This window comes from Echinicola arenosa, assembly GCF_014841125.1.
Lineage (GTDB): Bacteria > Bacteroidota > Bacteroidia > Cytophagales > Cyclobacteriaceae > Echinicola > Echinicola arenosa.
This window is the reverse complement of record NZ_JACYTQ010000001.1, coordinates 57,672-288,357: the sequence shown is the minus strand read 5'-3', so window position 1 is coordinate 288,357 and position 230,686 is coordinate 57,672. Positions and strand designations below refer to the sequence as shown.

Annotated in this window: 163 protein-coding genes (2 of these 163 only partly in view); 106 read left to right on the top strand and 57 right to left on the bottom strand. The window is 39.9% G+C overall.

Annotated elements, in window-relative coordinates; translation table 11 throughout:
* On the top strand, nt 1-207 hold the 3' portion of the coding sequence (locus IFO69_RS01080; RefSeq protein WP_192007106.1) for a DUF2490 domain-containing protein. 564 nt of this gene lie to the left of the window's left edge; the window shows 207 of its 771 coding nt (coding positions 565-771); its start codon lies off the left edge, out of view; its stop codon occupies nt 205-207.
* A gap of 371 nt (nt 208-578) precedes the next feature.
* Here the strand turns inward: IFO69_RS01080 and IFO69_RS01075 are convergent, their stop codons facing one another.
* Nucleotides 579-3,815 (bottom strand): S41 family peptidase, encoded by a 3,237-nt coding sequence (locus IFO69_RS01075; protein WP_192007105.1) that lies wholly within the window; start codon nt 3,813-3,815, stop codon nt 579-581.
* Nucleotides 3,816-4,232: 417 nt separating this feature from the next.
* Here IFO69_RS01075 and IFO69_RS01070 point away from each other — a divergent pair, with 417 nt between their 5' ends.
* Nucleotides 4,233-6,062, top strand: a complete 1,830-nt coding sequence (locus IFO69_RS01070; RefSeq protein ID WP_192007104.1) for an alkaline phosphatase — start codon at nt 4,233-4,235, stop codon at nt 6,060-6,062.
* On the opposite strand, the gene IFO69_RS01065 is transcribed toward IFO69_RS01070, so the two are convergent.
* Both IFO69_RS01065 and IFO69_RS01060 read right to left on the bottom strand, forming a co-directional pair.
* Complete coding sequence (locus IFO69_RS01065) at nt 6,059-6,277, bottom strand: hypothetical protein (protein ID WP_192007103.1); 219 nt, start codon at nt 6,275-6,277, stop codon at nt 6,059-6,061. The two genes, IFO69_RS01070 and IFO69_RS01065, sit on opposite strands and share 4 nt — an antisense overlap.
* Before the next feature lie 116 nt (nt 6,278-6,393).
* Nucleotides 6,394-6,837, bottom strand: coding sequence for a hypothetical protein (locus tag IFO69_RS01060; RefSeq protein WP_192007102.1), 444 nt, complete (start codon nt 6,835-6,837; stop codon nt 6,394-6,396).
* 275 nt (nt 6,838-7,112) lie between these two features.
* Between IFO69_RS01060 and IFO69_RS01055 the strand changes: the two genes are divergently transcribed.
* The 10 genes from IFO69_RS01055 to IFO69_RS01010 all read left to right on the top strand — a co-directional run bounded on the left by IFO69_RS01055 (nt 7,113) and on the right by IFO69_RS01010 (nt 19,054).
* Nucleotides 7,113-8,681 (top strand): arylsulfatase, encoded by a 1,569-nt coding sequence (locus IFO69_RS01055; protein ID WP_192007101.1) that lies wholly within the window; start codon nt 7,113-7,115, stop codon nt 8,679-8,681.
* Between the two features lie 80 nt (nt 8,682-8,761).
* Nucleotides 8,762-10,267 (top strand): arylsulfatase, encoded by a 1,506-nt coding sequence (locus IFO69_RS01050; protein WP_192007100.1) that lies wholly within the window; start codon nt 8,762-8,764, stop codon nt 10,265-10,267.
* Between the two features lie 78 nt (nt 10,268-10,345).
* Entirely contained in the window at nt 10,346-11,386 is a 1,041-nt protein-coding gene (locus tag IFO69_RS01045) for an HAD family hydrolase (protein WP_192007099.1), read from the top strand.
* A gap of 45 nt (nt 11,387-11,431) precedes the next feature.
* Nucleotides 11,432-12,397 (top strand): AAA family ATPase, encoded by a 966-nt coding sequence (locus IFO69_RS01040; RefSeq protein ID WP_192007098.1) that lies wholly within the window; start codon nt 11,432-11,434, stop codon nt 12,395-12,397.
* A 12-nt stretch (nt 12,398-12,409) separates the two neighbouring features.
* Complete coding sequence (locus tag IFO69_RS01035) at nt 12,410-13,348, top strand: DUF58 domain-containing protein (RefSeq protein ID WP_192007097.1); 939 nt, start codon at nt 12,410-12,412, stop codon at nt 13,346-13,348.
* Nucleotides 13,345-13,851, top strand: a complete 507-nt coding sequence (locus tag IFO69_RS01030) for a DUF4381 domain-containing protein (protein WP_192007096.1) — start codon at nt 13,345-13,347, stop codon at nt 13,849-13,851. The genes IFO69_RS01035 and IFO69_RS01030 overlap by 4 nt, the downstream gene beginning before the upstream one ends.
* Complete coding sequence (locus IFO69_RS01025) at nt 13,835-14,839, top strand: VWA domain-containing protein (RefSeq protein ID WP_192007095.1); 1,005 nt, start codon at nt 13,835-13,837, stop codon at nt 14,837-14,839. Before IFO69_RS01030 ends, IFO69_RS01025 begins: the two co-directional genes overlap by 17 nt.
* Nucleotides 14,832-16,550: a vWA domain-containing protein gene (locus IFO69_RS01020; protein ID WP_192007094.1), complete on the top strand. Its 1,719-nt coding sequence runs from the start codon at nt 14,832-14,834 to the stop codon at nt 16,548-16,550. Before IFO69_RS01025 ends, IFO69_RS01020 begins: the two co-directional genes overlap by 8 nt.
* On the top strand, nt 16,534-17,874 hold the full coding sequence (locus tag IFO69_RS01015) for a BatD family protein (protein WP_192007093.1): 1,341 nt from the start codon (nt 16,534-16,536) through the stop codon (nt 17,872-17,874). Before IFO69_RS01020 ends, IFO69_RS01015 begins: the two co-directional genes overlap by 17 nt.
* 103 nt (nt 17,875-17,977) lie before the next feature.
* The gene (locus IFO69_RS01010; RefSeq protein ID WP_192007092.1) at nt 17,978-19,054 is read left to right on the top strand and encodes a BamA/TamA family outer membrane protein; all 1,077 of its coding nucleotides are present in this window, start codon (nt 17,978-17,980) and stop codon (nt 19,052-19,054) included.
* Between the two features lie 70 nt (nt 19,055-19,124).
* On the opposite strand, the gene IFO69_RS01005 is transcribed toward IFO69_RS01010, so the two are convergent.
* Both IFO69_RS01005 and IFO69_RS01000 read right to left on the bottom strand, forming a co-directional pair.
* Entirely contained in the window at nt 19,125-21,905 is a 2,781-nt protein-coding gene (locus IFO69_RS01005) for an alpha-L-rhamnosidase (protein ID WP_192007091.1), read from the bottom strand.
* A 132-nt stretch (nt 21,906-22,037) separates the two neighbouring features.
* On the bottom strand, nt 22,038-24,380 hold the full coding sequence (locus IFO69_RS01000) for a patatin-like phospholipase family protein (RefSeq protein ID WP_225443946.1): 2,343 nt from the start codon (nt 24,378-24,380) through the stop codon (nt 22,038-22,040).
* A 556-nt stretch (nt 24,381-24,936) separates the two neighbouring features.
* Here IFO69_RS01000 and proC point away from each other — a divergent pair.
* From proC to IFO69_RS00920, 16 genes are all read left to right on the top strand, one after another.
* Nucleotides 24,937-25,752: a pyrroline-5-carboxylate reductase gene (gene proC, locus IFO69_RS00995; protein WP_192007090.1), complete on the top strand. Its 816-nt coding sequence runs from the start codon at nt 24,937-24,939 to the stop codon at nt 25,750-25,752.
* A gap of 1 nt (nt 25,753) precedes the next feature.
* A complete protein-coding gene (proB, locus tag IFO69_RS00990) occupies nt 25,754-26,533 on the top strand; it encodes a glutamate 5-kinase (protein ID WP_192007089.1) in 780 nt (259 codons plus the stop codon).
* A gap of 88 nt (nt 26,534-26,621) precedes the next feature.
* On the top strand, nt 26,622-27,821 hold the full coding sequence (locus IFO69_RS00985; RefSeq protein ID WP_192007088.1) for a glutamate-5-semialdehyde dehydrogenase: 1,200 nt from the start codon (nt 26,622-26,624) through the stop codon (nt 27,819-27,821).
* Between the two features lie 161 nt (nt 27,822-27,982).
* Nucleotides 27,983-28,777: a subclass B1 metallo-beta-lactamase gene (gene bla / locus IFO69_RS00980; protein WP_192007087.1), complete on the top strand. Its 795-nt coding sequence runs from the start codon at nt 27,983-27,985 to the stop codon at nt 28,775-28,777.
* Between the two features lie 51 nt (nt 28,778-28,828).
* Nucleotides 28,829-29,263 carry a hypothetical protein gene (locus IFO69_RS00975; RefSeq protein ID WP_192007086.1) on the top strand — a complete coding sequence of 145 codons (435 nt, stop codon included), beginning with the start codon at nt 28,829-28,831 and terminating at the stop codon, nt 29,261-29,263.
* A gap of 113 nt (nt 29,264-29,376) precedes the next feature.
* Complete coding sequence (locus tag IFO69_RS00970) at nt 29,377-30,402, top strand: FecR family protein (protein WP_192007085.1); 1,026 nt, start codon at nt 29,377-29,379, stop codon at nt 30,400-30,402.
* Nucleotides 30,403-30,556: 154 nt separating this feature from the next.
* The gene (locus IFO69_RS00965) at nt 30,557-33,985 is read left to right on the top strand and encodes a SusC/RagA family TonB-linked outer membrane protein (RefSeq protein WP_225443944.1); all 3,429 of its coding nucleotides are present in this window, start codon (nt 30,557-30,559) and stop codon (nt 33,983-33,985) included.
* Nucleotides 33,986-33,996: 11 nt separating this feature from the next.
* On the top strand, nt 33,997-36,054 hold the full coding sequence (locus IFO69_RS00960) for a RagB/SusD family nutrient uptake outer membrane protein (protein ID WP_192007084.1): 2,058 nt from the start codon (nt 33,997-33,999) through the stop codon (nt 36,052-36,054).
* 16 nt (nt 36,055-36,070) lie between these two features.
* The gene (locus tag IFO69_RS00955) at nt 36,071-37,054 is read left to right on the top strand and encodes a DUF4973 domain-containing protein (protein ID WP_192007083.1); all 984 of its coding nucleotides are present in this window, start codon (nt 36,071-36,073) and stop codon (nt 37,052-37,054) included.
* 74 nt (nt 37,055-37,128) lie between these two features.
* Nucleotides 37,129-38,601, top strand: a complete 1,473-nt coding sequence (locus IFO69_RS00950; protein WP_192007082.1) for an IPT/TIG domain-containing protein — start codon at nt 37,129-37,131, stop codon at nt 38,599-38,601.
* Nucleotides 38,602-38,808: 207 nt separating this feature from the next.
* On the top strand, nt 38,809-41,274 hold the full coding sequence (locus IFO69_RS00945) for a glutaminase family protein (protein ID WP_192007081.1): 2,466 nt from the start codon (nt 38,809-38,811) through the stop codon (nt 41,272-41,274).
* A 209-nt stretch (nt 41,275-41,483) separates the two neighbouring features.
* Nucleotides 41,484-42,176, top strand: a complete 693-nt coding sequence (locus IFO69_RS00940) for a basic secretory protein-like protein (RefSeq protein WP_192007080.1) — start codon at nt 41,484-41,486, stop codon at nt 42,174-42,176.
* A 327-nt stretch (nt 42,177-42,503) separates the two neighbouring features.
* A complete protein-coding gene (locus tag IFO69_RS00935) occupies nt 42,504-43,667 on the top strand; it encodes a glycosyltransferase family 4 protein (protein WP_192007079.1) in 1,164 nt (387 codons plus the stop codon).
* Between the two features lie 21 nt (nt 43,668-43,688).
* Nucleotides 43,689-43,994, top strand: coding sequence for a hypothetical protein (locus IFO69_RS00930; RefSeq protein WP_192007078.1), 306 nt, complete (start codon nt 43,689-43,691; stop codon nt 43,992-43,994).
* Nucleotides 43,995-44,166: 172 nt separating this feature from the next.
* Entirely contained in the window at nt 44,167-44,502 is a 336-nt protein-coding gene (locus IFO69_RS00925; protein WP_192007077.1) for a LytTR family DNA-binding domain-containing protein, read from the top strand.
* A gap of 321 nt (nt 44,503-44,823) precedes the next feature.
* Nucleotides 44,824-46,332, top strand: a complete 1,509-nt coding sequence (locus IFO69_RS00920; protein ID WP_192007076.1) for a thiol-activated cytolysin family protein — start codon at nt 44,824-44,826, stop codon at nt 46,330-46,332.
* A 264-nt stretch (nt 46,333-46,596) separates the two neighbouring features.
* Here IFO69_RS00920 and IFO69_RS00915 read toward each other — a convergent pair whose 3' ends face one another.
* The 8 genes from IFO69_RS00915 to IFO69_RS00880 form a co-directional block, all read right to left on the bottom strand.
* Nucleotides 46,597-47,367, bottom strand: coding sequence for a glycosyltransferase domain-containing protein (locus IFO69_RS00915; RefSeq protein WP_192007075.1), 771 nt, complete (start codon nt 47,365-47,367; stop codon nt 46,597-46,599).
* A 2-nt stretch (nt 47,368-47,369) separates the two neighbouring features.
* Nucleotides 47,370-49,640, bottom strand: a complete 2,271-nt coding sequence (locus tag IFO69_RS00910; protein WP_192007074.1) for a glycosyltransferase — start codon at nt 49,638-49,640, stop codon at nt 47,370-47,372.
* 78 nt (nt 49,641-49,718) lie between these two features.
* Nucleotides 49,719-50,453: a glycosyltransferase family 2 protein gene (locus IFO69_RS00905; RefSeq protein ID WP_192007073.1), complete on the bottom strand. Its 735-nt coding sequence runs from the start codon at nt 50,451-50,453 to the stop codon at nt 49,719-49,721.
* On the bottom strand, nt 50,446-51,396 hold the full coding sequence (locus IFO69_RS00900; RefSeq protein ID WP_192007072.1) for a glycosyltransferase family 2 protein: 951 nt from the start codon (nt 51,394-51,396) through the stop codon (nt 50,446-50,448). Before IFO69_RS00900 ends, IFO69_RS00905 begins: the two co-directional genes overlap by 8 nt.
* Nucleotides 51,397-51,404: 8 nt before the next feature.
* On the bottom strand, nt 51,405-52,226 hold the full coding sequence (locus IFO69_RS00895; RefSeq protein ID WP_192007071.1) for a hypothetical protein: 822 nt from the start codon (nt 52,224-52,226) through the stop codon (nt 51,405-51,407).
* A 2-nt stretch (nt 52,227-52,228) separates the two neighbouring features.
* Complete coding sequence (locus IFO69_RS00890; RefSeq protein ID WP_192007070.1) at nt 52,229-54,061, bottom strand: ABC transporter ATP-binding protein; 1,833 nt, start codon at nt 54,059-54,061, stop codon at nt 52,229-52,231.
* A gap of 172 nt (nt 54,062-54,233) precedes the next feature.
* Nucleotides 54,234-55,217 (bottom strand): glycosyltransferase family 2 protein, encoded by a 984-nt coding sequence (locus IFO69_RS00885; protein WP_192007069.1) that lies wholly within the window; start codon nt 55,215-55,217, stop codon nt 54,234-54,236.
* Nucleotides 55,218-55,481: 264 nt separating this feature from the next.
* A complete protein-coding gene (locus IFO69_RS00880) occupies nt 55,482-56,573 on the bottom strand; it encodes an acyltransferase family protein (protein ID WP_192007068.1) in 1,092 nt (363 codons plus the stop codon).
* A gap of 345 nt (nt 56,574-56,918) precedes the next feature.
* Here IFO69_RS00880 and IFO69_RS00875 point away from each other — a divergent pair, with 345 nt between their 5' ends.
* From IFO69_RS00875 to IFO69_RS00805, 15 genes are all read left to right on the top strand, one after another.
* Nucleotides 56,919-58,007: a family 43 glycosylhydrolase gene (locus tag IFO69_RS00875; RefSeq protein ID WP_225443943.1), complete on the top strand. Its 1,089-nt coding sequence runs from the start codon at nt 56,919-56,921 to the stop codon at nt 58,005-58,007.
* 117 nt (nt 58,008-58,124) lie between these two features.
* On the top strand, nt 58,125-59,108 hold the full coding sequence (locus tag IFO69_RS00870) for a family 43 glycosylhydrolase (RefSeq protein WP_192007067.1): 984 nt from the start codon (nt 58,125-58,127) through the stop codon (nt 59,106-59,108).
* A gap of 19 nt (nt 59,109-59,127) precedes the next feature.
* Nucleotides 59,128-60,708 carry a family 43 glycosylhydrolase gene (locus IFO69_RS00865; RefSeq protein WP_192007066.1) on the top strand — a complete coding sequence of 527 codons (1,581 nt, stop codon included), beginning with the start codon at nt 59,128-59,130 and terminating at the stop codon, nt 60,706-60,708.
* Nucleotides 60,709-60,750: 42 nt separating this feature from the next.
* On the top strand, nt 60,751-61,764 hold the full coding sequence (locus IFO69_RS00860) for a glycoside hydrolase family 43 protein (protein WP_192007065.1): 1,014 nt from the start codon (nt 60,751-60,753) through the stop codon (nt 61,762-61,764).
* Between the two features lie 117 nt (nt 61,765-61,881).
* The gene (locus IFO69_RS00855) at nt 61,882-63,051 is read left to right on the top strand and encodes an endo-1,4-beta-xylanase (protein WP_192007064.1); all 1,170 of its coding nucleotides are present in this window, start codon (nt 61,882-61,884) and stop codon (nt 63,049-63,051) included.
* Nucleotides 63,048-64,187, top strand: a complete 1,140-nt coding sequence (locus IFO69_RS00850) for a sialidase family protein (RefSeq protein ID WP_192007063.1) — start codon at nt 63,048-63,050, stop codon at nt 64,185-64,187. The genes IFO69_RS00855 and IFO69_RS00850 overlap by 4 nt, the downstream gene beginning before the upstream one ends.
* 112 nt (nt 64,188-64,299) lie before the next feature.
* Nucleotides 64,300-65,433, top strand: coding sequence for an acyltransferase family protein (locus IFO69_RS00845; RefSeq protein ID WP_225443942.1), 1,134 nt, complete (start codon nt 64,300-64,302; stop codon nt 65,431-65,433).
* Between the two features lie 853 nt (nt 65,434-66,286).
* Nucleotides 66,287-66,886, top strand: a complete 600-nt coding sequence (locus tag IFO69_RS00840) for an RNA polymerase sigma factor (protein ID WP_192007062.1) — start codon at nt 66,287-66,289, stop codon at nt 66,884-66,886.
* 93 nt (nt 66,887-66,979) lie between these two features.
* On the top strand, nt 66,980-67,969 hold the full coding sequence (locus IFO69_RS00835) for a FecR family protein (RefSeq protein ID WP_192007061.1): 990 nt from the start codon (nt 66,980-66,982) through the stop codon (nt 67,967-67,969).
* A 22-nt stretch (nt 67,970-67,991) separates the two neighbouring features.
* Nucleotides 67,992-71,336: a SusC/RagA family TonB-linked outer membrane protein gene (locus IFO69_RS00830; protein WP_192007060.1), complete on the top strand. Its 3,345-nt coding sequence runs from the start codon at nt 67,992-67,994 to the stop codon at nt 71,334-71,336.
* Nucleotides 71,337-71,345: 9 nt separating this feature from the next.
* Nucleotides 71,346-72,761, top strand: a complete 1,416-nt coding sequence (locus IFO69_RS00825) for a RagB/SusD family nutrient uptake outer membrane protein (protein WP_225443941.1) — start codon at nt 71,346-71,348, stop codon at nt 72,759-72,761.
* A 78-nt stretch (nt 72,762-72,839) separates the two neighbouring features.
* Nucleotides 72,840-74,135, top strand: a complete 1,296-nt coding sequence (locus tag IFO69_RS00820) for a serine hydrolase domain-containing protein (RefSeq protein WP_192007059.1) — start codon at nt 72,840-72,842, stop codon at nt 74,133-74,135.
* 12 nt (nt 74,136-74,147) lie between these two features.
* Nucleotides 74,148-75,677, top strand: a complete 1,530-nt coding sequence (locus IFO69_RS00815; RefSeq protein WP_192007058.1) for a glutamate racemase — start codon at nt 74,148-74,150, stop codon at nt 75,675-75,677.
* Nucleotides 75,664-77,250: an N-acyl-D-amino-acid deacylase family protein gene (locus tag IFO69_RS00810; RefSeq protein ID WP_192007057.1), complete on the top strand. Its 1,587-nt coding sequence runs from the start codon at nt 75,664-75,666 to the stop codon at nt 77,248-77,250. The genes IFO69_RS00815 and IFO69_RS00810 overlap by 14 nt, the downstream gene beginning before the upstream one ends.
* 506 nt (nt 77,251-77,756) lie before the next feature.
* Nucleotides 77,757-78,929, top strand: a complete 1,173-nt coding sequence (locus IFO69_RS00805; protein WP_192007056.1) for a glycoside hydrolase family 43 protein — start codon at nt 77,757-77,759, stop codon at nt 78,927-78,929.
* 287 nt (nt 78,930-79,216) lie between these two features.
* Here IFO69_RS00805 and IFO69_RS00800 read toward each other — a convergent pair whose 3' ends face one another.
* A complete protein-coding gene (locus tag IFO69_RS00800) occupies nt 79,217-83,266 on the bottom strand; it encodes a hybrid sensor histidine kinase/response regulator transcription factor (protein WP_192007055.1) in 4,050 nt (1,349 codons plus the stop codon).
* Nucleotides 83,267-84,166: 900 nt separating this feature from the next.
* Here IFO69_RS00800 and IFO69_RS00795 point away from each other — a divergent pair.
* The 8 genes from IFO69_RS00795 (at nt 84,167) to IFO69_RS00760 (ending at nt 99,833) form a co-directional block, all read left to right on the top strand.
* Nucleotides 84,167-87,292 carry a SusC/RagA family TonB-linked outer membrane protein gene (locus IFO69_RS00795; protein WP_192007054.1) on the top strand — a complete coding sequence of 1,042 codons (3,126 nt, stop codon included), beginning with the start codon at nt 84,167-84,169 and terminating at the stop codon, nt 87,290-87,292.
* A 13-nt stretch (nt 87,293-87,305) separates the two neighbouring features.
* Complete coding sequence (locus IFO69_RS00790) at nt 87,306-89,171, top strand: RagB/SusD family nutrient uptake outer membrane protein (RefSeq protein WP_192007053.1); 1,866 nt, start codon at nt 87,306-87,308, stop codon at nt 89,169-89,171.
* Between the two features lie 24 nt (nt 89,172-89,195).
* Complete coding sequence (locus IFO69_RS00785; RefSeq protein WP_192007052.1) at nt 89,196-89,900, top strand: DUF3823 domain-containing protein; 705 nt, start codon at nt 89,196-89,198, stop codon at nt 89,898-89,900.
* Between the two features lie 136 nt (nt 89,901-90,036).
* On the top strand, nt 90,037-91,080 hold the full coding sequence (locus tag IFO69_RS00780; protein ID WP_225443940.1) for a family 43 glycosylhydrolase: 1,044 nt from the start codon (nt 90,037-90,039) through the stop codon (nt 91,078-91,080).
* Nucleotides 91,081-91,098: 18 nt separating this feature from the next.
* The gene (locus tag IFO69_RS00775) at nt 91,099-93,192 is read left to right on the top strand and encodes a CehA/McbA family metallohydrolase domain-containing protein (RefSeq protein WP_192007050.1); all 2,094 of its coding nucleotides are present in this window, start codon (nt 91,099-91,101) and stop codon (nt 93,190-93,192) included.
* Nucleotides 93,193-93,214: 22 nt separating this feature from the next.
* A complete protein-coding gene (locus IFO69_RS00770) occupies nt 93,215-95,749 on the top strand; it encodes a glutaminase family protein (RefSeq protein WP_192007049.1) in 2,535 nt (844 codons plus the stop codon).
* An 83-nt stretch (nt 95,750-95,832) separates the two neighbouring features.
* Nucleotides 95,833-97,965 (top strand): beta-L-arabinofuranosidase domain-containing protein, encoded by a 2,133-nt coding sequence (locus IFO69_RS00765; RefSeq protein WP_192007048.1) that lies wholly within the window; start codon nt 95,833-95,835, stop codon nt 97,963-97,965.
* Nucleotides 97,966-98,000: 35 nt separating this feature from the next.
* The gene (locus tag IFO69_RS00760; RefSeq protein ID WP_192007047.1) at nt 98,001-99,833 is read left to right on the top strand and encodes a glycoside hydrolase family 2 protein; all 1,833 of its coding nucleotides are present in this window, start codon (nt 98,001-98,003) and stop codon (nt 99,831-99,833) included.
* Nucleotides 99,834-99,895: 62 nt separating this feature from the next.
* Here IFO69_RS00760 and IFO69_RS00755 read toward each other — a convergent pair whose 3' ends face one another.
* The 4 genes from IFO69_RS00755 to IFO69_RS00740 all read right to left on the bottom strand — a co-directional run bounded on the left by IFO69_RS00755 (nt 99,896) and on the right by IFO69_RS00740 (nt 104,046).
* Entirely contained in the window at nt 99,896-102,397 is a 2,502-nt protein-coding gene (locus IFO69_RS00755; RefSeq protein WP_192007046.1) for a zinc-dependent metalloprotease, read from the bottom strand.
* A 214-nt stretch (nt 102,398-102,611) separates the two neighbouring features.
* Entirely contained in the window at nt 102,612-103,073 is a 462-nt protein-coding gene (locus IFO69_RS00750; RefSeq protein ID WP_192007045.1) for a Spy/CpxP family protein refolding chaperone, read from the bottom strand.
* Nucleotides 103,074-103,083: 10 nt separating this feature from the next.
* Nucleotides 103,084-103,461, bottom strand: coding sequence for a hypothetical protein (locus IFO69_RS00745; RefSeq protein WP_192007044.1), 378 nt, complete (start codon nt 103,459-103,461; stop codon nt 103,084-103,086).
* A gap of 36 nt (nt 103,462-103,497) precedes the next feature.
* The gene (locus IFO69_RS00740; protein ID WP_192007043.1) at nt 103,498-104,046 is read right to left on the bottom strand and encodes an RNA polymerase sigma factor; all 549 of its coding nucleotides are present in this window, start codon (nt 104,044-104,046) and stop codon (nt 103,498-103,500) included.
* A gap of 268 nt (nt 104,047-104,314) precedes the next feature.
* Between IFO69_RS00740 and IFO69_RS00735 the strand changes: the two genes are divergently transcribed.
* Both IFO69_RS00735 and IFO69_RS00730 read left to right on the top strand, forming a co-directional pair.
* Nucleotides 104,315-105,472, top strand: coding sequence for a TIGR03364 family FAD-dependent oxidoreductase (locus IFO69_RS00735; protein ID WP_192007042.1), 1,158 nt, complete (start codon nt 104,315-104,317; stop codon nt 105,470-105,472).
* A 6-nt stretch (nt 105,473-105,478) separates the two neighbouring features.
* Nucleotides 105,479-106,159, top strand: coding sequence for a phosphonatase-like hydrolase (locus IFO69_RS00730; protein WP_192007041.1), 681 nt, complete (start codon nt 105,479-105,481; stop codon nt 106,157-106,159).
* A gap of 48 nt (nt 106,160-106,207) precedes the next feature.
* Here IFO69_RS00730 and IFO69_RS00725 read toward each other — a convergent pair whose 3' ends face one another.
* From IFO69_RS00725 to serA, 3 genes are all read right to left on the bottom strand, one after another.
* Entirely contained in the window at nt 106,208-106,786 is a 579-nt protein-coding gene (locus IFO69_RS00725; protein ID WP_192007040.1) for a helix-turn-helix domain-containing protein, read from the bottom strand.
* Nucleotides 106,787-106,827: 41 nt separating this feature from the next.
* On the bottom strand, nt 106,828-107,754 hold the full coding sequence (locus IFO69_RS00720; RefSeq protein ID WP_192007039.1) for a universal stress protein: 927 nt from the start codon (nt 107,752-107,754) through the stop codon (nt 106,828-106,830).
* Between the two features lie 758 nt (nt 107,755-108,512).
* On the bottom strand, nt 108,513-110,405 hold the full coding sequence (gene serA, locus IFO69_RS00715; RefSeq protein WP_192007038.1) for a phosphoglycerate dehydrogenase: 1,893 nt from the start codon (nt 110,403-110,405) through the stop codon (nt 108,513-108,515).
* 153 nt (nt 110,406-110,558) lie between these two features.
* On the opposite strand from serA, the gene IFO69_RS00710 reads away from it, so the two are divergent.
* The 5 genes from IFO69_RS00710 (at nt 110,559) to IFO69_RS00690 (ending at nt 117,788) form a co-directional block, all read left to right on the top strand.
* Nucleotides 110,559-111,083 carry a DUF4920 domain-containing protein gene (locus IFO69_RS00710; RefSeq protein ID WP_192007037.1) on the top strand — a complete coding sequence of 175 codons (525 nt, stop codon included), beginning with the start codon at nt 110,559-110,561 and terminating at the stop codon, nt 111,081-111,083.
* An 8-nt stretch (nt 111,084-111,091) separates the two neighbouring features.
* On the top strand, nt 111,092-111,295 hold the full coding sequence (locus tag IFO69_RS00705) for a hypothetical protein (RefSeq protein ID WP_192007036.1): 204 nt from the start codon (nt 111,092-111,094) through the stop codon (nt 111,293-111,295).
* Between the two features lie 741 nt (nt 111,296-112,036).
* The gene (locus IFO69_RS00700) at nt 112,037-113,152 is read left to right on the top strand and encodes an efflux RND transporter periplasmic adaptor subunit (RefSeq protein WP_192008918.1); all 1,116 of its coding nucleotides are present in this window, start codon (nt 112,037-112,039) and stop codon (nt 113,150-113,152) included.
* 32 nt (nt 113,153-113,184) lie between these two features.
* Nucleotides 113,185-116,325 carry an efflux RND transporter permease subunit gene (locus IFO69_RS00695; protein WP_192007035.1) on the top strand — a complete coding sequence of 1,047 codons (3,141 nt, stop codon included), beginning with the start codon at nt 113,185-113,187 and terminating at the stop codon, nt 116,323-116,325.
* Nucleotides 116,322-117,788 carry a TolC family protein gene (locus tag IFO69_RS00690; protein ID WP_225443939.1) on the top strand — a complete coding sequence of 489 codons (1,467 nt, stop codon included), beginning with the start codon at nt 116,322-116,324 and terminating at the stop codon, nt 117,786-117,788. The genes IFO69_RS00695 and IFO69_RS00690 overlap by 4 nt, the downstream gene beginning before the upstream one ends.
* Before the next feature lie 199 nt (nt 117,789-117,987).
* On the opposite strand, the gene sppA is transcribed toward IFO69_RS00690, so the two are convergent.
* Nucleotides 117,988-119,745, bottom strand: coding sequence for a signal peptide peptidase SppA (gene sppA, locus IFO69_RS00685; protein ID WP_192007034.1), 1,758 nt, complete (start codon nt 119,743-119,745; stop codon nt 117,988-117,990).
* Nucleotides 119,746-119,830: 85 nt separating this feature from the next.
* Here sppA and folK point away from each other — a divergent pair, with 85 nt between their 5' ends.
* The 3 genes from folK (at nt 119,831) to IFO69_RS00670 (ending at nt 122,504) form a co-directional block, all read left to right on the top strand.
* Nucleotides 119,831-120,313 (top strand): 2-amino-4-hydroxy-6-hydroxymethyldihydropteridine diphosphokinase, encoded by a 483-nt coding sequence (gene folK / locus IFO69_RS00680; RefSeq protein ID WP_192007033.1) that lies wholly within the window; start codon nt 119,831-119,833, stop codon nt 120,311-120,313.
* A 140-nt stretch (nt 120,314-120,453) separates the two neighbouring features.
* Nucleotides 120,454-120,927 (top strand): hypothetical protein, encoded by a 474-nt coding sequence (locus IFO69_RS00675; RefSeq protein ID WP_192007032.1) that lies wholly within the window; start codon nt 120,454-120,456, stop codon nt 120,925-120,927.
* A 185-nt stretch (nt 120,928-121,112) separates the two neighbouring features.
* Nucleotides 121,113-122,504, top strand: coding sequence for an MATE family efflux transporter (locus IFO69_RS00670; RefSeq protein ID WP_192007031.1), 1,392 nt, complete (start codon nt 121,113-121,115; stop codon nt 122,502-122,504).
* Nucleotides 122,505-122,686: 182 nt separating this feature from the next.
* Here IFO69_RS00670 and IFO69_RS00665 read toward each other — a convergent pair whose 3' ends face one another.
* From IFO69_RS00665 to IFO69_RS00625, 9 genes are all read right to left on the bottom strand, one after another.
* A complete protein-coding gene (locus IFO69_RS00665) occupies nt 122,687-123,403 on the bottom strand; it encodes a carboxypeptidase-like regulatory domain-containing protein (RefSeq protein ID WP_192007030.1) in 717 nt (238 codons plus the stop codon).
* A 124-nt stretch (nt 123,404-123,527) separates the two neighbouring features.
* A complete protein-coding gene (locus tag IFO69_RS00660) occupies nt 123,528-124,763 on the bottom strand; it encodes a DcaP family trimeric outer membrane transporter (protein WP_192007029.1) in 1,236 nt (411 codons plus the stop codon).
* Nucleotides 124,764-125,085: 322 nt separating this feature from the next.
* On the bottom strand, nt 125,086-125,421 hold the full coding sequence (locus tag IFO69_RS00655; RefSeq protein ID WP_192007028.1) for a HopJ type III effector protein: 336 nt from the start codon (nt 125,419-125,421) through the stop codon (nt 125,086-125,088).
* A gap of 153 nt (nt 125,422-125,574) precedes the next feature.
* On the bottom strand, nt 125,575-126,405 hold the full coding sequence (locus IFO69_RS00650) for an alpha/beta fold hydrolase (protein ID WP_192007027.1): 831 nt from the start codon (nt 126,403-126,405) through the stop codon (nt 125,575-125,577).
* 153 nt (nt 126,406-126,558) lie between these two features.
* A complete protein-coding gene (locus IFO69_RS00645; protein WP_192007026.1) occupies nt 126,559-127,227 on the bottom strand; it encodes a GIN domain-containing protein in 669 nt (222 codons plus the stop codon).
* Nucleotides 127,228-127,363: 136 nt separating this feature from the next.
* Nucleotides 127,364-128,653 (bottom strand): adenosylmethionine--8-amino-7-oxononanoate transaminase, encoded by a 1,290-nt coding sequence (gene bioA / locus IFO69_RS00640; protein WP_192007025.1) that lies wholly within the window; start codon nt 128,651-128,653, stop codon nt 127,364-127,366.
* A 330-nt stretch (nt 128,654-128,983) separates the two neighbouring features.
* Nucleotides 128,984-129,859: an ACP S-malonyltransferase gene (gene fabD, locus IFO69_RS00635; protein ID WP_192007024.1), complete on the bottom strand. Its 876-nt coding sequence runs from the start codon at nt 129,857-129,859 to the stop codon at nt 128,984-128,986.
* Nucleotides 129,860-130,107: 248 nt separating this feature from the next.
* Nucleotides 130,108-130,536 carry a thiol-disulfide oxidoreductase DCC family protein gene (locus IFO69_RS00630; RefSeq protein WP_192007023.1) on the bottom strand — a complete coding sequence of 143 codons (429 nt, stop codon included), beginning with the start codon at nt 130,534-130,536 and terminating at the stop codon, nt 130,108-130,110.
* On the bottom strand, nt 130,533-133,319 hold the full coding sequence (locus tag IFO69_RS00625) for a gliding motility-associated C-terminal domain-containing protein (RefSeq protein WP_192007022.1): 2,787 nt from the start codon (nt 133,317-133,319) through the stop codon (nt 130,533-130,535). Before IFO69_RS00625 ends, IFO69_RS00630 begins: the two co-directional genes overlap by 4 nt.
* Nucleotides 133,320-133,690: 371 nt before the next feature.
* Here IFO69_RS00625 and IFO69_RS00620 point away from each other — a divergent pair, with 371 nt between their 5' ends.
* The 9 genes from IFO69_RS00620 to IFO69_RS00580 all read left to right on the top strand — a co-directional run bounded on the left by IFO69_RS00620 (nt 133,691) and on the right by IFO69_RS00580 (nt 142,919).
* The gene (locus tag IFO69_RS00620) at nt 133,691-134,377 is read left to right on the top strand and encodes a succinate dehydrogenase cytochrome b subunit (RefSeq protein ID WP_192007021.1); all 687 of its coding nucleotides are present in this window, start codon (nt 133,691-133,693) and stop codon (nt 134,375-134,377) included.
* 12 nt (nt 134,378-134,389) lie between these two features.
* The gene (locus IFO69_RS00615) at nt 134,390-136,324 is read left to right on the top strand and encodes a fumarate reductase/succinate dehydrogenase flavoprotein subunit (protein ID WP_192007020.1); all 1,935 of its coding nucleotides are present in this window, start codon (nt 134,390-134,392) and stop codon (nt 136,322-136,324) included.
* A gap of 30 nt (nt 136,325-136,354) precedes the next feature.
* On the top strand, nt 136,355-137,104 hold the full coding sequence (locus IFO69_RS00610) for a succinate dehydrogenase/fumarate reductase iron-sulfur subunit (RefSeq protein WP_192007019.1): 750 nt from the start codon (nt 136,355-136,357) through the stop codon (nt 137,102-137,104).
* A 203-nt stretch (nt 137,105-137,307) separates the two neighbouring features.
* Nucleotides 137,308-138,717 (top strand): sodium:solute symporter family protein, encoded by a 1,410-nt coding sequence (locus IFO69_RS00605; protein WP_192007018.1) that lies wholly within the window; start codon nt 137,308-137,310, stop codon nt 138,715-138,717.
* A gap of 27 nt (nt 138,718-138,744) precedes the next feature.
* A complete protein-coding gene (locus IFO69_RS00600) occupies nt 138,745-139,185 on the top strand; it encodes a GNAT family N-acetyltransferase (protein WP_192007017.1) in 441 nt (146 codons plus the stop codon).
* Between the two features lies 1 nt (nt 139,186).
* Nucleotides 139,187-140,257: an alanine racemase gene (locus tag IFO69_RS00595; protein WP_192007016.1), complete on the top strand. Its 1,071-nt coding sequence runs from the start codon at nt 139,187-139,189 to the stop codon at nt 140,255-140,257.
* 116 nt (nt 140,258-140,373) lie between these two features.
* On the top strand, nt 140,374-140,979 hold the full coding sequence (locus IFO69_RS00590; RefSeq protein WP_192007015.1) for a porin family protein: 606 nt from the start codon (nt 140,374-140,376) through the stop codon (nt 140,977-140,979).
* A gap of 219 nt (nt 140,980-141,198) precedes the next feature.
* Nucleotides 141,199-141,750 carry a porin family protein gene (locus tag IFO69_RS00585; protein ID WP_192007014.1) on the top strand — a complete coding sequence of 184 codons (552 nt, stop codon included), beginning with the start codon at nt 141,199-141,201 and terminating at the stop codon, nt 141,748-141,750.
* A gap of 95 nt (nt 141,751-141,845) precedes the next feature.
* Nucleotides 141,846-142,919 (top strand): Gfo/Idh/MocA family protein, encoded by a 1,074-nt coding sequence (locus tag IFO69_RS00580; protein ID WP_192007013.1) that lies wholly within the window; start codon nt 141,846-141,848, stop codon nt 142,917-142,919.
* A 20-nt stretch (nt 142,920-142,939) separates the two neighbouring features.
* Here IFO69_RS00580 and IFO69_RS00575 read toward each other — a convergent pair whose 3' ends face one another.
* The 10 genes from IFO69_RS00575 to IFO69_RS00530 form a co-directional block, all read right to left on the bottom strand.
* Nucleotides 142,940-143,830 carry a carbohydrate kinase family protein gene (locus IFO69_RS00575; RefSeq protein WP_192007012.1) on the bottom strand — a complete coding sequence of 297 codons (891 nt, stop codon included), beginning with the start codon at nt 143,828-143,830 and terminating at the stop codon, nt 142,940-142,942.
* Complete coding sequence (locus tag IFO69_RS00570; protein WP_192007011.1) at nt 143,823-145,166, bottom strand: sugar porter family MFS transporter; 1,344 nt, start codon at nt 145,164-145,166, stop codon at nt 143,823-143,825. The genes IFO69_RS00575 and IFO69_RS00570 overlap by 8 nt, the downstream gene beginning before the upstream one ends.
* Nucleotides 145,167-145,241: 75 nt before the next feature.
* Nucleotides 145,242-146,741: a glycoside hydrolase family 32 protein gene (locus IFO69_RS00565; RefSeq protein WP_225443938.1), complete on the bottom strand. Its 1,500-nt coding sequence runs from the start codon at nt 146,739-146,741 to the stop codon at nt 145,242-145,244.
* A gap of 57 nt (nt 146,742-146,798) precedes the next feature.
* A complete protein-coding gene (locus IFO69_RS00560; RefSeq protein WP_192007010.1) occupies nt 146,799-148,445 on the bottom strand; it encodes a glycoside hydrolase family 32 protein in 1,647 nt (548 codons plus the stop codon).
* 34 nt (nt 148,446-148,479) lie between these two features.
* Nucleotides 148,480-150,162, bottom strand: coding sequence for a hypothetical protein (locus IFO69_RS00555; RefSeq protein WP_192007009.1), 1,683 nt, complete (start codon nt 150,160-150,162; stop codon nt 148,480-148,482).
* 152 nt (nt 150,163-150,314) lie between these two features.
* Nucleotides 150,315-152,057, bottom strand: a complete 1,743-nt coding sequence (locus IFO69_RS00550; protein ID WP_192007008.1) for a RagB/SusD family nutrient uptake outer membrane protein — start codon at nt 152,055-152,057, stop codon at nt 150,315-150,317.
* Nucleotides 152,058-152,069: 12 nt separating this feature from the next.
* Nucleotides 152,070-155,219 (bottom strand): SusC/RagA family TonB-linked outer membrane protein, encoded by a 3,150-nt coding sequence (locus tag IFO69_RS00545; protein WP_192007007.1) that lies wholly within the window; start codon nt 155,217-155,219, stop codon nt 152,070-152,072.
* Nucleotides 155,220-155,278: 59 nt separating this feature from the next.
* Nucleotides 155,279-156,619, bottom strand: coding sequence for a sugar porter family MFS transporter (locus tag IFO69_RS00540; RefSeq protein WP_192007006.1), 1,341 nt, complete (start codon nt 156,617-156,619; stop codon nt 155,279-155,281).
* A gap of 203 nt (nt 156,620-156,822) precedes the next feature.
* A complete protein-coding gene (locus IFO69_RS00535) occupies nt 156,823-159,564 on the bottom strand; it encodes a hybrid sensor histidine kinase/response regulator transcription factor (RefSeq protein ID WP_192007005.1) in 2,742 nt (913 codons plus the stop codon).
* Between the two features lie 186 nt (nt 159,565-159,750).
* Nucleotides 159,751-160,425: a DUF4494 domain-containing protein gene (locus tag IFO69_RS00530; RefSeq protein ID WP_192007004.1), complete on the bottom strand. Its 675-nt coding sequence runs from the start codon at nt 160,423-160,425 to the stop codon at nt 159,751-159,753.
* Nucleotides 160,426-160,606: 181 nt separating this feature from the next.
* Between IFO69_RS00530 and IFO69_RS00525 the strand changes: the two genes are divergently transcribed.
* On the top strand, nt 160,607-162,889 hold the full coding sequence (locus IFO69_RS00525) for a patatin-like phospholipase family protein (protein ID WP_192007003.1): 2,283 nt from the start codon (nt 160,607-160,609) through the stop codon (nt 162,887-162,889).
* 21 nt (nt 162,890-162,910) lie between these two features.
* On the opposite strand, the gene IFO69_RS00520 is transcribed toward IFO69_RS00525, so the two are convergent.
* A complete protein-coding gene (locus IFO69_RS00520; RefSeq protein ID WP_192007002.1) occupies nt 162,911-164,932 on the bottom strand; it encodes a cation:proton antiporter in 2,022 nt (673 codons plus the stop codon).
* An 89-nt stretch (nt 164,933-165,021) separates the two neighbouring features.
* Nucleotides 165,022-165,501 (bottom strand): Mpo1 family 2-hydroxy fatty acid dioxygenase, encoded by a 480-nt coding sequence (locus IFO69_RS00515; RefSeq protein WP_192008913.1) that lies wholly within the window; start codon nt 165,499-165,501, stop codon nt 165,022-165,024.
* A 96-nt stretch (nt 165,502-165,597) separates the two neighbouring features.
* Here IFO69_RS00515 and IFO69_RS00510 point away from each other — a divergent pair, with 96 nt between their 5' ends.
* Genes IFO69_RS00510 through IFO69_RS00500 form a run of 3 tightly spaced genes read left to right on the top strand, consistent with a single transcriptional unit; the run spans nt 165,598 to nt 168,861 of the window.
* Nucleotides 165,598-166,716: an NAD(P)/FAD-dependent oxidoreductase gene (locus IFO69_RS00510; RefSeq protein WP_192007001.1), complete on the top strand. Its 1,119-nt coding sequence runs from the start codon at nt 165,598-165,600 to the stop codon at nt 166,714-166,716.
* A gap of 58 nt (nt 166,717-166,774) precedes the next feature.
* Nucleotides 166,775-168,253, top strand: coding sequence for a Na+/H+ antiporter NhaC (gene nhaC, locus IFO69_RS00505; RefSeq protein ID WP_192007000.1), 1,479 nt, complete (start codon nt 166,775-166,777; stop codon nt 168,251-168,253).
* A complete protein-coding gene (locus tag IFO69_RS00500; protein ID WP_192006999.1) occupies nt 168,250-168,861 on the top strand; it encodes a 3'-5' exonuclease in 612 nt (203 codons plus the stop codon). The genes nhaC and IFO69_RS00500 overlap by 4 nt, the downstream gene beginning before the upstream one ends.
* Here IFO69_RS00500 and IFO69_RS00495 read toward each other — a convergent pair.
* Nucleotides 168,845-169,441 carry an IMPACT family protein gene (locus IFO69_RS00495; protein ID WP_192006998.1) on the bottom strand — a complete coding sequence of 199 codons (597 nt, stop codon included), beginning with the start codon at nt 169,439-169,441 and terminating at the stop codon, nt 168,845-168,847. The two genes, IFO69_RS00500 and IFO69_RS00495, sit on opposite strands and share 17 nt — an antisense overlap.
* A gap of 206 nt (nt 169,442-169,647) precedes the next feature.
* On the opposite strand from IFO69_RS00495, the gene IFO69_RS00490 reads away from it, so the two are divergent.
* Genes IFO69_RS00490 through IFO69_RS00480 form a run of 3 tightly spaced genes read left to right on the top strand, consistent with a single transcriptional unit; the run spans nt 169,648 to nt 171,934 of the window.
* The gene (locus tag IFO69_RS00490; protein ID WP_225443936.1) at nt 169,648-170,076 is read left to right on the top strand and encodes a sugar 3,4-ketoisomerase; all 429 of its coding nucleotides are present in this window, start codon (nt 169,648-169,650) and stop codon (nt 170,074-170,076) included.
* Entirely contained in the window at nt 170,054-170,968 is a 915-nt protein-coding gene (locus IFO69_RS00485) for a GNAT family N-acetyltransferase (RefSeq protein WP_192006997.1), read from the top strand. The genes IFO69_RS00490 and IFO69_RS00485 overlap by 23 nt, the downstream gene beginning before the upstream one ends.
* A 9-nt stretch (nt 170,969-170,977) precedes the next feature.
* Nucleotides 170,978-171,934 carry a glycosyltransferase gene (locus tag IFO69_RS00480; protein ID WP_192006996.1) on the top strand — a complete coding sequence of 319 codons (957 nt, stop codon included), beginning with the start codon at nt 170,978-170,980 and terminating at the stop codon, nt 171,932-171,934.
* Here IFO69_RS00480 and IFO69_RS00475 read toward each other — a convergent pair.
* The 5 genes from IFO69_RS00475 to IFO69_RS00455 are packed head-to-tail and all read right to left on the bottom strand — an operon-like array spanning nt 171,931 to nt 179,023.
* Entirely contained in the window at nt 171,931-173,205 is a 1,275-nt protein-coding gene (locus IFO69_RS00475) for a M16 family metallopeptidase (protein WP_192006995.1), read from the bottom strand. The genes IFO69_RS00480 and IFO69_RS00475 overlap by 4 nt on opposite strands.
* Nucleotides 173,205-174,416, bottom strand: a complete 1,212-nt coding sequence (porV, locus tag IFO69_RS00470; protein WP_192006994.1) for a type IX secretion system outer membrane channel protein PorV — start codon at nt 174,414-174,416, stop codon at nt 173,205-173,207. Before porV ends, IFO69_RS00475 begins: the two co-directional genes overlap by 1 nt.
* On the bottom strand, nt 174,413-177,685 hold the full coding sequence (gene porU / locus IFO69_RS00465) for a type IX secretion system sortase PorU (RefSeq protein ID WP_192006993.1): 3,273 nt from the start codon (nt 177,683-177,685) through the stop codon (nt 174,413-174,415). The genes porV and porU overlap by 4 nt, the downstream gene beginning before the upstream one ends.
* Nucleotides 177,675-178,373 (bottom strand): CDP-diacylglycerol--serine O-phosphatidyltransferase, encoded by a 699-nt coding sequence (gene pssA, locus IFO69_RS00460; protein WP_192006992.1) that lies wholly within the window; start codon nt 178,371-178,373, stop codon nt 177,675-177,677. The genes porU and pssA overlap by 11 nt, the downstream gene beginning before the upstream one ends.
* On the bottom strand, nt 178,370-179,023 hold the full coding sequence (locus tag IFO69_RS00455; RefSeq protein ID WP_192006991.1) for an MBL fold metallo-hydrolase: 654 nt from the start codon (nt 179,021-179,023) through the stop codon (nt 178,370-178,372). Before IFO69_RS00455 ends, pssA begins: the two co-directional genes overlap by 4 nt.
* A gap of 57 nt (nt 179,024-179,080) precedes the next feature.
* On the opposite strand from IFO69_RS00455, the gene IFO69_RS00450 reads away from it, so the two are divergent.
* Genes IFO69_RS00450 through IFO69_RS00435 form a run of 4 tightly spaced genes read left to right on the top strand, consistent with a single transcriptional unit; the run spans nt 179,081 to nt 185,199 of the window.
* A complete protein-coding gene (locus tag IFO69_RS00450; protein ID WP_192006990.1) occupies nt 179,081-180,133 on the top strand; it encodes an NAD(P)/FAD-dependent oxidoreductase in 1,053 nt (350 codons plus the stop codon).
* Between the two features lie 23 nt (nt 180,134-180,156).
* Nucleotides 180,157-183,450, top strand: a complete 3,294-nt coding sequence (locus IFO69_RS00445) for a biopolymer transporter Tol (RefSeq protein ID WP_192006989.1) — start codon at nt 180,157-180,159, stop codon at nt 183,448-183,450.
* 29 nt (nt 183,451-183,479) lie between these two features.
* Nucleotides 183,480-184,361 carry a YicC/YloC family endoribonuclease gene (locus tag IFO69_RS00440; RefSeq protein WP_192006988.1) on the top strand — a complete coding sequence of 294 codons (882 nt, stop codon included), beginning with the start codon at nt 183,480-183,482 and terminating at the stop codon, nt 184,359-184,361.
* Nucleotides 184,362-184,404: 43 nt separating this feature from the next.
* Entirely contained in the window at nt 184,405-185,199 is a 795-nt protein-coding gene (locus IFO69_RS00435) for a thymidylate synthase (protein ID WP_192006987.1), read from the top strand.
* 3 nt (nt 185,200-185,202) lie between these two features.
* Here IFO69_RS00435 and IFO69_RS00430 read toward each other — a convergent pair whose 3' ends face one another.
* On the bottom strand, nt 185,203-186,018 hold the full coding sequence (locus IFO69_RS00430; RefSeq protein WP_192006986.1) for an aminotransferase class IV: 816 nt from the start codon (nt 186,016-186,018) through the stop codon (nt 185,203-185,205).
* A gap of 169 nt (nt 186,019-186,187) precedes the next feature.
* Here IFO69_RS00430 and sdaAB point away from each other — a divergent pair, with 169 nt between their 5' ends.
* From sdaAB to IFO69_RS00415, 3 genes are read left to right on the top strand one after another with little or no spacing between them, the layout of a single operon-like run.
* The gene (sdaAB, locus tag IFO69_RS00425) at nt 186,188-186,865 is read left to right on the top strand and encodes an L-serine ammonia-lyase, iron-sulfur-dependent subunit beta (RefSeq protein ID WP_192006985.1); all 678 of its coding nucleotides are present in this window, start codon (nt 186,188-186,190) and stop codon (nt 186,863-186,865) included.
* A 6-nt stretch (nt 186,866-186,871) separates the two neighbouring features.
* Nucleotides 186,872-188,221: a TolC family protein gene (locus IFO69_RS00420; RefSeq protein ID WP_192006984.1), complete on the top strand. Its 1,350-nt coding sequence runs from the start codon at nt 186,872-186,874 to the stop codon at nt 188,219-188,221.
* A 2-nt stretch (nt 188,222-188,223) separates the two neighbouring features.
* Nucleotides 188,224-189,525 (top strand): efflux RND transporter periplasmic adaptor subunit, encoded by a 1,302-nt coding sequence (locus tag IFO69_RS00415; RefSeq protein ID WP_192006983.1) that lies wholly within the window; start codon nt 188,224-188,226, stop codon nt 189,523-189,525.
* A gap of 52 nt (nt 189,526-189,577) precedes the next feature.
* Here IFO69_RS00415 and IFO69_RS00410 read toward each other — a convergent pair whose 3' ends face one another.
* Nucleotides 189,578-190,447, bottom strand: a complete 870-nt coding sequence (locus IFO69_RS00410) for a type 2 periplasmic-binding domain-containing protein (RefSeq protein WP_192006982.1) — start codon at nt 190,445-190,447, stop codon at nt 189,578-189,580.
* Between the two features lie 138 nt (nt 190,448-190,585).
* Between IFO69_RS00410 and IFO69_RS00405 the strand changes: the two genes are divergently transcribed.
* Nucleotides 190,586-192,595, top strand: coding sequence for a polysaccharide lyase family 8 super-sandwich domain-containing protein (locus IFO69_RS00405; protein WP_192006981.1), 2,010 nt, complete (start codon nt 190,586-190,588; stop codon nt 192,593-192,595).
* Nucleotides 192,596-192,600: 5 nt separating this feature from the next.
* Here IFO69_RS00405 and IFO69_RS00400 read toward each other — a convergent pair whose 3' ends face one another.
* A complete protein-coding gene (locus tag IFO69_RS00400) occupies nt 192,601-193,497 on the bottom strand; it encodes a hypothetical protein (RefSeq protein WP_225443935.1) in 897 nt (298 codons plus the stop codon).
* A gap of 35 nt (nt 193,498-193,532) precedes the next feature.
* Nucleotides 193,533-193,970: a nucleoside deaminase gene (locus IFO69_RS00395; RefSeq protein WP_192006980.1), complete on the bottom strand. Its 438-nt coding sequence runs from the start codon at nt 193,968-193,970 to the stop codon at nt 193,533-193,535.
* A gap of 364 nt (nt 193,971-194,334) precedes the next feature.
* On the opposite strand from IFO69_RS00395, the gene IFO69_RS00390 reads away from it, so the two are divergent.
* Nucleotides 194,335-196,098, top strand: coding sequence for a sensor histidine kinase (locus tag IFO69_RS00390; RefSeq protein ID WP_192006979.1), 1,764 nt, complete (start codon nt 194,335-194,337; stop codon nt 196,096-196,098).
* Nucleotides 196,099-196,117: 19 nt separating this feature from the next.
* Here the strand turns inward: IFO69_RS00390 and IFO69_RS00385 are convergent, their stop codons facing one another.
* The 3 genes from IFO69_RS00385 to IFO69_RS00375 form a co-directional block, all read right to left on the bottom strand.
* Nucleotides 196,118-197,461: an MFS transporter gene (locus tag IFO69_RS00385; RefSeq protein WP_192006978.1), complete on the bottom strand. Its 1,344-nt coding sequence runs from the start codon at nt 197,459-197,461 to the stop codon at nt 196,118-196,120.
* 77 nt (nt 197,462-197,538) lie between these two features.
* Nucleotides 197,539-199,968 carry a glycoside hydrolase family 31 protein gene (locus IFO69_RS00380; protein ID WP_192006977.1) on the bottom strand — a complete coding sequence of 810 codons (2,430 nt, stop codon included), beginning with the start codon at nt 199,966-199,968 and terminating at the stop codon, nt 197,539-197,541.
* Nucleotides 199,969-200,325: 357 nt separating this feature from the next.
* Nucleotides 200,326-201,357, bottom strand: coding sequence for a LacI family DNA-binding transcriptional regulator (locus IFO69_RS00375; RefSeq protein ID WP_192006976.1), 1,032 nt, complete (start codon nt 201,355-201,357; stop codon nt 200,326-200,328).
* A 366-nt stretch (nt 201,358-201,723) separates the two neighbouring features.
* Between IFO69_RS00375 and IFO69_RS00370 the strand changes: the two genes are divergently transcribed.
* The 14 genes from IFO69_RS00370 to IFO69_RS00305 all read left to right on the top strand — a co-directional run bounded on the left by IFO69_RS00370 (nt 201,724) and on the right by IFO69_RS00305 (nt 224,090).
* On the top strand, nt 201,724-204,690 hold the full coding sequence (locus tag IFO69_RS00370; RefSeq protein WP_192006975.1) for a SusC/RagA family TonB-linked outer membrane protein: 2,967 nt from the start codon (nt 201,724-201,726) through the stop codon (nt 204,688-204,690).
* An 18-nt stretch (nt 204,691-204,708) separates the two neighbouring features.
* Complete coding sequence (locus tag IFO69_RS00365) at nt 204,709-206,295, top strand: RagB/SusD family nutrient uptake outer membrane protein (protein WP_192006974.1); 1,587 nt, start codon at nt 204,709-204,711, stop codon at nt 206,293-206,295.
* An 18-nt stretch (nt 206,296-206,313) separates the two neighbouring features.
* On the top strand, nt 206,314-207,354 hold the full coding sequence (locus IFO69_RS00360; RefSeq protein ID WP_192006973.1) for a SusE domain-containing protein: 1,041 nt from the start codon (nt 206,314-206,316) through the stop codon (nt 207,352-207,354).
* A gap of 60 nt (nt 207,355-207,414) precedes the next feature.
* Nucleotides 207,415-210,213 (top strand): alpha-amylase family glycosyl hydrolase, encoded by a 2,799-nt coding sequence (locus IFO69_RS00355; protein ID WP_394354457.1) that lies wholly within the window; start codon nt 207,415-207,417, stop codon nt 210,211-210,213.
* 23 nt (nt 210,214-210,236) lie between these two features.
* The gene (gene fbaA / locus IFO69_RS00350; protein ID WP_192006971.1) at nt 210,237-211,298 is read left to right on the top strand and encodes a class II fructose-bisphosphate aldolase; all 1,062 of its coding nucleotides are present in this window, start codon (nt 210,237-210,239) and stop codon (nt 211,296-211,298) included.
* 165 nt (nt 211,299-211,463) lie between these two features.
* Nucleotides 211,464-213,023, top strand: a complete 1,560-nt coding sequence (locus tag IFO69_RS00345; protein WP_192006970.1) for an alpha-amylase family glycosyl hydrolase — start codon at nt 211,464-211,466, stop codon at nt 213,021-213,023.
* A 174-nt stretch (nt 213,024-213,197) separates the two neighbouring features.
* A complete protein-coding gene (locus IFO69_RS00340) occupies nt 213,198-213,707 on the top strand; it encodes a winged helix-turn-helix domain-containing protein (protein ID WP_192006969.1) in 510 nt (169 codons plus the stop codon).
* A 309-nt stretch (nt 213,708-214,016) separates the two neighbouring features.
* A complete protein-coding gene (locus tag IFO69_RS00335; protein ID WP_192006968.1) occupies nt 214,017-214,601 on the top strand; it encodes an RNA polymerase sigma-70 factor in 585 nt (194 codons plus the stop codon).
* Nucleotides 214,602-214,683: 82 nt separating this feature from the next.
* The gene (locus IFO69_RS00330; RefSeq protein ID WP_192006967.1) at nt 214,684-215,703 is read left to right on the top strand and encodes a FecR family protein; all 1,020 of its coding nucleotides are present in this window, start codon (nt 214,684-214,686) and stop codon (nt 215,701-215,703) included.
* A 264-nt stretch (nt 215,704-215,967) separates the two neighbouring features.
* The gene (locus tag IFO69_RS00325) at nt 215,968-219,426 is read left to right on the top strand and encodes a SusC/RagA family TonB-linked outer membrane protein (RefSeq protein WP_192006966.1); all 3,459 of its coding nucleotides are present in this window, start codon (nt 215,968-215,970) and stop codon (nt 219,424-219,426) included.
* A 30-nt stretch (nt 219,427-219,456) separates the two neighbouring features.
* Nucleotides 219,457-220,923 carry a SusD/RagB family nutrient-binding outer membrane lipoprotein gene (locus IFO69_RS00320; RefSeq protein WP_192006965.1) on the top strand — a complete coding sequence of 489 codons (1,467 nt, stop codon included), beginning with the start codon at nt 219,457-219,459 and terminating at the stop codon, nt 220,921-220,923.
* Nucleotides 220,924-220,964: 41 nt separating this feature from the next.
* Complete coding sequence (locus tag IFO69_RS00315) at nt 220,965-221,408, top strand: hypothetical protein (RefSeq protein WP_225443934.1); 444 nt, start codon at nt 220,965-220,967, stop codon at nt 221,406-221,408.
* Nucleotides 221,409-221,773: 365 nt separating this feature from the next.
* Nucleotides 221,774-222,955: a pyridoxal phosphate-dependent aminotransferase gene (locus IFO69_RS00310; RefSeq protein ID WP_192006964.1), complete on the top strand. Its 1,182-nt coding sequence runs from the start codon at nt 221,774-221,776 to the stop codon at nt 222,953-222,955.
* 16 nt (nt 222,956-222,971) lie between these two features.
* Nucleotides 222,972-224,090, top strand: coding sequence for an AEC family transporter (locus IFO69_RS00305; RefSeq protein WP_192006963.1), 1,119 nt, complete (start codon nt 222,972-222,974; stop codon nt 224,088-224,090).
* Nucleotides 224,091-224,183: 93 nt separating this feature from the next.
* Here the strand turns inward: IFO69_RS00305 and IFO69_RS00300 are convergent, their stop codons facing one another.
* Nucleotides 224,184-224,846, bottom strand: coding sequence for a hypothetical protein (locus IFO69_RS00300; RefSeq protein WP_192006962.1), 663 nt, complete (start codon nt 224,844-224,846; stop codon nt 224,184-224,186).
* A 326-nt stretch (nt 224,847-225,172) separates the two neighbouring features.
* On the opposite strand from IFO69_RS00300, the gene IFO69_RS00295 reads away from it, so the two are divergent.
* The 6 genes from IFO69_RS00295 to IFO69_RS00270 form a co-directional block, all read left to right on the top strand.
* Nucleotides 225,173-225,628, top strand: coding sequence for an RpiB/LacA/LacB family sugar-phosphate isomerase (locus tag IFO69_RS00295; RefSeq protein ID WP_192006961.1), 456 nt, complete (start codon nt 225,173-225,175; stop codon nt 225,626-225,628).
* 21 nt (nt 225,629-225,649) lie between these two features.
* The gene (gene gndA, locus IFO69_RS00290; RefSeq protein ID WP_317173390.1) at nt 225,650-227,065 is read left to right on the top strand and encodes an NADP-dependent phosphogluconate dehydrogenase; all 1,416 of its coding nucleotides are present in this window, start codon (nt 225,650-225,652) and stop codon (nt 227,063-227,065) included.
* Between the two features lie 30 nt (nt 227,066-227,095).
* The gene (gene zwf, locus IFO69_RS00285; RefSeq protein WP_192006960.1) at nt 227,096-228,601 is read left to right on the top strand and encodes a glucose-6-phosphate dehydrogenase; all 1,506 of its coding nucleotides are present in this window, start codon (nt 227,096-227,098) and stop codon (nt 228,599-228,601) included.
* Between the two features lie 7 nt (nt 228,602-228,608).
* Entirely contained in the window at nt 228,609-229,334 is a 726-nt protein-coding gene (gene pgl, locus IFO69_RS00280) for a 6-phosphogluconolactonase (RefSeq protein WP_192006959.1), read from the top strand.
* Between the two features lie 137 nt (nt 229,335-229,471).
* Complete coding sequence (locus IFO69_RS00275; RefSeq protein ID WP_192006958.1) at nt 229,472-229,756, top strand: GNAT family N-acetyltransferase; 285 nt, start codon at nt 229,472-229,474, stop codon at nt 229,754-229,756.
* A gap of 188 nt (nt 229,757-229,944) precedes the next feature.
* Nucleotides 229,945-230,686 carry the 5' end (the start) of a Gfo/Idh/MocA family oxidoreductase gene (locus IFO69_RS00270; RefSeq protein ID WP_192006957.1) on the top strand. Its footprint extends 743 nt past the window's final position, so only the first 742 of its 1,485 coding nucleotides appear in the window; it begins with the start codon at nt 229,945-229,947; its stop codon lies beyond the right edge, outside the window.

Sequence of the window (230,686 nt, the reverse complement as noted above, 5' to 3'; positions counted from 1 at the left end):
GTATTGTTCTCCACTACCAAGCAAGAGAGTTGGGACAACATTAGGTATAAGGAAAGCCGTTTCTGCTTTTTTTATTCAGTGACCGTGCCAGAAAGAAAGATCACTTTTGACATTGGTTATATGAATAATCTATTGGGAAAACCAATTTATAAGTACAGTCATTACCTGGCTTTTGACGTGGTGTTTAACGATCCATTTGGAAGGTAGTGATATGGTTCTTAAACCCGCTTTATGCATTAGGAATCGTTATGGCCTGTCCCGTTCACTATCGGGAAGAGCTGAAACTACAAGAAAATCAGGCTGTTTGGAGATTGAATCATCCGCCGCGGCGGATGATGATCCTGTCTACCATCAGGTAGAATTGAAAATAGTAGCGAATCGACTGATTTTGAAGTAATTACAGGTTGCAATACTTGTAGGCCGCGGCGTAGATTGGCTAATTCAAAAAGCGGGTTAAAAGGTGGGGTGGAAAGCAGGCGAATAAAAGTAAAAGGCGGAAAGTCCTTAATTGGATTTCCGCCTTTTCGATTCAATGGGCTTGAAGCCCTGCATGTATGTAGCGATAATGCTTATTTTGCTTAATTAGTTTCCTTCAGCAATTCATTTACAGCTGTTTCCAACTGTGGATCAATCCCTTGAAGGAAATCATTATAAGGTAAAGGGACCAAGATGTCTGGCTCCAACTCCTTATTTTCAGTTACTTCACCATCAGTGCCAATAGTGCCGATCATAGGAATCCCAAAAATGATACTTGGATCAATTTGGCGCTCCCACCAAACAGCAGTACCCGTACCCGCGACAGGCATTCCCACCAGTTTACCTATTCCATTTTGCTTGTAAATATAAGGGAAGATAAAGGCATCGCTATAGTTTCCTTCACTCATCAGCACAATGCTTGGCTTGGTCCATCTGGCCATAGGTTCTCCACCTTTTACTTTTTCACCTTGAGGAGAGAATTCCAAATAAGTCTTGCCACTCAAAAAGGTGTTCAAGTCATCATGCAACCAACCACCGCCATTGAATCGAGTGTCGACTACCAAGGCTTTTTTGTCCATATGCCTGCCCAAAACAGTCTCATAAACCTCTCTAAAACTACCATCATTCATTCCCCTCACGTGAACACAACCCAATTGGCCATTACTCAGGGAGTCCACCATTTCTTCCATGGTTATGGTCCAGCGTTTGTACATCAACTGACTTTCTTCGCCCATGGACGTAGGCTGTACAGTTTGCTCATAACTTTCCTTTCCTGATTTGATGTTCAAGACAATTTTCTTTCCGCTGATATTGGTCAGGTACTTGTTCCAGTTTTCATCCTTACCAATTTCCTCTCCATTGATGGCTGTAATGATATCACCTGCTTTGACTTTGCTTTGTGCCACATCCAATGGGCCAGCAGCAATCACTTCACTGATTTTTATTCCAGCTTCAGTGAAGGTTTCGTCATAAAGCAATCCCAGCGAAGCAGTCACATCTCCATCAGACTGACTTGCATAGTAGCGGCCTCCAGTGTGTGAAGCATTGAGCTCACCCAAAAATTCACTCAATAGCTCTTGGAAGTCATAATTGTTGTTGATATGCGGAAGAAATTTACCGTACTCCTCATGATACATATCCCAGTCAATTCCATGAAGTGTTGGGTCATAAAACTTCTTCTTTACCTGTCTCCAAGCATGATCAAAAATATATTCCCTCTCTCCAGCTTTGTCCAACTTCATGTCACCATCGATAGAGATGTTGGTGACTTTACCACTTTTGGCATCCACCTTTACAGGTCTTCCTCTGTTGCTCATATACAGGGTTCCGCCATCTTCACTGATTTCTATCCCACTCGGAGAACCACCCATTTTCGCAAGTATTTTTGTGCTGTGCGTACGTGGCTCAGTAACCCAAAGGTCATACCCTTTTTCAAAGGAGGACAGGTAATAAACCTTGCTGCCATCTTTATTGAGGACATAGTCACTGATGCTAGAACTGTTGATGGTCAGTTTTACCTTTCTATTCTCCAGGTTTTTAAGGTCAAGTTTTAATGTTTCTCTTTCTTCCTTGGCATCCTCTTTTTTCTTGTCCTTACTGTCATTCTCCTTTTTATCTTCTTCTTTCTTCTCTTCTTTTTCAAGGTCTTCCAATAACTTGAAATCTTCCTCGCTCATGGCATAGCGATCATAAGCTTCTTGGTCAAAGAAAACAGCGTAAATGTCATATTCTCTGCTGCCTTGGTTGGCCAATGACTTTCGACCTTCCTTACTGCTCAGATAAGTCATCATCTTGCCCTCCATGGCCCACTTGGCACGGTTTTCACCAAACCCACTGTTGATAGGATATTGTATCTCTCCTGAACCATCAGCTTTGATCAATGCGGTGTTTTGGCTGAACATGTATCCTTTTTCATCATCCACCAATAACCACTTGCTGTCAGGACTCCACCTGTATCCCCAGTCACCATCGCTGTAAGAGTGATTATGGCCTTCAGGTAAGACTGTAATGGTTTTTTTACTGTCTATATCATAAATTTTCAAGACGTTTCTTTCTTCCACAAAGGCGATTTTTTTACCGTCAGGGGAATAGGTAGCTTGGAATTCTTCCGAAGCTGTCGCAATCAAAGGTTCGGTGGTCAGGATGGTGGAGGCAAAGAAGTACTTCTCTTCAGGCCTCTTTAGCGTGGTTCTGTAAACATTCCAGCTGCCATCTTTTTCTCCGGAATAGATCAGGGATTTTCCATCAGGTGACCATTCTACCATTCGCTCTTGCTCAGGAGAGTTGGTGATGTTTTTGGTTCTTGCATCTTCAATTCCGGTTACGAAAACCTCTCCACGGTTGACGAAAGCAATCTCTTTTCCGTTGGGGCTAACGGCAAACTCAGAAACATTGTTGATATCCACTTGTTTGATGGCTTCAAAAGCAGCATCATCCATTACTTGAACGGCTAACTTTTGAGGCTTATTGCCATCAGTAAAGGTGTAGATTTCACCTTTCCAGGTAAATGCAATTTTATTATCCTTGGAAATACTTAAATGTCTAACTGGGAAATCTTTGAAAGTAGTTAATTGAATATCTGCATTGCCTGCTAAAGAGCCCTTGTAAAGATTTTGGGTGCCATCTTTTTCGTTTAGATAATAGTAACTGTCACCATTAGCTGCAAAGACGGGTTCTCTATTTTCTCCTTGGAAGCTGGAAAGCTGTTGGTAATTTTCCTCTTTTACGTCGTACAACCAAATGTCACGGCTAACAGCAGAAGTGTGGTGCTTTCTCCATGGATCTTCATAGCCTTTTCTGTCCTGAAAGACCAATTGGCTTCCATCAGCGTTAAAGTGAGCCTCTTCTGCACCGGCTGCAGTTAGCAAAATAGCTCTTCCACCTTGGGTAGGGATGGTGTAAAGGTTTTGCCAATAGCCCGTTCCAGGAAACCGGACACTTTCTGCTGGAGCGGCTCTGCCACTTCCAAACAGCACCCTTTTATTGTCTGAGGTGAAATCATAAGGGTAATCATTGGCGCTATTGAAGGTCAGACGGGTGGGGGTGCCACCCATAGAGGGCATGGTAAAGACGTCAAAATTCCCGAACCGGTTGCTGGCAAAGGCAATGGTCTTACCATCGTGGCTCCATACCGGACGCATATCATGGTAGTCGCTTGTGGTAATGGGAACAGCGGCCCCACCTTCAGCGTCAACTCTGTAAAGATTGCCCATATAACCGAAAATGATGGTTTTTCCATCGGGGGATATGGATGGATATCTCATCCATTTGGCATTTTCCTGGGCGAATAGCACTGCAGATATAAAAAGAAGTGCTATTACCGAAAAGGTTTTTTTCATTTGATCCAAAGTTTTTAATCTGGGTTGATTTAATTAAACAGATACTAATGTACAAAATAGAAGAATGTGCCAAGAAGGGTATTCCTTGAACGGTCGATACCTGAAACATCAAGCCATGAATAAAAACCTGTCTTTCTATTTTGTGCAATATTGTTGCGAATATAGACTTGCTTTTATTTAAAAACAAACCAACTCTTAACCTAGTGAGAAAGGATTTTGGAATTAGTTTAGTTCGTTCCTTATTTTAAAGCTTAAAAACTTAACCTAAGCATAAACATTTATATAATTGCTAAAGGCCTCGGTCACCTAATTTTGCTCTTTCAAAAACGAATCCCTTTAGAGGGAGACATAAAAGAAGCCTCCTTAGTTCTTCTTATTGAACAATGGTGTAAATTAAACGCAATAAATAAAGTATTTATGAAAATAAACCCCGTTATAGGATTGTTCATTTTGCTCTGGCCTTTAGTTGGCTTTGGGCAGGAGGAAACGCTTTTTAAACTTCATTCCCACAATGATTACTTGCAAGAAGTCCCTTTTTGGACAGCCTACGCTAACAATTGTGCTTCCATTGAAGTGGATGTCATATTAAAAAATGGGAGATTGATGGTAGCTCATGAAGAGGAATCTATTGAAGACGGTAAAACCCTAGAGAGTCTTTATCTTGAACCTATCAGGCAAGCCAAAAAGTTGAAGATAGGGCCCGGTTTGGACTTTCAGTTATTGGTGGACCTCAAGACGGACGCTTCGTCCACCATGCCTGTTCTAATGGATATATTGGGAAAATATGAAGATGTATTGGCCAATGGCGACCTAGGAGTACAAGTGGTTGTATCTGGGAATAGACCTCAAATAGAAGATTATAAGAATTATACTGATTTGGTGTTTTTTGACTATCAAAGTACGGATTTGTCTACTGATTTACCTTGGGAGAAGATCGCTTTAGTTAGTTTACCTTATAGGAGTTTGTCTGTTTGGAATGGGAAGGGAAGGATAGTTGAAGAAGAGCTTCAAAAGCTAAAATCGGTAATTACGAAAGTTCATGAAGCGGGAAGGCCTATTCGATTTTGGGGTGCACCTGATAGCAAATCTGCTTGGAAGGCTTTTTATGACCTGGGCATTGACTACATCAACACGGATATGCCCTTTGAGGCAAACCAATACTTAAACTCACTCAAGGGTAACGTAGTAACCAGTACATTTAAGCCCGAAATATATTATCCTGAATTTAAATCTGACGGTGTGGATATGCCTATCAGGAATATTGTTTTGATGATTGGTGACGGTAACGGCTTGGCACACATTTCCGCAGGGATGTACACAAATGGTAATAATCTTAACTTGACCCAGCTTAGGCATATTGGCTTGGTGAAAACGCAGTCTGCCGATGATTTCACTACAGATTCAGCAGCAGGGGCAACAGCATTGGCAACAGGTCAAAAGGCCAATAACCGAGCCATTGGTTTTTCCACAGATGGAAAAGCCTTACAAAATATTCCTGAAATATTAAGTGCGTATAATTTTAGCGCTGGAATTGTGACGACGGATAATGTGACAGGCGCCTCTCCTGCTGCGTTTTATGCTCATCAGAAAGACCGAAGTATGATAGAGGGTATTGCATCCGATTTGAGCAAAAGTCAATTGGACTTGTTTATAGGTGGAGGAAAAAATGACTTTCTTACTCAAGGTAGAGATTTAATATCACCGTTGGAAGAAGCAGGGTTCCATTTAGCTGGTTCATTGGAAGAATTTTCCACTATTGATAAAGGGAGAATAGGTTATTTTGGGAGTAATCAAGAATTACCAACAGTAGAAAAAGGAAGGGTTGGTTTTTTATTGAAAGCTACAGATCAGGCGCTAAGCTTTCTTACTAAGAAAGAACGTCCTTTCTTTTTAATGATTGAAGGAGCCAAGATTGACACAGGGGGACATTTTAATGATGCAAAAACGGTAGTTGAGGAAGAATTGGATTTCGATGATGCGATAGGAAAGGTATTACAGTTTGCCGATGAAAATCCTGGAACTTTGGTCCTGATTACGGCTGACCATGAAACAGGAGGTGTAACTCTACCCCAGGGTAATTTGGAAAGAAGGGAAGTGGAATTAAATTTTGATACCCATGACCATACTGGGATTTTGGTACCGTTGTTTGCCTATGGCCCCCATGCCAATGAATTCACTGGGGTATATGAAAATACGGTTGTTTTTAAAAAACTGATGAAGTTGATCAAGCAATATTATAAGCATTAAACCAATTGTTGGTGTCGCTCACACCAGGCAGTGATCAGCTCTTCTTTTTTATTGGTGTATTTGTGGAAATCAATAAAAATGGGATTCTTTTTTATGGTTCTGAGTATGATCCAGTCTTGGCCCTCTGCTTCTATGGTACTTCCTGATAAATTTTCAACAGTATTTCCCAGTCCATTGCAATAATGATCGAAGATGGTTCTTCCAATGTTTGACATAGTTAGTTGGTGTTAATGGTCAAGAAAAAAGTGGTATTCGATAAACGTAAAATCAAACAATTTGGTTACTGACTATTTGGCGTAATCCCCAAGAATTAAATTCACCAAATTATAATTTAAAGCCATAAGCCCTCCTCAAAAAGCAGTTCAAAAGTTGTCCAGAAAAGATCTTTTGGCCTTGAATTAATTAATAAAGGTATGGCTCCCATACCGTCACCTAATTTGATGATTTCTACTTTTTGAATGTTCTCGTTAAAAGCCAAATAAACAAATAGCATACTTTCTTTAAATTGAAAAATCCCGGCCCAGTATTCTTTGCCTGAAAAGAGAAAGGTCATGCCCAGTTCAACTTTTGGAGTTCCCAAAGCCTCTCTAATAATGTAATAGTTGACCAATTCATGCGTAATGATTGCTTGTTCTTCATGATTAATTATTCGTGCCAAATCTAGCAGTTGTAATTTTTCAATGGAGTGAATAGGTCTTTTCTGCTTGTTTTTAAGGTTGCGAGAGAGTAAAACATAAGTTTCGTTCTCAAGCTTAGAAAGAGTTTTCTTTGTCATGTCATGGTGATTAACTCTTATTAAACAAAGTGTAGAATAAATATGTTTAAATGTTTTTGGTTGGTTGAGCGTACAGTGCTTTAAGTGGTTGGAATTCAGGGGTGTATTTCTTTTTGAACAATTGTTTTAGGGTTAAGCTGTCTAGTCCACGAACCTGTATGGTAGTCTTTCTTTGCCAATATTTAATGAATATTGGCATTGATTCAAGTCTTGTTGGTTCCTCTTGCTGGGATGTATAGTAAATTCAATTCGGAAGTAGAAAAATTAAAAAGACTATGAAATCAAAACTTTTAATTAGAACAGGTCTTTGTCTTGTTATCAATTGTTTTTGTTTTGGATCTTATGCACAAGAAAAGCCTAACATACTTGTGATTATGGGAGATGATATCGGTTATTGGAACCTGAGTTACAATAACCGTGGAATGATGGGGTACACCACGCCTAATATCGATAAACTGGCTGCTGAAGGCACTACTTTTACTGATTATTATGCTGAACAATCCTGTACAGCTGGTAGGGCGGCATTTATAACGGGACAGATGCCGGTGAGAACCGGAATGACCAAGGTTGGTATACCGGGCTCTACATTGGGGATTCAGCCAGAAGATCCCACATTGGCAGAGCTGCTTAAGCCATTGGGCTATGCGACAGGTCAATTTGGTAAAAACCATTTGGGTGATTTGGATGAATTTTTACCCACCAATCATGGCTTTGATGAGTTCTTTGGTAACCTCTATCACTTGAACGCAGAGGAAACCCCTGAAAACCCTTACTACCCTAAGAATCCAGAGTTCAGGAAAAAATTTGGCCCTAGAGGTGTTATTAAGAGTTCCGTAGATGGAAGTGTGGAGGATACTGGTCCTTTGACCAAAAAGAGAATGGAGACCATTGATCAAGAAGTATTGGATGCTACAACCGATTTTATGGATCGCCAAGTGGAAGCGGATAAACCTTTTTTTGTCTGGTTCAATACTACCCGAATGCACTATGTAACCCATGTGCCAGAAGAGTATGAAGGCAAAACCGGACTTGGTGAATATGCTGATGGAATGGTTCAACACGATGATCAAATTGGGAAATTATTAAACAAACTGGAAGAACTTGGCGTGGACGATAATACCATTATCATTTACACTACCGATAACGGCCCACATTTCAATATGTGGCCTGATGGAGGAATTACACCATTTAGAGGAGAAAAAAACACCAACTGGGATGGAGGTTACAGGGTTCCATGTATCATCAAGTGGCCAGGTAAAATACCAGCAGGAAAAGTTGTGAATGAAATTGTTTCTGGTAACGACTGGTTGCCCACAATTATGGCGGCAGTAGGAGAGGATGATATTAAAGAAAAGCTACTTTCAGGATACCAAGTTGGAGGTATGAATTATAAAGTTCATTTAGATGGCTACAACCTGTTACCATTTTTAACAGGGGAAAAAGAAGTGAGTAAAGACCAATATGGTGCTACCAACTGGCCAAGAAGAGAATTTTTTTACTGGAATGATGACGGACAATTGGTGGCTATGCGCTATGACCGTTGGAAATTGGTGTTTATGGAGCAACAATCCTCCAAGTTTGGAGTCTGGATGTATCCATTTGTTCAACTAAGAATTCCTCTAATATTTGATTTGAGAATGGATCCTTTTGAAAGGGCTCAGCATAATTCCAACAGTTATTATGAATGGATGGAAGGAATTATTCAGTTTGCTGGTGGAGCTTCTCAAGTTATCGCTGGTCAAATGATTTCATCATTTAAGGATTATCCACCTAGGCAAAGGCCTGCTTCATTTAATTTGGATGAAGTAATGGAATCATTAACTGCTGGACAACAAGGAAATTGATTTCCTCTCAATATTTATTAGAAAGAACTGAAGACAGTAACAAATAAGACTAACCTAGAACAATGAAAATCTAAAACTCTATGAAAAAAACAACATTTTTACTTTTGTTTGCACTTGTCTTTGGGGCTGTTCAGGCCCAAGACAAACCCAATATCCTGGTGATATGGGGTGATGATATTGGGTGGTCCAATGTCGGCTTTAATAACAATGGTATGATGGGTTATCAAACGCCCAACATCGATCGGATTGCCAAGGAAGGAGCTCTTTTTACAGACTGGTATGGTCAGCAGTCATGTACCGCTGGTCGTGCTGCCTTTATCCTTGGTCAGCACCCTTTTAGAAGTGGTTTGTTGACTATTGGTATGCCAGGTGATTCGCATGGAATTCAAGCTACTCAACCTACCATTGCAGATTTATTGAAACCACAAGGATATGCGACTGGGCAATTTGGCAAGAATCACTTGGGAGACCAGGATGAGCATTTGCCTACTCAACATGGGTTTGATGAGTTCTTTGGCAACCTGTATCACTTAAATGCAGAGGAAGAGCCTGAGGGGTATTATTATCCTAAGGATGAAGAATTCCGCAAAAAATTCGGTCCAAGAGGGGTGATACACAGTACTGCAGATGGTAGCATCGAGGATACAGGCCCATTGACCAAAGATAGAATGGAAACCGTAGATCAGGAGTTTGAAGATGCGGCGATTGCTTTTATCGAAAAAGCGCATGCTGATGGCAAGCCTTTCTTTGTATGGTTAAGTGCGACTAGGATGCACATTTGGACACACCTAAAAGATGAGAGTGATGGCGTAACCGGAATCGGTCTATATCCTGATGGAATGGTGGAGCATGACAAGGCCGTTGGACGAATCCTCGATAAACTGGATGAATTAGGTATCACCGATAATACCATTGTCATGTATTCGACGGATAATGGAGCAGAAAAGGTGACTTGGCCTGATGGAGGTAGTACTCCTTTCAGAGGAGAAAAAGGTACAACTTGGGAAGGTGGTTTCCGCGTTCCATGTGCCATCAGATGGCCGGGCGTCATTGAGCCAGGAACCGTTTATAATGACATCTTCTCCCATGAAGACATGTTGCCTACATTAGTGGCTGCAGCGGGTGAACCTAATATCAAGCAAAAGGTTTTGAATGGTTACCAAGCCAATGGAAAGACCTTCAAGCAACATCTAGATGGCTATAATATGCTACCTTACTTTAAAGGAGAAGTAGAAGAATCTCCTAGAAAGGAAATTTTCTATTTTGATGCGGGTGCTAACCTAAATGCCATTCGCTATGGCATGTGGAAGATTCATTTTACCATTATGGAAGGAGATATATCCCAAGCTTATAGAAAATCCCCGAGTTGGCCGTTAGTCGTGAACCTACGGGCAGACCCTTATGAGGTATCACCGGATTCTAGAATGTATGTTCGTTGGTATGCGGAAAATATGTGGTTATTCGTGCCAGCTCAGCGGTATGCATCGGAGTTTTTGGCGACCTTTAAGGATTTTCCTCCCCAGACAGGATCTTCTTTATCCATTGATAAAGTGGTTCAGCAAATGGCAAGTCCTCCAAGGAATTGATTTAGATATTTGTTAATTAAGATGAGTGAATGCCCAGTTTTCTGGGTATTCACTTTTTAACGCTAATCTTTGATTTTTATGAAAAGGATATTCATACTTTATATTTCTTTGTTTTTTTTGACAGTGGCTTGTTCAGCTCCTCAACAAGAAGAAGGGGCTACTGGTGTTGAAAAGAAAGAGGAAAACATTAGTGGGGCGACCATGCAATTGGCCTCTTGGGAACAGGAGCCACGAAAGAGAATTTTGGAATGGGTGGAACAGGTGACAGACTCAGCATCATCCAGCTATATCCCAGCATCAGACCGGATAGCTGTTTTTGATAATGATGGTACTTTATGGACCGAACAGCCCATTTATTTTCAGGTAGCTTTTGCCATAGATGAAATCAAAAGAATGGCCCCTGATCATCCGGAATGGTCTAGCCAAGGACCTTTTAAGCCCCTTCTGGAAGGTGATCTAAAGGGATTTATGGCAGGAGGAGAAAAGTCCTTGGGAGCATTATTGGCTACCACACATACAGGGATGAACACGGAAGAATTCAACCAAAGGGTCAAAACTTGGATGCAAACGGCTACTCATCCTGTTACAGGAAAACACTATAATGAAATGATTTTTCAGCCCATGTTGGAATTGTTGGATTTCTTGAGATCCAATGGCTTTAAGACTTTTATTGTTTCCGGTGGAGGGATTGATTTTATGCGAGTTTGGGCAGAAGAAGCCTATGGAATTCCTCCTTATCAAATAGTAGGCTCGATGAGCGGCTTGTCCTATGAAATGGACGGGGACCAACCTATATTGAACAAACTTCCAGAATTATTTTTTAATGATGATAAAGCAGGTAAGCCTGTTGGGATAGCCAGAAACATTGGAAAGCGCCCCGTGTTTGCTGCAGGAAATAGTGATGGCGATTATGAAATGCTCCAGTATACTTCTACGGGTTCTGGAGAAAGGTTTGGCATGTATATCCACCATACCGACTCTGTGAGGGAGTCTGCCTATGATAGGGAATCACACATTGGCCAGCTGAACAGAGGTTTGGATGATGCTGATAAATACAATTGGATGGTAGTGGATATGGCCAAGGACTGGAAAGTTATTTATCCATATGAGTTAAAATAGCAATAAAAAGTTGATTTATTAATATTTTTAAAAGGAACAGTTTGCATGAGTACTTTGGAAAGTATCAAGACGCTGCAGCAACGGATGTCGGCATCGATTATTGGGCAAGACGAATTGGTAAACCGACTGATCTTGGTTTTGTTGGCCGATGGAAACATGCTGTTGGAGGGATTGCCCGGGCTGGCAAAGACCCGCGCCATTAAATCTTTGGCCAAATCCCTTGAATGTGGCCTAAGCAGGATTCAGTTTACCCCTGATTTATTGCCATCAGATGTTACTGGGACGGAAATCTATCAACCAGAAGCAGAAGAAAAGTTTATTTTCCAGCAGGGGCCTATTTTCAGTAACCTGATATTGGCAGATGAAATCAATAGGGCACCGGCCAAGGTACAGTCGGCTTTGCTGGAAGCCATGGAAGAGCGTCAAGTTTCTGTGGCGGGTAAGACCTATCCTATGGAACCCTTGTTTATGGTCATGGCCACTCAAAACCCCGTGGAACAGGAAGGCACCTATCCTCTTCCGGAGGCTCAAATGGACCGTTTTTTAATGCATGTCATCATCAGTTATCCTGATGACGCCTCTGAATTGGCGATTTTAAGATTGAACCGATCAGAGCAGAAGAAGCAAAAGAAAGAAGATGAAGCACGTTTGTCGCCGGAAATCATTTTTGAAGCCCGAAAGGAAATAGCAGCCATTACCATTTCTGAAAATATGGAGAAGTACATTGTGGATATTATTTCCGCCACCAGATATCCAGAGAAGTACAGTGAAGAGTTGGCTATATGGATTGATTATGGGGCAAGCCCTAGGGGAAGTATAGCTATTGATCGGGCATGCAGAACACATGCTTGGATGGAAGGCAGGGATTTTGTTTCTCCAGAAGATATTAGGGCTGTAGTTCATGATTGTCTTCGACATCGACTGATCCTAAGTTATGAAGCGAATGCAGATGGAATCACTGCCGATAAGGTGTTGGAGACCGTTTTGAAGGAGGTAGCGGTAGTAGCATAAACAGCCTGAGTTATGGGAAACGGTAAAGAAATTTTTCCGAAGGATATTTTCATTTCCCTAAAGGAATTGCTAGGGATGGAGCACCTTGCGCTGCACTTTAGCCTATTGGCCAGAAAGCAAAAAGTCAACAGTATCTTGGGAGGTAAACATGCTTCCAAATTGAGAGGTAGAGGCTTGGATTTTGAAGAAGTACGGAATTATGTAAACGGAGATGATATCAGGAACATTGATTGGAAAGTAACAGCCAGAACTCACCAAACCCATACCCGGGTATTCACTGAGGAAAAGGAAAAACCTGCCTTAATAGTAGTGGATCAGTCCAAGTCCATGTTTTTTGGATCGCAGAAATACACCAAATCGGTGGTGGCAGCAAGGCTAGCAGCCATGGTGGCCTTTATGGTTTTAAAGGAGGGCGATAGAGTAGGAGGAGTGGTTTTTGCCGATCAAGGCATCGATATCGTTTTTCCCAAGCGGGATAGAAAAAATATCCTCCGATTTTTTGAAAAGATTGTCAATAGAAATCATGAATTGGCTGATTCCTCACCTGTCCAATTCGAAGAGGCTTTAAAGGAAACTTTCAAAAAGACAAGAAACATAGTCACTCATGATTTTATGGTGGTAGTGATCAGTGATTTTTTGAGGTATTCTCCACAACTGACCAAATTTATCGCCCAAATTGCACAGCACAACGATGTATTGCTCGCTAAAGTTACAGACCCTATGGAATGGGAAATTCCCGATATCAAGTTTGTAGCTGGCGATAGGGAAAGTCAGGCGGCTATTGATGGAGAGAAGAAAAACATAAGAGATAGTCTGCAAAATAGGTTCAAGTCGGACTTTGAAAAATTTAAGTCCGAGATGAAAAAGCATCGGGTGCCCCTGTTTAGCATCAATACGATAGAACCTGTGGATATTCAGTTGAAAGAAATTTTCAAAGAAGGGAGAAGATGAAATACTTTTTTCAATCAGATAGCTTAGTCGCAAAAGACTCAACAGCAGTTGCTCAATTATTACAAGGAGCGAAGCTTTACGAACCGGAAGCGGTGAAGTTCAGTTTTGAAACAATTGGTTGGACAGTTGTTGGAGTGGTATTGTTGTTGGGTATTTTGGTATTGATTTTTTTTGGAGTTAGGAGCCATATCAAAAATAAATATAGAAGAGAAGCCCTAGAATATATCAAAATGTTATCTGGAGAGGATCAGCGTTTGATGGAGGTTTTTGTGGTGCTGAAAAATACCGCTATGAAAGCATTTGGTCGTAATAAAGTCGGAGGACTGTATGGACATGATTGGTTGGCTTTTTTGGAAAAAACAGGAAAGCAAGTGGAATTTTTAGACAGGGAAAACGAGTTTATGGCAGCTTTATACAAGAATGATATGTTGTCCAACGAGGGGAAAAATAGGTTATTGGTCAATGCTGAAAAATGGATAAGAACACATGCCAGAGAACTTTGAAATCGGGAATATATGGGCCTTGTTCTTACTGCCTCTACCTATTTTGGTTTATTGGCTACTTCCTCCCGTTCGGATGAAAAGCGCCTCGATCAATTTGCCTACTTATTCCACGGTGTTGGATCAGACAGGTCAAAAGCCTCGAAAGGCAGCCATGGTTAAGCGCAAAGGTTTTTTTTCTTGGATTTTGCTGATTTTGATTTGGTTTTTATTGATTGGGGCCCTTGCATCGCCACAGCTGGTAGGTGAACCTGAGATGAAAGTAAAGACATCCCGTAATTTTTTGATCGCAGCAGATATCTCATTTAGTATGGCCACAAATGACTGGATGATTGACGGAAAAAAGGTTAGGCGTTGGGATGCTGTAAAAGAAGTAATGCATGACTTTATTAAAGAGAGAAAAGGTGATAGGATGGGCTTGGTGTTTTTTGGCTCCAGCGCTTATATCCAAGCACCCTTTACCCCTGATCTTGAGACGGTGGACCAAATGCTGGAAGAGGCAGATGTGGGGATGGCCGGGCAGATGACCAACATTGGTAAAGCCATCGCCAAGGGGACAGCACTCTTTGAAAAAGATACGATTGAAACCAAAGTAATGCTCTTGCTGACAGATGGGGTGGATGCAGGTATCGATGTGTTGCCACTAGATGCTGCTGATATGGCTAGAAGGGATTCAGTGATTATTTACACCATTGGTATTGGTGACCCCTTTGGGAACCAAAGTGATTTGGATGAAGAAACTTTAGAACAGATTGCGGAAATGACAGGAGGGCAATATTTCAGAGCTATAGACACTGATCGTTTGAACGAGATCTATGATGAATTGAACAAGCTGGAACCCATAGAGTATGAAGAAGAGGAAAACAAGCCTGTTACTTTACTTTATACCTATCCTCTTGGTGCAGCTATGGGACTGATGCTTTTGGGAATGCTGATCGGAAATATTGGAAGTAGTGTAAAAAAGGTTAAGAGAAAGGAGGCTTATGTTTAAGGAAATATTTCCGATAGACTGGGAGCCCTTTCATTTCTTGAGGCCCCAGTGGTTATGGTTAGTAGCTCCTGCTACCCTATTTCTATTATGGGGGATTATCAGCATCCGAGGAGAAGTAAAGTGGAAAAAAGTTGTTGCACCACATTTAAGGAATTATGTCATCCAAAAGGGCAGTGAAAAGGTGAAGATTTTGATGCATTGCTTACTTTTTATAGGTTTTTGCATGGGAACCTTGGCGCTGGCTGGCCCTACTTGGAAGAGAGTGGAAGTTCCAGGGCAGCAATTAGAGACTCCAATGGTGATATGTTTGGACCTTTCACAGAGCATGATGGCTGAGGATATGCAACCGAACCGGTTAGAAAGGGCCAAATTCAAAATCAATGATTTATTGGACCAAAATCCACAAGCAAGGGTAGCTTTGGTGGCCTTTGCGGGTACTGCCCATACAGTTGTTCCGTTGACAAAGGATTATGATATCATCAGGAGCCATGTTGAAGGTTTGTCTCCTTCCGTGATGCCCGTCCCAGGATCTGATTTAGGGGCAGCATTGGCGGTGGCTGACACGATCATGAGTGTAACGACAGCTCCAGGCACGGTAATGATCATGTCTGATGATTTTGAAGATAAGGAGTTTAAAGAGATCCAAGATTTTGTCATTGGATTAGACCATCGAATAGAAATACTTCCATTTAATACTCCCATTGGAGCAGCTGTTCCTAATCCTTCCGGACGAGGTAATATCAAAGAGAAAGGGGTGGATGTGGTTTCTGTATTGGATAATCAGCTCATTCAAAAGCTCAATGCATTGGAAAATGTAGAAGTGACTCCCCTGACTTTGGATGACAGTGATGTAGAGAAAATCAGTAAAAAGATAAAGTCAGGCTTGATTTTTACTGAAAAGCCAGAAGAAAAAGATAACCAATGGCAGGATGAAGGCTTGTTGTTAGTTATTCCAGTGATTGTGCTGTTTCTAATGTGGTTTAGAAAAGGTTGGGTGCTTTATGGTTTAATACTTTTGATATTTAGTTCCTGTGGGAAAGTGCATAGCTTTAATGATTTATGGTTTACAGATGATTATCAAGGTCAAATGCTGAGTGATAAAGGTGATTTTGAGCAGGCTGCTGAAAAATACAAAGACCCTATGAGACAAGGAGTGGCTTTCTTTAAATCAGGGAAATACACAGAAGCTATCCAAGCATTTTCAAAAGATACCACGGCGCAAGGAGCGTATAACTTAGGGTTGGCCTATTATAAAAATGGGGATATGACGGCTGCCAGTGCTGCTTTTGGTTTGGCCAGTGAGATGGATCCGAGCATGGAACAAGCAGCTGCCAATAAGGAAGCTATGAGTAAAATGATGGGTGGTACCAATGAAGTAGACCCTGAAGAGGCGCAAGAGGCAGAAAGTGGAGGAGCGGATAATACCAAAGAAAATGATAGTATGGAGGATTTGAGTGGAGGCGGACAAGAGGCCACCAAAGAGGATATGGAAAAGGAAAGGTTGTCAGAAACTGTGAATACAGATGTAAGAAAAGCTAAGGAACTGGATGAAGTTCCGGATGATATTGGAGCTTCCAAACAAGAATCGAGTGATCAAAAAGTACTCATGCAAAAGGTAGATGATGATCCAGCGTTGTTCATAAAGAGAAAATTTGAATACCAACTTAAAAAAGGCAAAGTGAAGCCTCGATCAAATGAAAAGGCTTATTAAACACATATGGATAATTTTTATCTCAAGCCTCGGCCTTGTGATTGCTAACCCTTCTAAGGCTCAACAGGTCTGGGCAGAAGTGAATTTAAGCCGTTCTAGTGTTTATGTTGGACAGCCGGTAAGTGTCAGTATTAAAGTATATACCTCTACTTGGTTTACGAGTGGGATTGACCTGGGGAATATTCAAGTCAACAAGGCATTTACCACCTATTTTCGGTCAGTCAATGGATCCTTTTCCAGAAATGGTAAAACCTATTCCAATGTGGAATTGATTTATCAGGTATTTCCCTACAAGGAGGAGGATGTGATGTTTCCTGCTTTGGATATAACCATTGAAACCCCTCCAGAGGGTGGTTACAAAGGGGTTAAAATGAAGGTAGGGACAGATGAAAAACTGATCAAAGTCAAACCTGTTCCTCCTGGTTTTGAAACGAATGATTGGTTGGTGGCTACAGGCTTATCCGTTAATGACAGATGGTTGGGAAGTCTTGGTGATGTAAAAGTAGGGGATGTGCTTGAGCGAAGGATTGTAAGGTCAGCCTCGGGAACCATGGCCAAGTTGATTCCTCCAGTTCAATGGGATTCTATTCCTGGATTAGGACTCTATCCTTCCAGAACTGAGGTGATTGATAATAAGGGAAAGACAGCAATTAGTTCGTCTAGAACTGAGTCCATGCGGTATCTTTTTGAAAAGGAAGGGGAGGTCACCATTCCGGAAATTGTTTTTCACTGGTACAATCCTTATCAAGATAAGCTTTACAAAAGGACTCTCAAGGAAGTCAAAATTGAGGTTAAACCCAATCCTAATATGGGCATGCTGGCATCCATCAGGGATTCTTTGGCATCACAACAAGCACAAATGGTTTTGGAAGCTGAAGAAGATAAACCATTTGAGTGGTTGGGTCTGTCATGGAAACAACTGGTGATTATAGGCTTGGTCATTGCGGTGTTTATCTATTTTTTGATCAAAATCGTACTGCGTTTGATTTCTTGGAGGAGGGCAAAAAGACAGGCTTACCTTCATTCGGAAAGATATTATTGGGATTTGTTCAGGAAGTCTGTTCGAAAAGGTCATCACAAGGAAGCCGTCAAGGCAATTTACCGATGGATTGATGAACTAGAGTTGAAGGAGCCAAGCCTGAATTATTTTGTTCAAGTTTATGGCACCACCTCTCTAAAGGATAGGCTTCAAAAAGAGCCGACAATTTCAGGAAATCTATTGTTTGAGAAAGAAAACCAAGACTGGAAGAAATCTAGGAATCGGTATTTAAAACAAAAAGGGAAAGCGGTAGTAAAAACAAAACAACTTTGGGTGAACCCATGAGTTATCTTTTTAGTGTAAATAGAAATTCTAATTGAAATCTACCATAATAATACTGCTTCTGATGATGTTATCATCACCTGCTTTCTCTCAAGATAGCGGTATTATGAAATGGATTGAAAAGCGAAAAGAGATTAAAAGTGAGCGCATTGCAGCGGGGAAATCCTATCTAACGCCATTAGTGGGGCCAGGTTACACGCCTGAGACAGGCTTATTGATAGCAGGAGGGTTCTTGTTTACCTTTAAAACCGATCCGAAAGATAGCCTTATCCAAAGGTCATCCATGCCCCTAACGGCTTTCATTAGTTCAAGGGGAAATATTGGGCTGAATGGGAGACTGTCCTCTTTTTGGAATGAGGACCGGTTTCGCTTCAATTTAGTGGCCAAGTATTCAGATGCAGATGATGATTATTTTGGGGTAGGTTCTGATGCGGCAGAATCAGTCTCTAAGGGCGAAGAGACGACGCTATATCACAGAAATACATTTGTTTTTTCTCCTCATTTTCTGGTACGCGTGTTTTCAAATATGTACATGGGGATGTTATGGAATGTTAATAAAAGCAAGGTGACCGAGACCAATCCTTTGATGGCTGAGGATGAATATTACCAAAAGTTTGGTTCGGATAATTTCAATAGTGGCCTTGGATTTTCTTTGGGCTATGATAGTAGGGATATTACGGTGAATGCTTATAAGGGATTTTATGGGAATATAACTGGGACTTTTTTTGGAGGATACTTAGGGAGCGACAACGACTATAATGTCTACGAGGCTGACCTGAGATCTTATCATCAAGTGGAAAGGCCGGGGAATATCATCGCCTTAAAACTGTACGGGAGATTTGCGAATGGGGATGTGCCTTATGATGAATTGACCAGATTGGGAGGAGGAGATGCTTTGAGGGGCTATGTTAAAGGACAGTATAGGGATAAAGCAGGTATTTATTTTATCAGTGAGTGGAGGCATATGTTTTTGAACCGAGAGCAGGAAGTGGGCAAACATGGAATAGCGGTTTGGTTGGGATCGGGAAGTATGGCATCTTCAATAGATCAAATCGAAGATTGGATCCCTAACCTTGGCATGGGCTATAGATTGGAGATACAGCCACGAATGAACCTTAGGGTAGACTTTGGCCTGGGCAAAGATTCATCGGGGCTGTATTTTAATTTTAGTGAGGCATTTTAGCTTAAGTCAATTTTCTTAACCAATCAGTCTTAAATTTCTATAAGTTATTTGTATATAGCGTGAATGTATTTTACCGAGCTATAGAAAACACATAAAAGCCAGAGCCTATTTCCAATGCTATAAATTCCTCTTCTTGATGAATGGCATGAAGAAAATCCATCTCTTCAACACCTTTTCCGTTTTCAGTGATTTGATTCATTGAGGTAAGAGGAAGGATCACTTTTGCAGTAGTATTTGCCGGGATGTTCAGCTCAAGAGATATATTGTCAGCCTCTTTCTTCCAATGGCTTTGGATAGTACCATAGTAAGTTTCAAGTGACGCATTAACATCCTCTAGGGCTTGATTTACAGATGAAGCTACTTTTTCGGATAAGATTTTGTTATTCCAGTGGGGTTTGATAAGAATGGCTTTGTAGCCGGTTTCTTCAGGTATTTCACTGCTTTTGATTCCTGCCAATGTTCTGTACATCCAGTCGCCAATGGCTCCATAAGCATAGTGGTTGAAAGAGTTCATGCCTGGGTTTTGGAATGACCCATCCGGTTTTTGACCATCCCAGCGTTCCCAGATGGTGGTGGCGCCTTGAGAAATTGGGTACAACCAGGAAGGATAGGAGGGCTGCATCAAAAGGGTGTATGCCAGGTCATGGTATCCAAATCTGCTTAGAACATGGCACAGGTAGGGAGTGCCCAAAAAGCCAGTAGTGAGATGATAATCGTATTGTTGAATATTTTCTGCTAGTCTTTGGGCAGCTTGTCCGCGAAGTTCTTTGGGAAGCATATCAAATTGAAGCGTCAAAACATAAGCAGTTTGCGAGCTGGAAACCAAACGGCCATTGGGGGTGACATACTCTTTTTGGAACGCAGCTTTGATATTTTTGAGCAGTTCGGAATAGTGCTGCACATCTTCCTCAATTTCCAAAACTTTTGCTGCATTGACCAAAAGTTGGGTGGAATAGGCGTAGAAACATTGGGCAATAAGGTATTTGTCTGTGAGGGCAGACCTGCCATCTGTGTCATCATCCGGTCTATAGAAAAGCCAGTCTCCAAAGTGGGAGCCAGTGTTCCAAAGTGAATTTTGACTTTTTGTACTTATGTAGTTTACCCAAGCTTTCATGCTTGGATATTGGGTTTGAAGTACTTCTTTGTTTCCATAAAGAAGGTACATTTCCCATGGAATGATTGTGGAGACATCTGCCCAACCAGCTGACCCAGCCGCTCCTTCACCTAAAACATTTGGAATGACATGGGGCACAGCGCCATTGGGGAGCTGATCAGCGGTTAAGTCTTTCATCCATTTGGTAAAGAAATTATCCACATGCATGTTATAAGCGGCAGTTCTAAAGAAGACTTGTGCATCCCCAGTCCAGCCAAGTCTTTCATCCCGTTGGGGGCAATCTGTGGGCACGTCGAGGAAATTCCCTTTTTGTCCCCATTGGATATTGTGCTGTAGTTGGTTGATTCGCTCATTGTTGGAGATAAAAGTGCCTGTCTTCGACATGTCGGAATACAGGGCGACCGCCGTAAAATCATCCAAATCAATATCCTCCTGAAGGCCTTTGATTTTTACATATCGGAATCCCTGCCAAGTAAAATGAGGTTCAAAGTGTTCTTCTCCATCACCATTGAGAATATAAGTGTTCTCTTGTTTGGCAGCCCTCAAATTGGTAGTGTAGAAATTTCCTGCTTTATCCAAGACTTCAGCATGTTCAAGAGTGACCTTGAGTCCTTTTTTGCCTTTGATATTTACCTCTACAAAACCTACCAAGTTTTGACCAAAATCTAGCACTTTTTCCCCTTTGGGTGTGGTAATCAACTGGACAGGTTTTAAATATTCCTGTTTCCTAATGGGCTCGTTGTACGTTGCAATTAAATTTTTGTAGCCAAAATCAACTGTCTTGACAGGCATCCACTTGGCGTCATCAAATTGGGGCTCAGTCCAGCCGGGGAAAGATTTTCGCGCATCTACTTTCTCACCATCATAAATACTGCTGCTAAGGATAGCTCCTTTGTTGGACTTCCAGCTATTATCTGTTCCTATGGTTTCATAACTTCCGTCTTCATATTCAACTTCAATTTGAAGCAGTAATGCAATATCGCTTCCATAAATATTATTGTTGTCATTCCATGCTAAATGGCCCCTGTACCACCCACTTCCTAATACGGCTCCAATGGCATTTTCTCCTTTTTTAAGCAAAGAGGTAATATCATAGGTCTGGTATTGGAGCCGCTTATTGTAGCTGGTCCAGCCAGGGGTGAAATAAGCATCACCGACTCTTTCTCCATTGATTTTTGCCTCGTAGAGCCCATGGGAAGTAATAAAAGCAGTGGCGGATTTAATTTTTTTTGGGAGGTTGAACTCTTTTCTAAAATAGGGGCTGGGCCTTTTGTTTCCTAATTCCTCATATCCGGGAGTAATCCACTGGGCTTTCCAGTCTGATTCATTAAGCAAACCCATTTGCCAGAATGAAATGGCTGACCAATTGGAACTGCCTTGATTGGTCCAGACTTTCACCCTGAAATAGTATTTTGATATTGAACTAAGTTCGGGCCCATCATACTTGACTTTAACAGATCTATCACTTTCTACTTTGCCACTTTCCCAGATAATATTGTTGTTAAACTGCCTATCTGATTCGCTGACCTGGATTTCGTAATGGGTTTGCAGGACATTTCTTTTTGTAGATGAAATGAGCCAAGTAAAAGTAGGGTTAGAGTTATCTATGCCTATGGGATTAAGCCTATTTTCTACCAAGGTTTTTTCGATTTTTATTCCTTGGGGAAAAGCCAAGGTGAAGAAGGATATGCTGAAGATAAATATTAGAATGCAGTAATTAATAAAAGTGGGTTTCATTATGAAGTGGTTATTAGGATTAATGTAACAGGATGGTGTTATCTGTAAATACTAAAATACAAAATCGATTTAGGATATTGACGAATAATCTCAGAAGCTTTGGTTCAGTCTTTTAAATATAGAAAAAGGAGGTTACCTATCTGAATAGTTGAAAGAAAACCCAATAGATAAGTAATACCTTAAAGTGCCATCTTTTGCATTGGAGCCAATACCTCCTGTAATTGGTCCGAGAAATGAATCATAGGAAACGTCCATGCCATAACCAAATATGAATCTTTCTTCAGTAATATTTGAAAAATCAAGTTTGTTAATCTGGTTAATTGGTACATGTGGATTGTGTGCTACTATGTTTCCACCAAATCGCATGTAGATGTTGTTGGTGGGAACAAATTGCCCCAGAATGCCGAGTTTAGCGAAGTTTGGCGTGCTTAATTCCCTGTAATTGAGCCCCCAACTAGGTGTGTCATTGAACTGAACCCTTTGGTAGCCACCAATGCTGAATTCATTAAAAATAAACCCTTCTTCTTGCTCGGATAAGGTAATTCCGGCAGCGAAGGTAGGGGCTACTTGAAACTTATGACTTATTGGAAAATATTTGACATAATTAAGATACACAGAGACATATCCATTTGGGGTAAAGAGGTCCACTGTTTGGTCCAATAGGTTGCTCGGGATTTTGATTGGTTCTTCATCTCCATTAAATACCAAAGTGTCCACTCCATTTTTTAGCTTAATTTTATATTTGTTGAAAGAATAGAAAATACTTTCTACGATAGTTTCAGCTCCTCTAGTGGGATAATTTCTATCATTTAGGGAGTTTCTGTTATGAATAAATCTAAAACTGAGAAAGTTGAAATATCCCCCTCTTACATCTTCTGGGAATTCAACGTTGAACCTGGATTTTGTTCTAGTGCTTTCATAAAAAGCCCCAACAGAAAAACTTTGTTTCAAGGAATGTGTTGAAATGACATTGAAACCCACTTGGTTTTCCCTGTTACTGGTGATATCAGTTTTTTCCCCATTTTCATACTCAGGGATTTGTTGGAAAAGAAAGTTGTAGCGAAAGTTAAAGGCGTATTTTTTGTCTTTACCTATATATTTGTAATGATCCAGTCTGAACTTGGGGTTTTCGGAGATGTCCGCTATGGCTACTGTTCTTGAAGGTTTGCCCAATAAGTCTCTTACAGTCAGGTTGAGCAAAATCCCTGCAGAAAAGGTGTCATCATAATGGAAGGCCGAAGAGAGGGTGGCATCTTGCTTTTCTGCTGTCTTGATAAAAAGTTTATAATCGCCACTTGGGTTTTGAAGCAAATTGTAATCTACTTTCCTGAAGCCGTTTACTCCAAAAATGCGATCTATGCCTGATTGAATGTCCGAACGGGATACAGTGTCCTGAGGGGCTATTCCCAATTTGGAGAGAATCAGGTCGTCAGAAAATAGCCGATTCCCGCTAATGGCTATTTCACTAATAATGACAGGTGCTACTTCCAGTCCGATACCAGGACTTTCACGATGGATGTTTAAACTATCAGCCAGAAAGAGAAAGTTAGCTAAATTTTCTTCTCCCGCCTTGTCTCCAAGTTCTAGGATTTCATTAAAACTACTAAAACTAGCTGTACTGTAATTTTTTAAGTCAGGCTTGATATATATATCACAGTTAGCAATGTTATCTTGGAGTTTGCTTGTGGAAGTACTCATGGCAATCTGCATAAGTATGCCTGAAAATGAACTCAACTCTTTGGGATCAATAAAGTCCTCGTCGCTGACATTTACCCCGATTACAATATCGGCTCCCATATCTTTGACCACATCCACAGGGAAATTGTTTACCACTCCTCCGTCCACGACCAAGGTGCTGTCAAGGTCAAAAGGAGTAAAGGCCGTGGGAATGGCAATACTTGACCTTAAAGCATCTGGAAGATAGCCAGACTTGAGGACCAGGCCTTGCCCACTCCTTAGGTCAGTGGCGATGCACCTAAAAGGAATGGGGAATTCATCGAAATTCTTGTATTGGATAGCAGGCCACGTGTAATAATGTAATGTTTCTGAAAGTTTTTGGCCCTCAATAAGCCCAGTAGGTACAGAAATTTTCCGGTCAATAACTGGTAATTCCAGCATGTACCGATTGTAATACTCTTTTTCTTCAAAAGAAATGTTGTTGAAATTCACTCGATTGGATACAATAAGGCTCCAGTCTGCTTGTTTGATGATGGATTCAAGCTCATCTGCATTATATCCAATAGCATAAAGTCCACCAATGACTGCTCCCATACTTGTTCCTGCGATATAGTCTGGCCTAATGCCAGCTTTCTCCATTGCCTTTATAACACCGACGTGAGCCATTCCTTTGGCTCCGCCACCACTAAGCACTAATCCGATTTTAGGATTTGCATGAGAAGTACTGTTTTGGGAAAATGCAGTTAAAGCACAAAAAAGATACAGTGGAAAGAAAAAAAAAGTAAGTTTTTTCATCATGGTGTTGGCTGAATAACTGATATTCTAATCTAACAAAACTATTTGATTTCAAGATGCTTGATAAGCAGGTAATCTTCATGAGTGAGCATATAATTTGATCAGGTCTGGTTATTGAATTGGCTTTGATGAAAGTATTGTAATAAGCAGTGTTTGTCTTTTGGTGTTTTGGTTTTGACTTTTTCAAAAGATAATTTCATAAAAACTCTATTGAGGTGAAGTTTGGCAAATAATAAAGCGTTAAACAAATGCTGACAAAATGTCCTGTTTTAAAAATGCCTTTTTTTCATAATGAATTAATTAACTGACTTATTTTCAGTATATTTTTTTGGGGTTAAATATTTATAATTGAAATTAAAATATTACCAAAATGTAGCGTTTTTTATCAATTAATCAGAAAATAACTGTGCCAAACATGCTGTCTTAACAATAAAATATCCATTGGGTAATACTTTTTTTTGAAAAAGGCATCCCTGCACGATGATTGTGGCATAGGGTGTATTGAAGATTGATGGGGATAGTCCCTGTACAAAATTTAAATAACCTTTCTAACAAAACTATGAAAGTTCTTGTAATCGGTGGTGGCAATATGGGATTGACATACGCCGAGGCAATCGCCAAATCAAAATTTTTAAAAGATAAGGATCTAATGATCCTTGACAATGCCAAAGACAAAACAGAAGAATTGAGAAAACGTAGTCACTTTGCTGTGTTTGAAAAACTCGATGATTGTGTTCCTAAGGCAGATGTGATTTTTATTGCTGTAAAACCGTACCATGCCAATGCGCTGATGGCAGATATGAAAGAGTTGACCAGCGAAGGTCAGATCTTCATTTCTTTGATGGCAGGAGTGACCATTGAAGCGATTCAAGAGGGATTGGGACGCCGCAAAGTGGTCAGGGCCATGCCTAACCTTCCCGCACAAGTAGGAAAAGGTTTGACCTCCTTTACTGCTTCAGATGAAGTCTCCCGCTTGGAGTTGTCAACTATTGAAAATTTATTGGATACCACAGGAAGATCCGTTCGTTTGGATACAGAAGCAGACATTGATGCTTCGACAGGTATTTCTGGCAGTGGGCCTGCTTATATCTTTTACTTTATGCAATCCATGTTGGAAGCGGCTTTGAAGATGGGCTTCTCCAGGCATGATTCAAGAGTATTGGTAGAGCAAACATTTGCAGGTGCTGTAGAGTTATTCTCTTCAGCAGACCTAGATCCTGAAACATGGATGGATAGGGTAGCCTCTAAAGGTGGCACTACACGTGCAGCATTGGATTCTATGGAAGACAATAATGTTAAAGAATTGATTAAAGAAGCGGCTTATGCAGCATTTAATAGGGCCGTAGAGTTAGGGAAAGAATTTAGAAATGCCTAAGATGGAAGAACCAAAAAGAATAGTAATTAAAGTAGGAACCAATGTGATGACCAATAAAGATAACCGTATTGTCAATACGGTTTTACGTAAACTGGTTGATCAAATTGCTACTTTGTATGAGAGAGGAATTATGTCCGTACTCGTTTCTTCAGGTTCTGTGATCGCAGGAAAGGAAGTCTTGGGAAACAAGGTGGACATCACCGATAAAATTATCCGGAGACAGGTGTTTTCAGCTGTGGGCCAACCACGGATGATGCGCCATTATTATAACATTTTCCAAGATTATGGTATGCGTTGTGCGCAAGTCTTGGCAACAAAAAGGGACTTTGATCCTGGCAAGCACCGTGAAAATATGATCAACTGCTATGAAGGGTTGCTTTCGGAAGGTATTATTCCTATTGCCAATGAAGATGATGCAGTTTCCCTTTCTATGTCCACCTTTACGGACAATGATGAACTGGCCAGCTTGGTAGCAGAATTGATTGAAGCAGATATGCTAATCTTGCTTACCGATACTGACGGCCTTTACAATGGCCATCCTGATGATGATAATACCCATAGAATTGCCCATGTGGGCACAGATGAGAAGGTGGAACACTATATTCAGGAATCTACCAAGGGTGAAGCAGAAGGACGCGGAGGCATGAGATCAAAACTGAATGTGGCTAAAGAAGCAGCCAGAAAAAATATACCTACTTACATTGCCAATGGTAATACGGAAAATATGATTGTTGATATTGTAGATGGTAAAGAAGTGGGTACGAAGGTTTCTGATGATTGACCTGATTTTCAGCCGACTGAATGTGGAGTGGTCGGCTGAAAATTCTTAATTAAATCGTCTTTAGAGAAATCAAAAAGGAAGATTCAACATGAAAATATTAAGCACAGAAAAGAAAAATAACGTTTTGGCATCCATGATCAAGATTATAGATGCCAAGCGTGACAAAATAATAGCAGCCAATAAGGCTGATTTGGAGGCTTTCCAAAGAGATGACCAAGCCTTGTTTGATAGGTTAGTGGTCAACGATGCCAAAGTAGATGGCATGATCCAAGCTGTCAGAGAGGTGATGGAACAAGAAGATCCTGTCGGCAAAGTTATTTCCAAAAGAAATCTAAATAATGGATTGGAAATCATTAATCAAACGGCACCTTTTGGTACCATCATGATTATTTATGAATCCCGTCCTGATGTGACTATTGAGGCAGCGGTATTGGCTTTTAAAGCTAATAGCAAGATTCTACTTAAAGGTGGGAAAGAAGCTGTCAATTCGAACAAAGCTTTGGTAGAATGTTGGCATGAGGCTCTTGAAGAAAATGGACTGACCAAAGATTGGATTGAACTGTTTACTTTGAACAGAGAAGAAACGCAAGAGTTTTTAAGAAACCCAACAGAAAAGCTGGATTTGATAGTGCCCAGAGGTGGAGAAAGATTGATAGCTTTCGTAAAAGAGCATGCCCAGTGTGCTGTTTTGGTTAGTGGAAGAGGGAATAACTTTGCTTATGTAGCGGAAGACGCAGATTGGGAGCAGGCTAAGAAGGTGATCATCAATGCCAAAACCAATAAGATTTCTGGTTGTAATGCTTTGGATAAAATCTTGGTTGATGAGAAATTACCTGACTTTGAGTCTAAATTGAAGGATTTGGGCAAGTCTTTAGCTGACTATAAAGTAGAGCTTTTGGCAGAGCAGGAGTTGCTTTCCAATATTGATGGAGCAAAAGAAATTCCATCCGAGGATAGTTGGTATGAGGAGTTTTTGGCATTAAAAGCGTTGGTGGGTAAAGCTAAAGGGTTGGATGAAGTTATCGAAAAAATCAATAAATACAGCGGCGGACACTCTGCCACTATTTTGACCACTGATAAGTCCAAAGCGGCCAAATTTATGGAGCAAGTGGATAGTGCGGCGGTTTATCATAATGCTTCCACCAGGTTTACTGATGGAGGCCAAATGGGTGTGGGGGCTGAGCTAGCTATTAGCACAGACAAACTACATCACAGAGGGCCGTTGGGACTGGAACAGCTGGTAACCAACAAATACTATGTGTTTGGTGACGGTCAGATAAGAGATTAGCACTAGCTTATAATGTATGAAGCATAGGCTCTCTGGTTTTCCAGAGAGCCTGTTTTATTTTTTGAAGTAGATCATAAGAAATGCGAAAGTCTCGTACTATTTTTGATCGGTTTCTTAAATTCATTAACTATTTGGCTTCTCACACACTTTTATCAAAGTCTATGAACAAGAACATATTATTGCCCTTACTGATTTTGACCCAAATTTGGTATGCTTGCAACCATAAGACTGAAGAGAAAACGGTTGATGAAAACAAACCAATTGCTACTTCATTTGATCAACCTGTAGTTTTATATACCTCAAACAACTTGATTATTAAAAAAGTCAGTCCGGCTGTTTATGAGCATATTACATATCTTCAGTCGGAAACTTTTGGAAAGGTTGAATGCAATGGGATCATAGTTGTCGATGAAAAAGAGGCGGTGGTTTTTGATACCCCCGCCAATGATAATGATTCCTATGAGTTGATCAAGTTTATCCAATCGGAAATGAACTTAGAGATCAAAGCGGTTGTACCAACCCATTTTCATATCGACTGTCTAGGAGGGCTTGACGCTTTTCATGAATTGGGAATTCCATCCTATGCAAATAATAAGACTATTCATTTGGCTGATAAGAATCAGTTTAAAGTACCTCAAAATGGTTTTGATAGTGAACTCAATTTAAAAGTGGGAGACTTGGAAGTTTTGGTCAAGTATTTCGGGCCTGGTCATACTCAAGACAATGTAGTGGTCTATATTCCAGAGGACCAAGTCGTTTTTGGTGGATGTTTAATCAAATCCATGGGGGCAGGAAAAGGAAACCTAGCAGATGCTGACACCATGGCCTGGTCATACACGGTGACTTCAATTCAAAGACAATTTCCCCAATCCAAAGTAATCATACCCGGTCATGGCTCAATTGGTAATACGGGGTTATTGGATTATACCATAAAGCTATTTGAAGAGGTTAAATAAGATTCGGTTGAGGTTTTTATTTAAAATTCCATTAAATTATTCATCGAACTTATGAAAAGGACTTTTAGAAATATTGTGGCGGTTCTAGCAGGAATTCTAATTGGAAGTTTTGTGAACATGGGGATTGTTTTGATTAGTGGATCCATTATTCCTCCTCCTGAAGGAGCTGATGTGACCACCATGGAAGGTCTTAGGGAATCAATGCATTTGTTTCTCCCCAAACACTTCATGATGCCATTTTTGGCACATGCATTGGGGACCTTTGTGGGGGCATTTATAACTGGGATTATAGCAGCTACTTTCAAATTGAAATGGGCTGTCTTAGTTGGTATTTTGTTTTTAGCTGGAGGAGTTACCAATGTGTTTATGCTGCCATCTCCTGCTTGGTTTGCGTTAATCGATATTGCTTTGGCTTATATTCCTATGGGTTATTTGGGAGGTAAGACAGCGTTGATTGCAAAAAAAACAGTTTTGATTTTTATGTAACTAATTGTTTGTCAGTGTTTATTTTTCTCCTGCTCAAAAAAGATTTATTTTTTTTCACTCGCAATGAGTAGTTAGGTAGACTTGAGGATATATCCTTTTGTAATACAATACAAATGGATAGAGAAAAGCAAATTCGAGATTTTCATAATGGTACCTTGTCCAAGGAAGAAGCCGAGGAATTTTTGGAGTGGTACACTTCAGATGAAGGAGAAGCCTACATGTCCCATAAGCTTGAGCAAAACTGGAAAATTAAAGCTGACATTAAAAGAGAGGATCCTTGGGATCAGGATACCCTATTTAAAAGAATATTCAAGGATCCAAAAATATTAACTCAGGAAAAGAGAGGAAGTCAGAGACCATTAATATTATATTGGAATAATAGCTCCGCTTTTAGAGTTGCGGCAAGCTTGCTGTTTCTTTTTGCGATTAGCTTTTTGTTTTATCAGTATTTCAATCAACAGGAGTTAGGGAATGATCTTGGAAGCTCAACAGATTGGATAGTAAAATGTAACCCAGCGGGTCAGAAGTCAAGATTTATTTTGCCTGATGGTAGTAAGATTTTTTTAAATGCACAGAGTACGCTGAAATACTCCAAAGACTTCAAAACCAATAGGAACATAGTGCTTGAAGGAGAAGCATATTTTGAGGTATTTCCTGATAAGGAGCACCCTTTTAGGGTTAGTAGCAAAGAACTGACCACAACTGCTTTGGGCACAGCATTTAATATCAAAGCTTTTAAAAATTCTCCAGAGATAGAAGTAGTACTTACGCATGGTAAAATAAAAGTGGAAGCGGGGAAAAGTGATTTTGAAGAAGTGCTTTTTCCTGGTCAGGGGGTGATCAGTGAAAGTGGTGATGGAAACTTCCGAAAGGAGCAAATGGATGTGGAGAAAGTGATTTACTGGAAGGATGGAATTCTATATTTCAGTGATACCCACTTTGAGGAAGTGCTTAAAACTTTGGAACGCTGGTATGATGTGAAAATCAGTGTAACAGGTAATTATGACAAAGACTTTCTGTGTTCAGGAACATTTGATAAAAATGAGTACCTGAATAATGTGCTGGATATTCTGGGGCATTCCATTGGGTTCGAGTACAAGATAGATAAGAAAAAAGTAGACTTAAAATTCCACCCTTAATTAATCATTGCCTATGAGAGAAAGAGACTAAGAAAAGAGTCCGGGAAAGTGCTGGAACACTCCCCCGGACAAAAAATCAATCAAACTAAAGGCAGTATATGGACTGGAACTCCCACTGCCCTTATCATCTATGTTCAATTGATATACCCAAAATATGAAACAAAATTTAACCCGAAAAATTATTATGGTCTCAAAATATGCAGGCTACTGCTTTATTTTCCTGACCCTGACCATGAGCTCGGTACTGGCGGGTAGCTCATCTGCCCAAGTAAAGAGTGTCGAGGACGTATTTATACAGCTGCCCAGTGGCCAAAAGACTTTAGGAGAAGCCTTACATCAGATAGAGGAAAATACGGCTTTCCATTTCTTTTACACTGACAGAAATATAGACAAAACACAGTTAGTAACTATTTCAAATCAAAAGTTAACAGTGGCCCAACATTTAAAAGAGATGGCTCTGAGTCTTGGTTTGGAATTTAGGCAAGTTAATAACAGCATAAGCGTCAAGAAAATCAAGGATAAGGGCTCGGTTGTACCTGAGTTGTCAACAGTAATATTCAAGGAAGTTACCGGAGTGGTCACCGATGAAGAAGGAGTGCCTCTTCCTGGAGCCTCGGTTTTAGTAGAAGGTGAACCTAATAGAGGAACAGTGACGGATATTGACGGAACGTATTCTATTGATGTGGTGGAGGGCAATGTGTTGATTTTTAGTTATATCGGTTTTAATTCCAAAAAGATTGTAATCGGTAATCAAAGCCAAATCAATGTAGTGTTAGAGGTCAATGCAGAATCATTGGAAGAAGTGGTTGTGGTTGGTTTTGGTGAGCAGAAAAAGATATCGCTGACAGGAGCGGTTTCCACGGTGGATACGGAGGACCTGAAATCAAACCCAACATCAAGCTTGTCCAATGCACTGGCGGGAAATGTGCCCGGTGTTTTAGGAATGATGCAGTCAGGGCAACCTGGCAAGAATATCTCTGAATTCTGGATTCGGGGTATTTCTACTTTTGGAGGTGGCACAAACCCTCTTGTATTGGTTGATAATATTGAGCGGAATCTTAACGAGCTCAACATTGAGGATATCAAATCCATCACCGTTTTGAAAGATGCTGCTGAAACCGCAATGTACGGTTCAAGAGGAGCAAATGGAGTGATATTGATCACCACCAAACGCGGTAGTGCCGGAAAGATTGATATAAACTTCAAGGATGAATTTATTTACAATACCAGAACCATTACGCCTGAATTTGAGGATGGAGTAACTTACGCGAACCTGTTAAATGAGTCGCGAATTACCCGAAATCACGCACCGATTTATCAGCCAGAAGAGTTGGAAATTTTGCGTTTAGGTTTGGATCCCGATTTATACCCTAATGTAGACTGGCAAGACCTGTTACTAAGGGAAGGGGCTATGACCTACCGTGCCAACCTGAATATGAGTGGTGGTGGGCCAACCTCTCGGTATTATGCATCGGCCAGTTATATAGATGAAGGCGGCATGTACGAGATTGATGAATCATTGAAGAATGACTATAATACCAACGCTAATTATAAACGTTGGAATTATCGGCTTAATGCAGATTTTAATATCACCGAAACTACAGAAGTGAAAGTGGGGGTGGCAGGTTCACTCAGTAAGCGAAACAGCCCTGGATTGGGAGATGTTGATTTTTGGGGTTCACTTTTTGGTTATTCTCCCATACGCACACCGATAACTTATTCTAACGGATATGTGCCGGCAATAGGCACTGGGAATCAGACAAACCCTTGGGTAATGGCTACCCAAACTGGGTTTAATGAAAACTGGGTGAATAATGTTCAAACTAACGTTACTGTTGAACAAGATTTTGGATTCATTACAGAAGGCCTCCGTTTTAGAGGAATTATTGGTTATGATACACAAAACAGTAATAACATCCAGCGACGTAAATGGCCTGAGCAATGGCAGGCTGCCCGAGCACGCGATGTAAATGGGGATTTGGTTTTTACCCACATTTCTGATCCTAGTGAAATGCAACAGTCAAGTACTTCTTCTGGAAATAGGCTGGAGTTTTATGATTTGATGTTCAATTACGACATAAGTGTTGGAGATCATAATCTTGGTGCAGCAGCTCGCTTAACCCGCGATTCATTCGTACAAACGGTTAATCTAGGTGGGGATATTAAAAATGGTATAGCCAGAAGGAACCAAGCCCTTGCTGGACGCTTACTTTATAACTGGAAATATCGCTATTTTGTGAATTTTAATTTTGGGTACACTGGCTCTGAGAACTTTGCTCCAGGGGAGCAGTATGGCTTTTTTCCTGCTATCTCATTTGCTTGGAACTTGGCAGATGAGGACTTTATCAGAAACAATGTGGCCTGGCTGGATTTGTTGAAAATTCGGTACTCTTATGGAAAAGCAGGTAATGATCAGCTGATGGGAGGGGAGCGTTTTCCTTATTTGTACACCATTTCAGAGATTTTTGATGATAATGGCGACCCTGCTGGTGGTTATCAATGGGCTGATTATGGCTTTGACAGGTATTATGGTGGAATGATGTATTCGCAAGTGGCTTCACCTTATGTGACTTGGGAGGTGGCCACAAAGCAAAATCTTGGTTTCGATTTAGAAACTAGCCACATCACTGCCAACTTGGATTTCTTTGATGAAAAGCGTACGGGGATTTATATGGAAAGGCAGTTTTTGCCAGCTATGGTGGGACTGGAAAGCACACCGCGAGCTAATGTAGGAGTTGTGAAGTCCCGTGGTTTTGATGGCCGCTTAAAGTATATCCAGCAAGTAGGTGCGGTCACCCTGACAGCCAGAAGTAATATCACCTACAGCAAGAATGAAATCATAGAAAAAGATGAGGAGAACAACGTGTATGCCTATCAAAATGAGGAAGGTTTTCGTGTTGGACAGTCTAAGGGCTTGGTAGCCTTAGGCCTGTTTGAAGATTATGATGACATCAGGAACAGCCCTACCCAAACTTTTGGAACTTACCAACCTGGAGATATAAAATACAAAGATGTCAACGGTGATGGTGTCATAGATGATGGAGACCGCGTTGCGATTGGTGCGACTAGAAGGCCCAACTTGATTTATGGAATAGGAGCTTCTGCTAACTGGAGAGGATTTAGCCTGGGGGTACATTTTCAAGGAGCGGGTAAGTCCACTTTTTCTACCTTTGGAAAAACAGTGTTTGCTTTTAGCGAAGGAGAATGGGGGCAGGTCATGAAAGGAGTGATGGGAGATAATCGATGGATATCTGCTGATATATCTGAGGATCCTTCCACAGAAAATCCCAATGCTTCTTATCCTCGATTAAGCTTTGGGGATAATCCAAATAATTTTAGAGAATCCACTTTTTGGTTACGAGATGGTCGGTATCTCCGCCTCAAAACTGTAGATATTGGATATAGCCTTCCCCAGTCATTGACCAGGAAAATTAAGGCCGATAATATCCGCGTATTTTTGGTGGGTACGAACCTATTTACTTGGTCAAAATTCAAACTATGGGATCCTGAGTTAGCAACTCCTCGAGGAGAGGATTACCCTCCTGCTAAATCAATCACATTGGGAATTAGTGTTAATCTGTAATCTAAAAAGTGATGAATAACAAAACATTATATACAGTTCTATTTCTTGTATTCGGATCAGTGTTGGCTTTTTCATGTAACAATGATTACCTCGATTCTAGCCAATATTTTAAGGACCGTCTTACGGAGGAAAAGGTATTTCAAAGTAAAGTATATTCGGAAGAGTGGTTAGCCAATGTGTTTGAAGAATTAAGAGGCATCAATGCTGATGTAGCCAGTAAAGGTATCACACCTCATAATTTTGCTGATGGAATGTACTATGGTGACCGGGATAAAGATTTCGATCCATCCAAAAACGAGTTATCATATAATATGTTTAAAATGGGCCAATATACCGAAGGTGACAAGCAAGGCTCATGGACTCAGTGTTATCGGGGTATTCGGAACGCATCGACCTTCATACATAACATCTATATGAATACGGAAATGTCTGCAGATGAAATAGAAGACTATAAAGGTCAGGCCCGTTTTGCAAGAGCGTATTTGTATTGGCTGTTACTTCGTAAATATGGGCCCATTCCCTTGTTGCCTGATGAAGGACTTGATTACACTCAAAGCTATGACGAGTTGGCAGTTCCAAGGAGTACTTACGAAGATTGTGCGGAGTTTATTAGCAGTGAAATGTTGCTTGCTGCCCAAGAAATGGAAGTTCGTGGAATGACCCGGGGACAGGAAAGTTCCGCTCGACCTACTGTAGGGGCAGCATTGGCCACAAGAGCCAAAGTATTGCTTTATGCAGCCAGTCCACTAGCAAACGGTAATGCATCCAGTTTTGCCACTAGGTTGGTAGATGACGAAGGTAGACAGCTGCTGTCTTCTGACTATCAAGAGGAGAAATGGGCAAAAGCTGCTGCTGCAGCTAGAGATGTAATGGAACTTGGCGTTTATGAACTTTATGCAGTACCTCTTCAGGAGACAGGGGAGGATGCTACAGTAGTTCCGCCTGATGATCATAATTTTTCGGAAAAAACATGGCCAGCAGGCTGGGCCGATATTGACCCTGCCAAGTCATATGCCCAAGTGTTCGACGGGACCTTGCCTGCGTCAGGAAATCCCGAATTGATTTTTACTCGAGGTAATAACCAAGACGGAGAAAGCATTAGGGCGATGGTTGCTCACCAGTTGCCTAGATCATCAACAGGCTGGAATACCCATGGATTGACACAAAAGCTGGTTGATGCCTATTATATGAACGATGGTTCTGATGTACCCGGAAGAGATAAGGAAATAGGTCGAGGGGATGGCTCGGAACGTGTAAGTGGCTATGTAAGTCAAGAGGACTATGATAATGGCAAATACCGACCTTTGAGACCAGGGGTTTCTTTGCAGTATGCCCATCGTGAACCTCGGTTTTATGCTTCTGTGGCTTTTAATGGTAGTTTTTGGTCATTACTTAATGAGTCACAGGAAAGAAACCGGAATCAACAGGTGTTTTACTATCGTGATAATCCCAAAGGTAATGGATTCAATTCATCCAATGCCTACTGGTTGCGGACGGGCTTTGGTGTAAAGAAATTTGTCCATCCCAATGATACCTATGAGGGCGGAAACATAGATAACATTGTGTTTAAAGCAGAGCCTGCCATCCGATATGCAGATGTTTTATTGATGTACGCAGAAGCCTTGAATGAGCTGGATGGATCATATACGGTCCCGTCTTGGAATGGAGGAAATTACACCATTTCTCGCAACATCTCGGAAATGCAAAGAGGAATTCACCCTGTTCGAATACGGGCTGGTGTCCCGGATTATCCATCAGGTGTCTATAGTGATAAAGAAGCGCTAAGAAGAAGGTTGAAGCGTGAGCGCTTTATAGAGCTTTTGGGAGAAGGCCAGCGATATTATGACTTGCGTCGTTGGATGGATGCTCCAATAGAGGAGTCATTGCCCATCTACGGCTGCAATGTACTGATGAATGAGGATGAGAGGGATCTTTTCCATCAACCAGTAGCCATTTGGGCATTGGAAACCACCTTTGCGGATAAGATGTGGTTTTGGCCGATTAGCCATACTGAGCTAAAAAGAAACAACCGGCTTACACAGAATCCAGGATGGACTTATAATGATTAACCCAAAACAAACTATCATGAATAAATCATATATGTCGTTTCTTCTACTTTCATTGCTGATCATTTGTGGTGCATGCAATGATGAATGGACTGAAGAACAATTCGAAAATTATATATCATTTAAAGCACCGCTGAATAGCGAAGGAGTGTGTGATATCTATGTCCGCTACAAAGGCGAAGAGAAAACTACTTTCCAGCAACCTTTAATTGTAAGCGGATCGACTACAAATGGTCTGGACAGAACCGTTCATGTCGCAGTAGATTCGGATACCTTGGAGGTACTGAATTATGAACACTTTCAAAATCGGGAGGATTTTTATTACAGGGAATTAAGCAGCGAATATTTTTCCATTCCTTCCACGGTGGATATCAAAGCAGGAGAGAACACTTCTTTGATGGCCATTGATTTTACCCTAAAAGATATCGATATGGTAGATAAGTGGGTGCTTCCGCTGACCATTCAGGATGATCCATCTTACAATTACATCGCTAACCCAAGGAAATACTACCGCAAAGCCATCCTGCGAATTCACCCGTTTAATGATTATTCAGGTAGCTATAGTGGGACAGCTCTTAAAACAACCATGGAGGGCTATGAGGATGAAACACCTATTGTAAAAGAAGAAATCCGCTCTTATGTGGTGGATGAAAATACGGTTTTCTTTTACGCAGGAAATATCGATGAAGACAGGCAAGACCGAAGAAACTATAAAATTTACGCGACCTTTCACAGTACGGGTGCAGTTACTTTCTATACTGATAATCCAGAAATGAAGCTACAGGTGAATAAGGATGCAAGCTTTACCATCATGGAACAGATGGACGATGTTAGGCCATACCTATTACACCGGTACATCACCATTAATAATATAGATTATCAGTTTTCAGACTATACCATGGTGCCCAATGTTGATATCAATTATAAGGTTTCAGGTTCTTTGATTTTGGAGCGTCAATTGAATACCCAGATTCCTGATGAAGACCAAGCAATAGAATGGTAGAAGCAAAACGTAGAGATACACTTGAAAGTGGGAAATACACCTGATAAGTATTGTGAATTTTAAAACTAAAAATTATGCGTTTAAATATAATATATATAAAAAGAGGCTTGTGCAATCTCTATTTGATGATGGCTTTGACAATGGGCTTTATATCTAGTTGCCAGATTGACAACCAGGACATGGTGGAACAGCCACCTTATGATTCTTCCAAACCTGTGGTGGTGTCAGATTTTACCCCTAAATCTGGCGGAGCTGGACAGCGGCTTGTAATTTATGGACAGAATTTCGGGACTGATCCTGATATCGTATCTGTATTTATCGGGGGAAAAGAAGCAAAAGTAATCAATGTAAATGGGGAGGCCCTTTATTGTCTGGTTCCTAGGCAAGCCTTTAAGGGAAATATAGAGGTCCGTGTGGGAAGAGGTGACAGTCAAGGAATTTCCAGTTCAGATAAGTTTTTTGATTATGAGCGTAAAATGGTGGTGTCGACCTTGGTGGGATACAAAAATGATAGAGGAGATGAACCTTGGAAGGATGGGAAATTCAAGTCGGAAGATGAGAGTGAGATGGCGAGTGGATTTTGGGAACCTTCATTTATGAAATTTGACCCACTTAATCCCAAGCATTTATGGGTAACCTTTGACTTTAATAACGGCCTTTACCTGATTGACCTGGAGGACAGTACTGTAACCAAAAAACGCTCGGATTTTGATAGGCCCCGCAGTATAGATTTCACGCTTGATGGACAACATATGATCATTGCAGAAGATCGTGGAGGTGAAAATGACCGCGCAACCTACCGTTTGTCCCGAGACAAAGATTGGCAGGACAGGGAAATTCTAACAAGGTACAGGCAATGTAATGGAGCATCAATTCACCCCATAAATGGAGAACTGTATTTCAACAGTTATGAGAAGGGGCAGTTTTTCCGTTTTGACCTGAACAAATATTTTGAAGAGGGCTTAGGGGACAAAGATTATGAAGCCTTGTTTGTGGTTCATGATCCAGGATGGGAGTATAAGATATTTATGCATCCTACAGGTAACTACGCCTATATTATGGTTATCAACCAACACTACATCCTCCGTGTGGACTATAACTGGGAAAAGGAGCAGTTCAACCAGCCTTATTTGGTTTGCGGACAACTTAGGGGAGCTGGCTATCAGGATGGAGTCGGATCTGATGTACGTTTGAGAAACCCTTATCAGGGCGTATTTGTAAAGAATGAAACCTATATGGATGAGGATAAGCCAGATCAATATGATTTTTATTTTACGGATCAGCAAAATCACGCTATCCGTAAATTAACGCCTGAGGGAAGTGTGACCACTTTTGCAGGAAGAGGCAGTTCTAGTATCAACCCTGATCCATGGGGCTATGTAGATGGAGACTTGAGGGAAGAAGCACGTTTTGACAGACCATCCGGGATCGCCTATAGTGAGGAAGATAAGGCATTTTACATTGGAGACCAGATGAATCATCGTATTCGAAAAATAGCCTTAGAAGAACTGGATGAGAATGAGCCAGATGCTGAAAATGAAGATTAAAATCAATATATAGTCTAAAAGGAATAGTAACTACAACTAAACCAACGGTTGATGCTGTTTAGCCAACAAGAATTCTGAGATGTCAAACCGGGCGGAGTTGAGGGAGAGTATTGATTCTTCAAATCCGCTCCTAGTGACAATTTTGTTTCTCTCATTCTGCGAAACGGTGGGGAAACCAGAGTGAAATAAACCTATTAAAACTAAAGTATGAAAAGAGTAAAAAATGTAATGGCAATGATTACCCTGGGTTTGGGTTTAGGAATAGGGCTGGAGGCAGCAGCGCAGGAAGCGCTAAGGGCTCCGGCCTATCCTTTAATTACCCATAATCCTAATTTTAGTATTTGGTCGATGAATGACCAACTCAATCAAGAATCACCAAAACATTGGACCACTGCTCATCATGGCCTTTTAGGCTTGATAAAAGTAGATGGAAAGCCCTATCGTTTTTTAGGTAAAGAAACTAAGGTGTTCAATTCAGTTCTTCCTACTAACGATCAGCGTGACTACAGTATGAGCTATACTGAAAGTGCTCCGAAATCTGGTTGGGAACAAGTAGGTTTTGATGACAGTGGCTGGGAAAAGGGGCAGGCTCCTTTTACTGATCGCCGTGATGTGGATGGCACTTTCTGGAATTCGGACGACCTTTGGTTGAGAAGAAGTTTTGACCTGAAGGACCGTGAAAACTTAGAAAAACTTTTCCTAAAAATCAGGCATGATGACAATATCAAGGTTTATCTCAATGGAGAACCAATCTATCAATTGATGGGGTTTATTCATCGCTATGATTATATAGAGATTCCTCAAAACATAAAGGAAAACCTTAAGGAAAAAGATAATGTGCTGGCAGTGCATATTAGAAATACAGGGGGTGGTAGATGGTTGGATTTAGGTCTAGCTGAAGGGGTTGTCCAGCCTGAAATGAAGCAACTTACTGCAGCTGTGCAGACAGGAGTTCATCTTTCAGCTACCCAGACTAACTATGAATTTGATTGTGGAGGTGTAGCATTGACCGTAAATTTCACTTCGCCTCTGCTATTGGATGACCTAGATCTTCTGGCAAGACCCATTTCTTATATTACCACGGAAGTCAAAAGCAAAGATGGCGAAGACCATGATGTCCAAATCGCCCTTGGTGTATCTTCGGATTTGGCTGTTCACCAGCCTAGCCAAGAAGTAGCTGCCTCTAGGTATCAGGAAGGGAAATTGGATATTATGAAAGCCGGAACTGTTGAACAAGATGTTTTAGGCAGGAAGGGTGATGATGTCCGCATTGACTGGGGGCATCTGTACGTGGCCACAGTGAAAAGCGAAAATACCCAGCATTGGTTAAATAGCGAAGGAAATATATTAAGTACTTGGGATCAAGACCATACTTCCAAAGAGGACCTGCAGTCTAGAGGAATTATGCTGAATACATCTGTGTATATGGGAAGCGTGGGATCTAAAGCGAAGGAGCAATTGTTTTTACTTGGTTATGACGAAGAGTTAGCCATCCAATACTTTGGGAAAAACCTGGCGCCATGGTGGAAAACCTCAGAAGGAGGAAGTTTTGAGGCGCTATTAGAAAAAGCAGCAGATGAATATAAAAGCATCGCTAAGCGTTGTGACGCTTTTAATAAAAAGATGTACAGGGAAACACTTAAAGCCGGCGGAGAAAAATATGCAGATATGTGCGTATTGGCTTATCGTCAGGCTATTGCTGCCCATACTTTAGTAGAAAGCCCAGGAGGAGAGTTGCTTTTTATGTCCAAAGAAAATAACAGTAATGGTTCCATCAATACGGTGGATGTCACCTATCCTTCAGCGCCTCTTTTCTTACATTATAATCCTGATTTGATGAAAGGCATGCTAAATGGAATCTTTCATTATTCCGAAAGTGGCAGATGGAAGAAACCTTTTCCTGCACATGATCTGGGAACCTACCCTATTGCCAATGGACAAACTTATGGGGAAGATATGCCTGTGGAAGAAGCTGGAAATATGTTGTTATTGACCGCTGCCATTGTGGATCAGGAACAGGATCCCGCTTATGCTAAGCAGCATTGGAAGGTTTTGACCATTTGGGCGGAGTACCTGAGGAAAAGTGGTTTTGATCCAGCCAATCAGCTGTCTACAGATGATTTTGCAGGACACCTTGCCAGAAATGCTAACCTTTCTGTTAAGGCCATTTTAGCCTTGGCTGCTTATGGAAAGATGGCTGGGATGATGGGACAAAAGGATGTAGAAGCTGATTACATCAATGAGTCCAGGGAGATGGCCCAAAAGTGGATGAAACTGGCGGATGATGGTGACCATTATTCCTTGGCTTTTGAAACACCAGGTACTTGGAGTGAAAAGTACAATTTGGTATGGGATGAAATTCTGGAGTTAAATGTATTCCCAGAGGAAGTAGCTGATAAGGAGATAGCCTATTATTTGACCAAACAGGAAAAATATGGTTTGCCACTGGACAGTAGGAAAACCTATTCCAAATCAGATTGGGTTTTTTGGACGGCTTCTTTGTCAGATAGTCAAGAGGATTTCAATGCCTTGATTGCACCGATGTGGAAATATGCCAATGAAACTCCAAATAGGGTACCGATCAGCGATTGGCATGAAACCAAAGATGCTCATGTGATGAACTTTAGGGCGAGATCTGTAGTGGGGGGGTACTTTATCAAATTGCTTTATTAGGAATTGTTCCTGATATGAAAGCATGAACTTTGAAGAAAGCGGATAAGATTAATTTAATTACTGAGTTGTTTATATATTGATTATTTTTGACTTTCAGGCTGCTCAGATTATGGGTAGCCTGCTTGCTTTTTTCTTCAATCAAACCTAAAATATAAGGGATGATAAGCTCCAAATAATTGGCTGTTTAATAATGTAACTTAAAATAAACTATGAAACTTAATCGATTCATTTTAGCAATTTGCTTTAGCAGCTTGACTTTTATAGGCCTTTATGCAAAGGGGGAAATAAAGGACAAAGAAGTGGTGAAAAAAGGCAAGTATACACTTAATTTTGTCAATCAAGATCCCAACTTGGATAAAGAGGTGAAGGAGGGATTGATCAAGACCTTTTTCAAAGTCTATCCAAAAATGGTCAAGGACTTCAATAAACTAGCAATAAAAGAGGTCACGGTAACGATCGATACAGCCTATAATGGAGTTGCTTATGCTCATGATGGAAAGATTACCATTGCCTCACAGTGGCTGGACAAAAAGCCAGGTGATTTGGATGTAATCACCCATGAAGGAATGCACTTGGTACAAGCTTATCCCGGTGGTGCTGGTCCTGGTTGGCTGACAGAAGGGATCGCAGATTATGTGCGTTATGCCTATGGTGTTGACAATGCAAGTGCAGGGTGGGCATTGCCTGACTTTGACCCTAAGCACCGTTATGACAATAGCTATAGAATTACTGCCCGCTTTCTTCTATGGATCAATCAGCACTATGATAAGAAGTTTGTACATAAGATGGACAGTCATATGAGGGAAAAAACTTACAACAAAGAACTTTGGAAGACCTATACCGGAAAAACTTTGGAGGATTTATGGAAGGAATATTCCCTAAATCCGTTGGTTGAGGTTTAGAGGTCCTTAATCGGTGACTTTAAAATTGTTTTAGGACTTGTCCAAATATGGTAAAATAAAGCTGAGTGAAATTTTAAACTAGTTATTTTACCAAGCTATTTTTTCGATATAAGTAGTGGAATAATAATGATTTTTGACATTTATTGTTGAACAAATAGCAAAACCATAGTTTTGCTGAGGATTGTATAAAGAGTTGGTATAGCGAGAAATATGGGGTTAAAATATTTTTTTATAAATATTTTAATAACTTTTGTAGCATAATCATTTTTTGGATCGTCTTGTCGTTATAAAGACAAGAAGACCTCTGAACCAACAAACTACCGCTGTATGAGAATAGGATTTGACGCCAAACGTGCTTTTAAGAATTTTACTGGACTTGGAAACTACAGTCGCTTTATTCTTAAGTCATTAAGTGATAATTTTCCTACCAACAATTATTTTTTGTTTACTCCAGCCAATGGCCGTAAGAGTGACGAGATATCGATCGCATGCAAAAATCCCAATCAGAAAATTGTTCTACCCACTGATTTCTGGAAATTACCAGTGCTTTCTGGTGCATGGAGAAGTGTCTTCCAAGGGGTCAAGCATTTGGACAATCAGCTGGAGATTTTTCATGGATTAAGTAATGAAATTCCCTTTATCAAGAACAAATCCACCAAATACGTGGTGACAGTACATGATTTATTGTTTTGCCGCTATCCTGAAATGTTTAACCCTATTGATGTGCAGATTTATAAATTGAAAATGGAGCGATCATGTAAGGAAGCAGACCAGGTCATTGCCATCAGCCAACAGACAAAGGAAGATCTGGTGAATTTTTTGGGAATAGATAGGGGTAAGATTCGAGTGGTTTATCAAGGGTATCATGAAAACTATAACAAAGAAGTTGGCCCTGAGCAATTGACCAAAATAAAGGCAAAATATAACCTTCCTGAAAAGTACCTATTGTTTGTCAGTACCATTGAAAAGCGAAAAAATGTACAGTTGATCTTAAAAGCTTTAAAAGCAAGATCTGATTGGGATTTGCCGCTGGTAGTGGTGGGCAGGGCGACCTCTTATATCCATACTCTTAGAAGCATGGTTCAAGAATATGGACTACAGAGAAAGGTAATCTTTTTACATAATGTGGCCTTCGATGATTTGCCAGCCATGTATAAGATGGCCCATGTGTTTATTTATCCTTCCTATTTTGAGGGTTTTGGAATCCCGATCATTGAAGCTCAGCGCATGGGAACTCCTGTGATTACTTCTACCGGATCTTGTTTTCATGAAGCAGGTGGTGACGCGGCACTCTATGGAGATCCTGACGATCCTGATACCTTGATTGAGCATATTGAAGCGTTGTCCCGAGAGGAAACAAGGTCCAATTTTATTGATAGGGGTTATAAAAACATTGCCAGATTTGATGAAAGCATCATTTCCAGGGACATCATGAAGGTTTACCAAGAAGTTTTGGAGACATGTCCTGCCAAGGCCGTTTTGGCCACATAAAGAAGAGAAAATAATTTTTTGATGATGAAAACAACGATAATGATGTTGGGTGTTTTGGCATGCTGCGGAGCCTGTACCCAAGAAGAAAAACCATATATAGAAGCAGAGGCCACGGTTATGTACACCGGTGATATGGCATTGGATGGCTGTGGTTGGCTGATAGCCATCAATGATGAATTCTTCAGGCCTGAAAACCTCAAGGAAGATTTTAAAGTGGACGATCTTGAAGTCTATGTACACTATACCCTTTCCGGTGGAGTTTACTCATGTGGAATGGGCAATGCCGGGATCAGCAGGGTTTCAATTGAGCAGATTATAATGAGATAGAATTGGTATGAACAGTGAAGGAATAACAAGTTTCGAATAAAATGATAAAAAAATCTTATTGAACCTGTCAAGCTTAACCAATTTTTGGTCATAAAAATCAGCTTTCTACGCTGTAGCAGTGTTTTAAAAATTTCAATAAGTATTTAACTTTTTAGACTATCACAAACTAATAATGAAAAATAGATCAATGGTTAATGAAGAATGTATTTACTTCAAAAGAGGGACAGAGATAATCCGTACGGAATATAGCAAAATATGCTATGTTCAGGTAAAAGAATATATGGTGCAAATAGTGATGGATGAAGGAGAAATTATCAGCCAATGGCAATCATTAAAAGAGTTTCAGTTAAAATTACCTGATTATTTTGTAAAAATAAGTAGGTCTAAGGTGGTAAACTGGGATAAGGTAGTTTCAATCGATAAAAAATCCAGGAATGTCAAACTGATAGATGGAAGTGAGCATCAAATTAGTTTTAGAAAGTTACAAGAAATAGGAAGGTTGATATGAATTGAAGAGGCAGAATTGAGTTGCTTTTTTAAACTAGCATAGTTATTGGGTGCTTTGCAGATCCGAATACACTAATGGGGTTTGAAAATTTTAAAGACGGCTAAGTATAAAGAATGTTTTACTTTTTATAAAATTTACTTTTTCGTGTTTTAACAGATGATTTAAACGAAAACAGGATGATTTGACACGATATCGGAATGAATTACTACTTTTTTGGGAAGATTAAAGTGGTTAGGTTTTTGTTTTATGAAATCCTTTTGAATAGCATTTCCCTAAATATACTTTCGCAGCCGAAATATTTTTAAATTAAATTTTTACAAAATGTTAAAAAGAACACTACTATTTGCTTTGATTCTTGTGGGCCTTTATTCCTGTCAACAAGAAGAAGAGGTTAATCCAAAAACCAATTCAACGGATTCATTTGATAATTCAAAGAATCCTTTTAGATCGATGCCTACCATTTTGCAAGCAAAAGAGGGGATAGCTGTTAAGAAAAAGAAAGGATTGGATGGTGAAAATGCCAATTTAAATTGTTTAACCGAAATGGTTATTAAAACTGTAAGCCCTGAAAAACTAACTATGGTAGATGAACCCTATACAAAGATATATCCAGGGTCTATTTTTACCGCTGAAAGTGTTTTGAACGGAGATTACACACCAATAATTAATGTGAACAAACTACCCCAATCAATAATATTTAACGTTAATGGGCTTCAAAATGATCCTACCAGAACAATAATACCAACAAAGTCTAATTATGCGGATATTTTTTTAGAAATAGAGAACTCAGGAGTAATAGGTGGGCAACCGGCAATATTAGATCATTCTGTTGAGCAAGTGTATTCAGAAGAACATATGAACATAGCTATTGGGGCAAATATGAATGTCTGGAAATTACAAGATTTGCAATCAGATTTTGATTTTAGTTCTAGTAATAAAAACAATATTTTTGTAGCAAAATTTTTACAAGAATTTTTTACTGTAGAAATGGACTATCCAGAAGATGGGGTGTATGTAGAAGAGTATCCAGATAGTGAAATTTTTGGAGAATACTCACCAATGTATATTTCTGGTCTCTCTTATGGAAGGTTGGCTATTTTTTGCTTAGAATCAAGCCATTCGGTAGATTCAATAAACTATGCTTTAAATACTACTATGAGTTTTATTGCTGGTGAAGTGGGAGTTGAGGTTTCTTCAGAATTTCAGAGAATTATCAATACTTCAAAAATGAAAGTAGTAATAAGGGGTGGTTCAGGTAATGGAGCAGTGCAATCTGTCAATGGATATGAAGAATTTAAGAGTTTTCTTAGAGATGGTGGGGAGTATAATGAAAATAATAGGGGAGCGGTGATTGGGTATGGGCTCCGTCAACTTAGTGATCATGATGATGTATCAGTTAGTTTAAATGCTGAATATGAGGTGCAAGAATGTAAAGTAGAAATTTTTAGCTACTGGAGTGACAATGCAAAGGATCATTTTTATAGCACTAGTTATTCTCCAACGGCAGGAGGAGGGAATTGGACAGTTGAGGGAAGGGTATTTTATGGTGTCCCTGCAGAAACCGAAGGAGCTAGGCCAGTTTATCAGTATTGGAATAGTTCGGGAAAAGATCATCTTTATACGTTTGATAATCAAGCTTCAATAGGTGCTTGGCAAAGAGAATACATAGCTTTTTATGCTTTTGATCACCAAGTTGAAGGTACTCAACCAGTTTATTCATATTATAATAGTGACGCAGCAGATCACTATTATAACTTTGATGTTGGAGTTACTGCAGGCGGGGGAGGTAAGTGGAAAAGAGAGTATGTAGCATTTTATGCATATCCATAAATAATTTACAGCTTTTTTAAACAATCCTTTATCCAATCCCAGAAGAGATTGTTTAAAAAAGCTGTTTTCTTTTATAATTTAGGCTTTAAGGAAGTATTTGGAAAAGGTAATAGGATACCTATTATTTAATAATAATTTAAGGTCTGTGGTTTGGAGAAGGAGCTAGAAGGTATAGATTTTATGCTTATCCAGATGATGTTGAATAAAATAAATCTATTTAAGAGTGATAAGCTTTCTCTTAAAAAAATAAAAGGAAGCTTTGTTTTATTTATGTCTTTTGGAATACCCGAATATCTTTCTTCGGATTTTGTGAAAATTCCTTTTGAATGGCCCATATTGTTTGATAAAAGGCTCGTGTTTTTGTAATTGGCCAAATGGATTGTTCTCTGGAATCCAATCCAATGTTTTGAAATGCTGGAAGTTTAGCTTCCAAATGGAATAATTGAAGGACAATTGATCCCTTCTACTTCGGGTAATGACCTCATTCCACCAAAAATCCAGTAGCGCCTCCAACCTATTGTCAAATTTTCTAAACTGAAGTCCCCCTAGATTAAGACCATATTTTTCAGGAAAGCCTTCTTCACGATAAAATTTTTCTTGGGCAATAAATTTTTCAGGCTTGTCCATATTATAGAATTGGCAAGCTTTAAACTCATCATAGATACAGTTTCTCTCAGGATGCTTTAATAAGGCTAACAGCGTATTGTCTGATAGGTATTTTGATATTAGTTCTTGGACACTTTTGGTGGTGATCAGATAATGGGCGTCCACATAGATATTATAATCATAGTCATCTTTTAAGACTTTATGTGGCTGTAATTTATAAAAGCGGTTTTCTAAAGTGGGATCCTCAAACTGCCTTTTAACCCTTATGATTTTAAAGTTTTTCGACTTCAATAGTTTATTGTCCGTAAAACAGATCAAATCTACCTCGGCAAGTAATTCCTCTGGGAAAAGAGGTTCTCTGATGATATCGTATTTACCGAAGATGGCGGTATAGAGGACGATTTTTTTCTTTTTTTGAAACGAACTCATGTTTATACAATCGTTTTTAGGATGTCTTTTACAGATGCTACCGAGTACGGCTTTAAGGCTTTGTGGCAGTTTTTAGATATTTTTGACCAAGTTTCTTGGTCTTGATATAAGTGAAAGATTTGTTTGATAAATTCTTCTTTAGAATTAGCAATTATAATATTTTTGCCATTTTCTAATCCCATTCCTTCAGCACCTATATCAGTGGTGATCACAGGAAGTTTAAAGGCCAAGCTTTGTCCTATTTTACCTTTCATTCCAGCTCCAAACCTTAAGGGAGCAACAAATACCCTTTGATTTTCAAAATATTCAGAAACATCTCGAACGAAACCAGGGACTTTTACAAGATCACTTCTCAGTTGTAGTACTTCTTTGGTGGGCTTACTTCCCAGTAATGTCAGTTGTAAGTTGGGTAGTTTTTTCCATATTTCAGGCATAATTTCATTTACCAACCAGACGGCCGCATCAATATTAGGAGGGTGGTCATAAGCACCAATAAAGAGCAAGCCTTCTCTTTCATCAAAATCCAGTTCGTTTTTAATGATTTCTGGTTCATGTATATTGGGGATAACAGTAACATTTTTAATTCCTTCATTTTCCAACATCACTTTTTCACTTTCGGTTACAGTAAATGTATGCGTTGCAGCTTTTGCGATGTCCAATTCTTGAAGTTTTACTTTGGCTGCATTTAATTCTAAGGTTTTGTCATTGTTTTGTTCAGCCTGTCTTTGTAATCTGATATGGTGGAGATCCACCGTATCGTATATCCATTTGGCCTTTGGGAATTTTTCAATAAGCCATTGATAACTTTCATTTAATTCAGGACGACTGATCCAAATAACATCGCATGAATCGATCGTTTCATTGATTTCTTTTATCATTCCGGCCCTGTTGGGATACCTGAACAGCACTTCAATCCCTATTTCAACCATTTGGTTGTAATAGGGCTGTGTTTTTCTGGTGTCTGCAGGGATAAACGTAATGTGATACCCCAGATTATTGAGGATTTTCAATATTTGATAGGCTCTAAATGATCCTGAATTTTTATCATATTCTGGAATAATGGTATCGATATAGATCAATCTTTTCTTAGCTAATAACCTACGATTTGCAGGTTCTTGGCGATGGTCAGCATAGTGAAGGGGAAGTTCTGAGGCCCATTTTTCTTCAAATTTAATTTTGTTGATGTCTTGAAAGCGTTTTACGGAACCTTTTTTAGCCAGTTTCCCTGATGTAATGCCCTCAAAATGGATAACCTCCGAAAGCGGATGGAATACAACCTTTTTGCCCAATTGATTTCTTACCGCAAAACAAAGATCTGTATCCTCGTAATAAGCAGGGGCATATTGTTGATCAAATTGTCCTAATTGGTCAAAATCCGCCTTGCGGATCATCAAACTAGCGCCAGAACAATAATCGACTTCCCTGATGTAATTGTATCTTGGCCTGTCCCGTAAATCATTTCTGCCATAATTAGCTCCTAATGCATCACTAAAGATTATGCCACCGGCTTCTTGTAAGAGTCCATGAGCATAAATGAGCTTACTACCTACACAGCCAATTCTTTCATCTTTAAATTGTTCAATGAGTGGGTTAAGCCATCCTGGTCTTACTTGGGTGTCATTGTTTAAAAAGTAAAATAGATTTCCTTTGGCTATTTCACTAGCCGAATTGCAGTTTTTTAGAAACCCTTGATTTGTCTTATTTCTAATGTACCTGATGCCTTCTACATTGTGATTAAAAAATTCTTCAGTATCATCTTGGGAACAGTCATCAATTACGATGATCTCAATGGGGATACCTGCTGGAAGATTGTTTTTTAAGGAGAGTAAACAGTTGTAGGTGTAGGCCAGTTGGTTATAAACAGGAATAATTATCGAAATATTGGGTTGACCTTCCTCTGTAAAGGTGAGCTTTTTCTTTAAAATATCTTTCGATTTCAGCAGTGGAAGAATATCATTAGGAACGAAATGTCGATAGCCCAATATAGTCAGGAACATTTCCTTAACGAATATTGATAGTTTTGAATGCTGATCTGGGTTGAAAAAGGCTGAATTTTTTATGGTAAAGGCCAAACCTACTTCTTGTAGAATGTTTCGCTTAAGCAAAAACGTACCAAAAAACAATGTGGCTAATCTGACAATGTAATAGGTAATGAATTTCGAATGAAATCTATAAAGGTTGTTTTTGCCACTGTCTTTTCCTTGATAAAATTTGCGATTTATCTTATAGCAATAACGTTCATTGTATTTGTCAATCCATCTGTAAATCTTCATGATAATTTACACTGTTAGTAGTCAGATTATGTGTTATGTTTAAATAGTCACTTTTAAGTCCAGAGGCTAAAACTCGTTTTATTTTAGCCGTTTGGTTTTCCACAGATAAGACCAATAACTTCTTTCTTCCCATTTATATTCATAATAGAATCGCTCTCTAGCGGTCAACCTTCTTCTCTCTCTGGTTCTTTTAGTGTTTAATGTTTGGCTTTCTAAATGGTCGACAATTGAAGAGGTTACTAATGCATGTTTCAATCTATGTTTTTGAAGTGTCATGCTATAATCGTTGTCCGCAAACCAAAATTTAAATTTGGGGTCTAGTTTGCCTGTGATATTGAGAATTTCTCTTTTAAAGAACAAACACCAACCTATAAGCTCGTTACGTACTTCATATCCGTAATGAACTCCACTGTGAAGCTTCACACCATGTTCTGGGTGATGAATAGAGCATGCAGGAGAGACACTGCTTAGGTGAGGATCTTCTTCAAAAGCTTTTAAAATTTCAGAAGCCCAGCCTTTATGGAATTCGAGGTCGTTATTGCAAATGCAAACGTAAGGGGATTGTGTCATTTCAATCCCAATATTCATATATCTATGATAGCCAAATTTCTCTTTTGGATAGATCGTTTTTGTATTGGGGAAATCATACTTTTCAGCTTTTTTATAGGACTCAATTACCACTACATTGAACCGGATTTTCTCAGGAGATTCTGAGTCAAAAAGGGTCTTTAGAGCCGTTTCTGTCAAATCCCTTAATTTTGGCCCTTTGGCGTAACTCAAAATAATGATATCTATATCGACAGGATTATTCATTGTAGGATGGTGATTTTATTTGCTGATAAATGGCTTTTATATAATACTTGGCAAAATCAACTGTGTTGACATATTTATTTATTCGCTTTAATTCTGAAAAATCCCAAGGGCCAACCTGATAGAGTAGCTTTTTAAAATTCCACTTATAATACTTTTTGTTCAAGGAGTAAAGCAACTGTTTTTCCTGTTGATCAAATCCGGACTTTTCAATCATCATATTGAATTGGCTCCTGATAAGAATATCCCTTTCTTTCATCTTTACCAAGTTTTTTTGGCTGACGCTGGTGCGATGAAGACGGTTGCTTGTATATGCCTTTGGATGGTGGAGATAATGGAATGAACAATTGGCGAAGCCAAGCTTCAACCAGAATATCCAATCTTCTAGCAAAGTCACACCGATAGGGAACCGAATGTCTTTTTTGAGAATAGACGCTTTTAACAATGGGCTGCTGATCACAGCAATATTATGATGGAGCATTGCCTTTACCGTTTCAATTCCCCTGTCATGGAGTTTGTACATCCACTCTTTATTATTCATTTCAGAATCATAACTTAGAATTTCCGGTTTATCATTTCTGAAATAAAAATTGTTTGTATAGCTAATGTCAATATCAGGATTGTCTTCAAAGTGTTTAATTTGAAGGGAGAGTTTTTCCGGGCTTAATAAATCATCACCATCCAAAAACTGAACAAATTCCCCATTGGCTATTTCAATTCCCGTATTTCTGGCTACTGAAACACCTTGGTTTTCTTGCTTGATATATTGGAATCTTTTGTCTCTTTCAACATATATATGAACAACTTCCGACGTATTATCAGTAGAACCATCATCCACAATAATACACTCCCAGTTTTGGTGGGTTTGCTCCAGGACTGAATTTAGTGTCTCACTAATTGAAAAACCATAGTTAAAAGTGGGGATTATAATAGATACTTTATCCATGAATCAACTTAGTTAAGACGGCTTCTCTTTCCTCTGAAAAATTTATCATATTGTCTTATAAAAAACAGTATTAAACCTGTATTGAATAGGAGTCTCTTCCATTTACTTGCCCCTATATAAAAACGTGCTGCCGTTGAAGCCATAAATCTCGGACGAAGTGCCTTGCTGTATTTTCTAACAAAATCGGTTTTAGCTGTTTCAAATACTTTATCCAGCTTTCCTTCACTTTTATGTATGAGATTAAAGTTGATTACATAAGAACGATAGCCAAGAATATCTGCAAGTAGACAAAGGTCTGCCCCATACATATGGAAGCCTTTCAGGTCAGAAGATAAAGCCAAGTTTGCACTGTTTTTCACAACCATAAAGTTTTCATCAACCGCCATTACGCGTATTGGAGTATCCTTTTCTCTGAAAGTTTCTCCTGACTTTCCATTGGTCATATTTATAGCCAGATATTTTAAATTGACTCTTCCTGCATTTCCTGCTATAGCCCATTTAGGTGCTTTTAAATATAGTTCTTTGATGCAGGATTCTAAGTTTTCTCTTTTGTCATCATGGAAAATAACGTCTTGGTGACAGATGAGAATATGTTCTCCTCTCGCTTGCTGAAGGAATAGGTTAAGCCCCTTATAGGCATCAATAGAATTTCCTGTAGAATTATCAATGATCAAGTATTCGCAATCATCTTCTCCAAAACCGGCTTTCAGACAAGAAGCTTTCATCTCCTTATACTCTGTATGGTCGGTGACCAGTGTGCAAATGGAAAACTGAAAAGGGTATTCCTTTACTTCTGTAATCACTTTGGATGGCTTGACTTGATGTTTCATTTTTATCCTGCTACTTCAGTAAATTGCTGCATATTGACGAGCTTATTGTACAAGCCATCTTTGGCTACTAGTTCCTGGTGGTTGCCTTGTTCAATGATTTGACCATTTTCTAACACCACAATGATATCGGCATTCTGAATGGTGCTGAGTCGGTGTGCAATGACCAATGAAGTACGGTTTTTCATCAGCTTGTTCAGGGCGTCCTGCACCAGTTTTTCAGATTCTGTATCCAAAGCAGATGTTGCCTCGTCCAATAGCATGATAGGAGGATTCTTAAGCACTGCACGGGCAATACAGATTCTTTGTTTCTGACCACCGGAAAGCTTTAATCCCCGGTCACCCATATTGGATTGATAGCCATTTTCGGTTTGCATGATAAATTCATGGGCATTGGCGATTCGGGCTGCTGCCTCTACCTCTTCAGCTGTGGCATGCGGTGTACCAAAGGCGATATTATTGAAGATAGAATCATTGAAGAGGATGGACTCTTGGTTCACCATACCCATCAGGTTCCTCAGGGAGTCCATGGTGAGGTGAGATATGTCATTTCCATCTATAAGCACAGCTCCTTTGTCGGGTTCAATAAAGCGGGGCAATAAGTCCATCATGGTGGATTTTCCGCCACCAGAAGGTCCGACCAAAGCCACCATTCTTCCTTTGGGGATGGTCAGGTTGATGTCTTTAAGCACTGGTCGGCCTGGATAGCTAAATGACAAATCCTTGATTTCTATTTTATCCTGAAAGTCATTAATCGGTGTAGCATCTTTTTTATCAGAGATGGCTGGTTTTTCGTCAATGAGATCCAATACCCTTTCACCAGCTGCCAATCCTGAATGGATAGAGCTAAAGGAGTTGGTCAGTGCTTTTGCAGGCCGCATGACTTGACTGAATAATGCGATATATGCAATAAAATCAGATGCGCTCAGTTCGGATTGGTTGTTGATGATCAGTGAGCCCCCGTAGAGAACAATTCCTGATACCATGGTCACTCCTAGAAATTCCGAAACCGGAGAACTTAGCTGCTGGCGTTTGGCCATTTTTTTGCCCAAGGAAGAAAAACGGACATTTTCACCGTGGAACTTGTCCTTGATCATTTCGGTGGCATTGAAAGCCTTGATGATCTTGATTCCGGACAATGCCTCGTCCAAATAACTGATCATGACACCATATAGGTGTTGTGCTTGGGAAGCTTGGGATTTTAACCGTTTTACTATCTGGGCAATGAAAAAAGCAGAAACAGGGATGATCAAAAGTGAGAATATGGTCAATTTATAAGAGATGGCAAAGAGCATAAAAACATATGCGATCAGTTGCAAGGGTTCTTTGAAAATGACTTGCAAGGTGCCGGTCACGGAAAACTGAACTACCTGTACATCTGAGGAAATTTTGGAGATGATATCACCTTTGCGTTGGTTGCTAAAATAGCCCACATGCAGGTTCATGACATTATCAAACACCCTCCTTCTTAGGTTCAATAAGGTGTGGATCCTTAGGTTTTCCATCACCAATTGGGACAGGTAGCGGAAAAGGTTTCCCAGTAGTACCGAAATTATGATGACGCCACAAACAGCCTGCAGGGCTCCCAAAGGACCATATTCCTCTTTGGCCATTTGGGCATAGTAGTTCAAGTAGCCGAAGACATCCGTCCAGCTATCTGGCTTTACCATCACCTCTGCAGCGGCATCCTGGGAATTGAACAAGGTGCTCAGTAAGGGGGCAAGCATGGCCAGGTTGAGGGTGTTGAAGACCACTCCTAATAAGGTAAATATCAGGTAAGGTATGGCAAACTTCTCAATGGGCTTGGCAAAAGATAATAATCTAAAATAGGTTTTCAATTGTCTTTATTATTTCTAGGTCTCAAAGGCCTCGTACAGCTTAATTTTACCGCAAAGGTACTAATTTTATCACCACCGTCATTGGAAGGAAGAACGATGAAGCAATCTCGTTTTATAACAAGAGATTGCTTCACTCTAATGCGGCCTTGATCGTGATGAGGGTTATATTCAGTCACTTTAATTTATTTTCTTTCTTAAAAGGGATAAATATGTTTTTCCTGACATCAAACAGACTTTTATATCCCTCATGTTTTTGCATTAAACCCTTTAATTTTTTTCTGGAATTGCGAATTTCAGCTTCCTTTTTCAAATAGTCCATATAGGCTTTGGTTACCCACCATTTTCCAATCAATAACCGGGGTATAATTTCCAATATCATCAATTGAACCTTCCAAATCATGAGCTTTAATCCATCTAAATGAATGGCCTGTAGGATAAACTTATTCCTGTACAGAACGGGATAAAGGGCCTTTTTGGTATGCTCTTTTTTGGTGGTGGAGCTTACTTCGTGATGGCAGATTGCCTTATGTTCATAATAACACTTCCATCCCAATCGCCAAGCCCTAAAGCTTAGGTCGACATCTTCTACATAAAAGGGAGTGTAGATCTCATCAAAACCTCCTAATGCTAATAGCTTTTTCCTCTCCACCAAAGCGTTGGCACCGGATAAATATGCGGTAGGGCTAAGTTTGGTTTCATCGGTGCAATCATAGAAAGAAGTACCTTTGAACTTGAGCCCTTGAAAAGCCATCATCCTTGCCGAATCTTCTGTTTCTCCCCGACTGTTTAGAATCCTTCCCATAACACCAAAAGTGTCATGATGATCGAAATATTTCCAGAGCGCTTCGAAATAATTTTCTTCCAATGCCACATCAGAATTGAGCAACATCACCAAGTCCATCTGAGCGGCCCTGATTCCCTGGTTACAGGTATAGGAAAACCCCCGATTGTCGGAATTGACCAAAAGCCTGATGTTGGGATAATGCTTTTTTACCCAAGGAACAGAATTGTCAATAGAGGCATCATCGACTATAATCAATTCAAATGGAGCCTCCGAAATATGGGCCGCTTTGAATACAGTAGGCAGGTACTTCTCTAATAGGTGCCTTCCGTTGTAGTTGGGAATGATAATGGATATACTTCTTTTTTGTGGCATTAATTTAAGCTTCTCTGATGCGCCAGTGGTACCTGTACGGATAAACTCGGCGGAATGTGACAGTAACTTGTTGATATTTTAAACCTAAATATGCAATAGAAAAGCTGTTCCAGATTGAAAGTACTATAAAATCAGTCTGATTTTCTTGTATTTTCAGCCCTTCTCGACAGGTCGTAATGAATTCAATTGCCTAATGAGGGGTCAAAGAAATATCAGGTACGGTTTCAGTATAAAATTAGTAGTGCAAAAAACCATGCTTCAAACTTAATGGATTTTTCTTAGAAAGATTTTGATTGGAGTTTCTATGTAAAGAAATAGTAGGATAGCGATCACTTGTAAAACGATGAGTAGGAGCCAAAAATTGGAGATATAAATCGCAATATAATCTTTGAAAAGCCCTATATGGATCAAGTAAAAAGCATAGCTGGCATTTCCCAATAATTGCATAAAAGGAGTGGCAAGAAAAGTCTTCAAATAGGTTTTTTCATGTAAGAGCCCCCAAATCAAAGGGCCAATACCTATAATGGGCAGTAAGAAGTTGTTGATAACAATACCGGTCCATTGGCTGTCTCCTGCGGCACCATCTTCCGACAGCAAGGCGAGAAACAGCAAAGTGAGTAAAACACCAGCAGTGCCCACTAGGGTAAAATACCGTCTTTTGATGGCTTTTGATTTTACAAACAACTGGGCGATGAACATTCCCATTAGGAATTCGAAGCTCCGTCCAAAGAAAGTAAAATGAAACAGGAATTTAAAGTCTGGCATAAAGCCATCAATGGGTAGAAGTTGGCTGAGAACCATCAAAGCAATTCCTGTTAATAAAATCAAAAAGGTAAGTAGTAAAAGATGGAATGTGGAGTTTTTAAAAAGGAAGGCAGCAAGAACAGGGGCCGTTAAATAGAAGCATTCTTCTACCGTTAAGGTCCATGCCTGCGCAATGCCCGTGAAGATATAGTTACCAAAGAAACCTTTTAAAAGTGTCATGTTGAAAAACAACTCCCATAACTGATCAACAGAAATCTCATTGAAATACCAAAAACTAACACCATAAGTCAATAATGTCAAAATGCCGAATAACGGAAAAATCCTGGTAAAACGTTTCCATAGGTAGGATCCATAGCTGACTTGTCGCGTCAGTAAGTATTGATAGGAAATGATGAATCCACTTAATACAAAGAATAAGCTGACACCGATATGCATTTCATCAATCATCTTAACAAGTAGAGAAGGAGCCTTTGTGTCTTTCAGCGGATTAATATGATGAAAAAATACCATGAAGGCAGCTAAAGCCCTGAACCCCGTCAGGGAGGGAAGATATTTAGGGGATAGCGCTTTCAATGGAATAGTTCTTACCATAAAGTAAAGAATAATATAACTGGAATGGAAAAAAATAAATGGTTTGACTTAAACGGTTTCGTGAGAATTTTAAGTTTGATGCTTACATTTTTTTGTGAATTCATCAAAAAGTTTTCGTCAGTATACCCTAGAAATCCATCACTGTAGATGAGAAAATGTGATTTATCCTTTTTTGGTCAAGGGGAGTTAGGCCTGATCAAAGCAGCCAACCGAACTAGAGAGAAGGATATTTACAATTAACTGACGGTTTTATGCTAGCTGAATTTGAGCTTGTTCAACTACTTTTGAATGATGGCTGCTTCCTTTAGGAATCTTTAGCCATTAAAAAGTACCCGGAATAATCAAATGAATATACTCAGCGTTTCTATAGCAAAGAATGATTTTATGAGTTCTCGCATGAGGCAACTTGTATGGAGCCAATTATTTTTAGGCACCGCTTTGCTATGGCTTCTTTTTACTTTAAATAACCAAGCTTGGGCTCAGGATAAAATCCGTGAGGCACCAGCACCCATGTACAGAGATCCCATTTATGATGGTGCAGCCGATCCGGTCATGGTTTGGAATCAAGAAGAAAATTCATGGTGGATGCTTTACACTACCAGAAGAGCCAACCTTCCCACCCAAGATGTTTCCGCTTATTATGGTAACCGCATTGGAATTGCAGCAACCAAGGACCATGGACAGACCTGGGTTTTCAGAGGTTATCTTGACTTGGAGTTTGAGCGAGGTTGGAATACTTTCTGGGCACCTGAGGTAATTTACCATAATGGCAAATACCATATGTTCGTCTCTTACATTCAAGGGGTGAGAAACCATTGGGGTGGTGCCAGTCACATTCATTATTTTACCAGCGAGAACCTCTGGGATTGGGAACATCAAGGTCCATTGACTCTTTCTTCTGATAAAATTATAGATGCGACCATTTTCAAAACAACAGAAGAGAAATTCCTGATTTGGTATAAAGATGATAGTCGAGGAGGAATTACCATGGTATCAACTTCTGATGATTTGATCAATTGGGAAACCAAGGATGTACCAGCCATTGGCGGAGGAGCTCATGAAGGCCCAAAAGTATTCGAGTTTAGAAATTATTACTGGATGTTGACAGATGAGTGGAAAGGATTACGCGTTTACCGCTCTGAGGATCTTCAGAATTGGGAAAAACAGGGGATGATTTTGGACAAGCCTTCTTCCAGAGAGGATGATACTCCGAGTGGTGCGCATGGTGATGTGCTAGTATTTGGAGATAAAGCCTATGTGTTTTATTTCACCCATCCGGGGAGAGACAGCCATGCTGTTACCAAGCCAGAACAGTCATTTCACCAGAACCATAGAACGACCATTCAAGTGGCGTCTTTAATTTTTGATGGAGAGACCTTAAAAGATAATCGCAGTGAACCTTTTGATTTTTACATGCCCGATTTAAATGAATAGAAGAACATAAACAAAATATACCTATTGCCTATTGTTGAACCTGTTTTGGGTCTACCCAGTGAACTTCCTTTTGGTAGTTTATTGGGTAATGACCCAGACTGGAAAAAGACTCCCAAAATGACAAAAAAACTAAGAATAATTGGTCTTGCCTGTCTGCTCTACTGTTCATCTATAGGGTTATTGTGGGCGCAGCAAATGATGTTTGCCGATTCGAGCAGGCTAGGCAGGCCTTTTTCCAAAGACCCTCATGTAGTGAAATTTGAGGGAAGATTTTTGATGTACTTTTCCATTCCGCCAGTACCAGATCAACCGGGTGGCTGGGGAATCGGCATCGCCGAAAGCAGTGATTTGATCCATTGGGAGAAAATAGGTACTGTGGCAGCAGCGGAGGAGTATGAGAAAAATGGCTTTTGCGCGCCAGGTGCATTGGTGAAAGATGGGAAGGTACACCTCTTTTATCAAACTTATGGCAATGGGTCTAAGGACGCCATTTGTCATGCGTATTCTACTGATGGAATCCACTTTACCAGAAATGCCACTAACCCGATATTTGCACCTAAAGCGAGCAATTGGAGTAATGGGAGGGCCATAGATGCGGAAGTTTACGCTTTTAAAGATCATTATTTTCTCTATTTTGCAACAAGAGACCCTCAAGGCGAAATACAGATGCAAGGTGTGGCAGAAGCTCCCCTCAATACCGACTTTAGTCGGGATGATTGGACCTTGGCCAAAAATGAATCCATCTTAAAACCTGAACTGGGCTGGGAAGGGAAGTGTGTGGAAGGGGCTTCCATTATTGAGCGTAAAGGAAAACTTTATATGTTCTATGCAGGGAGTTATAATAATGCCCCACAGCAAATTGGAGTGGCGGTCAGTGAAGACGGCATAAATTGGAGGCGTGTGTTTGACCAACCATTTTTGCCCAATGGAAAAGAAGGAGAGTGGAATAGCAGTGAGTCCGGTCATCCGCACATTTTTGAAGATAAAGAGACAGGCAAAACCTATCTTTTTTATCAGGGCAATAATGATCACGGACACACTTGGTGGCTGTCTAATGTAGAAGTGAAATGGAAAAAGGGTAAACCCCGCTTAAAGAATTAAATAATTGATGATCAAATACATGTTTAAATTAAAGTATGCACATTTCCTGATCATTCTCTGTGTGTTGGCCGCAAGTGCTTGTCAAGCACCCAAGAAGCAGGAAGAAAAAGTTGAGGATAAAGAATCATTTCGGGTTGTCAACCCGGTTTTACCAGGGGATCATCCTGATCCCACCGTGATTAAGATTGGGGATTTCTATTATGCCTCAGCTACTTCTAATGAATGGGCGCCACTGTTTCCGATATTTAGATCCGCAGATTTGCTCAACTGGGAGGTGGTGAATTATGTCTTTCCAGATGGTGCTCCGGGCTGGGCTAAAAATAACTTTTGGGCACCAGAGCTTGCTTATGATGAAGCCCAAGAGAAAATCTATGCTTACTATACCGCTAGGGACAAAGAAAGCAATCGGCTTAGTGTGGCAGTGGCCAGTGCGGATACGCCTGAGGGGAGTTTTAGAGATCATGGTCCTTTAGTTGCTCAGGAGGCTGGTTCCATAGATGCATTTGAAGTGAGGGATGAAAATGGAAAGCTCTATTTGACCTGGAAAGAAGACGGTAATAGTAGGGGACTTCCCACACCCATTTGGGCCCAAGAAATCAACGAGGAGAGGACCCTCCTGATGGGGGAGCCTCATGAATTGTTCAGGAATGATGTAGATTGGGAATTAAACTTGGTCGAAGGGGTATGTATTTTCCGTGAAAACGATTATTTCTATGCTACTTATTCGGCGGGTTCCTGTTGTGAAAAAACCTGTAATTACAAGGCTGGCGTAGCACGGGCAAAGCGCTTGCTCGGTCCTTGGGAAAAGTATGAGCAGAACCCCATTCTTAAAGACAATGATAACTGGAAATGTGCCGGCCATGGCACGATAGTCCAAAAAGATGGAGAGCATTATTTACTGTACCATGCTTATAGCACCGATGGAAGTGTTTATGTTGGAAGGGAAGGGGTGTTAGAGCAGCTATATTGGACGGAAGATGACTGGCCTTATTTTAAAAACCATGCTAAATATGACCGAGAAAAAGCATCATTGACATTTACAGATGACTTTGACCCTTCAATAGATAAAGTCTGGCAATGGAGAGTGACACAGGATATTCAATATTCCACCGGTGAGCATGGGTTGATGCTGCAAGCTTCAGGAGTAAATGAAGGACTTGGCTCTTTACTGGTACAGACTTCCACTTCTCCCGATTATGAAATAGAAGTGGCCATTGATCCAGTTCATACAAACGCAATGGGTGGTGTGCTGTTGGTCGGTGGAGCGCACAATGGTTTTGGGGCACCTGTGGCAGGCATGGGGATAGCCCTTAGCGACGATGGAATCCAAGTAATAGAAAACCGGGATAAACAAATGGAAATCAAAGCCCAAGCAAGCTTGGAAAAGACTGATCAGGTCAAACTGAAAATGGCAGTGACCGAAGGGCATCTTCTCCATTTCTATTTTACTAATAGTGATGGTAACTGGGAAGCATTGGGGGATACTTTCGATGCGGCCCATTTGGTACCTTGGGGCATGGGCTTTCGTTTGGGACTTTTTGCCAAAGGAGCCAATGGAACCGTGGTTAACTTTAAGGGTGTGACTATCAATCATCAATAAATGAATTAATCCTATACTACTATCAAAACCCAACAAACGAATATGAAAAAATTAAATGGACTTTTGTTTTTGGCCTTGGCAGGAGCTTTTGCCTGTAACTCCAAAACCACAGAAGAAAAGATCACCTTAGCAGGGGAGCAAGAGACAGTGAAAATGTCTGGAAACCCCATTTTTGAAGGCTGGTACGCCGATCCGGAAGCCATAATTTATGGTGATACCTACTGGGTGTATCCGACCTATTCGGATGCCTATGAAAAGCAAGTATTTATGGATGCTTTTTCCTCCAAGGATCTGGTGAACTGGACCAAGCATGAACGTATCATTGATACTACGGAAGTAAAATGGGCTGAAAAGGCCATGTGGGCTCCCGGTGTTATCAGCAAGGATGATAAATACTATTTGTTTTTTGCTGCCAATGATGTTCATGAAGGAGAAGTGGGAGGTATTGGTGTGGCCATTGCTGATCAGCCACAAGGACCATTCAAAGACCTTTTAGGTAAGCCATTGATCAATGAAATTGTCAACGGAGCGCAACCTATTGACCAATATATTTTCAAGGACAAGGACGGTACTTACTACATGTATTATGGTGGCTGGGGCCATTGTAATGTCGTTAAACTAAATGATGACTTTACAGGAATTGTTCCTTTTGAAGATGGTGAACGCTACAAAGAAGTAACTCCGGAAAGCTATGTGGAAGGGCCTTTTATGTTTATCAGGGATGGTAAATATTATTTCATGTGGTCAGAAGGTGGTTGGGGAGGTCCTGATTATTCGGTGGCTTATGCTATCGCTGACAGTCCGTTTGGGCCTTTTGAAAGGGAAGGGAAGATCCTTCAGCAAGATCCAGAGGTAGCCACTGGAGCCGGACACCATTCTGTCATTCAGATACCTGGAGAAGATGAGTATTACATCGTGTATCATAGAAGACCCTTGACAGAAACCCATCATAACCATCGAGCGACCAGTATCGATAAGATGGAGTTTGATGAAAATGGTAAAATCAAACCTGTAAAAATCACCTTTGAAGGGGTGGAAGAAAGAGAAATAAAGTAGTTGTTGATGAGTTGAATAATAATAAATGTTCCACAGGTGGATACTGATTTGCAAAGTTATTTACATTGATTTTTGCATCTGTGGCATCCTTTATATCTGTGGATCTAAGAATAATTTATGGGAAAGAAGTATTTGAAAATATTGAATTGTTTGGGGCTAGTTGCAATTGCGATAAGCTGCGGACCAAAAGGAGGAGCTGAAGAAAAGCAATCAGTACCAGATGTAAATGAGACAGCGGAGACATCAGAAAGGTGGTCCAAAGAGCAAGCCAAAGCCTGGTATGCAGAGCAGGATTGGTTGGTGGGAGCAAATTTCAACCCCAGCAATTCGATCAATCAGTTGGAGATGTGGCAGAAAGAAACCTTTTCGCCAGAGCTGATCGATACGGAACTGGGTTGGGCAGAAGACATAGGGATGAACACCATGCGGGTCTATCTCCACGATTTAGCTTATCAGCAAGACCCGGATGGTTTTTTGGAGAGGATGGACAGCATGTTGGGGCTTATGGATAAGCACGGGATGAAACCGTTGTTTGTGTTTTTCGATTCCTGCTGGGATCCATTTGTGGAAGCAGGAAAACAACGTGCTCCTAAACCTCATGTGCATAATTCAGGCTGGGTGCAAAGCCCGGGTTATCATGCTTTGGCTGACAGTACCCAATACCCAAGGCTAGAAAATTACGTCAAAGCAGTAGTAGGTAGATTTGCCAATGATCCTCGTGTCTTGGGCTGGGATATTTGGAATGAGCCAGATAACGATACAGGTGTCTCCTATCGTGACAAGGAGCATCCCAATAAAGTGGATTATGTGCTTCCATTGATGGAAGAGGCTTTTGATTGGGCAAGATCTCAGCACCCAATTCAGCCTTTGACTTCGGGTGTCTGGTTGGGAGATTGGGCTTCCGAAGATGTGATGAGCCCTATTCAATTGGCACAAATCAACAATTCGGATATTATTTCATTTCATAATTATGACAGTCCCGAAGAATTCCAAAAGCGTATTGATTGGCTAAAGCGATATGATCGTCCCATGATCTGTACGGAATATATGGCCCGTCCAAACGGTAGCACTTTTGAAGGTTTTTTACCGATCGCTAAAGCAGAAAATATAGGTATGTTCAACTGGGGATTGGTTGATGGAAAGACCCAAACCAAATATCCATGGGACAGTTGGGAGAAAGAATATACCGCCGAACCTGAATTATGGTTCCACGAGGTATTTCACAAAGATGGAACACCGTACAAAAAATCAGAAACAAACCTGATCAAGAGCTTGACAGGAAGATGAAAAAAGGGGAGCTGAACTTGTGGGTTTTTGTTATTTTATTGTTCATGACTTCCTGCTCAGGATTAGGAGCAGGAAGTCCCCCTGACCCACAGGATTATACCATTGTCTGGGATCAGTCTACCCTTGAAAGAATATCTCCGGATATATTCAGGTATGCGGGGTATGCCAGGGTAAGGGAACTGGCAAATGAACATTTGGGCGTCGCTTATGAAGCAGATGGGAATATTTTTTTTAGGATTAAAGAAAATGGAGTTTGGAAGGAACCTGTCTTGGTGGCGCCCAGAAAAGAAGGGGAAGCCATGGCTGTTCCGGATTTTACGGTACTTGACAATGGCGAAATCTTATTGGCTTATAACCCAAGGCCAAGAAGAAATCAACAGGATAAGCATTTTGCCATCAGAATCGTAAGAAGTTCTGATCACGGCCAAACCTGGCAGGAAGACCAATTGGTTTATGAAGCTGGGACAACTTTTGAAAATGGCTGTTGGGAGCCTGTATTTCTCACCCTGCCAGATGGAACCATTCAGCTTTATTTTGCAGATGAAGGCATTTTCACAGAAACCAATGAGCAGCGGATCGCTATGCTAGCGTCTACTGACGGAGGATATAGTTGGAGTGAATCTCCTCAAACCATCAGTTATCGCAAAGGAAGTCGTGATGGCATGCCAGTGCCTGTGTTATTGGAAGATCAAACTATCGCAATGGCCATTGAAGATAATGGGTTTGGTCCATTTAAACCATACATTATCAAGGCCGATGGGTTGTCTTGGAAAGAGACAGTAAATGCAGACCATCCTCACAGAAAATATGCTATGGCTGAGCAAATCCCTCCAAATGATTATGCAGGAGCCCCATACCTTGCTCAGGGCGTGAATGGGTTGACTTTATTGTCATTTCAGTGGGGAAGCAAACTGGAAGATGCCCAAATGGCGGTAGCTATTGGCAATGAACAAGCCCTACATTTTACCAATACTACTTGGCCGTTTCAATTGCCGCAAGAGAGCATTGGACATTGGAATAGCATTACCGTATTGCAAGATGGGAAAATCCTTGCCCTTACCAGTACCAATGGCTTTTCCGATAAAGGACAAACTGAGGTATGGATGATTCAGGGAGAATTAGTCGGCAAGGAGTAAGTGGGTAGTAAGTTTTTGTAAGATTTTTAAGAAATAATTGCTTCAATTTTATAAGTGGTTGTTATGAATCCTTTCAAAATTGCTTTCTTGCCATGCGATTTAAATAAGTAGTATGACAAATCATAAATCCATGCATTCAGAAGCGGTCAATTCCAATCTCCTAAAAACCAAGCAGCACTTTGAAATATTAGACGGATTGCGCGGTTTAGCGGCAGTGGTTGTGGTCATTTTTCACTTTATGGAAATCATTCAGCCTGACTTCAACAACAACTTTATTGCACATGGGTATTTAGCGGTAGACTTTTTCTTTTGTTTATCAGGTTTTGTGATTGCGTATGCTTATGACAACAGAATCAAGGAAATGGGGATAATTCCTTTTTTTAAGTTGAGGTTAATTCGTCTTCAGCCTTTGGTCATCATAGGGACTTTAATCGGAATACTCTCTTTTTGTTTAAATCCATTCAGCGATGTTTCAAATCATTATAGCTTTGGGGAGAGCCTACTGTTTTTTATTACTTCTGTTTTAATGATTCCTTATCCAGTGGTGCCGGAATTGTTTTTTAATAACTTTCCGTTGAACCCGCCTTCATGGTCTTTGTTTTGGGAGTATGTGGCCAATATTTTATATGTATTGATTCTCTTTAAGTTGCGTCATAGAATACTGATTTTTTTAACTGTTTTGGCAGCCATTATCTTATGTTACTGTGCGTATTTTGATACCAACCTTTTAGGAGGTTGGGGAGGAGAAACCTTTTGGACTGGTGGTGCCAGAATTTTCTTTTCATTTTTGGCGGGAATGCTTGTGTTCCGTTCAAAATGGATCATTCGAAACAATTTGGGTTTAGCTCCAATGGCAGGGCTGTTGATGATTGGTTTTTTGGTTCCTTTCGTGGATGGTTTCAATCATGTTATAGACCCAATTATTGTAATCCTCTATTTCCCATTTCTAGTTGCGCTGGGAGCAGGAGCTAAACCTGCGAAAAAATCGCTTAAGTTGTGTACTTTCTCAGGAGAAATTTCTTATCCACTCTATATGGTCCATTATCCGTTTATATGGCTGTTTTATAGTTATTGGGAAGCTTACAGTCCAGATATGAATGAACTGATCCTGATCACCTGTTTTGGGACGATGCTTTTGATAGGCTTTGCCTATGTTGTTATGGAGTATATGGATAAGCCCATTCGGAGATATTTGAAAGATAGACTGAAAAAGAAAGCTCAGGTAAAGAAAAGTCTGGTTGTTTAAAAATTTCAGACCTCAATGTTTTTTAAATTTTTAAGGGTTCTATCTGATTTACTAGGGATAACTAGATTTGGGAAGGCATGACAAATCCAGTTTAGATTACAAATCACGACCTTTATGCCTTTTTCTGCCCAGACTAAAAAGTGTAAAAAAATTCTACTGCTGCATGCACTTCATGCAGCAACTAATTTCATCCCGTAAAACCTCATTTAAGTACCTGTAAATTTTCAGGTTTGATAGTGGTACTCCTTTGGTGGAGTTCAGGTGTTATTGCCTATTTCGGTCTATGAAGTCCTTACCCTGACTTCACCTTGTTTTGGGGTAAAACAGAATAATCTTCGGATCACTCAGGGATCTCCTTCGGATCACCTTCGGATCAAGCTCGGATATTACCGAGTGAAATCCGAAGATAATTTGGGTGCTTAACCTGTTTGATCCAAAGAAAAGTAAACGGAGTAACCGATCTATCCTAAGGGAATGGTTAGGACATTGGAGGGAAGTGGTAGGTTGACCAAGCCTCTTCCCGTGCTTCAGAAAGCCCAAAAAAGATTCCAAATGGAGTGTGGATGGTGATCATAAGTATTGGTCTTGAAAAGAGGGGCTTTTAATCAAGATCAATAGCTGCAGGACAGATCAGTTTATATTTTTCCCAAAAATCAGCATGATTTCATTACTTCGTATTTCGTTGTATGGATTAGCCATACTATTTCATATGGTATTGTTTTAATTTACCGTTAAAATGAAAAAATTGATGTCTGCTACTGGTTTTTAGCTTGTTAAAGAAAGCTTGTTTGTGAATATTAAATATTTTTTTTCACCTTTAGGCTTCTATTTAATCGAGGAGTAAGGTCTGTTTATGCTTAATACCAATTATCAGGAAAATGAAAATGCGATCATTGATCAATTGGCTCATGGCAATGAGCAAGCATTTTCCAAGGTGTTCAAGGAATATTCTCCTCAAGTGTATTACATCGCTTTAAAGTATTTAAAATCGGAGGATTTGGCCAATGATGTGGTACAAGATACTTTTTTGAAGCTCTGGAATTATCGGGCTCATATTGATTCAAAACAGCCCATTAAGCCTTTGATCGTTACTTTTGCAAAGCGAATCATTCTAAACATGATTCGGGATGAAAAGCGAAAAATCATTAAGCATGTGGAGTTATTGGCAACGAGCTCACCGGCTACCAACAAGACGGAAGAACAAGTGATTTTTAATGAAACCAATAAGGTTTATCAAGAAGCGATTAAGTCTTTGCCTGAAAAGAGAAAAGAGATTTTTTTGTTAAAAACTGTTCACGGGCTCAGTAATGAAGAGGTGGCTGAAAAGCTGGAAATTTCTATCAATACAGTTAAGTCTCAGTATACAAAGGGATTGAAGTCTGTACAAGATTTTGTGAGTAAGTACTATTCAGTGATCGCACTTTCAGTTTATGCTATAGATAAACTTTCTTGATCCTTCATAAATAAGAAAAATAAACTTTTTTTCATCCTAGCGTAATACTTCGGTAACCTTCGGGTGTATTCCTTACAAAACACCCGAAAGTCAATGAACCGACCTAGTGAGGAACAGTTAGCCAGTTATTTCAACAATCAATTGAAAACCAGTGAAGCCAAGAAAGTTTTGGACTGGTTGTCCACGCCCGAAGGTCAACAATACCTGAGCCTGCGCTTGGATGAAGACTTTGCTACCATGGATCAAGGTCAGAAAACCATCCTGAGACCTAAAATTACCGCGGAGGATATTCTCAAGACATCCCATTCCCTGGAGCAAAAACCTACAATGACCAAAGGGAAGTCGCAAACTGGTCAGTGGCGTGTAGCGGCTGCAGCAGGTACTTTGGCGTTGTTCATGGCCGTTCTGGTGTATTTCCTTATGGACTGGAACAATTATGAGACCTACCAAACGGCTTTTGCTGAGTCAGCTGATGTTATCCTTCCAGATGGTTCTCAAGTGCATATGAGTGGTAACAGCGAGCTCAAATTCAAGAAAGATTGGGCGTCTAATGAGATCCGAGAAATTTGGTTTGAAGGGGAAGGTTACTTCGATATTGTCAAGATGAAGGCAGAGAACAGATTTACAGTGCATACCGCGAGGCAGTTTAATGTGCAAGTATTGGGTACCACTTTTACGGTGACCGCGAGACCTTCCACTTCAAGGGTGGTGCTTGAGTCAGGTGCAGTGGCCTTAAAAATGGAGGATACTGCCGGTCAGAATGAGATCAAGATGGTGCCAGGAGAGTTGGTGGAAATTGACCATCAGCAGGATTTGCTGATCAAAAAAGAAGTAGAAACAGCCATTTATACCAGTAGGAAGGATGACAAGCTGGTGTTCGATAAGACCCCTTTGAAAGAGATCGTGAGGATCCTCAAAGACGACTATGGTTTTACGGTTATCGTCAACGACGCGGAGATTTTGAAAGAAAAACTAACCGGTGTAGTCCCTTCCAAAGATGTTGAGGCCCTTTTGGAGGGGCTTCGCTCCCTATTGGATGTTAAGATCATCAGGGACGAAAATGTAATCAAATTAATTCACTAACCATATCTAACCCATAAACATTATGAAAGTAAAGATTTTACCGATTATGGGGTGCGTTTTAGCTTGGAATTTGGGGATGGCAAGGCCTGCGCAAGAGACCTTGTCTTACAACTACCAAGTAGAGAATACACGCTCAAACAAAGCAAAGACGGTGAGTCTGACTGATCTCCTCAAAACGGTTGAGGGTAAGTACGGCGTATCGTTTTTGTACAAAGATGAAATCAGCCAAGCCTCGGTAAAAGGGGATTTACAACTTTTGGAAAGTCGTTCCCTTGGTGAGGCCTTAAAACAGATAAAACTACAGAATCCAGAATTGGAGTTTGATAGAATCAAAGCTAATTTTTATACCGTCAAAAAGACCGATATAGATCAGGATGGAGTATCAAAAGTTTCCAAAAGAAGACTCGATCAATTGGCGGTTAAATCTTCGAAAAGAATAGAGCGTTCGATTGCAGGTACGGTCACCGCCGGAGATGGCGAAACACTTCCTGGTGTCAGTATCATGATCAAAGGAACCACCAAAGGAACAATCACCGATTTGGATGGCTCTTTCGAACTGAATGTACCTGATGGTCAAGTCACCTTGGTCGTATCTTTTGTTGGATACAAGAAAAAGGAAGTGACTGTGGGGCCAGGCCAAAGTCAGATTGATGTGGTGATGGACAATGATGTGCAGACATTGCAAGAAGTGATTGTGGTGGCTTATGATGAACAGTCCCGTGCTTCATTTACCGGTTCTGCTGTGGATGTCAAACTGGAAAAAGTACAAGGAGCACCAAGGGCTTCTTTTCAAGAGAGTTTACAAGGGAATATTGCGGGTGTCCAGTCCGCCTCTCCGAGTGGTCAACCCGGTTATTCCCCTAATATTCGAATTAGAGGTGTAGGCTCTATCAATGCCAGTTCGGATCCACTTTATGTAATTGATGGAATTCCTGTGGTGGCAGGAAATATTTCCCAAATCGCGACGAGTTCCAATACCATTGCAGGTTTAAATCCCAATGATATTGCATCCATGACCGTTTTGAAGGATGCATCTGCCACTTCGATCTATGGGTCTAGAGGTGCCAATGGGGTGATTTTGATCACTACTAAACAAGGGAAATCAGGAAAGACAAAATTCGATGTAAGTGTACAAAGAGGCACTAGCCAAGTACTATTGGATGATAGGAATAAGCCATTGACCACTCCTGAATTAGCAGAGTTACTGGTGGAGTCCAGGGTGAATTATGGAGATAACCAGCAAGCAGCCGAGGATTATATTTACAGTAGGATAGATCAAAATATCAATACCAATTGGTTTGATGTGATCACCAGAGATGGATCGTATCAACAATATTTTATCAGTGCTTCGGGAGGAAATGAGAAAACTAATTTTTATTCTTCCATAGGCTATTATGATCAGGAAGCGCCGATCATCGGTATAGATTACGAAAAACTCAATGCTAAGGTGAATGTAAGGCATGCTGCTACCAAGAAGTTGACATTGGATTTGGGCTTGGCCGCCAATACCCAAATCATGCATACCAATAGTGAGGCGGGGAGTGCCAATAATCCGATCAGAAGTATGTTTAGGGAAGTACCTTGGGAGCCCGTTTATAATGAAGATGGCAGTTATAATACCGATATTCTTTTGACTTACAATCCCGTGGGATTGGTCAATGAGAATATCCGCGAAACCAAGCTTTATAATGCTTTGGGTAATGTAGGGCTGAAGTATGACATTATGGACAATTTTTCCTTTGAGACCCGTGCCAATCTGGATTTTAACTTGGCCGATGAGTTCCAATATGATAACCCTTATTTTGGAGAGGGAAGAAATGATGGTGGTCGTGGCAGGGCTTATACCAACATACTGGTCAATTGGAATGTGACCAACTTATTGAAGTACCGCTGGGTGATGGATGATGAGAATAGTGTCAGTTTTACCTTGGGACAGGAAGCTCAGCAAATATCTGCTAATTCCGTATATGCCTATGCCAGCAATTACGGAGCTCCAGGATTGACTACCTTGGCCAATGCATCTGTTTACAGGGATGCTTCCACCGAGAAAACAGCCTCTTCTATTTCATCTTTTTTCCTCAGCGCTAATTATGCTTTTGGAGAGCGGTATTATATGAATGTCACAGGCAGGAGAGATGGTTCCTCCCGCTTTGGTTCTTCAGTTCGCTATGCCAATTTTGGTTCTGTTGGCTTGGGCTGGAATATCCATAGGGAAGCGTTCTTTGGGGAGAACTTTGTGGATGAACTTAAGCTAAGGGGTAGTTATGGTATTAATGGAAACCAAGGTATTGGAGATTTTGAATCCAGGGGGCTTTACCAAACTGGCAATGATTATAATGGCATGCCAGGCTATGCTTATTCCCAGCAGTCCAATCCTTATCTGACTTGGGAAAAGAACAAACCATTGAACATAGGTGTGGACTTTAGGGTGTTCAAGCGGCTGACAGGAACCATCGAATATTATAATCGTGTGACTTCAGATTTGTTGCTCAATGTACCCATTTCAGGGACCAACGGTATTACCAGTTATTTGGCCAATATTGGCGAAATGAAAAATAGCGGTTGGGAATTTAGTCTGAGCGCTGTTAATATCGATAAGGGCGATGGATTCTTCTGGAGTACAGATTTTAACCTCACCACTAACCAGAATGAGGTACTCAAACTGAATGAGGATGAGGCCATCGTCGATGGGCAATATATTCGCAGGGAAGGAGCAGACTTTTATACCTTCTATATGCCAGGATACGCTGGTGTAGACCCTGCTAACGGTGATGCATTGTGGTTTACGGATGCCTCTGAAACTGAAACTACCAATGATTATGGGAATGCTGATCCTTACGAGCAAGGAAGTGCCTCTCCAAAGTTCTTTGCAGGTTTGACCAATAATTTAAGCTACAAAGGGTTCAGTTTATCCTTTCTTTTTTATCTCAATTATGGCAATAAGGTATATGATTACTGGGGACGCTATGTGGCCAGTGATGGAAGTGCCCAGTTGAATGATCGTGGTAACATGAGCCGCAAGATTTATGATAGAAGATGGCAGGAGCCCGGTGATATCACCGATGTGCCGAAAATGGTATGGGGCAATACACAATCAGGAAGTTCCAGTCAACATTCCACCCGTTTCTTGTATGATGGCACCTATTTGAGGTTAAGGGATATTACCCTTTCCTATAACTTACCTAATGCGCTTTTGAGTAGGTTGAAAATCAGTAATGCCAAAGTTTACCTGAGGGGCAATAACCTTTGGACATGGGTGAAAGATAAAAACTTGGAGTCTGATCCAGAAGTGGGTATTGCAGGAATGACAGATTTGCGTGTTCCGACATCCAGGCAATATTTGATAGGCATAGACTTTTCATTTTAAAACGGCACAATGATGAAGAAAACAATAATATACCTTCTTGCAGGAGCTTTGACAATGGGAAGTATATCTTCCTGTAGTGAGAAGTTCCTAGAAATCGATCCAGAACAAAGTGTATCTACCAACAATGCCATAACGGATGTCAATACCTTGCAGACCGCTTTAAATGGTACCTATAGCAAACTTCAAGGCAGTGGCTACTATGGAAGATCTGTCTATGTGATCCCAGAATTGATGGCAGATAATCTGTATTTGAGTCTTCGTAATACGGGACGCTATTTGGATTATCATAATTTCATTGTCCGTGAGCAGGATAGTTTTGCGGAAGACCTTTGGAATACCAGTTATGAGGTGGTGATTAACGCTACAAGAGCCCTTCAAGGTGGTGAGGCCTTGACGCTTAATGGGACCCAACAAGAGGAAGCCAATCAAATGATCGGTGAAGCGTACACTTTAAGGGCATTGGCTCATTTTGATTTGACCCGTTTTTTTGCCCAACCTTATAATTTTTCTGCAGATGCAGCCCATGAAGGGGTACCTATCATTGCTACTATTGGTGAGGATCCAATTGCCCCAGCCAGAAATACGGTGAAGGAAGATTATGATTTGATCATTGCAGACTTGAACAAAGCCATTGGCTTGATGAGCGATGAAACAGCGAATGGGACCCTTTCCCTCAACGCTGCAAAAGCGCTATTAGCAAGGGTCTATCTTTATACGGAACAGTATGAATTGGCTGCAGAAACAGCAAATGAAGTGATCCAAAGCGGTAATTATTCATTGTTAAGCTCTGAGAATTACAGTGACATTTGGTCGGAAGATTATAATTCTGAAGTGATCTTCGAAATTGTAAATACTATAGCGGACAATGCGGGTACCAATGGCTTGGGGCATTTCTTTGATGAAGCAGGCTATGCCGATGCTTTGGCAACAGAAGACCTTTACGCTACTTATGCTGACTCGGATGTAAGGAAATCTGCGATCGAAAGAAAACCAAAAAACGGTGCGGAAGACAATGCTTTGTTTGTGATGAAATTTCCCCAAGGAGCCTTGCAGGATGATGATGTGAAGATTTTACGTATTGCGGAGGTTTACCTGATCCGAGCGGAGGCCTATGCAAAGACCGGTCAAGAAACGTTGGCTCTGGAAGACCTGAATACATTGGCCCAATCCCGTGATCCTGAAGCTGAACCTATCGTTGCAACTGGGGAGGCGCTATTGGATAGAATTTTGGAAGAAAGAAGGAAGGAGTTGGCGTTTGAAGGACATCGCTTATTCGATTTGAATAGAAATAAAATGAATGTGAATATTGATCAGGGTATTAATGTTATCGAAGAAAGCTACCCGAACAATCGATTTATTTTACCCATTCCTTTATCGGAACTAAATGCGAATCCAAACATTTTACCACAGAACCCTGATTATTAACCTTTATTAGTAAGTTGTGGATTTGGGGGAGTAGAAATATTCCCCCAATTTATTTTATAAGCTACTAAATTGATGTTTATGAAAAACAATCGACAAAATCTTGTAGGGCCTCTTTTATGGGTGTTGCTTCTATTGATGACTAATTGCGCTACTAAAGGAGGTGTCAGTAAGGAGACTAAGAATCCTAAGACGATGAAATTGGATAGCCTTTTCAGCTACTTGTATGAGCATCAATTGTTCAATGGAGCTGTGGCCGTGGTAGACCAAGGTGATTTGATTTTCAAGAAAGGTTATGGTATGGCCAATTTGGAGGATAGTACTGGATTTTCGACTGAAACTTCCATGGAAGTAGCTTCTGTATCAAAGCAGTTTACGGCAGCGGCTATCATGCACTTAGAACAAGGAGGTAAATTGTCTTTGCAGGATGACATCCGTAAATATTTACCGAAGGATTTCCCCTATGAAGGAGTGAAAATAAAGCATTTGCTGAGCCATACCGGAGGTTTACCAGATTATACAGATTACTTTTTAGATAATTGGCCCTCCGGTCAATTGGCGAATAATAAAAATATCATGGCTTTTTTTATGGAGTACAAACCTAAAATGATGTTTGCCCCAGGTACTGATTATTCCTATAGCAATACAGGATATGTAGTGCTGGCCGAAATAGTTGAAAGTGCTTCAGGACAACCTTTGAACCAATATTTGGAAGAAAACCTATTCCGGCCATTCGGGTTCAATCATGCCGGTTTTTATCATCGATCTGAAATATATGGTTTAGAGAATTATGCTCCGTCATTTATGTGGTCCACAGATTCCTGTGCCTATGTACGGCCTGAGAATTTGCCTGGTAAATCTTATTATTATTTTCTAAGCGATCGATTGGGGCCAGGTAGGCTTTCCTTAAGTGTGGAAGACTTGCTGAACTGGGATAAGTTGTTATACACCGATGATTTTATTGGAACCGGTAAAGAGGAGATGTTTACTCCTGTGGAATTTGAAGGGGTGGAAACTGATTATGGCTATGGATTCCATAACTATTTGGATGAAAAAGTAGGAGCTGTCAGCTATCACACGGGAAGTTGGGCTGGAAATTTGAGCTATATCAAGCGATTTAGAGATATCAAAAGTACTGTTGTCCTACTCAATAATACCCACCATAGTGCCTATATGAAACAAATCAGGGAAGCAGTGGATGCCATCATTACGAATCGAAAACCAAAACCCATTTTACCGGATTTAGCGGAACATTATCAGAAACTATCCTGTGAACCGGGCTTTGACCTTAGTGCTTGGCTAAGTAAAGTGAGCGATGTTAATTATTCTTATACAGAAGAGGACTTACAAGAAATCAGACAAAATCTTCATCAATAACAGATTTGTGAAATGGAAAAGAGCAATCAATATATTTTTTTGGCAGTTATCGCGGGTTTGCTGTGTTCTTGCAGTAGGCCAGTAGAAGAACAAAAAGAGGTGAAACAATCAGTCCCTATGGCTATTGAAAGTGCCATTTTGCAGGAAACTGACAACTTCTATTATATAAATTTCAAAGACTATCCTGAAATGGACAAAACATTGCCCATTGGGGTCTTTGATTCGGGAACAGGAGGCTTGACTGTATTGGATGCGCTAGTTCAGTTTGATGAATACCAAAATTCAGGGCATCAGAAAGGTAGCGATGGGAAGCCCGATTTCTTAGGGGAGAAATTTATTTACTTGGCTGATCAGGCCAATATGCCTTATGGTAATTACTCGAGTGAGGATAAAACAGCACTTTTGGTGGAGCATATCATTAAGGATACCCAGTTTATGCTTTCCAATAAATTTTATAAAGACAAAAGTGCCCGTCAATTTAGCACTGAAAAATCACCCATCAAAACCTTAGTAATTGCCTGTAACACGGCAACAGCCTATGGGAAGGAACTAATTGATGAATTTATTGAAAAGGCAGGAATTGAACTGCATGTTATCGGAGTGATTGACGCTGGTGCCAGAGGAGCCTTACAGGAGTTTGAAATTGATGAAAGCGGCGCGGTAGGCGTTATGGCAACTGTGGGGACGGTAGCTTCTAAGGGCTATGAAAAGACTATTCTGAGAATTAAAGAAGATCTAGATTACACGGGAGAGATACAAGTTTATAATCAAGGCGGTCATGGAATTGCTGAAGTGGTGGATGGAGAACCGGATTTTATCGATCGAGAAGCAGCTTCTCCTCGTGAGGGTTACAGGGGACCATCATTAGAAAGTACGGAGTTTCCTATTGATAAGACCTTGATGGATATCTATAATTTTGATTTCGATCACGACAAGATGCTTTGTGATTCCAAGAACACGGATGATTGTCAAGTACTTCAAATCAATGATGCTGAAAATTACGTGCGTTATCACTTGGTATCCTTAATGGAGAAGATCAGAACCTCTCCCAATGCCCTTCCCCTGAAAGCGATCGTACTAGGATGTACCCATTATCCTTATCTCACTTCTGATATTAAAAAGGTGTTAGATGAACTGTATAATTATCGAAATAAGGGTGTGTATATCTATAGAGATTTCATGAAAGAGGAAATAGCAATTATAGATCCTTCGGTGAATGTGGCCAAAGAGCTTTATGCATACCTTTCAGAAAAGCAACTCTTTAATCCAAATGGAAACATGAAAGATAGCGAGTTTTATATCAGTGTTCCGAATAAGGACAATAAAGATGTTAAAATGGATGAAAGCGGCCGTTTTCCTTATGCGTATAAATATGGAAGAAAAGCAGGTGAAATCCAGGAGTATGTTAAGGTTGTCCCTTTTTCAAAGGACAATATACCATCGGAGACGGTAGAGAGGCTTTCTGCTACAATTCCGTTGACTTTTTCTTTGATTCCAGCTTTTTCGAAATCATCAAAACTAATAGGACATGAAGCTCAATGAAGCATGTGGGATAGCCAAGCTGCTTCGCACTATATTAATAATGATTTTCATTGTATTGATCTCTTCCTGTAAGAAGGAAGTGAAAGTGGATGTGCTGATCTCAGGAGCGAAGGTATTTGATGGAACCAATACACCATCCAAGGCTATGGAGGTAGGTATCACAGGGGATCGAATCAGTTATATAGGAGAAAAGGGCATTGATGAAATTACTGCCAAAACCACCATTGAAGCGGAGGGGTTATACTTGGCTCCTGGATTTATTGATCCGCATACGCATGTAGATAGGGAGTTGTCAGATCCCCAGCAAAAAGGAAATGTACGTTATCTCAAGCAAGGTGTGACGACTGTTTTTGCGGGCAATGATGGCAGTAGTCCTATGCCCATAAAAAGAAAATTGGATGAATGGGAGCGAAATGGTATTGGAACAAATGCAGCACTTTTGGTTGGCCATGGTTCTGTAAGACGCGTGGTCATGGGGATGAAGGCAGAAGAGGCCAGTCCTGAAAAATTGGAAGAGATGAAAAGTGTGGTTGAAAAGTCGATGGAAGAGGGAGCATTTGGGATATCTACGGGGCTTTTCTATGCACCTGGAAGTTTTGCCAATATGAAAGAGGTAATTGAACTTTCAAAGGTAGTGGCTGCTCATAAAGGGATATATGATACCCACATGCGAGATGAAGGTTCATATAATATTGGCTTAATGAATGCCGTCAAAGAAACCATTGAAATTGGTAAAATTTCAGGTGTGGATTTACATATTTCTCATATTAAATGCCTGGGAACTGATGTATGGGATCATAGTCCAGAGGTCGTTCAGCTTGTTGAAGAGGCCAGAAGGTCAGGGCTTCAAGTTACCGCCAATCAATATCCTTATTTAGCCTCCAGAACTACGTTGAAGGCAGCTTTGGTACCTAGATGGGCAGAAGATGGTGGTTATGAAGATATGGTCTCAAGATTTGACCAGACCGATTTAAGAGATTCCATTATTGTGGGTATCAAGGAGAATATTCGAAAAAGAGGAGGACCCGAGTCATTGATTTTTTCTGATGCCAAAGAGGAAGAAATGAATGGTCTAAGCTTAGGTGATATGGCCAAGCAACTTGGATTGAGTTTACCGGAAACTACCATGGAAGTGCTGAAAAAAGATGGGAGTATTCAGGTCATTTCCTTTAATATGAAAGAGAGTGACCTTAATCTTTTTATGCAGCAGCCTTGGGTCATGACAGGTTCTGATGGAGGAGCTGGTCATCCCCGACAGTTCGGTACTTTTTCACGAAAGATGCGTAAATATGTAATAGAAGAAAAGGTAATTTCCTTGCCTTTTATGGTCCATAGTTCTTCTGGCCTCACAGCAGAAACCTTTAAAATCAAAGACAGAGGCTTTGTTAGAACGGGCTACTATGCAGATTTGATTCTCTTCGATCCTTCAAAAGTCCATGATAGGGCTACTTTTGAAAATCCTTATGAGGAGGCTGTTGGAATGGAGTATGTATGGGTAAATGGCCAAATGGCTATTGAAAAAGGTGAGTATACGGGTCAATTGGCGGGGAAAGCATTGAGACACGAACCCTAAACTCTTAAAAACGCAAAAAGCTATGAAACAATATCTCATAGCTTTAGTCAATTAACAATAAACCCAAAATAACCTGCTGTAGGAGAAGGACTCGAACCTCCACGGAGTAGTTAGGCAAAACACGAGCTCGATATTTGCTTTATCCCAGCATCTCCACCCCCGAGACAGGAGGGCTTGTCTGCCAATTTCAACATCCTACAGTATAAAAGACCATTTATCTTTGTTTGATATTTCAAAGGTAGGTAAATCTAGTTTTTGGTGCAAATATTTTAATATAATAATTTAATAATTATTGAATAGTTACTAATTGATTGTTTGTGTTGTTGATTTGGTAATTTTGTTTGTTAGATAAACTTGATGATTGCCAAAAAATAAATGGAGGTTTTTAGGCTGAAATAGTTTTCCTGATCGATTTATTGAAATTTGTTAATAGATGAAGGATTTTTAGGATTTAGTTATAATGATTGCATTTAATTTTAAATTGGAAACTCATTGAATATTACAAAATGAAAAAACAGCTTATTAATTCGTTAGGCAGCTTCGTTTTATTTTTCTTGGCAATAATTTGTCTTGCTGCATGTGGTTCGAAAACCAATAGAGATAAGGAAAACGCGAGTAAAGATAATGGTGAAGGTACAGCGGCTAAGGCCAGCTACAGCAATCCATTAGATGTGGAATTTGGAGATCCCTATATCCTCAATGACGGAGATGGGAAGTATTATATGTATGGAACAGGTGGAGGTGCCAAAGATGGTTTTGCGACTTATTCTTCTGATAACCTCGTTGATTGGAAGTTTGAAAGGCAGGTTTACACAGGAAATACGGAAGATTCCTGGGCTTCAAAGTTCTTTTGGGCCCCAGAAGTCTATAAAATCGGAGGGAAATATTATATGTTTTTCAGTGCCCAGTGGAAGGTCAACCCTACGAATGAAGAGGAAAATTTTATGATTGGCGTGGCAGTTTCTGATAGTCCAACAGGTCCTTTCAAAGAAATGTATGATCGCCCGATCTTTGATCCTGGCTATCCTATTATTGACGCCAATGTCTATCAAGAAGATGGAAAGTACTATCTCTATTATTCCAGGGCTTGTTATCAGCATCCAGTTGAAAGTGAAGTGGCTGATTGGGCAAAAGAAAAGGGCTGGTATGATGAAATTGAAGAAAGTTGGGTGTACGGAGTAGAGCTTAAATCAGACTTTTCGGGAGTGATTGGAGAGCCTGTGCTGTGCCTGAGACCACCTTTGAAGATGGATGATGAGCAAGCGGAATGGGAAAGTAGATCAGTTACCAAGCAGGAGGTGAATAGAAGATGGACAGAAGGTTCTGTTATCTTTAAACACGAGGATACTTATTATATCATGTATTCCAGTAACTATTATGCAGGGGAGAACTATGCTGTGGGGTATGCTACCGGGAAAAGTCCATTAGGTCCATTTACTAAAGCAAGTAATAATCCAGTGTTAGAATTGAATATCCATAAAGGCGGAGAGGTGACTGGAACTGGGCATAATAATATCGTCTTTCTGGACAATGGCGAGATGTACTGCGTCTATCACGGTAGAACCAAAGCTTCAGGACAGGATCGCGTCGTTTTTTTGGATAAGATGGAAATCAAAGAAGACGGTACTTTGGTGGTTAATGGCCCAACGACTACCGCTCAGCCAATGCCTTTGAAGTAAAAAGCAGCGGAATTTTAGTAAAAAAACTGAAGGAGAGCAAAGAAGGAAGAGCATTTTATCTTTGCTCTTTTTTCTATCTATGGGCAGTATTTCAATAATTTAAATATCTGATTATCCGCAATGATGCCAGTAACCTTAAATCCTTTGCTTAAAGTGGTCAGAAGTTTGAAGCCTGAAGACCGAAGCAGTTGATATTTTAATCAAAACGAACATTTCGACTCGTTTTTAACCTTTACTGGTGCAATTGCGGATATACATTTTAAAATATATAAATTAAACGTTTGCTTTTACATAGTTTCGGATTTTTTATTGAAATCTTTAGGTAGTTCTCCAAATTGTTTTTGGAAGCATTTGGAGAAATAGGATGGAGAGTTAAAGCCTACTTTTTCACTGATTTCGGTGACTGTGAATTGCCCCTCTTGGAGCATTTCAGCAGCTTTTTTGAGCCTTACCAAGCGGATGTAGCCATTTGGAGTCATCTGGGAAACCCCTTTTATCTTGCGTAACAAACTCGACTGGCTCATACATAGGATATCGGCCAATTCATTCACTCCAAAACTTTCATTGCTGAGGTTCTCTAAAATAGCCTCGTTTGCTTGGGTAAGAAACTCTTCGTCAGCACGGGTATGAGCTATTGTGTCGACATTGACCATAGGCTGATTGGCAAAGGCTTGTCTCACCTGATCCCGGTAGTGCAAAAGGTTTTTGACTTGAAGGTTAAGGTGATCTATAGAGAATGGCTTTTCAATATAAACGTCAGCTCCTAACTCCATCCCTTCGATCTTTGATTGAAGCGTGTTTTTGGCCGTAAGCATGATCAATGGAATATGACTGTAGTTGACATCTGATTTGATCTTTTCACATAAGGTAAACCCATCCATTATAGGCATCATCACATCACTGATCACCAGATCAATGGGCTTTTCTTTTAATACTTTTAACCCTTCCATGCCATTGTCAGCCCTGTATACATGATAGTCTTGTTTTAGCTGATCATGAATAAACTTTTGAAGTTCTTTATTGTCTTCCACAACTAACAGGGATGGTTTATGAGAATTTGACTTTTCTTTTGGAGAAGTTTTTACGGGCTCACTAACTTTTTGTTTTTCATTGATGGTTTCACTGATATGAATGACGTTCTTTTGTTTGACAGGCAATTCTAGAACAAAAGTATTCCTATTGCTTGGGCCGTTTGGATCTACATAAAGTTTTCCGCTATGCATTTCGGCCAATGACCTGGCCAAAGGCAATCCAAGTCCAGTTCCGGTAGATGTGCGGTTGTTTTGATCCCCGTTGATCTGGAAGAAGGGTTCAAAGATTTTCTCTCTGTTTTCTGTACCGATTAGTCTACCATCATTACTGACATGGACTTTGAATAGGGAATCTTCAGGGGAGATGACCAAGTTTACTTGGACTGTACTGTCCGCATGTTTTATTGCATTATATATCAGATTGCTCATGATTTTTGTAAAAGCTTCTTTGTCAATGTCCGCAAAAAATGGCTTATCCTTCTCGATGAGATGGAAATTGATGAACTGCTGTTCTGCACTGGTTTTAAACCTGACAGAAATATCCTTCAGTACTTTTCCGATTTCTGTTCTTGTGAAATTGAGAGAGAAGCCCTTTTTTTCGGTTTTACGGAAATCAAGTAGCTCATTACTCAATTCTATAAGTCGATTGGTGTTTTTATTCATGATCCAAAGGTTCTCTTTAACCTCCGGGGTATAGTCGTTTTGCTTTTTCAGTATACTTTCCAATGGACCTTTGATCAGGGTAAGTGGCGTACGGATTTCGTGAGTGATGTTAGTGAAAAACTCAATTTTTGATTGATAGACTTCCTTTTGTTTTTCATCTTCCAAGCGCTTGAATGCAGCCTCCTGCCGGGCGTGAATTCTCTTTGTGTAAAACTTGAAAATTAGATAAATAACCGCAACACTCAAGACGAAATAGACCAAATAGGCCCAGTTTGTTTTCCAAAAAGGCGGTAGAATGGTCACATGCAGTTCTCCCTCACGTTCACTCCATTCTCCAAAAATGTTGGCTGTTTTTAGCTTGAGCACATAATCTCCTGGAGGTAAATAAGAATAGTTGATTCTTTGATTTTTGCTCAGGTAAGTCCAGTTCTGATCATAACCTTCCATTTTGTAAGCATAGGGTCTTGCATTGGAGGCCGTGTAACTCAAAGCAGCAAAATCAAAACTCAGGGAAGACTGGTTATGTGGAAGCGTAATCGAAGAGGTTTTGGTGATCGATTCTTGGAGTATGGCATCTTCGCCCCCTATCTCAACAGGGTTGTTAAAGATCTGAATATCTGTAAATACGATTGGTGGATCATATTCGTAGGGTTTAAAAGTGCGGGGATCAAAAGATATAAAACCATTCAAACAGCCAAAGTATAAAGTCCCATCTTTGGCTCTGAAGCCACTTTTATAATTAAAAGGAGAGGGCATAAGTCCATTATCCTTGGTGAAAAGTCTGTGTTTGTTGGTCTGAGGATTGTATTCTATCAGTCCCTTATTACAAGTGATCCAGAGGTGCCCTGAGATATCCTCTAGGATTTTGTAAATGTTATTACAAGGAAAACCGTTTTGGGTATTGAATACCGTGAAGTCTTCGCTTTTCTCGTTATACTTACAAAAGCCACCTCCTTCAGTAGCAATCCAAATCCTGTCCTGACTGTCTTGATAAATATTGATGATAGAGGGATGTGGTAAGCTGTTGGGGTTTTTGGGATCAGGAAGGAATCTTTTTGTTTCTCTGGTCTTGGGATTGAATCTGATCAGTCCGTTACTATAGGTTCCTAACCAAAAATTGCCATTTTTATCTTCTATTTGGTCGTAAATGAAACGGTGACCTATTTCATTGACAAAATTAACTTCATTGTTTTTTTCGTTTAGTTGGTAAAGACCAGTGACTGTCCCTAACCAAACTTGTTGTTTGTGGTCCACCAAGATGCTATGGACTTCATTGTCATCTGGTGTGTTTTGGTCACTATGGTATTGGATTGTGTGGATTTTATTGGTTTTTAAATCCATGCGATTAAGTCCTACAGCGAAAGTTACCGTTCCGACCCATAATTCATCTCCTTTTCTAGCCAGGCCATGCACATTGTGATAGGAAAGTGAAGAGTTATTGGGGAGGTAATGCGTGAATTTCTCTTCTTTTGGGTCGTAATGATTTAAACCGGCATCTTCTGTGCCTATCCAGATGGTGCTGTCATTTCCTTCGACAAACTGCCTCACCCTTTGACCACTGATGGTATTGGAATTGGGTATTGGATAATGTTTGATGAATTTAGTGGGGTGATTGGGAAGAAAATTGATGCCTCCGAAATAAGTGCCTAACCACATTCCTCCCTCATTGTCCCTATTGATGCAATATATGGCGTTATCGGAAAGGGAATAGGGGTCATTTAGGTTTTCCTTAAAATTTTTGTATTTATTGGTCTCCAGGTTATAAATGAAAAGACCGGATTCCGTGGCAATCCATAATTCATTATTGGATACTTTGTAAAGGTCTCTGATAAAGAGATTTTTGCCCTTTGGTGTTTTGGTGAGAAGGGGTTCGGCTTTTCCACTAGTTTTGTCCATCACCCAAACTCCCTGATTTTTGGTTCCAACTAGGATGCTGTTCCCATTGTCTTCCAATTGTAATACAGCTGCTGATATAACTTCTTGATTATCGAGGTATTTTTTAAATTTATTGGTTGAAGGCAGGTACTTAAATATTCCAAGCCTAGAGGTGGCTACCCAAATTTCTCCTCTTTCATCTACTAAAATATCGGTACTGTAGTCGTCAGGTGGGACGCTGTTGGAGTTGCTGATGTTTCGATATTGTTGGAGGAAATCCTCTTTTACATTATATTTAAAGAATCCCTTTGAATTTACCGAAACAAAAATATTGCCTTCTAGGTCTTCTCTTATTTCGCCGACGTTTCCTGTGATTCCTTCTCCAAGATTAGAGATTTTGTCAAAGTGGGTAAAAGTCTCTGTTGATGAGTCATAAGTATAAATGCCCTTATTGGTACCCAACCAAATGATGCCACGAGAGTCTTCAAAAAGCCCAAAGATGAAATTGTCTTCGAGTCCATTTTTTTGATCCGAATCAGCATTAAAAATTTTGAAATTATGGCCGTCATATCGGTTTAGTCCATTTTTAGTACCAAACCACATAAACCCTTGTCGATCTTGCAGGATACTGAATACGGTACTTCCTGAAAGCCCGTCCTCCATACTAATGTGCTCAAAATAACGATCTTGCTTTTGCCCAAAACCAGTAAAAGCGCTTAAAAGCAAAATTAGCGTCATCAAAAACGGATGGAGGAGTTGTTTGATCATTAGGTTAATATTCTGGGTTGTATTACGTATTTAAAGGTAATAAAAAGCAAAAAATGCGGAATTAATTAAGTTGTTTATTATGGTTTTTAGCAAGCGATTGACGGTTTTTTTTGATTTCATGACGGATTTTTACGATGCGGTTAAAATCGCTTCACTTCTTGGGATATTCCAGTATATAGATTTTACCCGGGATAGCATTCACTTTTATTTGAATTCTTTCATCAACAGGTTGGTGTCTACTGTAGTTTTTTGACTGCATCAGGCAGATGGAGAGGGCAGCGATTATTGAAAACACGTGGTGAGGGAAGTATTAATAGGTATAGAATTCTTAACTGATCAGTTTGCAGGAATTATGAGGTCTGTAAGTAACTTTTTTAAGCATTTACTGAGTATTATATTTCTTTTATGCTTCCTGTTTGTTGGGTATGTAGCTCTTATGTAATGTCAGCAAGAAGCTGTTTAGGGCTCTTGAAGCCTTGATAGCAGGAATTTTTTCATTAAATGAAGGATTTGTAATAATAGCTTGGAAATAGCTTGGTTAGATTTGATAATAGATTATCGGCTAAATCAATTGAGCAACCGATTTTTGTAAGAATAAGTTAGTTGACAAACATAAGGATCATTGGAAGGTGAACCTTAAAAACCCAAAAAAATGATACACAAAAACTCTCAGCTAGGGCAGGCTCGATTTCCCTGAGCCAAATTTTATGATCACTCTCTAAGCCCTAAATCAATTAATCAGTTATTAGACTTCTATTCTAGGCTTTAAGTGTCTAAGGACTGAAAGTAGGCTATGCATAAATGGTAACCTGATGTTGCCTCTAATTGCATCGGTAACAGGTGCTTTTGTACACTGTTTTTATTTGGAGTATTAACCTTAACCCAAAATCTATTATTTACATGAAAGAAAAATTACTAAAAAGTAGCAGTTTGATTTTTGTACTGCTATGTGGTTTGGTATTTTCTACTTGGGCCCAGACAGGGAAAACAGTAGAAGGTACCATCAAAGAAAAAGAGACAGGGGAGCCTATCCCCGGCGTTAGTATCCTTGAGAAAGGAACGACAAATGGAACCGTATCTGGTGTGGACGGTGAATTTAAACTGGAATTGAGAGGCGATAATCCAGTCATTAGGGTTTCATTTATTGGTTACAAGACCATTGAGATGGAAGTCGGAAACCAAAGTACTTTTGACTTGGAGATGGAAAGTGACTTGGGCGACCTGGAAGAAGTGGTGGTGGTAGGTTATGGAGAGCAGAAAAAAGAGTCCATTACCGGAGCCGTTTCCAATATCACCAGTAGGGATATCGAACAAGTACCGACCGCCACTGTATCGGGAGCATTGGCGGGTAAGCTGCCAGGCTTAAGCTTTAGAATGCCTGATGGCCGTCCTGGAGCGGGGGCCAATATCCAAATAAGAAACTTAGGCAATCCGCTTTTTGTGATCGATGGTATCCAAAAGGACCAGGGGCAGTTCAATAACTTGGCACCAGGTGATATAGAAAGTATTACCATCTTGAAAGATGCTTCTGCAGCAGTTTATGGTTCAAGAGCGGCAAACGGCGTAGTGGTAGTTACTACAAAAAGAGGATCAAGAGGAGAAAAACCGCAGATTAATATCAATGGTTATTATGGCATTCAGAACTGGTCAAGGTTCCCTGAAGGAGTAGATGCCTATGAGTGGATGCTAGGGAGAACCTACGCTGACATGAACCAGTTTGGTAGCACGAATATCACACAAGATGAATTGGATAAATGGAATCAAGGAACAGAATATGGATATAGGTCATTTGATTGGAGAGATTTTATCATCAAAGGTAATGCGCCTCAAAGTAACTTTAATGTAAGCGCTTCCGGTGGATCTGAAAAGACCAACTATTATATTTCATTGACAAGGTTTGATCAGAAGTCTGTCTTCAGTGATGAATTTGAGTTTAACCGCACCAATATCCAGTCCAACATCAATACAGATGTAACGGATCGTTTGACAGTGGGAATCCAGATCAATGGTCGTTTGGAAAACAGAGAAAACCCTGGCGTTCCAGGTGGTGATGATTATTGGCAGCCTCGATTTGCCCTGTTTAGGAATAGGCCGACAGAGCGTCCTTACGCCAATGACAATCCTGAGTATCCCGCTAATATCAACAACATTGAAACCAACTGGGCACTGTTAAACTATGACCGTACAGGTTTCTTTACCAACTATTGGAAAAATATCCAAACTAACTTCTCAGCAGAATATGATATTCCTGTAGAGGGATTGAAGGCCAAAGGCTTGTATTCATACTACTTTGCAGATAATTATATCAATACCTTTGAGTACACTTATGATGTATTTGATTATATCCCTGAGACTGATGAATACATCAGAACAGGAGGTAATGACAACCCGTACAGAGATAGAATCCAAAGGAAAATTGAAGAAACTGTTTCACAACTTCAGTTGAATTATGACAGGGTCTTTGCTGATGATCACAAATTGTCTGTTTTGGCCTTGTATGAAAGGATTCAAAGAAAGGACTATAGCAACTCTCTCCACTCTGTTCCGACCAACAATTATTTACCATTGGTACAATTTGCGGATATGGACCGGTATGACGATAATGATTACGAAGAAGCTAGAATTGGTTACGTGGGTCGTGTCAATTATGAATATAAAGGCAAGTACCTTTTTGAAGTAGCCGCAAGGTATGATGCTTCTTGGAAATTCTCACCAGAAAACCGTTGGGGTTTCTTCCCTTCTGTATCAGGTGGATGGAGAATCAGCCAAGAGCCTTTTATGGATAATTTTGCTTTAAGCACCAACTTGGATGAGTTGAAGTTACGAGTGTCTTATGGTGAGTTGGGAGATGATGATATCGGTATTGGACCATTTGATTATATATCTGGGTATAACTATGGTGTTTCTACGGTCATTATGGATGGTGAGAATATTCAAGGATCGGCTAACAGAGGTCAGCCAATCGATAACTTATCTTGGTACACCAGTAAGATGTTTGATGCGGGCGTAGATTTCTCTTTTGCAGCAGGAAAAATAACTGGTTCAGCGGATTATTTCCGCAGAAAGAGAGACGGACTTAGGGATATCAGGGATGATGTATTCTTGCCTCTTGAATTGGGATACGGTTTGACGGATGAGAATTTAAGTAGTGATGCCAATGTCGCATTTGATATGGGCTTGAACTATAATGGTAAATCTGGGGAATTGACCTATCGAATTGGCGGTACCTTCGGGTATGCAAGAAGTAAATTTCTTTCTTCTTACAATCCTGTGTTTAGCAGCTCATGGGACCAATACAGATGGTCTGGTGAAGACCGCTGGAATGGGATCTTTTGGGGTTATGAAATCATAGGACAGTTCCAGTCTCAGGAAGATATTAACAATTATCCTGTGAACATTGATGGACAAGGGAATGGTACTTTGTTGCCAGGTGACTTGATCTATAAGGATGTAAATGGTGATGGTAAAATTGATGGATTCGATGAAAGACCCATAGGTTATAGCTTGAACGGTCCTCCAAGTATCAATTATGGCCTGAACATGTATTTTAATTACAAGAATTTTGATTTGACACTTGACTTCTCAGGTGGCTCTATGGCTTCTTATAACCAAAACTGGGAAATGAGATGGCCTTACCAAAACGGTGGTAATCTCTTGGCTTACATGTATGATGACAGGTGGCACAGGGAAGATCCATACGATTTGAACAGTCCATGGATTGCTGGAGAAAACCCTCCCCTTAGGTTTAACGCGGGTGGACACAGTAATTATAATAGAAACTCTACCTGGTGGTTAACCAATATCAAATACATTAGAATGAGGACCATGTCATTGGGTTATACATTACCTCCTAAAGTCTTGAGCAAACTTAAAATTGAAAGAGCAAGGGTTTATTTCCAAACCTACAACTTGTTCTCGATTGATAATGTGCATCAGTTTGGTATCGATCCAGAAGTAAGAGATGAAAATGGCTTGCAATATCCGCAAAACGTGAACATGAACTTAGGGTTTAACTTGACCTTCTAAAATGAAACTGGACATGAAAAAATACATATATAGCATTTTCACATGTGTGATTTTATTCACAGCATGTAATGATGAAGATTTCTTGAACCGTGATCCCCAAAACATACTTTTGGAAGATCAGGTTTGGGAAAATGAAGACTTGGTACTGTCCGTGTTGGCAGACCTTTATAATAGACTTCCTGACTACCAAACCATCGAGAGATGGTGGGAGTTTGCCAATTTTGATGAGACTTTCGCCTCTAATGCCGGAGATTACTGGAGACACCAAAATGTTGACTATGGCTATGGTGATTGGGGAATGTGGGATTATGGTTATATCCGTGATATTAATCTATTCATTGAAAAAGCTGAAGTAGCTGATCAGTTAGACCCTGAAGTTAGATCGCAATTTATTGCTGAGGCGAAGTTTATCCGTGCTATGGTTTACTTCGAACATGTTAAGAGAATGGGTGGTGTGCCTTTGATCTTGGAATCTTTGGAATATGATTACAGTGGTGATCCTACTTATTTACAATATCCTAGAGCTCAGGAGCATGAGGTTTACGATTATATCATCCAGGAAATGGAAGATATTAAAGGAGATCTTCCAAATGGAGGAACAAGGTCAAGAGCTACTATTGGAGCAGCTTTGGCACTGGAGTCAAGAGCAGCCCTCTATGCAGGATCTATTGCCAATTATGGTCAGCTGACACCGAATGTTTCTTTGCCGGGAGGTGAAGTAGGTATTCCAGCGGATATGGCTGATCAATATTACACGACTTCTTTAAGAGCATCTGAAGAGCTTATGGGATTAGGTACCTATGGGTTGTACCAAAATGATCCCGATCCATCGGAAAATTATACCAATATCTTCTTGAACAAATCGGCCAACAATGAGGTGATTTTAGCAAAGGATTTTCTGGTGCAGGGTAGAACACATGGTTTTACCATTGAAAATATCCCGAGGTCTTTGAGAGAAGAAAACACAGTGGGTGGGAAAATGAATCCTTCTCTGAACTTGGTTCAATCTTTTGAATTGTTGGACAATACTTTCGCCCCACTTCCTACCGAAGATGCTGATGGCAACCCCATATACTATGATGATCAACTGGACATTTTTGCAGGTAGAGACCCTAGGTTAGCCGGAACAGTGATTTTGCCAGGTTCTACATTCCGGGGCAGTGAAGTAGATATCTGGGCAGGCTGGAAAACGCCAGAAGGTAATGTCATCACTTCCGATCAGTTGGGAGGAAGGGCTGAGCTGCCAAATGGTTCCACCGATCAGGTGGTTGGATATGATGGTCCTATCGATAACCTGGAATGGTCGGCTCAAGGAGGTTTCTATCTTAGAAAGTACGTGGATACATCTGTGGGATCTGGTCAGCGTGGTACAGGCAGTGCCGTATGGTGGATCAGATTCAGGTATGCTGAGATCTTATTGAATGCGTCCGAGGCAGCTTTTGAATTGGGAGATAATACCAAGGCTGCTGAGTATATGAACCAAGTAAGAAGGAGAGCTGGATTCCCTACTGACTTAGCACCATCAGAAATTGACTTCGATAGGATTGTACATGAAAGAAAAGTAGAGTTGTCCTTCGAAAACCACATTCTCTGGGATTATAAGCGATGGAGATTGGCTCACAGGGTTTGGAATGGTGAATCTGTTGACTTGACCAATGAGCCTGGTGATGCTTTGGCTGTCAGTACTCGAGTATTTGGATTGAAGCCATTTAAAGTGTATGATCCAGGAAGTCCTAACCATGAGAAATGGATATTTGAGGAGTTTAAGCCTACGCCGGTATTCAATCCGCATAGGTTCCGTCTAGGAAATTACTATTCATTCATTGGGGATAATGTGCGAAATGCCAACCCTTTGATTGTTAGAAACCCTAACCAATAATAGGACCATTAAATTATGAAATTCATGAAAAATAGTATCAAATATATAGCAGGGCTATTTTGTCTGACCATGGGTCTGACATCATGCGAATATGATAACTATGATGAGCCTAAGTTACTTTTTGAAGGTAACCTGGTTTATCAAGGCGAGCCCATTGGCGTAAGTTACAATGACGTTTATTTTGAATTGTGGGAAGAAGGATGGCAGACCTTTGGCAACATAGGTGTAGCGGTGGATCAGGATGGTTCATTTTCGTCTCTATTGTTTGCTGGGGATTACAAATTGATTATTCCAGCCAACCAAGGGCCTTTTATGAACATCCCCAATGCTGAAACCAGTTCTGATACCATTCCTCTGGACTTAAGAGGAAGTTTGAATATGGACATTGAAGTGTTGCCGTATTACATGCTGAGGAATGTAGATATTTCAGGAAGCGGCAGTTCAGTAAGTGCCAGTTTTGCCCTGGAACAGATCATTACAGATTCCAACGCAAGAAATATCAATGAGGCGATATTGTACTTGAGCAAAACGGCTTTTGTAGATGGAAGAACCAGTATCAGCTCTTCCAGTATTGGTGGTGGAGACATAGCAGATATGTCAAACATACAGCTAAGCACCAATGTGCCAGACATGACCCCTACGCAAAATTACGTTTTTGCTAGGGTGGGGGTAAGAATTGATGGAGTGGAGGATATGTTGTTTTCTCCAATTGAAAGAGTAGACTTCTAATTAATTGTAATGCGTCATTGCAAGTTGGCGAAGTAAATTGGTTATCCGATACCTTGTCTTCCTTGCAATGACGTTTATAAAACTGATTTTATTTCATAAAGTACCCCAAAAACCTATGAAGCAAAGCTTTTTATCGATGTTGCAATTCAGTATCTTAATTTTTGCTGTTGCTTGCGCGAGTAATGCTCAAGATTCTGTACCTGAGACAGATGAGGAGATTGATGAGAATATAGTGGGAAAATATACCAACCCTGTTTTTGAACCTGTTTTGGCTGACCCAACCGTAGTCCAGGATGGAGCCTATTTCTATGCTTATGGCACAGAAGATAACTGGAGAAATGAAGGAGGCTACCACCTTGTACCTGTTATTAGATCAAAAGACCTGATAGAGTGGGAATGGGTAACAGATGCCATGAAGGCCAAGCCGACCTGGAAATCAGAAGGAGGCATTTGGGCGCCGGATGTCAGTAAAGTTGGGGATGAATTTTATATGTATTATTCCTACTCCACTTGGGGAGATGCCAATCCTGGGATTGGGCTGGCCATTTCCAGTTCACCAGAAGGACCTTTTGTAGATTATGGAAAAATTTTTGACTCTCAGAGCATTGGGGTAAGTAATTCTATTGACCCTTTTTATTTTGAAGAAGATGGTCAGAAATACCTTTTCTGGGGAAGCTTCAGGGGATTGTATATGATTAAGCTTTCTGATGATGGAAGAACTACTGAGGGAGAGAAAGTCCAAGTAGCGGGAGACCATTTAGAAGCCAGTTATGTCTTCAAGAAAAATGGGTTTTACTATTTATTCGGTTCATATGGTTCTTGTTGTGAAGGAATCAATAGTTCTTATCAAGTATGGGTAGGAAGATCAGCTAAGTTGGAAGGACCTTATTTGGACAGGTCTGGCAATAAGTTGTTAGATGGACACTTTGGAGAGTTGGTAGTAAAAGGAAATCTTGGAAGTACAGGTTTTGCAGGGCCAGGGCACAATGCAGAAATCATCACCGATCAAGAAGGAGAAGACTGGTTGTTGTATCACGGAATGCTTAAAAACAAACCCCGTACCAACAATGGAACCAATAGAAGAGCTTTACTTCTGGATAGAGTCCTATGGAATGATGGCTGGCCAACTATTTTTAGGCAAGAACCCAGTACCCAATTAAATGAAGGACCCCAATTTTGATCACTAACCCAATAACCTATGCGTACCCCTTTTAAAATAACATGTTTTCTTTTTTTAGTTTGTATCAACACCTCACTTTATGGTCAAGTTAAGGTTGACCTTTCTGGATTTAAAGTCAAAAATGGAGCAACTATCACAGAAGATGGAGACTTACTGCGAGTAAACTGGCCGGCAGAAGAAGATAAAACAGCCCAAATGGTATTTAACCTAAACAAAGACGCTTCACTTTTAGAAAGTGTCCAGTTGGAGAAGGGCGACCAATCAAAGATAATCGGAAGGAATATTGACCCGTTATTTTTGTTGACTGTTGGAGAACGGGATTTGAGCAAGGAGAGTGGATGGAATATATTTTTTGACCGCACGGCTTATAAGCCTTTTAAAACCCATAAGGTGCTTTTAGAAGCGGAGAACATTGAAGTAAAGAGCCATGGCGAGCGTACAGTAGTGCGGGTTGATAACATGAGCGCCGGGAATTTTTCAGGTTGGCTAGAGATCACTTTGTATCATGGTAGTTCCTTGGTCAATATGGCTGCTGTAATGAAGACGGATGAAGACGCCAAAGCTATCATTTATGATGCAGGTTTAGTAAGTGATGACAATTCTTTTGATGAGGTTTTTTGGTCTGATACCGATGGCTATTTACAATCCAGTAAAGTGGATGAAAAGGGAGCTGGAGCAGAGAGTTTAGCTGTAAAATATAGGACGATCATTGCAGAAGGAGAACAAGGAAGCTTGGCAGTTTTTCCTCCACCACATCAATATTTTTACCCTTTGGACAATGCCTATAACTTGAAATATGTATGGTATGGTAAGAATTATCGGGGTCAGAGTTCAGAATTTGGTATTGGCATTCGCCAAGATCCCATGGGCGACAACCGACATGTACCATGGTTCAATGCTCCTCCTGGTACTGAGCAGCGACTTAATTTTTTCGTCTATCTGAGTGAAACCAAAGATGGGCAGGTCTTGGAGAAAGTGAAGGCTTTTACCCATGAAGACCAATACAAACCTTTGTCAGGGTATAGGACCATGGCCAGCCATTTTCATACCGAGCACATGGATGATGTGCTTACCCATAAACCCATTCCTGATATTCCGGGCCATGTAAAAGCACTGAGAAGTATGGGGGTAAATATCATGCATCTGGGGGAATACCATCTTGCAGGAAATCCAAGGGATCATGGCCCACGAAGATTGCCAGAGTTGCAGTTGATGTTTGAGGAATGTGCGAGATTATCCCAAGGAGATTTTCTCATGCTTCCGGGAGAAGAGCCAAATGTACACTTTGGAGGTCATTGGATGAATCTATTTCCAAATCCAGTTTACTGGATCATGTCAAGGGAAAATGATCAGCCATTTGTGGAAGAGACAGAAGAATATGGCAAAGTTTATCGCGTAGGAAACCAAGAAGAGATGTTACAACTGCTGGTAGAGGAAAAAGGATTGGCTTGGACCGCTCATGCCAGAACAAAAGGTTCTACAGGATTTCCAGATCGATACAAAGAGGAAGCGTTTTTTCATTCTGATCGTTTTAACGGAGCTGCATGGAAAGCGATTCCCGCTGACTTGTCCATTCCCAATATGGGGAGAAGGGTTCTTCATTTGATGGACGACATGGCCAATTGGGGAGAAAGAAAGTATGTGATTGGTGAAGCAGATCTCTTTAAGCTTGAGCCGGATTATGAGATTTATGGTCACATGAACATCAATTACCTTCAAATGGATAAGTTGCCCAAGTTTGAAGAAGGCTGGCAACCAGTGCTTGACGCCATGGAAACCGGGAAGTTTTTTGTGACTACAGGAGAAGTTTTATTACCAGAGTTTTCAGTAAATGGAAAGCCTAGCGGAGAGGTGATCTCCTTGGACTCAAAAGGAAAGGCGATAATCAAATTGAAAGCGGAATGGACTTTCCCTCTAAATTATTTGGAAATCGTATCTGGCGACGGAGAGGAAGTGTTCAGGGAGAAAATTGACTTAAGTGATACCCGTGTATTTGGTACTGAAAATTTGGAGTTTTCAATAGATTTAAAGAACCGGACCTGGGTGAGGCTTGAGGTATGGGATGTAGCAGCGAATGGAGCTTTTACCCAACCTGTTTGGATAGAACAATAAATAAGAATTAAACCTATTAAACATGAATATCAAGATTAAAAATTTGATGCAGCTCCTGTTGGGAGTTGGAATCTTCTCCCTGGTAGGATGTCAGGAAGCAGATGTTAAGCAGATGGATGCTGAGGTAGAAGCTGAAAATACTATCAGACCACCTGCTTATCCATTGATTTCCGTGGATCCTTATTTTAGTGTTTGGAGCATGGGGGATAAACTGAATGGAGATGCCACAAGGCATTGGACAGGAAAGGAAAATGACCTACAAGGCATTATCAGAGTGGATGGAAAGGCCTACTACTTTTTAGGTGAATCAGTGACTGAAACGAGAGCTGTGCTGCCATTGACAGGCATGAAAGAGCGTTGGCAATATACTTTGGAGGAGCCTACAGGAAACTGGGAAGATGTGGGTTATGAAGAAGGTGAAAAGTGGAAATCCACCAAAGGAGCTTTTACCAATGGAGACGATAGTCCAGCCCCGAATAAATGGAATACTGAAAATATTTGGGTGAGAAGGACTTTTGAATTGGAAAGTACTGATTTTCATGATCTTTTATTGAATATTCATCATGATGATAATGTAAAAGTGTACCTCAATGGTGTTTTAGCCTATGAAAAAGTAGGATGGGTTTCGAGCCCTGAGACCATTGCCATTAGAACAGAGGCAAAGAAAGCCCTTCAAAAAGGAAAGAATGTCATGGCTATCCATTGTGAAAACACCACCGGTGGGGCATTTTTAGATGCAGGTTTGGTGGAGATTCTTCCACCTGCGGTGGAGATTGACCAAGCGAAACAAACAAATGCAACGGTAAGGGCCACGCAAACCTTGTATAGTTTTGATTGTGGTGAGGTTGAATTGGAGGTGACTTTTACAGCTCCAATGCTTCCGGATAATTTGGAAATCATGACCCGTCCAGCCAACTATGTAAGCTTTGAAGTTAAGTCTAAGGATGGCAAGGAGCATGATGTACAGGTTTATTTCAGTGCAGCGGGTAATTTGGCTGCCAATACGCCCAATCAGGAAGTGACTTGGGAAAGGCCTGATATCTCAGGGCTTCAAGCGATGAAATTAGGAACCAGTACTCAGCCTATATTGGAAAAGAAAGGTGATAATATTAGGATTGATTGGGGTTACTTGTATCTCACCGCTAATGATCAGGAAAATACCACTTCATTGATTGGTATGAACATGGTTTCGATTTCGGATTTTGTGAATAATGGAAAGCTCACCTCACCTGATGAGTCTGCAAAGCCCGTGGCCTTGGATCAAAAAATGATTACACAAGCCATTGCATTTGATTATGGAAAAGTAGGAAGTGATTCAAAAGAAAACTTTGTTACCCTGGCTTATGATGACCTTTATGCAGTACAGTTCTTTAATGAAAATTTGAAAGCGTGGTGGAAAAAATATGGTTTGAGCACCGAGGAAATGCTACAGGCAGCGCAAAGCGATTACAGTAAATTGGTGGCTAAAAGTGAAGCTTTTGATCAGCAGTTGTACAAGGATGCCTATCAGGCAGGGGGAGGGGATTACGCAGCTATTTGTGCCCTCGTTTACCGCCAGGCTGTTTCTGCCCACAAAACAGTGGAAGGTCCTAATGGGGAGCTGTTTTTCTTTTCTAAAGAGAACTTTAGTAATGGTTCAATAGGAACAGTGGATGTGACCTATCCTTCGGCACCTTTGTTTTTGATCTATAATCCTGATTTGCTTAAAGGGATGTTGGAGCCGATTTATTATTACAGTGAAAGCGGCAAGTGGGCCAAACCTTTTCCTGCCCACGATGTAGGAACTTATCCTTTGGCCAATGGTCAAACTTATGGAGAAGATATGCCAGTAGAAGAAGCAGGCAACATGCTACTTTTGACTGGAGCCATTGCCAAGGTAGAAGGCAATGCAGACTATGCTAAACAGCATTGGGATGTGATGACCACTTGGGTGGAGTACTTGGCCAATGAAGGTTTTGATCCGGCCAATCAACTTTGTACAGATGATTTCGCTGGACATTTAGCCCATAATGCCAATCTTTCTGTAAAAGCCATACTCGCGATAGCAGCATATGGACAAATGGCGGAAACCTTAGGCAAAACTGAAACTGCAGAAAAATATACCGCAATGGCGAAAGACTTCGCTCAAAAATGGATGGAAAAAGCCGAGGATGGAGATCACTATAGCTTGACTTTTGACAAAAAAGGAACCTGGAGCCAAAAGTATAATTTGGTATGGAATGAGTTGCTGGGACTGGAGATCTTCCCTAAAGAAGTGGCTGAAAAAGAAATTGCCTATTACCTGACCAAGCAAGAAAAATATGGTTTGCCTCTGGACAGCAGAAAAACCTATACGAAGTCAGATTGGGTGATTTGGACAGCAGCTATGGCCAATAGTGAGGAAGACGAAAAGGCTTTGATCGATCCCATGTTTACCTATATTAGCGAAACACCCAATAGAATTCCAGTCAGCGACTGGCATGAAACCACCAATTCAACCTCTGTTGGTTTTAGAGCAAGATCAGTGGTGGGAGGCTATTATATGCCAGTTTTGAAAGATGTCCTTTTGAAGCAATGAGTGATTCAGCTGTTGTCTTCTTAATACGAAGGCAACAGCCAATTTTACGATGTTCTTTAAGCCCTAAATTTAAAGATTAAATCATGATACAATACCCAAAATTAAAAAGCCTTGCGAGTGTCCTATCATTTGTTCTTCTTGTTTCTTGTAATAAGGGAGAGCAGATAAGTTCAATCTCCTTGGTAGAACGGATAGATACAACCACCACTAATGCGCATTACATCAGTAATCGGGCACCTTTAAAACCAAGTGCTTTGATAAAACTTCCTGTAGGATCAGTCAAACCAGAAGGCTTTCTCAAGGAATATTTAATTCGCCAAAAAAATGGCCTTACAGGTCACTTGGGAGAAATCAGTGCTTGGCTTCAAAAGGAAGATAATGCTTGGCTCAACAAAAGTGGAGAAGGAAATTGGGGTTGGGAAGAAGTACCATATTGGTTGAAAGGCTATGCGAATATTGGTTATTTGTTGGAAGATCAAAAGATGATAGACGAGGCCATGGTCTGGTTGGAGGGAACCTTAGCCAGCCAGAGGGAGGACGGGAACTTTGGTCCACGTCATTTTGATGGAGACAATCAGGATTTTTGGGCAAATATGATTATGCTTTATTGTTTGCAGTCATATTATGAATATTCTCATGATGAGCGTGTGATTGAGTTGATGACAAATTATTTTAAATATGAACTTACTGTGCCAGATGAAAATTTTCTAAATGGTTATTGGCAGAAGTTGAGAGGTGGGGATAATTTGCACAGTGTGTTTTGGCTCTATAATCGCACTGGGGATAAGTTTCTATTGGACTTGGCTGAGAAAATCCATCGTAATACTTCTGATTGGGTAGGCAGGCAGCATGACATCAAGGATATTCATAATTACTATGAAGTCAGAAACGGAGGAGAAGTGCCTGACTGGTATCGTGATCAGATTGATTGGCATAACGTGAACCATGCACAAGCTTTCAGGGAGCCTGCTCAATATGCTTTACTTTCTCATGATGAGCAACATGTAAAAGCCAGTTATGAAAATTTTGAGATCATTCGTGAGCATTTTGGCCAAGTGCCAGGAGGAATGTTTGGAAGTGATGAGAATGCTCGGCCTGGCTTTGCAGACCCTAGACAAGGGATAGAAACATGTGGTATTGTAGAACAAATGAACTCAGACGAGCATTTGTTGCGGATTACAGGGGATCCTTTTTGGGCAGATCATGCTGAAGAGATAGCCTACAATATTTACCCTGCAGCGGTCATGCCAGATTTTAAGTCCCTGCATTACATTACCTCCCCCAATATGGTTTTGTTGGATGCTGAAAACCATGCTCCGGGTATTGCCAATAAAGGGCCTTTCTTGATGATGAACCCTTTCAGTTCGAGGTGTTGTCAGCACAATCATTCACAAGGTTGGCCTTATTTTGTAGAGAACCTTTGGATGGCCACTCCTGATAATGGCCTGGTAGCTTCGATCTACGGCCCTAATACTGTAAAGGCCAAAGTTGGAGCAGAAGGAGCAGAGGTGAGTATAGAGGAAGATACCCATTACCCCTTTGAGGGAAATTTGAATTTCACGGTTAAGACAGCTTCTCCAGTGAAGTTTCCCCTTTATTTAAGAATTCCAACTTGGACCAAGAAAGCTGAAATAGCGATCAATGGTGAGGTGGTAAAATCTGATATTTCTAAAGTCGGTTTTGCAAAGATTGACAGAGAGTGGAAATCCGGAGATCAAATTACACTGACTTTACCGATGGATATTCATGTGGAAACATGGGAAAAAAATAGCAATAGCTTCAGCGTCAGCCGTGGGCCTTTGATTTATTCCCTGAAAATAGGGGAAGATTATGTAAAAAGAGAAAGTGACCAAACGGCTATTTGGGATTCTAAATGGCAGGAAGGGGCAGATACGCAGAAGTGGCCTTCGTGGGAAGTAAAGCCTACCACTGACTGGAACTACAGCTTGGTAGTTGATAAGAAAAATCCCGAAAAGTCTCTTGAAGTTGTGGAACGCCCATGGCCATCATCAGAATTCCCCTTTACACCAGAAAGTGTTCCAATTGTAATCAAAGCCAAGGCAAAACAAATTCCAGAATGGAGGTTGGATGAACATGGCTTGGTCGGTGAGCTTAAAGACTTACCAAAAACATCCACTTCACCTGAAGAGGAAGTAGAATTAATTCCAATGGGAGCAGCAAGACTTAGAATCAGTGCTTTTCCAGAATTGAAATAATGAAAACAATTACTATCAAACTAAAATAGACCGAAATGAAAAAATCAATCCTAATTGGTGCAGGCTTGATGCTGGCCCAGTCTCTAGCCTGGGCTCAGGATGGAAGCTGGGCGCCTGCTAAAGGGAAGATCATGACCGAATGGGCTGATCAGGTAAATCCCGAAAATGTACACCAAGAGTACCCTCGTCCTCAGATGGTCAGGGAAGACAATTGGCAAAACCTTAATGGTTTGTGGAGCTATCAAATTCAAAGCAAGGGAGGTGATGTACCAAGTTCATACGAAGGTGAGATTTTGGTGCCTTTTGCGGTAGAGTCAGCCTTATCCGGAGTGGGGAAAACAGTAGGGAAGGATCAAGAGCTATGGTATAAGACTACTTTTGAGGCCAAAAAATCAAGTAAAGAAAGGGTGCTGTTGCACTTTGGGGCAGTGGACTGGGAGACAGAAGTTTTTATTAATGGTACATCTGTTGGTGTGCACCAAGGAGGGTATACTCCTTTTTCTTTTGATGTTACCGATGCTTTGAAAGGCAGAAAAGGAAATGAGCTGGTGGTAAGGGTTTGGGATCCTACGGATGAAGGACCTCAACCAAGAGGAAAGCAGGTGAACAGACCACATGGTATTTGGTATACTCCGGTAACAGGAATCTGGCAGACAGTTTGGACGGAGAATGTGCCAAGCAGCCATATTGTTTCCACCAAAAACACAGCTGACATTGACGCAGGAACCTTGACCATTGAAACGGAAGTGGCAGGTGCCCAAAGCAGCCACAAAGTGAAGGTTAAAGTACTGTCGGCTGGTGAAGTTGTGTCAGAGAAAGTCGTTGCTGTGGGTGAGGAGGCAGTGTTACCTATTGAAAATGCCAAGTTGTGGGAGCCTGGTAACCCCTTCTTGTATGATTTGGAAGTTAGCTTAGTCAGTGGAAATCGTGTTGTTGATCAAATTGAAGGGTATGCTGCCATGAGAAAGGTTAGCATGGAGTTGGACGATGATGGTGTACAACGTATGTTGTTGAACAACAAATTTGTGTTCCAGTATGGTCCATTGGACCAAGGGTGGTGGCCTGATGGATTATATACCGCACCAAATGAAGAAGCTTTGGTTTTTGATATCATCAAGACTCAAGAAATGGGTTTTAACATGATCAGAAAGCACGTAAAAGTAGAGCCTGCAAGATGGTATTATCACTGTGACAAGATGGGGATGCTGGTTTGGCAGGACATGCCAAGTGGAGATATGGGCAACCAATGGAATCCTCGACCAGGAATCGTAGGGGTAGGTACAGAAAGAGATAGGACTCCTGAATCAGAAAAAATCTACAAAACAGAATGGAAAGAAATCATGGATGATTTCTATAACTTCCCGTCAATCATTGTCTGGGTTCCATTTAATGAAGCTTGGGGCCAATTTAAAACTGAAGAGATTGTGAAATGGACCATGGATTATGACCAAAGCCGTTTGGTGAATGGTGCCAGTGGTGGCAATTTCTTCCCTGTTGGTCAGATTATGGATTTGCACAACTATCCAAATCCTGCAATGCCTAATCCTAAGTTTTTTGGAAAAGATCAAGTCATTACTTTAGGTGAATTTGGAGGGCTAGGGTTGCCGGTTGATGGACATACTTGGCAGGAAAAGGACAACTGGGGCTATCAGAGTTTTAAGTCTGTGGAAGAATTAGAGGACCGCTATTCAAAGTTGATGGATGACTTGGTTAAGTTGATCCCAAAAGGACTCTCTGCAGCGGTCTATACACAAACCACTGATGTGGAGGTAGAAACAAATGGACTGATGACTTATGATAGAAAAGTGATCAAATTGACGCCTGCTTTTTTAAAGAAAGTCCATGATCAGCTTTATAAGGCTAAGTAATTTATTCTAGGGAAATAATATAAAAGGGGTTGTATGATCAATCATACAACCCCTTTTATATTTTATTGTTCAGTGCAAATAGGTGACAACCACTCATAGCTTTCAGACCCAATGGGTGATCCATCTGGTGTTGGGATAGGGGACATGAGTTCGACGGGATCCAAAATTTCCCGATCCATTTGATTGATCAGTTTTTGGCAATAGTTTTTGTGAGCATTTTGTTCTTTTCCTCCTGGTTGGATAGAAAATTCCAATTTGCTTATCCCGTATCGGGCAATGCTTCTCGCTTGTTCTGAAGCTTGTTTGCTTTTATATAAATTGATCAGGTGCTGAAGGAATATTTTTTCAACGGTTCTTTTGATCTCTTGTTCATAGGATGAGGCTTCTATTTCAGAGGGCATATTAAAATTACTTATTTCTTTGATCATGATATCAATAATCTCAACCAGTCCAGGTAAGTTTTCATTGATAGCGTGTTGAGCGACTAATCTGGAAGCTCTTTGTGGATCGAGCACCAAAGAGAGCGTAAGGTCAGCTGCTACATGGGCTGGTGCCAATGGATCAAAAGTGAGTCCTGTTTTTCCCTGGAAAGTTTCCCTAGCGTTGGCCGAAAATCCGTAAGGTCTGGGAGGTATATTCTCGTACACACGATGAGGAACAGCCAAGGCTTTTGGATTCAAAGTAGCCATGAGGGATTCTGTAGCTCTAACTTGTTCTTCGGCTGATACAGGCTTAACAGCCTCTCCGCCATCTCCTCTTAGAGTATACTGATAATTTACCCCTGCAATGAGCTTCGCCGCGGCTTCCACTTGATAGCGGTGAAAAAGATAAATGGGAACAAATACTTCTTCCAAAGTAGCCAAGGGTTGTCCCATTTTTATTTTCTTTTCATTGAAGCGGTCCAGTACATACTTTCTAACTTCCATTACATGATCAAGCTCATCTACAGCACTTTCTCCATTGTCCCACAAATGGGTCTTGGGATGAGCACTTCCGGTAGGCCTAGCATCTTGATCTGAGAGAAAATCTAATCCTTTTTTACGATAACTTTCAACCATTTTGCTGATTTCAGTTTGCTCATCAGCTCCACTAGGAAATTCAGCGTATGCCATTTGAATGGCCACTTTGTCCCATTCACCGATTCCTACCGCATAGGCATCTGATAGGTCAAGGGAATTATCATCTTTAAATTTGACGGAGGGATGAGGATAATCCATTACTGATGCGCGATTGTGAGCACTGGCAATATAGTTATGGGGCAATCCCAATGTATGTCCCACTTCATGTGCCGCTAGTTGTCTCATTCTGGCTAAGGCCATTTCCAGCATGGCTTCATCTTCTATTTCTCCTGTTTCAAGATAGCGGGCAATAAGACCTTGGGCAATCAAAAAGTCTTGCCTTACCCTTAGAGAACCAAGAGTCACTTTCCCTTTAATAATTTCTCCAGTCCTTGGGTCAGTAATCCCGCCTCCATAAGACCAACCTCTTGTGGATCGATGAACCCATTGGACCAAATTGTACCTTATATCCATTGGGTCAGCTTCATCTGGAAGAAGTTTGACTTGAAAAGCATTGATAAACCCTGCCGATTCAAATGCTTCAGCCCACCAGCTGGTGCCTTCCATCAGGGCAGAACGGATGGGTTCAGGCGTGCCGGGATCGATATAATAAATAATCGGTTCCACTACTTCACTGGGCGCAGGGCCTGGATTTTTCTTGATTAGGCGATGTCTACGAATATACCTTTTGACAATAGATTCATTGATAGGTGTCGCAAAATCATAAAAGCTTACCGCATTTACCCCAGCTCTGGGGTCAAATAGACGGGGGGTATAACCATCATCAGGAAGCTCCACAAAAGAATGGTGCATCCTCAAAGTAACCGCGTCAGGAGTGGGAGTTACGCTTCTCAGATAGCTTCCTGCCTTGGATCCCTCAAGCGTGATGGTGGCTTCAATTTCAGTGTTTTTTGGAAATGCCTTTGTTCGAGGAGTATAAATCGCAGATCTTTTAGGGTCCACTTTGTAGTTCCCTTGGTTTGACCTGCTGATGGATTGGATTGCTCCAACAGCATCCTGTAAAGCAAATTCTGTAGCATCAACTAGGTAATGGTTCCCGGATTCCGCACTGATTTCAAATCCCCATAGTATTGATTCTGCGAATGATTCTTGGACAGCCCTCTTTTCCATTTTGTTATCGGTGATGGCCCGGTAGTCATAGTTGCTTTCTGTCATCAAGAGTTTCTTTCCAGACTTTCTAAAACTCACCACATGAGCTCCAGAAAGCTTGCCTCTATCTAGGCCAATGTCATTTGAACCAAGACCAGCAGCAAGGGAAGGGTAGTAAAGAATTTCTTGGTCCAATGCGGTGATTTCTAACCATATTTTTCCGGTATTCTCATCCCAGTAAAGTGGGTAGAAACCATCCTGTTTTTCCATTTCAGCTGTAAAATCATTTATGGATGGTCTGGATTTCTGTTGCGAAAAGGCGTCAAATGGTGAGAGTTGGGCCATCAATATTAGAAGTGGAAGCACTTTTAATAGCTTACTCAAAACGTTGTTCATGTTGCGTAGGGATTGTAATTGGATGAAAAATTGAAATATGAGCGTCAAACTAATTGACTGAAGTTATCTGGGAATATCGGATTATGACAGTTAATGCTAACAAAATACGTTTAAAAAAGCCAATGAAAATCCATGAAAGGTTAGACAAAATAAAAGCTCCATTACCTGTCAATGTAATGGAGCTATGAAATTTTCTTGATACTGTCCGTTGTAATTAATTGGTTTCTTCTCTGGGCTCTTCCCTTCTCATGTCCCGGTTCATTCTATAGAGGTGCCGGACAAAATCTCGGTCAGCTTCCTGAAGCAAGTAAGCCTGTTTGGGACTTAAGGCCTTGGCAAACTTGGCTATATATTCTTTTTCTAAATCAAGAAGTTCTTGTTGGGTGGCTAATTTTGAAGCAATCAATTCTTGAGCTTTTTCATCGGTAAGGTCTTCCTTGTCCACTCTGGATTGACTTCTCATCTTCTTAAAGATGTTTCTTCTTTTTTCTTCAAACTGGTTATAAAGGGGCCAGAATTTAGTGGCTTGGTCTGGCTTGATGTCCAACCTTTGGGTAATAAAGGCTATTTTGGCTGCTTCCAGTTTTTCTTGGTCATAAGCAGGTTCATTTCTCCTTTGGGCGTAAACGCTTAAAGAGAGCATTCCTAGAAGCAAAATAAGGCTTAATTTTTTCATTTTATTTAGGTTAATAACTCCAGAGTTCTTCTTCCAATTCACTATCACTCACATCGTATGATCCCCATTCTTCAGCCATCACCTGATCCAATACAGCATTAGGGTCTTCCGAGAGCGAAAGTACATCTTCTACATTCCATTCTCCTTGGTCGATCAATAGTTCTACTTGATCATCGACGGCTATACTATTGGCTTCTATAAGGGAATTGGAAGATTCAAACTTATAAATAAACAGGGCTGCAGAGAATATCAAAACTGCGGCAGCTGCCCATCTGCTGTAGTTTATCTTTCGAATGTTATTTTTACTTCTATCCAGTATTTCTTCTGGAAGGCTTTCGAAGTACCCTTCAGGAACTTTAAATATGTCTCTCTTAGGAATGTTTTTCATAATGCTAATTCTTAGACAGTTGATTTCGCAAAAGGTTTACTCCCCTTTGATTTCCTTTTCTATTTTTTTTACTGCATGGTGATAGCTTGCCTTTAAGGCACCAACTGAAGTTTCTGTAATTCGACTGATTTCTTCATAGCTAAGTTCCTCATAATACTTTAAGTTAAAGACCAATCGTTGTTTTTCAGGAAGTTTTAGCAATATTTTTTGTAATAATACCTGAATGGCATCACCATCTATGTGCGGTGATGTGTCGAGATAGTTGGCCATTTTCTTTTCATGATCATCAATCTGTAAGAAAAATCGTTTCTTTTTTTTCTCCAGAAAATTAAGACTTTCGTTGGTAGCTATGCGGTATAGCCAAGTAAACAAGCTTGATTCGGCCTTAAATTTATCGATGTTCCGAAATGCTTTCACAAAGGTGTTTTGTGTAATATCATTGGCGTCTTCATGGATAATGACCATTTTTCTGATGACCCCATAAATTCGCTTCTGGTATTGCTCAACCAGCAAGCGGAACCCCCTCTCTCTCGTTTCAGGTACTTTAACTAATGATAAAATGGTGCAGTCATCCAAAAGGTTCATGGTTAGCTTAGACCGTTAATCTAACGATAAGTTTAATGAGGTGGTAAAAATTCATGATCGAAATACATTATTAGTTTAATTTCAATAAATATAAAGTTTTCTTAATACGAAAAAAGTTTACTAATAGTAAAATTATATTCATATTTGTTGAATCAATATTTACAAATGTGAATAATTTAAATAGTCAGGAGTTTAGCTTTTCAAATATTGATGTCACAAAAAGTAAAAATAAGGGTCAACAAAAAGTGTATTTGAAACATTACTAACCATGAAAAATAACTTTGATCTCGTCGTAATAGGAGGGGGCATTTTGGGAGCCTTTCATGCTTTTCATGCTTTAAACCTTGGATTTAAGGTGGCTTTGGTCGAAAAAGATAAGGCACCGCAGAGTGCCACTACCAGAAATTTTGGACAAGTAGTTCCTTCTGGGATGAATACCAAATGGCAGGCATATGGTCGGGAAAGTTTGAAGATCTACAAAGAAATCCAGGCTAAATTTGATATTTCCATTCGTAATAATGGCTCTGTTTACTTGGCTTCAAATGAGGAGGAAGTGCAGTTAATTGAAGAACTCCATGAGATAAACAAGGGGAATGACTACTCATCCTCTATGTTGAGCAAGAAGGAATGTTTGGAGAAATATCCAGGCCTAAGAAGTGATTATGTGCAGGCTGGATTGTTCTTTCCTGATGAAGTGACTGTTGAGCCAAGAGTTATGATTCATCGACTTTTGGAGTTTTTGGAAAGGGAAAAGGGTTTGGAGATTTTTAGAAACCAGACTGTGATAAATTGTGAAAAGTCAGGAGAAAAGGTTCTGGTTCATATGGCTTTAGGGAGCATGTTAGAGGCTTCAAAGGTGGTAATATGTAATGGCAAGGACTTTAAGATGTTGTATCCTGAGATTTTTGCCCAAAGTGATCTTGAAGTTTCAAAGCTCCAGATGTTGCAGACCAAGCCACAGGAGAATTATCAGTTACCAGGGTCTGTATTGACAGGTTTATCCATCAGGCGTTATGAAGCGTTTTATGAATGTCCATCATTTGCTGAAATTAAAAAGAAAGAGGCTGCAGATAGTTTAGAAAAGAAATGGGGAGTACACATTCTTTTCAAACAGGCTATGGATGGGTCGGTTATTCTTGGAGATTCCCATCAGTATGCGGACGCCAGCGATATTGACGATCTGGGCTATGGATTAGATATGGATATTGATGATTTTATGATCCAGGAAGCTAAGAAAATCATTGATTTACCGACTTATGAAATCGCCCACCGATGGTATGGAATGTACGCTCAGTGTAAAAATCAGGATATTTTTCAAAAGACCATAGATGAAAACATCCATATAGTAACGGGAATTGGAGGCAAAGGCATGACCGGTAGTGCTGGTTTTGCTCATGAAAATGTAAAGCAAATATTTAACAAATAAGGAGTTATGGAAAAAATAGAATTGGTGGTGTTTGATATGGCAGGTACTACTGTCGATGAAGATAATGTAGTCTACAAAACAGTTAGGCAAGTAATCAACGATCAAGGGTACAATGTAAGCCTTGAAGAGGTGTTGGAGTTTGGTGCAGGTAAAGAAAAGCATCAAGCTATAATAGATGTTTTGACAGCTTGCACTGATGAAAAAAATGTACAAGCAACTGCAGATAAGGCTTTCGCTAATTTTAAACCAAGCCTTATTAAGGCCTATGAAGAATTGGATGTAAAGACCTTTACTGGTGTGAAAGAACTGATGGAGTCCTTACGGTCAAATCAGGTTTCTGTCGTGCTAAACACAGGCTATGATAGAAAAACAGCCTTGGGATTATTAGCAAAGCTAGGCTGGGAAATTGGAAAAGATATGGATGGACTTGTCACAGCTGACGATGTGGTCAATGGCAGACCTCAGCCAGATATGATCCTAAAAGCAATGGAAATTGTAGGAGTGAAAGATCCCCAAAAGGTACTTAAGGCTGGAGATTCAACTATTGATATTGAAGAAGGTAAAAATGCCAATTGCGGATTGACCATTGGGGTCTTGAGCGGTGCACAAACTAAGGATCAACTTATGACAGCCTCACCTGATTATATCCTGAATAGTGTCGCGGAATTGGAAAGTATTTTATTATAATTAGTTTGTTTATTGTTTGTATCGCAAGGCCTGCCCATTAGGTAGGCTTTACTTTTCATTGTTAATGAAGAAATAAAATACCAACATTTTGGCTGGTTTACTTACATTGTTTACAGGGACATGGGGAATTCGGCCATCAAAGAATAAGGCGTCCCCCTCTTTCAAAAGAATTTCCTCTTCACCGATGATATAACTGCATTCTCCGGAGATCATATATTTGAATTCAAAGGCATCGGTCTTGACCTTGTCTCTTTTGGATCCTGGTTGAACCTCAAGCATAACCGCTTCAAAACCCAAAGAGGCAAGCTGTTTGCCAAAAATCAACTTGTAAACAAAGCCTTCAGCATCCTCTTCTTTTTCAATGACTGAGAAATCGGCTGATCGACAAACAAAAAAGTTGTTTTCCCCATATTGTGGCAATCCGCTGAAAAACTCTGGGACATCTATTTTTAGCGACTTAATGATGTTCAATAAAACAGGTAAAGAAGGTATGGTTCGGCCATTTTCTATTCTCGAAATAAGCCCATTACTAACATCTGCTTTGGAGGCAAGGGTGTGAATGGTTTGCCCATTACTTTTTCTGATTTCCTTGATTCGTTTCCCAATACCTACTAAATAATCTTCCATTCCTTATTTTTGAGCAATCTTAAAAATTTTGTTGGAGCAGCTTAAATTTCAAGAATATAATCTAAGATTCCTGCATTTTTCCCTTTTGGTCTTGTTACCACCAGCGGGAAATCCTCGTTAAGCTGGATCAATCTTTCGGCAATGCTTCCAATGAATAGGGCTGTTGCTGCTGTTCTTCCTTTAGCCCCAATAATAATTCCATCCACATCAAGTTCTTTGGCCTTGTTCATGATATCCTCAACAGGGTCATCATTGTTGTCAATGGTGTACATTGGATCAATTTTTACATTCTTTGTATCAATCTTACGAATGAATTTTTTGAAATTCACTTGGGCATTGACCTTCATGATTTCTGCAAATTCCTCATAGCTTTTCCCAGTAAGATGATAACCTGATGGAACTGAGAATACGTTTTGACAAACTATTTCTACATGTTTTCCATTTCTTTCTGCTATCATGATAGCTTCCTCCAAGGCATCTTTGGAATAATCAGAAAAATCACTAGGAACCAACAGTTTGTCAACTTTGATTTCTTTGCAATTTTCAGGAACGATCATTAGTGAACAAGAAGCCCTTCTGGCCAGTCTTTGTGAGACTACACCACTTCCCGGTAGGGTTGTTTTTCTGCCCACCAAGATCATGTCTGCAGATTTCTCGTGAGCAAGTTTAAGGATTTTCTTGGATAGCTGCCCTTCTTTCACTACGTAGGAAATGGCAATATCATCGCTTTTGTTGAAACGTTTTTCAACGATTGCCTTCATTTGTCCCTTCCTTTCTTCTACCATGTTTTCCACTAGGTTTGGAAACTCCTTAAGGATGTCTTTTGGTATCTGAAGGTTTCGGATAACATTAGTAAAATAGACTTTCTTAGTGTTGTTGATCTTAGCAATAAAAGAGGCGTATTTTACCAAAATTTCATCCATTTCGGTGTGGTCGAGGCAAACGATTAGTTTTTTAATTTGATACATTTCCTAAGCAGCTAAGTTTGGTGCAAAATTATGATTTAATGTGGAGTGAAAGCAATTAAAAATTAATTATTGTAGCAATCTTCCAAGTACTGCCATGAAGCAGAAGTCTTGATCGAATATAAACTTAATGTTTAAAATTTACCAAAAAAACAGGTTTTTAGCTAAAGAGATTGGTAAACATCCATTTTTTTAATAAATCCATGTTATAGGTTAATTGTTGATTTTACGAATAAAATTTATGTCTCTTCAAAAATTGTTGAATAAGAATTTAAAATAGACCAATTTGGTTGCTGAAAAATATGGTTATAAATAATTTTATTAAATGAGTGCTTTTTGATTTTATTGTTTTGTGTTTTTGGTAATATTCAAATTATTGATTAGGAGTAGTTAGGGGTGGTTTCTATATCAAAATGGATATCTTTATCATTCCTCAATCTTATTTGTATATTTGCAAAAGGCTCGGATCGCCGACATGTTCAAACTTCACAATTAACAAAAATACCGAGTGAAGCCTTTTTTCAAAACCAGGCCTCATCCTGATTTATTTCAGGACCTCGTTTCTTCGGAAGCAGGATAACAGTGGAAGGTTGCGAAATTCGGGCAGCTCAAATCTTGTCTATAAAGAGGTTTGCAACACTCTAAGGTCCGGGCTTTTTGCTTTTTTATTTCTTAATTCATTTGGCCTACCAAAAAAACGAAAAGAGAGAAATGAAAAATCATTTTCCCTCTTTTGATTGTTATGGTTAGTTGTGTTGTTTTTAATAAAGAATCCTGAACCTGATCGTGCCTTCTATTTCTTTCATGGCATCGATTACATCTGGCGAATAAGCTTTGTCTATATCCGTAATCACATAACCGATTTTTTCATTGGTTTTCAGGTATTGGCCCACAATGTTGATTTTGTAGTTTGCCAACACTTGGTTGATTTTGGCCAGTACACCAGGAGCGTTATGGTGAATGTGGATCAACCGGTGTGCATCACGCAAGAAAGGTAACTGAATATTAGGGAAGTTGACACTGTTGAAGGTATTGCCAGTGTTGATGTACTCGATAATTTTGCCAGGTACAAACTGGGCAATATTTTCCTGTGCCTCTAAAGTGCTTCCCCCAATATGAGGAGTCAAAATGGTATTTGGACAGCCTTTCAATTCAGATTCAAATGGCTCATCATTGTTTTTTGGTTCAGAAGGGAATACGTCTACTGCCGCTCCAGCTAAGTGGCCTGATTCCAGAGCTTCTTTCAAGGCAGGAACTTCTACTACATGTCCTCTACTTAGGTTGACCAAGATGGAGCCTTTTTTCATTTTGAAGATCTTTTCCCTGTTTAGGACATTTTTATTGTCCTTTCTCCCATCCACATGAAGGGAAATAATATCACAGGTTTCCAGTAGCTCGTCTAATGAATCTATTTTGGTAGCATTGCCAAGTGCCAGCCTTTCTACAATGTCATAGTAGAGAACGTGCATGCCCATGCTTTCAGCCAAAACAGAAAGTTGAGCTCCGATGTTTCCATAGCCAATAATTCCTAGTTTCTTTCCTCTTACTTCAAAGCTTCCTGATGCAGATTTGTCCCAAATACCCTGGTGCATTTTTAGGGTTTTGTCATGAAGGTTTCTCATCAAGAATATAATTTCTGAAATGGCAAGCTCTACCACAGAGCGAGTATTGCTAAAAGGTGCATTGAAAACTGCAATTCCCTTTTCTTGACAGGTTTCTAAATCGATTTGATTGGTTCCGATACAGAATGCGCCGATAGCGATCAATCTATTGGCATTTTCCAATACTTTTTTGGTGATCTGGGTTTTGGAGCGAATCCCAATGATGGAAACCGTTTTGATTTTCTCACATAGCTCCTCTTCAGACATGGCAGAGCTTACAACTTCTACATTGTAACCTTCATGCTTCATGATTTCAACCCCAATAGGGTGAACGTTTTCCAAGAGCAGTACATTGATACGGCTCTTTGGATAGGAAAATTTCTTATTCATTTTATTAACATACAAAATTTCATCCAAGCTTGGGGCAATATGATCCGCTTTTGAAGAAACTTTTGGACGATTGATGTTTTCAGTAAATGCGTAAAATTTATTGGCAAGCCCAGAAGCTTTGATTTCATAATCAGTATAGCCATCTCCCACCACATAAACATCGCCTTCAAGGTTAAGTGTCTTGATGGTTTCTGGTTTGCCATTGTTTTTGGATAGTAAGTTGTCCCTGTTAAAGTCTATAATGTTGTCCTCTTCATCATAGATAAATTCGTTGGCAAAGACATTTTCTTCACTAATGCCATAAACGCCCACAACAGGAGTGATAAAATCCTTGAAGCCATTGGAGATGATATATATATTGTTGGCATTTTCCTGAAAAAACTCCCGGTTTCTTTGGAAGGACTTGGAAATTTTTTTCTTTAATTCAGCTACAAGTTCACTGATTTGCGCTTTGTTGGCATTCAGTATTTCGATTCGCTTTTCAAGACTTTCACGAAGCGTTACTTTTCCCTCCATACCAAGGTCAGTGATGTCTTTGATTGCCTTTAATTTTTCATCTCTTTTTGGGTCATTTCTCAAACTTATCTCACCCAAAATATCTAAGGCTTCTACTTGAGTAAATGTGCTGTCAAAATCGATGATAAACTTTTTAATCATGGTCATTTTGTGGTGAACTTTTAATGATTTGGCCGTAAATTTAGTATATTATTAATTTATATTATTATTTGTTACGAAAAATACTTTTAAAATTTTAAAGGTGTTTTTCAGAAAAAGCATATGTATTTTTGTGAAATCTTATAATTAGACGAAATAGCCATGAAAATTGTCACTAAGCTCTTTTGGGTACTATTAATATGCTTAAATGTTTTGGCCTGCAGCACTAAAGAAAATGCCCACGAAAAAGTTTCGGAAACGGATCAAAAAGAAACCAAGTCTGGTGAAAACGTAGCAGGAGATTATGGTTCAGAATTGGGAGAAGGAGAGGTCACACCTTTAAGCACTATGATAAATTCCTTGGAACAAAATGATACTTTCAATGGGAAAGTTGAAGGAACAATAGAAGAAGTTTGTGTCAAAAAAGGATGCTGGTTGACCATGGCTTTACCAAATGGTGAAAAGATGCGGGTTACATTCAAAGATTATGCGTTCTTTGTACCAACAAATTCCAAAGGATATCCTGTGGTTTTAGAAGGTGAGGCCATTAGAACAGTTACAGATGTCAAAACATTAAGGCATTATGCTGAAGATGGAGGAGCTTCCAAGGAAGAAATAGAAGCTATCAAATCACCCAAAGAGGAATATACTTTTGAAGCAATAGGGGTAGTGATCGCAGAAAAATAGATGATTATATGGCAATAGCATTGGATAATTTGAGAGTGGGTAGGTTATATTACCTTGTAAACTATGGTGAAAAACGACAGTTGGAAGTTTTAGCTAAACTCGGAAGGGATAATTTCCAAGTAAAAGATTTGGATACATTGGAAATATATGAAATGGAAGAGTTGCTCCAATGGGGGATTGGCAAAGATTACGACTTGGATGAGTTACGTTAATCTTAAGGAGCCACATTCCTGTTTATTGTTTTTCTAGACCGTTAAAAAAAGGATTTAGCAATATTAAAAAGTACTATTTTTAGGTGGAACAACTGTAATCTGCTGGTTTTGAATAAATAGCATGTTGGTTTTGGCTGATTTTTTGATGATTATAGGAAGTTTATGGAGAATTATTGCCGATCATATAAAAATAGAGCCATTGCGTTAAAGAAAATATATTTTTGCATTTAATGAGATAGGTGCAGACTTTAATTAAACTTATGGTAAATGACCATAGATGCTAAGTCTGAAAAGCCTCTTCACCCAAGTTCAATAACTAACCATTTTAAGATGCTTTCTAAAGAAAGAGGTTAGCGCCTTTGGTATTGCCTACATCTTAATTTATCCACATTCCACAGGGAGACCCGTGGTTACATTTTGTGAAGCTGATAGATTCAGTTTTTGGATTTCTTGAAAGTATTAGCCTTGATTGTGGCACTTCTAACTTTCTTTCCAAAGGTCTTCAGTCTTGTAATTGGTTTTGTTAATTGAAAGGGTATTTTCTAAAATATTAAATCTCCAAAATAGCCAGGGGTTGCCGAAGTGGTCTGAAAAGGTCTCTATGGGAAATTATTGTCTGGCTTGTAGGAGAGTGAGGATTGAATAAACTACTACTACTTAAACTATATACCATTTATGAAACTGACGTTTTACAACAGAGATTCCACTAATTACTTTTGCTGGAATGCTCTACTGCTCTTGATGGTTTGCATGCCTCTTGTTTTTTCCTGTAATGAAGGAAACACCAGAGAGTATAAAAGAAACAAGCCTTTGAGTATTCCTATTATGAAGTTGTCACCAAAAAAGATTGAGGTGCCCCAAACTTATGTTTGTGATATACAGGCTGTGCAATTTGTGGAAGTGAGGGCGAAAGTGGAGGGGTTTGTAGATGAGATTTTTGTAGACGAAGGAGAGTATGTAAAAAAAGGACAACCTTTGTTCAAGTTGAGTTCTGCGGAGTTGGCAGAAATGGTAAATAGTAATCGCGCGAGATTGATGCAAGCCAAAGCAGAGGCTCAAGCAGCTAAATTGGAGATGGAGCGTCTACAGACATTGGTAGATAAAAAGATCATCACTTCTTCAGAATTAGAGCTCGCCCAAGCAAAATATGAGATGGCGCAATCTGGGATTATGGAAGCAGAATCCATGCTTAAAAATGCCCAGACAGGACTTTCTTACACCACTATCAAGGCTCCTTTTGATGGAATTGTAGATAGAATCCCTTTTAAATCAGGTAGTTTGGTGACTACTGGTGATTTGATGACGCACATTACGGATATTTCTGAGATTTTTGCTTACTACAAAGTCAATGAAAATGAATACCTCAGGTTTATGAGGGAAAAATTGGAATCGGGTGAAGAAGAAGTGTTGGAGAAAGAGTTGACCTTGGTTTTATCTGATGGACAAGAGTATCCCTATAAAGGGAAATTAGAGACCATGGAAGCGGACTTTGAGCAGGGAACGGGATCTATTGCATTTAGGGTAAGGTTTCCAAATCCAGATGGTTTGATCAAGCATGGCGCAAGTGGGAAAATCAAGATGACGAATGAACTGGATAATGTATTTTTGATTCCACAAAAGTCAAGTTTTGAAATTCAGGATTTTAACTATGTATATGTACTGACTAAGGACAATCAAGTTCAGGTGAGAAGTTTCAGGCCTTTGAGGAGGTTTGGGTTGTTTTATGTAGCAGATGGATTTAAAGATGGAGAAAGCATCATCTATGAAGGCATCCAGCAGGTGAAGGACGGTAGTGTCATTGACCCTGTAGCCATTTCTGATGAAGAAGCCTACGATACGCTTTTCCAATCTTTATAAGAGCTTGATTGACCAATTTATTATAGTACAGTATGTTTGAAATATTTATCAAACGGCCAATTCTATCTACCGTTATTTCGGTGATTATTACTTTGGTCGGGTTATTATCATTGACTTCATTGCCTGTAACACAGTTTCCTGAGATTGTACCACCCTCAGTAACCGTTACAGCCCAATATACAGGTGCCAATGCTGAGGTATTGGCAAAAGCCGTAGCTACCCCCTTGGAAAGAGCCATCAATGGCGTTCCGGGAATGACCTATATGAACTCCGTAAACACCAATGATGGGGTTACGGTGATTACCGTGGTTTTCAAAGTAGGTACCGACCCTGACCAAGCTGCAGTAAACGTGCAAAACAGGGTGTCTACAGTAATTGATGAGTTGCCTGAGGAGGTAATCCGTGCAGGGGTGATGACAGAAAAGGAAGTAAACAGCATGTTGCTTTACTTGAACCTGATGAGTTCTGATACCACCCAAGATGAAAAGTTTGTTTACAACTTTGCAGATATCAATGTTCTTCGGGAATTGAAACGTATTGATGGGGTTGGTTTTGCGGAAATCATGGGAGCACGGGATTATGCCATGCGAATTTGGCTCAATCCTGACCGAATGGTTGCATATGATATTTCGCCACAGGATATTACAGAGGCCATTCGTAACCAAAACGTAGAAGCTGCTCCAGGTAAGTCAGGGATCAGCTCGGATAAGGATCCGCAAATGCTGCAATATGTGCTCCGCTATACAGGTAAGTTCAGTCAGGAAGAGGATTATGAGAATATTACCATTAAGGCTTTGCCCGACGGTTCCTTACTAAAAATCAAAGATGTAGCAGAGGTAGAGTTTGATTCTGAAGATTATAACATGGTTTCCATCACTGATGGAAGTCCTTCTGCTTCTATTATGATCAAGCAACGCCCAGGTTCTAATGCAAGGGACGTGATCAATGCCATCAAAGCAAAGATGACAGAATTGCAAGAAACCTCTTTTCCTCCGGGAATGAGTTTTAATGTTTCTTATGATGTTTCAAGGTTTCTGGATGCATCCATTGCAGGGGTAATAAAAACCTTGGTTGAGGCATTCTTGTTGGTGTCCATAGTGGTGTTTATTTTCCTTCAAGACTTTAGGTCTACTTTAATTCCAGCCATTGCGGTGCCAGTTTCATTGGTGGGGACTTTCTTCTTCATGGATTTATTTGGGTTCTCTATTAATCTACTTACCCTATTTGCATTGGTACTGGCAATTGGTATTGTGGTGGATAATGCGATTGTAGTGGTTGAAGCTGTCCATGTGAAAATGCATGACGAAAAGATGAATGCCAAAGATGCCACCATAGCTGCGATGAGAGAAATAGGTGGAGCTATTATCGCCATCACAATGGTTATGTCAGCAGTGTTTATTCCTGTCGGTTTTATGTCAGGGCCTGTAGGGATTTTCTATCGACAGTTCTCTTTGACTTTGGCAATTGCCATTGTGATTTCAGGTGTAAATGCCCTCACCCTTTCTCCTGCTTTGTGTAGTATTTTGTTAAAGCCGAATCATCATGAAGAAGGTAAACCGAAAAATCTAATACAGAAATTCTTCGATGGTTTTAACAGAAAGTATGAGCAACTTTCAGGTAAATATGCTTGGGTATTAAAGGGAATAGTGGGCCGTAAGGCGGTTACTTTTGGTGCCTTAGGATTGTTTATCATTGCAACTTTCGGAGTCAGCAGTATCCTTCCTACTGGTTTCATCCCTACTGAGGATCAAGGGATGATCTATGTCAATGTGACTACTCCTCCTGGTGCTACAGTTGAGCGGACCAAGGTGATTTTGGATGATGTTCAAGCAGCCTTATTGCCTTTGGATGAAGTGGAAACAGTCTCTACTTTGGCGGGGTACAGTTTGCTGACTGAGACTGCTGGTGCATCTTATGGAATGGGGATGATTAACCTGGTTTCTTGGGAAAACAGGGATAAGAGTGTTGCGCAACTCATTGAGGATTACCAAAGCCGTGTGAGTCATATCACAGGGGCAGAAATTCAATTTTTCCCTCCTCCAAGTGTGCCTGGTTTTGGTAATGCAAGTGGTTTTGAAATGAGACTCTTGGATAAAACCGGTGGGCCTTTGGACATAACGGCCAGCACCACTCAGAACTTTGTGGAGGCATTGAATGAAAAACCAGAGTTGAATGGGGTGTTTACCAATTTTGATCCAAACTTCCCGCAATATATTCTACATGTAGATCATGATAAGGCTTCTCAATTGGGAGTGTCGGTAGATGATGCCATGCAAACTTTGCAGAGCTTCATTGGAAGTTTTTATGCTTCCAATTTTATCCGATATGGCCAGATGTACAAGGTGATGATTCAAGCAGCTCCACAATATCGAACAAACCCCGAATCATTACTAAAAATGTACGCGAAAAGCAGTCGGGGAGATATGGTTCCTTATTCCAACTTTGTTTCACTGGAAAGGGTGTATGGACCGGAGCAGCTTACGCGTTACAACATGTACACTTCTGCGATGATCAATGGTGAAGCAGCAGAAGGCTACAGTAGTGGTGATGCCATTCAGGCTGTAGAAGCAGCTGCTTTGGAGTTTTTACCTAGAGGGTATGACATTGATTGGTCGGGTATCACCAGAGAGCAAATTGCCTCGGGGAACCAGGCTTTATACATTTTTGCCATTTGTTTGGTGTTTGTCTATTTGCTTTTGGCTGCTCAGTATGAAAGTTACCTTTTACCATTGCCGGTGATCCTTTCCTTGCCAGCAGGGGTGTTTGGAGCCTTTTTGCTTTTGAAGCTAACTGGTTTGGAGAACAATATTTATGCACAGGTTTCTCTGGTAATGTTGATTGGTCTATTGGGTAAAAATGCCATTTTGATCATTGAAATTGCGATCCAAAACCGGGCAAAAGGTTTTGGTGTGATTCAATCTGCCATCAATGGGGGAGTGGAAAGGCTAAGGCCGATTTTGATGACCTCATTTGCTTTTGTGTGCGGATTGATTCCATTGACCATTGCTTCTGGAGCGGGTGCTATTGGTAATAGAACCATTGGTACAGCAGCAGCTGGAGGGATGTTGATTGGTACGATAGTGGGGATATTCCTGATTCCTGGCTTGTATGTGGTTTTTGAATCATTGGCGACACATTTTAAGAACAAATCAAAAGTAGCAGCAGAAGTATGATGAACAGAAGAAATATAGTAGGTGGAGCTCTGATCGTTCTTATGGCTTGGTCCTGTAAGACGGGAGAAATCACCCAAGATCAAAATTTAAAAATTCCAACTGACTATGGTGTGGAAAAGGATTCTGTCGAAACGATGGCGGCAGAAAACTGGAGCATGTTTTTCGAAGATGAAAAATTAAAAGGATTAATAAGCACCGCTCTTGAGAACAATCAGGATATTCTGAAAACAATGGAAAGAATCCAAATTGCCAATGCTCAAATGATCAAGGGCAAACAAGGAATGCTTCCTGAGCTTAATCTCATAGCTGGTGCCAGTCAGCGGAAATTTGGTGATTACACCATGGACGGTGTGGGTAATTATGATACCAATTTCTCCGATAATTTAACCGAAGACCAAAAAATTCCTTCACCCTACAAGAATTTTATATTGGGGGGAGAGTTTTCTTGGGAACTAGATATTTGGGGTAAATTTAATAACCGCAAAAAGGCGAGTGTGGCACGTTGGTTGGCCAGTCAGCAAGCGGCGAACATGGCCAAGACCCAGCTCATAGCCAATGTGGCTAAATTCTACTACAACATGGTGGGATTGGATGAGGAAATACTAATTCTAAAAAAGAATATTTCCTATCAGGAAATAGCCTTTAATCTTTCCAAAGACTTAAAGGAATCTGGAAAGGAAACGCAACTGGCTGTGGACCAATTTGAAGCCCAACTGCTCAACTCCAAATCACTTTTGATTCAAAAGGAGAGAGAATTGAGGTCCGTAGAGATTTCCTTGATGGGATTGTTGGGAAGTTATGAAGATGGCCTAAACCGTACTACACTTTCCCAAGTGGATTTTGTCCCGGAAATCATACAGATTGGCGTACCAGCTGATTTGCTTCAAAGAAGGCCGGATATTCGTCAAGCAGAGATGGCCTTGGAGGCCAGTAAAGCAGATGTAAAAGTGGCTAAAGCTGCTTTTTTCCCTTCTTTGAGGCTCTTCGGTACAGCTGGCTTCAATGCATTTGAATTTAGCAAACTATTTCTAAGTCCTGCTTCCACCTTTTATGAGGCAGGAGCAGGTTTGGTGGCCCCCATCTTTAACCGTAGTCAGATTAAAGCAACCTATAACCAGGCCAAATCATCTCAGAAAATCGCCTTTTTGGATTATGAGCAAACGGTTTTAAATGCCTATTTAGAGGTACTTGATATGGTAAATGTTTATTCCACATTGGATGAGCAATTGGACCTCAAAACTGATGAGGTATTGGTACAGCGAAGATCTATCTCCAATGCAAACACTATGTTTTCTGTGGGGTATGCCAACTACTTGGATGTGATCAATTCACAAAATAGAGCCTTGGAGGCAGAATTGGATTATGTGGCTTTAAAGACCCAAAAATTACAAAGTATTGTTGATCTATATCGTGCTTTGGGAGGTTCTATGAGCCAACCTGAGCAACAAGACGAGACTTCATGATCAGATAATGATATTAATAACTCCTAAAAAAGCTACCTAAGTAGCTTTTTTAGGGTATAATGATAAATAAGAGAAGCATTTGGTTTGAAGCTCTTGATAGATGTTTAATTAATGATATGGTATTTATTTTCTGCCATCAATAACAAAGGCTGTCCATAATACGGACAGCCTTTGTTATGACTTAACTTATTAAAGGGAGTTATTTGATAATGATATCATATGGCATTCTGGCCATATTCCCTTTTAGCTTTTTCACCTTTTCAATTTGCTGATATAATTGATAAGTTTCTCCGAAGCGGTAATTCATATACTTGGCTTCAATATCACTCCCAAACTCAGTCATAAGTTGTTCAAGAATATTTTTTTGCTTAGGGAAGTACAGAACACGGTAATTGTCTTCCAAATTGGCTTTTTCAGCGGCGATAGCAATGGCATCATCAAGGCCACCAAGCACATCTACCAAGCCATGGTTTTTTGCTTGCATTCCACTCCAAACTCTTCCAGAAGCTACTTCTAATACTGCTTCCTTGCTCATGTCCCTTCCATCTGCGACTCTTTGAATAAAAGTGTCATAACCATCTTCAATTTGAGTTTGGATAATGTTTTTCTCCACTTCGGTCAATTCCCTTGTAGGATTCATGAAGTCGGAAAGTTCACCTGTTTTGGCTACGTCGGTGGTGATACCGAGTTTATTGTTAAGTAGCCCTTTTGCATTGAACCACATGCCAAAAATACCGATTGACCCGGTAATGGTATTAGGCTGTGCTACGATGGTGTCAGCGGGAGCTGAGATATAGTAGCCTCCAGAAGCTGCTACTGCCGACATGGAAGCGATTACAGGCTTTACTTTTCTTGCTTCATTCATTTCCCTCCAAATAACTTCAGAGGCCAATACAGAACCTCCAGGGGAATTTACTCGAAGCACAATGGCCTTAATGTCATCATCCATTCTTGCTTGTTTGATTTCTTTGGCGAAAATTTCTGAACTGATGACTCCATCTGCTTCCCCACTAACAATTTCACCTTCGGCAATGATGACCGCAATGCGGTCGCCGGCTGTTAGGTTTTTTGTTTTTGCGGTCTTGTTGATGTTGGTGACATTGACCGTAGAAATCTCTGAATTCTCTTCCAAACCTAATTTTTCTCTTAGTAAGTCCTTCACTTGATCATCATACCAAATTCCGTCGACCAAGCCTAAATCAACCGCATCCTGAGGTTTCCGTACCAACATTTGATCGTTGATTTGCTTGAGTTTTGTGAGGTCTAAAGATCTACTTTTGGCAATGGACTGAACGGCATAGTTGTTAAGATCTCCAAGAAAAGCCTCTGTTTGTAGACGGTTGGCTTCACTCATTTTGTCCAGAATGAAAGGTTCTACAGCACTTTTGTATTCCCCCACCCTGAATATTACTGGTTCAATTTCCAGTTTTTCCAACATTCCTTTGAAGAACAAGGCCTCTGAAGAAAGTCCATTGAACTCCAGTCCGCCCATTGGGTTGAGGTAAATTTCACTGGCTGCAGAAGAAAGGAAATAACCTCCTTCACTGAATAATTCAGAGTAGGCCACCACGAATTTTCCCGAACTTTTGAAATCTTCAAGTTCGTTTCTTAGCTCAGTCAAAGCCGCAGGGTTTGCCATTACGGTTCCTGCCTGAAGATAAATACCTTTGATATTATCGTTGTCTTTGGCTGTCCTGATAGCTTTTTTCAAATTGGTCAAACCAATTTTATAAGCAGAAGGGATGGGGCCGAAAGAAGAAAGGTTCAAATTGTCTTCGGAAGTTCTTTCCACCAACATGATGTTTTCCAGATTGATGTGTAGAACAGTATTGTCTTTGATAGTGACTTTTTCTTCCGCAGTAGAAAGGGTGATCAGTCCGGCAAAGAAAAAGAAGCTGATGATGGAAAAGATCATCAAGCCCACGATTACTGCCAAAACGTTACTTAAAAATTTCATGCTCAATTATATTTTGTAAAGTCCGAAAATAATTCTTTTTTCTTACTTTCTGTTAGTTTTACGGTTGAAATTACCATAGTTAATAATGGAGCAAGTAGTATTATTGATAGGAGGGAATATAGGCAACCGATTAGAGTTGATAGCCCAAGCGGAAGCTTTGTTGGGCGAGGAGTTCAAGGTTACGGGCAAATCATCCATCTATGAAACAGAAGCTTGGGGTGGAAGCTCTGAGGGTAATTATTTGAACAGGGCTTTGGTTTTGGAAGTGAATAGAGAGGCAGAGGAACTTCTGGATATCACTCAGGGCATTGAGGATAGGCTTGGGCGTACACGAGTGAAGAAGTGGGGAGATCGGACAATGGACATAGATATTATTTATTTCGGAGAGAAAATTGTCGATACAGATCGACTGAAAGTGCCTCATCCATTTTTAGCAGAAAGGAGATTTGTTCTTGAACCACTGGCTGAAGTTCTTCCTGACTTCATTCATCCAATTTTTGGAAAAAACAATATTGAGCTTTTGAGGCTTTGCAAAGATGAAAGCAAAGTGGAGAAGCTGAAACCATAATATGGTAAGTTGATAATATTTTGAAATACAAAATTAGGTTATTGGTTTACATAATTAATTAAACGTATATAAACAGATCTATTTTTAATCTCTTTTTCTATATTTTTGATTTTATGTATAATTAATTGATTTTTATTTCTATGAAAAAGTCTCTTCTTTATTTAAGTTTGCTTAGTTTTTTGCTAATATTCTCTTGTAATAATGGTGATGATGAAGATGATGAGCCTGCCATTACCGGGAGTGGGACTATAAGTTTGCAAGGTGGCGATACCGATAAGGTAGGCACTAGTTTGGTGGTTGGGAATGTTGCCTATGGTAGGGATGATTTGACAGGGTTGGAAGAATCCATCATCGTCGTTGATAAGGGAAGTACGATTACCGATACCGTTCATCCCAAAGATCCGATGAATACTTTTGTGATGGTGGTCAGCGATATTGCCATTTCAATGAGTATTATCAAAAACGGTACTAAATATGACTATACCTGCGCCATGGATGCATGTGGTGAAATTGATTTTGATGTGTCAGGTAAAAAGGCAGTGCTCGATAATACTATTGTGGTCAATGCTGAAACCAGTGAAGTACTGGTTATGGATGGTGTAATCACATGGTAATTGAAAGTAATTCATTTTATTAATATTAGATTAATTAGCTGATTTTTTTGTGATTTATCTCCATATTTTCCAAATTTGGAGCATTATGAAGTCGTAGTTTTTATAATCGGATATTTTAGCGCCTCATAGAGGACTTTAAGTCTGCTCTTTCAAGAGTGGTATTTTTAGTTATTTACCGAATTTATATGACTTTAGTAAAAATCATCAAACATTTCAGAAAAGCCGTTAGTGGGACAGAAGAGGACTATACGGTAGGGAGTATTCGCAAAGCTATCTTTTATCTATCCATTCCAATGATTTTGGAAATGCTGATGGAGTCTCTCTTTGCGGTGGTTGATATCTTCTTTGTAGGGAAGCTTGGAGTGCAGGCAGTGGCTACTGTGGGATTGACGGAATCCGTATTGACCATAGTATATTCTGTGGCCATTGGTTTAAGTATGGCCGCCACAGCCGTAGTAGCTAGAAGAATAGGAGAAAAAAAGAAAAAAGCGGCATCGGAAGCAGCCTTTCAGGCAATTTGCATCTGTGCTGTCTTGGCAATTTCCGTAGGATTATTGGGACTAATTTTTGCCAAGGATTTATTGACCATCATGGGAGGGGAGCCAGATTTGGTCAATTCTGGTTACAGGTACACCCAAGTGATTTTTGCAGGGAATATCAGCGTGATGCTTTTATTCCTGATCAATGGTGTTTTTCGGGGTGCGGGGAATGCAGTAATTGCTATGAGAACACTTTGGCTGGCCAATGGGATTAATATTGTATTGGATCCATTATTGATCTTTGGGATAGGCTTTATGCCAGAATTGGGATTGGAAGGTGCTGCATGGGCCACGACCATTGGAAGGTCAATAGGAGTACTCTATCAGTTTTCAGTGCTTTTGAGGGGGAAGTCTATTATCAGTTTTCACTGGGAAGTTTTGCGATTTAAGTGGAAAACTGTCAAAAATATTTTAAAGATAGCAATAGGGGGAATGGGGCAGTTTCTGATTGAATCGGCCAGCTGGATCATATTGATGAGAATTGTCTCAGTAAGTGGGAGTATAGCTTTAGCTGGATTTACCATTGCTATTAGGCTGATTATTTTTGCTTTGCTACCTGCAATGGGTTTTTCCAATGCAGCAGCCACCTTGGTGGGACAAAACTTAGGAGCTGGTCAGCCAGATCGTGCAGAACATTCAGCTTGGAAAGCGGCCCATTATACCGCTGTTTTCTTAGGAGTGTGTGGAGCCGTTTTCTTTTTGGGAGGAGAAACCGTTATCGGTTGGTTCAATGATAATCCTGAGGTAGTGGCTGTAGGAGGAAATGGTTTGGGGATTATCTGTTTAGGTTACGTTTTCTTTGCCTACGGCATGGTGATGAGCCAATCCTTAAATGGAGCGGGAGATACGAAAACACCAACTATTATTAATATTTGTGTTTTGTGGTTGTTTCAGTTACCACTGGCCTATGTGCTGTCAACATATTTTGGCTTAGGAGCGAATGGTGTTTTTATAGCTATTGCAGTTGGCCACTCCGTGCATGCCTTGGTCAGTGGATGGATATTCAATAAGGGTAAATGGAAATCGGTGCAGGTTTAAAGGTATTAATAGTAAAGATAGTTTTATAAGCCGATTACTTGAAGTGTCTTTAGACTCCAATACCATTTGCTTAACTGGTTTGAAGCTGGAAGTCAGATGACTAAAGTGAAATTATATTCATATGTAGCTTCTATTCTTTTCTACTTGAATTCTATTTTGGGAAAATAGTTATTGTATTTATTTTACCATTTTTTCCAAAATTGCCACCATTTCCTTTTTGAAATGATGCATATTTCCCCCAGTAAAGCTTCTTCCAAAGGGAAAATACCTATATTCCATTTTGATGAAAGTTTATTTCTATCGACTTCTACAACCTTCTTTTCATAACCAATAAACATTACATCTAGGATAAATTTCTCCTGTATAAATTCTTCAGGGATTTTAATAAAAAATTCACCTTCTAGATCAGTGGAAGTTTGGATATCTGTTTCTCTGATAGAAATTGTTACCAAAGGGAGGACTTCATTTGTTTCAATATCGATTACTCGTCCTTTTATGATGTTGTCAAGACTATCTTTGCTGTAATTGTTTTTAACGGGTTTTTTCAATTCGAAAAAATCACTGAAGGATGAAATGTTCTCTTTATGAGCAATAGTGATGTCTTCGGCTAGCAAGTTTTCTGAATTGATTATGCTAATAAATAATTTACTAAAGCTAGAAGATCTTGTGTCCTTTTGAGGCTCAATTGACCGATTAAGTTGTTGCTTTTTAAAACGGCCACATAATTCAGCAGAGTTATTTTTTAAGATTTTGGTGATTTCATCATCCTTTAAATTTGAAAAATCGATTACTGCTTTTGAACATTCTTGACAAAATTTTCCTTGACTGTGATTTTTCATGGATGCCCACTCTTGCTCGCATGGCTGATTTATAGATATCCTGTAGTTTTTTTTACTCATTGTAGAATGCTCTTAACTGACACTATTTAATTAAAATTATAAATAAAGTCGGTGACTTTAAGTGGCATTTCAAAAATTACCGTTTTAAGTTATTATTTTGATTTTATCATTGAGGAAATAGCGATTAAAAATCATAATAAAAAAGCAGGTTGAACCTCACGGCATTGCCTTTGACATGATTATGGTCTACGCGCCTGCCGTAAATGATTTCGGCGCCCAGTTTGGCACCTTCAATAAAATCCCAGAAAGTATTTGCCCTCCATGTCGTTCCTCTTCTAAATGCATTGTCCGGGTTGAATTCAAATTCTTCCGTTTGAACAATAGAATATATAACATTAGAAGAAAGGCCTTCATACCATAAGTATTCATACCCTAGGTAACCGCCCCATGAGAAAGGAACATGAGGGTTTTCGTCCTGATCAAGAATGACGTCAAGACCGTTATCGTTGAGGTCTTTTAAAAAGCTGGAGATGGCTTGCCCCCCTGCAATTTGGATGTGCCATTTACTGTTGGAAGTAATATTTCCATAAGAAGAGGAAGCTAACCCCCAGCCCGGCCGAACTATAAGCTTGTTGGAGTCAGTCCTAGCAGAAAGCATAGGGATGATCCCAGAGACTTGTAGATAGCCCCATTGAAAGTTTTTATCTGCTTTTCCAGTGATGTTGGGGATTAACTGGAAGGTTTGAATGGTCAAGGAATCAGGTATCGATAAGTCAGGGATCAAATACTCCAATCCAAGAGAAATATTCATGCCATGTATAGGTTTGGGCAAACTGTATCGTAATTGTGGGGTTCGGGACCGAACTGAACCACTAGGGCCAGAGAAGTCGGCCGTTGCAGGCAATGCTGCCACTTGGGAAAACAAGCTCCAAGTTTGTCCAACCAAAAAGTTTTTGTATTGCCCATAAGCATGACGAATCCTAAAGCCATTGACTCCGGCAAAATCTGTTTCAATTCTAGCGAAAAGGTTGCCGGCACTGGTTTTTCGTGTGACTTCAAAACCCATCCTAGTTTGATCTAGCCCATTGTAGTAGTTTGGAAGTGGGTCATTATTGACTCCTGTGGGAATATCATATGTCCTAAAGAAGTTTTTGTTAGAGAAGTTCATTTCATCAAAGACGATCAGCATTCTAATAGATCCTATGATGCGCATTTCCATTTGTTTGTCAGGTGAAAGAATGAAAATCCCACGGTTTTGGGCAATGTCCAAAGGTGCATCTTCCACTTTTGAAGTAGTGTCTTTTCGAAGGGTATCGGCAGGGCTAATATTTTGCAGATTGACAGCGACTTGTTCATCTTGCGCAAGTACGGCATTTGTGCCTAACAAGCAAATAATAAAAATCCATAAGACGATGCGCATAATTCAATCAATTAAACAATTCAATAAGCTTAAATAAAATCAATCTAACTTATAGTTATGGGAATGCTTCTTGAAAATAGCAATAAAAATAGGTGCTTGGTAAAAAATCTCTTCAAATTGAGGTTAATATGTTGATTTTTAGTTCACCTACAGTTGTTCTATTTTAGAATAACTGACAAATATCTGGTGTGAAAATGAGCTTGTTGTCTAAAAAATAAGATTCATTTCAAGTTTTACTAATAGCACTGAATTGGCTAAAAGTTGGTGAGCTGTCTCGAAAGGATTTAGTAGAAATTCGGAACTTCCGAGACAGTTCAGTGAATTATTTCAATTTTAATGCTTGTTGATCAAAGTGAATTCCTTTCCAATCCGTTTGCATGAAATTGCGAATATTTTGATGTCCTGATCCATTTGGGTCTTGAAGGACATCAATTCTATAAAAATCTCCAAAAAGATGAAGGGTTTGCTCTTTGTTTAAGTTCTGGATTTTAGCGAAGCTGAAGATTTTGCACGAACCATTGTTTTGTCCAGCTTCATTTACGGTATCACCATTGGTAAACCGTGTAGGAGAAAAAAGGTAATGCTCATCAATGTGGGCAATGGTTTCCTGAAAAGTAACTGCTTCAGGTGATTTCTGGATTTTTTCAATCAGCGTCATGTTGTCTATAAATTTTGAGGCAAAAATAGGAATAATGTTTTTTCTGCACAGCTCATTTTAAGAAGATTTAGCCTGATTCTATTTAGGTTGAAACAGAAAAGTCCTTTGCCAGTGCACTGGCAAAGGACTTTAAGAACAGTGATTGTTATCAGACTATTTTTTCAAGAATTCTAACAAGAGCTTATCCAACTCCTTACGATGGGTAAGGTTCAGACCATGTGGGGCATTTGGAATGACATGATACTCATTATCTGCAATGCCTTTAGCGGCCTGATCGGCAGAAGTCTTGATGGGTACGATGTTATCAGCGTCGCCATGAACAATCAACGTAGGTACAGTGACATTTTTGAGCTCTGCTCTAAAATCTGTTCCAGCCCAAGCTTCTGCAGCTTTAATGGTGGCAATAGGAGAAGCATGTGAAGCAATAGAAAAATCATATTCTAAATTGGCCTCAGACATCCGTCCCTTGTTTTCTTGATAATTATAGAAGTTCTTATGAAAGTCTTTCAAGAAACCAACTCGATTGTTTTTCAATGCTTCCATAATACTATTTAGAACCTCTGATGGCACTCCATCAGGATTATCCTCTTTTTGAGCCACCAAAGGGATGATTGAAGCAATAAGTGCCGCTTTGGAAATTCGCTCAGTACCATAATCTGTTAGGTAACGAACAACTTCTCCTCCGCCCATGCTGAAGCCAACAATGGTTACCTTATGGAGATCTAGCTGTTGGATGATTGCATTTAAATCACTGGCCAAGGATGAATAGTCGTAACCATCAAGAGGATGGGAAGATAACCCAAAGCCTCTTCTGTCATAGCTGATCACGCGATAACCAGCTTCCAATAGTGTTTGTACTTGGCCTTCCCATGCCTGATGGCTAAGCGGCCATCCATGAATCAAAATGACTGGTTGGCCCTTTCCATAATCTTGATAATATATATCAATAGGTTGATTTCCTTCTTCATTCGTTAAAAATGGCATTGCAATTTGATTTATGTTCAAAGATTGGTTTGCCATTATTAACGAATTCAGAAAGGGCTTTGTTTGACTTGACCCTAGGTGATTTACAAGAATTTCATCAATCCGTTATTGATGAGGGTGAAATCACCATATGGGTGTTTTTGAGTGCAAATTTTAGCGATTGACTGACTTAAGCTCTAAAGACCCATTTACATCTTGAGAGATGGAAGGTTGGCCGATATAGTTCACTTCTGCTTTTCCATTTACATCGATATCCAAAACCTCACTACAAGCTATATCAAACTCTCCAGATCCATTTACATCAATATAGGTGGTTTTGCTCAGGAGGTTGAAATTGGATACTTCCATTTTTCCTTCGACAATGAATGTTTGATGATCTACCGAACCTTCCAGTTCAACCTCTGACTTACCATACGAGATAATGGTAAGCTCATTGAAATCAATGGTGCCTTCACAAGTGATTTCGCTATTGCCATCAATTTGGATTTCTACCAAGTCAGGCGCAGCAACAACCACTGTTACTGGTTTAGTATTATTAAGACAATTGATTTTTCTTTCAAAACCTACTTGCAATTCATCATTCTTCACTCGGTATTCCATCACATCCATTAATGCTTGTTCGGCCAGGATTGTAACCGAAGGGGTAGTAGATTGGATGATTTTTAAATCAATTGGTCCGGTCAATTCTACCTTGTCGAATTCTTCTAAATTGGTTAGTTCATACTCACGGATGACTCCATCACCTTTGATGCATAAACGATTCTCATGACAAGAGAATAGAAAAACTGAAACTATAATTGAGAAAACGATATTGAATTTCATACTTTCTTGATTTTAATAAATTTTACGTTGCTGTAAAATATTGACACCAAGTTGGAAGGATACCCTGAGTGGAGTATTGAAAAAAAATCAATTTATTTTCTCTATCGATCTTTGACAGTCAAAGTCATAGTTGGTTTTATGAGGAAATATAGGCGCGAATTCCATCACACATGGCATTGGTAAGTTGATTTAACTCTTCTTGTGAAATCACGAAAGGAGGCATGGTATAGATCAATTTACCAAAAGGCCTAAGCCAAATACCTCTATCCAATAATTCTTTTTGAATCAAAGCCATATCTACATTATTCTTCATTTCTACCACCCCGATTGCACCAAGCACCCTTACTTCTTTCACAGCGTCTAATTCTTCCAGTTGTGGTAAAGTTTCTTTAAGGTGCTTTTCGATTCTTTTAATATCGTCTTGCCACTGTTTCCCCAGCAATAATTTGATACTGGCAATGGCCGTAGCGCAGGCCAGTGGATTGCCCATGAAAGTCGGGCCATGCATAAAAACTCCTGGTGAGCCTGAGGAAATGGTCATGGCTACATCGGCAGAACAAAATGTGGCGGCAAAGGATAAATACCCTCCTGTCAAAGCTTTTCCGACGCACATGATATCAGGCGTGATTTGGGCATACTCACAGGCAAATAGCTTTCCTGTCCGGCCAAATCCCGTTGCTATTTCATCGGCAATCAAAAGGATGTTATACTTTTTACAAAGGTGCTTGATTGCTTTTAAATATTCTGGATGGTAAAAGCGCATTCCTCCTGCCCCCTGAACAATGGGCTCAAGAATAAAGGCAGCAATTTCGTCTTGATGGACCTTGAGGGATTTTTCTACTTCATCTATTTCCCCCCTTAAAAGTGGTCCGTCAAATTTGGATTGGGGTGCGGGAAGGAAGATTTGTGGAGAAAGTCGGTTATTAAAAATACTGTGCATTCCGGTGACAGGATCACAGACGGACATGTCATGCCAAGTGTCTCCGTGATAACCGTTTCGCACAGTAATAAAACGGTTTTTACTGTTTTGTCCTTTAGAATACCAGTATTGCAAGGCCATCTTCATGGAAACTTCCACAGCAACAGAACCTGAATCACTGTAAAAAACATGCTCTAGTCCTTTTGGTACAATTTGTAAAAGTAACTTTGTCAATTCAGCCGCAGGCTGGTGAGTAATGCCACCAAACATCACATGAGCCATTTTATCCAGCTGGTTTTGAATGGCTTTGTTCAATTCAGGTACGTTATAGCCATGAATGGTTGACCACCAGCTTGACATACCATCTATGACTTTGGAGCCATCTTCCAATTCCAGAAAAACGCCTCTGGCGCTTTTGACCACAAGATTGTCTGTTTCTCTTGAGGCAGAAGTATAGGGGTGCCAGATATGTTTATTGTCGATAGATAGGATCTCTTGCTGGGTCATATAGTGTGTTACTTATTATTGCGTTTTTCCTCAACTTTTTCTGTGATCCATATAATCAGTTTGACCAATTTATCAAAGCCAATTACCAGGATCAAGGTAGCGAGAAAAAGGATGAAACCGAGGCCTTTGTAATCTGTTATTGATAGTAAATGAATCAGGAAAAAAGTAGAAAAGTGAATCATGGTTACTTTAATGGCATATACTTTCCTATTGTAATAAAGTGAAAGTAGAAGGGGGATTAAAAATCCCCCATAAAATAAATTCTTAATTACAAATCAAGAGCGGCTGATTTCAGTCTAAAGTATTTTGTCTGATATCTTTAGTCTTAAACTATAGTCCAGAGACCTCTGCTTCTCGGTGGATTTTCTTAACCAAACCTTGAAGTACTTTTCCCGGTCCACATTCCACAAAGTCTAAGGCACCATCGGCCACCATGTTTTGTACAGATTGGGTCCATTTTACAGGAGCTGTCAGCTGTGCAATAAGGTTGTTTTTGATGGTTTCAATATCTGTTTCACCTTTGGTGCTTACGTTTTGGTAAACAGGACAAACAGGTTTGTTGAAGTTGGTGGAAGCAATCGCTTTTTCTAACTTTTCCCTTGCAGGTTCCATTAGAGGAGAATGAAAAGCACCTCCTACAGGTAAAGGCAGAGCTCTTTTGGCACCCGCTTCTTTTGCTTTTTCACAAGCAATCTCGATCCCTTTATTGGAACCGGAGATCACCAATTGGCCTGGGCAGTTATAGTTGGCCGCTACAACTACTTCCTCGCCAATACTGGCACAAATCTCTTCGACTTTCTCATCTTCTAGACCAAGAATGGCAGCCATGGTGGAAGGGTTGATTTCACAAGCTTCCTGCATGGCCAAAGCTCTTTGATAAACCAGTTTTAGTCCATCTTCAAATGATAAAGCGCCAGTAGCAACCAAGGCAGAAAGTTCTCCCAAAGAGTGACCCGCAGCCATGTCTGGATTAAAATCTGCAGTGGTTTTAGCCAGAATAACAGAGTGAAGGAATACAGCAGGCTGGGTTACTTTGGTTTGTTTTAGCTCTTCCGCAGTACCATTGAACATGATTTCGCTGATTTTGAAACCTAAAATCTCATCAGCCTGATCAAATAGCCTTTTGGCTTCATCATTGGTTTCATACAATTCTTTGCCCATTCCCGGAAATTGGGCCCCTTGACCGGGGAAAACATAAGCTTTCATTTGAATATTTTTTTGTTAAAGTCTCATCAATCAGCATTCTTTTTATCCATTTATTATGGAAACTAGTAAAAAGAAGCTTTGATGTAATTTCTTTCTTAAAGCCCACTTTCTAGTGAAATATGGAAACTCAAAATTTCAATTCGTTAATTGTGGGCACAAATATACCAAAAAATAAAGCAATAAGGATAATGAAGTAAAATTGAAATTTTGACAGATGATACCAAAAGAATTTACTTTTTTGTTTAATTCTATTTAAAGTCTTCTTTGGAAAGGAATTTTATTTTATCCTCTTCAGTAGGAAAGCGACAGGTTTCTCTTTTGCCAAACCATTTGTAGCGGTTACGGGCAACCCAATTATAAATGGGGTCTCTAAGAAAAGGAGGGAGGATGATAAAAGCATAAAAAAGGGGCCATAGCCCCTCTAATTTTTTTGCGATTTCCAAAGCAGCCCGGCTTTTATAGAAAACCTTTTCATCTCGAAGCAAAACTAACGAATCGAGGTAATCTTCATTTATTTCTTTACCCTTTAATAATTCTTTGCTAAGGTCGTCTTGAAGTGAAGCTAACTTGAAGCTGTTTTTTCTATCGCGCTGGATGATGAAGTCTACCGCTTGGTTACACAAGTTGCAGACTCCATCAAACAATACAATATCAAAATCGTGCTTTAGCTTACTCATTTTATGATTTGAATGTGACCTTTGAGCTCTTCACTGCTGATGCTTTCATTATTGGTGTTGTATAATACAGAACCGGAATAGAAATACGTTCCCGCTGGTAAGTCATTTCCATTTTGGTCCTTACCATCCCAACGAATATAGAAGTCGTTTTCGTTTGAAGTGGCACTATTATATTCAAATACCAAAGCGCCCCAGCGATTATAGATTTTGATTTCCACGGCTTCTACAAATCGAGGACATCTAGGGAATGGATTGTCAAATGCCTGGAAGGTATCGTTAACTCCATCTCCATTAGGAGTAAATGCATTCGGTAATTCGTAGTTTGGACAGTTATCGATACATACAATATTACTGGGTTCACTTTCATTTCCGGATCGATCCACCGCTGTAATGTAGTAGCACCCTTTTAGCTCAAGTAAGCCAGTAATTCTTGTGTCAGTTTCTAAAGCACTTACCGTTGCCACTTGTTCGAAACTGCCCTCAGCACCAGTTTCTGAGAAATAAATCCTATAGCTACCTAGCTCATCGTCGCAATCACCTGTAAAGTTCGGCTCCCAGCTTAAGTCATGGTAGAAGTTGTCGAAATTACAAGGTTTATCAGCAAGAAACTCTTCGCAGTTTGGCCCATCATAAGTCAGCACAGGAGGGCAAGGAAGCCTATTGTCGTCGGGCCTTGCACAGATAATTTGAGATTTGTTTTCTAAAGGATAAGTCAATAAATCCACATTATAAGCTCCTTTGGTAATAACATAGTAGCAATATTCTGTATCTCTACTCAGTGGGAGTCCATTGTGGCTGCCATCATCCAAGAAGGTAAAACCACTTGTGGTGACATCAACTTCTGCTATCAACTCGAATGTATCTGCATCGCTTGCATCTGGATCTGTCCTATTTCGGTAAACCTCATGGATATATTGTGCGATACGGTTGTTCCATGGCACGTTAAACTCCCAATTAAGCTCAATAGCTTCATTGATAATAGTTGGCTGTAACCATACAGATGAGGCCATGCTGGATGTGTCAATCCTGATTCCGCCATCCAAAAGGACTACTTCATAATTGTATACAAGACTCTCTGTATTCAATCCCGTATCGGTAAACAAAGTATCACTGGTTGTGGTGACAGTGGTGGCATTTTCATTTCCTGTAAAGCCCTCTGAGCGGATTAACTGATATTGATATGGGCCAGGGAACTGTTGGGTATCGATGTCATATGGAGGTGTCCACTTGATGAACATTTCACCATTGCTAGGGTCTGTTTCTTCCACACTTACATTGGTAATGATAGGCACATCAACATCAATGGTGATACAGAACTCTTCTGAAACAATACTTTCCCCACCTCTTGGTTGAGGATAAGAGGCAACCAATCTATAACAGTAGGTGTTGCCAGGGGAAAGACCTTCTCCTCCATTATTATCAAGGAAGTTGAAGGTGTTCATGTCCGTGGTTCCTATGAGCTCGTAGCCATCCCTGATACCCGTTTCACAAGAATCAGGTTCGTAAGGATTGCTGTTGACACTTCTCCAAATTTGGATGCTCTCTGCACTGTTCCCACAAGAGTAAGGATCCCAGGTGATATCCGCAGTTCTGCCGGGCATTTGTTCTACTGTTTGTATGACTGGAGGAGGTCCTACTACCTTAATGTTCCAGGTCTTGATATCCACCAAAGCCGGACCAGATTCAGGGTCATCCGTAATTCGTAACCTTACTTGGTATTCTCTTGCTCTTACGTGGTTACATACGGTTTGCCAGTCGAAATTAACAATGCCTGGGGATGATTGGTAAGTAGCAACTGGGTCATAGCTGGCTGGTGAGGAAGAAATTTCGATTGGGTCTCCGAAAACTTCAATCTTAATATCATCTCCATCTGGGTCACTACCTTGGATGATCTCTTCAATGTTAGTTCCTGCAACTACGCATATGTCTGGCGGCACCAGAAGCACAGGCCTTTGATTGTCGGAGTTTTCGATAATGATCTGCATGTCCCTGACCACATAGCCTATTTTCTGATATTCCCCATTGATTTTTCGCCATTCTTCAATATGAAAGGCAACATTATACTGACCCGCGATGCCTGGAGCGTCCCAGACTAAATCTCCAGTTACGGGATCCATAGAAATAAATGGATTCGGAGAACCATCTTCTCTATTAAAGCTGAATTCACTTGAAGCAGGGCTTCTATAGTTGTTAACAGGCCTTTGGTAGTCTTGAAGAGGAACTACATCATCAAACCGGTAGGCGATGCTGTCTCCATCAGGGTCGTATGCCCCTGGATTGTGAATATACCGTGTGTTGATCTGGCCATTGTCAACGGGCGGGATGGTCAGTACTGGTGAATTGTTGACGCCAATAAATGGGTCTATGGTTATCATAGTTTCGATGTAGAAAGGGGTTTCCACAGAGTTGTCCATGTTTAGGGTTAAGTCGTTCCTGTTGTATTCTAAAAAGCGAATGGTGTATTGTCCCGGTCCTTGGTAAGTATGGGTAATGACAAAAACGTTCTTTTCAATTTGGTTCCCCAAAGACTCTACTGTGCTAAAATCACTTTCTGTATTCAGGTTTTCTACCACCCTACCGTCGCCAAACTCGATTTGTCCTGGCCCAAAAACTACTGACGAGCGTGTGTCAGTATAGCCTACTACAGTAATTCGGTAAGTTAGTGACTGTACCGATATTCTTTCTGCGATGATTTCGCCTGCTCGGATGTGTGTGGCCAATGTCTCTTGAAGTCCTAGAAAGAAAAGGCACAGGGATAACAAGAGAAAAGCTTTACATTTCATATATCTCATAAGTTTTTACCACTTTCATCCAGATCAACCAAACTTTCTGGATGAATTACTTAAAAATTTTCAGTATTTATACTTAATATTTAGCTAAGTAAGTTAGCTAGGTTTTTACTCAATTATTAAATATATACGAATTAAAGTTAAGGAAGTGTACCATATTATTGAAATACAACTGAAAATTTAAGTGATATGCGATCAAAAAGTTTTAAAAATAGCCAAAAAGCCCTTTTCTGGTATTATTTAGAACGCTTTAAAATAAGACCAATACGTAGGGATAGATTGTTTGATAAATTTTCGGCATGTAAATTTGTTGACCAAATCGATAATTTAAAAAAACGATCTACACAAAATAAAGAGAAAAATTTATGAGTTGGGTAACCAAAACCTTTAGTAGCACTTTGGGACGAAAGTTGCTAATGGCCCTGACAGGGTTATTCCTGATCCTGTTTTTGATAGGACACGTCTCGGGAAATATGCTTTTATTCAAAGATGATGGTGGACAGGCATTTAATGAATATGCCAAGTTTATGACCACCAATCCAGCAGTAAAAATCCTTTCTTATCTAACTTACATTTCCATTATTGGACACGTGATTTTTGCGATCATGTTATCAGTAAGAAACAAAAAAGCAAGACCAGTAAATTATGCTGAGGCGAAATCAGGCACTAATAGCAGTTGGAATTCAAGAAATATGGGTATTCTGGGTACTATTGTGCTAATCTTTATTGTGGTTCACCTTCAAAACTTTTGGGCACAAATGCATTGGGGAGCAATTCCAACAGTAACCTATGAAAGTGGTGAGTATAAAGACCTTTATGCAGTGGTCAACTTGGCCTTTTCTAACATTGGTTTGGTAGCGCTCTATGTAGTGGCTATGGCTTTCTTAGCATTTCACTTGAACCACGGTTTTGCCAGTGCATTCCAGACTTTGGGACTTAATCACAAGAAGTACACCCCAGCGATCCAGTTTATCGGAAGTGCATTTTCTATCATTGTTCCGGCGATGTTTGCTTCCATGCCCATCTTCATTTATTTCTCATCCTTGAATTAATACCAAGCCGATATGATACTTGATTCCAAAATACCAGCAGGTTCATTAGCTGAAAAGTGGACAAAACATAAATTCAACATGAAGTTGGTCAATCCGGCCAACAAGAGAAAGTACGACGTGATTGTGGTAGGGACTGGCTTGGCTGGTGCTTCAGCAGCTGCATCATTGGCAGAGCTAGGTTATAATGTGAAGGCTTTTTGCTTCCAAGATAGTCCAAGAAGAGCCCACTCTATTGCAGCACAAGGAGGTATCAATGCTGCCAAAAACTATCAAAATGATGGTGACTCTGTTTACAGGTTATTTTATGATACCATCAAAGGTGGTGATTACCGTTCCAGAGAAGCCAATGTTCATAGACTAGCAGAAGTTTCTGTTAATATTATCGACCAATGTGTGGCACAAGGTGTTCCTTTTGCCCGTGAGTATGGTGGGTTACTTGCCAACCGTTCATTTGGTGGTGCTCAGGTATCCCGAACCTTCTACGCTAGGGGCCAAACTGGACAGCAGTTGCTTTTGGGTGCTTATTCAGCCTTGAGCCGTCAGGTAGCAAATGGTAAAGTAAAGCTTTATCCTAGAACAGAAATGATGGATGTGGTAACCATCGATGGAAAAGCAAGAGGTATTGTTACCAGAAACCTAATCACAGGAGCTATTGAATCTCACAGTGCACATGCCGTGTTGCTTTGTACTGGTGGATATGGTAACGTATTCTTCCTTTCTACCAACGCTATGGGATCAAATGTGACTGCGGCTTGGAGAGCACACAAAAAGGGAGCTTATTTTGCTAACCCATGTTACACCCAGATTCACCCAACCTGTATCCCTGTTTCAGGAGATCACCAGTCTAAGTTGACTTTGATGTCAGAATCATTAAGGAACGATGGTAGGGTATGGGTGCCTAAAACGAAAGAGTTGGCTGAGAAACTTCGTAAGAGGGAGATCATGCCTAAAGATATTAAGGACGAGGACAGAGATTACTATTTGGAAAGAAGGTATCCTTCTTTCGGTAACTTGGTTCCTCGTGATGTGGCTTCTAGAAATGCCAAATATGTTTGTGATGAAGGTAGAGGAGTAAACGAAACCGGTGAAGCGGTATTCTTGGATTTCCGTGATGCAATCATTAGGGATGGAGAGGATACGATCAGTGCGAAATATGGTAACCTGTTTGATATGTATCAGCAGATCACTGGCGAGAACCCTTATAAGACGCCAATGAAGATTTATCCGGCTGTTCACTACACTATGGGAGGACTTTGGGTAGATTACCATTTGATGACTACTGTACCTGGTCTTTATGCCCTAGGAGAAGCCAACTTCTCTGACCATGGTGCCAACAGATTGGGAGCTTCGGCTTTGATGCAAGGTTTGGCGGATGGTTACTTTGTGATTCCTTATACTATTGGAGATTATTTGGCAGGCATGCCATATGAGAAAGTCGGCACGGACCATGAGGCTTTCAAGCAGTCAGAAAAAGAAATCAAAGATAAAATCAAGAAACTACTTTCCATCAACGGTAAGAAGACCATCGATGATTTCCATAAGCGATTAGGTAAAATCATGTGGGAGTACTGTGGTATGGCCAGAACTGCTGAAGGTCTTCAGAAGGCCATTGGTATGATTCAGGATCTGAAAAAGGAATTTTGGGCTGATGTCAAAGTTTTGGGAACTGAAGATGAGCTGAACTTATCTTTGGAGAAGGCACACAGAGTGGCGGACTTCATTGAGTTGGGAGAGCTTATGGTAAGGGATGCACTGCACAGGAATGAGTCTTGTGGTGGTCACTTCCGCGAAGAGTATCAAACCGAAGAAGGTGAAGCTCTTCGTGATGATGAGAATTTTGCTTATGTGGGTGCTTGGAAACACATGGGAGACGATGTGGAGGAAGAGCTGAACAAAGAACCGCTTGTGTTCGAAAACGTGAAGTTGACCCAGAGAAGTTACAAGTAATCATTTGACAACCAAAAATTCATAATTATTATGAACTTAACACTTAAAGTTTGGAGACAAAAAAACAGTTCTGATAAGGGCGGTTTTGTTAATTATAATATTGCTGATATTTCTGAAGATATGTCATTCTTGGAAATGTTGGACGTTTTGAACGAAGAGCTTTCTGAAAAGGGAGAAGACCCTGTTCACTTTGACCATGATTGTAGGGAAGGTATCTGTGGGATGTGTTCTTTGCATATCAATGGCAAGCCTCACGGCCCTCAGCAAACGACAACCTGTCAGTTGCACATGAGGTCTTTCAAAGATGGAGACACCATCACCATCGAACCTTGGAGAGCAGCTGCTTTCCCAGTAGTGAAAGATTTGGTAGTGGATAGAGGTGCATTTGACCGTATCATCCAAGCAGGGGGGTATGTATCGGTTAATACGGGTGGTGTACCTGATGCCAATGAGATTCCTATTCCAAAGAAAATTGCTGACGAAGCTTTTGATGCAGCAACTTGTATTGGTTGTGGTGCTTGTGTAGCCGCTTGTAAGAATGCTTCTGCTATGTTGTTTACTTCTGCCAAAATCTCTCAGTTGGCCATGTTGCCTCAGGGTAAGGTGGAAAGAAAAGAGAGAGCTGAGAAGATGATTGCCCAGATGGATGAGGAAGGATTTGGAGCCTGTACCAACACAGGTGCATGTTCTATCGAATGTCCTAAAGGCATCAGCTTGACCAATATCGCTAGAATGAACAGGGAGTATTTCTCTGCTATTGTGAGCAGTGAGAATGTATAATTGAGATCTTAGATTATTTAATGAAAGGCCGGTTCTCCGGCCTTTTTTATTGTCTGTTTTTTTACTTCTTTGATTATTTCATGATTTATTTTTGTTTAAATAGTGTATTTCCTAAATAAAATTACTTAAAATAGGAAAAAACGAATAAAACAATAACTTAGAAATTTTGTTAGAAAGGGAATAATTAGAAAGAAGACAACTGAATGGAATGGATCGATATTGTCATTTTTATCGTGTATATGATCATTATGCTTGGAGTTGGCTTTTACTTCATGCGAAACAATCAAGGACAAGAGGATTATTATGTTGGAGGTAGAAGTATAGGCCATTGGCATATTGGACTATCTGTGGTGGCTACAGATGTGGGAGGGGGGTTCTCTATTGGTTTAGGGGGCTTAGGTTTTGCGATGGGGCTATCTGGAAGCTGGATGCTGTTTACAGGGCTTATAGGTGCATGGTTAGCAGCTGTTTTTTTGATTCCTAAAGTGAAGTCCAATCCGGCCTTCGCTAAATTTTATACTTTTCCGCAAATCTTTCAATATCTCTTTAACCGACAAGTAGGCATAGCAGCAGGAGTAATTTGTTTTGTGGGGTATCTAGGTTTTACTTCATCTCAATTATTGGCGGGGGCAAAATTGGCCGCAGGCACTTTTAAGGATTTGGATATCAATTTAGCCTTGCTGATAATGGGCATAATAGCGGTTGTATATACTGTTTTAGGGGGGCTTAAGGCGGTAATATACACAGATACCATTCAGTGGATCATCCTATTATTGGGTTTTACCTTTATTGGTTTGCCCATTTCCTATTATCACGTCGGAGGATGGAAGGTGATACAAGATACATTACCGGCTGAATTTTTCAGTCTGTCTAATTTGACCTGGCAGGATTTGGCCAATTGGGGGATCACTATTTTGCCCATATGGTTTGTAGGTATGACTTTGTACCAAAGAATATTTGCGAGCAGGGATGTCAAATCAGCTAAGAAAGCCTGGTATATTGCGGGTTTGTTTGAATGGCCCATCATGGCTTTTATGGGTGTGTCTTTAGGTTTATTGTCTAGAGTGGCTTTTGAACAAGGCATGATTGCAGGTGCAATTGATGATCTGGACCCAGAGATGGGGTTGCCAATACTCTTAAGCACAGTTTTGCCAGCAGGAATAATGGGACTGATGATGTCCGCTTATTTTTCGGCAGTATTATCTACTGCTGATTCCTGTTTGATGGCCGCTTCAGGGAATCTCACTACAGATCTTTTTGGGAAATGGTTTGATAAGCAGCCAGAAGAAAAGTCAATGAGGTTCAGTCAGTTGTTTACTTTAGTCATTGGGGCTTTGGCATTGTTGATAGCCATGCAAATGACCAATGTACTGGAACTTATGCTTTATTCTTACGCTTTTATGGTATCGGGACTGTTAGTTCCCATCCTTGCTGGTTTGTTTTGGAATAAGCGAAACCCTAATGCCGCATTGCTTTCTATGATCATTGGAGGAAGTGTTACTGCAGGCCTGGCCTTTAGCGGTATCGCTTTGCCTTCGGGACTTGATGCTAATTTATTTGGGCTTGCGGCCTCTTTAGCAGCGTTTTTGCTTGTAAATAAACTGGATAAATAAAATTGAATATACTTTAACCCTATTAAAATGAATAAGATAGAGACACTATCCACCATTGACAATGCGACATATCTCCAGAAAAAAGAAATTGCAGATTTTTTGTTTGAACACCTAGATCAATATGGTGATCCACATGAGGACATTATGAAATGCTTGGATTATGCCTTAGATCAGGCTGTGGATAAAGGAGGTTTTGTGGTGATGGGGCGTGAAAATGGGGAAATTATTGGTGCGGTAGTGGTAAATAAGACGGGCATGTCTGGATATATTCCTGAAAATATATTAGTTTATATCGCTGTCAATGCCAACCAACGAGGTAAAGGAGTCGGAAAAAAGCTGATGAAGACGGCGATTAAAATGGCCAGTGGCGATATTGCGTTACACGTAGAGGCTGACAATCCGGCAAAAATCCTTTATGAAAAGCTTGGGTTCACCAATAAATATCTTGAAATGAGGTTGAAAAAATAGAATGGCATTTTTAAATCTATACAAAGATAATCTTCGAAAGAATTACGAGTTTCTCCGAGAGAAATTTAATGAATATGATGTGGCCTGGGGAGTCGTGTCCAAATTGCTTTGTGGCAATGAAATTTACATTCAGGAATTGATTGACCTGGGTGTGGACGAAGTACATGACTCCAGGATCAGCAACCTTGCCAAAGTAAAAAATATTAATTCAGCTATTCAGACGGTATATATCAAACCTCCTTCCAAACGTAACTTGAAAGATGTGGTGATGTACGCTGATGTCAGTCTGAACAGTGAACTCAATACCATAAAATGGATCAGTGAGGAGGCGGTGAAACAAGAAAAGAAACATCAGATTATCATCATGGTGGAAACGGGAGACTTGCGAGAAGGAGTGATGGGAGATGACTTGGTAGAGTTTTATTCAAAAATATTTCAGCTTCCCAATGTGGAAGTGATTGGCCTGGGAACTAATTTAAACTGTCTCAATGGAGTCATGCCATCCACCGATAAATTGGTACAGCTATCCCTTTATAAACAAATCATAGAATTAAAGTTTAATAAGGAAATTCCATGGGTATCCGCTGGGACCTCAGTGACAATTCCTTTGATGCTTAATCATCAATTACCTAAAGGGATCAATCATTTTAGGGTTGGAGAGACCTTATATTTCGGTGCTAATTTGTTTGATGGAAGTACAATCGAGGGAATGAATGATGGAGTTTTTGAATTGTGTGCAGAGATAATTGAGTTGCAGGAAAAGCCTCTCCTGCCTATTGGAAACCTTGCCGCCAACCCACAAGGTGAAATTACAGAGATTGATGTGTCGCTTTACGGACAATCTTCTTACCGGGGTATTTTGGATCTTGGGTTGTTGGATGTGGATCCAAAGTATTTGATTTATGACAAAAACGAATTTGAAGTACTTGGGGGAAGTTCAGACATGCTGATCTTGGATTTGGGTAAAAATCCAAAGAACTATAAAGTAGGAGACCTTATTCGCTTCAAACTTAAATACATGGGCGCTTTGGCGATTTTAAATTCTTATTACATAGAGAAGAGAGTAAAATAGTTGGTTTACAATGAATTGTGAACAAAAAGGGGAGTTGCATAAAGCACTCCCTTATTTTTTTGCTTCTTTTGGCATGGATTTGGTGTACGAAAGGATGAACCAACTATATGATTAACATGAAAAAGGTAATTTTTGCATTTATCGCAGTATCATTATTTGTTTGGGATGCCAATGCGCAGAGAAGAACTCCTGCCAGTGATCAAGCCAGTAACTTTGGTATCCGAGGTGGGGTCAACTTCTTCAATTGGGGAGGTGATGATGGCTCCAATAATGACTATACCAATCGAGCAGGTTTCCATGCAGGTATTTATGGAAATATGTTTGTGACAGACAATTTTGCCATTGAGCCAGGTGTGTATTACTCGCAGAAAGGAACCGAGGCAGATAATGTAACGGAGTCAAGAACAATCTTGAGTTACGTAGATGTGCCGATTTTACTACGTTTTTATGCAAGTGACGGCTTTAACATCTTTGCTGGTCCGCAAGGATCTATTTTGACCAAAGCTGAATTTGAAGGAGATGCTTTTGGGTCAACCTTCGAATGGGAAAGAGATGATGTAAATGATCTGGATGCCGGATTGGTTTTCGGTGTAGGATATAATTTGCCTGTGGGACTGAATGTTCAGGGTAGTTATGACTTGGGTTTGACGCCAGTATTTAAAGATTCAGACGCTGAAGTATATAACAGAGGTTTTAAAATATCTCTTGGATATAGTTTCTAAACTGGATCCAAAAAGGGCTTCGATATTTGTCGAAGCCCTTTTTTTGCTTTTACTTTCTTGGCTTCACTCAAGAAGCTAGATTTAACACCTATTTTTTGAAGAAAATATTTCAATATATATCACTTCAAAGTGGTTTTTTTCGTTTATTTAAAAAGTTTAACGCTTGATAATTAGCTTTTTAATGTTTTAGATTCACTTCATATTTAACCGACACTCACCATGAAAAGAATTCAGATTCTCATTTTAGCATTTATTTTATTGGCTGGCATCCAGCAAGTTTATGGCCAAACAGGTATTAGGGCAGGGTGGAACTATCCCGAAATAAAAGGCATCAGTTCGGATGGAAACTCAGGATTTCATGCGGGCATCTATCATAAAATCAGCTTGTTGGGGCTGATAGCAGTGGAACCTGGGATACAATATTCTCAAAAAGGATGTAAGCTGGATGATAATGGCATGACGGCTACCGAAAGGTTACATTATATAGATATTCCAATTTTGGCTCGTTTGGGCTTTATTCCCTTGTTAAATGTTTTTGCGGGACCTCAAGCGTCTGTACTAGTAGCCAGAAATTATGAGGGATCTACGGATGTAAGTTCTTTAGATGAATTGACAAAGTTTGATATCGGGGGAGTCGTTGGAGTTGGAATTAATCTGCCACTTGGGTTCAACGTGCAAGGGAGTTATGATTTCGGATTTTCAGACTTGAACTACAGTGATGTAGATACTAAGAACAGTGTGTATAAAGTTTCCATTGGCAAAAACTTCTAAGAATTTTCTTTCTTTTGGTTTGAAAAGCCTGTCCTATTTTTTGGATGGGCTTTTCTTTTGTAACTTATTAATTAAACCACTAAAACCAATGAACTATGATAAGAAGGCAATTTATCCAAAATACAATATTGGCATCAGCAGCAATGAGTTTTCCTAATGTTATTCTGGGTTCCAAAAAAGAACGACTTGGAGTTGCTTTGGTAGGCCTGGGAGGATACAGCACTGGGCAATTGGCTCCAGCGTTGCAGATGACCTCAAATTGTTATTTGGCGGGGATAGTGACAGGAACGCCTGCCAAAGCTGAAGATTGGAAAAATAAATATAAAATCCCCGATGGCAATATTTATAATTACGAGAACTTTGAGTCCATTGCCGATAATCCTGATATTGATGTAGTTTATGTGGTGCTTCCGAATAGCATGCATACCGAATTTGCTATGAAAGCCGCAGAAGCTGGAAAGCATGTTTGGTGTGAGAAACCAATGGCCAAAACGGTTAAGGAATGCGAGCAGATCATTGAGGCATGTAAAAAGAATAAAGTTAAGCTGAGCATAGGTTATCGGATGCAACACGAACCCAATACAAGACAATTGAGAGAGTTTGTGAAAAACCAAAAATATGGTGAATTAAGAATGCTGGAAGCAGTAGCTGGGTTTACAATGCGAAGTACTGGGATTTGGAGATTGGATAAGGAAATGGGTGGTGGAGCCATGTACGATATGGGAGTGTATCCTATCAATGGTGTAAGGTTTCTGAGTGGTATGGAACCTATTTCTGTAATGGCATATGAGAGTGTCCGGCGTCCAGAAATGTTTGACGAGGTAGACGAAACGATGAATTATGTTTTGGAATTTCCCAACGGACTGATGGCCAATTGTGCTACCAGTTTTGGAATGAACATGGGAAGATTAACTGCTACATGTGCCAGTGGAAAATTCTGGCTGGAGCCTTTTCAGTCTTATCGTGGAATTCAAGGCGGTACAAGTGATGGTATTCAATTCTCCGACCAGGTCAAAAGTCAGCAAGCGGTACAAATGGATGATGATGCATTGGCTATTCTTGAAAACAAGGAAGTGATGGTTCCAGGTGAGGAAGGTTTAAGAGATGTTATGGTGGTTGAAGCAGCTTTTAAATCTGCCAAGGAGGGCATTCGAGTAAAAATAGGCTAGTAGGCTGAAAAAACAGCCTACTAGGAGGAATAGCTTTTTCTAATATTGTCAATTGATTTGAGGTCATACTGAGGTGTGCCTCCTTTGTTAGTTGCGACTAAAGCCCCTAGGGCACAGGCAAAATCGAGAATTTCATTGGCTGGTTTGTTTTGGAGAAATTGATGGATAAATCCACTTAGGAAAGCATCTCCCGAGCCCACAGTATCTTCCACGATGACTTTATAGCCAGGATGTCGATGTAATTGTTTCCCATCATAAATCATAGCTCCTTTTGATCCCAAAGTGACGCATACCAATTTTAGTTTATAGTTTTGGGCTAAAGTGGTTATGGCTTTTTCTATATCATTGGAAAGTTCCAATTCCTCTTTTAAAATCATTAACTCATCGTCATTGATTTTGAGAATATCAGCTTTCATTAATAATGATTCAATCAAATCAAAAGAATAGTGCGGCGCTCGAATATTGATGTCAAGGATTTTTAAAGTATGCGTTTCCAATAACTTCAAAAGAGTTTCACTGCTTTCCTTGCTTCTTGCAGCCAAACTGCCAAAGACAAATGCATCAGCTTCATTTACCCTTTTTTGAACTTCCTGATTCCAAGAAATAAAGTCCCAAGCAACAGGTTTGACGATTTCATATTTGATATTTTCCTTATCGGAATCATCTACTACCACCCGGCTTGTTTCATGACTTTCATCTTTCTGGATCATCCCAATGTCCAGAGATTTTGATTGTACAAAATCCAATAAATCTATACCAAGCTGGTCTTTGCCAACCTTTGAAATAAAAGTGGTGTCATATCCAAGATATTGGATATGCAAGGCTACGTTCATAGGAGCTCCCCCAGGAATGTTTTTATCAGAGAAACAATCCCAAAGCATTTCGCCAAATATTACTACTTTTTTATGCATTGGTCTTGATCATATCTTGTTGAATTTCTTCCAGAGAACGGCCTTTGGTTTCTGGCATTTTTGTCAATACCCAAATCAATTGCCAAACCATCATCAAGGCAAAGAAGCCAAAGATGCTTACTGGGCCAAATACGTTGGCAAAGAAAGGAAAAACATTGGCAATCACTGCTGCTAAAATCCAGTGTGTAAAACAGCCAATTGACTGTCCATATGCCCTGGTTTCATTGGGGAATACCTCTGAGATAAACACCCAAATAACACTTCCTTGACCCACAGCATGAGAGGCAATAAAGACAAAAACAAATATCGGTAGATAAGAAGGGCTGATGGCACCTCCGGAAAAAGAATAGGCAATCAGTATAAGGGAGACAATATAGCCAATTGAGCCTATTAGCATCAGTTTTTTTCTACCAATTCTGTCAATCAAATAAAGTCCCAACATGGTGGCTACCATATTTACGGCACCGATACCAATGGTGGAGAGCAAAGCACTTTCTTGATCTATTCCCGCCATTTCAAAGACCCTAGGGGCAAAATAAATAATGGCATTGATGCCGGAAAGCTGGTTGAACAGGGCAATCATAATGGCCAAAAGGGTGGTTTTAAAATGGCTCTTTTTAAATAATGCCGAAAAGCCTACTTTCACTTTCTCACGCTTTCTTTCTTCGATAGCCAATCTAATCGCCTCTTCTGCGCCATCAGGATCTGTTTTAGAAAGTATTTCTGTTGCTTCTTCAATATTGTTCTGATGAGCTATGAGCCACCTTGGGCTTTTAGGTACCTTAATGGTCAAAAGGGTATAGATCAATGCCGGAATGGCCTCCATACCCAACATCCAACGCCAGCTTTCATTGAAGTTGGCCATTTCTATAAGATAATTGGAGAAGTAGGCCATTAGGATCCCAAAGACGATGTTGAACTGAAAAAGTGCAACCAGCACCCCTCTGTTTTTTGCGGGGGCAATTTCACTGATGTACATTGGAGCAACGACGGAAGATGCTCCCACACCAAGCCCTCCGATAAATCTAAATATCATGAAAGTGATGACATCTGGAGCCAATGCTGACCCCACGGCGGAGACAAAGTATAATAAGCCAATCCAGAGTAAAGAGGATTTTCTCCCATATTTATCAGCTGGGATTCCTCCAAATAGAGCCCCAAGTACAGTCCCGTACAAGGCAATTGCTACTGCCATGCCATGGCTCCAATCACTGAGTTGCCATTTTTCTTGGATAAATCTTTCTGCACCGGAAATTACTGCTGTATCGAAGCCAAATAAGAATCCTCCCAATGCGGCCACTATAGAAAGGAAAATAACGTACTTTTTACTGTTCATGTCAGGTTATTTAAAGGCTAATACCAAAGCTAGCCAGAAGTAGTTTGAATTGAAACTAATTGTTTATTCAATCTACTAGTTGTTCCAAATTGATTTAAAGTAATGAACCTTATTCTCACCCTTAAAGCCTTTAAGTTCTACCTTAAGTAGTGGAGCATTAGGGAAAATGATTTCGGTCATTACCATTTCGCCATCGTTAAAGAAAAACTCCAGAGAAGAACGGTCGGAGAAGATGCTTACATTTTTAATTTTTATATTCTTTATAGGAGCATGGTGAATGTTTCCAAATTCGTCTTGAAAGTCAGTTTTACCCGCATTACTTCGGTCAAAGGTGATTTCATCATGGGTAATTTGAAGGGTAATATTTTCTCCTAAGTCATTACTGAAAATCACCGATCCTGATTGCTCTGGAGTTTTTTCTAAGTCCAATTGAAAGAGGTTATGATCTAGCATAAAGGAAGCCCCCTCAATAACATTTGTAGATTCTACTAGATTTTGGATTTCTTTTATGGGGGCAGAGGATAATAGGATGTTGCCTGAATTATCCCTCACCAATTGTAGCTCACGGGGAATGGTCATGGCAGACCTCCAGGCTTGGGTAGGGACAATATTTGCGTATTGCCAGTTGCTCATCCAGCCTAAAAACAACCTTCTGCTATCCTCTCGAGGTATATTGGACCAGGTTACTCCCGCATAATTATCTGCTCCATGATCAATCCATTTTACGTCTGAACCTTCAGCAGTAAACGTTTGCCCATCAAATTGTCCAATGAAATACTGGGTGGCAGACCCGCCGTTAGGACCTCCAGGGTTGATACTGACCAAAAGAACCCATTTTTTATTTCCTTCGGGAGTGGTAAGAGGAAAGAGGTCCGGGCACTCCCAGACACCTCCATATGCTGCCCAATCAGGATTGAAATCACTTTCATGCTTCCAATCAATCAGGTTAGGAGAGGAGTAAAAGCTGATCTTGTCTTTTACGGCAAGGGTCATGATCCATTTCCCTATTCCATTGGTTTGTTCGTACCAACTTACTTTTGGGTCTCTAAAATCTGGAATGCCTGGGCTTTTTAGCACTGGATTTCCTTTATACTTTGTCCATGTCCGACCTTTGTCATTGCTAAAAGCGATGCCCTGGGTTTGGCCTTTTTGATTTTGGTGGTAGGTGAAAATAGCTACCATAGGATCATTTCCATCTTTTCCCAACCCCGAGGTGTTTCCATGATCTATTACTGCACTTCCGGAAAAGATATACCCCAGACTATCAGGGTATAGTGCGATGGGTAAATGCTCCCAGTTAAGCATGTCTTTACTCACTGCATGACCCCAGTGCATTGGTCCCCAGACATTACTGTCTGGATAGTGCTGGTAGAATAAATGGTACTCACCATCAAGGTAAACCATCCCATTTGGATCATTCATCCATTGTTGAGGCGGAGAAAAATGATATTGGGGACGATATTTCTCATCAAATAGCTGGATGTTTTCCGCTGTTTTTTCTTTAGGTTTTTCTGAACAAGCATACAGGAAAAACGCAAGCAGAAGAAAGGTCATAGGTTTGATAGTAGATTTCATACGGCTATTTGGGTTTGAATGATATTTTGAATAAATAATAAAGAAATATAATCAAGATTATTCCCAGATTGACTTTACATCAAATACTTCAAGGTTTTTAATGGTGATATTGTTTCCCCAGAAGTGAAAACCTTCTTGGTTTTTTTTGTCTGCAGACCTTGACATGGAGAAATATAGTGCACCATTATCAACAAATATTTCTATACTTGTTTTATCGATGAAAATGTCAGCTGAAATTTCCATGCTGGTAGGGTCATTGGGAGAGTAGAACTCACCATTGAGCTTGTTGAAATTGAGGTCATAATCGATTAGATGCTGTCCAAAAAGGTTAAGCCCTGCACTTGTAGCATGTGATAATTTAATGGTTGTTTTGATCCTTAAGCTTCCTGCATTTGAAAATTCATTCAACAGCTCATTCGCTTTTTCCGATGTTAAATTTGTCCATTGGTTTATAGGACTGAAAAGTTGTTCTACCTCTGATACAGGTTCACTAAACAAACGCGGTCCGGATTTGGTGTTTCTAAGGGATAATTCTGTTGGAAGGAGCATCATTCCATTGAAAGGCATCTCGGGATGACTTATTCTTCCCCAGCCAATTTGTACTCGACGGCCATTATCCATGTTGGTATAGGTCTGTGCTGCATAAATGGAACCAGAAGTGTATTGATATTTACCGCTTTTAGGGGTGAAGATCTTTCCATCAAAGTTACCTAACATATAAGTGCCAGAGGCTCCGTACATGACCCATAAAGTATTGTCCTTGTTTCCATCAATAGGCAGTTCAAATAGCTCAGGGCACTCCCAAAAGCCCGTAGTATGACTTTGATATTCCCAGTCTTTGAGGTCAGTAGAATTATAAATGGAGTGTCCATCGCGCTCGTTGAGTACCATCACCCAGTGATTTTCCTTTTCATACCAAAAGACTTTTGGGTCCCTGGTGTCTTGACTGTTCCATTTAGCTTTTGAATCTATTACAGGGTTGCCTTGATATTTAGTGAAAGTCCTTCCATTATCCAAACTATAAGCAATGCATTGCATCTGTTTTTCTGGCCCGGCGGCAGTGTAGGCTGCAATCATGGCGGGCGTTCCGTTTTCGTTAAAACCAGCTGTGTTTTGATAATCGATGACAGCAGATCCTGAGAACATTCCCCCAAGTTGATCAGGATAAAGCGCATCTGGCAGTTCTTCCCAATGAATTAAATCCTTACTTACAGCGTGTCCCCAATGCATGTTTTCCCATTCCTTTTCATAGGGGTTATGCTGATAGAATAGATGGTACTCTCCTTCATAGAAAATCAGGCCATTTGGATCATTGATCCAACCTCTTTGCGTTGTGAAGTGGAATTGAGGTCGATTACTTTCTTTATATACCTTATCTTGACCTACAAAATGATCATCTTGGTAGATTTTGGATAAGCCAGCCTCATTCCCCTCATAACTGATTTTTAAGGTTTTTCCTTTTAGGTTTGACACCTCTTTGAAAATCCAATAATCCGGCTCATCGGAAGCCAGGCGGACAACTACCGATAGATCATCTTTACCATCAGTCTGAAAGGTCATTTTTTGCCGCTCCTCTTTGTGAGAGATTGGAATGTTCAGGTACTTTTTATTGATCTTCAGTTTGATTTCACCTGCAAATACAGAAAGGCAAGCGAAGAGAAATAAAATGGTGCCTGTAAATGCTTTTTTTAAATTTAGGTTCATTTTAGGTTTAATAGGTTGAGTGTTTTTAAATATTTTATCTTTCTGAGAAATCCAATTTGATCACATTGTTTTCTGGTGATATTCTGAATACAACATCTTCTGATGGTACAGAGAATTGGCCTTCCAATGCGTTTATGATATAGCTGTTTTCTTGGAAAATACTGCTGATGCTTTTCTTCTGGATAGTCTCAAATGGTAGTTCTTTACTATCCTTAGGAGTGGTAAGGTCAAGGAACCAGTCTAGTTGATCTGCCCCATCAATTGTTATTTGCATCTCCTTTTCATCCATGTTAAGGACAAGAGTGCCTTCCTTAGATTCAAGTGGCCACCTGATCTGAAGTTTTCCCGCTTCAGGGTTGCTAATCTTTGGAATGCCTCCTTTTAAGGACATAGTTTTGCCATCCAAAGTATAGTTGATTTTTAGTCCAGCCAATTCTTTCGATGTGCTCCATAGATAGCCATCCACAATGGGTTGTGTGAAAAAGAGTGCTTGATTGCTTTCCAGCTTATTATGAAGGTAGGGAGAGGGAATGTTTTCATCGAATAAATGAATGTCCCTAAACCTAAGTGTGCCATCTTCCCACAAGATATTGGCACGATAAAAACGGCTATTGAACCAAACGGTTTTGAGATCACTTCCAGGAAGGTCATTTTCCACAGTTACAGAAGTTGCTGGAGTGGTTTTGTAGGTTTCTGAGAACCACTTGCCAGATGCTTCCAGGGTTTCGATTTTAATTTTACCTTGGTCGCGTAATTTTGCAAGTACCGGCATTTGGATCTCAAATCCTTTTTTCATTCCCTCCCAAGTAAATGAGTTTTCTTGGCCAGCTTGGGTATAGGCAAATTCCATTGATTCACCGTTAATAAATTCCTGTAAATACCAGTTTACCCAAGTTTCATTTCCTCCTCCATCTTGATATACAGGTTCTAAGGTAATTACCCCTTGACGCTCTCTTTCAAGGCCGGTATCATACTGACGGATAGGGTCACTTCCTAACATCCGGAAAATAGGTACTGGGATTTGATTCTCTTCATTTTGTGCAGGCATATAAGAGTTGATTTTGCTTGGGTAATAAGCTTGGTTCCAATAGCCGCCCCATAAAGTGTATCCATCCGTACCAAACTGATCTTTACAATTGGCAGAAGCAACAATCTTGTAATTTTCATAGAGATAATTCAAAGTATGGGTGTCGATAAACCAAGAGGCTACCGACTTGGGGTAATAACCAAAAGCCGCTTTAAAATCTTCCATATAAACATCTACCAGTTTTTCTCTTTCTTCTGGGGTATAACCTGTGGAAAAACCAACATCAGGGTGCCAGTCCCAAGGGAACCTTCCTCTCCATTCCAAACCGGCTTTTTCAACCAAAGGTTGTGGGATTTCCCACCACGCGCCAATTTCAAAAGTACCTTTGGGAAGGCCTTTAAGAAGTTTCTGGTAGCGCTCATCCACCAATGCATCATACTGTAATAGAAAGGTCCCGCCTAGATCATGTTTTTTCATGATATCAATTTGATTGACAACAGTTTGGTAGAGCACGTCTTTGGTAATATTCTCATCTCTTGGCTCAAGCTCACGAATGAAGTTCACAATGTTGACGATTTTCGGTTTGTTCCGGTTTTCCGTAACTATATTCTCTTTGGAATCATTTTTACATGAAAGAATGAAGCTGTAGCAAAGAAAAATTAAGAGTAAGGTAATAGGTCTAAGGTTCATTGGTTAATCGATTTAGTTGAATTTATAAACTTTGTTATATTTTATTAAAAATAAAATATTGACCTATAAATTATTCTCTTGCATAGCTTTAAACCTTCAAAGTTTTCTTGAACTTGGCGGGCTGAATTACCTGGCCCGCCAAGTTAATAGGTTTAATAGCCCGGGTTTTGTTTGTAGACTCCGCCGGTAAAGTCAATTTCCCTTTGTGGTATAGGATAATATTCATCCCTTCCAGAGGTGAATTCAGCATTTGAAAGAAAGTCTCTTTTGGTTTTTTCTTCAGCCAAATAATCATTCAAGACTTCTTCCGCTTCTCCCCATCTGACAAGATCAAAGAAACGGTGCCCTTCCATAGCAAACTCCAATCTTCTTTCAAATTTCAATGCTTTCCAGGCATATTCTTTGCTGGGGAAGCTAGTGTAGGTACTGATGTTGTAAATGTCAGTAGCACCCGCATCCATAGGCCTTTGTGTACTGTTGGCTGCACGTTGTCTTACCTGGTTGATGATAGGCAGGGCTTCATTCCACCTGTCCAATTGAATGAGAGCTTCTGCTTTCCACAACAAAACATCAGCATAACGAATAAAATCGATGTTTTTTGAAGTGCCGATAAAAGGACCTTCTTTTTTGTAGCAAGAGCAGTCAGGAGCCTGTTGTTCTTTCATGTTTCCAAAATAGCCATATACACCTGGGTCTCTTGCCCAGCTGAAATTGTACACCATATCTCCTGCGCTGTTTACAGTATTCCTATACTTAAATGGTCTGCCAGGTATCCCAACGGTATGGTCTAACCGAGGGTCGACGGTCAAGCCAGCAGCAACCGGGCTAGTGCCATCAGGAAGTACGGAATTAAAAATGTCCGAGTCATTGAATGTGTCTAGCAAAGGCAATCCATTATCATCCGTTTCGAAAGCATTTACCATGTTTTGGCTGGCTAAGTGAAATCCACAGCATCCGTAAAGGCCAGTACCGTGTGGAGAATTCAATCCGGTTACATAACTTACCCGGCCGACAGTGGTTCCGTCATTGATGGAGAATTGAACTGCCCAGATAGATTCCGGCCCATTGTCAAAACCATCAAGGAAATTATTCCCAAAGTCACCTTCCAAACTGCCATTTACTTCGTCTACATATTGAATTACTTCTTCCAATCTGGAAGTATTAATATTGACCACTTGATGCTGGTCGTTTTGTTCATAAGCTTGGTATAATCTTACTTTGGCTAAGTAAGCCGCTGCAGCATTTTTATCTGCTCTACCTACTTCCTCCTGAGATTGGGGTAGGTTGTTATAGGCAAATTGAAAGTCCTCTGAAATCTTGTTCCAAAGCTCTTCATCCGAGACATCATTGGAAACTTGGGCGATCTCTTCTTGGCTCAAATCCTCAGTGATATAGGGTATTTTACTGAAAATCGTTTTGAGAATAAAATGTGAGTGGGCTCGCAAAAACCGAAGTTCAGCTTGACGCTTAGCCTTATCAGGATAATCAGCATCAGGAATATCATTGATGACCTGAAGGGCAAAGTTAGCCCTGGAGATGGCTTTATAAAAGTTGGTCCAAGTACGCGGAGCCATGAAATCACCCTGATCAGGAATGGTCAGGTTATATTGTTCATATCGGTCAATTTCGCCCACATCTCCTCGGCCGCCACCGCCTTTGTAAGCATCATCAGATCGGACACTGCCATAGACCCACATGGAGGTCAGTGGCCCCACCATTTCATCATTACCAATGCCCGCATAGGCCGCAATAACCAAACCCTCTGCATTATCTGGAGTAGCCACATTATCGCTAGAAAGTACCCCTTCCGGTTCATATTCCAGAAAATCTTCTGAGCATGCATTTAGGCTCAAACCCAATATCAATGTCGCTAGATATATCTTATAAGTTTTCATAATATTCATCATTTAGAAATTTACATTAAGTCCCAATGTAAAAGTGGTCGGAACAGGTATCCTGTTGACATCGGTCCTTTCTGGGTCGGAACCGATATAGTCTTTAGGTGTGATCCAGAATAAGTTTTCACCCTGAAAATAAAGTCTTAATCTTGACATACCTGCCCAGTTGTTGATCAAGTCTTCAGAGAAAGAATAGCCCAACTGAAGATTCCTTACCTTGAAATAAGAATTGTTTCTAAAGAGATAATCAGATGTTCTGGTATCGTTAAAGGCAAGGGAAAGTGCTGGGATATCCGAGTCTGTGTTTTCTGGAGTCCAAGCATCCATTACTCCCAGACCTGCATTTTCTCTACCCTGAACAAAGTTGTTCCAGAAGATATAAGGGTCTTGGCCAATCCTGCCAGTAACACCTGATCCGAAAATGGAAAAATCAAAATTTTTGTATTTTATGTCAAATCCAATTCCATATTCCAGAGCAGGTAAGGTGGTGCCGATAAAATCTCTGTCATCCGAATCAATTACACCATCGTTATTGATGTCCTTGAACTTTAAGCTTCCTGGTCTAGCACCAACTTGCTCAGGACTATTGTCCACATCTTCTTGGCTTTGGAACAATCCGTCAGATTGATAACCAAAGATGGAAAATTGAGAATGACCTAGTATTGAATTGTTAATAGTACCAGGGAAGGCTGTCCTTACTTCTTCTGGCAAAAAGGTAATTTCATCTTTGAAGGCACCAAAATTGGTGTTGATCGATAAAGTGAGGTCACTATTGAAATCTTTAGCATAATTCAATGCCAGTTCCCAACCGTTGGTTTTAGTGGAAGCACCATTCAATACCCTTTGCTGACCTTCTCCTATAACCGAGGCTATTGGTGGTGTGGTTAATATGTCACTGGTTTCTCTGGTGAAGTAATCGAAGGATCCGTTAATGGCATAATTGAATAAGCTGAAATCCAAACCAAAATTCCATTCTTGAGTGGTTTCCCATTTTAAATCTGGGTTTTCTGCCTGTATGGAGACAAATCCTGAGGGAAGGTTCCCAGTATTATTTCCGTTGATATCATAGGCAGTCCCAACATTGTAGTAAATCTCAAAGAAACCACCGATATACTGGGCTTGGTTGGGGCCATATCTGGATTCATAAAGTCCAAACCTTGCTAAGTCACCAATTTCTTGGTTACCTACTTCACCATAGCCCACTCTAAGTTTTAAATCGGAAAGTGTTTCATTGTTTTTCAAGAACTCTTCGTTGCTGATTCTCCAGCCCACAGTTGCCGCAGGAAAGACCCCGTAACGATTGTTTTTACCAAAACGACTAGATCCATCCCTTCTAAGGGTAAATGAGGCCAAATAACGGTCGGAAAATGCATAATTTATTTTACCAAATTGGGAAAGTAGGCGACTTCCAGTTGATCTACCATTTGAAGTTCTTGCACCTGTTGCCGCATCCAAAACAAAGTAGGACTCAGTTTCCACCGCGAATCCATCTGCTATGGATACGATACTGTTAAAATCATCTTTAATGGATTCTACACCAAGTAGGACATCAATTCGGTGGTCTCCTTTTTCCAGCTGGTAATTCAAAGTGTTGGAAAATACAAGACTGGTGAATTTATTGGTGTCCCAGATCAATCGGTTATTGCTTCTAGTAATAAAGCCGTTGTTTACAGTGGGTTCTATGTCTTTTTTGGCGTAATCACTGAAGTCAAGGCCTAAACTGGTTTTGAAAGTAAGGTTTTCTAGGATAGACCATTCCGCAAAGACATTTCCGTAGAAATTGTTTTTACGTGTATTGTCCCAGCGGTTAATGTACTGCATCAGCACAGGGTTGTTTCTGTCTGAATATCCTGAGCCTAAAGGTCCAGCAAAGTCACCATTGGCATCATAAACCGGAATAGTTGGAGCCATGGTGATGGCCAGGCCAGGAGTAGGGGCGCTTCCGACATCCGGAGAAGCCAATGTTTCGTTAGAAGATGAAAACTGGGTATTTAGTCCAAAACGGACTTTATCATTAAATAGCCACGTGTTGGCATTTAACCGAGCAGTGTAACGCTCAAAGTCAGTGTATTTCAAAATACCAGTGTTTTTATAATGGTTAAGGTTTAACATCAGGGAAGATTTCTCAGAGTTAGTGGTTACGGTCAATTCATTATTGAAAGCATAGCCAGCTTCATAAGTAGCATTTTGCCAATCTGTATCACCTGCAGGAACACTTTGGTCACCCCCTACATAAGGCTGAACAGTCACACTGTTCAAGACTGGATTGTCAAAGTCTCCATTCCAATCAAAATTGTAAATCTCTCCATATCCACCAGCGGGATCAGCTCCGTCATTGACAGAGGCTCTCCACAAAGCTTCACCACGTTGTTCAGCGTTTAGCATGTCATAACGTTGCTGTTTTTCGGAAAGCATGGAAAAACTGGAATTAAAACTTACACCTATTTTTTCTCCACCCAATGTTTTGTTCTTGGTAGTGACCACAATTACTCCATTGGCAGCTCTAGAACCGTATACAGACGAAGCAGAGGCATCTTTTAAGACCTGGATAGATTCAATTGCCTCTGGATTTAAGCTGGCAAATACTTCAGGACGCTTGGTGGGAACTCCATCAATTACATATAACGGATCATTGTTTCCCAAGGTGGTGATGCCTCGGATCAGCACACGACTACTTGCGCCGGAAGGATCTCCGGACTTTTCCACATAAAGCCCCGGTACTCTACCTTGCAAGGCCTGCATGGGATTACCGCTACTCATGCTTTGTCCCTCTATGGGGGTTAAGTCAACCGCTACAATGGCACCTGTCATGTCGGACTTTTTCTGGGTACTGTATCCTACAACCACTACTTCATCAAGATTGGAGAAGTCCTGGCCAAGTGTGATATTGATGATGCTTCGGTTTCCAACTGTTTCTGTAATGGTTTTGTATCCAATAAATGAAAAGACAAGGATATCTTCTGCGGTAGCAGAGATGGAGTAATTTCCATCCAAGTCAGTAATGGCCCCTTTTGCAGTGCCTTGCACTTGGACTGTCACACCTGGGAGAGGGTCTCCTGTGGACTCATCAGTAATTTTGCCCGTGATGTCGCTGGTTTGGCCCAATACAGGCCAGCTAAGTAACAAGGCAAATAATAAACTTAAAATTGTTGTTTTCATAAGGTAAATGGGTTTGTCATGTTAACTGATTAGGGTTAGTGAATGATAATTTTTTTGTTTCATGAGTTGATAGATTGGGTTTTATGATGTAATTGTTTTTGTAACTGTTCTAATTCTATACCTTTAGTTTCTGGCATGATAAACCATACAAAACCTACCTGAAGTAACATCATGCTAAAGAATATGATGAAAATTTGATAGGGAGAGAGGCTGTCTATCAAAACCGCTCCAAACAGCGTGATGATCGCTGCAACTGCCCAATGAATTCCAGCCCCGAAGGATTGCCCCATAGCACGGATTTTGGTGGGGAAAATTTCAGCAATGAAGACCCAAATAACCGCTCCTTGACCGATCCCGTGAGAAGCGATAAACAACAGGATAAAAGAGAGAATAAAACTAGGACTTGAGTTGGTGTAAAAGCCATAACTGATCATGGCCAAGCTAAGAATGTATCCCATTGAGCCTACCAGCATCAGTGATTTCCTGCCTGTTCGGTCTATCAGGTACATGCCGACCAAGGTGAAAACAAGGTTGGTGCAACCTATATAAACAGCTCCCAATAGGGAAGTTGAGGTGACATAACCGGCCTTTTCCATAATCTCAGGGGCATAGTATAGGATAAAGTTGATCCCACTAAACTGATTGAAAAAGGCAATGGCCGCCGCCAGAAATAAAATGAATTTATTTTTGTTCGAAAAGAGCTTGAGTTTTTTTGACTGGATAGAGTCTTTTTGGATGGTGGAAAGTATGGTGTCGATTTGTTGTGGATTTGATGTTTTTTCCAACACTTTTCTAGCGGCAGTCAAATTTTGTTTTTTCAATATTAACCACCTTGGGCTCTCAGGAATGTCTAAAATGAATGCCAAGAAGAGCAAAGCCGGGATAACTTCTGCTGCTAACATCCATCTCCAGTCATTGCTTCCTCCGACTCCTTGCAAAAAGTAGTTGGAAATATATGCGAGTAGAATACCAGTGACAATATTAATTTGATAAAGGCCAACTTGCCTACCTCTATGGTACGCTTGGCTGATTTCAGAAACGTAAGTGGGAGCAGCTATTGATGAGGCACCAATGGCCAAGCCTCCTATAAACCTATAAAACGAAAAGATATATGGGTCAGTGGCAGAAGCTGTCCCTATTGAAGAAACCAAGAAAAACACACCAATCCAGAAAAGGGTGTTTTTCCGGCCAATTTTGTTACATGGAATTCCTCCAAACAAAGCTCCCATGACTGTCCCCCAGAGTGCTACAGACATGATGAAAAATCCATGAAACCACTCAGAAGTCTCCCATAATAATTTTAATGGGAGGTTGGCTCCTGAAATAACAGCGGTGTCAAATCCGAATAAAAATCCGGATATAGATACGATTATAGAATAATATGATGTTATTTTCTTCATGGCTTATTGTTGATACCAAGCTATGAAGAAGTGATAGTGTAATGTTTTAAAATTGTGTCAAAAACTTATAAATTTATTCCAATACTCGATAAAATAAGCCAATAATGGCTTTTTAAATGAATTTCAAACGGTTTAGATAATTTTAAAAGTAAGATAGGAATTTCAAAATCGTTTCATAATTTTAAAATTGTATCATTCTTCGATCAATTTACTTTTTCGTGTTCTCTAAAGTCCGAAGGGGTAATGCCAAAATGATTTCTAAAGGCAGTAGAAAAATAAGCTGATGTGGTAAAACCAACCTGAAATGCGATGTCCGCAATGGGGCTGTTTTCATTGACCAATAAGTGCTTGGCTTTTTTGAGACGTACTTTGTTTATATAATCGTTGACACTGTACCCTAACAATGCTTTTACTTTTCTGTACAGTTGGCCTCTTGATAGGCCTATTTCTTCGCAAATCTCATTTACTCCGAAATGAGGGTTATGAAAATTCTTTTCAACGATTGATGTGAATTCACTAACAAACCGTTTATCGGGAGAGGTTTTTTTAGTTTTTGGGTTTTCAATGGGCAATTCATGAATATAATGTTCTCTTAATTTTTGTCTACTGGCCAGTAACATTTTGATTCGTTCTAGAACCATGTTGAAATTAAAAGGTTTTGGAATGTAATCATCTACTCCCAACCTAATACCCAAAATACGTTCTTCTATTCCGCTTTTTGCTGAGATAACAATGATTGGTATGTGAGAAGTCCTAAGGTCATTTTTTAGCTTGCGGACTATGTCAAAACCGTTTTTATGCTGGAGCATTAAGTCACATGTGATAAGGTCTGGTATTTCATCCATTGCTTTGGCCAGCCCAATTTCCACACTTTTGGCTTCCAGTACTTGATAGTACTTGCTCAATTGATGGGATAGGTAATTTCGAATTTGTTCGTCATCTTCTATGATTAAAATTGTTTGTTCCTTTATCCCCTCTTTTACTTGTACTTCCAAGCTTTCAGGCTCCTCAAAGTAGCCAATATTTTCTTCCGAAAAGTACTGTTGTGTAGTTCCTTCGAGAATTTCAGATGCCTTGAAGTGATTTTTTCCAAGCTTAAGTGTTACCTGGAAAGTGGTACCAATTCCTTCTTTGCTATCTACTGAAATTTCTCCTTTATGCAAATCAATCAATTCCTTGCTTAATGCCAGTCCTATCCCAGTACCTGTTTTGGAAAATGTTTCACCTTGGTAGAAACGATCAAAAACACGTTCCATGGATGCATTGGACATGCCTTTTCCAGAATCTTCTACTTTGATATTTACCGTGTTGTCAAGGGAGATAGTAAAGACCTTAATCAAAATGCTTCCTTTATTGGAGGTGAATTTAAAAGCATTTGAAAGTAAGTTAAACATCACTTTATCCAACATCATGGGGTCAAACCAAGCTTTGATGGAACGATCCTCTGTGATTAGCTTGAAAGTAATTTCATGGTTTTCAGCTGTTTTTCTGAATGAGGACATGATGTCTTCAATAAAAGGAATCAACTCTTGTTCTACAGCTTTCACTTTCATTTTATGGTGATCAATCTTTCTCAAATCCATCAATTGATTGACCAGCCTGAGCAAGCGCATGGTGTTATTGCGGATAAGTGTCAAGTCATTTTTAAAAGGAGCAGTTTGATGATTTTGCAATAAATCTTCCACAGGTGCCTGGATAAGTGTGAGTGGTGTTCTAAATTCGTGCGAAATATTGGTGAAAAACTCAAATTTCTGCTGGGTAGCCTCTTCAGCTTTTTTTGACAGTTTGAGCACTTTGTCCTTTTGCTCGGATATTTCTTTGTTTTTACTTTTTAATTCCTCATTGATTTCCTGCTTTTCTCGGAGGGATTTGAAAACATAGGCCAGTGAAAGAATGGCTACAAATAAGGTAAATCCAAACCCAAATAGAAATGTTCTTTGGTTACGGTAAATTTCCATTTGGGTGCTGATCCGTTCATTTTGCTTGGTGATGTTGGCTTGTTGGTCAATGATTTTATCCGTTTGCTGCTTCATGATACGGACATTAGAGGAATCAACAGCAGCGGTTTGGAGGATGTTTTCCTTATCGAATTTCTCCCCTGTGAGGATTTTAAATGCGACCTCTATGGCCTTGTCTCCTCCTGTTGGATAGAAGAAAGTGGCATCTAGTATACCATCGGAAACTGCCTGTATACCTCCGTATGGACCAGGGAGGGCATCTACACCAACAAACTTTTTATTAGTGATTTCCAGATCCTTTAAGACTTCGTAGGAGCCAATCGCCATGACATCATTGTGTCCAAAGATCAGGTCAAAATCGCTGGATTGTTCTTGAAGAAGATGTGCTCTTAATCGATTCTTTGCTGTGTCCTTTTCCCACTCACCATTGATACTTTCAGCAATTGCGATATTTGTGCCTGAGAGAGCAGAGGTTAGTCCTCGATGCCTTTCGATGGCCGGAGAACTTCCCCTCAATCCCCACATTTCCATGATTTTTCCTTCCCCTTTAAGTAAGTTACGAATATATTGTCCTGCGGAATAGCCTACTTCGTAATTATCTCCACCAACATAGGCAGAATATAAGTTCGAGGTGGTTTTTCTATCTACTACGATTACGGGAATTCCACTATGGAACACTTCTTCAATAATAGGGGTAATGGGAGCAGATTCATTGGGTGATACAATCAACAGATCAATGCCTGCCTCCATAAATGCTCTTATCTGCTGAATTTGAGTGTTATTATTGCCTTGAGCATCTTTGATTTCGAGTGAGAGTCCAGGATAGAAGCTGAGTTCCCTGAACATCTCCTCATGCATGGTTCTTCTCCAGGCATCATTGCTGACGCATTGGGAAAAACCAATCTTGAATTGTGGGGCTTCATCACCATTCCCACAAGAAAATAAAACGAACAATACGATGAAATATAGCCAGGTCTGGACTTTCATAAATTAGGTTTAGGTTACTTCGGGAGACTTAAGATCCATCTTGCTCTAGCGCTTTGACTTGTCAGTATAACAAATATGCTAAAAATGATGGACTGTGGGAGCTTTTGAAAAAATAAAATCAGGGCAGTAAATAGAAAAAGGTTGGCTTCTGAGACCAACCTTTGTAAAAGATTATTTGTGGGAATATTATATATCTTCTTCCTCTTCTTCAGAGTCAGCTTCTTCGGCATAAGCTTTTTCATCATCCTTGTCCAAGGATTCATTGGAAGGAATTTCATCATCATCATAATGGTCTTCCAAATCGTCCTCCTCTTCTTCCGGTTCAGCTTGCTTCACATTAGCAGCTCTTGCTTCTTCCCTTCTTGACTGATCGGCTTTTACTTCACTGACAGGCTTCAGGTGAGAGGGTGGGGGAGGTAACAACTCCTCATCTTCGCTTTCATAAGGGAAAATCTCCACGATCGGGCTTTCGTTGATATCAGGAACCCTGAAAGTAACGAGCATATTGCTCAGACTTTCGTGAATTCTTTCGTAAGCTTCTTTGACATCATGAGCAGTTACCAACATATATTGGGTGACCTTCTTTTCCTTTCCACTATCTGCGTCAGCCACTACATAAGTGATTTTACATTTGTGCCATACGTCAATGTCATCGTAGAAAAAGACATCCACTATATTACTTTTACTGATATTGGTTACCTGAAAATCACCTCGGATGACACTGCCTAACATGTCGTATATCCGGGCCTCTGCTTCAGTAAAAGAAACCGCATCGATGAGGTATTGTTCTGACACATTTTTGAGCAAACCTTGCTCATTTTCCTTCGCGTATTTTACTTTGCACAAAAACCAAGTTCTCATTATTTTCCTTTATTTAAACTATTGGTCGGCTAAGGTAATATCTAATGAAGAAAGCCCAAATAGAAATTTTCAAAATTACTCAAATCGTCTATTCTTTTTGAATTTGAATGATTTGACTTTTTGGGATAGTAGTATAAATAACTGATGAAAAAGTGTATATTAACTTTTAAAAATACAATTTATGTGGAATAGTGTTTTGCACAGCTTCCCAATACAATTGCTTAAACTTCACCTTAAAAAAAATATAGCCTTGGTGGGGATTTGGGTCTTGTTGGTGTTGATTTTTTCTGGAAATTTTGGCAAGGTATTAGGAATTCCTTATTTATTTTTGGATCCGGAATACCTTAACAGGGTATCGTGGTTGGGATTTTTTTTGATGGGGATAGGCTTTGCTGTTTTTACCATGGCTTTCCATATGACTACTTACATCATGGATGCAGCCAAGTTTCAGTTTTTGGCTGTTCTTTCAAGGCCATTCATTAGGTTTTGTATTAACAATAGCATCATTCCTTTTGCAGCCTATCTTATTTATTTTTTAAGTTTCATTCTTTTTCAATTGGATAATGAGTTGGATGATCAATGGGAGATAGTGAAGTTTGTGTTAGGCTTCATGGGGGGCAATGTGCTCACTTTCTTATTGCTGTTCTCCTACTTTGCGCTAACAAATAAGGATTTCTTTGTGATGTTCACAGATACATTGGACAAAAGGCTAAGAAAGACAAAAGTATCCAGGGCCAATGTGATCAAACGCTATAAGGATAGAAAAAGAGCTGAGAGAAAAGTAGATACTTATCTGGATATTGATTTTAAGCTAAAGCCTGTTAGGGAGGACTTGGCCAGATTTGAAGGGAATAAGCTCTTAAAAGTCTTTGACCAAAATCACCTTAACCTGTTTATCATTGAAACAGTGCTTGTAGGTGTTATTTTGTTTTTGGGCTTTTTTAGGGATTATGAGTTTTTACAGTTTCCAGCTGCCATGAGCGTAATGTTGATTTTTTCCATATTGACTTTATTGGTAGGAGCATTGACCTTTTGGCTGAGGAGTTGGTCCACATTTATAGCGATAGCCCTGTTTGTGATTTTTAATATGGCCTCTAGCACACCGATCATGAACCGTCCCCATTCTGCCTTGGGACTGGATTATGATGGCGATCCGGCAGAATATAACCTTGCTCGGTTGAGAACTTTATTACATCCTGATACCGTTTCTAAGGACAAGAGCAAAACAGTGGAGATTTTGAACAATTGGCGGGCGAAATTTCTAGAGGATAAGAAACCTAAGATGATGGTGATTACCTCTAGCGGAGGAGGGCAGAGGGCTGCTTTATGGACCTTACATGTATTGCAGCAAATTCACCAAAAAACCGGAGAACGGTTTATGGAGCATACCAGGCTCTTTACAGGTGCTTCTGGCGGGGTTGTTGGAGCTGCTTTTTTTAGGGAGTTATACCTCAGGTCTCTCCATGATGATTCAATTGATCTCACCGACCATAAATATTTGGAACAAATTTCTTCAGATAATCTTAACCCTATCATTTTTACATTAATGATCAATGACCTATTGATCAGAAACCAGCATGTGACCTATAATGGAAGGAAGTATTTGGAGGATCGGGGATTTGCCTTTGAAAATCAGTTGAACATCAATACACAAGGTATATTGGATAAACCTTTGTCAGCATATGCAGCGCCTGAGTTAAACGCTGACATTCCTATGCTTCCTGTGACACCATTGATTGTCAATGATGGCCGTAAACTGTTTATTGCTCCACACAGCATGAGCTATATGGGGATTTCAACTGAGCAACTTACTGGCGAGGAAGAAAAAAGTCAGTCAATAGACTTTTTGAGGTTCTTCAACGAACAGGATGCAGGAAGCTTAAGATTTATCAGTGCACTGAGAATGGGAGCCACTTTTCCTTTTATCACTCCAAATATCCAACTTCCTTCTGAGCCTCAAATGGAACTCATGGATTCTGGACTTTCGGATAATTTTGGTATCAACGATGCTTTAAGGTTTTTGTATGTATTTGAGGATTGGATTGCGGAAAATACATCTGGTGTAGTTTTGGTGACCATTAGAGATTCAGAGAAAAATCTCGAAATTGAGAAAAAGACACCTCCAACCATTATGCAGAAGCTGTTTACTCCTCTTAAGAATATTTACATCAACTGGGACAACGTACAAACCTTAAATAATGAAACGCTCTTTAATTTTATGAAAGAAAGGTCTCCCTATGAACTTGACAGGGTTGAGTTTGAGTATTCGGCAAAGGATTTTGTGGAAAGGCAAAAAAACATGGATCTTGGTGAAGATGAGGAAAACAAGGAACTGGAAATCCAGCGGGCTTCTCTGAACTGGAGGCTTACTGCGAGAGAGAAAAGTGATATTTTGAATTGTATCAATAGCTATCAGAATCAGCAGTCCTTGAAAAGGTTAGCAGAGATTTTCAATCGACAATAAGGGAAATGAAGAGTGTTAAATCTAAGACTCTCCAATTTCCTTTTCAAAAACTCCAAGTGATTCAGGTTTGCCCACGACATATACAATATCCCCAAATTTTAGTTTAGTTTCCCCATTGATATTCGAGGTAGTTTTTCCATCTCTTTTTAAAGCGACTAGGTTAATTCCCAGCCCTTCACGAAGGTTGATTTTTTTCAAGGGCTTATTAATATAATTTCCGCTATCCCGAGCAACTTTCAGGCTAACAAAGTTTATTTCTGGCAGGTCAAGGTTGAGGCGATCACGGCCATTGGTTTTGGTGGACCGGAACATTTCATAATTGTGGGAACGTACTTCTTCTGTGAAATCCTCAATTTCATCTTTGGCAATAAGGTACTTGTTAAGCACTCTGGTAAATATCTCAATGGATGTTTCAAATTCCTCTGGGATAACTTCGTCAGCCCCCATGGAGAGATTTGCCGATATTTCGTTGACATATCTTGTTCTTACGATAATCGAGGCGTTTTTTGTCAAAAGCCTGATGGTCGCAATGATGCTTTTGGTGGCATCACTGTTGCTAATTGCAATGACTACCACACGAGCTCGATGGACATTGACGTGCTTGAGCACAATTTCATTGGAAGCATCACCATAAATGATGGGCTCCCCTTTTTCTGCTTCCACCCGGACAGTTTCCGGATTCATTTCAATAATGGAATAAGGGATTTTCGCCCTTTTGGCTGCTTTGGATAGGTTCCTTCCGTTAAGTCCGTAGCCAATGATCACCAAGTGATCTGATAATTCTTCCCCTTCAAAGTTGGCCATGGAAATACTTCCTGCTGCACTGATGAATTTGGTTTTAAGCTGTTTGGGTAATGGAAGGTTGACGATCTTAAATGATAAGTTTTCCCTTTTATTGATAACAAAAGGTGTAATGGCCATGGTAATAATGGAAACAGCCAGAAAATATTGGTAATTGTTTTCATCCAATAACTCAAATTTAAGACCCTCTTTGGCGAGTAAAAGCGAAAATTCACCAATTTGAAATATTGAAAAGCCTACAATAAAAGCCTCTTTGAAGTCTACTCCAATAGAACGGACGGCTATGGCTGTCATGATGAATTTGATACTGAATACCATTAACAACAGTAAAAGAATGATTCCTATATGCTGGAACAAAAAGCCCACATCAAACAGCATTCCCACTGAGACAAAGAAGAAGCTCAAGAAAATCTCCCGAAAGGGCAAGATTTTACCCGTAGCATGATGACTGTATTCCGACTCACTGATGATCAAACCTGCCAAGAATGCTCCCAGTCCCAAAGAGAGCCCCATCAATGAAGTCAAGAAAGCCACTGAAAAACAAATCACGATGATACTTAGTAAAAAGAGTTCTTCATTTCTTGTCCTTGCAATGCGGTATAGTAGGTTTGGGATCAGGTATTTGGCCGATAGGATAGTGATCAGAATGACCAAGCCTCCTTTTACAATCATATAGAAAAGAGAAAGAAAGATATTGTCAGATTCCCCAGCCAGCATTGGCGTCAATAGCATCATAGGAACAATAATAATGTCCTGAAATATCAAAATGGCCAAAATTGTCTTTCCGGTAAGACTATTTACTTGGCCTGACTCTTGGAGAAGCTTTAATACTATAGCAGTACTACTCAAAGCCAAAAGAAAGCCAAAGAAAACGGCTACATTCCACTCAAAGCCGAGAAAATAAGATGCAGTTGATGCAATTAAGATAGTGAGGGCCACCTGCAGGGAACCACCTATAAAGACCGCTTTTTTGATGGACATAAGACTTTTGAGTGAAAATTCCATCCCAATTACAAAAAGCAGCAAGATGACTCCTATTTCACTGAGTACATCCACAGTGGTAGAAGCATTGACAAGTGATAGCCCATAAGGTCCCGCAATGGCTCCTGTGAAAAGGAAACCAATAATGGTGGGAACCTTAAGTCGCATAAACAAAAGAATTACCAAGGTAGCCAAACCAAAAATGATGACTATATCAGGCAACATAGGAAGCTCAGCGGAAGCAATTAAGTAATAATTCATCGAGTGAAATAAATGGATCAGATAATCTTGAACTTTAAAAATACAATAAGATCAATGAATTACATAAGTGCTGATGAAAATAGCTTTACCTAATAGGCAAATCCAAAACGTTTATAAATAAAATGCATCAACCAAGCTGGGCCAATTAGTAGAAACTGAACATCCTTCAAAAATGATGGTTTCTTACCTTCTATTTTATGTCCATAAAACTGTAAGATCCAAGCAATCAGAAAGATCAACAGGCTAATGGCCCATAGTGGAACAGGAGAGATAATGGTAATTAAGTTGGCCAGAAAAAGACAAAATGCAGCAAACAAGAACATTCCCAGCGCCAGTGGAGGGGAAAGGGAGTAATAATAAAAAAGTACAATTGCTAGCGCTGCTGTTGCCCAATTGGCAAATGGGCCAAGGTAAGGAGAAAGAAAGGCTATTGGTTCTGTGGGAATACTGAAAATTAGGCCGACTATGCTGAAGAAGATAGCAGGAACGCAGATCCAGTGAATTCTTTTGTTTACTGGATTTTGGTGACTTACGCCATATTCACTTAATAATTGGTCTATTTTTCTTATGTTAGTTTGGGCCATCGGAAAATGAATTTGTATTTAGTGGTTGAAGCTCATTTAATTTAATGAATCTAAGCGGAATATTATTTATCAGAAGAGATTATGTTAAGCTATTGGGAAAAGAAAAATCTTATTCAATATGATTTAGTAGTAGTAGGAGCGGGCTTTGTCGGCTTATCTACGGCCATTCACTATAAGGAAAAATTTCCAAGACGATCTGTGTTGGTATTAGAAAGGGGCGTTTTTCCAAGTGGAGCCAGCAGCAGAAATGCAGGATTTGCTTGTTTTGGAAGCTTGACAGAAGTAGTGGAAGACCTAAAGACCAATACTGAGGAAGAAGTGTTTGAGTTGCTCACCAAGCGCCGCTTGGGTTTGAAAAATATCAGGAATGTTTTTGGTGATGCCCCATTGGATTACAGACCTTGCGGAGGTTTTGACCTGATCAGAAAGCATGAGGAAGATACACTTGATGAAATGGAAAGGATTAATTCTTTCTTGAGACCATTTTTTGGAGAAGAGGTTTTTGAAAAAGTGGAGGGCAAGGATAAGTTTGGTTTTGCTCCAAGTGTTACCAATATTGTCAAAAATAAATTTGAAGGACAACTTGACCCAGCTAAATATTTACAATGCCTTTGGAGAAAATGTCAGGATTTGCAGATCAATATTTTAACCGGAGCTGAAGTGAGCCTGTTGGATAAGGAAAATTGCAAGGCATATGTAAAGTCTTATTATGATGAAAGCATTGGATTTCAAGGTAGAATCATGGCAATTTGCTCCAATGCCTTCGCAGGGCAGTTGATCGAGAATTTAGATGTCAAGCCGGGAAGAGGGATGATCATGGTTAGTCAGCCATTAGTTGAATTTCCTTGGGAAGGCACTTTCCATTTGGATAGGGGCTATGTTTATTTTAGAAATGTGGACAATCGACTTTTGATCGGTGGAGGAAGAAATTTAGAGGAACAAGAAGAGACCACCACGGCTAGGGGAATCAATGAACATATCAAGGAGCACCTTAAGCAAATAACTTCAGAAATTGTTTTTCCAGATAGAAAGATTGAATGGGATATGGAATGGTCTGGAATTATGGCTTTTGGGGAGCATAAAAATCCAATTATTAAAAAAGTCAATGCCCGTGTGGGAATAGGAGTAAGATTAGGAGGGATGGGTGTTGCGATTGGCTGGGAAGCAGGTAAAGAACTGGCCAGTTTATTGGGAGACTGATTAAATCATATTTTTTGTTAATTTTAAATTTCTAAATTATTATTTCAACCTCATATCAATGACCAACCTTCAAAAAAAGCCCAGCTTAGGGGAAGCGCTCATCCCTATTTTATTTCTTATAATTTTGCTGGTGATCAATATCCGAATTTTTGGTACGGATAGTTTATCGGGTTCTAACCAAATGGTGCTGATATTTTCATCTGCATTGGCAGGCTTGATTGCGATCTTTAGATTAAAGATTGGCTGGGAACCACTTCAGGAAGGTATTGTAAGAAGCATTGGAGCGGCCATGCCCTCGATCTTAATCTTATTATTGATAGGAGCTTTGGCTGGGACGTGGTTGCTTAGTGGGATAGTACCTGCCATGATTTATTATGGCTTGCAGATTTTAAGTCCTGGAATTTTCCTAATTGCGGCCTGTGTGGTCAGTGCTATTGTGTCCATAGCGACAGGAAGTAGCTGGACAACAGTGGCGACGGTAGGAGTGGCACTTCTTGGTATAGGCAAAGCGTTGGGGTTTGAAGATGGGGTAATTGCCGGAGCAATCATTTCAGGCGCTTATTTTGGAGATAAAATGTCCCCTTTGTCAGATACTACTAACTTGGCACCAGCGATGGCTGGGACTGATTTGTTTACCCATATCCGACATATGACCAAGACCACCACACCTTCAATTTTGATAACATTGATCATTTTTGGAGTGATGGGATATACGATAGGAGCGACGGGTTCTGTTGAGCAGGTGAAGGGGATTTCAACAGTGATTTCTGAAAAATTCAATATTAGCGGGTGGTTGTTTATAGTACCAGTTTTGGTTTTAGTGATGATTGTGAAGAAAGTACCAGCAGTGCCGGCTTTATTGGCAGGAGCTTTATTAGGGGGTGTCTTTGCGATAATATTTCAGCCTCAAATAATCCAGACAATTGCCGGAGAGGGAGGTACTTATACCTTCCAGTCATTTAAGGCCGTAATGATGGCCTTATACGGGGAAATCAGTATTACTACATCCAATGAAATGGTTAATGAATTACTCTCAACCGGTGGAATGGCTGGAATGCTCTATACGATTTGGTTGATCATTTGCGCGATGATTTTTGGAGGAATCATGGAAGAAAGCGGAATGCTTATGGTGATTGCAGAGGCGGTCATTGCCAAGGTACATTCTTTGGGTTCGCTGATAGCTTCCACGGCTGCTACCTGTGTGTTTTTTAACCTTACCACATCAGATCAATATTTGGCGATTTTGGTACCGGGTAGGATGTATGCGGATATTTACAATAAGAGAGGGCTTAAGGGCGAAAACCTGAGCAGGACCTTAGAGGATAGTGCCACAGTTACCTCAGTATTGGTTCCTTGGAATACCTGTGGTGCCACTCAGGCATCAGTTTTGGGCGTGGCCACATTGACTTATGCACCTTATTGTTTTTTTAATATTATTAGTCCCTTTATGACGGTACTCTATGGGTATTTTAAGTTGGGGATAAACTACTATACAGAAGAAGAAATGAGAGAAATTCAAAAAGAACTGGCTGTATGATTCCTTTTAGAATAAGTAAAGATGAAGTAAATGAATTGCCAATAGGTCACTTTGAGGGTGAGATTGTTTTGATTGAAGATGAGAAGCTGATAGATGAGGCAGTAAATGAATTAAAGAAGTATACTCGTATAGGTTTTGACACAGAGACAAGACCTTCTTTTAGGAAGGGGGTCCATTATGATGTGTCCTTATTGCAGCTTTCTACTCCAGAAAAAGCTTATTTATTTAGGCTTAACCATGTAGGTTTTCCCAAAAAAGTAATGGACATCTTGGAAGACCCCAATAGGGTGAAAATAGGAGCGGCGGTTCGTGATGACATCAGGGCTTTGAAAAAGCTGAACCCCTCTTTTAAACAGGCTTCTTTCTTTGACCTTAATGAAGAGCTGAAAAAAGTTGGTTTTCACAATGTGGGTGTAAGGAACCTCAGTGCAATGGTTTTGAATATCAGAATTTCAAAATCCGAGCAGGTATCCAATTGGGAGGCTGAGGAATTGACCAAAAAGCAGCAGCTATATGCAGCTACTGATGCTTGGGCTTGTTTAGAGATCTTTGCAGAGCTGTATGATAAAGGTTATCTGGACCCTTTGTTTTCTAATTCAGCATCTTAACGGAAGGGATGTTGTCAAGAATCCCCATTACCTCATCCAGTAATGCCTCTCTAATCGAAAGATGCAGGTGGCAGATATTGTCGAAATCTTGTTTTTTGATCTGTAGATCATAATCCTTGATCAGCTTCATGACATCATTCATGTCCAGGTATTCAAATTGGAATTTTAGGGTTTTGGTGACAATATCAGTAATAATTTCATTAGCTTCAATGGCCTCTGCGGCTGCGGTTTTGTAAGCGGTAATTAATCCTCCGACTCCTAATTTGGTTCCTCCAAAATATCGTATTACTACGATCAATACGTTACTGAGATTATTGGATCTGATTTGGCCGAGAATTGGATCACCAGCGGAATGGTTCGGCTCTCCATCATCATTGGACCTGAAAATATCTTGGTCCTTTCCCAAGATATAGGCATAACAATGGTGACGAGCATCATAATACTTTTTCTTCAAAGCTTCCAATTTTTCCTTTACTTCGTATTCGTCGGAAACAGGGTAGGCAAAGGCTAAAAACTTACTGCCTTTTTCTTTGTATAATCCTTCTGAATCTGTTTTTAGTGTTAAAAATGAATCTTCCATAACTGCTTTGACTGTGTCCTAAAGAAACCGCCTTCAAAAGTATAACCTGTCAAAGGAATCACAAAATTTGTATAGCCTAATCTGAAAGTCATTATAAATTGTTTAGTTTAAGGTAGTGATATGAATTCATTAAATCTTTCTTGACCTTGAGGATGGGAAGGTTGATTTTACTTAAATTAGCTTAGATAAATTTAACTGCTTGTGCAATGATTACTGGTACTATGGTAAAACCTAGTGTTTTTAAGTTGGGAAATGTAAAAAGTCCGTTGGGAAATTTAAACTTTTGGGAGCAAGGTACTTTACCTTTTGAAGTGAAAAGAGCATTTTGGATTACGGAAGTTCCAGCTGGAGGAGAAAGGGGTATTCATGCACACAAAAAGGACAATCAAATCACGGTGTGTTTGCAAGGTAAAGTAAAAGTGGAGCTGGAAGATTTGGAGGGACAGCATTATGTTTTCGAGTTGAACGATCCTGGGGAGGCTTTGTACTTGCCATGTTTGGTTTGGTCAAAGTTCACTTTTGAAGAAAACAGCATTTTGTTGGTGTTGTCAAGTCAGGATTTTGAAGAGTCAGATTATATCCGGTTAAAGGCAGACTTTGAAAAACTTAAAGATGGATATAGTAAAGCATTATGATTTTGTCATTGTAGAGCAGCCTAACGAAGATCATCCTTATTTTCTTCATGACTATACACCTTCTGAAGGAGAACGATTTTTTTGTGCTAAACTGTTGAAGAAGCAGAAACCTAAAGGACAACTGTTTTTTGTTTTAAAAAAGGATGGTACGGCTATATCCCTTAAAAACGCGCCTTTTGGCGGGTTTTGGTTGGAAAAAAAAATATCCTCCGAAAGTTTTCAGGTGTTTGTGGAGGAATTGACTTTAGAATTAAAAGCTTTGGGGGCAAACACTTTAACGGTGATCCAGCCACCAGATATCTATGAATCCAATAACCCATTGATCCATTATATTTTAAAGACTCAAGGGTTTTTCATGGATAATATGCTTTTGCATCATTTTTTGGAAGATAGAAGGTTTATGAAAGGGTTTTTACATGCGAAATCTTCGAAGCATAGGAAGAGAATCAAAAAATTGGAATATGAAATTGAAGTTGGTGGGATCAAGAATTTTAATTTCCTAAAGGATATCAAATGGTGGCGTTCACAACGTGGTCATGAATATAATGTCCAGGAGGAAAAACTGATTCAGCAGGTGAGTACTTATCCAGAACGGTATTTTCTGATTTCTCTGGTTCAGGCACAGAATACTGTGGCACATGTATTGTGTGTGAAACTAACTCCAAACAGTTTGTATTATTATTTACCTGCCATCAACCCGACTTTACAGGAAACTTATACAGGCGAAGCCTTACTATTTGAAGTAGTTAAGTTGGGGGAGTCATTGGGGGTGGATTTTATTGATTTTGGTTCATCTGATTTGGATGGTAAGGCAAACCATAATTTAATTAGATTCAAATCAAAAAATGCCAATAAAGCCTTTAACAAGATCAGTTGGACGATCAAACTCTAAGCCCATTAGATGAAAACACCTTTGGTTTCGGTCATCGTTGTATGCTATAATCAAGCAGACTTTATCATGGAGGCGCTGGACAGTGTTCGGCTGCAATACTATGAGCAATTGGAAATGATTATTGTTGACAATGGGAGTTCGGATGGCAGCCAAGAAAAGATCAAAACTTGGCTGTGGATGTATGGCAAGGAGAAAAGTGTTCCCGTATTTTTTCATTCCCAAAGCATCAATTACTGTAAAGCTTTTAACGAGGCCCTAGAAATCACCAAAGGGCAATACGTCATAGATTTATCAGGAGATGATTATTTGATGCCAGACCATGTGGAGAAGTCTGTTTTTAAGTTGGTAAATCATCAACAGGTGGCTGTTTGCTCAAGCAATGCGCTTTTGGTAGACCAAAAGGGGAAGCAAATTGATTCGTTTTTTCCCATGTCCGTAGATGGTAGCATAATGGGTAAAGTGCCTGAAGGTGATATTTATGAAACAGTCATTAGAAAGTATTTTGTTTGCACTCCAACTATGGTATTTGATGCCAAAATATTGAAAAGGGAAGGAGGGTATAATGAAGAATTGGTCTATGAGGATTTTGATGTTATAACCAGGTTGAGCCGTAAGCATTCCTTTATTTTCAGTGATCATTTAGGGGTAAGAAAGAGGGTTCATCATCAATCTTTTTCAAAACAACAATACAAACGGTACCAATCTGATATGCTTAAATCGACTTTCAAGGTTTGTCAGAATATCGCCATCATGAATAAATCTGCAGAAGAGAGACATGCTCTAATCTTCAGGTGTATGCATGAAGCAAAACATGCCTTAGCTTCTGCAAATTTTGAAGTAGCTTACCGATTTTTGGATCTTGCAGAAAAGCTTGGAGCCAGTGGGATCGCTCTCAAGCTTTATAAGTTGTGGCATGGGACAAAGCTGGATTTGTCCCATTGGTATGAGAAAATTCGCGATCGCTAGCCTACGATTACTTCAATGATATTTTTGTTGTCAAAGTATTTTTGTCCCACTTCCATGATTTGCTCAGGGGTAAAGCTTCTAAAATATTGTAGTTGTGATTCATAGAAGTCATAGTCCAAACCAGCATAATGAATGCTCTTGAAGCGGTTGATTAGGTCAAAGGCATTGCTGAAGTTGGATAGGAAATGGCCAATCATGTAATTTCTGAAGATTTCCAGTTCCTCCTTTTCTATTGGAGTTGATTTGAGTTTTTCGATTTCCAAGTAAACTTCATTGATGACATCATCCGCAAAATCCTTTTGGACATCGGCCATGACCACCCAATAGTCGGACTTTTCCAAACTCCCTATGGAACTATAAATCCCATAAGTATGGCCTTTGTCTTCCCTGATGTTTTTGATTAATCGACTTCCAAAATAACCACCTAATATGGTATTGAAAACAGTAAGGGCATGGTAATCGGGATGGGTTTTAGGAATGAGGTGTTGTCCCATCCTAATGCTAGACTGTACTGCTTTTTCTTTGAATTCTGTCAAGCGCTTTTCAGGCCAGATGATAAACTGATCCATTGACTTGGCAGAGGGAGCCACTGTCAAGTTGCCAAAAGTTTCTGCGATTTCATCAATTTCAAAACTATTCAAGTTACCAATCACAAAGATTTCTGGACTGACTAAGAATTTATCTTCATAGTACTGAATCAATTTTTCTCGATTGACGCCATTTACATGTCTTTCTTCGGCCACAAAACCATAAGGGTGATCATCTCCAAATAGGGCTTTTCTATACAATTGATTGGCCCTGGAGCTATTTTGATCATGCTGTATGGCTATGGTCAGGGCTTTTTGTGATTTTCTTTTCTCCAGTTCCTTTTCTGGAAAGATGGCTTCAGTGAGTAAGGACCTAAAGATGGGCAGTACTTTTCCAAAATGCTTCTTTGTGGTAAGCAGAGATACTCCTTGCTGCTCAAAAGAGGAAATGATATCCACCTCCGAAGCATAATGGTCAAAGAAGTTGTCCAATTCCGGAGAGCTCATGGTTTTGGTCCCTTCCAATAACATATGAAGCGCAAAGAATGGAATTAGGCCATCTTCTTCAGGCAACAATTGCTTGTTGGATTCCGTGATGACCTCCAGCTTGATGGCGTCTATTTCCGGGGTATGAATAAAATACAAAGGGACTCCGTTTTTTAGAGTCCGCTTTTCAGGTTTTATTAATTCTATATGTTCCGGAATCTGAAAATCCGGCGCTTTTGATCTGTCCAATACGGTCATTACTGAGGTATGTTGTAAGCCAATGAAAAACGAAGTGTTTCTGCCAAAGGGTGATTTTGTTTTTGAGGTACCAAGTAAGAAAAATCAAAACCAAAGCGCTTCAAGTCAAAGCCAATTCCCATGGTAAAATATTGCCTACCGCCCTTGTTTTTGTTTTCATGGAAGTAACCTGTCCTTACGGCGAACTTGTCTGCATATTCATATTCCACGCCAAAAGAGATCATCAGCTCTTGCATTTCCTCACTGAATCCATTTGGTGCATCTCCAAATGAGCCAAACATGCCACTAAGCAATGGTCTGTTGGGGTCTTTTCCACTTTCGATGATTAAGTCGCCATTGTCATCTGTCTGTAAAGTACCATCCTCATTTCTGGCATAAACCGGAGGGGTAGGAACCATCAGTTTATTGAAATCCAATGCAAAAGTCAGGTCATTATTTTGGTCTAAAGCTACTTCTAATGCTGTACCTATTCTTAAGTTGGTAGGAATATAATCCAAGTCTTCTGCGCTGTTGTAGGTGAGTTTTGGGCCGATATTGGTGATCGTTGCTCCCCAAGACCAATAAGCTTCTTTTCCGCTGAAAAGTATCTCTTTTCTTTGGTAAACCCCCACATCTACTCCTACACTAATTCCTGGTTTGCTATCACCACTTCCCGAGGAAGTAATGTTTCCCGCCAAATTGGAATGAATGAACCTGGCAGAGATTCCTAAGGACAAAGTCTCTGATAGCTTTCTAGCATAAGTGCTTCCTATGGCAATGTCCCTCGGGTTAAACTGTCCTATGTCTTGACCGGATCCATCAGTAAGCTGGATGTCTCCCATGTTGAAATACCTCAGGTCAAGTCCAAAGGATGACATTTCATCTATTTTGATATAGCCAGTAAGGTAATTTAATGACATATCAGGAACCAACTTGCCTAACCAGGGAGAGTAAGAAAGCGAGAAACCGGTTTTATCTTCAATAAAGGCCAGTTTGGCTGCATTCCAATGAGCGGAGTTGGCATCTGGAGAAGTTGCCACCCCCACATCACCCATGGCAGCATGTCTACTATCTGGTGCAAAATTCAAAAAAGGAACAGCAGTGATGATTACTCTGCGGCCTTCATCTTGACCAGAAACTACTACGGAATTCTGTGCCTTAGCAGTTTTTACTGTCAAGGAAAGAATAGCTAAAAAAATAAATGCTTTTAAATAATCACTCGATTTCTTCATTGAATATTTATTTTTCCAAATGCTTGGTCGGAGGTTCCGTCCTCTTCGCATGTAAGCTGTAATCTGTAAATATAAGTTCCTTTTGCGGGAATTTTTGTCAAGTCACGCAAAAAAATCCAATCCATATCGTGGATTTCATCATCAGCTTTGGCATAACGTTTTTCATTAGAAAATATTTCACTTCCCAACATATTGTAAATGGTGAGCTTCAAAATAATGTTCTCATCAGGTCTATTGTGCTTTACCCAGAAATGACTGATATCAGATGTGGGGTTGGGAAATGTCTTGGCTTCTAAAATATGTGACCGATTACTGCCCTCAACCTCAATACTTAGCGTTTCTGTGCTGGAGTTCCCAAGGTTGTCAAATGCGGTTAGTTTTATCGTGTTTGAGCCTTCTTTCAGTCCTGTAACTGTAATGCTAATTCTTCCTCTCTTATAACCACTTTCGATGGAGTGATAGTAATCATTGATGATGACAGGAGATCCATCATTTATGCTTAGAGCAATATCCTGATTTATTCCGCCAAGGATTTGAATGCCATTTTCATCACCGAGGTTGGCCAATAATTGAATTTGTGTTGATGAAGTTGAGCTGACTGAGTTAAGGCTGTCCTCTGCGAACAGTTTAATGATAGGACCTTGTTGGTCGTCTTGGTCATTCGCTGATTTTCCTCCCAAAGTAAGCGATTGAGCATGGATGGCTTCGTAAGAGTTATTCGAGTCTGTAGCGAAAAACCGGAGAATGCCTTTCTCAAAACTTTGACCTGTATTTGGGCTTACTAAGATTTCTGCCTCAAAAGCTCCCGAGGTTACCTTTCCTGTACCCCTATAAAAGGGAGTGTTGTAATTGATATATTGTGTAACTGGGCTTTCATCTCCCAAAGTTTCAACTGAAGTAGGCTTATCCAATAATTCAATTTCAAATGTGCCATTGAAGGAATTGACCGGAGTGGAGGTAAGCGGATCAGTAACCTGACCGGTTATTTTAATTTTTTGACCGGCTTTTAGGGTGTCAATTTTTTTCGAGTTTTCCAACTCAACAATCTCCAGTGTGGCTCCTAGTTCAGGTGCAGCTAAGCGTAAAGTAGGATCTCCCAAAAGGGAAAAGTTCCTGTTATAAGGGCCGTTCAGGCTATGGTTTTTGGTGGCTTTGAAAATATCGCCAAGCATTAGCCCTTGTCCATTTTCTTTTTTCAAAAGCGAAGCTATAAAAGCAGTATTGAGTTCGAAATTGACACTGCTGAAAACGGGCCTTCCTGTAGTCAAAAGGGCAATAGCTCCTTTGTTCTGGGCCATCAACAGTTCTTCTGCGCCCGACCTCAAGTAGGGACTATCATGTCTGCCAAACTCACAGGTGGCCGTCATGAAGAGAGGGAAATGATCGGTTTCAGGCCAGTTTTCCAAGTCGCTGACCTGGAAAATCCTTTCGGATGTTAAGGTGTTTTCATTTCCATGACCAATATAATTAACCAATAAAGTACCTTCTTCTATTTTGTCAGAAAGTGACTTTTTAGCAGCTGGAGCCAACTGGTAATTACCTTCTTGAATTTGCTCAAAATTATCCACATATAACTTGTCCTCTTGATATTCGGGAGAATCTGAAAAAAGAGAGGCAGTATGGGTTTCGCTGTGATTTAGGTGGACATTATAATCTCCATCATCAGCAACAAAGAGTAATTTTCTTTTCCAATTGCCAAGTTGCTTAGTCCTGTCTTCATACTGTATGATTTTGTCCACTACATTCTTGGCTTCAGAGGGGGTGATCACAGGGATTCTCCCAACTCCTATCGATAAGGGGAGGTCTCCCGCTTCATTTTCCTGCCATTCACCCTGTCCAAACTGTAAGAAGCCAAAGTAATCATCAGAGCTAAATGAAGTTAAAGGATGTAAGCTGTTTCTGGAACTGTAAGTTGGCACTAGATTAGGCCTTCCATCTGAAATATTCTTGTAATCAAATGTCCCTTTTCCAAATAGAAGTACCTGCTTAAGCTGTCCATGTTTATGGTATTGATCCGCAATGAAATTTCTGACCGCTGTAACGTCCTTAGTGCCAAAATTGTAATTGTCAAATATAGCTTCAGTGCTTACCAAAAGAGTGCTTATTCCCATTGACCTTTTGTGATCCGCCAATCTGGAGGCTTGGTAGTTCAAGGATGGAGGGCTTATAATGATCAATTCAGCGGGAGATGAATTGTTTCTGAGTTCAAGGTTTATAGGGGTAAAACCTTCTATAATTTTTGCTTTGTCCGCTTCAAAGATAAGCACTTTATGATTTGGAAGTAAAGTGGCGCTTCCATTTTGACTATCAAAACTTTTAACTTGGTAAGGATCGGTCACATCCCAGTATTGATAGTTTGGTTTTGTGACAAATGATGTAGCATTTGCATGTCCTATTGGGTAGTAGATACCTTCTGAAAGATTGGAGGAAGAATAGGGAAGGCCCAATAGAAAATAGTCCATAAATCCTACTCCATTTGGATCCGTACTGGACATTTCTAAATTAAAACTGGTAGGGTTGCCTACATTGAAATAGTCTCTAAATGACTTCTCCATTTCTTCCCTGCCTTTGACAGCGTATGTGGAGGCAGGAACAGATGTAATATTTGTTTCTAATAAATTGGTCTGTCCGCTTCGAATGTTCAGTGAGCTTGAAGCCGTGGATTGAGCCATCAGTCTGGCTTGGCTATAAATAGGCCCCTCATCATAACTTTCCACAGAAATGTTAAAAGAAGAGATTCCTCCGGAAAAGAGCCTATTGCTATACCATTTCCTTCCAGATGACAAGAGATTGTGTTCTTCCTTCTTAAAGGAATAAACTTTGTAAAGCCAATTTCCATTTGCTTCAACAGTGTTGGGTGAAATATTGACCACTCTTTCGGGAGAAGAGTGTCCTGTCTTTAGCCAATAATAGGCAGTATCCGAATACAAGTGGTGGCGATAAGCCAATGTGTCTGCTGAGGAAGATAGCTGGTGAGGTCCTTCTAGATAGACCAAAAGTTTCCCGTTTATTATAACGCTAGGAATTTCCTTTATCTCAAAATCACTTGTGGAGAGCTCTTGGGGAAGCATACCCACATGACCGAAGATAGCCAGATTATTCAATGAGCTTTCTCCCAAGCTTTGAGCGGTAGAGAGCGGAATGGCATATATTCCGGCTTTGGTTACAGGAAATTTATAATAGGATTGGGCATACAAACTTTTTCCTGAAAATAAAATCAGGAGAGCAAATACGAGGGTGAAGAAATGTATTTTGCTATTAAAGCTCATTAGGATGTATACGACTTTCTATCAAAGAAAGTAAAATATAGCCTATAATGATAAATGGAACACCCGCAATTCCCAAAAATATCAGACTAACCAAGCCGATTAAGATGACGAGGTACCTAAATATGTTTTCTTGAAACCTAAAGTTTTTGAATTTTAGAGCAATCAAAGGAAGCTCGGCAGTCAGTAGTATTGCCATGATAAAGGTCAGAAATAGTAAAAAATATCCGTTTTGGATCAAATCCTTTGCCCAAGTAAATTGATCGGCCAAAAAAGGCAAAGTGCAAATTAATAAAGCATTTGCTGGAGTAGGTACACCTATAAATCGATCAGTTTGTCTTGTGTCTATATTGAACTTAGCGAGTCGCATGGCCGATTGGATGCCAATGATAAATGACAAGAAAGGAACAAAGCCTTCAGGGAAAACCTGCTTTAGCATTTGGAAGATGACAAAAGATGGAAGCACCCCAAAAGTCACCAAGTCAGCTAAGGAGTCCAGCTGTTTGCCAATTTCCCCCTGTACTTTTAACAATCTGGCAACCATACCGTCCAGGAAGTCAAATACAGCTGCAGCTATGATGAAATAAGTGGCATAATGGATTTTCCCTTCCAGAACAAAGTAAACCCCTGCCATACCACAGGCCAGGTTCATGCAAGTGATTGCATTGGGGATGTGTTTCTTGATATTCAAAATTGAGCGTTTTGACCAACAAAGGGGTTGTAAATTTTTTCATGGCCAATCAAAGTTGCAGGTCCATGGCCAGGATAGACTTTTACATCATCAGGAAGTGTGAAAAGCTTTTCTTTAATGGCGGTCAGCAGGGTTTGGTGATCACCACCAGGTAAATCTGTTCTACCAATGCTTCCTTGAAATAAAGTATCACCTCCAATACATGTTTTACTTTCAGCATGGTAAAAGACCACATGTCCAGGTGCATGCCCCGGAACCCAGATTACTTCAAGTGTAGTCTCTCCAAATTTGATCTCATCGCCTTCATTGATAAAACTCCCAACCGGACAACTACTAAATAGTGGAAAACCATAATTGGAAGCATAAGTGGGTACAGCATTCAAAACTTGTTCATCCTGAGGGTGGATTTCCAAAGGGAGACCATAAGTTTGATTGATAAAATAATTGCCCAACACATGGTCAATGTGACAATGGGTGTTGAGCAGCCTCACCGGCTGTAAACCTTCTGATTTGATGAAAGAAGTCAATGTCTCTTTTTCTCCTTTTTCATAGCATCCTGGATCTATGATGACAGCTTTTTTCGTATGATCATAGAGAATGTAAGTGTTTTCTTGAAAAGGATTGAAGGTAAAAGATTTAACTTGGAGCATGTCCGAAACATTTTTGAATTCATGCCAAAATAACAAAGAAAGAATTTAATTTTGGGTATGGAAGTCGATTTTTTACTCGTTGGTCAGGGCATTGCTGGGACTGTGCTCTCTTATAGGTTGATCAGTTCTGGAGATAAAGTTTTGGTGTTTGACCAAGCTGCTCAAAACAATAGCAGTAGGGTAGCTGCTGGTTTGTTTAATCCTGTTACTGGGAGAAAAATGGTGAAAACTTGGAATGCCGATAATCTCTTTCCGGAGATATTACCCTTATACCAAGAGCTTGAAAATTTGTTAAATACCAAGCTAATCTATCTCAAAAAAATATACAGGCCGTTCAATAATATCGAAGAGCAAAATGAATGGATGGGGAAGAGCATTGAGGAAGGCTTGCAGGCTTATTTGGAGGAAGTGAGGACTCAACCTTTGTATCCTCAGGTAAACGATCCTTATGGTGGTATCATGTTGAAAAACAGTGGGTACCTCGATATCAATAAACTTTTGGATGCATATGCCAGATGGCTCAAGCATGGTGACTTGTTGAGAGATGAACCTTTTGATGAGGAGAGGCTTTACCAAAAAGAGGGGAAGTGGCACTATAAAGATATCGTTGCCAATTCTTTGGTTTATTGCAATGGTTTAGGAGCCATGAAAAGTAAGTTTTTTGATTGGTTGCCTTTTGCTCCCGTAAAGGGAGAAATATTGGAATTGGAAAGCGATTTTACTCCTGAAGAAATCATCAATAGAGGAGTTTTTAGAATTACGATGCCGGACAAAACCATCAGGGTAGGTTCTACTTACAGCTGGCATGATTTGGATCAAGGGCCAACTGAGCGAGGGAAAGAGGAGATTTTTGAACGTTTGGAAAAAATCGTTCCGCAAAAAGATAAATTACTGACCAGTCATAAAACCGGAATCAGACCTGCCACCAAAGACCGAAAACCATTTCTGGGAAAACATCCTGAAAGTGAAAACGTTTATATCTTCAATGGATTTGGTGCGAAAGGGGTTTCTTTAGTACCTTATTATAGTAAGATCATGCTCGGCTTATTTGAAGGCAAATATGAACTCGAAAAAGATGTGAACATAAGTCGATTTTTTAAGTATATTTAAGATTAAGACAACAAAACAGATCAATGAAGTTAAAATTAGTTGTTATTTATTTTACGATATTTTGGCTTGGTTCCTTTTCTATCTCCAAAGCCCAATTTGACCAGGAAAGATTCGGAAAGAACCGAATTCAACATCAGCAATTTGATTGGTATTTTTTTTCCTCCAATAATTTTGAAGTATACTACTATGGAGGCGGTAGGGACAATGCCCGCATGGCCATTGATTACTTGGAAAATGAATTTGAGCGGGTCACCCAAATGATAGGCTATGTAGCCTACACAAAACCAAAAATCTACATCTACAATAGCCATGAAGAATGGCTACAAAGCAATACAGACCTTCACGAAAACAATTATACCGTGAACGGCCAGACATACTTCTCAAAATTATTAGCGGAGGTTCCTTATACTGGGGATTGGGCATCTTTCAAAGAGGAATTGCTTTATAGAACCAGCAAGGTGATCTTAGAGGAAATGCTATATGGAAGTACGATAGCAGATGCTTTTCAATCCAATTTAATCAACAGCTTTCCTGAATGGTTTATTGACGGAGCCGCTCTTTATTTGGCCAAAGGCTGGAGTTTGGAAATGGATGATTATGTAAGGCATTATTTGAAGGATCATGAGCAACCCAAACTATATAAACTCAGCAAGAAGGAAGCTTCATTGGTAGGACAGTCCATCTGGAATTTTGTGGTGCAGAAATATGGAAAGCGGTATATATCAAGTATTCTGAACTTGAGCCGGATTAACAGAAATGAGGAAAATAGTATTGCCAATACTTTGGGGATAGGCTATAAGGGCTTTGCAGAGCAATGGAAAGATTACTATACCACTGTTAATGAGCCTGTGTTTAGTTCCTTTAAGGAACCTAATCAAAGCAATGTCATTGCGGAGACCAAGAAAAATGAAGAAGGAAGTATCAATGATATCAAGTTCAGTCCCGATGCTAAAAACCTAGCTTATGTAATTAATTACGATGGAAAATATAAGGTTATAGTAAGAAACCTCTCCACCAATAACGAAGTAACCATTTACAAAGGTGGTTTTTCAACCGACGACCAAGAGGCCAATTTCACTACACCGGTTATTGCCTGGAGGGATACGTTGAATTTGACCATTGCTACATTCAAAAGAGGATTGACCACACTTCGCATGAGAAGTATAGATGGTAGTAATCAGGACAAGATTTTCCTAAGAAACATTACCCAAATCAATAGCTTTGATTTTTCTCCCAATGGAAAAACCATGGTTCTTTCTGCTATGGCAGGAGGAAGAACCAATATCTATACTTTGAATCTTCGGGGTCAGGGAAGAAGACTTACCAATGATGTTTTTGATGACATTACCCCGGTATTTGTCAATGACTCAACCATCATTTATTCTTCCAATAAGACCGATTTACCAGATAGTATTCTGACTAAAACCCCAGATGTGAGGGAACTGCCAGAATATTTTAATTTCTTTAGAGTGGATTTGGGTGATTCTATTGTCACAACAAAGTTGACAAATATGAATTCCAAGAACTATTATCCGCGGGTAATGAACCAGAATTTTGTCCTCCACCTAAGTGATCAAAGTGGTATTTACAACCTGATGAGAATGGGACTCGGCAGTGAAGTGTCCAGTCAGGTCTCTGCTTTTAACACTAGCGTAGAAAGCTTTGATTATGCGCCGCGTATTAATAAATGGGCATACGCTTATAAGGATGGGACGGGAAGCAAGTTGGTGCTGGAAACCTTTCCAAACTTAGATCAATTTACACCTGGCACACCAAGGGTACAACTTTCTCAAGCCAAGAAATTGAATGAAAGGCTTGCTGCTAGAAGACTAGAAGCTAAAGAAGAAGAGCCTGAGAATGTGATACAAGAAGGAAAAGCTACTGAGGTTGAAGCGCCAATTGCTAAAATTGACAGTGTGAAGCCCATGGCCAATGCGACAGGATCTATCAATATTGACAGGTTGAGGTTTGAAAACCGAAGAGGAATCAATACAGATAATTACACATTTGATACGGTTCCGGCTCCCCTAGAACAACGGCTTGGAAATTTGGCTACTGGCAGAAGTAATATTCTGGAAGCATTCAGACAGCAGAGTTTGAAAAATACTGTTCGTGGGCCAAGGGAGTATATTCCCCAATTTATGGCAAACAGCTTAAGGACCACTTTTGTAGTTGATCCTTTGAGAGGTTTTGGAATCAACATCGAGGGGCAAATGACAGATTTATTGGATAATCACATTTTCAAAGGTGGGATTATGACCACGCTTGACTTCAGATCAGGTAGTGATGTGTACTTTGAATACCAATACCTTAAAGACAGGATAGATTTTACGGGAAGGTTTGATAGAAGAGCTTTGGTGATTTCTGATGGGGATATTACCTATCAGCGTTATGTTTTGACCAAAACAGAATTGGGATTTTCCTATCCTTTCTCAGTTCATAGCAGATTTACGGTAGCTCCCTTCTTTGCTAAGACCCAATATTTTAATTTAAACCCGGATTCCTTAATTAGAGGTGGGGAAGGCCCTCAGAATCGCTTTGATGTAAATTATATTGGGGGAAAAGCTGAGTTGGTGGTGGACAAGACCAAGCTATTGGGACTTTATATGGAGCAAGGTTTTAAGGGTAAGATAGGCGTAAAGCATTATCAGGGCATAGGTGAGTCAGATAGGTCTTTTAGCAATTTTTATTTGGATGTAAGAAACTATCAAAAAGTACATAAAAACATCACCTTTGCCACTCGCTTATTTGCAGGGTCATTCTTCGGAAATAATCCGCAAAGCTATTTGGTGGGAGGTATGAAAAACTGGCTGTTCAATGAATTTTATGAGCCTCCTTCAAATCGGCCTGAGTCTTCTCCAATCAGAAATTCCGACGGAGTGGAAAATTCGAACATTCTATTTGCTGAATTTGTGGATCTTCGCGGATATGACTATGATGAAATTCGTGGTAGAAATGTAATTACATTTTCTGCGGAGTTGAGAATACCGCTATTCTCCTATCTTTCAAGGGGCAATATTGCTTCTAACTTTATCAAGAATTTTCAGTTGGTAGGATTTTATGATGCAGGATCTTCTTGGGATAAGGCAGCACCTTGGGAGCGCGTAAATGATCAAAATACAGAAGTTATCAATACAGATGGATCACCATTTGAAATCACTCTCAATAATTTCAATAATCCTTGGCTGCAAAGTTTTGGAGGAGGTTTACGCACTGTATTGTTGAACTACTATGTGAAGTTTGACATGGCCCGACCTATCAGGAATTATGATTTAGAAGAAACACGTTTTTATGTGACCTTGGGCTATAATTTCTAAAATGAATCTTTATTGTTTAAGTTTGTGGCATGATTAAATCCATGACTGGCTACGGTATAGCCAATTTTGAAAATGAGCGCTTTATCATCAGTGCTGAAATTAAAACCTTGAACTCTAAGTTTCTGGATTTTAACCTTAGAAGCCCTAGACAGTTTTCAGACAAAGAAATTGAAATTCGGGCAATAGTTGGCGATATTTTAGATAGAGGAAAAGTAAACCTGAACATAGATTTTACAGCCAAGTCTAGCAACGAGCTTCCTGTAAGTATTAATCAGGGCCTTTTTGAGACATATTTTGCGAAGTATCAAAGCATGGCCAAAGCTGTGGGAGTGGAAGACAATATGGACCTGTTCAGGATGGCTGCTCAAGCACCTAATGTGGTTACCACTTTGTCTGATAAGTCTGATGATCCTGAGGAATGGGAGGCTGTGAAAAAGGTAATTGTAGAAGCTGCACAAAAATGTGACGGTTTCAGGTCGGACGAAGGAGAAACTCTTTTCAATAAGTTCAAAGAAAACCTTGGAGTAATTACAGAGGGATTAGAGCAGATTAAAATAGAAGAACCAAAGCGTAAAGAGCGGATCAAAACGAGAATCAAAAATAACTTTACGGAGTGGATTGAAGAAAATTCATTTGATGAAAACCGATTCGAGCAGGAGCTGATTTACTATTTTGAGAAGTTGGATATTACAGAAGAAATAGTAAGATTAGGAACTCATTTGGCTTATTTCGATAAGACCATGTCAACTGGCAAAAGCCAAGGTAAAAAGTTGGGTTTTATCAGTCAGGAAATAGGCAGGGAAATCAATACGATTGGTTCTAAAGCCAATGATGCCGCCATCCAAAGGCATGTCATCATCATGAAGGATGAACTAGAAAAAATCAAAGAACAAGCCTTGAATATCATCTAAACATGGTATTAGGAACCAATCCGAAACCTGAAGCTTCAAAAACATGAAACAGTACCATCAACTATTGCAACATATTTTGGACAATGGTGTTCAAAAAGGAGATCGCACTGGAACCGGGACGATCAGTGTGTTTGGTTATCAAATGCGCTTTGATCTTCAAGAAGGTTTTCCTTTGGTTACGACCAAGAAATGCCATCTCAAATCCATTATCCATGAATTGCTTTGGTTTCTAAAAGGTGACAGCAATATTGGCTACCTAAAAGAAAACAAGGTGTCGATTTGGGATGAATGGGCAGATGAGAATGGTGATCTAGGGCCTGTGTATGGATATCAGTGGAGGCATTGGCCTGATGGAAAAGGTGGAGAGATAGACCAAATCAAAAACCTGATTCAGCAGATCAAAAATAATCCAAATTCTAGAAGGTTACTGGTAAGTGCCTGGAATGTCGCGGATGTGGACAATATGGCTTTACCGCCATGTCATACCATTTTCCAATTTTACGTGGCAGAAGGGAAGCTTTCTTGTCAGCTTTACCAGAGAAGTGCTGACGTATTTTTAGGCGTTCCTTTTAATATCGCTTCTTATGCCTTGTTTACCATGATGATTGCTCAAGTATGTGATTTGGAGCCTGGTGAGTTTATCCATACGTTTGGTGATACGCATTTGTATTCTAACCATATTGAGCAGACGAAATTGCAACTATCCAGAGATTGCAGGCCATTACCTACGATGAAAATTAACCCGGAAGTAAAGGATATCTTTTCATTTAAATATGGGGACTTCGAATTGTTGAATTATGATCCTCATCCTCATATCAAAGCACCCGTCGCAGTGTAGAAATTATTTAAAGAGCTCTTCGATTAGGGGAATTGGTTCAGTATTGAATTCGGTTTCCCTTATTTTTTTTAAATAGGCTATGCCTGTAACATTGCTGGTGAAAATCTGTTCTGCCTGAAGCATATCACCTTCAGAGAACTCTCCTTCTTCAATTTTAATGTTTTTACTCTTGAGGTGCTCGATAATTTTTCTTCTGGAAACCCCGGCTATGCAATTGCACGTTAAGGAAGGAGTGAAATAGGTCTTTTTTTTAACCCAGAACAAGTTGGCAGAGCCTGCTTCTGAGATGTTTTCTTTTTGATCAAGCAAAATCACCTCGTCCATTTTCTTTTCGCTTCGCTGTTGATTGGCCATTACATAGGTAAGGGCATTTAGAGTTTTGCAATGAGACCAGGGACTTGAGGGAACGTGAATCGAAGGACTAATATATGCTTCATTTTTAATCTTTGGTGGTTGGGTATGTCCTTGAACCATAAAAATCTCTTCCCTTTCATTTGTTACAGGAGTGTATTTCCCTAATCCAGACCGAAATACACTCCATCGAACACGAAGGGGCTGATCAGCCCCAAACTTATCAGCAAGGTTTGATTCTAATTGAGAGATGGAAATTAGTTGATTACTATTGATCTTTAGTGTTGATAAGCCTTCTTGAAGCCGATCCCAATGAAGTTCCGAAAACCTTATTTTTCCATTGATAAACAGCATGGTTTCAAAAAGGCCATCACCAAAAAGAGCTGCCCTATTTATAGTACTGACGTTACTTTGAACAAGGCTTTGGTTTTTACCCATAATAAAAAAAACTGTATTAAAATCGGACATAAACATGTTCGTTTTCGGTCAAAATTTAAGATTGAAACTTATTCTCAAAAGTAAAATTAAGTTAAATTTGACCAATTAGACGTAAGTTTTAGGGATTTAAATATAATATGGGTGATAATTAAATCTTTAATATTAGATTAGCATAGAACTTGAATTGCAAACCCCAAATATGACAAGAAAGAGTAGTGTTTTTGATATGATAGGTCCAGTGATGATAGGCCCTTCATCTTCACATACCGCTGGTGTAGTGAGAATTGCCCGTGCTGCTGTGAGGGTTTTAGGAGGCATTCCAGATGAGGCTGTTATTACTTTCTATAATTCATTTGCCCGCACCTATGAAGGACATGGAAGTGATAAAGCGATTATAGGAGGTTTGCTGGACTTCAAAACGGACGATGTTAGGATTAAACAGTCATTTGAACTGGCAGAGGAAAGGGGCTTTATTTATCAGTTCAAATCAATTGGTAATGCGTCAGTTTATCATCCAAACACGATAAAGTTAAACTTGAATAGAGCCGGTAGGAAAGTGGAGGTGATAGGAGAGAGTTTGGGAGGTGGAGTGATCAATATAAAGTCCATAGATGGTTTTAGTGCAGATTTCTCAGCGCAAGAGCATACCTTGATCATTAAAGCTGATGATGTGTCTGGTGCAATTGCGTTTATTACCAGTATATTGGCTCAAGAAAAAGCAAATATTGCTACCATGTCAGTTTCGCGGAAAGGGAAGAGGGAAGTGGCCTGTCATGTGATTGAAATGGATTCAGGTTTAAATCCAATTACAATTAAGTATTTAGAAAGCATTACTTGGATACATGAATTAATCTACATACCAGATATTGACTTATAATTAAATATGAAGAAGAAACTTTTTACTGCCATGCTTTTGGCGTGCGGTATTTTTACATCTGTATGGGCACAAAATGAAGACATCTCTTCCCTATCTTTGGAAGAGTGTGTTCAGATAGGCATTGAAAATAACCTAGAACTTCAGCGAAGTGTCCTCAATCAAGAGACCAATAGAGCAAACCTAATGGAGAGCAAATCGCAAAGGTACCCATCCTTGTCTGCATCATCATCTTATCGGTACAACTGGGGACGTTCAATTAACCCTTATACCAACGTGGTGACCACCAGTAGTTTTGGTAATGCCAATTTTGGAGCTAATGCCAATATGACCCTTTTCGCAGGTAGGCAGATCAGTAATAGCATCAATCAAGCTGTGGTAGATTTGGAAACTGGGGAACTTGATGTAGAGGCAACCAAAAACAATATTACACTTAATATTGTGAATCTATTTGTGAATGTGGTGTTTGCAAAGGAGCAGTTGAGTGTGGCTAAGTCTCAGACCGAAGTGACCAGTCAACAATTACAAAGAACAAAAAAATTAGTGGATGCAGGGGCTCTGCCACTTTCAGATCAGTTGGATTTAGAAGCTCAAAATGCAACCAGCGCGATGGAATTAACCAATGCCAAGAATAACCTTCGGCTATCGAAGCTGAATTTGATGCAGGCGATACAGATTCCTTTTGAAGATGAGTTTGATGTTTCTGTGCCAGAATTGGAGGCAGAGAATTATATGATTGCCAATGACAACATGGAAGAGGTGTTCTCTATTGCTGTTACTTTGATGCCAGAGATTAAGGCTGCGGAGCTTGGAGTAGAGAGTGCTGACTATGGAGTTAAAATTGCTAAAGGCTCCTATTATCCGACATTGGGATTGGGAGGATCAATTGGAACAAATTATATCAATAGCTTGACCGATAGCCTTGGGGAAGTAGTTCCTTTTGGTAAGCAGTTTAACGGTAACATTTCAGAAGGAGCAGGGGTGAGCCTTAGTATCCCCATTTTTTCAAATGGTCGAAATAAAGCTAACCTGCAGAGAGCAAGGGTTCAAAAGTATTTGAGTGAGATTAGGGAGAAGGAGGTCAGGAACCAATTGCGACAGGATATTGAAACGGCTTATACTAATGCAGTCGCAGCCAAGCAATCTTATGAATCATCTACTATCAGGGTTTCCTCTTTGGATGAGGCATTTCGGATGGCCCAGAAGCGGTTTGAAGTGGGGGTGATCAATGCCGTTGATTTTCAGGTTGCCCAAAACAATTTATTTAATGCACAGGCAGATTTATTACAAGCAAAATACGAGTATATTTTCAGTGTAAAAGTATTGGACTTTTATCTAGGTAACCCTTTAACATTATAATCATGGCTAAGAAGAAATCTAATAAGCTGTTATATATTTTACTTGGCGTTGTAGGCGTTTTGATTGTTTTTATGTTGATCGGCCGTGCCGCGGGATGGGTAGGGGGAGCTGCTGAGACGGAAGTGGAAGTAACCAAAGCGGCCAAGAAAACCATTGTAGAGAAAGTCAGTGCTTCTGGGGTGATCGAACCGGAAACAGAAATCAAACTAAGCCCTGATGTGGCTGGGGAAATCATTGAACTTAATGTAAATGAAGGGGATTCCGTGAAGCAAAATGACTTGTTGGTAAAAATAAGGCCTGATAATTTTATATCTGCCCTAGATAGAACAAGGGCCAACCTTAACCAACAAAAAGCCAATTTGGCGCAATCTCAAGCAGCCTTGAAAAGATCTGAAGCACTTTTTGAAAGGGCACAATTAGAATTTGAAAGAAACAAAAGCTTATACAATGACAAGGTTATTTCAGACTCCGAGTTTGAGCAAGCTAAGGCAGATTACATTTCTGCTGAAAATGATCTTACGGCTGCCAAACAATCTGTACAAGCATCGGAGTATGTAGTGAAAAGTGCCCAAGCCAGTGTAAGTGAAGCCAATGAAAACTTGAATCTTACCAATGTTTTTGCTCCGGTGGACGGTGTGGTTTCTAAGCTTTTGGTTGAAAAAGGGGAAAGGGTAGTAGGTACCCAACAGATGGCCGGTACTGAGATGTTAAGAATAGCGGATTTGAGTAAGATGGAAGTAAGGGTGGATGTCAACGAAAATGATATTGTAAGGCTTTCCCTAGGAGATACCACATTGATTGATGTGGACGCTTATTCTCATATTGGTGAAAAATTTAAAGGAGTGGTTACTTCAATCGCCAATTCCGCTAATGAGAAAGCCAGCCAGGATGCGGTGACTGAATTTGAAGTTAAGATCAGGATCATCAATTCTTCCTACCAGAGTTTGGTGACCAAGGAAAATAAATATCCTTTCAGGCCTGGGATGACTGCTAGTGTAGAAATTATTACTGAGAAGAAGACAGATGTTTTATCTGTTCCTTTGGCTGCCGTAACTACGCGTGAAAATATGAGGGTTGATTCAACCAATCAAAGTAGTGATTTGCAAGAGCTGATTTTTGTGACTGACAATGGTAAAGCAAAAATGATTAAGGTGAAGACAGGTATTTCAGATTTTGAGAATATTGAAATCCTTGAAGGAATTAAAGAAGAAGAAGAGTTGATATCAGGACCATATTTTGTGGTGAGCAAGAAGTTGTCAGATGGTGATAATGTTAAAAAGCTAGATAAGCCATCTACAAATTGAAGGAAATAATGGTATAAAAAAGGCCGCTGAATAACTATTTCAGCGGCCTTTTTTATATGAGTTCAGCAAAGTTTACGTCTACAAATTCTTCCAGAGGCAATTTCTTGTTTATCAAGCCAAGCTCCATTAGAATATCAATGGTTTTGTTCAAAGTGCTTTTATCCATCTTTGAAGATAAAGCCCAATCTGTTTGACTAAGCCAGGCTTTGATGTCTTCTTCTTGAATACTGTAAGCAGCACTAATGGAATTTGAGAGATTTTGAAGTTGAGATAGCGATCTGGATTTTGAGTAAAGTGCTTGTTGAAGTTGGGATAATATCTCTGCCTCATTGTCCAAAAAATCTTGATGGACTACGATAACAAAGCAAGGCCATGGTGTTGGGATTTCACCAATTCTTTTAAAATAGCCTTGGTCCACAAGGGGTTTGGTGGTGTATTTTTCCCAAAGGAATGCTTTGGGCTTCTCGTCCTCAAAAGACTGTTTGGCACCATCCATATTGCCCACCTCTATAAAAGATAGTTTATTAGGATCCCAATTGTTTTGTTTTGCCAAAAGAAAAGCCATCAGGTGTGAACCCGAACCATATCGGCTTATTAAAAATGGCGCATCACTAAGTTCGGAAATGTTGTTTACTCCAGAGTGTACTGGAACATGAATGCCCCAAGTAAGAGGAGAGTTAACATGGAACCCTATTATTTTACCGGGATTGGATTCGGTTTTGTCTTTGATAAAACTCTCAGTCAGAAGAATGGCTAAATCGGCTTCCTTATCGTTTAGGGCCTTAATCATAGCACCAGATCCTTTAGATTCATCAGTCCATTCCAGCAAATATCCTTGCTCTTTTAAGGGTTGTTCTTGGACAAGTTGGATCCATGGAAAATTGAAATGCTCAGGCACGCCAATGATTTTGATTGTTTTCATAGCTTAAAGATAGGAAGAGTTGCCATATGTAGCGAAAACCATTTATGTCAATGAGACAAATTTATTTCTTATATGTTGGTTTTTGAATTCTGTATTTATACATTTAAATTTATAAAAATGTATTTTAAATGAAATATAATGTTTTTTATTAAAGTTGTATGTGTTTTTAGCTTCTTGGTGGTTTTTACAAATGTAAGAGCACAGATCGATAGTGGGATGGAGAAAGTATTAGGTAGATACCGTGAATTGTTGCTTAGTTCCACCCTCAAAGAAAATAATGTAAATAATTATTTAATTCGATTTGATCAATCAAAGGGTCGATGGAAGGATCTGGATTATGGTGATAAATCTCGTTCCAGTTGGGATCTTAGTTCTCACATAAGAAGAACCAAATATCTGGCATTAGCTTATTCAGTACCATCATCCTCAAAGTATGGTCAGCAGCAGATGATTGATTGTGTTAATCTTGCGCTTGAAGAATGGTTTGAACACTCATATGAAAATACCAATTGGTACCCCAATGAAGTGACCATTCCTAAAATACTTTCTGATATTTTAATACTTCTTGATGAAAAAGTAAAAGCTGAATATCGATTCAAAATTTTACAAACTTTAAGTGAAATCGACATTAGGAAAACCGGGATCAACTTTATTTGGCTTTCGGATAATGTATTGCATTATGCTCTTTTGAAAGAAGATGAAGACTTGGTAAGGAAGACAGTAGAGGGAATAATAAGTGAAATTCAAATTGGAGGTGAAATAGGGGTACAAGAAGATTATAGCTATTTTTTTCATGAGGAGAGACTTCAGCAATTTTCGTATGGAGGAGCATTCTTGGGTATTACAGCCCGTATTGGGTGGGAGTTAAGGGATACTAAGTATGCCTTCCCAAAAGAGAAACTCAATATACTGAGCGATTATTTGCTCCAAGGGATGCAATGGATGGCTCGAGGAAAATATACTGTCCCAGCTACTTCTGATCGGTCCTCTTCAAGAGTTGACGCCTTGACAAGTACATTTGATGTTGAAACTCTTCAATTTATGAAAGATTTGGTGCCAGAAAGGGAAGTTGAATACGACCGTATAATAAAAAGCCTAATGTACCCTACATTTGATGAATTGACTGGTGCAAAGGCTTTTTCAAAAGGAGAGCTTTTGGCTTATCATCAAGATCAATTTAGCATGTTTGTAAAAGTATTGTCTGAAAGAAACCTTCCCACACAGTCAATAAATGGAGAAAACTTGAAAGGCAAATTTATGAACTATGGAAATACCTATTTTTTACGAACTGGAAAAGAGTACACTAATTTAATGCCTTCTTGGGATTGGGATTTTTTACCGGGATTCACCAATGTAACAGGAGGGGTAAAGGTAAACAGAAAGCCCCTTACGGGCGTTCTTTCTGACGGGCAATATAGTTTAGCATCGATGGATTTTGAAATTGAGGGCAGTGCCAATAAAAAGTTATTATCAGCAAAAAAAATTTGGTTTATCTATGATAATATATTGGTCTCTCTAATTGCTGATATTCACCATGAAGGAAAAAGTAGTGTTACAACTGCTATGGATCAAACGAGATGGAAAGGACAAGTATACGAAAATAGAGGAAAGGCTTTAACTAAGTCTGGCAATTATGAGGTTGGTAATTGGGTGTTTCATGAAGGTTTTGTGTATGGAACTCATGGGGAAGATAAATTAGGCGTAAAACTTCAAGAAACCTCCCACTCATGGGGAGAAATTAATGAAAGGTACAAAAATGAAAAACCAAAGTCTGACAAAGTATTTCTTCCATATTTAATTAGCAGTGGTGAGTCTTCAGAGTATTTTGTCTGTGCAGTTCCATCAAAGGAACTCGCAGAGGAAGTTTTCAAGAAACCTACATGGAAAGTTCTTTTAAATGATAGTTCGGCCCAAGTAATTCAAACGGAAAATGGGATTGTATTTGGAGTTTTGTGGTCTTCGGGAAAGACCTATGAATTTAATGGATTCAGTTTATTTGTTGATTGTCCGATTCTTTTTATCAAAAAAGAAAGCAATTTCACTTTTATAAATCCCGATCCCAAAGTAAGTACAATCCAAATTAAAGTTAACGATAGAAGCTTTAGAGTTCAATCTGACAAGTTAAATGGAAATACTGTTGAACTCTAATGATCTTATTCCAACATATAATCTAAAAACCAAAATAAGCCATGGAGGTGATCAACATGATCAGGAGCGGTATTGCCCGCAAAAGCTAGAATCTTCAGTTTTCCTTTAGATACCTCTCCAAGTAATTGCATACCCAAAGGGCCTTCTTTTAGCACTGGAGTTTGAATTAGGGAAAGCTTTTGAATTAAATAGTCAGCACATTCAGTGGTGCTGGCATAAGTTCCGGGAAAAACCGAGCTGTGGGTGAAAAGAAAGGTCTTATTGCTTTTAATGGCATCTTTGGCAAGTTTTTCAAATGCTGTCAGATCTTCTTCGTTGATTTTGCTACCTGCTGCCAAGGGAACTCCTTGAGGGATATAGCCAGCATGCATTCCATCGAGTAAAAGTGCACCATCTACTATTTCGTAATTTTCGGAAACCAGGATAGCCCTTACAGCACCATATCCTGCACTCCATCCAGAAATAAAAATGGTTTTTATTGGTTTGTTTAATTTAGTTTTAGCAGTCCGGATAAGGTTGGTGAATGTTTCAGGGTTTGTGAAAGGAGCTGAATAGGCTGATGACCCACTGCCCAAATTAATGGTGATTGATGCCCAACCAGGATTGGAAATAGCAGCATAATTGGCAATGGATTTTAATCCGTGGAAATGGACCAAAAGAGAGAGAGAATCCGTGTTTTTTGAAGTCTCTGGTAGAAACAGGTCAATTGAATGCTCAAGAATACCATCAATATTCCAGGTTTCTCCAGAAATTTCCTCACTGTTTATTCTTTGGTGCGGACGAGTATTTTCTATCATAGGAGAAGGGTTCTGGGGCGTCATTTTGCCCTTTTGCTGTGCAAGTAATCCTTCAGTAGGTAAAGAGAGTAATATGATTAGAGTGGCAGCAATGCACTTCAGCATAATCGATGTTTTGAATGGAGGGACTTGGATAAAGTTTAAATGCCAATATCTTCATTCCAGAGTTCTGGTTTTTCTTTGATAAAAGTGGCCATTAATTGTTTGCACTCTTCATTATCGACAACAATCACTTCGACCCCTCTTTCTTCGAGCAGTGCTTCTTCACCTAGAAAGGTTTTGTTTTCTCCTATGACAACTTTTGGGATTCCATACAGTAGAATAGTTCCAGAGCACATTGGACAAGGGGAAAGCGTGGTGTATAGTGTACATTCTTGGTATACTTTAGCTGGGAGTCTCCCAGCATTTTCGAGTGCATCCATTTCACCGTGCAATATTGCGCTGCGTTGTTGCACCCGGCGGTTGTGTCCTTTTCCAATGACTTTTCCATTGTGGACCAAAACGGAGCCAATAGGAATACCTCCCTCTTCATAACCTTTTTTGGCCTCTACAATAGCTTCTAAAAGAAAATTATCCATAATGTGTCTTTTAATTTGTGATTATAGTGGTTATGTATTATTCGTTAAACCTAATTAGTTCAAAGTAGATTTAATAATTAAATAGGAAGAAAATTAATCATGTTTTAGTACAATAAGCTAGTTGGAAAAAATATTTGCATAAAAGATGAAGCTTGGAGTAAATATAAATATCTGATAAATTTAATAAGATATAAAAATAAGTGTGTTTTAATGTTGCCTTCCAAAAAATGTTAAATTTATAGATTGTTTTTGTTATTAACTGCAAAAAATACGTCATGAAGAATTGCAAAAATGTGATAAAATTAGAACTTTGCTGTCTGTTTCAAATGTTGATTACCGATAACAGTTTTCTATTTTTAGTATAATGGAATTTACTCTTGGCGCATATTCGCTTTCATTGCTGGTTTTTGCTGTTTTTACCCTTTTATTATCGGTATTAGTTTTTACTCGTCTTAACACAGATGTCAGGTGGTTTGGTGCTATGATGTTGGCTGTAACTGTATGGGCGGCGGTTGATGGGATTATGGTGGCAGAAGATAGCCTTGACCATATGCTGTTTCTGGTGAATTTTGAATACGTAGGGATTGCTTTGGTTCCTGTATTTTGGATTTTATTTGTCCTTCGATTTGTGGGGAAGGATCAGTGGCTTACCAAACCGTTGGTTGCAGTACAGTTTCTCTTTCCTCTGCTTACCCTTATTATGGTGTGGACTAATAATTTACACCATCTTCACTACAAATCAGCTCAACTTATTGAGGTAAACGGATTATATGGCCTCATAACTTCCAAAGGGCCGTGGTATATCATACATACTACTTATTTCTACTCCCTAATGATATTGGGGATGGTGTTGATGGTAAAGCGGTGTTTTGAAACTGAAGGGATTTACCGAAAGCAAACGATTATTATTCTCATTGGTACGGCAGTACCTTGGCTAGCCAATATCCTTGTGGTTTTTCAGGTTGAGCCTTTCAATGGTTTTGACCCAACTCCGTATGGTTTTGTGATAACAAGTTTTATTGTTGTCTTCGGTTTTTTGGAGTTACAGTTATTTGATGTAGGTCCGATTGCCAGAAACAAAGTTATAGATTCTATCAAGGAAGGGATGCTGGTACTCGATGTGGAGAGTCGGATGGTAGACTTCAATCCTCGTATGTTATGGATACTTCAGAAATCAAAGGGTGAACTGACAGGAAAACCATTTAAAGTGCTGGGTTTTAAAGGAGGGCATTGGGACGAGGTCACCCAAAGCCAAAAGGAACATTATTCAATGGAAGTAGAGATGGATGTCAGGGGAGAAAAATGCTATTATGCGGTGAGTTGCAAGCTTCTGAAAGATGGGAACAAGTATATTAGAGGACGCTTGGTGATGTTCAGGGATGTGACTCAGTTTGTGATGGATCAAAAAAGGTTGGAACTTCAGGCGAAAGAACTTGGGGAATTGAACAGTACCAAAGATCGATTGCTTTCTATAATTTCGCATGATATGAGGGGGCCGCTCAATACCTTGACACAATTTTTGGAAATGACGGATGCCGGAGTGATCACTGATGAAGAGCTGAAAGCCATGATGCCTAGATTTGCTGAAAACCTAAAGCATGTTTCAGGATTTCTTGAAAATTTATTGGTTTGGGCAAAGGGTCAACTTAAAGGTGAGAATATAGAAAAAGTAGATTTTGATATTACCAATGAAATAAAAGCAGTATTGGAGCTTTTTGAGGCTTCTTACGAAAATAAAGGTATTTGTGTCAACTTTGACCAGACGAAGCAAGTGATGGTAAATGCTGATGAAAATATGATCAAGTTAGTAATCAGAAATTTGCTGAGTAACGCCGTTAAATTTTGTGATTCAGGTGATAAGATAGATATAATTTTAGATGCTAAAGAAGATGAACTTTTTGTCTCAGTAAAGGATACTGGGGTGGGAATTGAAAAAGATAATATTCCTTTGATCTTTTCCAGTGAGGCCTTTACCACATTTGGCACGCAAAAGGAAAAGGGCACAGGTTTAGGGCTGATGCTGACAAAGGATTTTGTGGAGAAGAATGGAGGAGAAATTCATGTTGAGAGCAAATTGGGGGAGGGTACCGTTTTTCGCTTTACAGTACCCCTTTCCAAGGCAAATTAAAGGTTGATTAATTATTGATTTATTGAACAATGTCATCTTTATCATCAACGAAGTAAACGCACAAGGCAGCAACAATCAACATTATTCCAGCAGTGAAAATTGCATAAACAGCTTGCCCTCCGTAAAAGTGTTTGACGATAAAGCCTCCCACAAATCCATTTAATATTTGAGGAGCTGTGATAAAGAAGTTGAAGATACCCATGTAAACCCCCATTTTTTTGGCTGGGATAGATCCTGCGAGAATTGCATAGGGCATTGCCAAAATACTTGCCCAAGCAATACCAACTCCAATCATGGAAAAGTTAAGGAGCCATTTCATTTCAGTGTTTGTAACCCATAAAATGGAGATAAGGCCTATTCCACCTGCGATTAAACAGATGGCATGGGTCATTTTACGACCAATTTTTGCTGCTACTATGGGCAGGGCCAGAGCGAAGACGGCCGAAACCAGGTTGTAGACTCCAAAAATTACGCCTACATAGTTTCCTGCCTCGTTAAATTCAAAAGACGAGCGATCTGAGGCTTGTAAGCCCCAAACATGTTGTGCTAAAGCGGGAGTAGTGAAAACCCACATTGAAAATAAAGCAAACCAAGAGAAAAACTGAACCAATCCCAATTGTCTCATGGTCTTTGGCATTTTCCGAAAATCAGTGAATATGGCCAAAATGCCTTTTTCTTCTTGCTGACTAGATTCGCTAACTATCTTTTCTGGAGGTTCTTCAGTTGTTCTAAGGACAGTCCAAAGAATGGAAGCGACGAGAACAGTAGCTCCTTGAAGAAAAGCCCAAATTACGTTGAGAGGCACAATACCTTCTTGTGCGGTGGTGGTTATATTGAACCATTCAGTCAAAATGTAAGGCAACCAGGAGCCAATAACTGCACCCAAACCGATTAACAAAGTTTGTACAGCGAAACCTAAAGTTCTCTGATCAGTAGGTAGCTTGTCTGCTACCAGAGCTCTAAAAGGTTCCATGGCTATGTTAAATGAAGCATCCATGATCATAAGAAAACCAGCTCCTACCCATAGGGCAGGTAGGAATGCTACGAACAATGCTGCGTTGGGCATTAAGATCAGGCCAATGGCAGCCAAGAGTGCACCAGCTAGAAAATAAGGCCTTCTTCTGCCCAACTTGGTCCAAGTACGGTCACTGTAGTGCCCTACAATGGGTTGAACAATCATTCCTGTAATCGGGGCTACAAGCCAAAAAAGGGATAAATGCTCCACATCAGCCCCGAAGGTCTGAAGGATTCTACTGGCATTGGCGTTCTGTAGGGCAAAGCCCATTTGGATGCCCAAAAAGCCGAAGCTCATGTTCCAGATTTGCCAGAAACTCAGCTTTTTCTTATGTGTTTTGGGTTGCATTTAACTTCATTAGGTTATTAAAAAGATAGCTGTAAGACTTGCAATCTTACAGCTATTCAATGGATTCATAACAATGGTTATCTTCCAAATCTAAGATTTATTTCTTGATCTACGTTTTCAATCTTTACACGAGGAAGCTCAGGAGTTTCTATGAAAGGAAGACAGTTGTCCGGCAATGGATCAAAATCAGTAAGTTTGGAAAGAAAAGCCATAGGCTTGTTTGCGATGGTTAGATCGTGATTATTTAGATAGACATGCTCTATTTCAAAACCATGGAAAATGATTTCTATTTGTTTAAAAGTAGAGGCGTATTCTCCTTCAGCTTTTGAGATGGTCAAGGTTTGGGTATCGCTATTCAAAGTGACTTTTCTCCTGTGATACTCCCCGGTTTTATAGGCCAAACTTTTACCATCATCTTCATAGTGTAAATATTCGGATTCACCATTGCCTTTATATAAATGGAGTCTCATTACACCGTCATGAGTCTCTCCCGTATGTGAAATAGGAGACTGCATAGGGATAATAGCTCCTGCTTTTACCAAGGCAGGAAGGTAATTGATCGGTGAATCTAGGTAGATGGTTTGCCTTCCTTGATGCTTTTTGTCATCATATAAGTAGTACCAACTTCCTTCTGGAAGGTAAACTTTAGCGATTTCCTTGATACTTTCGATGGGCGCTACCAAAAAGCTATCACAGAAAAGATACTGATTCTGAAACTTTCCATCATAAACCAAATGATCATGGGGATTGTCGATGGCAAGACTTTTGGTGAGAGGAAGTCCATTTTGACTACTCTTATAAAAAGAGCTGTAGATCAAAGGCAAAAGTTGATATCGAAGTTTGATATAGTTTCTGGAAATTTCTTCTACTTCTTCTCCAAAAGACCAAGGTTCAGCAGCGTTGCTATTGATCATAGAGTGTGCTCGATAAAGTGGGGAAAATGCAGCAATACTTATCCATCTGGCAAAGAGTGATTTGCTGGCTTCACCACAAAACCCTCCTACATCATAACCAGCGAAAGCTACGCCGCTAATACCCAAACTATTAACCAGTCGGACTCCTGCTAGCATATGTTCTTCACTCGCCACATTGTCTCCTGTCCAAGCAGCGGCATAACGTTGGATTCCAGAAAAGCCAGCTCTGGTAAGTACAAAAGGGCGTTCTTGGCCATTTTTATAAGCACCTTCCTGTGCTGCTCGGGCCATTTGCATTCCATAGATGTTCCTTGCTTTTCTGTGGCTTACTTGTTCACCTTCATATTCGAAGTTGATGAGGTTAGGAGTATGTTGCCCCCAAGAAGCGGGTTCATTCATGTCTGTCCAAAAACCATCCACCCCAGCATCTGTATAAAAAGCCATTTTTTCAGCCCACCATTTTCTGGTTTTTTCTGCAGTAAAATCAGGGAAAGCACACCATCCTGGCCAAACCTGTCCCTCATAAGTTTCTCCATCAGGGTACTTTAAGAACAAGTCTTCCTCGATCCCTTCTGTGTAAGGAGCATAACCATTTTCTACTTTAATGCCTGGATCCATTATGACTACAACCTTAAAGCCTTTTCCCTTTAGTGAGCTGATCATAGCTTTCGCATCAGGGAATTTCTCACCATTGAATGTAAAGACTTTGTACTTTTCCATGTGATGAATATCCAAATAGATTACATCTCCAGGGATATCCTTATCTCTAAAGGTTTTGGCTATAGTTTGAACTTCTGATTCCGGATAGTAGCTGTATCGGCATTGTTGGTAACCAAGCGCCCACATAGGGGGCAAACTTAACTTACCAGTAAGCTCAGTGTAAGCTGAGATGATATTTTCGATTTTCTCTTCATGGAAAAAGTAGTAATCCATGTCTCCATCCTCTGCTGAGAAATAGGAAAAACGTCTGTTGGAAGCCCCAAAGTTAAAGACCGACTTATGAGTATTGTCCAAATAAATCCCATATGCACCCTGTTGGTGAACCCCAATATAAAATGGGATGGACATGTATAGCGGGTCATCATTTACCCCGTAGGCAAAATAGTCTGTGTTCCAGTTGGTAAATGCCTGTCCAGCACGGTCCAATCCGCCTGTTTTCTCACCCAAACCAAGGAACCGTTCATTGGGTTGAAGTTTTTTATAATTGCTTACTTCTGTTCCCAGCCAAGAGACACCAAAGGCATGATCATCTTGATTCAACAGGTTTCCATTTAGATCATAGAATGAAAGTGCCCATTGATCCTTGCTGATAGTGAGTTTAATTTTGGTAGTTTCGAGGGAAATAGATGTATCACTTTCCGTAATCTGGAAAGGATGATCTTCCAACGGAGACTTGATTACACTGTAGGGGTTTGGAGAAAAAGAATCAGATTGGGTAAGTCTAACCCTGATGGTATGGTCAGCATAAGCGCTGATCATGAATTGAGCATTGTCGGTCTGTCCGATTATACCAGAGGGTGTTTGGTTCCACGAAATAAGCCTTCCAGCTGACATGTTTTGAGCAGGGTTGTTGCTAGTTAATACATTAGTCATTTGGGTGTAATTAATGATTGATCTTGTATGATGTAATTATTACAGCCCTCCTAGGGTAGGATTTGGAGACAGCTAAAAAAACCTGTTTTTGCTATGCTGGTGACGGACAGCTCATCGCTTAAAGTGCAGGTTATGAATCGCTAAGTTAAAAAGTAAAATGAAAGTAAAAAACTAAATTATGTAGCTCATTTCTTGATATGGCCTTTTTTGCCCTAATTTAATCTATCAAATGGCGGTCGAAAACGCAATTCAATCGTGTGCATAGAATTATTGTAAAAAATAAAAATATTTTATGTGTCTTTTTTACTTTGGGGTATTTAGATTAACTAAACCTTATTCAACGAGCCCTTGTAAAGGTTACGATTTTCTCAACGAAGAACCTCTGACAATAACCCGTGTTTCCAGGACTTCCGTTTTTCCTTGAAAAGCTTCTTCGGATTCGTTGTCTATCATATCCAAAAGTAAGCCCGCCGCTATTTCTCCAATCTTAAATCCAGGCTGTGATACAGTCGAAAGTGGAGGGTCAATCATGGAGGAAAACTGCCAATTGCTAAAGCCTACTGCTCCGAAATCCTCAGGAACGCTTAGTCCTAAGGATTTTGCAGCTTTTATGGCCCCAGCCGCAGCAATATCATTGGATGCAAATACGGCATCGGGTCGATCTTTTCCTTTTAATAGTTGCAAAGAAAAGGTTTCGCTTTCCTCGGATGTGCCTAGCGGACAAGGGACAATCCAGTCTTCACGAACCGATATATTAGCTTCTTTTAGTGCCTTAAGATAGCCATCTTGTCTGTCCTTACTTATTTTAAGATTTTTTGGGCCAGCCAAATGTACGATTTTTGAATACCCTTGATCAATCAAGTGTTTTACTGCTGAATAAGCTCCAGAAAAATCATCTACAGTTACGTTGATGGTGTTTTGTAAATCAGGTATTCTATCAAAAAAAACGATAGGGTAGTTGAAATCTATTAATTTTTGAAAATGCTCAAAGCTGGTGGTTTCTTTACTATAGCTCACCAACAATCCATCAATTTGATTGGTAATCATGGTCTCCACGGCTGCTTTTTCCCTCTCAAGGCTTTCGTTGGTTTGCAGCAAGATTACATTATAGCCATTGGCATAGGCGACTTCTTCAATTCCGCTGATTACTGTGCTAAAGAAAAAATGGACTACTTCTGGAATGATTACGCCTATAGTAGATGATTTACTTTTCCTAAGACTGAGTGCCACTGCATTGGGGCGGTAATTAAGCTCCTTAGCCAACTCTTTTACTTTTTCCTTTGTTTCTTTACTGATCCCTGGATAATCTTTTAGAGCTCGGGAGACAGTAGAGGAAGAAATGTTAAGAGCTTTGGCGATATCTTTAATTGTGGCTTGTCCTAGTTTCATGATTAAATTAGACTTTTCTAAGAACCTAAGATAATATTTTTGTTTGTCTTTTATATAGTGGCTGAAAATGTAAAATCATTCATATTGTCCGAAAATGAGAAAATTGAACTTTTGTAAGTTGAAAATTCATATCCCTATGAAAACGTTTGCGGTGACGTTTGCATGAAAAAAAGTCATTTTTTTTGTTTCGAAAATATTGCTCAGGAGTATTGATTTGCCTAATATTTAGTTACCAATCAGAGAAAATGACTGATTTGGCCGGAAATGAAGATTTTAAACAAAATTCAAAGTTTACGGTTAAATTGTAAAATTCTAAGTTTTAATTTACTCTGAAGAAATTAACAGTTAATCCAAAAACAAACCATTATGCGAAAGATTTATACCGTTTTAAAGGTAGCGGTAATGTGCTTGGCTCTCTTAGGTGGGCACAGCATTTACGCAGAAGCTCAAACTGTGAGCGGTACAGTAACGGATATTGATTCCGGTGAACCTCTTCCCTTTGTAAATGTACTATTAAAAGGGACTACGAGAGGGACTACTACAGACATAGATGGTAACTATACTATCGATGTAAATTCCTCAGAAGATGTATTGGTATTCTCATTTATTGGTTTTGAACCCAAGGAATACAAAGTCAATAATCAATCAAAAATCGATGTTCAGCTGCAGGGTAATACCAAGCAGCTGGATGAAGTGGTGGTGGTAGGTTATGGAACACAGAGAAAAGCCGATTTGACGGGATCGGTGGGCTCAGTGGTAAGGGACGACTTCAATGTCGGACAAGTAACCAATCCAGAACAGTTAATCACTGGTAAAGTGGCTGGTGTTCAAATCACTCCTAATGGAGGCTCTCCCGGATCAGGAGGTAGGATTCGGATCCGTGGAGGTGCTTCATTAAATGCTTCCAATGACCCTTTGATTGTGATCGATGGTGTACCGCTGGATAATTCAAAAACCTCTGGTACAGCCAATCCTCTAAATTTCCTCAACCCCAATGATATTGAGACTTTCGATATCTTGAAAGATGCATCTGCAACTGCTATCTATGGATCCAGGGCATCAAATGGTGTCATCCTGATCACAACCAGAAAAGGTAAGGAAGGCCAGCCCATGAAGGTCAATGTGAGTTCATTGATGTCCGTGTCCCAAGTGACCAAAAAAGTAGATATGTTATCTGCTGATCAGTTTAGGGATGTGGTGGCAGAACAAGCTTCTCCTTCTCAAGCAGCCCTGATTGGGGATGCCAGCACAGATTGGCAGGACTTGATCTATCAAGATGCATTAAGTTTTGACAACAATGTCTCTGTATCAGGTTCCTTGAACAATTTGCCTTATAGAGTTTCTGTCGGATATTTGGATCAGGATGGTATCTTAAAAACGGATAATCTTAAAAGGACTTCAGCAAGCATTAGTCTTAACCCTAACCTTTTCAATGACCAGCTTCATGTTAACTTTAATGTGAAAGGCGTCATTACCAAAAGCCGTTTTGCAAATAGAGATGCGATTGGTGCTGCAGCTGCTTTTGATCCAACCAAACCGGTTTATGATCCAGAAGGATTGGGAGGGTATTGGGAATGGACCAATGACAACGGCTCACCCCAGACTTTGGCTCCAAGAAACCCTCTTGGGCTCTTGATGCAGAAAGATGATCGCGGCACGGTGAAGAGAAGCATTGGGAACTTACAATTGGACTATGACCTCCCTTTTCTTGAAGGATTGAAAGCTAATTTAAACTTGGCCTACGATATCAGTGAAAGTGATGGTCGCACGTTAATAACCCCGACTTCAGCTTCGGGCTTTAACGAAGGAGGTAGCAATGCCCCTTATGCTCAAAGTAAAAGAAATTTGTTAGCAGATTTTTACATTAATTATGCCAAGGAATTTGAAAGTAGTCGATTGAATTTGATGATTGGATATTCCGCTCAGGACTTTTTGACAAAAAATCCAACATTCGCCAGACTCAATTATGAAGGAGACACTTTGGCTGCGGCTGGAGTGGAAAGTAGGCCTCAGTACAGGTTGATTTCCTATTTTGCCAGAGCAAATTACTCCTTAAAAGATAAATATTTGTTTACGGCTACAGTAAGGGCTGATGGTTCCTCCAGGTTTAGCCCAGACAACAGATGGGGTGTTTTCCCTTCGTTGGCAGCCGCTTGGAGAATCAGTGAAGAAGATTTCTTAAAAGCCAATGGCACTTTAACAGACCTCAAACTGAGATTGGGCTATGGTGTGACCGGTCAGCAGGATATTGGATCTTACTTCCCTTATTTGCCTCGATATGTGCAAAGTGATAATGCATCCAGGTATAGTTTTGGTGATACTTATTATACTACGCTCCGTCCAGAGGGCTATGATGAAAACATCAAGTGGGAAGAAACAACGACCATTAACGCAGGTTTGGATTACGAGTTTTTGGATGGGAAGCTATATGGTACTTTGGATTATTACTTCAAGAAAACAGATGATCTTTTGGCTGTAATACCTGTTCCTGCCGGTACTAACCTTACCAACCGGCTATTTACCAATGTAGGAAGTATTGAAAACCAAGGAGTAGAAGTAGGGTTAAATTACAATGTGATAAAGACCAGTGATTTCAACTGGGACATTGGAGCCAATTTTACTTATAATAAAAACACCATTACAAGTTTAAGTAATGTAGAAGAAGATGCAGTAGGTATTTTGGTAGGGGATATCAATGGAGGTACTGGCAATACCATTCAGGTACATACAGTTGGTTACCAGCCAAACTCCTTCTATGTCTATGAGCAAGTCTATGATGAAAGTGGTTCTCCAATAGAAGGACTTTATGTTGATCAAAATGGTGATGGAATCATTAACGAAAATGATTTGGTGAGAAATGGCTTTCCAGATGCTCAAAAATACTTTGGTTTCAATACCTCTATGAGGTATAAAAACTGGAATTTCGGTTTTGTGTTGAGAGGAAGTGCTGGTAACAAAGCCTATAATAACGTGACTTCATCCAATGCTGCCTATCAAGGACTTCGGTTCCCGGATTATCTGAACAATTTACCAACGGATGTTTTATATACCAATTTCCAAAACTATCAGTTGAGATCTGATTATTATGTTCAGGACGCTTCATTTGTAAGGATGGAAAACATCTCTTTGGGATACAGCTTTGGAAACCTTTTTGATTCCAATATTACCCTAAGTGCCAATGCTACGGTTCAAAATGTGTTTGTGATTACCGAGTATGATGGTGTTAGCCCAGAAATAGCGCCAGGGGTTGATAATGCAACAGGAGGAGGAATTGACAATAATTTCTATCCAGTGCCTAGAATATTCTCATTCGGTGTTAACCTCGGATTTTAATTTAAACCCTGAATAACAATGAAAATTAATTGGATATATAAAACTGTCATGGTGCTGGGACTAATCAGTGCAGCATCTTGTACCAATTTGGACCTGGAACCCTACAACGAGGTGACTTCTATTCAGGTCTATGAAGATTTTGATAACTATAAAGCTGTTTTGGCGAAACTCTATGGAGGACTTGCCGTCTCTGGTCAGCAGGGACCTTCAGGGAAACCGGATATAAGTGGTTTGGATGAAGGTGCATCTACCTATATCAGGGCTTATTGGAAATTGCAGGAATTGCCTACTGACGAGGCCATCATTGCTTGGAATGATGAGGGTTTGCCAACGTTAAATACTATGCAATGGACTTCAGACAATGGTTTTATTGCTGCGATGTATTATCGGATTTTTTATCAAATTTCATTGGCCAATGAGTTTATAAGAGAGACCAGCGACGAAAAAATGGCCAGCAGAGGGATTTCTGAAGCAGACCAGGAAACAGGTCGAATCTTCCGGGCCGAGGCCAGGTTTTTAAGGGCATTGAGCTACTATCATGCGCTGGATATGTTTGGGAACGTCCCATTTGTGACGGAGGAAAATGGTGTAGGAGCCTACTTTCCAGAGCAAACTGATCGTGAGGCACTATTTGCTTATGTGGAAAGCGAGCTTTTGGATATTTTACCTTCATTAGTTGATGCGAGACAAAATGAATACGCAAGGGCAGACAAAGCCGCTGCCTGGATGGTTTTGGCCAAGCTCTACCTTAATGCTGAGGTTTACATTGGGGAAGATCATTTTACGGACGCAATCACTTATCTAAATGAAATTCTAAACAGTGGTTATACCCTTGAACCCAATTACAACTATCTATTTTTAGCAGATAATAACCTTTCAGAAGAGCTGATTTTCTCTGTTGCCTTTGATGGGGTAAATACAACTTCTTTTGGAGGAACAACCTTCTTGGTCAATGCCGCTGTGGGAGGAACAATGGATCGGGAAGAATTCGGGATTCCTGGTGGTTGGCAAGGGTTGAGGACACGTCCAGAGATTGTTGCACTGTACCCAGGGACTAATGGCTCTCCAGATGCAAGAGGTTCCTTCCATACCGACGAGCAGAATTTGGATATAGAAAATGTTTCCCTTTTTCAGGATGGATATGCTGTAAAGAAATATAAGAATGTCACTAGAGATGGGGTGAGAGGGTCCAGTCCAGGGAATGATCAGGTGGACACAGATTTTCCTATGTATAGGTTAGGAGATGCTTACTTAATGTATGCAGAAGCAGTATTGAGAGGAGGAAGCGGTGGAAGTGAAGCGCAAGCATTGGCTTATGTCAATGAGCTCAGACAAAGAGCCTATGGGGATGCTTCCGGTAATATATCCTCCAGTGAACTGACCCTTGATTTTATTCTTGACGAAAGAGCGAGAGAACTGAAGTGGGAGGCACACAGAAGAACGGATCTGATCAGGTTTGGGAAGTTTACCACTGATAGTTACATCTGGCAATGGAAAGGAGGAACCTTTGATGGTACTTCTGTTGAGTCCTTTAGGAACATTTATCCACTTCCAACTGCTGATTTGACTGCTAATCCAAATCTTTCTCAAAACTCAGGATACTAAACCCAAAAACCTATAGATATGAAAGAATACGCTCAATATATGACATTGATGCTATCTATGGTGATAGCATGGTCTTGCACAGAGGAGTTGGATCCTGTAATCAGCAGTGATCCCGCGGCTCCAGTTTTGATGAGTCCACAATCCGGGACGTCAGTAATCCTGACTGCTGAAGATGAATTGGAGGAACTGGTTTTTGAATATGAACAAGCAGACTATGGATTTTCTGCTGCCACTACTTACATGGTGCAGATGGATTTTGTGGGGAATGATTTTTCTGAGCCATCAGATGTGATTTCATCAACTTCCAACAAAGCAATGATCAGCTATGCTGATTTCAACCAAAAGCTCTTGGCCAAAGGTTTGGTGCCAATGGAAGAAATGATGGTGGAAATGAGGATTAAGGCCACGATTAATGAGAATGTGGCTGATGAATTTTCTGAAACCATTACCATGTCTGTTACTCCCTATGAAGTGGCATTGGAATACCCAAGGATTTATATTCCGGGAGATTATCAAGGTTGGAACCCAGCGAATGAAAATACGATCATTTATTCAGTAAAATCTGACAATGTGTATGAAGGCTTTATTCATGTTTTAGGTGGTTCTGGGGAGTTTAAAGTCAATGAAATGCCGAATTGGGATGTGAACTATGGAGACGATGGTGCTGATGGAACCTTGGATGCAGGCGGAGCCAATTTGAAAGCAACCGGAATAGGTACTTTTAAATTGACTGTGGATTTGAACGCTAAGACCTACACATTGGGAGCTCCACTTTACTGGGGAATTATTGGTGATGCTACAGCTGGAGGATGGGATTCTTCCACTCCGTTGGAATTCAATGCTGATGAAAATATCCTGATGTTGACCACCGACTTGACAGTAGGAGCGATGAAGTTCCGTGCCAATGATGCTTGGGACAATAATTATGGGGATGATGAAGTAGATGGAGTTTTGGAAGCGGGTGGAAGTGATATAGCTATCAGTGAAGCAGGGAATTATACTATCACGATGGACTTCAAAGTGCCAGGAAAGGTTTCCTATACCTTGGTGAAAAACTAATAAATAAACAGGTCTTCAGAAAATCTTTTGAAGACCTGTTTTGACTTTGAAAAATTCTACGTGCACTTGAACAATCTTTTGAAAGTCGTTTTTGTCTTAGTGTTGACTTGTCTAGCTACTACTTTGTGGGGGCAGGTAAGTACTGAGCCGTTGTTTCCTCGGGCAGATGCTCCGTTGAAAATCATCTATGATGCTAGCCAGGGGACTTCAGGACTTCAAGGTGCACAGGATGTTTATGTCCATATTGGAGCAATTACTGCCGGTGCTAATTCCACTGCTTGGTCCATTGTTCCTTTTGAATGGGGCACAGCTGATCCTGCAGCTAAAATGACAAGGGTAGCAGGAAAGGCTGATGTTTGGGAGTATGAATTGACTCCTAATGAGTTCTTTGAAAAAGAAGATGGGGAAACAATTTTCAGGTTGGGGCTGGTCTTTCGTAATGCAGATGGGGGCTTGGAGGGTAAGAGTGAGCAAAACTCAGACTTTTTCATCGATCTCGCCCAAACATTTGACTTAAAGTTTGTTCAGCCTGACACTGAATCAAGCCTATTGGAAGAAGAGGAGGGATTGGAGATAAAGGTGCTTACTACCCAGAATTCAGACATTAGGCTTAAGGTGGACGGTAAAGAGGTCGCATTTGAAACTGATGTTACTTCTTTGCACTATCTGTTTACTTCATCGGTTTCAGGAAGCTATCAGATACAAGCCGATGCAACATCTAATGGTGCTTTGGTGTCCAAAAATATTGAAGTACATGTCGTTGGAGGAAGTCCGGTTTTACCTGTTCCTAATGATCTAAAGAAGGGAATCAACTATTTGTCCGATACGGAAGTAGGTTTGGTATTGGAGGCACCAGGCAAAAAGAATGTGTTCGTTATTGGTGATTTTAATAATTGGCAAGTATTACCTGATTTTCAGATGAATCAAAGCTTGGATGGAGAACTTTTCTGGTTGAAGCTATCGGGTTTGCAAGTACAAAAGGAGTATGCCTTTCAATACTTGGTGGATGGTGAAATAAGAATTGCAGATCCCTACGCTGATAAAATAGCGGATCCTTTTGATGATCAAGAAATCATTGATCAGGATAGGTATCCAGGTTTGTTAGCGTATCCTGAGGGACAGTCATTTCAGGCATCTTATCTTCAGACCAATCAGCTGCCTTTTGAGTGGAAGTATATAGAGTATACAAAGCCAAAGCCAGAGGAATTGGTGATTTATGAATTGCTGGTAAGGGATTTTGATGATAGAAGAACTTATAATGCGGTGACGGAAAGATTGGATTATTTGAAGTCTTTGGGAGTGAATGCGCTTGAATTAATGCCGATAACGGAGTTTGAGGGAAATCTTTCATGGGGCTATAATCCATCTTTCCTTTTTGCCGCAGATAAATATTACGGCACCAAGGAAGACCTGAAAAGGTTGATAGATGAAGCGCATAAGCGTGATATTGTTGTCATCATGGACATGGTGTTAAATCATGCTTTTGGACAAAGTCCCTTTGTCAGGATGTACAATGATGGGGATTTTGGTTCGCCTACAGCTGATAACCCCTGGCTCAATACTACTGCTACACATCCCTTCAATGTAGGTTACGATTTTAACCATGAAAGTGAATATACCCAAGCACTGGTCGATTCGGTAAATCACTACTGGCTTTCAGAGTACCATGTGGATGGTTATCGTTTTGATTTGAGCAAAGGTTTTACCCAAAGGATTTCAGGGAGTGATGTGAATTATTGGTCGCAAAAAGACGAGTCCAGGATAGAAATATGGAAACGAATTTATGATCGAATCAAATCACATCACCCAGATGCCTGTGTGATTTTAGAACACCTGGCGGAGAATGATGAAGAGAAAATCCTAGCAGATTATGGTATGATGTTCTGGGGAAATATGAACTATACTTTCAGAGAGATGGCTAAAGGAATGTCCCAAGACTTTTCTTATGGATACTTTGAAAATAGAGGGTGGGAGAAAAATCATTTACTGAGTTATATCGAAAGCCATGATGAAGAACGGTTGATGTGGGAAAGCCTTAATTTCGGGGACCGTTCGTTAGTTGACCTGAGAAAGCTGTCTCATGCGGTTAATAGAAACCAACTCATGACGGCATTTTATTTTGGTATTCCCGGTCCTAAAATGATCTGGCAGTTCGGAGAGATGGGGTATGATGAGGAACTGAACAATGATCGTCTTGGGATCAAAGCGACTCATTGGGAATATTTGGAGGATGGTGATAGAAATAGGTTGTTGAACTTGTATAAAGCGATGATTGGGCTGAAGCAGGAAAACAAGGTATTTAGTTTTCCGGAGTCTGCAAGTTTTGATTTAAGTGATGAAATCAAAACTATTAGCCTTCAAGGGGAGGATTTGGATGTAGTTATTGTGGGCAATTTTGGGCTTTCCCTTCGACCGCAAATTGAAGTGGAATTTCCAAGTGATGAAGAATGGTTCAATTACCTCACTGGAGAGAAAATGGATGTTAAGGAAGGTATTTTGGAAATGGATCTTGATATCAATGAATTCAAGATTTTCACCAATAAGTCACTTCCGCTGCCCGAAGGTCAAATTTATGAAGTGGATTTGATTACCTCATTGCCTGAAGAAGGCAAAAAGGAGGGAGGTTTGAAAATTTATCCAGTACCTACTGCAGGTGATTTAAAAGTGGAATTTCCTGACAATATGGGGGATTGTCGATATAGAATATTGGATATGACCGGAAAAGTGTGGTTTGAGGGAGCAAATTATCAAAATGATAAGATTTTAGCGTTTCAAGTAAAGGATATTAGAGCAGGTCTTTATATCTTTGAGCTTTATGACAATCGTCAGATGCTTAGAAAGCAATTTATCAAAAAGTAATCAAACCATTAAACCATTCAATTATGAAATTCAAACCAGGAATAAAGTTCGGTGAAGAATTGAAAGATTTGTTGGACTATGCCAAAGAGAGTGAATTTGCTTTGCCAGCTGTCAATGTAATCAACACAAGTACAGCTAACGCGGTTTTGGAAACAGCGAAAAAAGTAAATTCTCCTGTAATTGTACAGTTCTCTAACGGAGGTGCTCAATTCTTTGCCGGGAAAGGGCTGGCTAATGATAAACAACAAGCGTCTATTGCGGGAGCTGTTTCAGGTGCAATGCACGTTCACAAAATGGCTGAGGCTTATGGAGTGCCAGTTATTTTGCACACTGACCACGCTGCCAAAAAGTTGATCCCTTGGGTTGACGGAATGCTGGCTGCTGGTAAGGAGCACTATGAAGCTTTCGGAAAACCATTGTTCAGCTCTCACATGCTTGATCTTTCTGAAGAGAGCATTGAGGAAAACATCGAGACATCTGTAAAATATCTAGCTGAGTTCAAGAAGTATGAAATGGCTCTTGAGATCGAGTTGGGTGTAACCGGTGGTGAAGAAGACGGTGTGGACAATTCTGACGTGGACAGCTCCAAGCTTTATACCCAACCAGAGGAAGTGGCTTTTGCTTATGAGAAATTGAAAGAGCAAAGTGAGTTGTTTACCATCGCAGCTGCATTTGGTAATGTTCACGGTGTGTACAAGCCAGGTAATGTTAGCTTGCAGCCTAAGATCTTGAAAAATTCTCAGGATTATATCTGTGAGAAATATGGATTGAGCGGGAAGCCAGTGAGCTTTGTATTCCATGGTGGCTCCGGATCATCGGTGGAAGAAATCAGAGAAGCGACCAGCTATGGTTCTATCAAAATGAACATTGATACAGATATGCAGTGGGCATTCTGGGAAGGTGTTTTGAAATATTATAAAGAAAAAGAAGGATACCTGCAAACACAGTTAGGTAACCCTGAGGGAGATGATAAGCCTAATAAGAAAAGCTATGATCCTCGTGTTTGGTTGAGAAAAGGTGAAGAAAACTTTGTTAAGCGTCTTGAAGTAGCCTTTGATATGCTAAATGCGGTGAATAGAAACTAGAATATAACCGAAACCGGTATATAGGCCGTCTTAGGAGTTTACTTTAACGGATTTGTTCATTAGCGGGAATTTTCAGTTTATCCTGAAATTGATTTCTTAGCTTATTGATCAGAGTAGTTAAAAAACTTCTGAGGCGGTTTTTTTATGCCCAAAACCTAAAGTAAAATGAATAAATTATTGAAATTATCTGTTTTCAGTTGTCTGCTGGCGGTCATTGCCAGTTGTTCCCCAGAAACCAAAAGTGAAAAAGCCGTGAAAAACTATTGGCCCAATGCTGGAGTGACTTATGAGATTTTTATCCAGTCTTTCTGTGATGCCAATGGAGATGGAATAGGAGATGTCAAGGGGGTGATTGAAAAGTTGGATCATGTCAGTGACTTGGGGGCCAATGCCATTTGGTTTATGCCCATTATGCCTTCTCCATCTTACCATAAGTATGATGTGACAGATTATAAGGCCATTCACCCAGATTACGGAAGTATGGATGATTTCAAAAAACTCATTCAAGTGGCGCATGAAAAGGATATTAAAATTGTCATCGATATGATTATCAATCATACCAGTGACGAGCATCCTTGGTTTTTAGAGTCCAAGAAAGGTAGGGATAATCCTTATCGGGATTATTATGTTTGGGCTCAAGCTGATACCATTCAGGATTTTTTGGATAAAAAAACGGTGACCTTGGATAGCGATAATATTCGCCAGTGGCATGATCCTGGTTTTGGCAAAGATTACTATTATGGATTTTTCACTGGGAATATGCCGGATTTGAATTTTGACAACCCAAAGGTTCGGGAAGAGATTTACGAGATTGGAAGGTTTTGGCTTGAGGAAGTAGGAGTGGATGGTTTCAGGTTGGATGCAGCGAAGCATATTTATCCCGATGATCGGGCAAAGGATAACCACAATTTCTGGAATGAATTCAGGGCCGAAATGGAAAAGATCAAACCTGATGTTTATTTAGTGGGAGAAGTGTATGATATGAAAGAGGTGGTCGCTCCTTATTTGACAGGCTTGCCTGCGCTGTTCAATTTTGACTTTCACTATACCTTGCTGAATGCCTACGCGAAGGAGGATGGGATGATGCTGGCTAAAAAGCAACATGAAATACTGGATTTTTATCATGGAATCACTGAAAATTTCATAGATGCCACCATTTCATCCAACCACGATCAGCCGAGATTGTTAAATGAACTGGGAGAGCATAAGGACAAGATGAAGCAGGCAATAGCTATTTTGATGACAATGCCTGGAGCTCCCTATTTATACTATGGTGAAGAGATCGGTATGTTGGGGAAAAAGCCTGATGAAAACATAAGAGAGCCATTCTTATGGGATGAGAAAGGTGAAGATGTGGGGAGAGCTACTTGGATTGTTCCTGAATATTCCACTGATAAAACTGTACAACCTCTTGCTTTGCAAAAAGAGGATCCAGAAAGTTACTATAATCACTACAAAACAGTCATCCATTTGCGAAATACCCACCCAGCATTGGCGACAGGAAGTTTGAACTTGGAAGAGCAACAATACCCTAAGTCTGTGATGGCTTATGAAAGAATCTTACCGGATCAGAATCTGATGATATTCCATAATATTGGGGGCAAAACAGTAGAAGTGAGTCTACCTGAGGATTATAGTAATGTGATCTATAGGCTTAAAGGAGCGTCTACTAAAGGGGATAAGCTTACATTACCAGCTTACTCCAGTATTATATTGGATAAGTAAAAATATTTGATATTTGGCTAATGAAAAGCTGGCAGGAATCTGTCAGCTTTTTGCGTTAATTAAAGGATCGTTTTAGCTGACCAAATTGCTTTTGTAGATTAAAGGAGTAATTTTGTTACTCATGAGTAATATTTTTACTCGGCTTGAATTAACCTTCTTTTTACCATTTATTCCATGCTGGATATACTAATCACATCAAAGACAAGAGTAAAGTTGCTTGTTAAATTTTTCACTCAAGACACCAATAAAGGATACTTGAGGGGGTTGGCAGAAGAGTTCAATGAATCTACCAATTCAGTGAGGGTTGAACTGAACAGGTTGTCTGAGGCTGGTATTTTGGTTTCTGAACATGAAGGTAATACCAAGTCATATTCTGCCAATAGAAGACATCCTTTATTTGCTGAAATGAAAAATTTGGTAGCCAAATATTTGGGGTTGGATCGTTTGGTGGAAGTGGTGATTAAGAAGTTGGGGAATGTCCAAAAAGCGATTGTGATCGGGGATTATGCAAAAGGAGTAGATTCTGGAGAAATTGAGATGATACTGATTGCAAAAGATATTAATCAGGAATACTTGGATTTTTTGATCAAGAAAGCAGAGGAGAAGATTGAAAGAAAAGTAAAAGTAGAAGTTTTTGAGCAAGAACCAGATGGAGTGGAGGGTATGGTGGTTTTTGACATCTAATACTTTTTAAGTTTAAATATAACGTTCCAAATAAAATTTTTAAAATACTTTGAAATAGGGAATATCAATGTAGCGTATTTCAAAGTGTTTAATTTGTAATTTCTGTTATTATTGGTTGATTAATTGATGTGTTTGTTTAGTTTTTATTAAAAAATTATTAATTCAAGTTTTTAATTCATCATGTTTTTTATAATTTGACATAACAACGTTTATAAATGATAGATATTGTTAGTGTATGATAAGGCTGATAATATTTTGATTTTATTCTTCTTGGATATCGATTACCACCAAACTTTGCCCTATCAACCCATGAAAGAAATCGAACTAAGATTACTCGAACAGATTAAAAGAGGAAATGAGATGGCTTTTGTACAAGTCTACGACAAATACTGGAAGCTCTTGTTTAATAGTGGATACAAAAGACTTCAAAAAAGAGAGATAGTGGAAGGTCTGGTTCAAGAGGTCTTTGTGGAAATGTGGCAGAAAAGAAAGTCTTTGGAAATACACACTTCACTAAATTCCTATTTGTATACAGCTATGAAATACAAGGTGATCAACCAAATGAAATCTCAAATGGTGAAAGAAAAGTATGTGGCATTTGTGACTTCCAAGAAGTTGTCATTTGGGAGTGAAGTGGAAGAAAATATTTTTTATAATGAACTGAATGACGCCTATAAAAAGGAAGTTTCGAGTTTGCCAGATCAAGCCCGCAAAGTGTATAAGTTAAAAAAATACCAAGATTTGAGTTATGCTGAAATTGCTCAGGAAATGCAGATATCTGTAAGTACTGTAGAGAAGCACATGATCAAAGCGCTCAAAATCCTGAGAAATAACTTAAGAAACTATTCTATGTCTTTGGGGGTTTTGTGTTTATTGAACAGTGGCGTGTTTTGAGTTTGTACCAGAGAGTGGTGTATATGATTGCTTATTTTTTCGGATGTACTATAATAATTTAAAATAAATGATTTTTTTTTGAATGACAGTGGAGGAAAGGAGTGGGAAGATTGACTTATTAAGTAGAAAAGCAATTGAAATGAACCAAGAGGAGTTTGATTATTTAGTACATAAATTTTTGTCCGGAAATATAAGCCCTGAAGAAAAAGAGAAATTGGAGCGATGGTATAGGGGTTTTGAAAAGGAAGAGAATTTTACGGATCGAATGAGAGGGGATGATCAGAGGGAGTTGCGTAATAGCATATTGGAAAAGATCAGAGAGGAAGCTTTTAATGAAAATAGTAAAGGAATTGATTCCAGTAGTTATTTTCAAAATCATTGGATGAAATTTATTCCTTGGGCTGCTTCTATGATATTGATATTAGGTTTGGCCTATTTGTTTTACTATCCAGCATTAAAGGAAGTAAATTATCAGACGGGCCTAGGCGAGATGTTAATTTTGAAATTACCAGATAGTACAGAGGTGGTTTTAAATGGAAATTCAACCTTGAGTTACCAGCCTACTTGGTTGGGGAAATTTGATAGAAAGGTTACTTTGAATGGAGAAGCTTTTTTTGAAGTATTTCATACTATTGAGAATAAAAGATTTACCATAAATGAAGGGCAGGGCATGGGAATTGAAGTTTATGGAACAGAATTTAACTATAATGCCAGAAATGGAAAAAATGCGGTGACTTTGAAGGCAGGCAGTGTGAAAGTAATGCTTCCAAATGAAGCCAATGACAAAAGTAAATCGCATTTTATAAAGCCAGGAGAAGTGGCCAGGTACAATCAGTACAGCAAGGAGGTAAAGATTGACACGCCATCAAATATTGAAAAATACTATTCCTGGAAAGATGGTAAGTTGATTTTAGATTATTCGACTTTACCTGAAATAATTGAAGAGCTAAAAGGTACTTATGGAATCAGTATAAGTATGGATACCTCAAATTGGAGAGATCATAAAGTCTCAGGAACTTTACCATTGCATAGAGATCCTGAAGCGCTGATCGAAAATTTGGAACAGCTATTTGATGTTGAAATTGAAATAACCGAAGAATAAAAAAGTGCACTTCAGTACAGACCGTTTCAAGGTCTGAGTAGTGAGAATTTTTCTCACGCCGGATTAATTAGGATTTATAGGATAGGACTCAAATACTATTTGTGTCCCATAAGAAACTGCCTGATAGAGTTTCCTGGGAAAGTATTGCCTAAAGATTTCGGTTACATACGGGTATGTGTGATTGGTATGGCTTGATTAGCAATGGATTACTGTTAACAATTGGCCCAAAATACGAGCGTATTTTAACCACTTAACCAAATACCTATGCTAAACACTTTTACCAAGCGCTTAACTGTGCTGCTTGTTGCCTTTATGCTTAGCGAAGAAGGCAAAGCCCAGTTACTTGCAGAATTTGCCCAGGTTCCAGATCGTTTTACGATCACTAGAGAACCATCCCTACCAGATGTCCTAAGGAAGCTGGAAACCATTTACAAAGTTTCTATAGCGTATCCATCGGATCTAGCCGACCAAAAATGGTCAAAGGAATTTACTCCAAATCGTGAACTTACTATCGAAGAGAATCTTACCTCATTACTCAATGGAACCGAATTGAGCTTTAAACAAGGGGTTGGGAGTTTTTATGTGGTGATGAAGAAAGATGCCGAAGAGAAGCACATAAAAAACTCAATTTCAGCTACACTGGGTAGTACGAAGAAAATGATAAGGGAAGAGGTTACTGGAGTAGTTGTGGACGAAGAAGGACTTCCAGTTCCGGGAGCGAGCGTACTTGTAAAAGGAACGATGACAGGAAGTGTGACTGACCTTGATGGTAAGTTTACCCTTGATGTTGAAGGCAATGCCAGTGATAAAATCCTGGTGGTTTCTTTTATTGGTTTTGAAACCAAAGAGGTGACCGTTGGTGCCGAGACTGAATTAACTATCGTTCTATCTTCCAGTACGATGGCCTTAAATGAAATTGTCGTAACGGCCTTCGGTTTGGAAAGGGATAAGAAGGCACTTGGTTATACCGTGCAGAGTGTAAAAGGTGATGAGTTGACAGAGGCCCAAAACCCAAATATAGTTAACAGCCTTTCCGGAAGAGTGGCTGGAGTGCAGATTAATGGTAACTCTATGCCCGGAAGTGGTGCCCATGTAGTCATACGTGGATCTTCATCAGTGGCAGGAGGTAACCAACCCTTGGTGGTAGTGGATGGTGTTCCTCTAGAACAAACATCTTCCAGAACCTATGGCAACGGCCTTTCAGAAATCAACCCAGATAATATTAAAGAGATTAATGTACTTAAAGGTGCCACGGCAGCTGCCTTATATGGATCTAGGGCTGCTAACGGGGTCATTATGGTGACCACCAAAGACGGTAAAGGGACCAAGGGAATTGGCGTGGCCATTAATTCTAATATGACCTTTGACAATCCTTTGGTGAAGCCTGACTTTCAAAACACATACGGAGGAGGAACAGGATACAGAACTTGGTATGTAGATGGGCGGAATGGATTTGATGCTGATGGAATAAGAGGAACCGCTGGGGTGGACGAAAGTTGGGGGCAGCCTATGGATGGTAGCATGGTGCCACTATGGTATTCAGCTCCGGGGTTGACGGCCTTAACTCCTCAGCCAGATAACTGGGGAGATTTTTGGGAAACAGGGAAGACCATTAGTAACAATGTGGCTGTTTCAGGTGGGAATGACCAAGGAAATTTTCGGTTGTCCATCGGTCGTCTAGATCAGAAAAGTATCATGTGGAACAATGATTATTATAGAAATAATTTCAAGCTTAACACAGGGTACAATTTTACGGATAAATTTAATGTAACCATCAGTGCTGAGTATGTCAAATCAGGTTCGGACAATAGAAGATACTCTGGTAGTTCAGACTTTATTTGGTCTCATCGGCATACCGATTTTACCAAACTGATGAATTGGAGGGATTATTATGATATCCAGCGTAAGACATTTCGAGATGGTGATGACTACCCCTATGCCAATTGGCAACATGAGTATTTCTCCAACCCATACTTTTTACAAGAGTATTATACCAATGCCAATACAAAAGACCGGTTGCTAGGAAATATTGCTGTAAATTATCAGTTCACAGATGAATTGAGTTTAATGGTGAGATCAGGTACAGATTTTTGGACCGATACTCGGATCAATGTTACAGGAGTCGAAAGGACCAAGAACTATGTTACCACCAAAGGCTCTTACACGGAAACCGTGCTTAGTAGTCAAGAAACCAATAGTGATTTTATTTTTACCTATGACAAGGAATTCAGTAATGCTTTTTCTTTGAAAGTTCAAGCCGGAGGGATTAACCGTACCAATTATTACAAAAGAAACTATGTCAATGTCAGTGAATTGACCATTGATGGCCTTTATAATCTTGGAAACTATGCAAGTCCTGTAACGCCCGAAAGCACCATTAGGGAACAGGAAGTGAACAGTCTTTTTGGTTCAGCAACATTTGGCCTTAACAATTATTTGTTTTTGGATGTAACAGGAAGAAATGATTGGTCAAGCACCTTGCCTGTGGATAATAACTCGTTCTTTTATCCTTCTGTGGCTTTGAGTGCTGTCATTACAGATATGCTGGACATTCAAAGCAATGTGCTTTCATTTGCAAAGCTAAGGGCCAGCTGGGCACAAGTGGGGAGTGATGCGGATCCTTATATGCTGAATCAGGTGTATAATGCTGAAGGATTGTGGGCAGGAACTACGCCGACATATGCTGAGTCCAGTGAAATTGCCAATATCAATTTGAAGCCTGAGATTACAACTGGAAAAGAACTGGGCTTGGACTTAAGGTTCTTAGAGGGTAGAATAGGGTTGGATTTTACCTACTACTCCCAGTCGACTACCAATCAGATTCTCGCGGTATCCATTTCCAGGTCTTCAGGTTATGCAAGCCAGATTCTCAATGCTGGAGAAATAACCAACAAGGGGGTTGAGCTGATGGTATATGGTACTCCTATTCAATCTGATTTAGGTTTCAATTGGGACATGTCCTTTAACTTTTCCCGAAACAGAAACCTTGTGGTTGAACTTGCGGAAGGTTTGGAAAACTATACACTGGCCAGTCAGAACAGTTTGACTTCCGAAGCAAGGGTAGGACAGCCCTATGGAACTTTATATGGAAGAAGGTATTTGAGGTCTCCTGAAGGCGATATTGTGTATAAGGATGGTTTGCCTCAGCTGGAAGAAGGGACGTTTGCGTTAGGCAATATTCAGCCGGATTGGATGGGTGGGTTCTCCAATAATTTCAGTTATAAAAATTGGTCACTAGGCTCTCTGATTGATATTAGAATGGGCGGTGACCTTTTTGATGTGGGTACAGGATTGGCCAGAAAAACGGGGCAATATGCTGAAACTGCAATTGGCAGGGAAGAGGGCATAATTGGGGAAGGAGTAATGAATGTGGGTACGGAAGAATCTCCAGTATACGTCACCAATGATGTCATTGTTAATGCTGCTACATTTTGGAATGCACAAAACCCAAGAACCTATCACGAGGCTGGAATTTTTGATGGAAGTTATGTCAAATTGAGAGAGTTGACCTTGGGTTATACTTTCCCTAAAAACTTCCTTGGCAACAATTTTATACAATCACTAAAGGTTTCTGCTGTCGGTAGGAACTTAGCGATTTTGTACAAAAACCATCCTCATATGGATCCGCAGGTAGATATGAAAGGAGGGAATGCCCAGGGTTTTTCTTACGGTGAACAACCTTCTACCAGAAGTGTTGGCTTTAACCTAAGCCTTACTTTTTGATCTTAAGTCTGGAGTTTAAAACGAATTATTATGAAAAGTTTAAAAAGAATATATAGCATTCTGATGATTTCCATGGTAGGCTTGGTTTTGGAAGCTTGTACGGGGGATTTTGAAGAGATGAATACGGATCCTAATAACCCGGTGAGTATTTCGCCGGCCTTATTATTGCCCAATGCCATTCAGGTTTCGGTAGATAGATATTGGGGGCATAGTACCAGGTTTGAGCGGTTGAACATTGATGCAGCGATGTGCTGGATGCAGCACTTGGCCAGAAATATATATATCAATGTTGAAGGTGATAGTTATGAAATCCCTTTGACTATTTCATCCGGGACTTGGGATGCGCTGTATAATGATGCCTTGATTAATTTTGAAAGTGTTTTGAAGCTTTCGGCAGAAGATGGTGAGTTTCCTAATAGTAATTATCAGGGAGTAGCGATAACAATGAAAGCCTTTACTTTTTCATATATGACAGATGTGTTTGGCCCGATTCCTTATTCAGAGGCGTTAAAAGGAACAGCGGAAGAAGCTATTAATAGCCCCAAATACGATTCCATGGAGGAAATTTATGCGGGGCTATTGGAAGAACTGGGTACCGCCAATACGCTAATGGATGTAAATGGGCCGGCTATTAATGGAGATATTCTTTTTGATGGAGATATTTTAAAGTGGAAAAAGTTTGCCAATTCCTTAAGGCTGAAATTGGCAAATCACCAAGCTGAGCAAAAGCCAACGGAATCCCAAGCAGTAATGGCGGAAATTCTAGGTAACCCAAGTGTGTACCCTGTATTCATGAATAACGATGACTTCGCTCAACTTCATCATGTAGATGTAATAGGAAGTAGAAACAAGATGTTTGATGTCTTCTCAACTCGATCAGATTGGAACATTAGTGAAACTTTGATTAACAAATTGTTGGAGCTAGATGATGATAGGATTACAGTTTATGCACTTCCCTTGGCTGATGGTTCGTATGCAGGTTTGCCTAATGGCCTCACTGATGCTGCAGCAAGTACTTATACTGCATCAACCATTGGGACAAAATTTCTTGATCCTACCGCCCCCAGTATTCTAATGAGCTATGCAGAATTGCTTTTTATAAAAGCAGAAGCAGCATATGACGGGGATATTGATGGTGATCCGGCAGCTTTGCTGGAAGAGGCTATTGCTGCATCATTTGATCAGCATGGGTTGGATATGCCTGGTGATTATATGTCAAGGGTAGGCATGGTGGACAAAGAGGCGATAATGACTCAAAAATGGTTGGCACTTTTTGGACAAGGGATTGAAGCTTGGACGGAATATAGAAGGACGGGATACCCTGTTTTTCCTCCTGCAAATCCAAATTCAGTTTTTTATAATGAAGGTGTTTTGCCTACCAGAATAGAATATCCTACCTCGGAATATTCTTTGAATAAGTCAGCTTTGGACGAGGGAGTTAGAATACTTGGTGGAGAAGATAATATGAGAGTACCACTTTGGTGGGTAGAAAACTAAAATATCCGATTCTATTTACGTTATTCAAAAAGATGAAAAAGATGAAAAATATACAAAATAAAGTTTGGGGTATGTTGATAGTGGCATTAGCCTTTGTTGCAGTGAGTTGTGAAGATGTTGATGATTTGGCGACTCCAAATGTTGCTTCACCTGTGCTTGTACTTTTAGAAGGGAGTTCCTTTCCAGCTGATGCTTCAGTTGGTGTAACGGCTACATTTATGGAACTTGATAAAAGTGGAATTTTAGATCATACAGTTGGTATCGACAGTATTCCAGTTTCAGATCTTCAAGTTTTGGTTTATATCAACCAAACAGAAGAAGTATCGACTTTAGTGACTGATGGGGAAGGAAAAATAGACCTTAGTGTTTCCTGGGAGGCTTTAGGCCTGTCGGCAGCATCTTCTGGGGATCAGGTAAGATTGGAGTTTTCTGGAACCCATAAGAATGTGAGTTTTCGGAAATACCATATAGTACGTGTTGAGTAGGTACTGTATTCTCAACCATGTTAGTGATTAGTAATGGGTAATTCTATAGGTCGAAACCTAGGTGGCGCAGTCATCTAGGTTTTTTTGTTAGATGTTTTACTTTTTAATTTGTAAATTATGATATTGATAGTTTAATTTTCAACCTATTTTTTATGTTTTTGATATTATTTATTAAAAACTGGCTTAAAAGTGAGTTTTAGATAGAGGTGAGGGTGAGCAAGGTTGACATATATATAGAAGCCCAAAATAATTGATGATTGATTACAGTACTGGTGCTTACTTCCTAAGGAAACAAGTCAGTAAGTCCATTACTGTAGAATTTATTTAGAAGAATACATCAATTTAAAATTATAACCATTTCAACCATGACAGCAAAAATCAACAGAAGAGCTTGGCTCAAGTCCAGTTTATTGGCAGCTGGAGGCATAGGTTTGGCCCCTTCAATAGTATCGGCAAATACAACTCGCGTATCTACTCATGTGTCTCCCTTTAATCCAGAAAGTTTACTTTGGGAGCATGATCCATTGTATAAGGAGAAGGCCCCAGCCTTAAAGGCTCGACTTTTAGCCAATGAAAATCCTTATGGCCCTTCCAAAAAAGTTATTTCCACGATTTCCGATGCCGTTTCTTTAGGGAACAGATATGCTCATGGGGATGCAGCTACCCTAATTGATATGATTGCAGAGAAAGAAGGGGTCACCAAAGATCATATTATGTTGGGGCCAGGTTCGACAGACCTCTTGGAGAAAACCGCCATTGTAAGGTTTTTGGAAGGGGGAAATATAGTTTCAGCTGATCCATCCTACATGTCTTTGATCAATACTTCAAGAAGAATCGGAGCTACTTGGAAGCCGGTTCCTCTTACTCAGGACTTTTCTCACGATCTAGAAGGCATGGCAAAATCAGTAGACGATGAAACAAAACTGGTTTATGTCTGTAACCCAAACAATCCAACTGGTTCTGTTACTGATCCAGCAAAACTCAAATCATTCTGTAAGAAAGTATCTGCCAAGACACCGATTTTTGTGGATGAAGCTTACTTGGAGTTTATGGATAAGCCTGAGGAGAACACGATGGTAGGCCTAGTGGCTGAAGGACATGATGTCATTGTGGCAAGAACTTTTAGTAAAATCCACGGAATGGCCGGTTTGAGAATAGGCTACATCGTAGCGCTTCCTGAAAGAATAGAAAGTATTACCAATATGGTAAGAAGCACCATGGGCTTGTCCGTTACCTCCCTCAAGGGAGCTATAGTGAGCATGAATGAGGAAAAGTTTATTGCTGAATGTAGAAGCATGAACAAGGAATGTAGGGATTATGTCTACTCAGAATTGACAGGAATGGGATATGATGTGATTCCATCATCCACAAGCTTTATGATTTTTCCTATAGCAATGGAAGGTGATAAATTTCTCAAATCCATGTTTGCCGAAGGGGTTGGTGTAAGAGCATATGAATTCTTAGACAAACCTTGGTGTCGTGTAAGTATGGGGACCATGCCAGAAATGGAGATATTCCTTGAGGCATTTAAGAAAGTAACAGTCTAAAAATATTTGGCCTATTATGAGTATAGCTATACAAAAAACCCTTTCTCTTTTGCTACTTATTGGCATAGGTTTTTTGCTAAAAAGTAAATTGAATAAAGAGGAACACAAAAAAGGATTAAAGATTATCATCCTTAACATTGCTTTGCCTGCAATTATTTTTGTGGCGCTTCTCAAAATTGAAATACAGCCTGATCTATTGTTTCTTCCTGTTTTGGCATTGCTGTTTAACTTGTTGATGTTGGTAGTAAGTAAATATGTGCTGCCCATATATGGGATAGAGAATGATACATCTACTATGCGCACACTGATGATGCTTTTGCCTTCTTTGGCTCCTGGGCTCTCATGTTTCCCCTTTTTGGTAGAGTACTTGGGGGATGAGGCCTTGGCATGGGGGGCTTTAGCGGACATTGGCAATAAAGTGTTTGTGTTGATTTTGACGTATTTACTGGCAATGAGCTGGTACTATAAAGCCAATCATTCTGTTTCCCATTCCGGAAATCAGAAGGTTAAAGGGCTTTTGCTCTCCATGCTCAATGAACCGATAAACATGGTGATGATAGTGGCGATTATCTTGCTGAGCTTTGGAGTTACGCTTGAAAGTATGCCTTTGTTTTTGAGTGAAGCCATTGTTCAGATGAAGAACTTGATGACGCCACTCATTCTTATATTCATCGGTGTTGCGGCCGTCTTAAAATGGGATCAATTGAAAATGATCGTGTCTTTATTGGCTTTTAGGTCAGGGATTACTTTTATTTTGAGTGGTTTGATGGTGATGTTTGTGCCCATGCCCAGCGAGGCAGCTATACTGTTGGCGGTAGTTTTTCCTCAAAGCGCTTGCAGTTTCTGGCCATTTGCACATATGTCTGCTGTTTCAGGTATGGAAAAATTGGATGATAATAGTCCTCATAAAGAGACGTTTGACTTAGGTTTGGGTCTTAACATTCTAGCTGTTTCACTTCCGTTCAGTACTTTGGTGATATTGGGTGTGTTTAGCTCAGGAAGCTACTTTATTAATCCTTACCATATCTTTTTAGGAGGGATAGTATTAATGGCGCTCGCTGCGATTCCAGTTATTTTTCAATTATTTAGAAAGTCAAGCATAGCATATAAATTATCTGAGGAAGAAGCAGAATAGAAACCGTTTATCAGATATATAGTTGAATGTTTATTATAGTGGTAGAGAAAGCCCCATGTGTATGGGGCTTTTCTTTTTGGAGGTGATCGAAGGTTATGGTTTTAATTTGTCCTTTAGAAATTTGATCTTCTCTTTTTGGCTTTTCAGTTTTCCAAGGGTGCTTTGGTAGGTTTTGACTCTTGATAGCTTGGGAAAGCTCAATCTGCCCTTTGAAATAGAATAGGAAAGGGTTAATGTTGGGTAGTTTAACAGTAAGATAATAGTTTGAATTCCATCGGTTTGAGCAGGAGAAAAACCCAGTTTTTGGGCAGTTTTGGCATGAAGAATATAGCTAGTTCCTTCTAGGACCGTGTCGTCAGCAAAATCACTTTCGTGCTTTTCAATAAAGGCCAGAATACCTTCAAGGTAGTTGTGAATTATAAAATGGGTTCTTCTACGTCCACTCTGCGAAAAATCAAGTACAAAATAATAGTCAAATAAAGTTCCTCCATGAAATATGACTTTGTTATTAGATAGTTTTTCCGAAATAAAGAGAGGAGAATAATAATGTAGTTTTCCACTCTTTTTACCAGTTGGAGTATCAACAAAAGGAGCCGAGATAATTAGCCAAAAAGCAGCAATCAAACTTAACCAATAGAATTTAGTAAGAACTGCTAGGCTTATTATCAGACCAAAAACTGAAAAAATGATCATTCCGGCTAAGATGATAAATCTCTTTTGCTCCTTGATAGGTTTTTGATAAAATGGATGGTTCACGTCTTAGGTTTAAATAGTTCTACTAAATTTATATCACCCTTTTAAGTCACTAATAAAGGAATAATTATTGGGTATTTAATGCATGTTGAAACCAACCAAATCTTCATTGAGTTTCGGAGATTGCTTTTGTATTTTTTAGTTTTGCCAATATTCTCCATGGGCTCAATAGGCTTAATAGAATAAAACTATGGTTATTTGATTGAATTGAAGTCAGTATTAGGCTTGGTTTAAATCAAAAAATCCTATTTTTGGGCTTTCTAAATCAAAGAGGAATTAATAGGTGCTTTTTGAATGTTTAGATAAGCACAAAACAAACGACCTAAAAAATGGAAATAGGTATTGCTGCTGATCATGCAGGCTTTGAACAAAAACAAGAGATATTGGAATGGTTAAAAGACAATGGCTATTCAGTAAAGGATTTTGGGGCATTTAACTTTGATGCTGCAGATGATTACCCTGATATTATCAAGCCATTGGCGGTAGCCATTTCGAAGGGAGAAATTCAAAGAGGTATCGCCATTTGTGGAAGTGGAGTGGGAGTATCAGTAGCCGCCAATAAGGTTCCCGGAGTAAGGGCAGCGCTGGTTACAGAACCGTATTCTGCTCACCAAGGTGTGGAACACGATGATATGAATTTACTTTGTTTGGGAGGAAGGGTCATTGGTTTAGCTCTCATGCGTGAATTGGTAGCCACTTTTTTAGCTGCAAGCTACCAGCCTTTGGAGAGATTTCAGAGAAGATTAGGAAAAGTAATTGCCTTGGAAAAAGAATTCAATAAATAAGGGCAGACAAAAGACCAAAAATTGAAATTTGATATAATGGAACAATATGACTTTGGCATTGTTGGCCTAGGGGTGATGGGAAGAAATTTACTGCTGAACATGGCTGACCATGGATTTGCAGTTGCTGGATTGGATTTGGATGAAGAAAAAGCCAATAGTTTAGAAAAAGAAGCAGCGGAAGGGCATAAGATAAAAGGCTTTACTTCAGCGGAAGCTTTTGTGAAATCATTAAGGAATCCAAAGGCCATTATGCTTTTGGTTCCTGCAGGAAGGCCAGTGGATGCGGCAATAGCATCATTGTTGCCTTTTTTGGATAGTGGAGATATTGTAGTTGATGGAGGTAATTCTTATTTCCCAGATACTGACAGAAGGTTCAGTGAGTTGGCCGAACAGCATATTCACTTTTTCGGAATGGGAATTTCTGGAGGAGAAAAAGGAGCAAGGTTTGGTCCTAGTATGATGCCCGGAGGTGATGCACAAGCTTATGAAAGGTTAAGGCCCGTTTTTGAGGCGATCGCTGCAAAAGTAGATGGAGAACCATGTGTGACTTATTTGGGAAAAGGTTCAGCCGGAAACTATGTGAAGATGGTTCATAATGGAATCGAATACGGCATTATGCAGCTAATTGCGGAGACATATGACCTAATGAAGCGAGGATTAGGATATGGTGATGGCCAGATCCAGGAGACTTTTGAAGCATGGAATAACAGTGAACTTCATTCATTTTTGATAGAAATCACAGCGAAGCTTTTAGCGAAAAAAGATGAGGAAACGGGAAAACAGCTGGTGACATTGATCTCGGATCGCGCCCGTTCAAAAGGAACTGGTAAATGGACTTCCCAGAATGCCATGGACTTACAGGCACCTGTTCCTGTGATTGATGTGGCCGTATTGATGCGTGATATTTCCAAGTACAAGGAGGAAAGAATTGAAGCATCTAAAAGCCTTATTTGGAAAGGTGAAAAAGATACTGTAGAAACAAGTTCTGATGTTTTGAAAAATGCTTTCTACTTTGCAATGATCAATACCTATGCCCAAGGAATGGCACAATTGACTGTGGCCTCAAAGGAGTATGGATATGGTTTGAATCTGGAGGAAGTAGCCAAGATATGGAGAGGTGGATGTATCATCAGGGCTTTATGTTTGGAAGATTTTCGTCAAGCTTACCTCAAGAATCCTGAATTGCCTAACTTGCTGCTGGATGAGAAAATCGGGGAGAGTTTAGTCAATACACAATCTGATATCAGGGAGGTGGTAAAGATAGCTGTAGATAAAGGAATACCAGCTCCTGCTTATATGGCTGCTTTGGGATATTTTGATGCTTATAGAAGTGAGACATTGTCCACCAATGTCATCCAAGCCCAAAGGGATTTCTTTGGTGCACACCAGTTTGAAAGAATAGATAAAGAAGGAGTTTTTCACGCCCAATGGGAATAGAAGGCGGGGAAGATTTTAAACAATAAAAGAATGAAAACAACCAAAAAGGCGGATCCGACCATCATTGTCATTTTCGGAGGAACAGGAGACTTGGCCAAACGCAAATTAGTGCCAGCATTTTATAACCTGTTTCTGGATGGATGGATGCCTAGCAAATTTGCAATCATAGGTTTGGGAAGAACTGAACTGGATAATGATTCCTATAAGAAAAGACTTTTCGATGGTCTAACTGAGTTCTCCAGAAACGGAAAACCTGTACAGGAGAAGTGGGAGAAATTCAACCCATCCATCAGTTATTTTCAGTCCAATATCAATGATGCCAAATCTTATAAAGAGTTGGCCGAAAAGATGGATAAGATAGATGAGGAGTGGGGAGTTAGGGCAAACAGGCTTTTTTACCTATCAGTTGCACCTCGATTTATAGAAACGGTAACTATGAACTTGAGCGAGTCAGGTTTGGCCAGTGATGATGTGTTGGACAGGATTATTATTGAAAAACCTTTTGGTACCAACAAGGCTACCGCCATCGAGCTCAATGACATGTTGAGAAGGACATTTAAAGAAGAACAGATATACAGAATTGACCATTATTTGGGTAAGGAAACTGTTCAGAATATCTTGGCTTTCCGTTTTGCCAATGCCCTTTTCGAACCTCTTTGGAATCGTAATTACATTGATTATGTGCAGATTACTGTGGCTGAGCAGGTAGGGGTAGAGGATCGTGGAGGTTATTATGAGGGATCAGGTGCATTAAGGGATATGATCCAAAATCACTTGCTGCAGATTCTTTGCATGGTGGCCATGGAAGCGCCCATTTCATTCGATGCAGAAGAGATTAGAAATAGAAAAGCAGATGTCCTTAGAGCTGTGAGGAGGATCAAGCACGAAGATGTCCATAAATTTGCTGTACGGGGTCAGTACGGTCCTGGCTGGGTTGAAGGAAAGAAGGTTCCTGGGTACAGGGAAGAAAATGGGGTAGAGAAGGAATCAGGTACGGAAACTTATGCAGCCATTAAGCTATATCTTGATAATTGGAGATGGCAAGGTGTGCCATTTTATTTACGCACTGGAAAGCGCATGCCTGTTAAGACTTCTTCTATTACGATTCAGTTTAGACCTGTACCACACTCCACTTTCTCAAGAGAGCAGGCAGATAGCGTAATGCCCAATAGGTTAACGATCAATATCCAACCACAAATGGATATTAGGCTGAGATTTACAGTGAAGCGTCATGGCTTGGAGATGAACTTGAACCAGGCGGACATGATATATGATTATGATGCGTGTAGCACGCAGACGCCCGAGGCATATGAGACCTTATTGTTGGACGCAATGCGTGGCGACCCAACCTTGTTTATGAGGTCTGATCAGGTGGAAGAGGCCTGGGATGTAATTAGTTCAATTCTGGAAGTTTGGGAAAAAAGACCTTCATTGGACTTTCCTAACTATGCAGCAGGCGCATGGGGGCCGGAAAATGCTGAAGCACTGATAGCTAAAGACGGCCATGTATGGGCCTTGAACCTTCAAAAAGATTAAAAGAAAGATGATTAATATTCATAAAGACCCTGCCGAACTGGGGAAAGTAGCTGCTGATCTTTTTGTAGAATTAGCAAAGGCTGCTATTCAAGAAAAAGGCAAATTTACGGTGGCCTTAACAGGAGGGAGTTCCCCTGTAAAACTGTATGGGTTGTTGGCTGAACCAAAGTATAAAGATCAGGTTGACTGGAGCAAGGTATATGTTTTTTGGGGAGATGAGCGATGGGTGCCGTTGGAGGATGAACAAAGTAATGCGGGAATGGCCTATCAGACATTACTGAACCATGTGCCAGTGCCTGAAGAAAATATTTACCCTATGTGGGCTGCAGGCATCACTCCTGAGGCACGGGCAGCTGAATATACTCAATATATTAAAAAAGAATTGGGTGAGGAAGGAATATTTGATCTGATCCTTCTAGGAATGGGTGATGATGGTCACACAGCTTCCTTGTTTCCAGGTACAGACGTTCTGGAAGAAAAAGAAGATTGGGTCAAAGGATATTTCTTGGAGTCAAAGGATATATATAGGATTACCTTGACAGCTCCCTTGATCAACAAAGCCAAGAAAATAGTTTTCTTTGTTTTTGGAGAAAATAAAGCGAATGCACTTTATGAAGTGTTAGAAGGGGAAAGCAATGCTGATTTATACCCTTCCCAGTTGATTCACCCAAAAGAAGGCGAATTGTTGTGGTTGGCTGATGAAGCTGCGGCAAGTAAGCTTAAGGTAAAATAACTTGTTACAATGTTATTTAATTATAAAATTTGAGAGAAGGGGGCGGAAGCCTCCTTTTTTATTGTTAATTTTTATAAGTGGAATTTATAGTCATTTAAATTTTTACCCCATAGTGTTGTAACCAAAATTTTAAGAATATGATTGTTCGGAATATCAAAGAAGAAAAAGGAGGATTTTTTATGGCTGATGAAGATGGCGAAGAGGCGGGCAGAATGACTTATACTTTTGCAGGAAAGGAAAAGCTTATCATTGACCATACAGAGGTGAATCCTGATTTTAAAGGGATGGGAGTTGGAAAGCTGATGTTAATGAATTTGGTAGACTACGCAAGGGAAGATAAAATAAAGGTAATCCCTTTATGCCCTTTTGCAAAATCAGTGTTCAGCAAGGAAGATATTATTAAGGATGTGCTTTATGTATAGTAAGTAGAGTCAGATTTGATAGTTTGACGTGAATTTAAGAAATCCCGTTTATAGGTTATTTGGCCCATTCGAGAGAAATGGCATTTGATTTTTGAAAAGAATGCTTACTTTTAATTTTACTATTAAAAAGGGCCTTGAGACAGAAGGGTACTTTTTTCATAGACCTATAAATAACTATAAAAACCACTATGAAGAAGAAAAACCAAAAAACACAAGGGGGATCGGTTAAGAAAGAGAGAAGGGATTTTTTGAAAAAAAGTGTACTAGGGTTTGGAGCAGTGACAATTGTTCCTAGTCATGTGCTATTTGCAAAACCTGAAATCCGAAGTAAAACAGGAGAATTGATCCGTAAAGCATCTGTGGCTCCTAGTGATCGGGTAAATTTAGCGTGTATCGGAATTGGTAACCGAGGAGGGCAAGTAATTGACGCTATTGATAATACAGGACTTGCCAATATTGTCGCCTTGTGTGATGTAGATATGGGAGCACCTCATACGGTAAAAACAATTGATAAATTTCCAAAGGCAAAACATTTTCAGGACTTCAGAGAGCTTTTCGATAAGGTAGGAAATGAATTTGATGCTGTAACTGTAGGTACGCCTGATTTTTCACATTTTCCTATTACCATGGAAGCCATGGCAGCTGGAAAAGGAGTGTATGTGGAAAAACCGTTGGCAAGGACCTTCAATGAAATTGAGCTATTGATGAAGGCTGCAGATAAGTACAAAGTAGTGACCCAAATGGGAAATCAAGGACATTCTGAAGCCAATTATTTCCAATTCAAAGCTTGGATAGATGCTGGAATCATCAAGGATGTAAAAAAGATTACATGCCATATGAACGGTCGAAGAAGGTGGCACGGTTGGGATACTTCTATTACAAGCTTTCCGCCTGCTGAGGCTATTCCAGAAACATTGGATTGGGATACTT

Excerpts from the sequence above, each read along its gene's own strand:
- IFO69_RS01075 (WP_192007105.1), bottom strand. The coding sequence starts at position 3,815 with ATGAAAAAAACCTTTTCGGTAATAGCACTTCTTTTTATATCTGCAGTG.
- IFO69_RS01070 (WP_192007104.1), top strand. The coding sequence starts at position 4,233 with ATGAAAATAAACCCCGTTATAGGATTGTTCATTTTGCTCTGGCCTTTA.
- IFO69_RS01065 (WP_192007103.1), bottom strand. The coding sequence starts at position 6,277 with ATGTCAAACATTGGAAGAACCATCTTCGATCATTATTGCAATGGACTG.
- IFO69_RS01060 (WP_192007102.1), bottom strand. The coding sequence starts at position 6,837 with ATGACAAAGAAAACTCTTTCTAAGCTTGAGAACGAAACTTATGTTTTA.
- IFO69_RS01055 (WP_192007101.1), top strand. The coding sequence starts at position 7,113 with ATGAAATCAAAACTTTTAATTAGAACAGGTCTTTGTCTTGTTATCAAT.
- IFO69_RS01050 (WP_192007100.1), top strand. The coding sequence starts at position 8,762 with ATGAAAAAAACAACATTTTTACTTTTGTTTGCACTTGTCTTTGGGGCT.
- IFO69_RS01045 (WP_192007099.1), top strand. The coding sequence starts at position 10,346 with ATGAAAAGGATATTCATACTTTATATTTCTTTGTTTTTTTTGACAGTG.
- IFO69_RS01040 (WP_192007098.1), top strand. The coding sequence starts at position 11,432 with ATGAGTACTTTGGAAAGTATCAAGACGCTGCAGCAACGGATGTCGGCA.
- IFO69_RS01035 (WP_192007097.1), top strand. The coding sequence starts at position 12,410 with ATGGGAAACGGTAAAGAAATTTTTCCGAAGGATATTTTCATTTCCCTA.
- IFO69_RS01030 (WP_192007096.1), top strand. The coding sequence starts at position 13,345 with ATGAAATACTTTTTTCAATCAGATAGCTTAGTCGCAAAAGACTCAACA.
- IFO69_RS01025 (WP_192007095.1), top strand. The coding sequence starts at position 13,835 with ATGCCAGAGAACTTTGAAATCGGGAATATATGGGCCTTGTTCTTACTG.
- IFO69_RS01020 (WP_192007094.1), top strand. The coding sequence starts at position 14,832 with ATGTTTAAGGAAATATTTCCGATAGACTGGGAGCCCTTTCATTTCTTG.
- IFO69_RS01015 (WP_192007093.1), top strand. The coding sequence starts at position 16,534 with ATGAAAAGGCTTATTAAACACATATGGATAATTTTTATCTCAAGCCTC.
- IFO69_RS01010 (WP_192007092.1), top strand. The coding sequence starts at position 17,978 with ATGAAATGGATTGAAAAGCGAAAAGAGATTAAAAGTGAGCGCATTGCA.
- IFO69_RS01005 (WP_192007091.1), bottom strand. The coding sequence starts at position 21,905 with ATGAAACCCACTTTTATTAATTACTGCATTCTAATATTTATCTTCAGC.
- IFO69_RS01000 (WP_225443946.1), bottom strand. The coding sequence starts at position 24,380 with ATGATGAAAAAACTTACTTTTTTTTTCTTTCCACTGTATCTTTTTTGT.
- proC (WP_192007090.1), top strand. The coding sequence starts at position 24,937 with ATGAAAGTTCTTGTAATCGGTGGTGGCAATATGGGATTGACATACGCC.
- proB (WP_192007089.1), top strand. The coding sequence starts at position 25,754 with ATGGAAGAACCAAAAAGAATAGTAATTAAAGTAGGAACCAATGTGATG.
- IFO69_RS00985 (WP_192007088.1), top strand. The coding sequence starts at position 26,622 with ATGAAAATATTAAGCACAGAAAAGAAAAATAACGTTTTGGCATCCATG.
- bla (WP_192007087.1), top strand. The coding sequence starts at position 27,983 with ATGAACAAGAACATATTATTGCCCTTACTGATTTTGACCCAAATTTGG.
- IFO69_RS00975 (WP_192007086.1), top strand. The coding sequence starts at position 28,829 with ATGAAAAGGACTTTTAGAAATATTGTGGCGGTTCTAGCAGGAATTCTA.
- IFO69_RS00970 (WP_192007085.1), top strand. The coding sequence starts at position 29,377 with ATGGATAGAGAAAAGCAAATTCGAGATTTTCATAATGGTACCTTGTCC.
- IFO69_RS00965 (WP_225443944.1), top strand. The coding sequence starts at position 30,557 with ATGAAACAAAATTTAACCCGAAAAATTATTATGGTCTCAAAATATGCA.
- IFO69_RS00960 (WP_192007084.1), top strand. The coding sequence starts at position 33,997 with ATGAATAACAAAACATTATATACAGTTCTATTTCTTGTATTCGGATCA.
- IFO69_RS00955 (WP_192007083.1), top strand. The coding sequence starts at position 36,071 with ATGAATAAATCATATATGTCGTTTCTTCTACTTTCATTGCTGATCATT.
- IFO69_RS00950 (WP_192007082.1), top strand. The coding sequence starts at position 37,129 with ATGCGTTTAAATATAATATATATAAAAAGAGGCTTGTGCAATCTCTAT.
- IFO69_RS00945 (WP_192007081.1), top strand. The coding sequence starts at position 38,809 with ATGAAAAGAGTAAAAAATGTAATGGCAATGATTACCCTGGGTTTGGGT.
- IFO69_RS00940 (WP_192007080.1), top strand. The coding sequence starts at position 41,484 with ATGAAACTTAATCGATTCATTTTAGCAATTTGCTTTAGCAGCTTGACT.
- IFO69_RS00935 (WP_192007079.1), top strand. The coding sequence starts at position 42,504 with ATGAGAATAGGATTTGACGCCAAACGTGCTTTTAAGAATTTTACTGGA.
- IFO69_RS00930 (WP_192007078.1), top strand. The coding sequence starts at position 43,689 with ATGATGAAAACAACGATAATGATGTTGGGTGTTTTGGCATGCTGCGGA.
- IFO69_RS00925 (WP_192007077.1), top strand. The coding sequence starts at position 44,167 with ATGAAAAATAGATCAATGGTTAATGAAGAATGTATTTACTTCAAAAGA.
- IFO69_RS00920 (WP_192007076.1), top strand. The coding sequence starts at position 44,824 with ATGTTAAAAAGAACACTACTATTTGCTTTGATTCTTGTGGGCCTTTAT.
- IFO69_RS00915 (WP_192007075.1), bottom strand. The coding sequence starts at position 47,367 with ATGAGTTCGTTTCAAAAAAAGAAAAAAATCGTCCTCTATACCGCCATC.
- IFO69_RS00910 (WP_192007074.1), bottom strand. The coding sequence starts at position 49,640 with ATGAAGATTTACAGATGGATTGACAAATACAATGAACGTTATTGCTAT.
- IFO69_RS00905 (WP_192007073.1), bottom strand. The coding sequence starts at position 50,453 with ATGAATAATCCTGTCGATATAGATATCATTATTTTGAGTTACGCCAAA.
- IFO69_RS00900 (WP_192007072.1), bottom strand. The coding sequence starts at position 51,396 with ATGGATAAAGTATCTATTATAATCCCCACTTTTAACTATGGTTTTTCA.
- IFO69_RS00895 (WP_192007071.1), bottom strand. The coding sequence starts at position 52,226 with ATGAAACATCAAGTCAAGCCATCCAAAGTGATTACAGAAGTAAAGGAA.
- IFO69_RS00885 (WP_192007069.1), bottom strand. The coding sequence starts at position 55,217 with ATGCCACAAAAAAGAAGTATATCCATTATCATTCCCAACTACAACGGA.
- IFO69_RS00880 (WP_192007068.1), bottom strand. The coding sequence starts at position 56,573 with ATGGTAAGAACTATTCCATTGAAAGCGCTATCCCCTAAATATCTTCCC.
- IFO69_RS00875 (WP_225443943.1), top strand. The coding sequence starts at position 56,919 with ATGAATATACTCAGCGTTTCTATAGCAAAGAATGATTTTATGAGTTCT.
- IFO69_RS00870 (WP_192007067.1), top strand. The coding sequence starts at position 58,125 with ATGACAAAAAAACTAAGAATAATTGGTCTTGCCTGTCTGCTCTACTGT.
- IFO69_RS00865 (WP_192007066.1), top strand. The coding sequence starts at position 59,128 with ATGTTTAAATTAAAGTATGCACATTTCCTGATCATTCTCTGTGTGTTG.
- IFO69_RS00860 (WP_192007065.1), top strand. The coding sequence starts at position 60,751 with ATGAAAAAATTAAATGGACTTTTGTTTTTGGCCTTGGCAGGAGCTTTT.
- IFO69_RS00855 (WP_192007064.1), top strand. The coding sequence starts at position 61,882 with ATGGGAAAGAAGTATTTGAAAATATTGAATTGTTTGGGGCTAGTTGCA.
- IFO69_RS00850 (WP_192007063.1), top strand. The coding sequence starts at position 63,048 with ATGAAAAAAGGGGAGCTGAACTTGTGGGTTTTTGTTATTTTATTGTTC.
- IFO69_RS00845 (WP_225443942.1), top strand. The coding sequence starts at position 64,300 with ATGACAAATCATAAATCCATGCATTCAGAAGCGGTCAATTCCAATCTC.
- IFO69_RS00840 (WP_192007062.1), top strand. The coding sequence starts at position 66,287 with ATGCTTAATACCAATTATCAGGAAAATGAAAATGCGATCATTGATCAA.
- IFO69_RS00835 (WP_192007061.1), top strand. The coding sequence starts at position 66,980 with ATGAACCGACCTAGTGAGGAACAGTTAGCCAGTTATTTCAACAATCAA.
- IFO69_RS00830 (WP_192007060.1), top strand. The coding sequence starts at position 67,992 with ATGAAAGTAAAGATTTTACCGATTATGGGGTGCGTTTTAGCTTGGAAT.
- IFO69_RS00825 (WP_225443941.1), top strand. The coding sequence starts at position 71,346 with ATGATGAAGAAAACAATAATATACCTTCTTGCAGGAGCTTTGACAATG.
- IFO69_RS00820 (WP_192007059.1), top strand. The coding sequence starts at position 72,840 with ATGAAAAACAATCGACAAAATCTTGTAGGGCCTCTTTTATGGGTGTTG.
- IFO69_RS00815 (WP_192007058.1), top strand. The coding sequence starts at position 74,148 with ATGGAAAAGAGCAATCAATATATTTTTTTGGCAGTTATCGCGGGTTTG.
- IFO69_RS00810 (WP_192007057.1), top strand. The coding sequence starts at position 75,664 with ATGAAGCTCAATGAAGCATGTGGGATAGCCAAGCTGCTTCGCACTATA.
- IFO69_RS00805 (WP_192007056.1), top strand. The coding sequence starts at position 77,757 with ATGAAAAAACAGCTTATTAATTCGTTAGGCAGCTTCGTTTTATTTTTC.
- IFO69_RS00800 (WP_192007055.1), bottom strand. The coding sequence starts at position 83,266 with ATGATCAAACAACTCCTCCATCCGTTTTTGATGACGCTAATTTTGCTT.
- IFO69_RS00795 (WP_192007054.1), top strand. The coding sequence starts at position 84,167 with ATGAAAGAAAAATTACTAAAAAGTAGCAGTTTGATTTTTGTACTGCTA.
- IFO69_RS00790 (WP_192007053.1), top strand. The coding sequence starts at position 87,306 with ATGAAAAAATACATATATAGCATTTTCACATGTGTGATTTTATTCACA.
- IFO69_RS00785 (WP_192007052.1), top strand. The coding sequence starts at position 89,196 with ATGAAAAATAGTATCAAATATATAGCAGGGCTATTTTGTCTGACCATG.
- IFO69_RS00780 (WP_225443940.1), top strand. The coding sequence starts at position 90,037 with ATGTTGCAATTCAGTATCTTAATTTTTGCTGTTGCTTGCGCGAGTAAT.
- IFO69_RS00775 (WP_192007050.1), top strand. The coding sequence starts at position 91,099 with ATGCGTACCCCTTTTAAAATAACATGTTTTCTTTTTTTAGTTTGTATC.
- IFO69_RS00770 (WP_192007049.1), top strand. The coding sequence starts at position 93,215 with ATGAATATCAAGATTAAAAATTTGATGCAGCTCCTGTTGGGAGTTGGA.
- IFO69_RS00765 (WP_192007048.1), top strand. The coding sequence starts at position 95,833 with ATGATACAATACCCAAAATTAAAAAGCCTTGCGAGTGTCCTATCATTT.
- IFO69_RS00760 (WP_192007047.1), top strand. The coding sequence starts at position 98,001 with ATGAAAAAATCAATCCTAATTGGTGCAGGCTTGATGCTGGCCCAGTCT.
- IFO69_RS00755 (WP_192007046.1), bottom strand. The coding sequence starts at position 102,397 with ATGAACAACGTTTTGAGTAAGCTATTAAAAGTGCTTCCACTTCTAATA.
- IFO69_RS00750 (WP_192007045.1), bottom strand. The coding sequence starts at position 103,073 with ATGAAAAAATTAAGCCTTATTTTGCTTCTAGGAATGCTCTCTTTAAGC.
- IFO69_RS00745 (WP_192007044.1), bottom strand. The coding sequence starts at position 103,461 with ATGAAAAACATTCCTAAGAGAGACATATTTAAAGTTCCTGAAGGGTAC.
- IFO69_RS00740 (WP_192007043.1), bottom strand. The coding sequence starts at position 104,046 with ATGAACCTTTTGGATGACTGCACCATTTTATCATTAGTTAAAGTACCT.
- IFO69_RS00735 (WP_192007042.1), top strand. The coding sequence starts at position 104,315 with ATGAAAAATAACTTTGATCTCGTCGTAATAGGAGGGGGCATTTTGGGA.
- IFO69_RS00730 (WP_192007041.1), top strand. The coding sequence starts at position 105,479 with ATGGAAAAAATAGAATTGGTGGTGTTTGATATGGCAGGTACTACTGTC.
- IFO69_RS00725 (WP_192007040.1), bottom strand. The coding sequence starts at position 106,786 with ATGGAAGATTATTTAGTAGGTATTGGGAAACGAATCAAGGAAATCAGA.
- IFO69_RS00720 (WP_192007039.1), bottom strand. The coding sequence starts at position 107,754 with ATGTATCAAATTAAAAAACTAATCGTTTGCCTCGACCACACCGAAATG.
- serA (WP_192007038.1), bottom strand. The coding sequence starts at position 110,405 with ATGACCATGATTAAAAAGTTTATCATCGATTTTGACAGCACATTTACT.
- IFO69_RS00710 (WP_192007037.1), top strand. The coding sequence starts at position 110,559 with ATGAAAATTGTCACTAAGCTCTTTTGGGTACTATTAATATGCTTAAAT.
- IFO69_RS00705 (WP_192007036.1), top strand. The coding sequence starts at position 111,092 with ATGGCAATAGCATTGGATAATTTGAGAGTGGGTAGGTTATATTACCTT.
- IFO69_RS00700 (WP_192008918.1), top strand. The coding sequence starts at position 112,037 with ATGGTTTGCATGCCTCTTGTTTTTTCCTGTAATGAAGGAAACACCAGA.
- IFO69_RS00695 (WP_192007035.1), top strand. The coding sequence starts at position 113,185 with ATGTTTGAAATATTTATCAAACGGCCAATTCTATCTACCGTTATTTCG.
- IFO69_RS00690 (WP_225443939.1), top strand. The coding sequence starts at position 116,322 with ATGATGAACAGAAGAAATATAGTAGGTGGAGCTCTGATCGTTCTTATG.
- sppA (WP_192007034.1), bottom strand. The coding sequence starts at position 119,745 with ATGAAATTTTTAAGTAACGTTTTGGCAGTAATCGTGGGCTTGATGATC.
- folK (WP_192007033.1), top strand. The coding sequence starts at position 119,831 with ATGGAGCAAGTAGTATTATTGATAGGAGGGAATATAGGCAACCGATTA.
- IFO69_RS00675 (WP_192007032.1), top strand. The coding sequence starts at position 120,454 with ATGAAAAAGTCTCTTCTTTATTTAAGTTTGCTTAGTTTTTTGCTAATA.
- IFO69_RS00670 (WP_192007031.1), top strand. The coding sequence starts at position 121,113 with ATGACTTTAGTAAAAATCATCAAACATTTCAGAAAAGCCGTTAGTGGG.
- IFO69_RS00665 (WP_192007030.1), bottom strand. The coding sequence starts at position 123,403 with ATGAGTAAAAAAAACTACAGGATATCTATAAATCAGCCATGCGAGCAA.
- IFO69_RS00660 (WP_192007029.1), bottom strand. The coding sequence starts at position 124,763 with ATGCGCATCGTCTTATGGATTTTTATTATTTGCTTGTTAGGCACAAAT.
- IFO69_RS00655 (WP_192007028.1), bottom strand. The coding sequence starts at position 125,421 with ATGACGCTGATTGAAAAAATCCAGAAATCACCTGAAGCAGTTACTTTT.
- IFO69_RS00650 (WP_192007027.1), bottom strand. The coding sequence starts at position 126,405 with ATGCCATTTTTAACGAATGAAGAAGGAAATCAACCTATTGATATATAT.
- IFO69_RS00645 (WP_192007026.1), bottom strand. The coding sequence starts at position 127,227 with ATGAAATTCAATATCGTTTTCTCAATTATAGTTTCAGTTTTTCTATTC.
- bioA (WP_192007025.1), bottom strand. The coding sequence starts at position 128,653 with ATGACCCAGCAAGAGATCCTATCTATCGACAATAAACATATCTGGCAC.
- fabD (WP_192007024.1), bottom strand. The coding sequence starts at position 129,859 with ATGAAAGCTTATGTTTTCCCCGGTCAAGGGGCCCAATTTCCGGGAATG.
- IFO69_RS00630 (WP_192007023.1), bottom strand. The coding sequence starts at position 130,536 with ATGAGTAAGCTAAAGCACGATTTTGATATTGTATTGTTTGATGGAGTC.
- IFO69_RS00625 (WP_192007022.1), bottom strand. The coding sequence starts at position 133,319 with ATGAAATGTAAAGCTTTTCTCTTGTTATCCCTGTGCCTTTTCTTTCTA.
- IFO69_RS00620 (WP_192007021.1), top strand. The coding sequence starts at position 133,691 with ATGAGTTGGGTAACCAAAACCTTTAGTAGCACTTTGGGACGAAAGTTG.
- IFO69_RS00615 (WP_192007020.1), top strand. The coding sequence starts at position 134,390 with ATGATACTTGATTCCAAAATACCAGCAGGTTCATTAGCTGAAAAGTGG.
- IFO69_RS00610 (WP_192007019.1), top strand. The coding sequence starts at position 136,355 with ATGAACTTAACACTTAAAGTTTGGAGACAAAAAAACAGTTCTGATAAG.
- IFO69_RS00605 (WP_192007018.1), top strand. The coding sequence starts at position 137,308 with ATGGAATGGATCGATATTGTCATTTTTATCGTGTATATGATCATTATG.
- IFO69_RS00600 (WP_192007017.1), top strand. The coding sequence starts at position 138,745 with ATGAATAAGATAGAGACACTATCCACCATTGACAATGCGACATATCTC.
- IFO69_RS00595 (WP_192007016.1), top strand. The coding sequence starts at position 139,187 with ATGGCATTTTTAAATCTATACAAAGATAATCTTCGAAAGAATTACGAG.
- IFO69_RS00590 (WP_192007015.1), top strand. The coding sequence starts at position 140,374 with ATGAAAAAGGTAATTTTTGCATTTATCGCAGTATCATTATTTGTTTGG.
- IFO69_RS00585 (WP_192007014.1), top strand. The coding sequence starts at position 141,199 with ATGAAAAGAATTCAGATTCTCATTTTAGCATTTATTTTATTGGCTGGC.
- IFO69_RS00580 (WP_192007013.1), top strand. The coding sequence starts at position 141,846 with ATGATAAGAAGGCAATTTATCCAAAATACAATATTGGCATCAGCAGCA.
- IFO69_RS00575 (WP_192007012.1), bottom strand. The coding sequence starts at position 143,830 with ATGCATAAAAAAGTAGTAATATTTGGCGAAATGCTTTGGGATTGTTTC.
- IFO69_RS00570 (WP_192007011.1), bottom strand. The coding sequence starts at position 145,166 with ATGAACAGTAAAAAGTACGTTATTTTCCTTTCTATAGTGGCCGCATTG.
- IFO69_RS00565 (WP_225443938.1), bottom strand. The coding sequence starts at position 146,741 with ATGAAATCTACTATCAAACCTATGACCTTTCTTCTGCTTGCGTTTTTC.
- IFO69_RS00560 (WP_192007010.1), bottom strand. The coding sequence starts at position 148,445 with ATGAACCTAAATTTAAAAAAAGCATTTACAGGCACCATTTTATTTCTC.
- IFO69_RS00555 (WP_192007009.1), bottom strand. The coding sequence starts at position 150,162 with ATGAACCTTAGACCTATTACCTTACTCTTAATTTTTCTTTGCTACAGC.
- IFO69_RS00550 (WP_192007008.1), bottom strand. The coding sequence starts at position 152,057 with ATGAAAACTTATAAGATATATCTAGCGACATTGATATTGGGTTTGAGC.
- IFO69_RS00545 (WP_192007007.1), bottom strand. The coding sequence starts at position 155,219 with ATGAAAACAACAATTTTAAGTTTATTATTTGCCTTGTTACTTAGCTGG.
- IFO69_RS00540 (WP_192007006.1), bottom strand. The coding sequence starts at position 156,619 with ATGAAGAAAATAACATCATATTATTCTATAATCGTATCTATATCCGGA.
- IFO69_RS00535 (WP_192007005.1), bottom strand. The coding sequence starts at position 159,564 with ATGAAAGTCCAGACCTGGCTATATTTCATCGTATTGTTCGTTTTATTT.
- IFO69_RS00530 (WP_192007004.1), bottom strand. The coding sequence starts at position 160,425 with ATGAGAACTTGGTTTTTGTGCAAAGTAAAATACGCGAAGGAAAATGAG.
- IFO69_RS00525 (WP_192007003.1), top strand. The coding sequence starts at position 160,607 with ATGTGGAATAGTGTTTTGCACAGCTTCCCAATACAATTGCTTAAACTT.
- IFO69_RS00520 (WP_192007002.1), bottom strand. The coding sequence starts at position 164,932 with ATGAATTATTACTTAATTGCTTCCGCTGAGCTTCCTATGTTGCCTGAT.
- IFO69_RS00510 (WP_192007001.1), top strand. The coding sequence starts at position 165,598 with ATGTTAAGCTATTGGGAAAAGAAAAATCTTATTCAATATGATTTAGTA.
- nhaC (WP_192007000.1), top strand. The coding sequence starts at position 166,775 with ATGACCAACCTTCAAAAAAAGCCCAGCTTAGGGGAAGCGCTCATCCCT.
- IFO69_RS00500 (WP_192006999.1), top strand. The coding sequence starts at position 168,250 with ATGATTCCTTTTAGAATAAGTAAAGATGAAGTAAATGAATTGCCAATA.
- IFO69_RS00495 (WP_192006998.1), bottom strand. The coding sequence starts at position 169,441 with ATGGAAGATTCATTTTTAACACTAAAAACAGATTCAGAAGGATTATAC.
- IFO69_RS00490 (WP_225443936.1), top strand. The coding sequence starts at position 169,648 with ATGATTACTGGTACTATGGTAAAACCTAGTGTTTTTAAGTTGGGAAAT.
- IFO69_RS00485 (WP_192006997.1), top strand. The coding sequence starts at position 170,054 with ATGGATATAGTAAAGCATTATGATTTTGTCATTGTAGAGCAGCCTAAC.
- IFO69_RS00480 (WP_192006996.1), top strand. The coding sequence starts at position 170,978 with ATGAAAACACCTTTGGTTTCGGTCATCGTTGTATGCTATAATCAAGCA.
- IFO69_RS00475 (WP_192006995.1), bottom strand. The coding sequence starts at position 173,205 with ATGACCGTATTGGACAGATCAAAAGCGCCGGATTTTCAGATTCCGGAA.
- porV (WP_192006994.1), bottom strand. The coding sequence starts at position 174,416 with ATGAAGAAATCGAGTGATTATTTAAAAGCATTTATTTTTTTAGCTATT.
- porU (WP_192006993.1), bottom strand. The coding sequence starts at position 177,685 with ATGAGCTTTAATAGCAAAATACATTTCTTCACCCTCGTATTTGCTCTC.
- IFO69_RS00455 (WP_192006991.1), bottom strand. The coding sequence starts at position 179,023 with ATGCTCCAAGTTAAATCTTTTACCTTCAATCCTTTTCAAGAAAACACT.
- IFO69_RS00450 (WP_192006990.1), top strand. The coding sequence starts at position 179,081 with ATGGAAGTCGATTTTTTACTCGTTGGTCAGGGCATTGCTGGGACTGTG.
- IFO69_RS00445 (WP_192006989.1), top strand. The coding sequence starts at position 180,157 with ATGAAGTTAAAATTAGTTGTTATTTATTTTACGATATTTTGGCTTGGT.
- IFO69_RS00440 (WP_192006988.1), top strand. The coding sequence starts at position 183,480 with ATGATTAAATCCATGACTGGCTACGGTATAGCCAATTTTGAAAATGAG.
- IFO69_RS00435 (WP_192006987.1), top strand. The coding sequence starts at position 184,405 with ATGAAACAGTACCATCAACTATTGCAACATATTTTGGACAATGGTGTT.
- IFO69_RS00430 (WP_192006986.1), bottom strand. The coding sequence starts at position 186,018 with ATGTCCGATTTTAATACAGTTTTTTTTATTATGGGTAAAAACCAAAGC.
- sdaAB (WP_192006985.1), top strand. The coding sequence starts at position 186,188 with ATGACAAGAAAGAGTAGTGTTTTTGATATGATAGGTCCAGTGATGATA.
- IFO69_RS00420 (WP_192006984.1), top strand. The coding sequence starts at position 186,872 with ATGAAGAAGAAACTTTTTACTGCCATGCTTTTGGCGTGCGGTATTTTT.
- IFO69_RS00415 (WP_192006983.1), top strand. The coding sequence starts at position 188,224 with ATGGCTAAGAAGAAATCTAATAAGCTGTTATATATTTTACTTGGCGTT.
- IFO69_RS00410 (WP_192006982.1), bottom strand. The coding sequence starts at position 190,447 with ATGAAAACAATCAAAATCATTGGCGTGCCTGAGCATTTCAATTTTCCA.
- IFO69_RS00405 (WP_192006981.1), top strand. The coding sequence starts at position 190,586 with ATGTTTTTTATTAAAGTTGTATGTGTTTTTAGCTTCTTGGTGGTTTTT.
- IFO69_RS00400 (WP_225443935.1), bottom strand. The coding sequence starts at position 193,497 with ATGCTGAAGTGCATTGCTGCCACTCTAATCATATTACTCTCTTTACCT.
- IFO69_RS00395 (WP_192006980.1), bottom strand. The coding sequence starts at position 193,970 with ATGGATAATTTTCTTTTAGAAGCTATTGTAGAGGCCAAAAAAGGTTAT.
- IFO69_RS00390 (WP_192006979.1), top strand. The coding sequence starts at position 194,335 with ATGGAATTTACTCTTGGCGCATATTCGCTTTCATTGCTGGTTTTTGCT.
- IFO69_RS00385 (WP_192006978.1), bottom strand. The coding sequence starts at position 197,461 with ATGCAACCCAAAACACATAAGAAAAAGCTGAGTTTCTGGCAAATCTGG.
- IFO69_RS00380 (WP_192006977.1), bottom strand. The coding sequence starts at position 199,968 with ATGACTAATGTATTAACTAGCAACAACCCTGCTCAAAACATGTCAGCT.
- IFO69_RS00375 (WP_192006976.1), bottom strand. The coding sequence starts at position 201,357 with ATGAAACTAGGACAAGCCACAATTAAAGATATCGCCAAAGCTCTTAAC.
- IFO69_RS00370 (WP_192006975.1), top strand. The coding sequence starts at position 201,724 with ATGCGAAAGATTTATACCGTTTTAAAGGTAGCGGTAATGTGCTTGGCT.
- IFO69_RS00365 (WP_192006974.1), top strand. The coding sequence starts at position 204,709 with ATGAAAATTAATTGGATATATAAAACTGTCATGGTGCTGGGACTAATC.
- IFO69_RS00360 (WP_192006973.1), top strand. The coding sequence starts at position 206,314 with ATGAAAGAATACGCTCAATATATGACATTGATGCTATCTATGGTGATA.
- fbaA (WP_192006971.1), top strand. The coding sequence starts at position 210,237 with ATGAAATTCAAACCAGGAATAAAGTTCGGTGAAGAATTGAAAGATTTG.
- IFO69_RS00345 (WP_192006970.1), top strand. The coding sequence starts at position 211,464 with ATGAATAAATTATTGAAATTATCTGTTTTCAGTTGTCTGCTGGCGGTC.
- IFO69_RS00340 (WP_192006969.1), top strand. The coding sequence starts at position 213,198 with ATGCTGGATATACTAATCACATCAAAGACAAGAGTAAAGTTGCTTGTT.
- IFO69_RS00335 (WP_192006968.1), top strand. The coding sequence starts at position 214,017 with ATGAAAGAAATCGAACTAAGATTACTCGAACAGATTAAAAGAGGAAAT.
- IFO69_RS00330 (WP_192006967.1), top strand. The coding sequence starts at position 214,684 with ATGACAGTGGAGGAAAGGAGTGGGAAGATTGACTTATTAAGTAGAAAA.
- IFO69_RS00325 (WP_192006966.1), top strand. The coding sequence starts at position 215,968 with ATGCTAAACACTTTTACCAAGCGCTTAACTGTGCTGCTTGTTGCCTTT.
- IFO69_RS00320 (WP_192006965.1), top strand. The coding sequence starts at position 219,457 with ATGAAAAGTTTAAAAAGAATATATAGCATTCTGATGATTTCCATGGTA.
- IFO69_RS00315 (WP_225443934.1), top strand. The coding sequence starts at position 220,965 with ATGAAAAATATACAAAATAAAGTTTGGGGTATGTTGATAGTGGCATTA.
- IFO69_RS00310 (WP_192006964.1), top strand. The coding sequence starts at position 221,774 with ATGACAGCAAAAATCAACAGAAGAGCTTGGCTCAAGTCCAGTTTATTG.
- IFO69_RS00305 (WP_192006963.1), top strand. The coding sequence starts at position 222,972 with ATGAGTATAGCTATACAAAAAACCCTTTCTCTTTTGCTACTTATTGGC.
- IFO69_RS00295 (WP_192006961.1), top strand. The coding sequence starts at position 225,173 with ATGGAAATAGGTATTGCTGCTGATCATGCAGGCTTTGAACAAAAACAA.
- zwf (WP_192006960.1), top strand. The coding sequence starts at position 227,096 with ATGAAAACAACCAAAAAGGCGGATCCGACCATCATTGTCATTTTCGGA.
- pgl (WP_192006959.1), top strand. The coding sequence starts at position 228,609 with ATGATTAATATTCATAAAGACCCTGCCGAACTGGGGAAAGTAGCTGCT.
- IFO69_RS00275 (WP_192006958.1), top strand. The coding sequence starts at position 229,472 with ATGATTGTTCGGAATATCAAAGAAGAAAAAGGAGGATTTTTTATGGCT.